Here is a 230083-nt window from a genome sequence, read left to right on the forward strand (position 1 = left end):
GCGGGTCGCGGCGTCAGTTGTCCATCCGGTCGATCTGATGGTCCGCTCCGGACGATTCCCGGCCCCGTTGCCGACCGGCCTGCCGTACACGCCCGGCTGGGACGTTGCCGGCAGCGTCGACGCGGTCGGCCCGTCGGTCGAGGAGTTCACCATCGGCGACGAGGTCATCGGCTTCTCGCCGTGGCTGCAAACCACGGCCGGCGCCCACGCCGAGTACGTGGTCCTCGACGCCGCCTGGCTGACCTCCGCACCCGCCGGTGTCCCGGCCACCGAGGCGGCGACCCTGCCGACCAACGGCCTCGCCGCCGCCCAGGCCCTCGACCTGCTCGCGCTCCCGGCGGGCTCGACAGTGCTCGTCACCGGCGCCGCCGGGCAGGTCGGCGGGTTCGTCCTGGCACTGGCCCGGGCGACCGGCCTGCACGCCACGGGACTCGCCGGGGCCGACGACCGCGAGTTCGTCGAGTCGCTGGGCGCGGCGTTCCTGTCGCGCGCCGACGATCCCACGGGGACGTTCGACGCGGTCATCGACCTGGCGGTGATCGGCGCGTCGCTGCTGGACCTCATCCGGGACGGCAGCGGCTACGTGGCCGCGTCACCTCCGCTTCGCCCGGAGCCGGTGCGGGGGATCCGGACCTTCGCGCTGGAGGTGGAACCGAACGGATCCCGACTGGGTGAGTTGGTCAAACTCGTCACCACCGGCGACATCCCGCTCCGGGTGGCCGGCGTGTACCCCTTCGCCGACGCGGCGGCCGCCCACGAGCGGCTGGCCCAGGGCGGCGTACGCGGCGGCGTGGTGCTCGTCCCCTGATCCACGGCGAGCCTGCCGCGCGACCAGGACCTCTCGCTTCAGCGTGCGCTGTGGCTAGCCCGGCCTGCCGATGTGCCGATGAGCGGTATACCGCAGAGGTGTAAATATGCCTCTGCGGTATACCGCTCGACATAGCACACGTCCCGCCGGAGGTGACCGACGGCGGTCAGTCCTTGGGGCTGGCGCCGAAACGGTTCGCTCCGGGCGTGCCGTCCATCACGAAGAACACGATCAGGACGATGGCGCCCACGATCGGCACCAGGGCGATGAGCAGCCACCACCCCGACCGGTCGGTGTCGTGCAGGCGTCGCACCGCGACGGCCAGCCCGGGCAGCAGCAGCGCCAGCGAGACGATGGTTCCGATGGGACCGCTCGACGAACCGTCCATGTAGTTCAGTCCCAGCGCGCTGTCCAGGACGGCGGTGACGATACTGACCAGGATGGTGAACAGAAAGAACCACCAGTACTCGGACCGGCGGGCCCGGCCCGTGAAGCCGACGTACTTGCTGAGGACCGACTTGACGGCGGCACCGAAGGACATCACTATCTCCCGTTTTTTTGAGGGGTTCTCAAGGTAATCGCGGAGGCATCCAAACAGACTGATTCGGCGGGGTCAACAGCCGAGCGGCCGACGCGTGCTGACCTCAGCGCCCACGAGTGATCAGCCGCGTTTGCCGGGCGCTGCGGAATTGCATGCGGTCATCGCGTTCGGCGCTCCCAGGCCGGCTGCTGGGGCTGGTCGTTGTGCACGACGATGTCGGCGAGCCGGGTCGGGTGGGCGGTAGCGAAATAGAGCTGCTGGGAGGGGAGGTAACGCTCGCGCCAGCGCCGTTCGATCTCGGCCCGAGATGACACCCGGCGCTCTCGGATCACGGCACGGTCCACGGTCTTCTCCAGTGCCGTCGACACGAAGATGCGCAGGTCCCACCGGTCAACCAGGTCCGGGCGCAGAAGGAAGACGCCGTCGAAGAGCAGCACGGCGTCGATGGGGGCGGTCGTGACCGGCGGGGACAGCACCGTGTCCGTGGCGCGGTCGTACACCGCGGGTTGGAAGCGTCGATCTCCGCCCGGGCCGAGCGGATCGAGCAGAATCCGATTCAGTGTTTGGTAGTCGTGGGTGTCGTGGTAGCAGCCTTCAGCCGAGTACTCGCCGCGCGGATAGCGTCGCGCCCGAGGGAAGAGGAAGTCATCGATCGTCGCACGGATGACGTCGCGGCCCTGGTCGCGTAGGACGGCGGCCAACTCGTCCGCGAGAGTGGTCTTGCCAGCGGCCGGCGGTCCGTCGATGGCTACCCGCGTCGGGTGGGCGACGGTGACCGATCCGACCGCCTCAGACAGTCGACCCAGCATCTCGTCGCGAGTCCCGTGGATCATGTCCCGCCCCCTCCGGATCCCATCCCGGACATCATGCGCGGAAACGGCAAGGGCCCCTGGCCGACGACGCTGTCGACCAGGGGCCTGTCCGAGAGGTCTTACGGCTTGACGTGCGCGTTCACGAAGGACGCGTAGCCGAAGACGCTGGAGATGAAGATCCCGCCCGCCTTGGACCCGTGCACGTTGTAGGCCACGTCGACGTAGAGCGGCACCACCGGCGCGTACTCCTTCATGATCCGCTCGTCGAGCTTGGCCCACTCCGGGCCCTGGTCGGCCGGGGCGAGCGCCAGGATGCGGTCCATCTCGGCGTTGATCGCCGGGTCGTTGAAGTAGGACTGGTTGCTGTTGCCCTCGGCCTTGATGGTGCGGCCGTCGTAGAGCACCGGCAGGATCGACGCCCCGCTGGGCCAGTCGGCCGCCCAGTTACCGATGTACAGGTCCCAGGGGTTGTCCTTCTTCTTGATCTCGTCGAGCTTGGCGTCGTCGGAGATGTTCCGGAGCGTGATCTTGAAGCCGGCCCGCTCCAGGTTCGCCTTGAGTTGGGCGCCCTGCTGCTGCTCGGTGGAGTTGTCGGCGACGCCGAGGACCAGCTCAGGAGTCTTCCCGCCGAGCAGTTCCTTGGCCTTGTCGACGTTGCCGTTGGCACCCGCCGGGTACGCCTCGTACGCCTTGTAGCCGATCGTGGCCGGCGGCATCAGGGTGGTCAGCGGCGCGGCGACGTTCTGGCCGCCGAGCGCCTTGATCATGCCCTCGCGGTCGATGGCGTAGTTGAGCGCCTGCCGGACCTTGAGGTCGGTGACCCGCTGGTTGTTGATGACCAGCTGGTTGGCGCTCGGGGTCGGGGAGAGGATGCTGCGCGACTTGAGCGTGGCGTCCCCGGCCACCTTGGCGACCAGCGAGGCGGGCACGGTGTTGAAGGCGAGGGCGCTCTGGTCGGTGCCGTTGTCGGCGATCACCCGGTTGTTGGCGGCGTCGGCGGTCGGCCCGAAGGTCCAGACGAACTGGTCGGGGTACTGGTGCCGCACCGGATCGGTGGTCGGGTCCCAGTTGGGGTTGCGGTCCAGGGTGAGTTGTACGCCGACCTGGTTCTTGGCGACCTTGTACGGGCCGGACGAGAACGGCTGCTTGTCCAGGTCGATGCCGGTGTCCTTGTCGGCGGGCAGCGGCGCGGTGGTCGGCAGCGAGACCGCGAACGGCAGGTCACAGCGCGGCTTGGCGAACTCGAAGCGCAGCGTCTTCTCATCCGGCGTGCTCAGGCCGGGCGGCAGCGACGTCTTGTTCTTCTTGAAGTCCCACTTGGTGTCGAACTGCGCGGTGTCGGCCAGCCACTCCTGGATGTAGGTCGGGCCGCCGGAGAGGTCCGGGTCGAAGGACCGGGCGATGCCGTACGCGATCTCCTTGGAGGTGATCGGCCGACCGTCCTCGAACTTCACCCCATCCTTGATCTTGAATTCCCAGACCTTGCAGTCGTTGTTGACGTTGGTGCCCGGCGTTTCGGCCAGGTCACCCACCAGGACCAGACCGCCCTTGCCGTCGTCCTTCCAGGTGGTCAGGTACCGGGCGAAGAGCGGGCTGGCCATGAGGCCGGCGAACGAGTACGTCCGCTGCGGGTCGAGGTGGGAGATCGGCGACTCCCGGATGACGGTGAAGGTGCCGCCCTTCGTAGCGCCACTCACCTCGGCCGCCGGGCCCTGCGAGTCCTTGGGGTCGGTCGCGATGACCCCGGTCTGCTTCCGCTCAGTGTCCACAGTGGTGCCCTCGCCCGTGTTCTTCGAGCACGCACCCAGTGCCACAACCAGAGCGATCGCGCCGCCTGCGGCAACCGCCACGCGTGGTCGCATGAAGTACCTCCTTCAGCCATCTGCCGTGCGGTTCGTCGGGGCGAGAACCGCCGACGTCCCGAGGATCGTAAGGAAGAAAACCTACGAGTTGTGTAACAGTTGTCGATAAATTCCGCCAGCAGCCGGCCGGAGGCCACCCGCAGGCCAGCGGGCACCCGCAGGGATCGGCTCAGCGCAGCCGCACCCGGGGGTCGATGGCCGCGTAGAGCAGGTCCACCAGCACATTCGCCAGCACCACGAAGACGGCCGCGATCAGCACGGTGGCCATGATGGTGGGCAGGTCGCCGGCCTTCACCGCGTCCACCGCCGTACGCCCCAACCCCTGGATGCCGAAGGTCGTCTCGGTGATCACCGTGCCGCCCAGCGCCCCGCCCACGTCCAGCCCCGCGATCGTCACCACCGGGGTGATCGCCGCGCGCAGCGCGTGTCGCCCGTACACAGTGGGTTTGGCCAGGCCCTTGGCCCGCGCAGTTCGGACGAAGTCCTCCGACAGCGTCTCCAACATCTGCGCGCGGGACAACCTGGCGTAGATGGCCGAGAAGAGGAAGGCCAACGCCACCCAGGCCAGCACCAGGCCACTGGCCCACTTCGCTGGGTTGTCGAACAGTGAGGTGTAGCTGGGCACCGGCAGCCACCGCAGGTGGTAGACGAACACCAGCAGCAGCACCGCACCCACGAAGTAGAGCTGCAACGAGGCGCCGGTCAGCGAGAAGCCGATGGCGGCCCGGTCCAGCCAGGTCCCCCGCCGCAACGCGGAGACCATGCCCAACCCCACCCCCAGCAGCAGCCACAGGATCGCCGCCGGGATCACGATGCTCAAGGTCACCGGCAGCACCCGGGCGATGGTGTCCGAGACGGCCTCGTTGGTGACGTACGACCAGCCCAGGCAGGGCGCGTCGCACCGGCCACCCTGGGCGCTACCCAGGTCCCGACCGGTCACGATGCCCTTCATGTAACCGGCGTACTGGCTGATCAGCGGGTCGTTCAGGCCCAGGTCGTCGCGGACCCGCTCCAGCCGCTCCGGGTTGCAGTTCTTCGAGCAGATACTGCTCACCGGGTCGCGCGGCAGGGCGAAGAACATCAGGAAGGTCAGCACGCTCACCGCGAACAGGGTCAGCGTGGCGGAGAACAGCCGCTTGATCAGAAATCTCGCCATGATCTCCCCCTACCGGGACGACTTCGGGTCGAGCGCGTCGCGCAACGCGTCGCCGAAGAGGTTGAAGGCGAACACCAGCGCGAAGATCGTGATGCCCGGGAAGAACACGTACGCCGGGTCGGTCTGGAGGTAGTCCAGACTGCGGTAGATCATCCGGCCGAAGCTCGGCGTCTCGTCGCTGAGGCCGACGCCGATGAACGACAGCGCGGCCTCGCTGGTGATGAACTGCGGCACCGCGAGGGAGAACGAGACCAGGATCGGCGCCCAGATGTTCGGCAGCAGTTGCCGGAAGATGATGTGCCCCAGCCCGGCGCCGCTGGCCTTGGCCGCCTCCACGAACTCCCGCTCGCGCAGCGCGATCACCTGCCCGCGCACCAGCCGGGCCGTGCTGGTCCAGCCGAAGATGGCGAAGACGGCGATCAGCACGCCCACCCCGAACGCCGCCGACACCTGCCCCCGCTCACCGTAGAAGCGCAGCGTGATGGTGGGGGTGAGCGCCAGCGCGATGATCAGGAAGGGCATGGCCAGGGTCAGGTCGGTGATCCAGTTGATCACCGCGTCGAGCCAGCCGCCGAGGTAGCCGGCGAGCGCGCCCAGCACGACGCCGATCGCCGCGGTGATCAGGGCCGCCGCGATCGCGATGAAGAGCGACGTCCGCAGCCCGTAGATCAACCGGATGAAGATGTCCCGGCCCAGCCCCGGCTCCAGACCGAACCAGTGCTCCCCGGTCACACCGCCCACGTAGCCAAGCGGCATGCCGTTGCCGTCCAGCAGGTTCTGGAACTGCTCGCGCGGGCCGATCCCGTAGACCATCTCGATCAGCGGAGCGGTCAACCCCAACAGCAGGAAGAAGACCAGGAGTACGCCGCTGACCACCGCCGTCCGGTCGCGGCGCAGCCGCAGCCAGGCGAGCTGACCGGGCGAGCGGCCGACGACACCCTTCGCGGCGGGCCCGCCCGCCTCCGCGTCAGCCTCGATCTCGGCCAGCGCCACACCCTCCACCGGGGACAGGCTCACGACGACACCTCCTCGTCGACCTGGGCAGCCGACTCGGCTGACTCCGGGCTCGTGCTGGCCGCTTCCCTCTCCGGGCTCGTGCTGGCCGCTTCCCTCTCCGGGCTCGTGCTGGCCGCTTCCCTCTCCGGGAAGTGACACGCGGTGGCCTGCCGGCCGCCGTCGCGCGGGACCAGCGCCGGCTCCTCCGTGGCACAGACGTCCTGCGCCTTCCAGCAACGGGTACGGAACCGGCAGCCCGATGGCGGGTCGAGCGGGGTGGGCACGTCACCGGTCAGCCGGATCCGACCCGCCGGGCCGAGCTGGGTGACGTCCGGGATCGCCGAGAGCAACGCCCGGGTGTACGGGTGCTGCGGGCGCTCGTAGATGTCCTCCCGGTCGCCGATCTCCACGATCCGCCCCAGGTACATGACCGCGACCCGCTGGCAGAAGTGCCGGACCACGGCCAGGTCGTGCGCGATGAACACGAACGCCAGGCCGAGCTCCCGTTGCAGGTCACGCAGCAGGTTGACGACCTGCGCCTGGATCGAGACGTCCAGCGCGGACACCGGCTCGTCCGCGACGATCAGCTTGGGCCGCAGGGCCAGTGCCCGGGCGATGCCGATGCGTTGGCGCTGACCGCCGGAGAACTCGTGCGGGTACCGGTTGTAGTGCTCCGGGTTCAACCCGACCAGCTCCAGCAGCTCCTGCACCCGGGCCTTGATCCCACCCGGCGGCTTGATCCCGTTGACCTGCAACGGCATCGCCACGATCCGCCCGACGGTGTGCCGGGGGTTCAGGGACGCGTACGGGTCCTGGAAGATGATCTGAAGTTCCTGACGCAGCGGACGCAACTCCCGGCGGCCGGCGTGCGTGATGTCCCGCCCGGCGAACTCGATGCTGCCGCTCGTCGGCTCCAGCAGCCGCACCAGCATCCGGCCGGTGGTGGTCTTGCCGCAGCCCGACTCCCCCACCAGGCCGAGCGTCTCGCCGGGGCGCACGTCGAAGTCCAGCCCGTCCACCGCCCGCACCAGGCCGGTGGAGCGCAACCCCTCGCGTACCGGGAAGTGCTTGGTCAGGCCGCGTACCCGCAACAACGGTTCGTCGGTCACCTCCACGGTCTGCGCCGCGTCCCTCGCCCTCACACAGCCACCCCCACTCGTGCGACGTCCTCGGCGTAGAACGCGGCGCGCTCCTCGGCGCTCAGATGACAGGCGACGAGGTGACCGTCGACCCCGGCCGCGCGCAGCTCGGGCACCTCGCTGCGGGACCGACTGCCGGCACGGTCCGCGTACCGGCAGCGCGGGTGGAACGCGCAGCCGGACGGCAGGTTGATCAGGCTCGGCGGGTTGCCGGGGATCGGCACCAGGTCCGCGTCCGCGTCGCCGTGCAGCGACGGCACGCTGGAGAGCAACCCCCAGGTGTACGGATGCTGCGGCGAGCGGAGCACCTGCTCGGCGCTGCCCCGCTCGACGGCGCGCCCCCCGTACATCACCAGCACGTCGTCGGCGACCTGGCCGACCACGCCGAGATCGTGGGTGATCAGGATGATCGCGGAGTGGAACTCGGCCTGGAGGTCGGCGAGCAGGTCCAGGATCTGTGCCTGCACGGTGACGTCGAGCGCGGTGGTCGGCTCGTCGGCGATCAGCAGTGCCGGGTCGTTGACCAGCGACATCGCGATCATCGCCCGTTGCCGCATGCCGCCGGAGAACTCGTGCGGGTACTGGTCGAAGCGGCGTGCCGGCTGCGGGATGCCGACCCGGTCCAGCATGTCGACCGCCCGCTGGCGGACCTCGCGACGGTTGGCCTTCGGGTGGTGCACCCGGTACGCCTCGGCGATCTGTCGACCCACCGTGTAGTACGGGTGCAGCGCCGACAGCGGATCCTGGAAGATCATCGCCATGTCCCGGCCGCGCAGCCGGCGTACCTCCTCGTCGGGCAGGCCGACCACCTGCCGGCCGCCGACGGAGATCTCGCCGGTGATGGTGGCCCGTTTGGGGTCGTGCAGGCCGAGGATCGCCAGCGAGGTGACGCTCTTGCCGGAGCCGGACTCGCCGACGATACCGAGGGTGCGGCCCCGCTCGACGGCGAACGACACCCCGTCGACCGCACGCACCACGCCGTCGGAGGTGTCGAACCGAACGCGCAGGTCACGTACCCGCAGGTAGGCGTCCTCGTCGCCGCGCTGCGTCGGCACGGCGGGATGGTCGTCCGGCTTCCCGGACGGCGCCGGATCCGAGCTGTGCACGGCAACCTCCCTCAGTGACGAAGAGAACTTACAACAAAGTCCCGAGGGTGAAAATAAGCTACAAAGTCGGCACGTGTCAGCGGGCCCGAGCGTAACGAGTCGGCATCGGCCCCGCACCCCCGTCACCTCGCCATCGACGCTCGTTCCTGCAGAAACCGCACCTCAGGTGCGACCATGACAAGAGCAGCCAGCAGAGGATGTTCGTGGCACGAGGCGGAGGTGACCCATGACCGCGGCGGTGTTCGATCACGAAGGTCCGTGGACCGAAGAGGAGTTCCTCGCCCTCGGCGAGACGCAGGATCGCGTCGAACTCTTCGACTGGAGCCTCCACGTGACCCCAGGACCCACCCCACGGCATCAACGCATCTCTCGCAAGCTCGGCAACATCCTGGAAGCAGCCGCGGAGGCAGCCAACCTTGAGCTGCTGGAGGCGGTGAACGTCCGGCTCCGGCCCGGTCGAATACCGATTCCTGATCTTGTCGTCACCAACGCAATCGATCTCGACGAACCCAACATCGAGTCGGCTGACGTGCGGCTGGTCTGCGAAATCATCTCGCCGAGCAACGCGTCCACCGACAAGGTCCTCAAGATGCACTACTACGCCGCAGCCGGCATTGAGTGGTACCTGCTGGTGGAGCAGGGGACGGGCGCAATGCGTCTTTACCAACGGCAGGGTGGGCACTACGTGGAGAGGGCAACGACGAAGCGCGGCGAGGTTCTGGAACTGACCGAGCCGGTGCGGGCCACGATTCGGCCGGAGGATCTCGTCCTCTGACGGGTGTCGGTCGTCTGGCCTAGGGTCGGTCCATGACCGAGTTCGACGCGGCCACCGCCGCCGTCCAGGCCGCCCTCGACGCGGGAGCGCGGTACGCCGACGCACGGGTGATGCACCGCCGCTACGAGTCGATGACCGCGCGCAACGGCGACGTGGAGGAGCTGACCCAGGACGAGAGCATCGGGCTCGGCGTCCGAGCGTTGGTCGGCGCGAGTTGGGGCTTCTACGCCGTACCCGATCTGTCGGACGCCGCCGTTCGCGACGCCGGCCGACGCGCGACGCGTACCGCCATGGCGAGCGCGCGGGTGCCCGGCCCGCCGGTCGACCTGGTGCCGACCGAGGCGGTCACCGCGAGTTGGGCCTCCGGCTGCCGAATCGACCCGCTCGGGGTGCCCCTGTCGGACAAGGGCGACCTGCTGGTCGACGCGACCCGCACGATGGCCGAGCACGGTGCGGACCTGGCCGAGGGCCTGTACCAGATCTGGGACACCACGAAGTGGTTCGTCTCCAGTGAGGGCCACCGGATCGACCAGCGGATCCGCGAATGCGGCGGCGGCATCTCCGCCACCGCCATCGGTGACGGCGAGACGCAGCGCCGCTCCTGGCCGAGCTACCGGGGGCAGTACGGCACCACCGGGTGGGAGCTGGTCGAGTCGCTCGACCTGGCCGCGCACGCCGCGCAGATCGCCGACGAGTCCCGAGCTTTGCTCACCGCGCCGCTCTGCCCGGCCGGCGAGACGGATCTGATCCTCGGCGGCGAACAGTTGGCCCTGCAGATCCACGAGTCGGTCGGGCACGCCATCGAGCTGGACCGGATCCTCGGCTGGGAGGCGGCGTTCGCCGGCACGTCCTGGCTGGACCTGGCCCAGCTCGGCTCGCTGCGCTACGGCTCCGAGCTGATGAACATCACCATCGACCCGACGATCCCCGGCGCGCTGGGCAGCTTCGGCTTCGACGACGAGGGCTCCCCGGCGGTCAAGCGGGACGCGGTCCGCGACGGTCGCTGGGTCGGCGTGCTCGCCGGTCGGGATTCCGCCGCGATGGCCAGCCTCGACTACGGCGGCAGCGTACGGGCCGACGGGTGGGCACGATTGCCGATGGTGCGGATGACGAACGTCGGCCTGGAACCCGGCCCGCACACCCTGGAGGAGATCATCGCGGCCACCGACGACGGCGTTCTGATGGACCTCAACCGATCCTGGTCGATCGACGACAAGCGGCTCAACTTCCAGTTCGGCTGCGAGGTCGGCTGGGAGATCAAGAAGGGGCGGCGGGGGCGGATGCTGCGCAACCCCACGTACACGGGGATCGGCCCGCTCTTCTGGCGCTCGATGGACATGCTCTCCGGCGAGACGATCTCCTGGGGCACGCCCAACTGCGGCAAGGGCCAACCTGGCCAGATCGGGCACACCGGCCACCCGGCGGCACCGGCCCGGTTCCGCAACGTCCGGGTGGGGGTGTCCGCGTGAGCGCGAGGAGTGAGCCGATCTTGCGAGCCCCGCAGTCGCGAACGAAAGGCGGCCCCGCGTGAGCGCGAGGAGTGAGCCGATCTTGCGAGCCCCGCAGTCCCGAACGAAAGGCGGCCCAGCGTGAGCGCGAGGAGTGAGCTGGAGCTGGCGGGGCAGGTCGTCGAGTTGGTCCGGCAGCTCGGCGGACCGGCGGCGCAGGCCGATGCGGTGGTGACGCGGGCGGATCTGGCGCTGACCCGGTTCGCCAACTCGGCCATCCACCAGAACGTCGCGGAGTCGACGGTCGGTGTCCGGCTGCGGCTGCACGTGGACGGCCGGACCGCCGCCGGCAGCGGCAGCGTGGTCACCACCGACGGGCTGCGCGCGCTGGTGGAGCGCACCCTGGCCGCGGCGCGTCTCTGCCCACCCGACCCGGGTTGGCCGGGGCTGACCGCGCCGACGTCCACGCCGGACGCGCCGCCCGTGGACGAGGCGACCGCGCACGCCGAGCCGGATCAGCGGGCCGACCGGGTGGGCGCGTTCGTGGCCGCCGCCGGGGGCCTGAGCACAGCGGGTTACTGCCGCACCGCGCACCGCTCGTCGGGGTTCGCCAACTCGGCCGGGCACTCCGCGTACGGCCGCTCGGTGGAGGCGGCGATGGACGGCATCGCCCGCCGCGATGGCGCGGACGGGGTGGCCCGGCGCAGCGCGGATCGGCTCTCCGACGTCGACGGTGCCGAGTTGGGGGCGCACGCTGCGGCGAAGGCGCAGGCGGCGGCCGACCCGGTCGAGTTGCCGCCGGGGCACTACGAGGTGGTGTTCGAGCCGGCCGCCGTGGCGGACCTCCTGCAGAACCTGTCGTTCTACGGCTTCAACGGCAAGCGGTACGCCGAACGGCAGTCGTTCGCCGAGCCGGGGGTTGCCCAGTTCGACCGGGCGGTGACCCTGGTTGACGACCCGCTGGGAGCGTCGGGCCTGCCGTTCGACGCGGAGGGCACGGGCCGACGGGCGCTGACCCTGGTCGAGGCGGGCACCACCCGGGCGGTGGCACACGATCGGCGGACCGCGGCCGAGGCGGGTACGCAGTCCACCGGGCACGCGGTCGCGGGTGCCGCCACCTGGGGTCCGATGGCGCGCACCATGCGGCTGTCCGGCGCGGTCGCGGGGCCGGCCAGCGCGAGCGGCCGGAGCACCACCGGCGCGGCGGCCGGGGCGGTCGTCGACGCGGACACCGCCGCACTGGTCAGCGGCGTACGGCGAGGGCTGCTGGTCAGCGATCTGTGGTACACGAGGGTGCTCGATCCGAAGAGCCTCGTCGTCACCGGGTTGACCCGTAACGGCGTCTGGCTCATCGAGGACGGCACTGTCGTGCGGGCCGTACGCGACCTGCGGTTCACCGAGTCGTACCCGCGGGCGCTCGGGCCGGGGGCGGTGCTCGGGCTGGGCGCGCGGCCGGTGCGGCAACCAGACCGGGTGGACGGTGCGTGGTGGGCGGCGCCGTCGCTGCGGCTGGCGTCCTGGCACTTCACCGGGGGCGCCTCCGGCTGACGATCGACGATGTGGCGCCGACCGGCGCATCGAGGGTCTTTTCCGCAGGCCAGACACACGGGACGGTCCCTTGCGCGGACGGCTCGCAGAGATCGGCGTAACGTGTGTCACTTAGCTGCGTCGGTCGATCCGGCGTGGTCGTTGTGTGCGCAGGACGTGGCAGCGGGTGCGGTTCTCCGGTCCGCGTGCCGACCGGTGAACGATCAGCCCGCCCGTACGGGCCCGTCGAGGAGACGACTCGAATGACTTCAACGGCAACGAAGCCGCAGGGAGCGCGGGCGCGCGCCGCCATCGCGGCGAAGACGTTGCGTACCGACCGGTGGTGGTTCGCCCCGCTGATCACCGTGATCGGGCTCAGCGCCTGGGTCGCGTACGCGACGGTCCGGGTCTTCATGCACGACTTCTACTGGGTCGCGGATTACCACTACCTGACCCCGTTCTACTCGCCCTGCGTCACGGAGCGGTGCATCGAGGGCGCCTCGCACTTCGGGCGGTTCCTGCCCGGGTGGTGGATCATCCCGGACGCCGCGCTGACCCTGCCGTTCCTGCTGCTGTTCCGGCTCACCTGCTACTACTACCGCAAGGCGTACTACCGGTCGTTCTGGCTGTCGCCGCCGGCCTGCGCGGTGCCGGACGGTCACAGGGAGTACGGCGGTGAGACCCGTTTCCCGCTGCTCGGTCAGAACCTGCACCGCTACTTCTTCTACGCCGCCATGATCATCTCGCTGATCAACACCTGGGACGCGATCCTCGCCTTCCACTCCCCCGAGGGCTTCGGCTTCGGGCTGGGCAACATCATCCTGGTGCTCAACGTGGTGATGCTCTGGGCGTACACCATCTCCTGCCACTCCTGCCGGCACATCATCGGCGGCCGGTTGAAGCACTTCTCCAAGCACCCGGTGCGGTACAAGGCCTGGACGTTCGTCTCGGCGTTGAACGTCCGGCACATGCAGCTCGCCTGGATCACCCTCGGCACCCTGGCACTGGCGGACTTCTACATCATGGCGCTCGCTGCCGGCTGGTTCTCCGACCTGCGGTTCATCAACTAAAGGGCCCCTGACATGACCACTACCACTCGCATCGAACGACACCACTACGACGTCGTCGTCATCGGGGCCGGCGGCGCCGGTCTGCGTGCCGCCATCGAGGCCCGGCTCGCCGGCAAGAAGACCGCGATCATCTCCAAGTCGCTGTTCGGCAAGGCGCACACGGTGATGGCCGAGGGCGGCGCCGCCGCGGCGATGGGCAACGTGAACAGCCGGGACAACTGGCAGGTGCACTTCCGCGACACCATGCGCGGCGGCAAGTTCCTCAACAACTTCCGGATGGCCGAGCTGCACGCGAAGGAGTCGCCGCAGCGGATCTGGGAGCTGGAGACGTACGGGGCGCTCTTCGACCGCACCAAGGACGGCAAGATCTCGCAGCGCAACTTCGGTGGCCACGAGTATCCGCGCCTGGCGCACGTGGGCGACCGGACCGGCCTGGAGCTGATCCGCACCCTCCAGCAGAAGATCGTCTCGCTTCAGCAGGACGACCACCGGGAGTTCGGCTCGTACGACGCCCGGATCAAGGTGTTCTCCGAGACCACCATCACCGAGCTGCTGCTCGACGGTGACCGGGTCGCCGGCGCGTTCGGTTACTACCGTGAGTCGGGCGAGTTCATCCTCTTCGAGGCGCCGGCCGTGGTGCTGGCGACCGGCGGTGTCGGGCGCTCCTACAAGGTCACCTCGAACTCCTGGGAGTACACCGGGGACGGGCACGCGTTGGCGCTGCGCGCCGGGGCGACGCTGATCAACATGGAGTTCCTCCAGTTCCACCCGACCGGCATGGTCTGGCCGCCCTCGGTGAAGGGCATCCTGGTCACCGAGTCGGTCCGTGGTGACGGCGGAGTCCTGAAGAACTCCGAGGGCAAGCGGTTCATGTTCGACTACGTCCCCGACGTCTTCCGCAAGCAGTACGCGGAGACCGAGGAGGAGGCGGACCGCTGGTACACCGACCCGGACAACAACCGGCGTCCGCCGGAGCTGCTGCCCCGCGACGAGGTGGCCCGCGCGATCAACAGCGAGGTCAAGGCCGGCCGGGGCTCCCCCGCCGGTGGGGTCTTCCTGGACATCGCCAGCCGGCGTTCGGCCGACGAGATCCGTCGGCGGCTGCCGTCGATGTACCACCAGTTCAAGGAGCTGGCCGACGTCGACATCACCTCCGAGGCGATGGAGGTCGGGCCGACCTGCCACTACGTGATGGGCGGCGTCGAGGTCGACCCGGACTCGGGTGCGGCGTTCGGCCACGTACGCGGGTTGTTCGCCGCCGGTGAGGTGTCCGGTGGCATGCACGGTTCCAACCGGCTGGGCGGCAACTCCCTGTCCGACCTGTTGGTCTTCGGTAAGCGGGCGGGCGGGCACGCGGCGAGCTACGCCGACGGGCTGGCCGCTCGACCGAAGGTGGCCGTGGACGCGGTCGAGGCCGCCGTGGAGACCGCCCTGGCTCCGCTGCAGCGGGACACCGGCGAGAGCCCGTACACCCTCCAGCAGGACCTTCAGGCGGTGATGGGCGACCTGGTGGGCATCATCCGCCGGGAGGGTGAGCTGGCCGACGCGCTGGTGCGTTTGGCCGAGCTGCGCGAGCGGGTGGCGAAGGTGAGCGCGGCCGGTGGGCGGCGCTACAACCCGGGCTGGCACCTGGCCCTGGACCTGCGCAACATGCTGGTGGTCTCGGAGTGCACCGCGAAGGCGGCGCTGGAGCGGCAGGAGTCGCGCGGCGGGCACACCCGGGAGGACTACCCGGCGATGGAGCCGAAGTGGCGGCAGGTCAACCTGGTCTGCTCGCTGGACGGCGACAGCGTACGGCTGACCCGTAAGCCGCTGCCGAAGATGCGGCCGGAGCTGATCGGCCTCTTCGACCGCGCGGAGCTTTCCAAGTACCTCACCGACGAGGAGTTGGCCGACTTCGACGCCCTCGTCGCCGACGCTGGAGAGGCGGACAACCGATGAGCGCGAAGCGTCAGTTCCGGATCTGGCGGGGCGACGAGACCGGCGGGGACCTGCAGGACTACATGGTGGAGGTGAACGAGGGCGAGGTCGTCCTCGACGTCATCCACCGTCTGCAGGCCACCGACGCGCCCGACCTGGCCTGCCGGTGGAACTGCAAGGCCGGCAAGTGCGGCTCCTGCTCCATGGAGATCAACGGCAAGCCGCGCCTGGGCTGCATGACCCGGATGTCGACCTTCGGCGACGACGAGACGGTCACGGTCACCCCGCTGCGGACCTTCCCGGTCATCCGGGACCTGGTCACCGACGTCTCGTTCAACTACGAGAAGGCACGGGAGACGCCGGCGTTCGCCCCACCGGCCGACGTCGCACCCGGTGACTACCGGATGCAGCAGGTCGACGTGGAGCGCTCGCAGGAGTTCCGCAAGTGCATCGAGTGCTTCCTGTGCCAGACGGTCTGCCACGTGATCCGCGACCACGACGAGAACAAGCAGGCGTTCTCCGGGCCCCGGTACTTCATCCGGGCGGCCGAGCTGGACATGCACCCGCTGGACACCCGGACCGACCGCAAGGAGTACGCGCAGGCCGAACAGGGCCTCGGTTTCTGCAACATCACCAAGTGCTGCACCGAGGTCTGCCCCGAGCACATCAAGATCACTGACAACGGGATCATCCCCATGAAGGAACGGGTCGTCGACCGCAGGTACGATCCCCTTGTGTGGCTTGGTAGCAAGATCTTCCGCCGGGGCGAGACGCCCCAGACCAGCGTGACCACCGCCCGTCAGGGCTCGGCGACGCCGGGTTCAGCCCACGGTGGGCTGCACTCGCACGCCGGTGGTTCCCACGACTCCCGGGCCGAGGCGCAGGCTCAGAGCGGCGTCAACTGGGATCGGGAGGTGCCCCACCCGACCGCTCCGGCGGTGGACGACCGGGGCAAGCTGCCGCTGACCGAGCTCACCTTCGACCGGCCGGCCGCACCGTCGCCGTTCGGTGACGACGTGACCTTCCCGCTGCCTCCGGAGCACCTCAACTTCGCGCACCCGGACCAGGACAAGCACTGACCACCCGAACCAGACGGGGGCCGCGGCTGTTGCCGCGGCCCCCGTCCCGTTCCCACCTCCACCCCACCCCGGTGATCAAAGACCCGCCGCCGCTGGGTCCGGCTGGTCCTGGGCGCCGACCGTCGCAACTCTCCGGCTGACCCGGTGCCACCCCGGCATGTCCGTGATGAGCGTGATTCCGCTGTGGCATCTAGATGCCACAGCGGAATCAACGTCGTTCCAATCCTGGCCCGCGTTTACCGGGCGTTCGGTCACCGGAGGCCAGATCCTGACCGAAATCTCCTGATCAACCGGAAGCAGGGCGGGGCCGGGGGTCAGGAACAGGGCAGGGGCGGGGTCAGAGGTTTTTCAGGACGGGGCGGAGGGCTGCGACGATGGGGGCGTCGGCGGGGAGCCAGGTGACCGAGTCCAGCTCGTCGGCGGTCAGCCACCGCAACCCCTCGTGCTCCAACGCCTGCGGCTCGTCGCCGTCGAGCAGGCGGGCGGCGTACACCTTGAGCACCGAACGGCCGTGTGCCATCCGGACGTCCCGGCCGACCCGATCGCCGATCTCGACGCGTACGGCCAGTTCCTCGACGCACTCCCGGATCAGCGCGTCGACCTCGGCCTCTCCCGGCTCGACCTTGCCGCCGGGGAACTCCCACATCCCCGCCACCTCGGGAGGGGCGGAACGCGCGCAGGCGAGCACCCGCCCGTCCCGGATTATCGCCGCGCCGACGATCACCTTCAGGTCCCGTCGTTCGGCCTGCCCGCCATCATTCGCCCGTTCGGTCCGCACGGGCGTCCAGGGTGCCAGATCAATCGGCGGTTTGGGTACCGTAACCGTCCGCTAGGCCAATAGAACACGGAAGTGTGGGCGTGGACACCCCTCCTGCGTGGGGAGAGACTAGGGGACACCGACAAGACACGGGATGGCGACGATTTGGCCACAAGCCGGCAACGGCGCTTGGGGGGTGCGGTGATGCGCGTGCTGTTCAACAGCAGGTCAAAGCACGACTACCTTGCCGACGCGTTGACCTTGCTATCTGGTTGGACACGCGAAGGGGAGCAGATCCGACGGACGCTCGTGATCGACGATACCCAACACGCGGCGCTAACTGAACGAGTCAAGGTCGTCGCGGACGCGCTGCACCTGCGCCCGGAGATCAGCCGACGGTCCGACAGCACCCAGATCCGGGTCGGGCACGGCAACGGCGACCCCCTGACCGAGGGCGAGGTCCTGCTGGCCGCCCGCATCGAGGACGCCTACCGGGCCGTCACCGAGTCCTGACGTCCGAGATGGAACACGGCGAGTTCCAGCATCCCCGCCTGGTCGAGGTCTACGACGCGGAGTGCCGGTGGGGGGCCGGACGACGACTTCTTCCAGGCTGTCGTGGGCGAGACTCCGGCGGCCCGGGTGCTCGACCTCGGCTGCGGCACCGGCCGGTTGACAGTCGCCCTCGCTGCCTCGGGTCACACCGTCACCGGCGTCGACCCCGCCGGCGCGTCCCTGACCGCCGCCCGCGCCCGGCCAGGTGGCGAGCGGGTGACCTGGATCGAGGGCACCTCGGCCCTGCTCCCGAGCGGGTTGTTCGACGTGGCGGTGCTGACCAGCCACGTGGCGCAGCTCTTCGTGGACGACGCGGAGTGGGCGCGTACCCTCGCCGACCTGCGCCGTGCGCTCGTGCCCGGCGGTCGGCTGGTGTTCGACGCCCGCGACCCGGCGGACCGCCGCTGGGAGCTGTGGAACCCGGTGGATTCGCAGCGGCGGATCACACTGCCGGGCGGCGGCGAGGTCCGCGCGTGGACAGCTGTCACCGGGGTAGGCGACGGAGTGGTCGACTTCACCCACCACTACCAGTTCGCCGACGGCGAGCGGTTGGTCAGCTCGGCGACCCTGCGCTTCCGCACCGAGGCGGAGCTGCGCGCCTCTCTGACCAGTGCGGGTTTCGTGGTGGACCGCGTCTACGGGGGTTGGCGTCACGAGCCCGTCGGCCACGGCGACGGCGAGTTCGTGGTCCTCGCCCGGGCGGGCACTGTGGCACCGGTTTCCTAGCCTGGGACGCATGGCGAACATCGCGTACGACCGCAAGGAGCAGGTCCAGCAGATCGAGAGCGGCCTCCTCGAGGGTGAGCAGATCATCGCCGTCTACGACGCCGTCGGCACGGGCACCGGGTTCATCGGGCTGACCGACCGCCGCGTGATCATCCAGGACCGCTCGTTCGTCGGGAAGCGGTTCGCGATCACCAGCATCCCGTACTCGAAGATCACCAGCGTGAGCGTGGTCAGCAACAAGTCCTGGGGAGGTTCGTTCTTCTCCACCGGGTCGATCGCGATCCACGTCGGCACGCACACCTACGAGGTGGAGTTCCGTGGTGCGCAGAAGAGCCACCACGTGCACAACGTGATCCTGCACCACATCTCCTGACCTGAAGTCCCGCTGCGGGCCCGGTCGGCGTAAATGCCTTGCCGGGCCCGCGGCGTCTCTGGTGTCCTCGGTCGACTGCCACGCGAAGGGAGCAGCGCCATGCCCAACACGACGAAGTACCTCCGACCCGACGTCAACCGCACCGAGGAATCGAGACTTCGTGAGCAGATCTGTTCCCCCGACCACGGCGCCGCTGCGCGCCGCTGACCCCAACCCCGGAGGCCGCTGATGTCGGTCTTCGACGATCCCGGCCTCTTCGGCCGGTTGTGGGCCGCCGACTACGACGGCCCGGGCAACCCCGACCCGATGCCGGCGGTGGACTTCCTGGCCGATCTGGCCGATGGCGGTCCGGTCCTGGAACTGGCGATCGGCACCGGCCGGGTCGCGCTTCCACTGGCCGAGCGCGGTCTCACCGTGCACGGCGTCGAGGCGTCCGAGGAGATGGTGGCGCAGTTGCGGGCCAAGCCCGGCGGCGACCAGATCCCGGTGGTCGTCGCCGACATGGCCGACGTGCCGGTGCCGGGTGAGTTCCGGCTCGCGTACCTGGTCTTCAACACGCTGTTCAACCTGGTCGACGCCGAGCGGCAGGCGGACTGCTTCCGCAACGTCGCCCGGGTGCTGTCGCCGGGCGGCGCGTTCGTCATCGAGACGTTCGTGCCCGACCCGCGCGACTTCGACTCCGACGAGCAGGTCCAGGTGTGGGCCGTGGCCGAGGATTCCGCGACGATCCGGCTGCACAGGTACGACCGGCCGGGGCAGCGCTTCATCCGGCAGACCATCACGTTCGACGGCGACGGTGTGCACCTGAAGCCGTTCGCCATGCGGTACGCCTGGCCGCACCAGATCGACGAGATGGCGCAGCAGGCGGGGCTCCGGCTCACCGAGCGGTACGCCGACTGGCAACGGCGACCGTTCCAGGCCGACAGCCCGTCGCACATCTCCGTCTACCGGGCGGAGTAGCGGTTTGATCGGCTCGGGTTCCGGAGAAGTCGGGGTGACATCGCCACGACGTCAAGGAACCCGAGCCGATCTCCCGCCGCCGAAAGTGAGCTGCCGCCATGAGTAGACGAGCCATCCAGGCAGTCCTGGCCGTGTCGGTCGTCCTGATGGTCACCGGCATCATCCTCAGGGTGGCCGGGGACGGCGGTGCCGACACCGCCGGCACGGTGGCGGTGGCGCTTGCCTCGGTGGGTTCGATCGTGGCGACCATCGGCTCGTCCTTCCGCGCTTCCCGCGAAAACGACCGCCGGGACCGGTGAGCCGGCCAGCGCGCTGTCCGATCCGACGGGCACGGAAACTCTCGGCGGGCGCGTGAGCGTCGAGGTGCCACTGTGGGAACGACGACCTGTCACCGAGGGGCCGGGGTCGATCTCCGTCGGTGGAAGTGGGTGCCCGAAATGTTCAAACGGTCGCGCGAACCCCCGGCGAACCAGCCGTCATGGAGATCAGTGCCGGTCGCTGATCTGGACGTCGTCCGGTGCCGAACGGCCGCGTTCGATCGCCTCGGCGATCCGCTTGATCCGGCGCAGACGGGCGTCCCAGGTCGCGCCCACCGCCGACAGTTGGGCGACCGCGCGGGCGAGCTGCGCCTCGTCGACCTGGTAGTGACGCTCACGGCCGGCCGGCTCGCCGTGGATCAGCCCCACCCGGTCCAGGACGGCCAGGTGCTTCGCGACGGCCTGGCGGGTGACGGGCAGCCGCCTGCTCAGCGACGTGGCAGTGCCCGGTCCGTCGGCGAGAAGGAGATCGATCATGGTACGACGGGTGGGGTCGCCGATCGCGGACCACAGCTCGTCGTCGACGGCCGTACTCACGGGGTGGCGACCAGCCGCGCGACGTACGTGCCGAGCCTGGGCATGTAGTGGTCCCAGCCGTTCTCGTGGTCGCGGTACTGCTCCTCCAGGACGGCGACCTCCCAGCCCATCTCGCGGAACCCGGTCTCGGTCATGCGGACCCGGGTGCCCGCACCGCTGGGCGCCAGGTCGAAGGTGACGAGCAGCGCCTGCCCGCTGCGGTCCTCGTCGGTGAAGCACCACCGGAAGGAGAATCGTTTCGGCGGGTCGACCTCGACCACGGCGAGGGCGACGGTCGTCGTCTCGCCGGTGTCACCGTTGCGCCAGACCAGCTCGCCCGGTGCGCCCGCGACCGACTCGAACCGTGCGTCGTCCGGCCACCACTCCCGCATGTGCTCCGGTCGGCTGACCACCTCGAAGACCACCTCGGGTGACGCGTCGACGTGGATGTCGCGCTCGATCGTTCCCTGTTCCATACCCTCACCGTCTCGCAACCTTTGGTTGCACCTAACCTACGTCAGCGACCCTCCGTCACGCAACCCTTTGTTGCATGTCTCGGGATCGTCGTACCGAGGTCGGACAATGCCGGGCATGTCTGAGACGACTCCGCACCAGCACCACGCCATCGACTACGTCGAGTTCACGGTGACCGACCTCGTCGAGGCCAAGCGCTTCTACACCGAGGCGTTCGGTTGGCAGTTCAACGACTACGGCCCGGGGTACGCGGGCATCCGCAGCCCACAGGGCGACTCGGAGGTGGGCGGTCTGCGCCTGGACGAGACTGTGCGGGCCGGCGGTCCACTGGTGCTGCTCTTCTCGGCCGACCTCGACACGTCGGTGCAGGCGGTCAAGGACGCCGGCGGTCAGGTGGTCGACGGGCCGTACGAGTTCCCCGGCGGCCGGCGGTTCCACTTCACCGACCCCAGCGGCAACGAGCTGGGCGTCTGGGCCGAGCAGTAGGCCTCTGCCGTACGGTGGCCGGCCAGCTTGACCGGCCACCATACGATCCGCACATGCGGCGCGCGGAGCTAGACGGAGTTCCGGTCTTCCAACGCGATCTGCCGGGCGTACTGGGCGCATCGTTGACGTTCGGCTGCGGCACCCGCGACGAGGAGCTCGACTCCATCGGCCTGAACCATCTGGTGCATCATCTGCTGGAACGGTCCGACCCGTACGTCGCGGAGAAGTACGCGAACGACACCTGGGTGAACGAGACCTCGTTCTTCGCCGCCGGCACACCCGAGCAGGTCGCGGAGCACTTCACCACTCTCTGCTCGACTATCAGCCATATTCCGCCGACGGACCTGCCAGACGCGGTCGCCGACGTCGACGCGGACGACCGGGACGTGTCCGACATCGACGAGGGCGTGCTCGACCCGTGGGGATCACTGCTCGCCCGGCGGTTCGGGCCGCGCGGACACGGCCTGGCGCGTTGGCCCGCCGTGGATTACCGGCTCTTCACGGCCGACGAGATCAGACAGCATGTGGGCAGGTTCTTCACCAGCGGCAACGCCGTCCTCGCCACGACCGCCGAAGCGCCTCCGTCGATGCGACTGCTACTGCCCGCCGGGTCCCGTGCAGACCACGAGACACGCCTCGTGAACCACCAGTCGGGCCCGGTCTGGTACGCCGATGAGGTGCACGGTGTCGCGCTGGTCGTCGGCTCCGCGCCCAGCGTGGAAGCCCTCCTGCTGATGTCCGCGCTGAGGTCGCGTGTCGACCAGGCGGTGCAGCGAGCCGGGATCGGCCGGTTCGCCGAGCTCATGACCGAGGTCGTCGACGGCGCGCGGCACGAACTCGGCATCAGGATCAGCCCGACGAGCGCCAGGCGGTTCGACGCCGCGTCGGCGGCGGAACTGCTCTGGGCGGAGCTACGGAGACTCGTGCACGACGGGCTCGACCCAGCCGACATGGCGAACCTGGAAGCGAGTCGGACCGCGGCCATACCCGCGGACCTCGTACCGACGTACGACGCGTTGGCCTGGATGCGGCCGATCCAAAAGCTCGAATCCGCTGTCCACCTGGAGTTGTTCGGCACCACCGAGCACTACCTCACGGATCCGCTCACCGAACCGGACGGGCTCTCTCCGGCCGCGGCGCGGGACCTCATGTCGGGCTGGCTCTCCTCCGCCATGATCGTCGTGCCGTACGGATCTCGACCGGACCTCCCCGGGGCCGCCGACGCCTCCTGCCCCGGCGCTCGCTTCGTGCCGGCCGGTGACGTGGTCCGGCCGGCCTTCAGGAAGCGGTTCGGCAACAAGGGCTCGCTGGTGATCGGCACCGATGCTGTTTCCACAGTGGACGGCGAGGGCAACGTGCACACCGTCCCGCTGTCTCAGGCGCTCGTGGTCGAGCGGGACGACGCACTCTGGCTCGCGCACGTCGGCCACGGCTGCGTCACCACCATCTCGGACTTCGCCCACGCGGCCGGCAAGCTCCGGTCCGCGCTACCCCCGCGACGGTTCCGCAGAGCGTCAGAGACCTGACCCCGCAGGCGGGTTGCCAACGGCCGTCACTGCCGCCGAGCGCGCAGCACCCCGGTCAGCATCGGCAGTGTGAACTCGCCCTCGGCGGTCTCCAGCCTGCTCGCGAGAAACGAACGGATCCGGCCGAGCAAGGCCTCCCGGTCCGCTTCCGGCATGACCAGCATTCCCGCCCGGGTCGCGAGCGTCGCGACGAGCGAGTCGGCGGTACGGCGCTGCCCGTGCGGAAACTCGGCCTGCTCCGACGCCCGGAATCGGGTGACCGGACCGAGCATGTCCGCTGTCGCCGTCCGCCAGGCGCTCAACGTGTCACGCGGGCCGATGGCCGCGCTACCGCTGATCCCTTCGAGGTCGGCAACCCAGTCGATCCGGTCGTCCATGACGTTCCACAAACCAGCCAGGACGCCTCCCGGTGCGAGGATCCGGGTGATTTCCGGCCCCGCGACGGCCATGTCGAACCAGTGCAGGGCGTTGCCGGCCAACACCGCGTCGACGGACGCGTCCGGCAACGGGATGGCCTCGGCGCTACCCGGCAGGGCACGAACGGCCGGCAACGCGCGGCGCAGCTCGGTGAGCATCGCGGTGTCGGGCTCGACCGCGACGACGTCCACGCCCACCGCGAGCAGCGTGGCGGAGAGCTTGCCGGTGCCGGCACCGAGGTCGAGCACGCGCTGGCCGGGCGCGCCGTCAAGCGCCCATCGAACGGCGTCCTGCGCGTAGTCCGGGCGGTGCTCGGCGTATGCGGCAGCCGCCGCGCCGAACGACGATCGGAGCAGCTGTTCCGTCATGCGGTCAACCTACCCCGGTCAATGGACGTCGGCTGCGACCATGACCACCGTGAAGATCGCGCGGACCTGGTGGCGGATGCGTTACCCCGCCTACGTACTCGGCATCGTGGCCGGGCTGGTCATGATGTGGCTGCCCAGCAAGACGTTCGACGACAACGAGGCGTGGGGAACCCGGCTGCGGGCTGACGGCGTGCCCGTCCAGGCGGTCATCCACGAGACCGTCTACAAGGCCCGCAACAGCCGCACGATGCATCTGCGCTACCAGGTCGCCGGCGTCCCGCATCGGGCCGAGGTCGGCTGCTGGGAGGTCTGCCTCCCGGCCGGCACGGAGGTGCGGATCTGGGTCAACCCCGACGACCCCGAGGACTTCGTGACCGAGTTCGGGATGTTGAGTGGGCATCGCGGCCGGCTGCAGGGCGTGGTCGGGGCTGCGGGTCTGATCCTGTCCGGCACGATGCTGGCCGCCGTGGTCGGGCGCCTCCTCGGACGACGACGAGACCGCCGTCAACGCGACTGGCAGCGGCAACAGCGAGAACATCGCCGCCGGCAGTTCCTGAACACCAAGGGCGGAACGAAGCGCAAACCGAGCCACCGCTGATCGCGCCGTCGCCCACCCCGGGCCAAGGCTCGACGTAGCTGTCCTCGGACTACACGCAGACCCAGCAGTACAGCCGATGACCCCGATCAGTCGCATGACGTGCGAGCAGGGACAGTTCACCCAGGAATCCGGCTATCAGGTCCGGGTCACCCTGGCCCCAGAACTCCTCCGTCTGCGACCACGAGACGGCCACCGCGGACAATCGCTCGGGTGTGCACTCGACCAGTGCCTGCTGCAACTCGTCAGTGAGCGACAGCACCAGCCGCTCGCCGTGGTCTCGGACGGCTACGTCCATCGCCCACCGGGGGCGAGCGAAGATGGCGTCCATACCGACGCCGGTGAGCAGATCCTCCAGCGTCCCCATCTGCACCATCGGGTCGACGCCCTTGACGGCCAGCACCGGCAGACCATGCTCGGAGAATCGGACGCGCGGTCGCCTGGCGCGGTCCAACGCCGCACGGTCGCCGGCACGGATCGCCGCCTGCAACTCGGGTGACACGGGCTCGACCCCACCCGGGCCACCCTCGACGTCGATCGTCGCGGCAGCATCCTCGTCCGACCCGGCAGCGAAGTATTCGTAGAGGTTTCCCACCCGGGAATCATCCCCCACCCGCCGCGATCGGCTCACCAGCAGAAGCCGCTCAGGCGGCTACCGGGGGTCGCGCTGGGTCGAGCGCAGGCGCTGGCGCAGCAACACCGCCGTCACCAGGTAGCCAACGCCGAGCAGTGCTGCCAACGCAGCGACGATGACGGACCAACTGATCGGCTCGCCGACGGCGAACACCCCGTACGCCACGGCCAGGACGAGCCAGAACCCTCCCAGGACAAAGCCCTGCTTCGGAGTTCTCGCTGTCTGCCACCACCGGCTGGCGGTCGGTCCCACGTACGCGATCCTGTCATCTCCGTTGCCCCGCCTGTTCCCCAGACTCTTCGTCGAGAGCCGCCAGAAGGGCGGGACCTGCGCAGTGTCCGCGTCGAAGGCACCATGGATCTGGTGCTGGTCACCCGGATAGAAACGCTGCTGGACCTGCTGTAGCGACTCGCAGCGCAACAAGCCGTGCGGGTCCGGATCTGCCGTGATCGGCGTAGCCAAGGTACGGCGACATCGTCGCACGAGGACGAGGACGAGGACGAGGACGAGCACGGGCCGAGCTGGCCGTGCCGGCGGCCGCGGCCCGCAGGTTGACCACGAGGAAGACGGTCGGCCTCTGCCGGTGCGCTCAGCGGAGGCGATCCGCGTGCCGGGATAGTTTCGCCAGCACCGCGTCCAGTGGCAGGCTTGCGGCGCTGGTAAGCAGCAGGTCTGCAGTGGTGAAGCGGGCGTGGTCCGCATGCGGGTTCGGCACTGCCACGCAACGCAGCCCAGCCGCTTGCGCCGCTGCGACACCGTGCGCGGTGTCCTCGAACGCGACCGCCTCCTCCGCCGGCAGCCCGAGCCTCTCCAGTGCCAGCAGATATACGGCCGGGTCCGGCTTGTGCGCGGCCACCTCCTCGCCGGTTGCCAGCACCTCAAACCGCGCCCGCAACCCGGCCCGATCCAGCATGGCGCTCACATGGACTAGCGGAGAACTGCTCGCCACCGCCAGCCGCAGCCCCAGAGCCGCGGCCCGGTCCAGCCAGCCGATGATGCCCGGCGCCGGCCCGAGCGTCGCATTCAGTTCCGCCCGGTACGCCATCCGCAGCTCGTGACTGGATATGCGGTCGTAGGCCGCTCCGACCGCTGCGGCGAGCGCGGCGTAGCGCGGCTCGTTCGCGTCGCCGCCGTGGTCAGCGAAGAAGCCGCGCGGGTCGAGCTCGAGGCCGTGCCGCCGCCACTCCCAGCGCCAGCTCTCCAGCAGAGTGGTCTCCGTGTCCATCAGCAGGCCGTCGAAGTCGAAGATGAGCGCTTTGACCGTCACGGCGGCAGTATTCCAATCCCCGGTTCCAGTCGAGACGCAGGACCGGCCCGGGCCCGTGCCAGACTCCACCCCGCCGACGACGACAGCGGGATCAACGAGCACCTCCTCGACGACTGGCGCGCCGCCCAGCGGCGACCCAAGCCAGTCGACCCGGACACGCTGCTCGCAGCGCAACCCGACTCGGGCACGCACTCCATCATCGACATGGCCAACGGCGTGTCGGCCGAGCCGGCGTTGTTCACCGTCTCTCCACTAACCGACGAGCAGGCGATCGAGTTCTTCGGCACCCGAACGCCGACGCCGGATCAGGTCGTGGATTGGATGGAGAGCTTCGACCCGTCCTCGATCCGCGAACGATGGCAGGGCATATACATCCTCAGCTACCTCGACGGCCGTCCCGAGCAGATCCACTTCACCGGGTTCTCCGGTGACTGAACGACGCCCAGATCCCATGGAGCCTCGCCATCCCGTCGCCGTCGACCCGCCCCTGCGCGAGCGGGCCGCCTCCGGGACCGCTCACGTCAGGACGGCCTTGACGCATGGACGGACGCTGGCGGTCCCGGCGATGGTCTGCTCGGCTCGCCCCGGGCCGTCGGCGACGGGATGGGATGAGGCGTGGGGTTGCGCCCCAGGTGTGTCCCAGACCGAAGCATCAACGCTCTGAGCTGCCATAACAGCCCGGATTCAGACGTTGAAGCGGAACTCCACGACGTCGCCGTCCTGCATGACGTACTCCTTGCCCTCGATGCGGACCTTGCCCGCCGCCTTGGCCGCCGCCATCGAACCGTGCTCGACCAGGTCGTCGTAGGAGACCACCTCGGCCTTGATGAAGCCGCGCTGGAAGTCGCTGTGGATGACACCCGCGGCCTCCGGCGCGGTGGCGCCGACCGGGACGGTCCAGGCACGCGCTTCCTTGGGGCCGGCCGTGAGGTACGTCTGGAGGCCGAGGGTGCGGAAGCCGACCCGGACGAGCTGGTTGAGGCCGGGCTCGTTCTGGCCGATCGACTCCAGCAGCTCGCGGGCCTCCTCTTCGGGCAGGTCCACCAGCTCTGACTCGATCTTGGCGTCCATGAAGACGGCCTCTGCGGGGGCCACCAGGGCGCGCAGTTCGTCGAGGAACGCCTCGTTGGCCAGCTCGGCCTCGTCGACGTTGAAGACGTACAGGAAGGGCTTGGTGGTGAGCAGGTGCAGCTCCCGCAGGTGCTCCAGCTCGATCTTGGCGGCGGCGGCCCCGGAGTAGAGGGTGGTGCCGCCGTCGAGCACCTCGATGGCGGCCTTCGCGGCGGCGACCGCGGCGGCCCGATCCTTGCGGAGCTTGGCCTCCTTCTCCAGCCGGGGCAGCGCCTTGTCCAGGGTCTGCAGGTCGGCGAGGATCAGCTCGGTGTTGATCGTCTCGATGTCGTCGGCCGGGGAGATCTTGCCGTCGACGTGCACCACGTTCGGGTCGGAGAAGGCCCGGACCACCTGGCAGATCGCCGACGCGTCCCGGATGTTCGCCAGGAACGCGTTGCCCCGGCCCTGCCCCTTCGACGCGCCGCGGACCAGGCCGGCGATGTCGACGAACGAGACCGGCGCCGGCAGCACCTTCTGCGAGGAGAAGATCTCGGCCAGCTTGCCCAGCCGTTCGTCAGGAAGCCCGACCACGCCGACGTTGGGCTCGATGGTGGCGAACGGGTAGTTCGCCGCCAGCACGTCGTTCTTGGTCAACGCGTTGAAAAGCGTGCTCTTGCCGACGTTGGGCAGGCCGACGATGCCGATGGAGAGACTCACGACCAGCCAGCTTACGCGGGTGCCGGCCGGGCCGACCGAGGCGGCTCCGATCCAACCCGAAACGACGGCCGGCAGAGCCGTCGACGCTCAGCCGAGCAGGCGCGGCGCGATGACCGACTCCCGGACGCTGCCGTCCACGCCTCGGCTGACCTCGTACGCCGAGACGCCCTCACGGTCCGCGACTGCCTCGACCAGCCGCGTGCCCCGGTAGACCAGGCCGACTCCGTCGTCGGTGCAGTGGCTTGTCGGCAGCGTCTCGTCACCCACGAGCTGGTGCATGAGCGGGCGGCGTTGGCCCTCGCTGTCGTAGTGCACCCCGTTGCCGTAGGGCAGCCAGCCCAGGCCATCCGTGAAGCCGCGCAGCCGGGGGCCGAAGCTGTCGGTGGCACCGCCGACGTGCCAGCAGATCGAGCCGGCGGAGACGCCGGCCAGCACCACGCCGGCCTGCCAGCACTCGTGCAGGATCTCGTCGAGCCCGTGCACCCGCCAGACGGCGACCAGATTGGCCACGCTGCCGCCGCCGACCCAGACCACGTCCTGGGCGAGCAGGTGGGCGCGGACGTCCTCGACGTTCGGCATGGGGAACAGGGCGAGGTGCGACAGCCGGAACCGGGTGGCGGCGAACGCGCCGTAGACAGCGGTCAGCGAGGTGGGCTGGTCGCCGACGGCCTGCCCGAGATAACAGACCCGCGGTTGCGGACCCGCCTCGGCCAGCTCGGCCGCCAGGTCGAAGACCGGGCTGGGGCGCATGTCGTAGGGCCCTCGGTCACCCCGGGAGAAGCCCATGCTGGTGGCGATGATGGTCGGCTCGCTGGCAGGCATCGGGGCGTCCTTCCGTCGGGGCGTTGCGGTGCCCATCCTGCCTCAGCCGACACACCGCGCAGGCTCGACGGTCACCGGGACCCCTCCGGTCGCCGTTGGCGAGGCACCTCGACCTCGGGCCAGCAGGCGAGGGCCGGCCGGTCGGCCAGGGGCAGTTGCCCTGCGGCGGCCCGGGGCAGGGTGAACCGGTCGGCTGCTGCCGGGCCGGCCGAGATCGACTCGCGCAACATCCACCGCACCTCGTCGGCCAGCCAACCCAACCCCGGCCGGGCGGCGATCTCGCGAACGAGCCGCCGGCCGACGCGGGTGTCGTCGTCGTAGAAGCGCATGCACCAGTGGTGTGTCCACATCCCGAGCGCCCGCAGGCCCGCGTCGTCGAGTGAACCGGCCAACCGGCCACACGCGGTGTCGGAGAAGACCCGGTCGGGGTCGCCCGCCCGGTCCCGGTCGATCGCGCCCACGGCGGCCGGTGCGACAGCCCGCATCCGTCGGTAGAAGGACTGCACCACAGCGCGGGGCAACGGCGGGAACGCGCCCGTTGTCGACGCCGCCGCCCAACCCGCCACGCTCGTCATGTCCCGCACCCCTTCTTCAGTTGGTGGCCGGACGGTACCCGTCACGACCGACACTTCCGGGCGGGAGACACCTGTCACCTTCTCGCGGGCACTCCCGCACGCGGAGCCACGAACAGGACGAACCGGTCCGCCGAATTTGTCGGCGCCGGTGTGCCCGCTCATTCTTGGGTCATGACCGATCCCGGCCACCCGAGGTGCGCGCTGCGGAGGCACCGATGACCGCCGCCATGGCCCGGGTGCCCGACTCCCTGCGGGGACAGATCGTCACACCCGGCGACCGCCGGTACGCGCAGCTGCGCTCGACGTACACCACGTCGGCGTCGCCGGCCGCCGTCCTGCTGCCGAAGACCACCGCGCAGGTGGTCGACGCGCTCCGCTACGCGCGGGAGCAGCGGCTGCCCATCGCCGTCCGCAGTGGCGGGCACGGCTTCTCCGGCGCCTCCTCCAACAACGGCGGCGTGGTCATCGACCTGTCCATGCTCGACCGGGTGCAGGTGCTCGACGAACGGGCCGGGCTGGTCCGGGTCGAGGCCGGGGCCCGCTGGGCGAACGTGGCGAAGACACTGGCCCCGTACGGCCTGGTGATCAGCTCTGGTGACCACGGCGGTGTCGGCGTCGGCGGCCTGGCCACCGGCGGAGGCATCGGTTGGTTGGTCCGCGCCCACGGTCTCACCATCGACCGCGTCCGCGCGGTCGAGGTGGTCCTCGCGGACGGAACGCTGGTACGCACGGACGCCGACCACGAGCCGGAGCTGTTCTGGCTGGTCCGCGGCGCGGGAGCGGGAGCGGGGATCGTGGTGGCCTTCGAGATCGAGGCCGCCGAGCAGCGCAACGTCGGCGTGGCGCAGGTCGTCGTCGAGGCGCGTCCGGACGGACGCACCATCCGGGAGTGGACCAGCTACCTCGCGCAGGCACCACGGGAGTTGTCCGCGGCCGCCGTGGTGTACGCCGAGGGCCGCTCGGCACTCATGTCCATCACCGCTGTGGTGGCCGCCGAGAGCCTGCGGCGGGCCCGACCCGCGGTGGAGCCGCTGCTCGCCATCGGCAGGGTGCTCGAACACCGGACCGACCTGCTGCCATATCCGAGCCTGGTACCGACCGCGCACCTGCACCCCAACGTCGGGCAGCAGCGCGGCACCACCACCAACGGTCTGTTCCGCGACCTGGACGACGCCGGCGCGCGGGCTGTGATGCGAGCGGTGACCGGGCCGGGGCGGGCGGTGGTCCAGCTCCGCTCGTTGGGCGGAGCGATCAACGACGTCGCTTCCGACGCGACCGCGTACCCGCATCGCCACCAGGACACGATGGTGGTCGCCTCGGTGTTCCCACCGCAGGGCGCGGGAGCGTTGGACACGGCCTGGCGGGCGATCGGCGCGCGGGCCGACGGGGCGTACGTCAACTTCGAGAGCCGGCCCGGCCCGGGCGCGTTCGCCCGGATCTACCCGGGCGAGACCGGAGCCCGGGTGCGGCGGCTGTGGAAGCGGTACGACCCGGACGGCGTGTTCCGCCCGGCCCTGCTGACCGGCCAACCGCAACGCGCCACGCGACCGACCCGGTCCGCCCAGCCTGCCGGATCTGGCCAGCCTGCCGGATCTGGCCAGCCGCATCGGCGCCGTCGACGCCCCCGTTGACGGCGGCCCTGGACACCAGCACTCCCAGGTCCGATTCCCGCCAGCCGACGACGCGCCGGGCGGGGCATCATCGGGGACATGGAGATGGACTTCGAGCGGTGTTACCGGGCCGTGGACAGCCGCGACCAGCGGTTCGACGGCTGGTTCTACACCGGCGTGACGTCCACCGGCATCTACTGCCGACCGTCCTGCCCCGCGATCACACCCAAGCGGCAGAACGTCCGGTTCTTCCCGTCGGCCGCCGCCGCGCAGGGCGCCGGGCTGCGCGCCTGCCGACGCTGCCGTCCGGACGCCGCGCCCGGCTCACCGCAGTGGGACATCCGCGCGGACGTGGTCGGCCGGGCGATGCGGCTGATCGCCGACGGGGTGGTCGACCGCGCCGGCGTACCGGGCCTGGCCTCCCGCCTCGGCTACACCGAGCGGCACCTGCACCGGATGCTGAGCGCCGAGATGGGCGCGGGCCCGCTAGCGCTGGCCCGGGCGCAGCGGGCGCAGACCGCCCGGATCCTGATCGAGACGACGGATCTGGGAATGGCCGAGATCGCGTTCGCCGCGGGCTTCGGCAGTGTGCGGCAGTTCAACGACACGCTCCGCGAGGTGTACGCGAGCGCACCGTCGGACCTGCGGGCGACCCGTGGTCGCCAGCAGGCAGCGACCGGGGCGGGGACCATCGCGCTGCGGTTGGCGTACCGCCCGCCGTTGCACGCCCGGGCGCTGCTGGACTTCCTCGCGGTGCGGGCGTTACCCGGGGTGGACGAGGTCCGCGATGGGACGTACCACCGGGGTCTGCGGTTGCCGCACGGCACCGGTGAGGTGGCGCTGACCCCGGCGCACGGGCACGTGGCGGTGACGCTGCGGCTGGCCGACCTGCGCGACCTGGCGCCCGCGGTGGCCCGGTGTCGTCGGCTGCTCGACCTGGACGCGGACCCGACGGCGATCGACGCCACGCTCGCGGCCGACCCGGCGCTGGCGCGGGCAGTCGCCACCGAACCCGGGGTCCGGCTCCCCCGCGCGGTGGACGGCTTCGAGATGGCCGTGCGCGCCGTCATCGGCCAACAGGTCTCGGTAACCGCGGCCCAGAAAACCCTCACCCGCCTCCTCCGCACCACCCAGGTCGATCATGAGGTTGACGAGGCCGACGGAGATCGAACTCCGGGCCAACCTCATGATCGACCAGGTGGACCGGCGGGGTCGGGACGACTGCGGGGGTTCTTGACCGCCGAGGAGCTGTTGTCCTTGCCGGACAGCACGTTCGGGATGCCTTCGGCGCGGCGGGAGACCCTGCGGGGGTTGGCTCGGGCCGTGGTGGACGGCGATCTGGACCTCGCGCCGGGCGTGGACCGGGAGGAGGCCGTGCGGCGGCTGCTCGCGCTGCCGGGGATCGGCCCGTGGACCGCCAACTATCTGGCCATGCGTGCTCTCGGCGACCCGGACATCCTGCTCAGCACCGACCTCGCGGTCCGGCGCGGCGCCGCCGCTCTCGGCCTGCCCGACACCCAAAAGACCCTCGACCGGTACGCCGAGCGATGGCGTCCCTGGCGGTCCTACGCCACGACCAGACTCTGGAGAGCCGCATGAGCATCGACAGCGCCGTCCTGAACACACCTACCGGCCCGCTGAGCATCCTCGCCGGCCCCGACGGTGACGTCCTGGCCGCTGGTTTCACCCCCGACCCGGCGGCGCTGCTGCCCCTGGTCCACCCGACCCTGCGGGCACCGCTGCGGCAGCGGGCCGACCTCGGCCCGGTCAGCGCGGCGGTCCGCTCCTACCTGGACGGTGACCTCGCCGCCATCGACGCGGTGCCGGTCCGGCAACGCACCGGTGGCGAGTTCATGGCACACGCCTGGCAGGTGCTGCGCGAGGTGCCGCCGGGCACCCCGGTCACCTACACCGGGTACGCGGCACTGGCCGGCCGGCCACCGGCGGTGCGAGCCGCCGCAGCGGCCTGCGCCCGCAACGCGGCGGCGCTGTTCGTGCCGTGCCACCGGGTGCTGCGTACCGACGGGTCGCTCGGTGGCTACCGCTGGGGGCTGGAGGTGAAGCAGTGGCTTCTCGGTCATGAGCGACGCTTGACGGCAAGCTGACAGAGGCATCGACACCTGTTAGACGCTACCGTCTGGTAGTGCCTGTGGAGAGCGACGGCGACCCGGCCGCGCGGGCCGCTGCGGGCACCCACCCCGTGCACAACCTCTGGCGGCTGCGCCGCTACCTGCGCCCGTACGCGGCCGAGTTCGCCTGGTTGCTCCTCGCCGGGCTCGCCGGCACGGCCGCCGGGATCGCCGTACCACTGGTGGTGCAGCGGGTGGTGGACGGCCCGGTGGCCCGACACGAAGCCGGCGGGCTGCTCCAGCTCGGCGGTCTGGCACTGCTGCTCGGCGTGACCGAGGCGGTGCTCATCTTCATCCGCCGCTGGGTGCAGTCCTCCTCGTCCGTCGGCATGGAGGCGGCGCTGCGCGCCGACGTCTACGCCCACCTGCAACGACTGCCGACGAGCTTCCACGACCGTTGGCAGTCCGGCCAGCTGCTCTCCCGGATCACCAGCGACCTGTCGGTGATCCGGCGGTTCCTCTCCTTCGGCGTGTTCTTCCTGGTGCTCAACCTGACCACCTACGTGGTCGTGGTGGTGTTGCTGATCAACCTGCACCCCGTGCTCGGGGTGCTGGTGGCGGCCAGTGCGGTGCCGCTGCTGTTGATCAGCCGCCGGTTCGGGCGGCATTACCACACCGCGTCCCGGCGGATGCAGGACCAGCAGGGCGACGTGGCGACCCTGGTCGAGGAGACCGCGCAGGGCCTGCGCACCATGAAGGCGTACGGCCGGGGGCCGGAACTCGCTGCCCGCTTCGCCGGTGCCGCCCGCCGGTTGCACGACACCGGGGTCGGCAAGGGGCGGCTACTGGCCAACACCTCGGCGCTGCTCGACCTGGTGCCCAACGTGACCCTGGGCGTGGTGCTGGTGGCCGGAGCGGCCGCCGCCGCGGAGGGCGCACTCACCATCGGCGAGCTGGTCGCGTTCGTCAGCCTCCAACTGATGCTCATCTGGCCGGTGCAGTCGCTGGGTTGGATCATCGCCAACGGCCAGGAGGCCGCCACCGCCGCCGACCGGATCCAGGAGGTGCTGGACACGCCACCGGAGATCGTGGACTCCCCCGGCGCGCTCACGCTGCCCCGCGACGCGGTGCACGGTCGGCTCCGCTTCGAGCGGGTCGCCTTCAGCTATCCGGGTGCCACCGCACCGGTGCTGTGCGAGATCGACCTGACCATCGAACCGGGCGAGACGCTGGCCCTGGTCGGCGCCACCGGCTGCGGCAAGAGCACACTGCTGTCCCTGGTGCCCCGGCTGCACGACGTCACCGCCGGCCGGATCACCCTGGACGGGCACGACCTGCGCGAGCTTCGGCTGGCGTCGCTACGCCGGCTGGTCGGGGTGGCGTTCGAGGAGCCCACGCTGTTCTCCATGTCGGTCCGGGAAAACCTCACCCTGGGTCACCCGGACGCCGATGACCAGGACGTCCGGGCGGCCCTGGCGCTGGCCCAGGCCGACTTCGCGCACGACCTACCGTGGGGGTTGGCCACCCGCGTGGGTGAGCAGGGGCTGTCCCTCTCCGGCGGGCAACGGCAACGGCTCGCGTTGGCGCGGGCGGTGCTGGGCCGGCCGGCGGTGCTGGTGTTGGACGACCCGTTGTCCGCGCTCGACGTGCACACCGAGGCGCTGGTCGAGGCGGCGCTGCGCCGGGTCCTGCGGGACAGCACCGCGCTGCTGGTGGTGCACCGGCCGTCGACGATCGCATTGGCCGACCGGGTCGCCCTGCTCGAAGACGGGCGGATCACGGCGATCGGGCGGCACTCGGAGCTGCTTGCCGGTGTGCCGGCCTACCGGGCGCTGCTCGCCGCCGAGCCACCCGCCGGGCAGCCACCGCCGTCCGGCGCCGCCGGGTCGAGCCCGTCCGCTTCGGACGGCTGGGGCCTGGTGCACTCGTGACCGTGCCGACGCAGGCCGACCCGCCGCCGGAGGAGGAGCCGGAGCTGGCCCGCTGGCGCGGAACCGCCACCGACCCGGAGGCCGACCGGAGCCGAGCCGAGGACGCCGCACCCGAGGCGGTGGCCCGACTGCGCGGGCTGAGCCGGGCACTGTTGGCCGACCTGCTCCGCCCGCACCGGGGACGACTCGCCGCCGCGGTCGGCCTGCTGCTGGCCCAGAACGCCGCCGCGATGGCCGGCCCGTACCTGGTCATGATCGGCATCGACCGGGCCATCGCGCCGCTGCGCGCCGGCGACCCGGGCCCACTGATCACCGTCGCCGGGGCGTTCGCGGTGGCCTCGGTGACCGAGTACGCGGCCCGCCGCGGCTTCCTCACCCTCTCCGCCCGGATCGGCCAGGCCGTCCTGCTGGACCTGCGGCAGCGGGTGTTCGGACACTTCCTGCGGCTGTCGGTCGGCTTCCACGAGCGGTACACCTCCGGCCGGATGGTCTCCCGGCTCACCAGTGACCTGGACTCGATCGCCGAGCTGGTCGACGGCGGCATCGACAGCCTGGTACTGGCCGGGCTGTCGATCCTGTCGGTGGCCGCCATCCTGCTCTGGCTGGACCTGCCGCTGGCCGCCGTGACGCTGTTCGCCTTCCCGTTCCTGTTCTGGCTCTCCCGCTGGTTCGCCCGGGCGTCGGCCAGCGCGTACCGCCGGACCCGGGACGCGGTCGCGCTGGTCATCGTGCACTTCGTCGAGTCGATGCGGGGCATCCGGGCGGTGCAGGCGTTCCGCCGGGAACCGCGCAACCAACGGATCTTCGTGGCGCTCGGCGACGACTACCGACGGACCAGCCTGCACGCGTTCCGGCTGATCGCCACGTACTCGCCCGCGATCAAGCTGATCGGCAACGTCACCGTGGCGGTGGTGCTCTGCTACGGCGGTTGGCGGGTGCTCGACGGGCAGACCGAGATCGGCGTGCTCGCCGCGTTCCTGCTCTACCTGCGCCGCTTCTTCGAGCCGATGCAGGAGCTGAGCCAGTTCTACAACTCGCTGCAGTCGGCCACCGCCGCGCTGGAAAAGCTGGCCGGGGTGCTCGACGAACGGCCGGGCGTCGCCGAGCCGGCCCGGCCCACACCGTTGCCGGCCGGGCGCGGACGCGGTGAGTTGACCTTCCAGGCGGTCTCCTTCGGGTACCGGGCGGGCACCCCGATCCTCGGCGGGCTGGAGCTGACCGTGCCGGCCGGGCAGACCGTGGCGCTGATCGGGCCGACCGGCGCGGGCAAGTCGACAATCGCCAAGCTGGTCGCCCGGTTCCATGACCCGGACGCCGGCACGGTCCGGCTCGACGGGGTGGACCTGCGCGACGTGAGCGACGCCGACCTGCGCCGGGCGGTGGTGTTGGTGACACAGGAGAACCACCTCTTCAGCGGGACCGTCGCGGAGAACATCCGGTTCGGCCGCCCGAGCGCCGACGACGCCGCGGTCCAGGCCGCCGCGCGGGCGATCGGCGCGCACGACTTCATCGCCGCCCTACCCGAGGGGTACGCCACCCAGGTGCACCGACGCGGCGGCCGGCTCTCCGCCGGGCAACGGCAGCTGGTCGCGTTCGCCCGGGCGTTCCTGGCCGACCCGACCGTGCTGATCCTGGACGAGGCGACGTCGTCGCTGGACGTGCCGACCGAGCGGTTGGTCCAGCGGGCACTCGGCACCATCCTGCGTGACCGCACCGCCCTGGTGATCGCACACCGACTCTCCACCGTGGAGACCGCCGACCGGGTGCTCGTCCTCGACGCCGGCACTGTCGTCGAGGACGGCCCACCCGGCGTGCTGGCCGAGGCCGACGGTCGGTACGCGGCCCTGCACCGCCAGTGGCGCGACTCGCTGATCTGAACCGGCGATCCGTAACTACGTGGCCCGACCCCCTGGTGGTGCCTACGATCGCTAGATGACCGACACGGCGAGGACGGCCCGCGCCGGCGTTCCCGAGCGTCCGACCCTGGACGGGCTCGAGGAGAGCTGGGCGCGCCGCTGGCAGGAGGAGGGCACGTACGCGTTCGACCGCTCACGGGAGCGGAAGGACGTGTACGCGATCGACACCCCTCCGCCGACCGTATCGGGCGAGCTGCACATGGGGCACGTCTTCTCGTACACGCACACCGACACCGTGGCGCGCTACCAGCGGATGCGCGGCAAGGCCGTCTTCTACCCGATGGGCTGGGACGACAACGGCCTGCCCACCGAGCGTCGCGTGCAGAACGTGTACGGGGTGCGCTGCGATCCGGCGCTGTCGTACGACCCGGTGTGGCGGCCACCGGCGGCCCCGGTCGACGACGCGGCCCGCCGTGACCCCACCCCGATCTCCCGGCGCAACTTCATCGAGCTGTGCGAACGGCTGACGGTCACCGACGAGCAGGCCTTCGAGGCCCTGTGGCGGCGGCTCGGGCTCTCGGTGGACTGGTCGTTGACGTACACGACGATCGGCCGGATCGCCCGGGCCACCAGCCAACGGGCGTTCGTGCGCAACGTGCTGCGCGGTGAGGCGTACCAGGCGGAGGCGCCGACGTTGTGGGACGTGGGCTTCGCCACCGCGGTCGCCCAGGCGGAGTTGGAGGACCGGGAGCGCCCCGGCGCCTACCACCGGCTGCGGTTCACCGCGCCCGGCGGGCGTGAGGTGCTCATCGACACCACCCGACCCGAGCTGTTGCCGGCCTGCGTGGCGCTGGTCTGCCACCCCGACGACGAGCGGTACGCCGACCTGGTGGGCGGCACGGCGCGCAGCCCGTTGTTCGACGTCGAGGTGCCGGTGTATTCCCACCCGCTCGCCGACCCCGCCAAGGGCACCGGCGTGGCGATGGTCTGCACGTTCGGTGACCTGACCGACGTGACCTGGTGGCGTGAGCTGGGGCTGGCGACGCGGGTGGTGATCGGGCGGGACGGGCGGCTGCTCCCCGAGCCGCCGGCCGGGGTGCCGGCCCAGCCGTACGCGGCGCTGGCCGGGCAGACCGTCAACGGCGCCCGCCGGGAGATCGTCGGCCTGCTGGGCGATACGGGTGACCTGATCGGTGAGCCGCGCCCGATCACCCACCCGGTGAAGTTCTACGAACGCGGCGACCGGCCACTGGAGATCGTCTCGACTCGACAGTGGTATCTGCGCAACGGCGGCCGGGATGCCGCGCTGCGGGCGACGCTGCTGGCCCGGGGCGGGGAGCTGCACTGGGTGCCGGCGCACATGAAGCACCGCTACGACAACTGGGTGGGCGGTCTGACCGGTGACTGGCTGGTCAGCCGGCAACGCTTCTTCGGCGTGCCGGTGCCGGTGTGGTACCGGCTCGACGACACTGGCGAGCCGGACTGGTCCCACCCTCTCACGCCGGACGAGTCCGCGCTGCCGGTTGACCCGTCCAGTGATCCGGCACCCGGCTACGAGGAGTCGCAACGCGGTTATCCGGGCGGCTTCATCGGTGACCCGGACGTGTTGGACACCTGGGCCACCTCGTCGTTGACCCCGCAGATCGTCGGTGGTTGGGAGACCGACCCGGACCTGTTCGCCCGGGTCTTCCCGATGGATCTCCGGCCGCAGGGGCAGGAGATCATCCGGACCTGGCTCTTCGACAGCGTGGTCCGCGCACACTTCGAACACGGGGTGCTGCCCTGGCGGGACGCCGTGCTCTCCGGCTGGATCCTCGACCCGGACCGGAAGAAGATGGCCAAGTCCAAGGGCAACGTGGTCACCCCGCTGGCGCTGCTGGAGCAGCACGGCTCGGACGCCGTGCGCTACTGGGCGGCCAGTGGCAAGCCCGGCATGGACCTGGCCTTCGACCCGGCGCAGATCAAGATCGGCCGGCGGCTGGCCACCAAGCTGCTCAACGCGTCCAAGTTCGCGCTCGGGCTGGGTGCGGCGGACGCACTACGCGCCCCGCACGACAGCTCCAACTCGGCGCGTCTGACGCCACGCCGTGACCTGGAGCTGCCGGCCACCGCCCCACTGGACCGGGCCATGCTCGCCGAGCTGGCCACCGTGGTCACCGCCGCGAGCACCGCCTTCGACTCGTACGACCACACGGCGGCGTTGCAGGTCACCGAGGCGTTCTTCTGGCGGTTCTGCGACGACTACATCGAGCTGGTCAAGGAGCGCGCGTACGGCACCGGCGCGGGGGCCGACTCGGCGCGGGCGGGGCTGGCCTCGGCGCTGTCGGTGCAGCTACGACTGTTCGCCCCGTTCCTGCCCTACGTGACCGAGGAGGTCTGGTCGTGGTGGCGGTACGGCTCCGTGCACCGTGCGCCGTGGCCGACCACCTACGAGGTGGCCCGGACGATCGAGGGGTCGGGTGAGCCGGCTCTGTTGCGCCTCGCCGGCGACGCGTTGAGTCAGGTGCGGCGGGCCAAGTCGGAGCGGAAGCTGTCGATGAAGGCGGAGGTGCCGCTGGCCGAGGCGCTCGGCCCCGCGGCGCTCCTGGAGCAGCTCACCCTGGTCGCCGACGACCTGCGCGCGGCGGGTCGGATCGCCAAACTCGACCTGCTCCCCGACCGAACCCCGGAGCTGGTCATCGCCTGCGCCTTCTGACCCGCGTCCGCCGCCGCCCACCCCGCCGGGGCGGCGGCGGACCGGGTCACCAACCGCGCAGGAAGCGCAGCCCGAGCAGGAGCGCGACCACCGCAGGCCCGACCAGCAGGGTGATCGCCTGGAGGCGGTACGGCATCCGGTGCCGGGTCAGCTCACCCGCGTTGCCCAGGACGATGGCCCCGGCCAACATCAGGAACGCACCCCACCAGCCGGTCTTCGGGTCGATCAGATCCACCCGGATCAGTTGCAGGGTCAGGCCGAGCAACGCGCCGGTCAGCGCCAGCAGGGCCACCGCCCGGTGCAGCCCCCGGGCCAGCGGGTGGGCCGCCCGCCAGCCGTAGGTGCCGGCGACCGCCAGGCAGGGCAGCACCACCAGCAGCGGCCAACCTCGCCCCATCACACTGAACATCAGCAGCGCGCCCACCGCGAAGACAATCGTGCCGACGCAGGCGAGCATGTACCCGGCGAAGGCCCGGCCACCTCCCCGGGCCAGCAACGGACCGCCGCTGGCCGCGATCAAGGCGGCCGGGATCAGGATGAACACGGCCCACCAGTGGAACTGGCCGCTGCCCTGGGCGGCCGTGGCGACCGTGGCGCAGGCCAGCCCGGCGACCGCCAGGCTGGTCAGCCACGGCCGGCTGCTTCGGGAGTACGGCTCAGCCAACGACGTCCGATCCGCTTCGACGCTCACACCCGACAGCCTGGCCCGAAGGGCCTCGACCGGTCCATCCGGCCAGCCCTACCGCCGGGCGGGGGCTGGCCGGATCAGCGGCTCGCACCGGAGTCAGCTCGTCTCGCCGGCCACGCTGAACGACCGCAGACGGTCGATGGCCAGCACCGTGAAACCGACGCTGACCAGCGCGGTCATCACCGACGCCACCGGCACCGACACGCTGGTCTCCAGCAGCCCGGTGGGGGCGAGCCGGTCGGCGAGCGCGATCACGTACTGCTGGATGGAGAGCACCTTGGTGCCGCTGACGAAGTTGCCCAGCAGGCCCTCCCAGATGAGCACGTAGACCAGGCCGAGCAGCACCGGCCGCCTGGTGACCAGGCTGAGCGCGAGGAACAGCGCCGAGTACGCCAGCGCGCCGAGCGCCGCCGCGACGGCCAACGCCAGTCCGAGGCGTACCGAATCAGCGAGCACGCCCGCGACGTAGAGCGGCAGCGCGACGGTGGCCGCGCTGACCCCGGCGGCCACCGCGAGCTTCGGCAGCACGATCTGCCAGCGCGGCAGCGGCTTGGTCAGGATGTGCACGACAGTGCCGTCGTCGATCTCGGCGCCCAGCACGCCCGTGCCGACGATCAGCGCGACCACCGGCAGCACCACGGCCAGCCCGAGGCCGACCAGCACCGGCGGCCCCCACTCGCCCGGGTCCACCCCCAGCGACCGGCAGAGCGCGGCCAGCCCGAGCAGCACCAACGGCAACGGGAGCAGCAGCAGGAACCGACGCCGGCCGAACAGCCCGCGTGCGGTGATCCAGGTAACGGTCGACATGTCAGGCCTCCACCAGGTAGGAGAAGACGCTCTCCAGAGACTCGTCGGACGGCACCAGTTGGCGCACCCGGATGCCTTGCTTGAGCGCGATCCGGGGTAGCGCCCGGGTGAAGGCGCCGTAGTCACCGGCCCGCACGGTCAGGCCGGTGGGGTCCAACTCGACCCCGCTGACCGACGGCTCGGCGATCAGCGCGACGGCAAGCGCCCGGTCGTTCGTCGACCGCACCGCGAACACGTGCGGGCGATTGGTCATCAACCGGCGGATGGTCCGGAAGTCGCCGGAGGCCGCCAACCGCCCGGCCACCATCACCTGCACCGTCCCGGAGACCTGCTCGACCTCCTCCAGGATGTGCGAGCTGAACAGGATGGTCCGGCCGGCGTCGCCCAGGCTGTGCAGCAGCTGCATCATGTGCAGCCGCTGGCGCGGGTCCATCCCGTTGAACGGCTCGTCGAGCAGCAGCACCTGCGGGTCGTGCACCATCGCGGCGGCCACCCGGGCCCGCTGCCGCATGCCCTTGGAGTAGGTGCCGATCCGGCGGTCCTGCGCCGACTCCAGCTCCACCAGGTCGATCGCCCGCCGGGCCGCCGCCGCCGGGTCGGGCAGCCGGTGCAGCTTCGCGCTGGCCAGCACGAACTCGTACGCGGTGAGGAAACCCTGCACCGCCTCCCGTTCACTGACCAGCCCCAGCCGCCGGTAGACGTCGGGGTTGCGCCAGGTCGGCTGGTCGCCGAGCGTGACCGTGCCGCGCGACGGGGCGAGGAAACCGGCCATCATGTGCAGCAGGGTGGTCTTGCCGGCGCCGTTCGGGCCGAGCAGCCCGGTCACGCCCGCCCCCAGGGCCATGCTGATGTCGTTGACCGCGACCACGTTGCCGTACCACCGGGACACCCCGGTCAGGCTCAGCGTGCTCATCAGGAGGCAACCTTCCGGTAGCGGGCCAGCAGGAGGGCGGTCGCGCCGGCGACCAGCAGCACCGCGGCCAGGGCGTAGACCGGGCCGAACCCGCCGATCATCATCTCGCCCGGATCGCCCTCGACCAACAGGTCGCCCAACGACCAGATGCCGACTCCCTGCACCAGTGTGGACGGCGAGGCGAGCCCGGCCAGCTCGTTGGCGGTACGCGACGGCAGGATGCTCAGCACCCCGACGATCGGGGTCGTCATCAGGAAGACCGCGACGACCCCGCCAGCGGCGAAGGCGCGCTTGCCGGTCAGCGACGCGACCAGCAGCCCGATCGAGGCGAAGACCACCGCCCACAGCCCGGCGTAGAGCAGCCCGGGCAACAGGTCGAGCAGCTCGTTCCAGACCCCGCGCATGCCGTCCTTGGTGGTGAACGCGCCGCCCAGGAACATCACCAACTGCGGCCCACCGAGCAGCAGCCAGAGCGCCGTCACCAGGGCCAGCAGCTTGGCCAGCGCGTAGTCGGCGCGCGGTAGCGGCCGGGAGAAGTACAGCGGCAGCACCCCGCTGCGCAGGTCCCGAGAGACCAGCTCCGGAGCGACGACCGCGACGAAGAAGATGACCAGCCAGCTCATCGCGTCGGCGAACTGGGCGTACGTGGCGACCACTTCGCCGGTCTGGCTGCGGATCGCGGCCAGGGCCACCGCGACCAGGGTCACGATGCCGACCACCAACCAGGGGAAGATCTTGGCCTTGGCGCTGCGCCCGAAGCCGAACGCGGTGCGCAGCCCGTGCAGGTAGAGGGCGCCGAAGACCTGGCGGCGGCCCAGCCTCGGGCCCTGGTAGCGCTGGTAGCCGATGTCGTGGATGACGCCTGTCGGCGCGGTGCGCACGGCGGCTGCGGACGGCTCAGGCATGGGTGAGCTCCCTCGTGGCGAAGAGTTCGGCCACCCGGTGCCGGCGCTGGTCCAGTCGGTGCAGGGGCAGGTCCAGTTCGGCGACCGCGCCGAGGATCAGGTCGTAGGTGCCGTCGTCGGCGAGTGGTACGAGGAGCAGTCGGCCGTCCCGCGCCACCGGCAGCTGCAGCTCGGCCAGCCGGGCGGCGAGCTCCTCGGTGCCCTCGCTGACCTCGACGGCGAGCACGTCGGTGGCCGAGGTCATCGCGGAGATGTGGTCGGCGCGCAGCAGTTTGCCGCCGTCGATGGCGATCAGGGTGTCGCAGATCCGCTCCACCTCGCCGAGCAGGTGCGAGCAGACCAGCACGGAGATGCCGAACTCGGTGCCGATCCGGTGCACCAGGGCCAGCATGGCGTCGCGGCCGGCCGGGTCCAGGCCGTTGGTCGGCTCGTCGAGCAGCAGCAGGTCGGGGTCGTGCACCAGCGCCTGGGCCAGCTTGACGCGTTGCTTCATGCCGGTCGAGTAGCCACCGACCGGGCGGTAGCGCTCCTCGTAGAGGCCGACGTGCCGCAGCGCCTCCGACGCCCGCTCGCGGGCGGCGGTGCGGGGTAGACCGCTCATCCGGCCGAGGTGGGTGACCAGCTCGGCGGCGGACAGGTCCGGCGGAAGGCAGTCGTGCTCGGGCATGTAGCCGACCCGGGCGCGGACCTGCGCCGGGTCGGCGGTCGGGTCGATGCCGAGCACCGAGACCTGACCACTTGTCGGTGGGATCAGGCCGAGCAGGATCTTGATCAACGTGGATTTGCCGGCGCCGTTCGCGCCCACCAAGCCGATGATCCCGGGCTCGACGGCGACGGTGAGGTCGGCGAGCGCGGTGACCCGACCTCCGTACGTCTTGGTGAGCGACTGGGTCGCGATCAGTGTCACGCTGCCCAGCGTAGGGAGTGGATGCCCGGCGCAGACACCGGCGCGCCCCCGGCGCTTCCCTGATCCTTTGCGCGGCGGACCCCTAAGGTCCCGCTACCCGGCTGGTCGGAAGGTTCTCCCCTGCGTCCGGCCCGACCCCGTTTCGGAAAAGCCCGTCGGGGGTGGGACGATTCATCTTCCGTTCAGTGGGCAGCAATCCGTCGGGCGCTCGCCGACGGCGCGAGGTCTTGGGCGGGCTGAGGTGGGCGTGCCCACGGTGGCCGACTCCGGTTCCGCGACGAGCGGTGGGCGGGGAGCCGGATGCGGTCGGTGACGGGCTGGCGGATCCGGCGTCGGACCTACCCGCCGGGGTCGTGGAGTGGCGCTCTCGACCGATCGGCGGTCGGCTGCGAAACTGTGTGCCGGTCAGCGAGTGGGGGGTGTGGATGAGCAACGGTTGGGTGCTGCCCGACGAGGTGCTGCGGGACGCACCGGCGTACACGCCGCGTCCGGGTGAGCTCGCGGATCTTGAGCTGCTGCTGACCGGCGCGTACGCCCCTCTGACCGGTTTCATGACCCGCGCCGATCTGGTCTCGGTGAGTCGACGCGGCCGGCTGGCCGATGGTGCGCCGTGGCAGGTCGCGGTGACGCTCCAGGTGCCGACCTCCCTGGCCGAGAGCTTCGATCCGCGGGACCCGGCGCGCCGGGCGTTGGTGCTGACCGACGGCGAGGGCGCCCCGGCGGCTGCCCTGGACGTGACCGACGTCTGGCAGGTGCGCGACGGCATCGCCGGCGTCGGTGGCCCGGTCCGGCGGCTGGGCGACGGTGGCCATGGCCCGTTCCAGCGGCTGCGCCGCAACCCGGAGGAGGTCCGGGCGCTGCTGCCCCCGGGCCGGGTGCTCGGGGTCATCGCCGATCGGCCGCTGCACCGTCCGCAGCTCGCCCAGATCGCCCATGCCGCCCGCACGTTGGCCGCGCACCTGCTGGTGATGATCCCGGTCGGTGAGGGCGGCGTCGGTGGGCTCCCGCCGGAGGCACTGGTACGCGCCATCTTCGCCGCCCGGGACCGGATGCCGCCGGCGACCGTGGTCGCGGTGCCCCTGTCGCACCGACGTGAGGAGATCAGCGATGCGCTGCTGCGCGCCCGGGTCTCCGCGTCGTACGGGGTGACCCACCTGCTCTCCACCGGGGAGATGCTCTCCGGCGCCGGGCTGCGGGTGCTGGTGCCGCGTGAACTCGCCTACGACAACCGGGACGGGCAGTGGCGCTGGCGGGAGGACATCCCACCGCGTAACCGCCGGCTCGCCCTGACCCAGCAGGAGATCGACGACCTGCTCGACCGAGGTTTCCCGCTGCCGGAGTGGCACACTCCGCCGGCCGTGGCGAGGGAGCTGGCCCGGGCCCGACCGCCGCGCCGGCACCGAGGGCTGGTGGTCTTCATGACCGGCCTCTCCGGGTCGGGCAAGTCGACGATCGCCCGAGGGCTGGCGGACGCCCTGCGGGAGAGCGGCGACCGCACGGTGACCCTGCTCGACGGGGACGTGGTGCGCCGGGAGCTCTCCGCCGGGCTGGGTTTCAGCAAGGCCGACCGGGATCTCAACGTCCGGCGGATCGGTTGGGTGGCAGCCGAGGTCGCCCGGCACCGTGGGGTGGGCATCTGCTGCCCGATCGCCCCGTACGCGGCCGCCCGCGCCACGGCCCGGGAGATGGCCCTGGCCGCCGGGGCGGGGTTCGTGCTGGTGCACGTGGCCACCCCGCTGGAGGTGTGCGAGCGCCGGGACCGCAAGGGCCTGTACGCGCGAGCACGCGCGGGCCTGCTCACCGGGATGACCGGCATCGACGACCCGTACGAGGAGCCGACCGACGCCGACCTGGTGCTCGACACCACCGACATGAGCGTGGCGGACGCGGTGCAGGCGGTGCTTCATCACCTGACCGAGACCGGCTGGGTGGAGTTGAAGATCGCGTCGGCCTGAGGCGTCGCCGTACCCCGTTCCTTCCACCGCTTCACGCTACGCGCTAGTGTTCATTCTTGTTGGAACACGTTTGACCGCGTGAGAGTCGGGGACCTCGGGAGGCACGGCAATGCTCGCTCAGCAGCGGCAGGCGGCCATCCTGGAGCGGGTCCGGTCGACCGGCGGCGTCCGGGTCAGCGAGCTGGCCACCGAGTTCGGCGTCTCCGACATGACCATCCGGCGCGACCTGGAGGCACTGCACGAGCGCGGCCTACTGGCCAAGGTGCACGGCGGCGCCACGACAGCCGGACCGAGCTCGACCGACGAGCCGGGCTTCCACGCCAAGTCGGTCCGTCAGTTGCCGGAGAAGGCCGCCATCGCGGACCACGCCGCCCACCTGGTGCACCCCGGCGCCGCGGTCGCCCTCTCCGCCGGCACCACCACCGCCGAGCTGGCCCGCAGGCTGGTGGACGTGCCCGGCCTGACCGTGGTGACCAACTCCCTGCCGGTGGCCGAGATCCTGCACGCCGGCGGTCGACCGGACCAGACAGTGGTGCTCACCGGAGGCGTACGCACGCCGTCGGACGCGTTGGTCGGCCCCCTCGCGGTCGGGGCGGTCCGGTCGCTGCACCTGGACCTGCTCTTCCTGGGCGTGCACGGCATCACCGAACGTGCCGGCTTCACCACCCCGAACCTGATGGAGGCGGAGACCGACCGGGCGCTCGTGGCCGCCGCGGACCGGCTGGTGGTGCTCGCCGACCACACCAAGTGGGGCACCGTGGGCATCTCCTCGATCGTCGAGCTGGCTGCGGCACACGTACTGGTCAGCGACGACCGGTTGCCCCCACCCGCCCGACGGGTACTCGGCGAACAGGTGGGCGAATTGATCATGGTGAAGGCAACAGGGGCGGGCCGCGCGACGCGCACGCCGACGAGTGAGGGGACGGCGCAGTGAAGCGCACCGCGATCGACCTGGCCGACGGCCGGGAGCTGATCTACTTCGACGAGCGCGACGACGCCGTCCGCGACCAGCCGGACCGCCGCGACCTGCCACCGCCGCCTCCCGCGTCCCAGCTGCGCTACGACCCACTGACCGACGAGTGGGTTGCCGTCGCCGTGCACCGGCAGACCCGCATCTTCCTGCCGCCGGCGAACGAGTGCCCGCTCGACCCGTCGGTGGGCGACCGGCTGACCGAGATTCCCGCCCCCGACTACGACGTGGTGGTCTTCGAGAACCGGTTCCCGTCGCTCAGCGGCCGGGTGGCCGACGAACCCGGGGCCATCACCCCGTTCACGTCCGTCCGGCCGGGCCTCGGGCGGTGCGAGGTGGTGTGCTTCACCTCCGACCACAACGCGTCCTTCGCCAGCCTGCCCCCGCGTCGGGTCCGCACCGTGCTGGACGCGCTCGCCGACCGCACCGAGGTGCTCGGCGAGCTGCCCGGCGTCGAGCAGGTCTTCTGCTTCGAGAACCGGGGCGTCGAAATCGGCGTCACCCTGCACCACCCGCACGGGCAGATCTACGCGTACCCCTTCGTGACGCCGCGCACCCGCGCGCTGCTGGCCGCCGCCCGCCGGCACGCCGAGCGGACCGCCGGGGGCAACCTGTACGCGGACGTGCTGGCCGCCGAACGCGCCGCCGGTGAGCGGGTGGTCGCCGAGAACGAACACTGGACGGCGTTCGTCCCGGCGGCTGCCCGCTGGCCGTTCGAGGTGCACGTCGCGCCGCGCCGGGTGGTGCCGGACATCCCGGCGCTCAGCGACAGCGAGCGGGACGCCTTCGGGCCGCTCTACCTGGATCTGCTGCGCCGCTTCGACGGCCTGTTCGACATGCCGATGCCGTACATCTCGGCGTGGCACCAGGCGCCGGTGCGGATCGACCGGGAGTTCGGCCACCTGCACCTGCAGCTGTTCAGCATCCGGCGCGCCAAGGACAAGCTGAAGTACCTGGCGGGCTCCGAGTCCGGGATGGGCGTCTTCATCAACGACATCTCCCCGGAGCGCGCCGCCGAGTTGCTCCGCGCCACCTGAGCGCCCCTGTCTCCCCACCTTGCGGTGAGCGGCGGGAAACAGGGCGCGGGGGGCCCGGGACAGGGCCCCCCGCAGGGAAGGGACGGCTGGCTGTGCACGGCACAGCCGGGAAGGCTGGCTGATCGGCGCACGGGTGCCGCGGGTCGACCGTGGTCAACCTTCCTGGACGCGACTGGCATCTCGTCCATCCTGGTCAACGAGGCGCGCCGACGGCGGTGACGCCGGTCGGCGCGGCACCGCCAGACACGCCGAAGCCCGCCGGCGAGTGGCCGGCGGGCTCCGATGACGCGGTACGCCTGGATCAGGCAGCGAGCTTACGGGCGAGGTTCTCGTCGAGCGCGTTCATGAACTCGTCGGTGGTCAGCCACGGGGCGTCGCGCGAGATGAGCAGCGCGAGGTCCTTGGTCATCTGGCCGCCCTCGACGGTGTCGACGATGACCTGCTCGAGGGTGTTGGCGAACTCGGTGACCGCCGGGGTGCCGTCCAGCTTGCCCCGGTGGGCCAGGCCACGGGTCCAGGCGTAGATCGACGCGATCGGGTTGGTCGAGGTCTTCTCGCCCTTCTGGTACTGCCGGTAGTGCCGGGTGACAGTGCCGTGCGCGGCCTCGGCCTCGACGGTCCGACCGTCCGGGGAGAGCAGAACCGAGGTCATCAGACCCAGCGAGCCGAAGCCCTGCGCGACGGTGTCGGACTGCACGTCACCGTCGTAGTTCTTGCAGGCCCAGACGTAGCCGCCCTCCCACTTGAGCGCGGCGGCGACCATGTCGTCGATGAGCCGGTGCTCGTAGGTGAGGCCGGCGGCGTCGAACTCGGCCTTGAACTCGGCCTCGAACACCTCGGCGAAGATGTCCTTGAACCGGCCGTCGTACGCCTTCAGGATCGTGTTCTTGGTCGACATGTAGACCGGGTAGTTGCGGTCCAGGCCGTACCGGAACGAGGCGCGGGCGAAGTCCCGGATCGACTCGTCGTAGTTGTACATGCCCATGGCGATGCCGCCGCCGGGGAAGTTGGCGACCTCCATCTCCATCGGCGTGCCGCCGTCGGCCGGGGTGTAGGTGATGGTCACCGTGCCCGGGCCGGGGACGACGAAGTCGGTGGCCTTGTACTGGTCACCGTGGGCGTGCCGGCCGATGATGATCGGCTTGGTCCAGCCGGGCACCAGCCGCGGCACGTTGGACATGATGATCGGCTCGCGGAAGACGACGCCGCCGAGGATGTTGCGGATGGTGCCGTTCGGCGACCGCCACATCTTCTTCAGGCCGAACTCCTCGACCCGGGCCTCGTCCGGGGTGATGGTCGCGCACTTGACGCCGACGCCGTGCTCCTTGATGGCGTTGGCGGCGTCGATCGTGACCTGGTCGTCGGTCTCGTCGCGGTACTGGATCGACAGGTCGTAGTAGTGCAGGTCGACGTCGAGGTAGGGCAGGATCAGCTGCTCCCGGATCTGCTTCCAGATGATCCGGGTCATCTCGTCGCCGTCGAGCTCCACGACCGGGTTGTTTACCTTGATCTTCGCCATCGGCCGGCGCTCCTCTCGGGGGACACGTGCTCAAGCAGTACGAGCGTACTGCAATTGGGCCGGCGGCCCCCAGCCGGCCTCGACCGGCCGGCGGAAACCGGGCTGCGCGGAACAGGAATGCCCCGGAATCATCGCCCGATGCCGCTGAACCGCACCCTCGGGTCTATCACGGTCACCGCGCTCACCGACGCAGAGGGTGCCTTCTTCCAGCCGCGCGGGGAGGCGTTCCCGCAGGCCGCGGCAGCGCACTGGGAGGAGGCCGACAGGCGTGACCCCGCCTCGGTCACGGCCGACGGACGGTGGTGGCTGCCGTTCCGCAGCTTCGCGATCCGCGCCGGCGACGGACCGGTCACCCTGGTCGACGCGGGAATCGGCCCGGCCGACGCGCCGGCCGCGAGCTGGGCGCCGGTGCCCGGCCGGATGCCCGCCGAGCTGGCCGCCACCGGCATCGACCCGGCCGGAGTCGAGACGGTGGTGCTGACCCGCCTGCACAGCGACCACATCGGCTGGGCCGTCATCGGCACGCCCGGCCTGCCGTACTTCCCGAACGCGAGCTACCTGGTCCAGCGCGCCGAGGTGGACGCGGCGCAGACACTCGACCCGGGGCTGCCGGCCGGCCTGATCGCGCCGTTGCGCGCCGCCGGCCAACTCCGGGTGGTCGACGGCGAGACGACCCTCACCCCGGCGGCACGCCTGCTCCCCACTCCCGGCCACCAGTCGGTGCTCGTGACCTCAGCCGACGAACGGATGCTGCTCACCGGCGACCTGCTGGTGCACGCCGTGCAACTCGTCGACCCCGACCTGGCGTACGCCCACGAGGAAGACCCGGACGAGGCCCGCGCCTCCCGCCTGACCACCCTCCGAGCCCACTCCCCCACCATCCTGGCCACCCCCCACCTAGGCACCCCCTTCACCCCCCACCCCTGACCCCCACCCCCTGACCCCCGTTGATCATGAAGTTATTGCCCCGACACGCCGAGCTGGAGGGCAATAACTTCATGATCAACGGGGCCTACGCGAGGGGCGCGCCGGCTTGCCGGCGCGCCCCTCGCGTACTGCTGGTTCGATCACATGCTGGAGATGTCGCCCTGCTTCGCGCGGACGGCCTCGGCCGCCTCCAGGAGGCTGGCGCGCTCGTCGGCGTCCAGGTCGGTCTCGACGACCCGCTTGACGCCCTCGGCGCCGATCTCGGCCTCGACACCCAGGTAGACGCCGGAGATGCCGTACTCGCCGTCGACCCAGGCGCAGACCGGCATGACCTCGCCGGAGTCCTCCGCGACGGCCTTCGCCATCCGGGCGGCGGCGGCCGACGGGGCGTAGTAGGCCGAACCGGTCTTGAGCAGCGCGACCACCTCGGCGCCACCGTTGCGGGTCTTGACGACCAGCTCCTCGATCTGTTCGGCCGGCATCGCGTCGCGCAGCGGCTTGCCGTTGACGGTGCTCTTCGACGGCACCGGGACCATGGTGTCGCCGTGCGAGCCCAGGGTCAGCGTGCGTACCGACGCCACCGGCACGTTCAGCGCCTCGGCGACGAAGTTGCTGAACCGGGCGGTGTCGAGCATGCCGGCCTGGCCGAGTACCCGGTTCTTCGGGAACTGGGTGGCGAGCTGCGCCAGCGCGGTCATCTCGTCCAGCGGGTTGGAGACGACGATGACGACGGCGTTCGGGGCGTACTTGGCGACGTTCTCGGCGACCTGACGAACGATCTTGGCGTTGGTCTCCAGCAGGTCCATCCGGCTCATGCCGGGCTTGCGCGGCAAGCCAGCGGTGATCACGACGACGTCGGAGCCCTCGATGCTCTCGTAGCCCTCACCGTTGGGGCCGGTGGTAACGCCGACCACCTTGGTCTCGAAGCCCTCGATGGCCCGGGACTGGTTGAGGTCGAGCGCGAGGCCCGCGGGCTTGCCCTCCACGATGTCGGTGATCACTACGGTGTCGAAGACGTCGTACTCGGCCAGGCGCTGTGCGGTGGTAGAGCCGTAGAAGCCAGCCCCGACGACAGTGACCTTCTTACCCATGGTCGTCCCACTCCCTGATACCAGTCGGTTTTCCGGACCGTATCAGTCATCCTGGCACCGATCAGGCCAGGGGCGGCGGGCATCCCCGGGATGGGGCGAACGTCACCGGTGTCTCCGGCGCACGGTTCAGCCGCGCTCCGCGCGCTCCACCACGTTGGTGAGCAGCATGGCCCGGGTCATCGGCCCGACTCCGCCGGGCATGGGGACCAGCGCGCCGGCCGTCTCGGCCACCTCCGGGTCCACGTCGCCGGTGTAACGGCCCTTGCCGTCCGCCCCGATCACCCGCGTGATGCCGACGTCCACCACGACCGCGCCCGGGTTGATCATGTCGGCGGTGAGCAGGCCCGGTACGCCGGCCGCGACGATGACGATGTCGGCGGCACGGGTGTGCGAGGCGAGGTCGAGGGTGCCGGTGTGGCACAGGGTGACCGTGGCGTTTTCGGAACGCCGGGTGAGCAGCAGGCCGAGCGGTCGGCCGACGGTGTTACCCCGGCCGACGACAGCGACGGTGGCACCGCGCAGCGCCACGTCGTGACGGCGGAGCAGTTCGACGATGCCGCGCGGGGTGCAGGGCAGCGGGCCGTCGTAGCCGAGGACGAGCCGGCCCAGGTTGACCGGGTGCAGGCCGTCGGCGTCCTTGTCCGGGTCGATCAGCTCCAGCACGCGCTGGGTGTCGAGGTGGGCGGGCAGCGGCAGCTGGACGATGTAGCCGTGGCACGCCGGGTCGGCGTTCAGTTCGGCCACCACGTCGTCGACCTGCTGCTGGGTGGCGTCGGCCGGCAACTCCCGGCGGATCGAGGCGATGCCCACCTCGGCGCAGTCGCGGTGCTTGCCGTTGACGTACGCCTGACTGCCCGGGTCCGTCCCGACCAGGACCGTGCCCAGCCCGGGGGTGATGCCGCGTTCCGCGAGTGCCTTCACCCGGATTCGCAGCTCGTCCTTGATCTCAGCTGCGGTTGCCTTGCCGTCCAGAAGCGTCGCCGTCACGACCAGATCGTCTCACGACCGCCGCCCGCGGTTCCGACGACCTCGATCGGGCGACCCGTCGTCGACTCGATCAACACCGCCACCCGTGACCATCAGTGACGTGTTGCTAGTCACTCTGAGTGAACAATTGTTCATTCGGTCACCATCGAAACAGGCAGACCGATGGCCGCCGACAGGGACCGGACGGACGACACGACGAGTGCCAGTTTGATCCAGACCGTCGCATCAGACCCCGAAGACAACAGCATATTCGCAGGCAGACGACGTTTCGCATGATTTGGGCTAGCAGGCCGACACCAGGTCGACAAGGGGCTCGACCCCAGCCGTTACCCACCCGCAACCGCGGCGTTGTCGAAGCCTCGCCGCCGACCTACCGTTACCGCTTGTTGCGCAGCGTAAACCCAGCGTCGGGCCTGACTGCGCAGCGTGAGGAGATGAGGAGGCTCAATGCGAGTTCGTAGACTCGCCGCCTGGACCGCCCTCCCGCTCGCGGTGACGCTGGGCCTCGCGGCCTGCGGCAGCGGCGGAGACGGTGGATCCGGTGGCAGCGACGGTTCGGCGGTCAGCATCCAGATCGGCGAGCCGAAGCACCTGGTTCCCACCAACACCACCGAGACGTCCGGCGCACAGGTGCTCACCGGCCTGTTCAGCCCGCTCGTCGACTACGACGCCCAGAACAAGCCGTACGAGGTCGCCGCGCAGTCGATCACCTCGTCCGACAACAAGGTCTGGACGATCAAGCTCAAGGACGGCTACACCTTCCACAACGGCGAGAAGGTCACGTCCGAGGACTACATCAACGCCTGGAACTACGGCGCGTACGCCCCCAACGGTCAGGACAGCAACTACTTCTTCGAGAAGATCGCTGGCTACACGGACCTGCAGGGCAAGGAGCCGAAGGCCAAGGAGATGTCCGGCCTGAAGAAGGTCGACGACCTCACCTTCAGCGTGACGCTGGCCGACCCGTACATCGACTTCCGGACGATGCTCGGCTACACCGCCTTCTACCCGATGCCGGACGCCGCGTTCTCGGCTCCGGGCGTGCTCAAGGACTCCTACGAGCAGGCGCCGATCGGGCAGGGCCCCTTCAAGATGAAGGGCACCTGGCAGCACGACAGCAAGATCGATGTCGAGCGCTACGACGCGTACCCGGGTGAGAAGCCCAAGGTGAAGAACGTCGAGTTCCGGATCTACCAGCAGCTCACCGCGGCCTACGCGGACGTCCTGGCGGACAACCTGGACGTGCTGCCCACGATCCCGACCGAGAGCCTGAGCACCGCGCCGAGCGACCTGGGCGACCGGTACCAGACCAGCCCGATGTCGTCGTTCCAGTTCCTGGCGTTCCCGACGTTCGACAAGGACTACAGCAACCCGGACGTCCGTAAGGCCATCTCGATGGCGATCGACCGTGACGAGATCACCAAGTCGGTCTTCAAGGGCTCGCAGACGCCGGCGCGCTCCTTCGTCTCGCCGGTCCTGCCGGGCTACCGGGAGAACACCGCGGGCACGGCCGCCGAGTTCAACCCGACCGAGGCCAAGAAGCTCTACCAGGCCGCCGGTGGCCCGTCGAAGATCGTCATCTCCTACAACGGCGACGGCGGTCACAAGGACTGGGTCGACGCCACGGTCAACCAGCTCAAGGCCAACCTGGGTGTCGACGCCGTCGGTTCGGCCGAGCCGAAGTTCGCCGACCTGCTCACCAAGGTCGAGAAGAAGCAGCCGGTGGGTGCCTTCCGGATGGGTTGGGTCATGGACTACCCGACCATGGAGGACTACCTCGGCCCGCTGTACAGCACGAACGGCTCGTCGAACTACTACGGCTACAGCAGCCCGGAGTTCGACAGGCTGGTCAAGGAGGGTTCCGCCGCCAAGACGCAGGACGAGGCGATCGCCAAGTACCAGCAGGCGGAGGACATCCTGGCCAAGGACATGCCGGTGATCCCGCTCCGCTTCGGCGAGAACGTGTTCGGCCACTCGTCCAAGGTCAAGAACGTGGAGATGGACCTGTTCCAGCGGGTCAACCTCGTCAAGATCGAAGCGGCCAGCTGAGCTGACCATGGTGCGGGCCACCCGGGCGACGATGCCCGGGTGGCCCGGACCGCACCACCGGGGGCCGGGCCGCAACAGCGGGCCCGGCCCGACCCGGTGGCGCCGGCATCCCCGGGCCGGACGGCACGTCTCCGATATTTCGGGTACGACCAGAGATGCCGTCCTGCGACCCTTTCGCACATTTCCGGAGAGACTGCTAAGCATGTTCCGCTACATCTTGCGGCGCCTACTGCAGATGGTCCTGGCGTTCTTCGGGACCACCCTGATCGTCTACGCGCTGACATTCGCCGGGCAGGGTGACCCGATCCAGGCGCTCGCCGGTGAGCGGCCGGTGACGCCAGCCCAACGGGCCTACCTGACCGAGAAGTACCACCTGGACGCCACCGGCGTCGGTGGCTTCTTCTACCGCTACTTCGACTACGTGAAGAACCTGCTCCAGGGCAACCTGGGCGAGTCACTCACCGGTCGGAACATCGGCGACATTCTCCAGCAGGCCTGGCCGGTCACCGTACGGCTCGCGCTCATCGCGCTCGCCGTGGCGATCATCTTCGGGGTCAGTGCCGGAGTGATCGCCGGCATTCGCCGGGCCGGCATCTTCGACAACTCGACGCTGGTGCTGACCCTGTTGGTGCTGGGCATCCCGACCATCGTGCTGGCGCCGCTGGCGCAGTTCTTCCTAGGCGTCAAGTGGCAGCTCTTCCCGCCCACGGCCGGCTCCGACCCGTCGTTCTACGCGCTCCTGCTGCCAGGCATCGTGCTCGGCTCGCTGTCGCTGGCCACCGCGCTGCGGCTCACCCGCGCCTCGGTGGCGGAGAACCTGCGTGCGGACTACGTCCGGACCGCCCGGTCGAAGGGCCTGGTCAAGCGCCGCATCGTCATCGTCCACGTACTGCGCAACTCCCTCATCCCGGTCATCACCTTCCTCGGTGTGGAGCTGGGCAACCTGATGAGCGGCGCGATCATCACCGAGGGCGTCTTCAACATCCCCGGCGTGGGCTTCAACCTGTTCCGCGGCATCCGCACCGAGGACGGCCCCCTGGTGGTGGGCATCGTCAGTGTGCTCGTCGTGGTCTACCTGGTCTCGAACCTGGTGGTGGACGTCCTGTACGCCGTACTCGACCCGAGGATCCGCTATGAGTGAGCGCAGCGAACGAATCATCAGCGCAGCGTGCCTGGCCCCTCATGCCGGCGCCGAGCGCAGCGAGGTGCGGGCATGAGCGACTTCGAAACCGTGGCCTCCAGCGAGAACCAGGCCGCGCGGCGTGGCCCCTCGGGCGAGCCGGGAACACCAAACCAGGTCGGTACGCCGAACAAGCCCCGCAGCCTGGCCGGAGACGCCTGGCGCGACCTGCGCCGCAACCCGATCTTCTGGATCTCGCTGACGCTGGTGGTCATCTTCACCCTGATGGCGCTGCTCCCCGGGGTGTTCACCGCCAACAACCCGAACGACTGCCTGCTGTCCCGGCAGCACGCCGGGCCGTCCGGCGGGGCCATCTTCGGGTACGACTTCCAGGGGTGCGACACCTACTCCCGGGCGGTCTACGGCACCCGGGCCTCGCTGCTGGTCGGCGCGCTCGCGGCGCTCGGCACCGGGATCATCGCCCTGGTGATCGGCATGCTGGCCGGTTACTTCGGCCGGTGGGTCGACGCGGTGCTCTCCCGGGTGATCGACGTGGTGCTCGGCATTCCGCTGCTGCTGGCCGCGATCGTGCTGCTCAAGCGGGTGTCCAGCGACAGCCAGTGGGCGCGGATCGGTGCGGTCGTCTTCGTGCTGGCCCTCCTCGGCTGGACCACCGCCGCCCGGGTGGTCCGCTCCTCGGTGATCACCGCCAAGGAGCAGGACTACGTCGCCGCGGCGCGGATGCTCGGCGCCGGCAACAGCCGGATCATGTGGCGGCACATCCTGCCGAACTCGCTGGCCCCGGTCATCGTCGTGCTGACCATCGCGCTCGGCTCGTTCATCGCGGCCGAGGCGACGCTCTCCTTCCTGGGCATCGGCCTGAAGGCGCCGACCATCTCGTGGGGGCAGGACATCGACACCGGCCGGATCCACATGCGGGAGGCGGCCACGCCGTTGATCGTCCCGTCGGCGTTCCTCGCGCTGACCGTGCTGGCGTTCATCATGCTCGGCGACGCGATCCGTGACGCCTTCGACCCGAAGCTGCGGTGAGCATGCGAGCGCGAGGAGTGAGCGCGGCAGGCCCCGCAGTCGCGAGCGAAAGGCAGGCACCGTCATGACCGTTCAACCCACACCCGCCTCCGCCACGCCCGAGGGCGGCCACCTGCTCGAGTTGCGGGACCTGCACGTCGAGTTCCGCACCAACGAGGGTGTGGCCCGCGTGATCAACGGCGTGTCGTACCACCTGGACGCCGGCGAGACACTTGCCGTGCTCGGCGAGTCGGGCTCGGGCAAGTCGGTCACCGCCCAGGCGATCATGGGCATCCTGGACACCCCGCCCGCGTTCGTCCGCTCCGGCCAGATCCTCTACCGGGGTCAGGACCTGCTCACCAGCTCCGAGGAGCAGCGTCGACAGGTACGCGGCAAGGAGATCGCGATGATCTTCCAGGACGCACTCTCCGCCCTGAACCCGGTGTTCCCGGTCGGCTGGCAGATCGGTGAGACGTTGCGTCAACGCGGGGGCATGTCCCGGGCCGACGCCCGGCGGCGCGCCATCGAGTTGATGGACCTGGTCAAGATCCCGGGCGCCGCCAAGCGCATCGGCGACTACCCGCACCAGTTCTCCGGCGGCATGCGGCAGCGCGTCATGATCGCCATGGCGCTGGCGCTGGACCCGAAGGTGTTGATCGCCGACGAGCCCACCACGGCCCTCGACGTGACCGTCCAGGCCCAGATCATGGACCTGCTCGCCGACCTGCGCCGCGAACTCAACATGGCGATGATCCTGATCACCCACGACCTGGGAGTGGTCGCCGGTGTCGCGGACCGGATCGCCGTCATGTACGCCGGTCGGATCGTCGAGCACGCGGACGTCCGCTCGCTCTACAAGGCGCCCGCCCACCCGTACACCAAGGGGTTGTTGGAGTCGATCCCGCGCCTGGACGTCCGTGGCGAGGAGCTGTCGACGATCAAGGGGTTGCCGCCGAACCTGATGCGCATCCCGTCCGGCTGCCCGTTCCACCCCCGGTGCCCGTACGTCCAGCAGGTCTGCGTGGACGTCGTACCGCACGACCTGGTCCTCGGCGACGGCCGGACCAGCGCTTGCCACTTCGCGCAGGAGGTCCGTGATGACAGCGTCGCCCGCTAACCCCACCAAGGTCCGCGGCGAGGCCATCCTCTCCGTCGACAACCTGGTGAAGCACTTCCCGATCACCCAGGGCGTGCTGTTCCAGCGGCAGGTCGGCGCGGTCAAGGCCGTCGACGGGGTGAGCTTCGAGCTGCGTCGGGGAGAGACGCTCGGTGTCGTCGGCGAGTCCGGCTGCGGCAAGTCCACCCTCGCCCGGCTGCTGATGCGGCTGGAGACGCCCACCTCGGGAAGCGCGACCCTGGAGGGCCGGGACCTGTTCAAGGCCTCCGGTGGTGAACTGCGCCGGGTGCGCCGCAACATGCAGATGGTGATGCAGGACCCGTACACCTCGCTCAACCCGCGGATGACCGTCGGCGACATCATCGGCGAGCCGTTCGAGATCCACCCGGATGCCGCGCCCAAGGGCAGCAAGCAGCGGCGTGTCCAGGAACTGTTGGACCTGGTCGGGCTCAACCCGGAGCACATCAACAGGTACCCGCACCAGTTCTCCGGCGGCCAGCGTCAGCGCATTGGCATCGCCCGGGCGCTCGCGCTCCGGCCCGACGTGATCGTCTGCGACGAGCCGGTGTCGGCGCTCGACGTCTCCATCCAGGCCCAGGTGATCAACCTGCTCAAGCAGTTGCAGGACGAGCTGGGACTGTCGTACATCTTCATCGCCCACGACTTGTCCGTGGTGCGGCACATCGCCGACCGGGTCGCGGTGATGTACCTCGGTCGGATCGTGGAGATCGGCACCGAGGACGAGATCTACGAGCGGGCCACCCACCCGTACACCCAGGCTCTGCTCTCCGCCGTGCCGGTGCCCGACCCGGAGGCCCGCGACCAGCGCACCATGATCCGGCTGGTCGGCGACGTGCCCAGCCCGGCCGACCCGCCGAGCGGGTGCCACTTCCGCACCCGCTGCTGGAAGGCCCAGGACATCTGCGCCAAGGAAGATCCGCAAGCGGTCCCGAGGGCGGCCGACCCGCACCCGTCCGCCTGCCACTTCGCCGAACTCCACCCCACACCCTGACCCGTCCGCCTCACACGTCGATCATGGAGTTGTGGTGGCCGATTTATCGACCGATACCCCTTTTGCGGGGCACCACAACTCCATGATCGACCGGGGCGGGGGGCGGGGGCGGGGGGTTAGTGGAAGAAGTGGCGGGTTCCGGTTAGGTACATCGTCACGTTGGCCTTCTTGGCCGCTTCGATGACTTCTTCGTCGCGGATCGAGCCGCCCGGCTGGACGATGGCGCGGACGCCGGCGTCGATGAGGATCTGCGGGCCGTCGGCGAACGGGAAGAACGCGTCCGAGGCCGCCACCGAACCGCGGGCCCGGTCGGGGCCGGCGCGGTTCACCGCGAGCTGCGCGGAGTCCACCCGGTTGACCTGACCCATGCCGACGCCGACGGTGGCGCCGTCCTTGGCCAGCAGGATCGCGTTGCTCTTCACCGCGCGGACCGCCCGCCAGGCGAACGCGAGATCGCGCAGCAACTCCTCGTCGGCGGCCTCGCCGGTGGCCAACCGCCAGTTGGCCGGGTCGTCGCCGGAGGCGTTCACCCGGTCGGCGACCTGGGACAGCACGCCACCGGTCACCTGCCGCCACTCGACAGTCGCCGGGGTCCAAACCGGCGCGCGCAGCAGCCGGATGTTCTTCTTGGCCTGCAACACCTCGACCGCGCCCTCGTCGAACCCGGGGGCGACCACCACCTCGGTGAAGATGTCGGCGACCTGCCGGGCCAGTTCGACCGAGACCGGCCGGTTGACCGCGATGACGCCGCCGAACGCCGACACCGGGTCGCAGGCGTGCGCCCTGCGGTGCGCCTCGGCCACGTCCACGCCCACCGCGATGCCGCACGGGTTGGCGTGCTTGATGATCGCCACGGCCGGCTGGTCGGCGAAGTCGTTCGCGGCCCGCCAGGCGGCGTCGGCGTCGACGTAGTTGTTGTACGACATCTCCTTGCCGTGCAACTGCTCGGCCTGGGCCAGCCCCGCCGGGGCGTCCGGGTCGGTGTAGAGCCCCGCCGGCTGGTGCGGGTTCTCGCCGTAACGCAGCGCTGTCGACTTGCGCAGCGCCAGCCCCGCGAACTGCGGCCACCCGTCGTCGGCGGGCGCCAGCTCCTGGGCGCACCACTGGGCCACCGCGACGTCGTACTCGGCGATGTCGGCGAACGCCCGGGCGGCCAGCGCGCGGCGCTGGGCCAGGGTGAAGCCTCCCTCGGCGAGCGCGCCGAGCAGCGCCGGGTAAGCGGCCGGGTCGGTGAGCACGGCGACCGAGGCGTGGTTCTTGGCGGCGGCGCGCACCATGGCCGGGCCACCGATGTCGATCTGCTCCACGCACTCCTCGACTCCGGCGCCGGAGGCGACGGTCGCCTGGAACGGGTAGAGGTTGGAGACCAGCAGGTCGAACGCCGCCACCCCCAACTCGTCGAGCTGCGCGACGTGCGTGTCCTTACGCAGGTCGGCCAGGAGGCCGGCGTGCACCTTCGGGTGCAGGGTCTTCACCCGGCCGTCGAGCACCTCGGGGAACCCGGTCACCGTCTCCACCGCCGTCACCGGCACGCCGGCGGCGGCGATGGTGCCCGCCGTGCTGCCGGTGGACACGATCTCCACACCGGCGGCGTGCAGGGCCTGGGCCAGGTCGGCCAGCCCGGTCTTGTCGTAGACGCTGACCAGCGCCCGCCTGATCGGGCGGCGCCCGTCCTGAGTGGGACTCACGGAACCGTGACCTTCCTTCCGGTGATGGTCCAACCTTCGCGGACCAGACGGCCGACCTGCTCGACGAGCTGGCGCCGCTCGGCTTCCTTGATGCGCTCGGTGAGCGTGTCCACGTCGTCGTCGTCGAGCACCGGCACCGCGACCTGCGCGACGATCGGCCCGGTGTCCATGCCGGCGTCGACGAAGAAGAGGGTGGCACCGGTGAGCTTCACGCCGTAGGCGAGCGCGTCACGCGGGCCGTGGATGCCGGGAAACGCCGGCAGCAGGGTGTTGTGGGTGTTCAGGTAGCGGTCGCCGAAGGCGGCGAGGAAGTGCGGCCCGACCAGCTTGAGGAAACCGGCGGAGATGACCAGGTCGGGTTGGTGCTTCGCGACGTGCGCGGTGAGCGCCCGGTCCCAGTCCTCCCGGGTGTCGTGGTCCCGGACCCGCTCGACGAAGGTCGGCACCCCGGCCGCCTCGGCCCGGTCCAGGCCCGCGATGCCGTCGCGGTCCGCGCCGACCGCCACGACCTGCGCGCCGTACGCGGGGTCGGCGGCGGCATCCAGCAGCGACTGGAGGTTGCTCCCGGAGCCGGAGATGAGGACGACGATGCGGGCGACAGGCGCGGGCTCGGTCACCGGGCCACCCTATCGGGCAGGTCAGCACGCCCTTCGGCTGGGCGGCGCGCCGATCTCTGACAGCGTCGACGTGCATCGACCCGGTACGCTGCCGCTCGCTCGGGCCGAACGCCGCGCCGGTCCGCGACCCGTACCGATCCGGTCAACGGCAACCGTCGATCACCGGCACCATGACGATGTCGTCGTGATCCTGCGCTGTGCATTCCGAGGACTGACAGCGATCATGGGTGGAAACAACAGCAGTAACTGACGGAACCAGTTCAAGGAGCTTGTGAATGCAACCCGGTAACCCCGGCCAGGACCCGTACGGCCAGCAGCCCAACGACCCCACCGCGCCCCAGCCGCCGCAGAACCCGTACGGCCAGCCGCCGGCCGCCCCGTACGGTCAGCAGCCGACCTCCGGTCAGCCGTACGGTCAGCCGCAGCCGTACCAGGACCCGTACGGCCAGCAGCAGCCGCAGTACGGCGGCGGTCCGGCGTACCCGAACGCCGGCTACCCGCAGGGTCAGGGGCAGAACAACACCCTCGGCCTGGTGGCGATGATCCTCGGTATCGCGTCGATCCCGCTGGCCTGCTGTCCCCTCCTGGGCATCCCGGTCGGCATCGGAGGCGCGGTGACCGGCTACCTGGGCCGGCAGAAGGCGGCACAGGGGCAGGCGAGCAACGCCGGTCAGGCCAAGGCCGGGCTGATCTGTGGTGCGGTCGGCGTCGCGCTCGGCATCATCTCGGTCATCCTGAGCGTCGCGCTGAACGTCGGCCTGCCGACCAACCCCTGACGGATCCCGCAGCTACGGGGCGTTCCGGACTCCGTCCGGGGCGCCCCAGGCTCGTCTACTGGGCGGGTGAGCGGGTGAGCGCTCGGGTGCCGGCGGCGCCGAGCAGTGCGCCGACCGCGATGACGACAGCCGCCACCGCACCGACCTGCCAGCCCACCGGCCCGACCTGCGCCAGCCGACCGGCGCCCAACGGCCCACCGGAAACCGCGGCGACCAGACCGAGCAGCACACCGGCCACCGGGCCGGCCAGCGCCGCCGGCGCCAACACCTCCGCCCAGCGTTGCGGGGCGCGCTCCGGCCCGGCCAGTCGGGCCACCCGGCGGGCGAGCAGCCAACCCGCGACCATCCCGGCCAGCACCGGCACCGCGAGCAACAAGGCGCCGAAGCCGTCCACCGGGCCGCGCGGCAGGCCGGCGAGCAGAGGCACCGCCGGCAACGCGCCGACCGACACCTCGCTGGTACGAACCGCGGTGTCGGTGCCGACCGCGAAGCCTGGCCCGAGCAGATAGCTGGCGGACCAGATCGCCGCGTTCGGCGCGTACGCGACACTGACCAGGGTGATCCCGGCCTGACCGGCGACCCCCGTCCGGTACGCCCCGATCATGTCCGCCGCGTCGCCGCCTCCGGTGGCCACCGCCAGGCCCGCCGCACCGGCACCCGCGCCGAGCAACAGCAGCCCCGCCACCAGGCCGGTGCGAACGCCGTCCCGGACCGGGCCGGGCATCCGGGCGGCGAGCACCCGGGTCACCGCGGTGATCCGGGTGGCGCCGACCAGCGCGGCGAGTGTGCCGACCACCGCGAACGTGGCACCCGCCCGGATCGGGGACACCTCCGCCCCACCGGCGCCGACCAGCACCGCCGCGAGCGCACCGAACAGCGCGTACGCGATGCCGACCGCGCCCGCGGCGAGCAGCGCGCGGCGCGGTGAGCGGGTGTCCCGCGCGCCGATCGCGCGGCTGACGTGCACACCGGCCCGGCTGAGCCGCCAGAGGACGAGCACTGTCAACGCCAGCGGGGCGAGCCCGAGCGGACCGGCGTCGGTGTGCAGCGGCACCCCGTGGCCGAGCAGCCAACCGGCCAGCGCCGTACGCAGGGTGCTGGCCAGGGTGGTCGAGTCGGTGCCGAGCTGGACCAGACCGAGCACGACGGCGACCGGGAGGTAGGAGGTGAGGGCGGCCCCTCCCGCCGCCACCCCGGCGGCGACGGGCAGCGGTGCGCGTCCGCGTGGCGACCCGCCGGGGCGGGGCGCGGGCACCCGGCGGGCCGGCGTGGCACGGTCGAGCGGCCGGTCGCCGGCGCGCACACCGCCGGGACGGCTGGGACGGTCAGGGGTGACGGGGGACATCCGCTCTACTCTGGCACGTCGCGCGGGCGGTGGCAGTCCGTTAACCCCTCCCGGGGCGCGTTTCATAAGGGCGGTCAGGTCGAGGCGGCGTCCGGGCGGTGATCCGGGAAGGCCCCGCGGGCGGCGACGGGCGTGTGTGCGTCGGGCACGCGGGTGGGTGTTCCGCGCGCTTACTGTCGTTGCAGCACCTGGGGCGGCGAGTTCACCGAAGCGGCGCCCAGGTCACCCGGCGCGGTCTAGCCTCGGCCCAGAGGGGGCGCGAGTCGCCGCCACCCGGGTCGGGCGCCGGTCGCGGCCCGGGTCGGTACGCCGCCCACGACCGCCCGGAGGAAGCCGTGACGACCGCATACCCGCCGCCCCCACCCCCGCCGCCACCGGCCCGGGGACGGGACCGGACGACCCTCTGGGGCGTGCTCGGCATCGTGTTGGGTCTGATCTGCTGCGGCATCCTCGGGATCGTCTTCGGCTATCTGTCCATCCGCGACGCCCGGCGCTACGGGCAGTCGTCGGTGCTCGGCTACCTCGCCATCGTGTTCGGCGTGATCAACATCATCGGTGGCTCGATCCTGCGACTCACCGGCAACTACCCGTTCTGGAACAACGACTGAGCAGCGCAGAGCGCACGCGCGCCGAAGGGGGCCGACCGGTTCCGGTCGACCCCCCTTCGATGTTGCCCTTCCGGCTCAGCTGCCGGACATGATCTCCCGCATCAGCTTCGCGGTCTCGGTCGGCGTCTTGCCGACCTTGACGCCGACCGCCTCCAGCGCCGCCTGCTTCGCCTCGGCGGTGCCGGCCGAACCGGAGATGATCGCCCCGGCGTGACCCATGGTCTTGCCGGGCGGCGCGGTGAAGCCGGCGATGTAGCCGACCACCGGCTTGGTGACGTTCGCCTTGATGAACTCGGCGGCCCGCTCCTCGGCGTCGCCACCGATCTCACCGATCATCACGATGGCGTCGGTCTCCGGGTCGGCCTCGAACGCCGCGAGGGCGTCGATGTGGGTGGTCCCGATGATCGGGTCACCGCCGATGCCGACGCAGGTGGAGAAGCCGATGTCGCGCAGCTCGTACATCATCTGGTAGGTCAGCGTGCCGCTCTTGCTGACCAGGCCGATCCGGCCGGAGCCGGTGATGTCGGCCGGGATGATGCCGGCGTTGGACGCGCCCGGCGAGGCGATGCCCGGGCAGTTCGGCCCGATGATCCGGGTCCGCTCGCCCTGCGACACGTTGTACGCCCAGAACGCCGCGGTGTCGTGCACCGGCACGCCCTCGGTGATCACCACAGCCAGCGGGATCGCGGCGTCGATCGCCTCGACCACCGCGGCCTTGGTGAACTGCGGCGGCACGAAGATGACGGTGACGTCAGCCCCGGTCTCGGCCATCGCGTCCGCGACGGAAGCGAAGACCGGCAGCTCGGTGCCGTCGAAGTCGACCTTCTGACCCGCCTTGCGCGGGTTGACGCCGCCCACCACGTTGGTGCCGGCGGCGAGCATCCGCCGGGTGTGCTTGGAACCCTCGGAACCGGTCATCCCCTGGACGATGACCTTCGAGTCCTTGGTCAGCCAGATAGCCATGATCAGACCCCCGCAGCTGCCAGCTCGGCGGCCCGCTCGGCCGCGCCGTCCATGGTGTCCACCCGCTGCACGAGCGGGTTGTTCGCGCTGTCCAGGATCGCCCGGCCAGCCTCCGCGTTGTTGCCGTCCAGACGGACGACGAGCGGCTTGCTGACCTGCTCGCCGCGCTGCTCCAGCAGGGCCAGCGCCTGGATGATGCCGTTCGCCACCTCGTCGCAGGCGGTGATGCCGCCGAAGACGTTGACGAAGACACTCTTCACGGCCGGGTCGGAGAGCACGATCTCCAAACCGTTCGCCATCACCGCGGCGCTCGCGCCGCCGCCGATGTCGAGGAAGTTGGCCGGCTTGACGTTGCCGTGCCGCTCGCCGGCGTACGCGACCACGTCGAGGGTCGACATGACCAGACCCGCGCCGTTGCCGATGATGCCGACCTCGCCGTCGAGCTTGACGTAGTTGAGGTCCTTCGCTTTGGCGGCCTGCTCCAGCGGGTCCACCGCGGCCTGGTCGACAAGCGCCTCGTGGTCCGGGTGCCGGAACGCCGCGTTCTCGTCCAGACTGATCTTGGCGTCGAGCAGCAGCATCCGGCCGTCGCCGTTCTTGGCCAGCGGGTTGACCTCGACCAGGGTGGCGTCCTCGGCGACGAACGCCTGCCACAGGCCGACGGCGATCTCGACCACCTGGTCGGCGACCTCGGCCAGGAAGCCGGCGGCGGTCACGATCTCGCGGGCCTTGGCCTCGTCCACGCCCTTCACGGCGTCGATCGGGGCCTTGACGACCTTGTCGGGGGTATCGGCGGCGACCTGCTCGATGTCCATGCCGCCGGCGACGCTGGCGATGCAGAGGAAGGTGCGGTTCGCCCGGTCGAGCAGGTACGAGAAGTAGTACTCCTCGGCCACGTCCGCGGTCACCGTGATCATGACCTTGTGGACGGTGTGACCCTTGATGTCCATGCCGAGGATGTCGGTGGCGCGGGCCACCGTCTCCTCGGCGCCCTCGGCCAGCTTGACGCCGCCGGCCTTACCTCGGCCGCCGACCTTCACCTGCGCCTTGACGACCACGCGACCGCCGAGGCGTTCGGCGATCGCACGGGCCTCTTCCGGGGTAGTGGCGACGCCGCCGGCCAGCACGGGCAAGCCGTGCCGCTCGAACAGGTCCCGCCCCTGGTACTCGTACAGGTCCACGTTTGCGCGTCCCGTCCCGTCTCCGCGGCGCGCCGTCGCGCCGCCACCAGCGTTCAGAAAACAGTTTGACGCCTGTCATCACTCGAAACAGGCCATTGGCCGCAGCCTAGCGAGGTCGGCACCGCCGGCAACCGAGCGGGTGTGCGGTGTGCGGTAATGCACAACCGGACATCCGGCGGGGCTGCTTTCGGCTCACGACGCCGGCGTCATCCACCGTCCGGGCGATGTTGTCCGGCTTGCGTAACCCCGCCGTGGGGGCGTCGTTGAGTCAGGTGTCGGAGCGCTGAACAGCGCGATGACGGGAGACGGCCGATGCCCTGTCGGTCGAGGGGTGGCGGCGGGGCATCGTGCATAGAGGGGCCGGACGTGTGAGGGGTGCGTCCGGCCCCTCCCCCGTGCCCAGATCCGGTCGTCGCAGCGGATCGGTACGCCTCAGGAAACCGGCTGTGCGACGTTCTCTCGGACCCACTCGACAATCGCCTGAGTGGTGGCGCCCGGAGTGAAGATCTTTGCGACGCCCAGCTTCTCCAACTCGGGAATGTCGCCGTTCGGAATGATGCCGCCGCCGAACACGACGATGTCGCGGGCGTCCCGCTCACCGAGCAGTTCCAGCACCCGCCGGAAGAGCGTCATGTGCGCGCCGGAGAGGACGGACAGGCCGACCGCGTCGGCGTCCTCCTGGATCGCGGTCTCCACGATCTGCTCGGGGGTCTGGTGCAGGCCGGTGTAGACGACCTCCATCCCGGCATCCCGTAGGGCACGCGCGACGACCTTCGCGCCCCGGTCATGGCCGTCCAGACCGGGCTTGGCGACGACGACCCGGATACGAGAGCTCATCAGCGCACACCTTTCACCGGCTTGACCGCCTTCACCTGAACGAACGGTAACCCGACGGACCCGGCCCGGGAAATCCGGGCCGGAAAGCCGGCTCGGTTGCCGGTCACCGCCCGCGCAGCCACTCCCCGCGCAGGCCCACAGCCCGGAGAGGATCGCCGTGGCGGTCCGGCACTGCGGCAGCGGCGGTCCGGCACTGCGGCAGCGGCGGCCCGGCACTGCGGCAGTCAAGTCGGACGAGTCCGCCGGATCGGTCACGCTCGGCGACGAACGGGCAGCATCGAGGGCACCGTTTGGCGTCGCGATGCGTGACAATAATGGACGCAAACGGACAGAACGACACGCCAATTTGGCGCTCTAGCTTGTGACTCGCCTGGTGGTTGGCTAACGTGTCCACGGTTGTCATCAGGTCCATGGACGGGTGACGACGCGGTCAGCGGACGTTCACTGGAGCTCCACGAACGCCCACCGGCCGCCTCGGAACCCCGACAACGGAGGGTGTGCGTGCGCCAGCGCCTGTCGTCTGAACCCGATCGATATCGCGGTCGTCGCCGTGTGCCCACCCCGCCGCGCAGCCGTTACGCCGCTGTCGTCACCACCGCGTTCGTGGGGGCCGGCATCGTCGCCCTCGGCGCGAGCGCCCTGCCGGACGCCAAGGACGTCAGCCCGACGGTGCTCGACGAGCTCAAGCAGGCGTCGGTCACCAGCCAGGACGCCGCGGCCCGCGCGGACAACGCCGACCGCGCCTCCCGCGACAGCCGCAGCGAGGACAGCGCCGAGCCCGAGGTCTGGCTGCTGCCACTGCAGGGCTACGACTTCAACTCCCCCTACGGGATGCGCTGGGGCAAGCTGCACACCGGTGTGGACCTGGTCGCGCCCGAGGGCACTCCCTACGTGGCGATCCACGACGGGCTGGTCACCAAGGCCGGCTGGTTCGGCGGGTATGGCAACGCCGTCATCGTGCAGCACGCCGACGGCAGTGAGGCCATCTACGGCCACTCCTCAGCGGTGAGCGTGAAGGAAGGCCAGCAGATCAAGGCCGGCGACCAGCTCGGCCTGGTGGGCCAGACGGGTCACGCCTACGGCACCCACCTGCACCTGGAGATCCATGTCAAGGGCGAGCCGGTCGACCCGGTCCCCTACCTCCAGGAGCGCGGAGTGGACATCAAGCTGCAAGTCGAGGCAATTTACAGCGAGGTAGCCGCGTCCTGACGCTGCGTACCGACCGATGACCGCCCGGATCTTTCGATCTGGGCGGTTTTTCGTTGCCCACGTCCGGTGGATGTGTGCCGAGTCACCACCGCGACTGTGACCGGCGACACTCCAGCTCATGATCACTTTTCCGGATATAGCACCCCAGAGCGGGTCATACGTGGGCAGTCATCATGTTGTCCGTCGCCGCTGATCCGGTCCCCGCGCCTGCCCCACCTCGGCCCGACACCAGTATTTCGAGGTCAAGTGCCCCCTCGACTGTGAAGGTCCGCCGTGCAGGAAGACAGCCCCGTCCAGAACGAGACCACCCCGGACACCGCCTCGACCGAGCGACCGCAACGCGCCCGCCGGCGGAACCGTCTCATCGTGCTCGGCGCCGCCGCACTGGTGGCCCTCGGCCTCGGTGGCGTCGCCGTCGCCACCACCGGCAGCGACCGCCCGGCACCTGCCGCCGTCTCCCTCGACTCGCAGTCCCGAGCCGACGCCGCCAGCCGGGCGGACCGCTCCGCCCGCGAGTCGAGCACACCGGTCGCCCCCTCGGCCAGCCCGACGGCGAGTCCGTCGGCGGCCAGCGCCAGCCCGACACCGACGAAGACGGCCACCGCGAAGGCCAAGCCGAAGCCGAAGAACACCACCAAGCCCACCCCCGCCTGGGTCGACCCGATGCCGGGCGCTGCCGTCACGTCCTGCTACGGGCCGCGCTGGGGCACCCTGCACGCCGGTATCGACCTGGCGCTGCCCTCCGGTGCGCCGATCCACGCCGCAGCCGCCGGCACCGTGACGCAGGCCGGTGACGTCTCCGACGGGTACGGGAACTCCGTCTTCATCGACCACGGCAACGGCTACCTGACCCACTACGCCCACCAGAGCCGGATCGCGGTCACCGTCGGTCAGAAGGTGAAGGCCGGCCAGGTCATCGGCTACGAGGGCGCGACCGGCGACGCCACCGGCCCGCACCTGCACTTCGAGGTGCACCAGGGCATGTGGAACCAGATCGACCCGGCCCCGTTCATGCGGGCCCGTGGCGTCGACCTGGGCTGCTGACCCGACATCCCTGCGCGATCCGGAGCAACATCAAGGAAAGAGTGGCCTCAGGCACCGCTGAGACCACTCTTTCCCTGATTTAGTGCGATCTTGGAGCGCGACCGGGTCAGAGCTTGTCGACCGGGGCGTGCCGGAGCACCAGCCACATGGTCTGGTCGCCGAAGTCGATCTGCGCGCGGGCGCCCGGGCCATGCCCCTCGACGGCGAGCACCCGTCCCAGCCCGTACCGCTGGTGGTTGACCCGGTCGCCGGCCGCCACCTTCGGCCCCTGCGGCAACTCACTGGCCGTGGTCAGCCTGCTGGCGTCCACGCCGAGCCGCTGGGCCAACTGGGCCGCCTTCGGCGTGCCGCCGGTGAACGTGCCCCGGCCGCCGGGCGCGCGGTCGGCACGACCGCCGACGCCGCCGCCCCCGCCAGCCCACGAGGTGTACGACCCCTCGGTGCGTTCCCAGTGCACCAACTCGGTCGGCAGCTCCTCCAGGAAGCGTGACGGCGGGTTGTAGGACGGCTGCCCCCAGGCCGAGCGGGTCACCGCCCGGGAGAGGTAGAGCCGCTGCCGGGCGCGGGTGATGCCGACGTACGCCAGCCGGCGCTCCTCCTCCAACTCGCGGGTGTCACCCAGCGAGCGCAGGTGCGGGAAGACGCCGTCCTCCAGCCCGGTCAGGAAGACCACCGGGAACTCCAGCCCCTTGGCGGTGTGCAATGTCATCAGGGTGACCACGCCCTGGTGGTCGGGGTCGTCGGAGGGGATCTGGTCGGCGTCGGCGACCAGCGCCACCTGCTCCAGGAACCCGGCGAGGGTGGCGCGTTCCCCCTCCTCGCCCAGCGCCTCGATCCGCTCGGTGTACTCCCGGGCGACGCTGACCAACTCCTGGAGGTTGTCCACCCGACCGGCGTCCTGCGGGTCCAGGCTCTCCTCCAACTCGGTGAGGTAGCCCGAGCGGGTCAACAGGGCCTCCAGCACCTCCTCCGGGGTGCCGGTCTCGGCCAACTCCCGGGCGCCGTCGAGCAACGCGACGAAGTCGCCGATGCCGTTGGCCGCCCGGGTGGAGATGCCCGGTGCCTCCCGGGCTCGCCGCAGCGCCGCGCCGAACGAGATCCGGTCACGGCTGGAGAGCGCCTCGACGCACGCCTCGGCGCGGTCGCCGATCCCCCGGCGGGGGGTGTTGAGCACCCGCCGCAGGCTCACCGTGTCGTCGTCGTTGACCACCGAGCGCAGGTACGCCAGCGCGTCGCGGACCTCCTTGCGCTCGTAGAAGCGCACCCCACCGACGACCTTGTAGGGAAGGCCGACGCGGATGAACACCTCTTCGAAGACGCGGGACTGGGCGTTGGTGCGGTAGAAGACCGCGACGTCGCCGGGGCGGGTCTCGTCCGCGTCGACCAGCCGGTCGATCTCCCGGGCCACCCAGTCGGCCTCGGCGTGCTCGGTGTCGGCCACGTAACCGACGATCTGCTCGCCGGCGCCGGACTCGCTCCACAGCCGCTTGGGTTTGCGGGAGGTGTTGCGGTCGATCACCGCGTTGGCCGCGTTGAGGATGGTCTGGGTGGAGCGGTAGTTCTGCTCCAACAGGATCGTCCGCGCGTCGGTGAAGTCCCGTTCGAACTCCAGGATGTTGCGGATCGTCGCACCCCGGAACGCGTAGATCGACTGGTCGGCGTCGCCGACCACGCACAGCTCGGCCGGCGCCAGCCCGTCGGTGCCGGAGACCAACTCCTTGATCAGGACGTACTGGGCGTGGTTGGTGTCCTGGTATTCGTCCACCAGCACGTGCCGGAACCGCCGGCGGTAACTCTCCGCGACGTGCGGGTGGGACTGGAGCAGGTGCACCGTGGTCATGATCAGGTCGTCGAAGTCCAGCGCGTGCGCCTCGCGTAGCCGGCGCTGGTAGAGCGTGTACGCCTCCGCGAGGGCCCGCTCGTTGGGCCCGGTGGCCCGTGCGGCGAACTGCTCCGGGTCGACCAGCTCGTTCTTGAGGTTGGAGACCTGGGCGGCCAACCCGCGCGCCGGGTAGCGCTTCGGGTCGAGATCCAGCTCGCGGGTCACCAGCTGCATCAACCGGCGGGAGTCGTCCGCGTCGTAGATCGAGAACGTCGACTTGAGGCCGGCGTGCTCGTGCTCGGCGCGCAGGATCCGCACGCAGGCGGAGTGGAACGTCGACACCCACATCAGCCGGGCCCGGGGGCCGACCAGCGCGGCGACGCGCTCCTTCATCTCGCCGGCCGCCTTGTTGGTGAAGGTGATCGCGATGATCTCACCGGGGTGCACGTCCCGTGCGGCGAGCAGGTAGGCGATCCGGTGCGTGAGCACCCGGGTCTTGCCGGACCCGGCGCCGGCCACGATCAGCAGCGGCGAGCCGGCGTGACTGACCGCGTCGCGCTGTGGCCCGTTCAGGCCGTCGAGCAGCTGCTGCGGATCGAGGCGGACGGCGGCGGGCCGGGGCCGGTCCGGGCGGGCCGGCGCGGACTCCGGCGCAGGCGGGGACGCGGGGATGTCGAAGAGAGGATGCATCGCCCGACAAGTCTATGCCGCCACTCGGACACTGCGTCGCTGGCGCTCGGCAGCTCGTGCCCGACCGCGTGCTGCCACCGCGGCACGCCCAGGTCGAAGAAAGATCCCCGGTGCACCGCCGAATGCTTGCGCACCCACCGCCGACGTGGGCATACTCGACGGCGTGATCGCTGCGCGCTACTACTTTTACTACGGCACCGGGAGTCCGGCTGCCGTAGGTCGCGCCTGATCGATTCAGACCTACGAAAGCCCCGGGCTCCTGGAGTCCGGGGCTTCTTCCGTCCCGGGTTCCGGGCACCGGGCACCACCGCGCGAGAGGTACCCGATGATGACAGACGTGATGGAGCAGAGCGGCGGCCCGATTCGACCGGAGGCTGGGCAGCCTGTGGTCAGCGGGCGCGAGACGGCGGCACCCGTGCCGCCGACGGCGGGGGACGCCGAGCAGGCCGAGGCACAGACCGGCACCGAAGAGCCCTCCGCCGCCGCGCGAATCGTGCAGATCAGGGAACGGATCGACGAGATCGACCACGCGCTGATCGCACTCTGGCAGGAGCGTGCCGCGTTGTCCCAGGAGGTCGGGGCCACCCGGATGGCGTCCGGCGGGACTCGCCTGGTGCTGTCCCGGGAGCGGGAGATCCTGGAGCGGTTCCGGGTCGCCCTCGGCGCGGACGGCACCCAGTTGGCTCTGCTGCTGCTCCGCGCGGGCCGCGGGCCGCTGTAGGCCGCTCCGACCCGCGGCGGGTCACCCGGCCCGCTGACACCTCGTGCTGCGCCATCCAGTGCCCGCCCGAGGCGCAGGCCCGGCCCGCCCGGCCGCCGGCACCTCAGGGTCGCCGGACAGACGAAACCGCCTGCCGTCGTCGTGGAGACGTCGGCAGGCGGTTTCGGTGACTCAGACCTCGTGGGTGGCGACGACCTCGCGACGATCCGCGAAGTGGCAGGCGCTCGGGTGGTCCGAGTTCCGCCGGATCTCCAGCAGCGGGACCTGCTCGGCGCACACGTCCTGCGCCTTCCAGCAGCGGGTCCGGAACCGGCAGCCCGAGGGCGGGCTGATCGGCGACGGCACGTCACCCGTCAACCGGATGATCGTCTTGTTGTTCCGCTGGGTCGGGTCCGGCACCGGCACCGCGGAGAGCAGAGCCTGGGTGTACGGGTGGGTCGGCCGCTCGTAGATCTCGTCCTCGGTGCCGATCTCCACGATCTTGCCGAGGTACATCACCGCGACCCGGTCCGAGAGGTGGCGGACCACCGACAGGTCGTGCGCGATGAAGACGTACGACAGCCCGAACTCGCCCTGGAGCTGCTCCAGCAGGTTCATCACCTGCGCCTGGATGGAGACGTCGAGCGCCGACACCGGCTCGTCGCAGACGATGATCTCGGGCCGGAGCGCGAGCGCCCGGGCGATGCCGATGCGCTGGCGCTGACCGCCGGAGAACTGGTGCGGGTACCTGTTGATGTGCTCCGGGTTGAGCCCGACCAGGTCGAGCAGTTCGCGGACCTTGGCCCGGCGGCTGCCCTTCGGCGCCACCTCCGGGTGGATGTCGAACGGCTCACCCAGCAGGTCACCGACGGTCATCCGCGGGTTCAGCGAGGTGTACGGGTCCTGCATGACCAGCTGGATCTGCCGGCGAAGGCGTCGCAGCGCCCCACCGGACAGCTTGGAGATGTCCTGGCCCTTGTAGACCACGCTGCCGGCGGTCGGCTTCTCCAGGTTCATCAGAACCCGGGCGAGGGTCGACTTGCCGCAGCCGGACTCGCCGACCACACCGAGCGTCTCACCGGCGCGCAGACCGAACGAGACCCCGTCGACCGCCTTGACCTGACCGACGGTCTTCTTGAACACCACGCCCTGGGTGACGGGGTAGTGCTTGACCAGGTCGTTGACCTCGAGGATGTTCTCAGACACGGTTCACCAGCTCCTCGGCGAAGTGGCAGGCGCTGGCCCGGCCGGTGCCCACCTGCAGCAGCGGCGGGACCTTCTCCCGGCACACCGGCTGAGCCATCGGGCAGCGCGGGTTGAAGGGGCAGCCCGGCGGAATGTTCATCAGGTTCGGCGGGAGGCCCTTGATCGTCCGGAGCTGCTGCCCCTTCTCGTCCAGGCGCGGGATCGAGTCGATCAGACCCATCGTGTACGGGTGCGCCGGCTTGGCGTACAGGTCGTACACGTCCGCTTCCTCGACGATCCGTCCCGCGTACATGACCGCGATCCGGTCCGCGACGTCGGCGACCACGCCGAGGTCGTGGGTGATCAGGATCATGCCCATCTGCCGCTCACGCTGGAGCTCCGCGAGCAGGTCCATGATCTGGGCCTGCACCGTCACGTCGAGCGCCGTGGTGGGCTCGTCCGCGATCAGCACCTCCGGGTCGAGCGCCAGCGACATCGCGATCATCGCGCGCTGCCGCATACCGCCGGAGAACTGGTGTGGGTAGTTGTTGAACCGACCCTTGGCGTTCGGGATCTTGACCTGGTCGAGCATGTCGATAGCGCGCTTCTTGGCCTCCGCGCGACCCATGCCCCGCCGGACCCGGAACTGCTCGGCGATCTGGAACCCGACGGTGAAGACGGGGTTCAGGGCGGAGAGCGCGTCCTGGAAGATCATCGCGATGCCCTCGCCGCGGATGCGGCGGCGCTCCTCGGCGGACATGCCGAGCATGTCCTTGCCGTGGAACCGGACCTGCCCACCGGTCACGAAGCCCGGCGGCGTGTCGAGGATGCCCATGATGGTCTGCGCCGTGACGCTCTTACCGGAACCGGACTCGCCGAGCACGGCGAGGGTCTCCCCCGCGTCGACGTGGTAGGTGACCCCGTTGATGACCTTTGCGACGCCGTCCCGGGTACGGAACTCCACCCGCAGGTCATCGACCTCGAGCAGCCGGCCGGAGGGACGCCCGGACCCGCCGGATCCCGGCGCGGACTGCTCGGACACGAGAATGTCGGACACTGGATCTCCCCTAGCGGAGTTTCGGATCGAGGGCCTCGCGGACCGATTCACCGAGCATCACGAAGCTCAGCACTGCGGTGACGAGGAACGCGGCGGGGAAGAACACCAGCCCTGGCGCGACCCGGACGAAATTCTGCCCATCGCTGATCATGATGCCCCAGGACACCACCGGCGACTTGAGACCGACGCCCAGGAACGACAGGGTGGCCTCGGCGCCGATGAACGAGCCGACCATGATCGTGCCGTAGACCAGCAGTGGGGCCAGGCAGTTCGGCAGCAGGTGCTTGAGGATGATCCGGCCGGTGCCGGCACCCAGTGCGCGGGCCGCGACGATGTAGTCGGCCTCCTTGGTGGCAAGCACCGAGGAGCGCATCAGTCGCATCACGACCGGCCAGCTCAGCACGATCAGGGACGCGGTCACCAGACCCATGATCTTGTTCTTGCTGTTGCCGGCGCCCGAGCCGTTGAAGGTGGTCAGGATGACGATCGCCCCGAGCACGAAGGGCAGACCGAAGAAGACGTCGGCGATCCGGCTGAGCAGCGCGTCCACCCAGCCACCGCGGTAACCGGAGATGATGCCCATGGCCCCGCCGATGAGCAGGGTGCCCAGCACGGAGAGCACGGCGACCTGGATGGACGCCCGGGCCCCGTAGATGACCCGGGCGTAGACGTCACGGCCCTGCACGTCGTAGCCGAACCAGCCATTGGCGGACGGCTTGTCGAGGCTGCGGGACAGCGAGCCGTTGACGGCGTCGCCCGGGGCGAACAGCGCAGGGAAGGCCGCCATCAGCAGGAAGATCAGGATCAGCGTGGCCGAGATCCAGAACAGCGGCTTGCGTCGCAGGTCCCGCCAGGCGTCGCCGAGCAGGCCACGCGGCTTCTCGTTGCCCTGCGGCTGGCCCGCGGTGGCGGGGGCGGCAGAGTCGGTGGAGTGTGCGCCAGGGGTGCTGGCGATCGATGTGGTACTTGGGTCACTCATAACGGATCCTCGGGTCCAGTGCGGCGTAGAGCAGGTCAACCAGCAGGTTCATCACGAGATAGACCAGCACCAGGACGACCACGATTCCTACCACCGTGGCGCTTTCCTTGGTGATGATCGCCCGGAAGACCTGGCGGCCGATTCCGTTGATGCCGAAGATTCCCTCGGTGACGATCGCGCCACCCATCAGGGCACCGAGGTCGGTGCCGAGCAGGGTCACCACCGGGATGAGCGAGTTGCGCAGCAGGTGCACCCCCACCACCCGGCGCATCGGCAGGCCCTTGGCGATGGCGGTGCGCACGTAGTCCGCACGACGGTTCTCGGCAATGCTCGTTCGTGCCACCCGGGCGATGTACGCCACTGACGCGCTGCCGAGCACGAAGCCGGGCACGATCAGCTCGGACCACCGCATCTCGGAGGAGACGGTCGGCTTGATGATGCCCCACTGCACACCCAGCAGCCACTGCAGCACGAAGCCGACGACGAAGACCGGCAGCGCGATCAGGAAGAGGGTGGAGACCAGGACCAGGTTGTCCAGGAAGCCGTTACGCCGCAGACCGCTCAGCACGCCGGCGCCGAGGCCGATGATCGCTTCGATGGCGAGCGCGACGACGGCCAGCTTCAGGGTGTTCGGGTAGGCGGTCGCGATGATGTCGCTGATCTCGCGTTGCTGGAACGTCTGACCGAAGTCGCCCTGGAACAGGTTCTTCATGTAGTTCGCGTACTGCACGAAGACGTTCTGGTCGAGGTGGTACTTCTCGGTCATGAAGGCGATGTACTGGTCCGGGCAGCGGCGCTCACCGCACTTGCCGGCGAACGGATCGCCCGGAACGGCCCAGACGAGCCAGTAGATCAGGAACGTCGTACCGATGAAGACCGGCACGAGTTGGAGCAGCCGTCTCAACAGATAACGGCCCATGGGGTGGTCCTCCAGACAGGGGGCGCGTCGGACGGCCGACACGGTGGTGACAACGTGCGAGTGGAGTGTTGTAACACCCACTCGCGGAACGGCCCCGGGCCGGGCTCACCGGATGTGGCGAGCCCGACCCGGGGTCAGACCGTTCGGATCAGAGCTCGACCGAGGTGATGTCGATCTCGCCGACGTTGTTCAGCTCGAGCTTCTTGATCTTCTCCGAGTGGCCGGACTGCTGACCGTAGAAGTAGACCGGGATGCTCGGGACGTCCTGGTCGACCTTCTCGACCGCCTTGGCGAACGCCTCGTGGGAGGCCTCCAGGCTCGGAGCGGCGCTGGCCTGCTTGGCAAGGGCGTCGACCTCAGGGTTGCTGTAGAGGCCGTCGTTCGAGGAGCCGCCCGTGACGTACAGCGGGTTGACCCAGTTCTCGACGTCCGGGTAGTCCTGCTGCCAGGCAGCACGGTACGGGCCGGTCATCTTGTGGGCGTTGATGTTCTGGCGGAACACCGCGAAGGTCGGCACACCTTCGGCCCGGGCGTTGATGTTGAGGTTGGTCTTGATCTGCTGCGCGACGGCGTCCATCCAGTCCTTGTGGGCGGAGTCCGCGTTGTAGTAGAAGACCATCTCACCGGTGAAGCCACCGGCCTCGGCGAGCAGCGTCTTGGCCGTCTCCGGGTCGAACTTGCAAGCGGTGCAGTTACCCGGCTTGGCGCCCGGGGTCAGCGGGTTCGCCCAGCTGTCGGCCGGCTTGCGGGTGCCGAAGAAGATCTTGTCCGAGATCTCCTGCCGGTTGATCGCCAGCGACACGGCACGACGGAGCTTCGGGTTCTGGAAGCGCTTGTCGTAGATCGGGAACGCGATCAGCGCGGTCGACGGCGTGACGGTCGAGCGGCCCCGGTCACCGAGGTCGGTCTTCCACTTGTCACCGGCGAGCGCCGAGGTGGGGACAACCTCCATGAAGTCGAGGTTGTTCGCCAGCAGGTCGGCGTAGGCGGCGTTGTCGTCCTGGTACAGCTTGACGTCGACGTCCTTGATCTTCATCTTGTCGCGAAGATTGTAGTCGTCGAAGCGCGTCAGCTTGATGAGGGCGTTGTCCTCCCACGACACGAACTTCACCGGGCCGTTGCCGATCGGCTTGCGGCCGAAGTCCTCGGGCTTCTGGGTGAAGAACACGTCCGGCAGCGGCATGAAGGCGCTGTAGCCGAGCTTGGTCGGGAAGACCGCGGTCGGCGCCGCCAGGGTGACCTCGAAGGTCTGCTCGTCGATGACCTTCAGGCCGGACAGCTTGTCCGTCGTCGGCGTCGGGGCCTTCTTCGGGCCGTCCGCGCCGTCCGGGTCGGAGGTGTAGGTCTGGTCGAAGCCCGCGATGTCCGCGAAGAAGGTGCCGTTCTGCGCACCGTTCGGCGAGTAGGCGGCCCAGTTCCAGGCGTCGACGAAGTTCTTCGCCTTGACCTCGGTACCGTCGTGGAACTTGGTACCGGCCTTGATCTTGATCGTGAAGACCTTGGAGTCCGTGGTGTTGATGGACTCCGCCAGCGCGTTGCGCGGGGCCCCACCGTCGTTCGGGTACTCGACCAGGCCGGTAAACAGCCAGTCGACGATCTTGCCGCCGCCGGTCTCCGTGGTGTTCGACGGGACCAGCGGGTTCTCCGGCTGGACGCCGTGGACAACGATCGAGCCGTCCTTGCTGGCGGCAGCGTCGCCGTCGCCGTCACCGCTCGAGCAACCGCTCGCGACAAGCGCGGCAGCCGCGCTGAGCGCGATCGCGCTCGTCGCCCGCTTCGAGACTCTCATTCCGAGGGGCCTCCTCTTTCTAACCAGGTTCCGTCGTGGGTTTCACGCACGTTTGGGGGGTGACACCGCCCGACCACCCCGGGGCGCGGGTCGCCGGGACCACAGGGAAGTTGGAGACACCCCTGATGTACCGATCCGCCGGGCTCCCCCGCCAACGAGGCGCGACACGACGCAGGAGACACAGCCACGAACCGCCGCGAGCGGCGAGGACATGGTCGTGGGCCGTACGGAGTGCCACACACCGATGGTGAGGTGCTGCCACTGTGACACCCACTGGCCGCTTCCGTGAAGGTGCCGTTATCAAGCCGTTAGTTGCCCGCCACGTTGCCGATACTTGAAAAATGATCATAAAACGGTCGGCTCGGGCAGCACTGAGCAGGAAATACGTTGCGCCACCCGCGTACGAGGGCTCGGCCCGCGCGCACGCCTCGGACCCACCCCTGTCCGATCGGACGTCGGTCGCCACTCACATTTCGACCCATCCGGACTAGGTCGACTTCGGCTGCACAGGCACGATCACCGACTGGGTGGATGAGGGTGTCGAGATCGTTTGTCTGATCCTCGGCCCCGGGCGAGGCCGGTCAGACGAGGCGGCGATCGGCCGCCCAGCGGGACAGCTCGTAGCGGTTGGACATCTGCAGCTTGCGGAGCACGTTCGACACGTGCGTCTCCACCGTCTTGATGGAGATGAACAGCTCCTTGGCGATCTCCTTGTACGCGTACCCGCGGGCCAGCAGCCGGAGCACCTCGCGCTCACGGTTGGTCAGCTGGTCCAGCTCGGGGTCGGCCACCGGGGCATCCGGTCGGGCCGCGAAGGCATCCAGCACGAAGCCGGCCAACCGTGGGCTGAACACCGCGTCCCCGTCGGCCACCCGGCGGATCGCCGCGGCCAGCTCGTCCGGTGAGATGGTCTTGGTGACGTAACCCCGGGCGCCGGCCCGGATCAACCCGATCACGTCCTCCGCCGCGTCGGAGACGCTCAACGCGAGAAACTTGACCTGCGGGTGGGTACGCCTCATCGCCTCCAGCACCGCGCGCCCGCCACCGTCGGGCATGTGCACGTCGAGCAGCACCACGTCCGGCCCGACGGCGGCGATCCGGGTGACCGCCTCGGCCACCGTGCTCGCCTCGCCCACCACCTCGACGTGGGCGCCCAGCTCGGCGCGCACCCCGGCTCGGAACATGGCGTGATCGTCCACCAGGAACACCCGCAGCCGCTCGGGGCGGGCATCCGCCTGGTCGAGGTGCTCGGTCGACTGCTCGGCCATGGTCATCTGTTCCTCTCCGCTGCGGACGAGTCCCGGGAGATCGGCAGGATCAACCGAACCTCGGTCCCCTCCCCCGGACCGGACCGGATTTCGGCCCGTCCGCCGTGCCGCTTCATCCGCCCGATGATCGAGCCGCGTACGCCGTGCCGGTGGTCCTCCACGGTATCCGGATCGAAGCCCTTCCCCCGGTCCCGGACGAAGACGCTGACCTGATCGGGCTCCACCTCCGCGTAGAGGGACACCGTCTGCACGCCAGCGTGGCGGGCCGCGTTCACCAGTGCCTCCCGTGCGGCCGCGACCAGCGCGCCGACCTTCTCGTCGGTCTCCCGATCGCCGACCACCACCGCCTCCACCGTGATCGCGAAGGTGTCCTCGACCTCGGCGGCGGCCTGCTCCAACGCGGCGGCGAAGCGCTCGCTCGGCGACGCGGTGGGTTTGTACAGCCAGTTACGCAGGGAACGCTCCTGCCCCCGGGCCAGCCGCTGCACCATCTTGACGTCGCCGGCGTTGCGCTGGATCAGCGCCAACGTGTGCAACACCTGGTCGTGCACCATCGCGGCCAACTCGGCCCGCTCCTGCTCGCGAATGCGGCCCTCGCGCTCCGAGCGGAGCTGACTGTACGTCCGCCAGAGCACCGGCGCGGCGACCACGCCGACCCCGGCCAACCCGACCAGCGCGAAGATCACGCCATTGATCACCGCGTCGAAGTTCTGCGCCGGCGAGTAGACCGCCGCGACGCCGATGATGCCGACCGCGACCAGCACTCCCCCGCCGATGAACCGGAGCACGAAGGCCCGCCGGTCGCTCTCCTCGACGACCGCGCCGAGCCAGGGCACCGGCATCGTCTCGCCCCACTGCCGCCGCCGCTCGGGCGCGGACTGGTGCCAGATGACCCCGGCGCCGACCGCGATGATGGCCACCAGCCAGCCCGCGGTGCCCGCCGCGCCGACCGAGTCGAAGACCATCACCTGGATCAGCAGGACACCGAGCCCGATCCCCACGAACGGCAGGAGCTGCGCCACGTCGCGCCGGGGCGGCACCGCGGTGTCCCCTGGCCGCAGCGGCACCACGGCCCAGAAGGCCGCGTAGAGCAGCAGGCCGAGCCCACTCAGCCCGAGCAGCACCATGAACGCGACGCGCACCCGCAGCACCGAGATGCCGAGATGGTCGGCGATACCGGCGGCGACGCCGGCGGCCATCCGGTGCTCCGGGGCGCGGTAGAGGCGCGGGGGCGAGGTCACGGCGCTGATCGGAGGCTCCCTGGTCACGGTGGCGGACAGGTCGAGGTCGGGTGACTCGATCGTCACACGCTGCGGCGTCCACGACCACGGGGACGCCCCCGACATTCCGGCCGCCGGATCTCAGGGTGGGGTCAGGGTCGGGTCCTGAGGTCGTTCGGGTGCACCGGGCAGCAGGATCGAGGCATGACCGAGGAAGCCACCCCGCCACCCCGCCCGGGGTCGGCACCGCCGGAGGGCTCGTCACCGCCCGCGCCGGCCGCGACGCCCGGCGCCTGGACCGAACCCAGCACGCCCGGTGCGCACCCGGGCGCCGCGCCGACCGATCCGTACGGTGGCTTCGGGCCGCCCGCCGACGCGAGCTACGGCCCGGGGTTCGCGGCCGGCACCGGTTACGGGGCCGCCGGCGCACCACCCGGACCCGGCGGTGGTCCCGGTCCGTCCGCCCCGCCACCGCCACTGGGTGGCACCGGTTTCACCTCGCGGTACGGGTTGGTCCGGCCGCGCGAGGGGCGGTATCTCGCCGGTGTCTGCGCGGCGATCGGACGCGCCACCAACACCGACCCGGTGCTGTGGCGGGTGCTGCTCGCGGTGCTCGGGTTCTTCGGGGGTATCGGCATCCTGGTGTACGTCGCGGCCTGGCTGATCATCCCGAACGAGGGTGACACCGCGTCCCCGATCGAGTCGATGCTCGGGCGCGGCCGTTCCAGCATGTCGCCGGTGACCGTGATCATCCTGGGCATCCTGGTCGCGGCCAGCTTCGGCTACATCGTCACCGACGCCTTCCGCGCGGTGCTGCTCGGCGCGGCCATCCTGGTCGCCGGCGCGCTGCTGCTCAACCGGGACAGCCGCAACCCACCGGCCGGCACCCCGGGCGCTCCGGTGCCGCCCGCGCCGACCGGCACCCCACCCGGTCCGGTCCCACCGGTGGCCTGGCCGGCGCCGCCGTCCGACGCCGGGCCAACCACCGCGACAGCAGCACCCGGGGCAGCCGGCTATCCCGCCTACGCCACCGCGACGACGGGAGGGGCACCCACCTTGGCGTACGACGTACCGCCGACCGGTGGACCGCAGCCGGCCGCCACCGGGCAGCCGGTGTCCGGCCCGGGCCCGGTGTCCGGGCAGCCGGCCGGCACGACGGCTGTCCAGCCCGGCTGGCCGGCACCGACCACGGGTTGGCCCAGCGCCGCCGCACCCAGCGTCGGCTGGCCGTCGGCCCCGGTGACCGGGGCACCCGCGGCGACGTCCGGCTATCCGACCGCCACGCCAGCGTCCGCGTACCGTCAGCCGTTCGCGCCGCACGGCCCGTACGCCTCACCGAGCCCGGCACCGTCCCCACCGGCGAAGCCACCGAAGCCGCCGAAGCGCCCGAAGGAGCGGTCGCCACTCGGCGCGGTGACCTTCTCCCTGATCTTCCTGGTCCTCGGTGTGGTCGCCCTGCTCGACCTGCTCGACGTCTTCGCCATCAGCGCCTCGGCGTACTTCGCGGCGGCGTTGGCCACCATCGCGCTGGGGCTGCTGGTCGGCACCTGGTTCGGCCGGGCCCGCTGGCTCATCGCGCTCGGCCTGGTGACCGCTGCGGCACTGGGCACGGCGACGGTCGCCGAGTCCTACGACCGGATCCGCGGGGTCGACGGTGCGGTGACCTGGGCACCAACCGACTATCGCGACCTCGCCGACCGGTACGAGAACAGCTTCGGTGACGCCATACTCGACCTGCGCGGCATCGACTTCGCGAAGCGGGACAGCCAGATCACCGTCGCCATCAACTTCGGTCAGGCGACAGTCGTCGTACCGCCGAACGTCGACGTCACCACGGTGGCCGACGTCAACGCGGGCGATGCCAACATCTTCGGCAACCGGTCCGGCGGGTTGGACGGTCGCCTGCGGGAGTTCACCGATGTCGGCGCGGACGGCCCCGGCGGCGGGACCCTGCGCCTGTACATCCACGTCAATGCCGGCAACCTGGAGGTGACCCGGTGAAGGCTCACCGTACTGATCTGGTGTCGTTCGCCTTCGGGCTCGTGTTCCTGGCGCTGTCCGGCTGGTGGCTGCTCGCCCAGTTGCTCGGGCTCGCCCTGCCGGCGGTGGGCTGGTTCCTGGCCAGCGCGCTCATTCTGATCGGCGTCTTCGGACTGGTCGGCGCGCTGCGCTCGGGTCGGTCGCCGCAGCCGGCGGCCACCGCCGACGCCGCCGAGGCGGCCGCGCCGGTCTCCGGCGCCAGGGCGCCGGTCTCCGGCGCCAGGGCGCCGGTCTCCGGCGCCAGGGCGCCGGTCTCCGGTGCCGCGGTGCCGGTCTCCGGTGCCGCGGTGCCGACGTCCGGCGCGGCTCTGCCGGTCTGGGAAGCCGAACGGTCCACCTGGGACGCTCCCCCGTCGGTAGCGACACCGCAGGCACCGACCGCCGAGGTGATCCATCCGGCCTGGCTGGCTCATCCGCCGGCAGAGCCGCAGACGTCCTCGATCCCCGGTCAGCCCGACGACCGACACGAGGAGCCGACCATCGGCCTCGGCACCGGGCCGGCCCGGGTCGAGGGGGACGAACCGACCCGGTCGGATCACCCGATCGAGGCCGTCCGCGATCAGGCGGAGGACGAACGGGAGGGCCGGCGCGGGCAGCTCTGACCTCGGGCGTCCCCCGGCGGCGGACTACTCGACCGCTACGGCGGTGCGGCTGGCGCGAACGGGCGCATATGCTGGCCGGTGGAGATCTCGCCCTCCGCCGGCCGGCCCGTCCCGCCATGGCGGTCCCGCCGCGATTCCCGTCTCTACCCCCGTCAGGAGCCCGCCCGACATGACCCAGTCCCCCGCCGTGCGTATCACCGGTCGGTCCGGTCCGGTCCGCATCGGCGAGCGAGCCGCCCGTACGCTCGTCACCGAGCTGGCCCGGATCAACGATCCCAAGGCCGCCCTCCTGGTCGGGGCGGGCCCGGAGTCCGCAGTGCTGGCCGCGGCGATCGAGGCTCTGCTCCCCGGTGACCGGCTCACCGTGGTGCCCGCCGAACCGCTCGGCGCTACCGCGCTCCGCGAGCACGTCACCGCCCAGGGCCGTTGGGTCGCCGACCGGGTGAGCGTCGTCGACTCGCTTGCCGAGGCTGAGCCCGCCGGGGTCGTCATCGCCGGAGAGGCGTTCGTCGGCACCGCCGAGGAAACCCGCAGCGGTATCGAGGGCCTGGCGAAGTACCTCTCCGACGGTGCGGTACTCAGCGTGGCGACCGTCGCCACGCCCGGCCGGACCACCGGGGCGGCGGCCGAGTTGGCTCGACAGGACGCCCTCTACGGCGTCGGCGCTGATCTGGTGCTGCGTAACTCGCCGCCGGTGCGGGTCTACCGGCTGCGGTTCACCCCGGCCAGCCCGGCCGCGGCCGACCGGTTGGCCCCCGCGCACCGCCCGTCGAGCGTGCCGCTGACCCGGGGCATGCACATCGACTCCAACGGCGTGGCCGCGGCGGGCATCGCGCTGGGCCTCGCGGCGCTGGCCCGGGTGGCGCGTCCGTCGTCCAAGCTCTGGCTGCTGCCAGCGCTGGCCGCCGGGCCGGTCGCCGCGTTCTTCCGCGACCCCGAGCGGGACGTGCCGGAGGACCCGACCGCGGTGGTCGCCAGCGCGGACGGCAAGGTCCTGTCGGTGCAGCGACTGCACGACGAGCGTTTCGGCGACGGCGAGTGGCTCCGGGTGGCGGTCTTCCTGTCGGTGCTGGACGTGCACGTCAACCGTGCCCCGGTTGCCGGCAAGGTGGTGGACTACTTCGTCGCCGACGGCGGGTTCGTCAACGCGATGAAGCCGGACGCCGAGCACAACGTGGCGGCGTACACAGTGCTGGACACCGCTCGCGGCACGGTGGTGGTCGCGCAGCGGACCGGGCTGATCGCTCGCCGGATCGTGCAGCGCGCGCCGATCGGCGCACTGCTGGCCAGGGGCGAGCGCTTCGGTCTGATCCGGTTCGGCTCGCGGACCGACGTCTACCTCCCGGCCGAGGCTGCCGACCCGTTGGTCGGGCCGGGCGACAAGGTGGTCGGCGGGTCCACCGTCATCGCCCGCTGGCGTTGACCCACGAAACCGTCATCGCCCGCTGGCGTTGACCCACGAAACCGTCATCGCCCGCTGGCGTTGACCCACGAAACCGTCATCGCCCGCTGGCGTTGACCCACGAACGTGAAACGGGGCGCCGCTGTCCGCGGCGCCCCGTTTCAGTCTGCTGTGCTGCGGTCAGGCGGTGCGGCGCTGCCGCAGCCAGAGCACCGGCCCGCTGACCAGGTAGCCCACCACGATCAGGGCGAACGTGATCCGGATGTCGACCAACGCGCCGATCACCGGGGCCAGCCAGAGCCACGGGGGCAGCTTCACCAGGCGGGCGAGCTTGGCGTACGGGAAGCTCGACACCATCGCGAAGGCCAGCAGCGCCACCCCGGCGACCAGCACGGCACCGGGCACCGGCAGGCCGATCGCCACGGTCACGGCGAGCACCGCCGCCGCCATGGTGGTGGGCACCCCGCAGAAGAACCGGCCGTCCTTCGGCGAGACGTTGAAGCGGGCCAGTCGAATCGCGGCACACGCCGCGACCAGTGCGCACGCCACCGCCGCCGCGGCGGTCGAGACGGAGCCGGCGAGTGAGGCGTAGACCACGACGGGCGCGGCGAGACCGAACGAGCACATGTCGGCCAGGGAGTCCATCTGCGCGCCGAACGGGCTGGCCACGCCGAGTCGACGGGCCAGTGCGCCGTCCAGACCGTCGAAGGCGACGCAGGCGATCAGGCAGAGCGCGGCGATGCGCACCTCACCCTGCATGGCCAGGAAGATGGCCAGCATGCCGAGCATCAGGCTGGCCAGGGTGCAGGCGTTGACCAGGCCGAACTTCATCCGGCGGGCGATGGTGCGCTCGCCCGGGAGCAGCGGGATCGACCGGGCCGAGGCCTCGTCGGTGTGCACCATCGGCGGCATCGCCGGGCTGACCGGCATAACCGTTTCGATCTCCGCCCGACCGACGCTCCCCGCCGGCCGGCTGAGCCGGTCCAGGCCGTAGCGACGGCGCTGCCGGTCGGCGTACCGGTGCTCGGGCGACGCCACGTCGGTCGGGAGCAGCTCGCCGTCGCGGCGACCAACTCGGACCAACAGCACCTGGCGGGCGAACGTGCTGCTGCGGCGCAACGGGCCCGCCCAGCGACGCCCTGCGGGGCGCGGACTGTCAGTAGTACGACGCCGGCGCCATGGGGCTCTCGGCACGTTTCCTCCATCACCGGATCGGCTGACCGCCGTGTGGCGGGTGTCCGGCTGTCTCGTGCCGGACCTTGCGTGGCCCGGCAGCCGTTTTGCGGAGTACACCATCGCATAGGGGAACGTGGCTTGGCGATAGCTGCCGGCGGTACTTATATCTGGCTTAAACCGCTCGAACCGCTCGATTGTTCCCATCCCGGGCTTCAGCGCCCGTTTCCTCCACCATTCCCGCCTTTGACTGTACCGGAGGGTCACCATCTCGGCTCACCGAGCGGCGTGCTATCGGCCACTCTGTCCGATTACCGAGGCAGCGATGTCACTCAACGGCAGGTCATCAGCTTGGGCGCGGGTGAACCAGCCGGCCCGCGCCGTCGAACCTCCGGCGGATTCGGTGACCACCGCATCGGTGGGTACGTCCACCAGCACCCGATAGATCACCCGTACGCCGTGCCAGTCCAGCGGGCGACCCTCCGGGCCCAGTGCGGCGGGGTTGTGCAGGTTGTCCACTCCGAGGAGTTCCACCACCCGGCCGACCTGGCCACCCTCCTCGACCAGCTCCCGGAGCAGGCCGGTCGTCGGCTGCTCACCGTGATCGGTGCCCCCACCGGGCAGGTGCCACAAGCCGGCCCCCGGATAGCCGTCCGCGATCTGGGTGAGCAGGATCCGTCCGGCCGGGTCGGTGACCAGCCCGTACGCCCCGAAGCGCAGCCGACGGTCAGGGTGCGCCGACGGAGGGGGCTCCGGCGGACGGTACGTTCCGGAGGGCAGTGGCGTGACCGGCTGGCCGAGCACCTCGGCGGTGAACGGGGCCAGCGTCAACCGCGACAGTTCCTCCAGGGTGAGCCAGCGGACCTGGTCGGCCGAGCCGCCCGGCGCCCCGCCGCCTGTCGCGTCATCGCCCACGGTGAGGTCGAACATCAGCCGGTCGGTGTGCAGTGCGACACCCTCGGGACGCTCGGTCGCATCGGCGATCACCGTACGCAGTCGACCCGCCGTGACGGTCAGTCCCGTCTGCTCGGCGACCGTGCGGACGACAGCTCGCTCGGGATGCTCGGCGTGCTCGACGGCACCACCCGGCAGCCGCCACACCCCGGGGAACTCACCATCCGTCCCGTCCCGGACCACCAGAACCTTGTCCGCATCCCGCAGAACCCCGTAAACCCCGACCCGCCGCACAAACCCGCCCCCGCCCGCTCCGCCGTCCCACCGAACCCGTCGATCATGAAGTTATCGCCGTCCATCTCGGCGTGTCCTGACAATAACTTCATGATCAACGGGGCGAGGCGGGGTGGGGGTGGCCGGGTGAGGCGGGGTGGGGGTGGCCGGGTGGGGGTGGGGGTGGGGGTGGGTCAGGTTAGTTGGGCTGCCTGGACTGCTTCGGCGGTGACCTCGGTGAGGTGGTGGGTGGGGAGAGCCCCCAACTCCTCGCGGCCGAACCAGCGGGCCTCGCAGGTGGAACCGCCGACGTCGGCCACGGTCAGCGGGTTGGGCTTGTCGACCACGACGCGGTAGAAGGCCCGCACCCCGTGCCAGTCGATCGGGTAGCCCTCCGGGCCGAGCGAGGCGGCGTCGCGGTGACTGGCCACTCCGAGCAGCTCGACCAGGCGGCCGGTCTGCCCGGTCTCCTCGACCAACTCCCGGATGAGAGCCGCGCCGGGCTGCTCGCCGTAGTCCGTGCCGCCGCCGGGCAGGTGCCAGCAGCCAGCGCCGGGGTAGCCGGCGGAGACCCGGGTGAGCAGCACCCGCCCGGCCGGGTCGGTGCAGACCGCGTACGCGGCGAAGCGTTGCGCCCGGTGCAGCCCGTCCGGGCCGGGCACGGCGTAGAACGAGGGGAACTCGGGCGCCTCGTCGGGCACCACGTCGGCCGAGGAGGCCGGCAACCCGAGGGCACGTGCGGTGAACGAACGCAGCGGCAGCTTGCGCGCCTCGTCGAGGGTGTACCAGCGGGCCAGGTCGGTGGGGCGGTCGCCGACCCGGTCGGCCAGGGTGCCGCCGCGGACCCCCACCCGGTAGATCAGCCGGTCGGTGTGGATCGTGATGCCCCGCTCCGGCAGTGCCCGCATGTCGGCGAGCACGTCGGCCAGGCCGGAGACGGCGACCGACAGGCCGGTCTCGGCGGCGGTTTCGCGGACGACTGTGTGGTTCGGGTCCTCGCCGTGGTCGACAGCCCCGCCGGGCAGCGACCACGTGCCGGGGGTGCCGGAGCGCTCCGATGCGCGGACCAGCAGGACTCGGCCTCTTGAATCAGCACAAACTGCGTATGCCGCGATCCTGCGGAGCGGCTGGAGCAAGGTGGTCACGGGAGCAAATTCTCCCCGGGCCGGGTTACCGGAACGGAAAAGAGTCAGATTCCTGACTGTCGGGCCCCGCTCAGGGATCGGTCAGGGTAAGGATCCGGGCAGTCACCGAGGGCGGGCCGGGCGGCAGCGCGGACCGTGGGGGTATGACATCCACCGCCGCTCCCCACGCCCCGTACAAGCAGCTCCGGCGCCCCACCACCGACCGCATGGTCGCCGGGGTCGCCAGTGGCGTCGGCCGTTACTTCGCCGTCGACCCCACACTCGTCCGGGTGGCCTTCGCGGTCACCGGACTGCTCACCGGCGGGCTCGCGCTGTTCGCGTACCCGATCATGTGGTTCCTGATGCCGGAGGAGCCCACCGGCGCACCGGCCTGGCCGCACGCGGCGGGCGTCGCGCCGCAGGCCGGCCCGCCGTCCACCGCCGGGCCCGCGCCCGGTGGACCACAGCCGGGATACGCCCCGACCCCGCCCTACCCGCCGACGACCCCGTCGGACCCGCCGCCGGCCGCGTGAGCAGCGCTCACTCCCACTCGATGGTGCCCGGCGGCTTGCTGGTCACGTCCAGGACCACCCGGTTCACCTCGGCCACCTCGTTGGTGATCCGGGTGGAGATCCGGGCGACCACCTCGTAGGGCAGTCGTGACCAGTCGGCGGTCATCGCGTCCTCGCTGGAGACCGGGCGCAGCACCACGGGATGCCCGTAGCTGCGCCCGTCTCCCTGCACACCGACGCTGCGCACGTCGGCGAGCAGCACCACCGGGAACTGCCACACGCCCCGGTCCAGACCGGCGGCGGTCAGCTCCTCGCGAGCGATCAGGTCGGCCTCGCGGAGCAGGTCGAGGCGCTGCTGGTCGACCGCGCCGATGATCCGGATGGCCAGGCCGGGGCCCGGGAACGGGTGCCGCCAGACCATGGCCTCGGGCAGGCCCAGTTGCAGACCGAGCGCCCGGACCTCGTCCTTGAAGAGTGTGCGCAGCGGCTCGACCAGGGCGAACTTCAGGTCCTCCGGCAGACCGCCGACGTTGTGGTGGCTCTTGATGTTGGCGGTACCGGTGCCGCCGCCGGACTCCACGACGTCGGGGTAGAGCGTGCCCTGGACGAGGAACTCCACGTCGCCGTGCGAGGCGATCTCGCGGGCGGCGGCCTCGAAGACCCGGATGAACTCCCGACCGATGATCTTGCGCTTCTGCTCCGGATCGGTCACCCCGGCCAGCGCGCCGAGGAACCGGTCGGCGGCGTCGACCACCTTCAGCTTGATGCCGGTGGCGGCCACGTAGTCCTTCTCCACCTGCTCGGCCTCGCCGGCGCGCAGCAGACCGTGGTCGACGAAGACGCAGGTGAGCTGGTCACCGACCGCCCTGTGCACCAGCGCCGCGGCGACCGCCGAGTCCACCCCGCCGGACAGGCCGCAGATGACCTCCTTGTCGCCGACCTGGGCGCGGATCCGGGCAACCTGCTCGTCGATGATGTTCTCGGGCGTCCAGGTCGGCTCGATGCCGGCGATGTCGTAGAGGAAACGGGTCAACATCTCCTGGCCGTGCGCGGTGTGCCCGACCTCCGGGTGGAACTGCACGCCGGCACGCCGCCCGGCCAGATCCTCGAACGCGGCCACCGGCGCGCCCGCCGACTCGGCGGTGACCGTGAAGCCCTCCGGGGCCTCGGTGACGCAGTCGCCGTGGCTCATCCACACCGGCAGGTCGGCAGGCAGGTCACGCAGCAGCACACCGGGGTCGAGGAGGCGGGGGCGCAGCGGCGTACCGCCGTACTCGCGGTTACCGGTCTTCGCCACGGTGCCGCCGAGCGCCTGGGCCATCGCCTGGAAGCCGTAGCAGATGCCGAACACCGGCACGTCGGCGGTGAACACGCCCGCGTCGATCTGCGGCGCGTCAGGTGCGTAGACGCTGGCCGGGCCGCCGGAGAGGATGATCGCGGCGGGGTTCTTCGCCAGCATCTCGGCGATCGGCATCGAGTGCGGCACGATCTCGGAGTAGACCTTCGCCTCACGGACCCGGCGGGCGATGAGCTGGGCGTACTGGGCTCCGAAGTCCACCACGAGGACAGGGCGAGGCAGGCTCATGTGCACAAAGCCTACCGACAGTCACGGCCGCGCCCGGCACCGGCTCGCCCTGCGGAGTCGGCCGGGCTCAGTGACGGAGCGCGCCCGGGGCGTCCGCCGGCACCGCCGGCTGGTGCGGGGGTACGGCTGCCAGCCGGCGGTACGGGGACCCCAGCGGCGGGCGGGGGTCCTCCTCGCCCTTGTTGGGCCAGAAGGACATCGCCCGTTCCGCCTGGGCGGTGATCGTCAGCGACGGGTTCACGCCGAGGTTGGCCGAGACCGCCGCGCCGTCGACGACGTGCAGCCCCGGATGCCCGTACACCCGGTGCCAGGGGTCGATCACCCCGTCGGCCGGTGTGGCGCCGATGACCGCCCCGCCCAGGATGTGCGCGGTGATCGGGATGTCGAACGGCTCGGTGAGCGAGCCGCCCGGAGTGCCGCCGATCTCCTCGGCGAGCATGCGGGCGGCGGCGTTACCGGCCGGGATCCAGGTGGGGCTGGAGGTGCCGTGGCCCGGGCCGGTGACCAGCCGACGGCCGAGCAGGCCGCGCCGCCACCGGGTGGTCAGCGAGTTGTCCACCGACTGCATGACCAGGGCGATCACCGTCCGTTCCGACCAGCCGCGCACCGACAACATCCGGGCGGCCAGTCGCGGTTGCCGCACGACGCTGCCCAGCCACCGCCGCACCCGGTGGGGGCCACCGTCGACGAGTAGCGACTGGAGCAGGCCCATGGCGTTGGAACCACGCCCGTAACGGACCGGCTCGACGTGGGTCTGCGGGTCGGGGTGGAACGAGCTGGTGATGGCCACCCCCTCGGTGTAGTCCAGCCGCTCGGACCGCGCCCGTCGGCGGGGCACCGAGGCACCGAGGATCGCTTCCGAGTTGGTCCGGGTCAGGTCGCCGAGGCGGGGTGAGAGCCGGGGCAGCACGCCGTCGGCCCGCATGGCGTGCAGCAGTCGTTGGGTACCGAGCGCGCCGGCCGCGAACACCACCTGGTCGGCGTGGATGACCTGCCGTCGCTTGCGCAGCCACGCGCCGGTGCGTTCGGCGTGTACGTCGTACCCACCGTCGGCGGTCGGACGGACGGCGGTCACCGTGGTCATCGGCAGCACCGTGGCCCCGAGCCGTTCGGCGAGCCACAGGTAGTTCTTGACCAGCGTGTTCTTCGCGCCGTGCCGGCACCCGGTCATGCACGCGCCGCAGTGCAGGCAGCCGGTGCGTTCCGGGCCGGCACCACCGAAGTACGGGTCGGCGACCCGCCGGCCGGGGCGGCCGATGTGCACGCCGACCGGGGTGGCGTGGAAGGTGTGCCCCACCCCCATCCGCTCGGCCACCGCCCGCATGGCGCGGTCCGCGCCGGTGTCCACCGGGTACGTGGTGACGCCGAGCATGCGTTTGGCCTGGTCGTAGTGGCGGGCCAACTCGTCGCGCCAGTCGGTGATGTCGCGCCACTGCCGGTCGACGTAGAAGGCGGGCAACGGTTCGTAGAGGGTGTTCGCGTAGACCAGCGAGCCGCCACCCACCCCGGTGCCGGAGAGCACCAGCACCCCGCTGCCGGAACCTCGGCGGGCCGGGCGGAGCAGGGTCAGCCGCTGGATGCCGTAGCAGCCCAGCCTCGGCGCCCAGAGGAACCGGCGGACCCGCCAGGACGTCTGCGGGAACTCGTCGTCGGCGAAGCGCCGGCCGGCCTCCAGCACGGCGACCGAATACCCCTTCTCGGCCAGCCGGAGCGCGGTGACGGCACCGCCGAAGCCGGACCCGATGACGAGCACGTCGTACCGCATGGGCGCATCATTACTCGCGAGTAGCGCTCGCGCCAGCGGCAGTTTACGCGCGATCATGCTCCGGCCGACCGACCCGGCGCCTCCCGGCCGCAACCCGGAGCACCCGTCGGAGCGTTGTTCACCAGACGGGTGGAAGGAATCCAAGATGATCCTCGGGTCGATGGCGCCGCGCCGACGATGGCTGCTGCTGGGGTTGGCGGCCCTCGCCGCGGTCGCGCTTGTCGCGGCCGGCGCAGTGGTGATCACCCGGCTGACCGGTGACAGCAAGCCGGGCGGCGGCCCGGTGGCCGGCTCGCCGACCCCGTCGCCGGTCGGCACGCCCACCCCGAGCCCCAGCGGCCCACCGCCGGGTGCGGACATCACCGGCCCGCTCAACCTGCTGCTGGTCGGCGTGGACACCCGGGTCAGCGTGCCCGGGTGGGAACCGCACTCGGACGCCGTGCTGGTGCTGCACGTGCCGAAGGGTTTGGGCCAGGCGTACCTCTTCTCGCTCCCCCGCGACCTGCTGGTCGACATCCCGGCGTTCCCGAAGGCCGGTTACAAGGGCGGAAAGACGAAGCTCACCCACGCGATGAGCTTCGGCAGCCGGGTGCCGGGCAAACCGAAGGAGCCGAACACGGCCCAGGGGTACGAGCTGCTGCGCAGCACGGTCAGCGGGTACACCGGGCTGCGCATCGACGCCGGCGCGGTGCTCACCTTCAACGGGTTCGACCGGCTGGTCAACGCTCTCGGCGGGGTGGACATCTACGTCGACCAGCGGGTCGAATCGCTGCACCGCCGACCGGACGGCAAGTACCGGGAGAGCGCGCCGGGCGGCTACACCGGGCCGCAGCAGGTCTACGAGAAGGGCGAGCAGCACCTCAACGGCTGGCAGGCACTCGACTACGCGCGGCAGCGCTACATCACCGGCGGCGACTACGCCCGGCAGCGTCACCAGCAGCAACTGATCAAGGCGCTCACCCGCAAGATCCTGGACGAGAACCTGGCCCGGCAACCCGAGCGGGTCGACCAGGTGGTCGCCGCACTCGGAGACACCCTGATCTACGTGGGTGGTCGGCGGATCGTCGACATCGCGTACGCCCTCAGCGGGGTGCCGGAGAACAAGTTCGTGCTGGTGGGGCTGCCCGGTTCCGGCGTCGGCAAGGGCAGCGCCTACCGCGGCGAACAGCTCACCAAGGTCGGGCGTGACTTCATCACGGAACTCCGTGCCGGTCGCGCCGACGCCTACCTGGCAGCCCACCCCACCCTGGTCGTCAAGAACTGACCCGCGCTCGCCGGCTCAGAGGCGCTTGGGCGGGACCGGCTTCTTCGTGCCGTAGAGCCAGGCGTCGAAGACCGCGTCCAGTTGCTTGCCGGAGATGCGTTCGGCCAGGGCGACGAACTCGGCGGTGGTGGCGTTGCCGTTGCGCTTCTCCGCGGCCCAGGTCTTGACGATCTCGAAGAACGCCTTGTCGCCCACGGCCACCCGCAGGGCGTGCACGGTCATTGCACCGCGTTGGTAGACCGACTCGCTGAACAGCTGCTTCACACCCGGCTTGCCCGGCGGCGTCTTCCACACCTGCGCGGGCACCTGGGCGTACCGGAAGTCGAACGCCTGCTTGGCCGTGTACGTCTTGGTGTGCTCGGCCCAGAGCCACTCCGCGTACGTCGCGAAGCCCTCGTTGAGCCAGATGTCCTCCCAGGTGGCCAGCGCGACACTGTCACCGAACCACTGGTGCGCCAGCTCGTGGGCGACCACCTCGGTGTTCTCGCCCTGCCGGAAGAACCCGGCGGAGTAGACCGGCCGGCTCTGCGTCTCCAGGGCGTACGAGATCCGGCTGTCCGAGACCACCACCCCGCCGTACGCGTCGAACGGGTACGGCCCGAAGACGCTCTCCAGGTAGTCGGCCACCTTGACGGTCTGCGCGATCGAGGTGTCCGCGGCGCCCTTGGCCACATTGGTGGCGACCGCGTTGTACACCGGACGGCCCTTGTGCTCGCCGGTGGTGATCCGGAACTTGCCGATCACCAGCGTGCTGAGGTAGCTCGCCATCGGTGACGTCTCCGACCACTTCCAGGTGGTCCATCCGTCCGCGCTGGTCTTCCCGCCGGGAACACCGTTGCTGACGGCGGTCAGACCATCAGGGACGGTGACCTCGAAGTCGTACGCCGCCTTGTCGGACGGGTGGTCGTTGACCGGGAACCAGGTGCTGGCCGACTCGGGCTGGCCCAGCGCGATGGCGCCCTCGGCGGTGTGCAGGAAGCCACCGTCACCGAGGATCTCGTTCTTCAGCGGCTTCGGCACACCCTCGTAGGTGACCTCGGCGACGAACCCGTTGCCGTTGATCAGACCGGACGCTGGCGTGATGACCAGCTCGTTCCGTTTCCGCTTGTGGGTCGCCGGTGCACCGTCCACGGTGACCGCGGTGACGGTCAGGCCGGCCAGGTCGAGGTTGAACGTCGAAAGGTCGGCCGTGGCGGTGGCCTGCACGGTGGTCGTGCCGGTCAACTGGTCCTTCGCGGGGTCGTAGCGCACCTTGACCGTGTACCGCCCGACGTCGTACCCGCCGTTGCCGTAGCTCGGGAAGTAGGCGTCGCCGACCCCCTCCGCGCCCGGGGTGAACGTCCGCGACGGGGTGGGGGACGCGATCGGCGACGGCGCCGCCGTCGGTGCCGTCGAGCCGCACCCGGACAGCGCGAGCGCCCCGGCCACCAGCAGACCGGCGGCCATCCGCATTCTGTGCCGCGTCACCCGCATCTCGTCCTCCCCGTGTGGCGGTGGCGGCCTACGCCGCTCCGCGCGGAACAGCGGTTTGCGCTGATCGCAGGCGGGAGCATATCGACCGGTGATCACGGCTCCGTCACGGCAGCGTGGGGGCCGACCCGCCCACCAACCAGGCGTCGAAGAGCGGCCGCAACTGCCGGCCCGCCACCCGCTCGGCCAGCGCGACGAGATCCGCTGTGGTCGCGTTGCCCGCAGCCCGCTCGGCGGTCCAGGTCCGCAGGATGCGGAAGAACGTGTCGTCACCGACGGTCCGGCGCAACGCGTGCACGGCGAGTGCCCCGCGCTTGTAGACGGCCGTGCCGAACATCAGGTCCCGGCCGGGCTCGACCGACGGCTGTGACCAGTCGGTCTTCGCGTACTGGAGTTCGAAGTTGCGCTGGGCGGTCCGGCCGCCGTCGTGCTCCTCCCACAGCCACTCGGCGTAGCTGGCGAAGCCCTCGTTCAGCCAGATGTCGCCCCACCTGGCCAGCGACACGCTGTCGCCGAACCACTGGTGGGCCAACTCGTGCACGACGACGCCCACGTTCGGCCGGTCGTCGGCGAAGAAGGCCGGCCCGTAGACCGGGCGCGACTGGGTCTCCAGCGCGTACCCGACCCGGTCGTCGGCGATCACGATCCCGCCGTACGAGTCGAACGGGTACGGGCCGAAGCGGCTGGCCAGGAAGTCGACGATCTCCCCGGTGCGGGCCAGGGAGTTGGCCGCGCCACCGTTCGCCGGCAGGCTCGCCGCCACGGCCGTGACCATCGGCCGGCCGGCGTGGGTGTCGGTCACCACCCGGTAGTCGCCGATCACCAGGGTGCTCAGGTAGCTGGCCATCGGGGCGCGCTCCGACCAGCGCCAGGTGGTCCAGCCGTCGGCGCTGCTCTTCGGGCCGGGCACCCCGTTGCTCAGTGCGGCCAGGCCGTCCGGGACGGTCACCGCCAGGTCGTAGCTGGCCTTGTCCGACGGGTGGTCGTTGACCGGGAACCAGGTGGCGGCCGAGTCGGGTTGCCCGAGCGCGACCGCACCGTCGGCGGTGTGCAGGAAGCCGCCGCTGCCCAACGAACCGTCCTCGACGGCGGTGGGCACTCCCGCGTAGTCGATGGTCACGGTGAACTGGCGACCGCGAGGGAGCCCGTCGCGCGGGGTCACCACGAGTTCGGCCTTGCTCCGGCGGTGGTCGGCCGGTGCGTCGCCCACCCGCACCCCGCCGACATCCAGGGCGACCAGGTCCAGATTGAACCGGGACAGGTCCTGGGTGGCCGTGGCCGTGATGACCGCCTGCCCGGTCAGCCGGTCGGTCGACGGGTCGTAGCGGACGTCCAGGCCGTAGTGCGTGACGTCGTAGCCGCCGTTGCCGTGCCCCGGCACGTACGGATCGCCGGCGTCGGCGGCGCCGGGCCGGAAGCCGTCGCGGTCGTCACCCGTACAGCCGGCGGTGACCAGCACGACGACGCAGGTCAGCGCGGCGGCGGTGACAACCAGCCGACCGCCGGCCGGCGTCCGTTGGGTCCGGACCATGCACTCCTCCTGCGGCATCGCGGTCAGGACGAGCGTAGTCAGCGCCACCCGCCGCGCGGCCAATATCGACGATCATCAGTCACTTTCGTTGGAACAAACAAAAGTGACGATCGATCGAATCTATCTTTCGACTTGGACCGACGTTAGTGTCTGGTCCCGACCACCGTCGCGAAAGGTGGAACCATGCCCGACCACACCGCACCCGACGCCACCACCACCGGCCGGCTCAGCCGTCGGTCCCTGCTCGCCGCCTCCGCCGGCGCCGCCGCCGCGATCGGCGCGGCCGGCCTGCCGGTCCTCGCCACCGGCACCCCCGCACTCGCCAACCCCGGCAACGCGAGCAAGCTGCGGGTCGAGCCGCTGATCCCGGCTCGCAACCGCGGCATCATCCTCTACAGCGTCCGTGACCGGATCACCGCCGCACCCGACGACAGCGGGGTGCCCTACGGCTTCGAGCGCGTCCTCGCCCGGCTCGCCGAGATCGGCTACAAGGAGATCGAGTTCGCCGGCTACACGCAGAGCACCGAGATCCTCGGCCGGCAGATCACCCCGACCGAGATCCGCAAGATCCTCGACGACAACGGCCTGGTCGCCAACGGCACCCACGCCACGATCCAGCCGACCACCTTCCAACAGCAGCTGGACATCGCCGAGGAACTCGGCATGAAGAACATCGGCACCGGCAGCGACCCGACCAACAGCGCCTACAAGGCCGAGTGGGACGCCGCCGCGGACATCTGGAACGAGCTGGGCCGGCAGGCCAAGGCCCGGGGCATGCGCCTCTACACGCACAACCACGACGCCGCGTACAGCTTCCTGATCGACCGTGGCCCGCGCGACGCGCAGGGCCGGCAGACCAGGTCGTCCGGCATCCGCCGGCTCGAATACTTCTTCGAGATCACCGACCCGCGGTACGTCTTCTTCGAGCTCGACATCTACTGGGCCTACGTGGCCCGCTACAAGCACCAGAAGTACGTCAACGCGGCCGGCCAGGAGGTCACCGACCTGTTCGACCCGATCCTCACCGTGGCCGACCGGACCACCCGGTTCCCGCTCTTCCACGCCAAGGACGGCGACCGGGACACCAGCGTCCCCAACGGCCACCAGATGGTTCCGCTCGGCGACGGCGACATCAACTTCCAGCAGTTCTTCCAGACCATCGGCGAGCGCAACTTCCACCACGCCAACTGGGAGATGGACACCGCACCCGGCGGCGTCGACAACAGGGGGCAGTCGCTCGACTTCGCGGCGACCAGCTACCGCAACATGTCCGACCTGACCATCTACGTCGAGAAGTAACACCCGGCTGAACGCGACGAAGGCCGGCCCGTGCGGGCCGGCCTTCGTGGTGTGACGGAAGGGTCAGCGGTCGAGGACCAGGCCGACCTTCTGGAACTCCTTCAGGTCGCGGTAGCCGCACTTGGCCATCGCCCGACGCAAACCACCGAACAGGTTGAGCTGACCGTCGGCCTCGTCCGCCGGCCCGAAGAGCAACTCCTCCATCGACCCGAGCGGCTCACCGGCGACCTCGAACGCGCCACGCGGCAGCGACGGGTGACTCGCCGCAGAGTGCCACCAGGCGCCGCCGGCGGGCGCCTCGTCGCAGAGCGACAGCGGCTCACCGAGCATCACCGCGTCCGCGCCGCAACCGAGCGCCTTGGCGATGTCGCCCGAGGTCTGCATGTCACCGTCGGCGATCAGGTGCACGTACCGGCCGCCGGTCTCGTCGAGGTAGTCGCGACGGGCCGCCGCCGCGTCGGCGATCGCGGTGGCCATCGGCACCCGGATGCCCAGCACCGACTCGGTGGTCGACCACTCGTCGCCACCGATGCCCACGATCACGCCGGCCGCGCCGGTGCGCATCAGGTGCAGAGCCGTCTTGTAGTCAGTGCAACCGCCGACGATGACCGGCAGGTCCAGGTCGGCGATGAACTCCTTGAGGTTCAACGGCTCGTCCGTGGTCGACACGTGCTCGGCCGAGACGATGGTGCCCTGGATGACCAGGATGTCCACCCCGGCGTCCAGGATCACCGGGGCCAGCGCGAGGGTGTGCTGCGGGGAGACCCGCACCGCCACCGTGCCGCCGCCGGCGCGCAGTTCACGCACGCGCTCGGCGATCAGGTCCGGGCGGATCGGCTCGGCGTACACCTCCTGGAGCCGCTTGGTGGCGCGGGCGTCCTCGTCGAGGCCGGCCAGCTCCTCCAGCACCTTGGTCGGGTTCTCGTAGCGGGTCCAGAGCCCTTCGACGTTGAGCACGCCGAGGCCGCCGAGCTGACCGAGCCGCACCGCCGAGGCCGGGCTCATGGTGGCGTCGGAGGGGTGGCCGACGCACGGAATGCCGAACGGGTACGCGTCGAGCTGCCAGGAGGTGGAGACGTCGTCGACGTCCCGGGTGCGGCGGCTCGGCACGATGGCGATGTCGTCCAGGTGGTAACCGCGCTGCGCGGTCTTGCCCAGCCCGATCTCGACCACGTCACGCATGGGGGACTCCTGGTGGTTGGGGGTGGTGGGTCAGCGGGTGTGGTAGTTGGGCGCCTCGACGGTCATCTGGATGTCGTGCGGGTGGCTCTCCTTCAGGCCAGCCGCGGTGATCCGGATGAGCTGGCCCCGGCGGTGCAGGTCGGGGATGTTCTCCGCGCCGGCGTACCCCATGGCCAGCCGCAGCCCGCCGACCAGCTGGTGGGCCACCCGGGACAGCGGCCCCCGGTAGGGAACCTGGCCCTCGACGCCCTCCGGGACGAGCTTGTCGTCGCTGAGCACGTCCTGCTGGAAGTAGCGGTCCTTGCTGTACGACTTGGCCTGGCCCCGGGACTGCATCGCGCCGAGCGACCCCATCCCGCGGTACGTCTTGTACTGCTTGCCGTTCACGAAGATCAGCTCGCCGGGGCTCTCCTCGCAGCCGGCCAGCAGGCTGCCGAGCATCACCGTGTCGGCGCCGGCCACCAGGGCCTTGGCGATGTCGCCGGAGTATTGGATGCCGCCGTCGCCGATCACCGGCACACCGGCCGGACGGGCGGCACGGGCCGCCTCCATGATCGCGGTCACCTGCGGCACGCCGACCCCGGCGACGATCCGGGTGGTGCAGATCGCGCCCGGCCCCACGCCCACCTTGACGCCGTCGGCGCCGGCGTCGACCAGCGCCTTCGCGCCGGCGTACGTGGCCACGTTGCCGCCCATGATGTCGACGGTGACGTCGGCCTTGAGCCGACGGACCATGTCCAGCACGGCCCGCTGGTGGCCGTGCGCGGTGTCCACGATCAGCACGTCGACGCCCGCGTCGACCAGGGCACGGGCCCGCTTGTACGCGTCCTCGCCGACGCCGATGGCGGCGGCGACCCGAAGGCGACCGGCGTCGTCCTTGCTGGCGTCCGGGTACTGCTCGCTCTTGGTGAAATCCTTGACGGTGATCAGGCCACGCAACCGACCCGAGTCGTCGACGATCGGCAGCTTCTCGACCTTGTGCTGACGCAGCAGCGCCAACGCGTCGTCCTTGCTCACACCCACCCGGGCGGTGATCAGCGGGGTGCGGGTCATGATCTCGCGGACCGGAGTGTCCGGCTCCGAGACGAAACGCATGTCCCGGTTGGTGACGATGCCGACCAACTGGCCGTCGCCGTCCACCACCGGAACCCCGGAGATGCGGTAACGCCCGCACAGCTCGTCGACCTCGCGCAGCGTGTCGTCCGGGCTGGCGGTCACCGGGTTGGTGATCATGCCGGACTCGGAGCGCTTGACCAGGTCGACCTGGAGCGCCTGGTCCTCCAGGGACAGGTTGCGGTGCAACACGCCGATGCCGCCCTGGCGGGCCATGGCGATCGCCATCCGGGCCTCGGTCACCGTGTCCATCGCGCTGGAGAGCAACGGAATCGACAACTCGACGTTGCGGGTGAGCTTCGTACGGGTGTTGACCCGGCTGGGCACCACGTCCGACTCGCCCGGCTGCAACAGCACGTCGTCGAAGGTGAGCCCGAGCGGAACCACCCGAGCGGAGCCGGCCGGCAGCTCGGGCAGGTGGCCGCCCAGGTCGGCGTGCTCGACGCCGGCCGGAAGATCGGTGCTGGGCGAATTTTCCACGATTGCTCCCCTGAGCTGCTCGGATGGGCTTCAGCGAGGTGGCGCGGGCGGGCACCGGAGCGCGCCACGGTGCCGGCACGTCGCCTCATCGTACCCAGTGAGCTGGGCGACCCGTCCGTGGCGGCCCGGCCCGGCGCGCGGCCGGGGGGCGGACGTCCGCGCCGCGTTGGGTCTACGGTGAAGGGGTGCACGACGAGCCCATCGACCCGTTCAACGGCGACCCGGCCGATCCGACCGCCGGTCTGGATGACCCGGGCGATGACGCGACGCCGGATCCGCTGACCGACGTCGAACGGCAGGACGTGCTGGAAGACCTCGCCGACCTGGAGATCTACCAGGCCCTGCTGGCTCCGATCGGGGTCCGCGGGTTGGTGATCGAATGCGAGGACTGCCGAGAACCGCACTACTTCGACTGGGACCTGCTCCGGGGCAACCTGCGGCACCTGCTCAACTCGGGTCGCCCCCGCGTGCACGAGCCGGCCTACGACCCCGACCCGGACCACTACGTGACCTGGGACTACGCCCGGGGTTACGCCGACGGCGTGCACGACACGCTGTCCGAAGGCACCGAGGACGAGCCGGGCACCCCGACCGCCACCCAGTGACGCCGCCGTTCGGTCAGGCGACCAGGCCGGCGCGGAAGCCCGCTGCGACCGCGTGCGCCCGGTCCCGGGCACCAAGCTTGCGGAACAACCGCCGGGCGTGCGTCTTGACGGTGTCCTCCGAGACGAAGAGCTCCCGGCCGATCTCCGCGTTGCTCTTGCCCTCGGCCATGCCCAGCAGCACCTGAAGCTCACGCTCGGTCAGCCCGATCGACGCACGGGTGGGTCGGGCGTTCGGGGTGGGCCGTGCCGGATCGGTCTGCTCCGCCGGCGACTCGCCGGTCGCCGACTCGGCCTCGTCGTCCCCCCGCTGCACGGGCACCGAGGGCACACCCGCCGTTCCCTCGCCAGGCGCGGCCGTCCAGTCGGGTTCGCCGGAGCCACGTGGGGACGGCCCCGAGCGACCGGAACCGCCCACCGCCGCAGCGTTCCGGGCCGGGTCGGTGATCCGCTGACGGGAGGCCCGGCCGGGCGCGGCGAGCAGCAGCAGCGCCTTGGCCACCGCGCTGGTCAGATCGTGGTCGACGTTCTGGATGAGGCCCCGGGCACCGGCGCTGATGGTGGCCGCCGCAGCCTCGGGTTCCTCGGTGCCGAGCAACAGCACCGCGGCCTGCGGGGCGCGGGCCAACACCCGACGGACGAAGCCGGCGCTGTCCGGCCGGGTGAGGGCCGTGTCGGCCAGCACCACGTCGGCCGGTCGCTCGGCCAGCCGCAGCATCACCTCAGGATCGGAGACGGCGGTACGAACGATTGCTGACAACCCCAGCCGCGCGGCAGCAGAAGTAAGGTGCTGGGCCGCGAGTGGTGTCCGAACGCACACAAGGACGCTACGCACTGTGGTCTCCTCTCCGCCAACGAGCAGACCATGACGGGGTCGGCTCGGGAGGGGGTTCCCGGCAATCCTTCGAACTTTTCCGACAGATGGGGCAAAAGCCGCAATTTGCGGGACGTTTTCGATCACACACGTGTGAGGTGACGACAGCCCGGGTACCGGGGGGTCCAGGCCGGGAACGGTGCGCCTGCGCGGCCCGCCGCCCGGACACCGGCCACAAGGATTCTCGCGGAGCCGCGCGGGAGGAGGGGTGCTGATGTCGAACGTACGTAGACTGCCCGGACCCATCGTCGATCTCTGGGACTGGCAGCGGCTCGGTGCCTGCCGAGGGCGGGACAGCGCCCAGTTCTTCCACCCCGACGGCGAGCGCGGCTCCTCCCGACTTCGTCGCGAGTCCGCCGCCAAGTCGGTCTGTCGCACCTGCCCGGTCCGCGCCGAATGCGCCGCGCACGCCCTGTCGGTTCGCGAACCGTACGGCGTGTGGGGCGGCTTCAGCGAGTCGGAGCGGCTGCGGCTACTCGCCGTCGGCTGGGAGGACCTGGCAGACCGCCGGCACGCCCGGGTCGACATCACGCGCCTGGAGGCCCGACTGGGCCACCCGCACAAGTCGACCATTCCGATCCAACGCAACGTGGCCTGACTCGACACGTACCTACATCGCGGAACGCGCCCCCGGTTCGGGGGCGCGTTCCGGCGTTCCAGGGTTCGGGGCGCGTTCCCGCGCCCCTCCGGTACCGGGCGTTCCGGTCCGTCCGCTCCGTTGATCCGTTCCGGCGCGTTCCGGTCCGTCCGCTTCGATGGGCCGTTCCGGGGCGTTCCGGTCCGTCCGCTTCGATGGGCCGTTCCGGCGCGTTCCGACCAGGATGCTTTGGGCCCTAGCCGTGACGGGCACAACGCTCGCGAGCATTCGGGCGTTATGTCGGGTCTGACCTGTTCCAGGTGTAGCCCATTGCGGCTGAATGCACGGTTCAGGGCGTACCGTCCGGTGACCGGCCCCACTCGTTGGCCGGAATCATGGCCGGCCCGGAGTCGTTACATCCCCTGACGATCGCAGTACCAAGGCCCGCCAGCCGAGAGCCCGGGCTGGAATGCCGGCCACCGGGCGGTCGTTGCAGTCCCCACGAGCGACCGACCTAGCGTCGCAGGCCCCCGCGAGTGCCAACGGATGGCCCCCGGGAATGAGCCCCGGCCCCCGGTCGTTACACCCGGACCCGGCGTCACGAGCCGTCCGGCTGGTAGGTCGCCGACCCCGGCTTCACGGGCCCCCGCTCGTACGGGCCGGACCCGCGCCGCGAGCAGCCCCCGGCCCGCAGGCGCCGACCCCTGACTTTTCCCCCGTTTGCAGCGCCGGACGAGGTGCTCACATCCGCAACCGTTCAGGCGGGTGTCCTTACCCCCGAAGGAGCTTCCCCATGAACACGATCATGCGTAAGAGCGTGCTGTCCGTTGCTGGTCTCGCGTTCGCCGGTGGTGTGTTCGCCGGCCCGATCGCCGCACACAACAACTCCGTGGACGCCAAGCCGGTCGCGGTAGCGGTGCAGGCCGACAAGCCGGACACCGCCCAGCTGATCCCGCACGGCACCCAGGGCGACCAGTCGCACATCACCCTCAACGACGAGCAGACCGCCAACGTCAAGGCGATCATCGCCGCCACGAAGAAGGCCGGCCTGCCCGAGCGGGCCGCGGTCATCTCGATCGCCACCAGCCTGCAGGAGTCGAAGCTGGAGAACCTCGGCCACCTGGGCGATATGAACGACCACGACTCGCTGGGTCTGTTCCAGCAGCGCCCCTCCAGTGGTTGGGGCACCCCGGAGCAGATCACCGACCCCGAGTACTCCACCACGGCGTTCCTGAAGGGCCTGAAGCAGGTCGACGGGTGGCAGGACATGCCCCTGACCGAGGCCGCGCAGACCGTGCAGGTCTCCGCCTACCCCGACGCGTACGCCCAGTGGGAGCAGCAGGCCGCCGACCTGGTCGGCCAGTACTGGAACAGCTGACCCACCGCACAGCCCGACCGCTGGCCGGCACCCCACCCGGGTGCCGGCCAGCGGCACGTCCACACCGAGATCTTGGACAGTTTCCGTTACGCGAGAACGCGAGAACGGAAACTGTCCAAGATCTCCATGTGCGGGCTCGCACCGGCCAGGCGGGCGGGCTGCGCCGGCCCACCGGGACGCGCCGCGCGGCTGACGGAGGCGGACCACGCGGCGCTGGCCGCCCGGCCCCTGGCCGAAGGCGGACCAACCGGCGCTGACCCAGGTGGGCGGGTGACCACCAGTGCCGTGGTCAGCGGACGGTGACCGTGACCGTGTGCCAGCCGGTGGCACCGTCCGGGGCGACGCCCTGCGTACGCTCGGTCTGGGTCTCGCCGGTCGCGTCCGTTGCCCGAACCTGGAGGCGGTGCTCGCCCGGCGTGGCGTCCCAGCGCCACGACCACTGCACCCAGGTGTCCACCGACACCGTCGGGGCCAGTGTCGCCTCCTGCCAGGGCCCGTCGTCGACGCGTACCTCGACGCGGCGGATGCCCCGGTGCTGCGCCCACGCCACCCCGGCCACGGTGATCGGGCCGGTGGTCAGCCGGTTGCGTCGCCGGGGCGCGTCGATCCGGGACTGGGTCTTGATCGGCCCCTGGGCTGACCAGCCGCGCGGCACCCAGTACGCGTCGAAGTCGGCGAACCGGGTCAGCTCCAGCTCGGTGACCCACTTGCACGCCGACACGTAGCCGTAGAGGCCGGGCACCACCATCCGGGCCGGGAAGCCGTGCTCGACCGGCAGCGGCTCGCCGTTCATGCCGACCGCCAGCAGAGCGTCCCGCCCGTCGCGCAGCGCGGCGGTGGGGGTGCCGCAGGTCCAGCCGTCGACCGAGCGGCCGACGACCTGGTCGGCGTCCCCGTCCGGATCCACCTCGTCCAGCAGTTCCCGAAGGGGTACGCCGAGCCAGCGGGCGTTGCCGATCAGGTCCCCGCCCACCTCGTTGGAGACGCACGCCAGCGTGACGTACCGCTCCACCAGCGGCCGGGCCAGCAGTTCGGCGTACGTGTAGGTGCGTTCGGTGCCGACCCGCCCATGGATCCGCAGCCGCCAGGTGTCCGGGTCGACCTGTGGCACCACCAGCGCGGTGTCGATCCGGTAGAAGCCGAGGTTCGACGTGACGTACGGCGCGAGCTGCGTCAGTGAGAGGTCCGCACCGGCCGGCACGGCCGGTGCGGGGGCGACCGGTGCGGGCAGTCGGATCGCGTCCCGCGCGGCGGAGACTCCGCGTCGTCCGGCCAGCCAGCGCCCACCGAGACCAGCCACCACGGCGCTGCCGAGCAGCACCCCACTGCCGGTGAGGAACCGCCGCCGAGACTCGGGGTCCACCTCCGCAGGACCGGCCGGGACCGCCGGCGCGGGCGCGGCGGGTGTCGCCGGCAACCCCTCCGGGCCCGGCGAAGCCGGCTCGCTTTCCGGGCGCGCCGAAGCCGGCTCGGCCCGCGACTCTCGCACCGGACCGGCAGGTGGCACCGGATCGGCGGGCGGCTCGGTCGGGGTGGGTGGCGACCAGGGCCAGGGATCCAGCTCGAACGGCCCGTCGATGAACAGCCAGAGCACCAGCGCGCCGATGCCGGCGCCGACCAGTGACGGCAGCGCGTCGAAGGCGTCCGCACCGGGGCGGGTCAGCGCGGCGGCCACGCCGATGACGCCGAACGCGGTGATGCCGGCCAGGCCGAACGCCAGACGACGGACCGCCAGGACACCGAACAGCGCGGCGAACCCTCCCAGCAGCAGGCCCGTGCCGACCAGCAGCGCGATCTTGTCGGCGGTGCCGAAGATGTCGATGGCGAACTGCTTCAGCGACTCCGGGACGGCGTCCACGACCACCCCGCCGACCGCTACCAGGGGTGCCGACCGGGGACCGGTCAGCACCGCCACCGGTTCGGCGATCCCGATCGCGACGGCGGCGGCGGTCACTCCGGCCAGCGCGGCGTAGCGCCGCGATGTGGTGCTCATCGGCCCAGTGTGCGCGATCATCTCGCCCGGTCGCCAACAACGTCAGCGTTCGGTAATGACCGGCCGGGAGGCAGGGCTCGCAAGACGGACCGGGGCACACCGCCGTACGACGGTGTGCCCCGGAACGGGTGTCGCTACCGGGTCAGAAGCCCGGGCCGTGCTGGTGGCCGTGACCGTGGCCGTGCCCACCGGCGGCGGCCGGCTCGGCCTGCTCCGGCTTGTCCACCACGAGGCTCTCCGTGGTGAGCAGCAGACCGGCGATCGAGGCGGCGTTGGTGACCGCGTTGCGGGTCACCTTCACCGGGTCGATGATGCCGGCCTTGACCAGGTCGACGTACTCGCCCTTGGCGGCGTCGAGGCCGTTGCCCCAGTCGAGGTCGGCGACCTTCTGGGTCACGACGTAGCCGTCGTGACCGGCGTTCTGGGCGATCCAGCGCAGCGGCTCGACGAGCGCCTTGCGCACGACCGAGACGCCGACCTTCTCGTCACCGGTGAAGCCCAGGTCGTCGTCGAGCGCCGAGAGGATCTGCACCAGGGCGGCGCCGCCGCCGGGCACGGTGCCCTCCTCGACCGCGGCCTTGGTCGCGGCGATGGCGTCCTCGATGCGGTGCTTGCGCTCCTTCATCTCGACCTCGGTGGCCGCGCCAGCCTTGATCACGGCGATGCCACCGGAGAGCTTCGCCAGCCGCTCGGCCAGCTTCTCCCGGTCCCAGTCGGAGTCGGAGGCCTCGATCTCCTTGCGGATCTGGGCCACCCGGTCGGCGACGTCGGCCTTCTGGCCGCCGCCGTCGACGATCGTGGTGTTCTCCTTGTCGACCACGACGCGCCGAGCGGTGCCGAGCACCTCAAGGCCGACCTGGTCGAGCTTGTAGCCCAGCTCCGGGGCGACCAGCTCGGCACCCGTGGAGATCGCGATGTCCTGGAGCATCGCCTTGCGCCGGTCACCGAAGCCCGGGGCCTTGACCGCGCAGACCTTGAGGGTCTTGCGCAGCGAGTTGACCACCAGGGTGGAGAGCGCCTGGCCGTCCACGTCCTCGGCGATGATCAGCAGGGGCTTGCTGTTCTGCAGGACCTTCTCCAGCAGCGGCAGCAGCTCCTCGATCGCCGAGATCTTCTGGGTGGTGACCAGGATGTACGCGTCCTCGAGGACGGACTCCTGGCTCTCCAGGTCGGTGACGAAGTTCGGCGAGATGAAGCCCTTGTCGAACTGGAGACCCTCGGTCACGTCCAGTTCGGTGGTGAGCATCGAGCCTTCCTCGACGGTGATGACACCGTCGCGGCCGACCCGCTCCATCGCCTCGGCGATCAGGTCGCCGATCGTGGCGTCCTGCGCGGAGATCGTCGCCACGTTCGCGATCGACTCCTTGCTGGTGACCTCGGCGGCACGGCCGAGCAGCGCCTCGGAGACCTTGGTGGCCGCCGCGTCGATGCCCCGCTTGAGGCCGGCCGGGTTGGTCCCGGCGGTCACGTTGCGCAGACCCTCGCGAACCATCGCCTGGGCCAGCACGGTCGCGGTGGTGGTCCCGTCGCCGGCGACGTCGTTGGTCTTGGTCGCCACCTCCTTGACCAGCTGCGCGCCAAGGTTCTCGTACGGGTTGGTGAGCTCGATCTCCTTGGCGATGGTCACACCATCGTTGGTGATCGTCGGCGCACCGAATTTCTTGTCCAGGACGACGTTGCGCCCGCGCGGGCCGAGGGTGACCTTGACCGCGTCCGCGAGGGCGTTGACACCGTGCTCCAGCAGGTGCCGGGCGTCGTCCGAGAAGCTCAGGATCTTCGCCATTAATGTCCCTTCGAAGCGCCACTGCCCCGGCCCGGCGAGCCGGACCGGGGCAATGGAACTGATCGGTTGCTTACTTCTCGATGACCGCGAGGACGTCGCGGGCGGAGAGCACCAGGTACTCCTCGCCGGCGTACTTGACCTCGGTGCCGCCGTACTTCGAGTAGAGGACGGTGTCGCCGACCTGCACGTCAACCGGAACCCGGTTGCCGTTGTCGTCGACGCGCCCCGGGCCCACAGCGAGGACGGTGCCCTCCTGCGGCTTCTCCTTGGCGGTGTCGGGGATCACGATGCCCGACGCCGTGGTGGTCTCAGCCTCGTTCGCCTGGACCACGATGCGGTCCTCGAGCGGCTTGATCGCAACCTTGGTCGCGGTAGTCACGGGCATACCCTCCTGGGGTACTGGTTTCGTTGCTGGCCGGCGGGGCCGACCAGCGTCAATCTGCCTCATGCCACCGGGCGGGGCCGTCGTCGCGGGTGCCGGTCCGCCTGGCGTGCGCACCCAGGTCGTGAGACCCGGAAGCTGGCACCCTCAGGGTGAGAGTGCTAATCGCAGGTTATTCCGTGGCTAGCACTCCGTCAAGGAGAGTGCCAGCGCGTCGCGCCCCGCCAGCCTGGATTCCTGGTTCGACCGGGAGAATGACCGGGTGGATCTCGATCAGCTGGCGGCGCTGCGTACCCCCGAGGGGTCGGCCGCGCTCACGGCGGCGGCCGGTCTGGCCGGCGGTGACCCACTGGTCGCGGCCTCGGCGCTGCGCGCCACCGGGGTGCCGCCGGCGTTGGCCGCGGCGGCCCTCACCCAGGCCGAGCTACGCCACCGGGCGGTGGGCAAGTTCGGTCCGGCCGCCGCCGGGATGTTCCTCACCCGCCCCGGCCTGGAGCAGGCCACCCGCCGGGTGGTCGCCGACCGGCGGGCCGCCCGGCTGTACGCGGCCGGCGTGCGCACCCTGGCCGACCTCGGGTGCGGCCTCGGCGCCGACGCGCTGGCCGCCGCCCGCGCCGGCATCCGGGTGTACGGGGTGGAGGCCGATCCGGTGACCGCCGCGATGGCCGCCGCCAACGCCGCGGCGGCCGGGCTGGCCGACCTGTTCACCGTCGAGTGCGGGGATGCCACCGCGTTCGACGTGTCAGGGGTCGACGGGGTCTTCTGCGACCCGGCCCGCCGCACCACCGGCACCGGGCGGCGGATCTTCGACCCGCGCGCCTACTCGCCGCCGTGGGACTTCGTCACGGGGTTGGCCGAGCGGGTGCCGCGCACCGTGGTGAAGGTGGCACCGGGCCTGGACCACGGGCTTGTTCCGGCTGGTGCGGAGGCGGAGTGGGTCGGCGTGGACGGCGACCTGGTCGAGGCCGCGCTCTGGTGCGGCGAGCTGGCCGAGGTGCCCCGCCGCGCCACCCTCTACCGCCAGCGGGGCGCCGAGACTCACCACCATCAGCTGACCGGCTCGGGCGCCGCCGAGGCGCCGGTCGGGCCGCCACGCCGCTACCTGTACGACCCGGACCCGGCGGTGGTACGCGCACACCTCGTCGCCGAACTCGCCACCGAACTGGACGCCACCCTCGGCGACCCGAGCATCGCCTACCTCTACGCCGACCAGCCGATCCGCACCCCGTACGCGCGCGGCCTGGAGATCACCGACGTGCTGCCGTTCTCGCTCAAGCGCCTGCGGGCGCTGCTGCGCGATCGGGGGGTGGGCCGGGTGGAGATCCTCAAGCGGGGTTCCGCACTCACTCCGGAGCAGCTCCGGCGGGACCTGCGACTGGCCGGCGACGGAGCGGCGAGCCTGGTGCTCACCCGGGTCGCCGGCGCACCGACCGTGCTGATCGGGCAGCCGGTCGACTAGCGTCGTCGGTGTGGCGGGACAGGGCACTCCGGCGACGGCACTGTTGGTCAAGCGTGGGATCGAGCACCGCACCCATCCGTACCGGGTGGCACCGGATGCGCCGAACTACGGCGCGTTGGTGGCGGTGGCGCTCGGTGTGGCACCGGAGCGGGTGTTCAAGTCGCTGGTGACCGCTGTCGACGGCGCGCTCACCGTGGCGGTCGTTCCGGTCACCGGCGAGCTGGATCTCAAGGCGCTCGCGGCGGCGGTCGGCGGCAAGCGGGCGGTGTTGGCCGACCGGGAGGTCGCCGAGCGGGCCACCGGTTACGTACGCGGTGGGATCAGCCCGCTCGGGCAACGCCGGCGGTTGCCGACCGTGCTGGACGAATCCGCGCTGGATCTCCCGACGATCTACGTGTCGGCTGGTCGGCGTGGCCTGCAGGTCGAACTGACCGCGGCGGATCTGATGGCGCTGACCGGCGCCCGCACCGCGTCGTTGCAGACCCGCTGACGACATTCGTGACGGCCGAGCCCTCGGCGGGTAGCCGGGGAGTAACAGCCACGTTGCTGAATTGTTATCGCTCCCAACAAACTTGGCACCTGCGCGGTCTTGTGGAGCCGGTGTGACGCGAAATACGTTGCCGGACACAACAAAACGACACCTCCCCCACCCGAAAGGACCCTGCACATGCGTAAGGGGATCCTCACCATCGCCGCCGTGGGCCTACTCGCAACCGGTGGCTTGACCGCCTGCGGCGACGACTCCGGCCCTGGTTCGACCGACTCCGCCAAGACCCCCAAGATCGGCGTGATCCTCCCGGACAGCAAGTCCTCCGTCCGCTGGGAGACCGCGGACCGTCGATTCCTGGAAGAGGCGTTCAAGGCCGCCGGCGTCCAGTCCGACATCCAGAACGCCCAGAACGACAAGACCGCCTTCCAGACCATCGCCGACCAGATGATCACCGGCGGCGTCACCGTCCTGATGATCGTCAACCTGGACTCCGGCACCGGCAAGGCCGTGCTCGACAAGGCCAAGTCGCAGGGCGTCGCCACCATCGACTACGACCGGCTCACCCTGGGCGGCTCCGCCCAGTACTACGTCAGCTTCGACAACGAGGTCGTCGGCAAGCTGCAGGGCGAAGGTCTGGTCAAGTGCCTGACCGAGAAGGGCGCCAAGAACCCGGTCGTGTCGTACCTGAACGGCTCCCCCACCGACAACAACGCCACCCTGTTCAAGAACGGCTACGACTCGGTGCTCAAGCCGAAGTTCGACTCCAACGAGTACGTCAAGGGCCCCGAGGACGCGGTGCCGGCGTGGGACAACGCGCAGGCCGCGACGATCTTCGAGCAGCAGCTCACCAAGGCCAACGGCAAGATCGACGGCGTGCTGGCCGCCAACGACGGTCTCGGCAACGCGGCCATCTCGATCCTGAAGAAGAACAAGCTCAACGGCAAGGTGCCGGTGACCGGGCAGGACGCCAGCACCGAGGGCCTGCAGAACATCCTCGCCGGTGACCAGTGCATGACCGTCTACAAGGCGGTCCGGGAAGAGGCCAAGGCGGCCTCCGACCTGGCCATCGCGCTCGCCAAGGGCGAGAAGAAGGACACCGGCCAGACGGTGAAGGACCCGGAGGGCAACCGCGACGTCCCGTCGGTGCTGCTCACCCCGAAGGCCATCTACAAGGACAACGTCAAGGACGTCATCGCCGACGGCTACGTGACCAAGGAAGAGGTCTGCGCCGGGGCGTACGCCACGCTCTGCGCCGACGCCGGTATCAGCTGACCGACGCCGCAGTACCCGCCGGGACGACCACCGCCGCCCGGCACGGGAGCCACTCTCCCGTGCCGGGCGGCGCCCGCCGGACGGGCCCCGACCCTCCCTTAAGAAGGAGACCTCCGTGTCCGCGACCCCCCTGCTGGAACTCCGCGGGATCGACAAGAGCTTCGGTCCCGTCCAGGTGCTCCGCGACGTCGCCCTGACCGTCCACCCGGGCGAAGTCACCGCACTGGTCGGAGACAACGGCGCCGGCAAGTCGACCCTGGTGAAGTGCATCAGTGGCATCCACCCCACCGATGCCGGCGAGTTCCTGTTCAACGGTGAACCAGTCCATATCGGCAGCCCCCGCGACGCCGCCGCGCTCGGCATCGAGGTCGTCTACCAGGACCTCGCGCTCTGCGACAACCTGGACATCGTGCAGAACATGTTCCTCGGCCGGGAGAAGCTCAGCGGCATCGTCCTCGACGAGCCGACCATGGAACAGCTCGCCGCCGAGACACTGGCCGGGCTCTCCATCCGCACCGTCACCTCCCTGCGACAGCACGTGTCCAGCCTCTCCGGTGGTCAGCGCCAGACCGTGGCCATCGCCAAGGCGGTGCTGTGGAACAGCAAGCTGGTCATCCTGGACGAGCCGACCGCGGCACTGGGTGTGGCACAGACCGCCCAGGTGCTCGAACTGGTCCGCCGTCTCGCCGACAACGGCCTGGCCGTGGTGCTCATCTCGCACAACATGAACGACGTCTTCGCCGTCTCCGACCGGATCGCCGCGCTGTACCTCGGCCAGATGGTCGCCCAGGTGAAGACCACCGACATCACCCACGCGCAGGTGGTCGAGCTGATCACCGCCGGGCGCTCGGGCGGGCTCGGCATCGCCGCCGACCCGGGCAGCAACGGCGACGGCCCGCAGCCGGCCGACTCGATCTCAGGAGGCGCCCGATGACCACCACCGCCGTACGGAAGGACGACCCCGCGGCCGTCACACCGACGCCGACCGTCGGGGGCCACGCCCGCAACTACTGGAGCCGGGTACGCGGTGGCGACGTCGGCGCGCTACCGGCCGTGCTCGGCCTGATCGTGCTCTGCACCGTCTTCGCGGTCATGCGGCCGTCGTCGTTCCTGTCGGCCGGCAACTTCGCCAACCTCTTCACCCAGGGCGCGGCGGTCACGCTGATCGCGATGGGTCTGGTCTTCGTGCTGCTGCTCGGCGAGATCGACCTCTCCGCCGGCTTCGCCAGCGGCGTCTGCGCGGCGGTGCTGGCCAATGTGGTCACCGTCCTCGGCTACCCCTGGTGGGTCGCCGTGCTCGCCGCGATCGCCACCGGCCTGGTCATCGGCACCAGCCTCGGCCTGCTCGTCGCGAAGATCGGCATTCCGTCCTTCGTGGTCACCCTCGCCGGCTTCCTCGCCTTCCAGGGCATCGTGCTGCTGCTCGTGCAGGAGGGCACCAACATCTCCGTCCGGGACGAGGTGCTGGTCGCCATCGCCAACCGCAACCTCACACCCGTCCTGGGCTGGGCGCTGACGGCGCTCGCGGTCGTCGGCTACGCGGCGGTGCAACTGCTGCGGCACCGCAACCGGTCGGCTCGCGGCCTGATCACCGACCCGATCGCGGTGGTGGTTCTGCGGATCGGTGGGCTCGCCGTCATCCTCGGCACGGCGGTGTACGTGCTCAACCTCGAACGCAGCCGCAACGTCCTGATCAGCTCACTCAAGGGCGTGCCGATCGTGGTGCCGATCATCGCCGTGCTGCTGATCGTGTGGACCTTCGTGCTCCAACGCACCAGCTACGGTCGGCACATCTACGCCGTCGGCGGCAACCGGGAGGCCGCCCGCCGGGCCGGCATCGACGTCGACCGGATCCGGATCTCGGTCTTCATGATCTGCTCGTCCATGGCGGCCGTCGGCGGCATCGTGGCGGCCAGCCGGGCCAACTCGGTCGACCCGAACACGGGGGGCAGTAACGTACTGCTCTACGCGGTCGGCGCGGCGGTGATCGGCGGTACCAGCCTCTTCGGCGGCAAGGGCCGCGTCCTCGATGCCGTGCTCGGCGGGGCGGTTGTCGCGGTCATCGAAAACGGAATGGGCCTGATGGGGTACAGCGCGGGAGTCAAGTACGTGGTCACCGGCGTAGTCCTGCTGCTCGCTGCCAGCGTCGACGCTCTCTCCCGCCGCCGCGCGGCAGCCACCGGCACCCGCTGACGCGCGCGGGAGGTAGCACCACGATGCGCCCAGGACCGAGCCAGGACGACGTCAGACGGCAGAACCTCGGGGCCCTGCTGAGGCACGTACACGTCCACGGGGCGACCACGCGTGCCGAACTGACCACCACCCTGGGCCTCAACCGCAGCACCATCGGCGCGCTCACCGCCGACCTGAGCGCGGTGGGGCTGGTCAGCGAGGGGGCGCCGAAGGAGACCGGCCGGGCCGGACGACCGTCACTTGTCGTCCGGCCCGAGTCGGCCCGGGTCTACGCGTACGCGTACTCGGTGGAGGTGGACCGGTTGCGCGCCGCGAGGATCGGGCTGGGTGGCGCGGTCCTGGACCGCCGCGAACTGGACCGACCTCGCGGACTCCTGGCCGCCGAGGCCGCACCGCTGTTGGCCGGCGCGGTCAAGGAGATGCAGCAGGTGGTTCCGCGCGACGCGATCTGCGTCGGCGCTGGTGTCGCGGTCTGCGGCATGGTCCGCCGAGACGACGGCCTGGTCCGGCTCGGTCCGACCACCGGCTGGGTGGACGAACCGATCGGCGCGGCCGTCGCCGACGAGTTGGGCATCGACGTACCGGTCACTGTGGGCAACGTGGCCGACGTCGCCGCGTTCGCCGAGCACACCCGGGGTGTGGCGGCCGGCTGCGACAACGTCCTCTACCTGTACGGGGACGTCGGCGTGGGTGCCGGCATCATCGCTGGTGGCCGTCGACTGACCGGGCACGGCGGGTACGGCGGCGAGGTCGGACACATGAAGGTGGTCCGCGACGGAAGGCCCTGTGAGTGCGGTGCCCGGGGCTGTTGGGAGACCGAGATCGGCGAGCACGGTCTCCTCCGCGCCGCCGGACGTTCCGACGCCCGGGGTCGAGACGCGTTGCTGGAGGTCTTCGACGCCGCCGACCGGGGTGACGCCCGGGCACAGACGGCGGTCCGCCAGGCGGGCGACTGGCTCGGCTTCGGAGTCGCCAACCTGGTGAACGTCTTCAACCCCGAGATGGTCATCTTCGGCGGCACCATGCGTGACCTCTACCTCGCCGCCGCCGCCCAGATCCGCAGCCGGCTGAATTCCAACGCGCTCGGCGCCTGCCTGGAGCACGTCCGGCTGCGCACGCCCAAACTGGGCGTGGACGCCCCGCTGATCGGGGCCGCCGAACTGGCCTTCGAACGGCTCCTCGCCGACCCCCTCGACGTGGGCTGATCCGCGTACGCTGTCCGGCGTGGATGTCGAGTTGCGCGCCTCCGACGACGACCGCAACCGGGTGGTCGCCGAGCTGCACCGGCACACCGCGGCGGGTCGGCTGACCCTCGACGAGTTCTCCGAACGGGCCGGTGCGGTCTGGTCGGCACGCACCCTCGGCGACCTGGCTGCGCTGACCCGCGACCTGCCGGCCCTGTCCGGCCCGGCCGTCGGAGACGACACTGTCGGGCACGGGCGTCGGGAGCTGCTGATGCTCTTCGCCGCCGCCGCGATCACCCTGCTGCTGCTCGGCGGCTTTCTCGCCGTCACACGCTGATCCACGTCGCCAACCGGTGAACTGATCACGCGATCAGTCCGTACCAGTGAGCGGACGGGCGGCCGGGAGGACATGGCCGCCCGGTCCAGACGCGATCCGGTCCGGACCGAGGAGGCACCACAGACATGGCACCGCTCAGATCCGCCCATCGCCGACTGGGCAACCGGACCCACCGAGCGGCGATGCTGCTCATCGCGATCATCGCGGGGGTCGGCGTCCTGCCCGGCGTGGCCGTCGCCGCGCCCGCCGGCGGCCAGCAGCTCAATGCCGCCGACATGACACTGCTCAACGGGGTACGGCTGGCCGGGCTGTGGGAGATGCCAGCCGGCCAGATGGCCGCCGAGAAGGGGCAGTCCGCCAAGGTCCGGGAAATCGGCGCGGGCATCGCCAGCGAGCACCAGAGGCTCGACGAACTCGTCGTCGAGGCGGCCAACAAGTTGGGCGCGACGATCCCCAGCGAGCCGACCGCCGAGCAGAAGGGCTGGCTGGCGGAGATGCAGAAGGCCTCCGGCGCCCGGTTCGACCAGATCTTCGTCACCCGGCTCCGGGTCGCCCACGGCAAGATCTTCCCGGTGATCGGCGCGGTACGGGCCAGCACCCGGGACGCCACCGTCCGCAAGCTCTGCGAGGACGCCAACGGCTTCGTCCAGCACCACATGCAGATGCTGGAGAGCACCGGCCTGGTCCGCTGGCCGGAACTGCCGCCGGCCGCGCTGCCCGCCCCCGGTGAGGACGGGCTGCTGGCCGCCGCCTCAGCCAACTCCGGTCCGCAGGTCGGCGTCAGCAGCACAGTCGTCTGGCTGGTCTTCCTCGCCGCGTTGGGCACCGGCGGCATCGCCACCTACCGGATGCTGCGCCGCAGCTGACCTTGCCTTCGTTGGTGGCCCGGGTCAGCGGTCGACCTGGGTGAAGTCCCAGGAGTGCGGGGCGCGGGCCACCAACAGGGCGGGCGGATCCGGCAACGGACGTGGGTTGCTGCGCCACTTCGAGATGACCACCACCCGATGGTCGGTGGACGAGAAGACCTCGCTGGAAACGTGGAGCGGGTCGTGTTCCAACTCGGGTAGCGCGGTGTCGCACACCCAGGTGATCAGATCCGCGACGCCGTACGCCTCGGCGCGCGCCTCCCACATCCGCACGATCATGTCCGTCGCCCCCGTCACACGCTGACCGTGGTCAACGGCAGCGCCGAGTCGGCCGGCAGGTCGAGTCGGCTCGGTGCGACCCCCGCAGCGACCAGGTGCGAACCGAGTGCGGCCACCATCGCGCCGTTGTCGGTGCACAGCTTGGGCCGGGGCACCCGGACCTGGATGCCGTACTTCTCGGCCCGCTGCTCGGCCAACGCCCGCAGCCGCGAATTGGCCGCCACGCCCCCGCCGATCACCAGGGTCTCGATGCCCTGCGCCCGGCAGGCGGCGAGCGCCTTGCTGGTCAGCACGTCACAGACCGCCTCCTGGAAGGACGCGGCGACGTCGGCCACCGGCACCGGCTCACCGGCACGCTGACGGGCCTCGACCCACCGGGCCACCGCCGTCTTCAGCCCGGAGAAGGAGAAGTCGTACCGGTGGGCGGCGAGATCCTTGGCGGCGGTCAGACCACGCGGGAAGGCGATCGAGGCGGCGTCACCGGCACGGGCTTCCCGGTCGATGGGCGGGCCGCCCGGGAACGGCAACCCGAGCAGCCGGGCGACCTTGTCGAACGCCTCGCCGGCCGCGTCGTCGATGGTGGCGCCCAGTGGGGTGACGCCTCGGGCCAGGTCGTCGACGAGCAGCAGGGACGAGTGGCCACCGGACACCAGCAGCGCGATGGCGGGCTCGGGCAGCGGGCCGTGTTCGAGGGTGTCCACCGCGACGTGGGCGGCAAGGTGGTTCACGCCGTACACGGGCTTCTCGGCGGCGAGCGCGTACCCCTTCGCGGCGGCGACACCTACCAGCAGCGCGCCGGCCAGACCGGGTCCGGAGGTGACCGCGATCGCGTCGATGTCGGCCAGGGTGACACCGGCCTCGGTCAGGGCCCGGTCCATGGTCGGCACGATGGCCTCCAGGTGTGCCCGGCTGGCCACCTCGGGCACCACGCCCCCGAACCGGGCGTGCTCCTCGACGCTGGAGGCGAGCGCGTCGGCCAGCAGGGTGTGCCCACGGACGATGCCGACGCCGGTCTCGTCGCAGGAGGTCTCGATGCCCAGGATCAGCGGTTCGTCAGCCATGGTCGTGTGGTCCGTCCCCGGTCGGCTCGGCGTCGCGCCGCATGACCAGCGCGTCGGTGTTGCTCGGTTGGTAGTAGCCGCGCCGCACCCCGATCGGCTCGAACCCGTACGTCGCGTAGAGCCGCTGGGCGGCGACGTTGTCCACGGCGACCTCCAACAGGGTGCTGCGGGTCTCGCGGCGGGCCGCCTCGGCGAGCAGGTCCTCCAGCAGGGCGCGGCCCACACCACGCCGCTGGGCGTCCCGGCGGACGGCGATGTTCTGCACCCACACCTCGTCCGGAGGAACCCCGGCGAGCCCGGCGTAACCGAGCACCGCGCCGTCCTCGTCGACGGCGACCCGGTAGTGGTGCCCGTTCGCCAACTCGCTCCAGAACATGCCGGGGGACCACTGCTCGGCGCCGAAGAGGTCCGCCTCGATCGGCAGCACGTCGTCGATGTGCCACCAGCGGAACGGGACGAGCCGTGCCGTCGTCACGGCAGGACCGGTTTGCGGCCGGTCGCCGCCACCGCGTCGGGGCGGCGCAGGTAGAGCGGGGTGAGCCGCTCGCTGGGCGCACCCGACCGGATCCGCTCGGCGGCGAGCAGCGCCAGCACGGTGGCGTCCGGGTACCGGGGCTCGACCCGCACGGGCAGGTCCAGGGTCTCGGCGTACCGGTGCGCTCCGTCGCCGACCGCGATCGTCGCACCCAACTCCCGGGCACGCACCGCGGCCACCGCCGGCGTCGAAACCTCAGGCCCGACGATCCGCTGGCCGGCGCCGTCGTAGACGGCCCAGTAGAGCTCCTTGCGCCGGGCGTCGCTGGCGGCCAACACCGGCTCACCGGACGCCGCCGGGTAGCCGACGGCGTCCAACGAGCAGACACCGTACGTGGGGATGCCGAGCACCTGCCCCATCGTCGCGGCGGTGACCAGGCCGACCCGCAGCCCGGTGAACGGCCCGGGGCCGAGCCCGGCGACGATGGCGGTCAGGTCACGTGGGCGCGCGTCGGCGTCGGCGAGGACCGCGTCCACCTGGGGGGCGAGCAGTTCGCCGTGCGCGCGGGCATCGACCGTGCACCGGTGCGCCCGGGACACCACACCGTCCGCCGAGACCTCCAGCAGCGCTGCGGTCACCGCAGGGGTCGAGCTGTCCACCACGAGTACGAGCACGGTAAGCCAGCCTAGCCGCCCCGCCGCGGCCCTCCGTCACGCCCCGCCCTCACCCGTCACCCGGGGCGGCAGGCGGGCGGGCGGCGCACGCCGCACCTCGGGGGCAGGACTCGCTGTTGAGCGTGATTCCGCTGTGGCATCTAGATGCCACAGCGGAATCACGTTCAACAGAACAAGGCACTCCCACCCGAGACACCGACACAGTCAGCAATCCGGCTCAGCGGTGTCGGTGCCGGTTCGCCTGGTCCACCATGCCAGGATGCCGTCCGCTCGCCTCGTCACCCTGCTCGGCGCCGTAGTGCGAGGCGAGCGGCAGCTGCGCGAACTGACCCAACGTCAACTCGCCGAACTCGCCCAGGTCAGCCAGACAGCGATCGCCCGGATCGAGCGCGGCGACCGTGCACCCAACATCCCGGTGCTGGAACGACTGCTCGCCGCGATGGATGTGCAGTTGGTCGTCGGGGTCGAACCGCTGGACGCGCACCTCGATGCCCGCATCGACGACCTGGCGGCGCGGCCCATCGCCGAGCGGATCGAGGCGCTCGGCCTGGATGACCTGCTGGACCGGCTTCCCGATCTTCCGCCGGTGATCACCGGAAGCACCGCCGCGTTGTTGCAGGGTGCGCCGGTGCCGGTCGAGGCGCTGGAGATCGTCCTGCGCTGGCAGGACTCCAAGCTGTTCACCCGCTGGCTGGAGGCGAACTACGGCCAGCGGTGGAACGCCCGCTGGAGTGAGTTCGGCGGGATCTGGTTGGAGCCGGAGGAGCCGGGCGAGCACCGGTGGTCGACCACGTACGGCGAGATCAGGGCCACCATGTGCGACGAGCTGCCCGAGACGATCGAGGTGTGCCACGGCCGGCGGAGTTACCAGGTGGTGCCGTTGGTCGAGCTGGAGCTGACCGACGCCCGCACCGCCGAGTTGCTGCGCCGCTACCGGGACCGGCAGCTGACCAGCGGGAGCTGAGCTCAGCCGGCGGTGCGCTCCCAGTCGATGGTGGGCAGGCCGGCATCGGCGAGAGCCTTGTTGGCCGCGCTGAACGGACGGCTGCCGAGGAAGCCACGCGGGTTCATCGGGCTGGGATGGCCGGCCTCCAGCACCACGTGCTGCGGGTTGGTGACCAGGGCGGCCTTCTTGCGGGCGTAGCCACCCCAGAGCAGGAAGACAACCCGGTCCGGTGCCGCGTCCAGCGCCCGGATGGTCGCGTCGGTGAACTCCTCCCAGCCGGCGTTGGCGTGCGAGCCCGGGGTTGCCTGGCGGACGGTCAGCACCGCGTTGAGCAGCAACACACCCTGGGCGGCCCAGCCATCGAGGTTGCCGCTGCGCGGCTTGGGAACGCCGACGTCCTCACCCAACTCCTTGAAGACGTTGCGCAACGACGGCGGCACGGTCACACCGTCGCGGACGCTGAAGCTCAACCCGTGCGCCTGCCCGGCCCGGTGGTAGGGGTCCTGCCCGAGGATCAGCACCCGGGTGGCCTGCGGCGGGCACAGCCGGTACGCCGAGAACAGGTCCTCCACCGGCGGGAAGACGGTCTGCGTCGCGTATTCGCGGGCGACGAACTCGCCGAGCGCGGCGGTGCGCGGCGCGTCCAGGTGCGGGGTGAGCACGGCACGCCACTGCTCCGGCAGCAGGGCCAACAGATCCAGGGCGGGGGCGTCGTCGGGCATCAGGAACCTCTCACAGCGCGGGTCGGTCCCCCGCACTCTAGGCATCGGGTACGACACCGGAAGGCCCAGCCCGGATCGGCGAGGCGCCGACTAGCCCGGATCGGCGAGGCGCCGACTAGCCCAGGTCGGCGAGGCGCCTAGCCCAGTCGCCACCGACCGGGTCCAGCTCGACGACGCGGGTGTCGTCGTCGCGGCGGTCGATCCGGACCCGCAGGTGCGCGTCGACCAACTGCTCCACCAGGCCCTCGCCCCACTCCACCACCGTCACCGAGTCGTCCACGGACGCGTCGAGGTCCAGGTCGTCGATCTCGGCGCGCGGGTCGGTGGCATCCCCCAGCCGGTACGCGTCGGCGTGCACCAGAGCCACCTGGCCAGCCCGGGCCGGGTCGGGGCGGTGCACCCGAGCGATCACGAACGTCGGCGAGGTGACGTCCCCGAGGACGCCGAGCCCGGCGCCGATGCCCTGCGTGAGCGCGGTCTTGCCGGCGCCCAGCGGGCCGGTCAACAGCACCAGGTCGCCGGCGCGCAGCAGCCCGGCGAGGCGTCGGCCGAACTCCCGGGTGTCCTCGACGGTCGGCAGCTTGACGACGTGACTCACCGTTCCTCCGGCTCTGCGATTGACTCGAGGAACCGCGCGAGCGCGGCGTTGACCTCGTCGGCGTGCTCCAGCATCACCACGTGACCACTGTCTTCGATCTTGACGAACTCGGCGTGTGGCAGCCGCCGGACGATCTCCTCGGAGTGGGTCACCGGGGTGATCATGTCCTTGTCGCCGACCACCACCAGGACCGGGGTCGCCGCCAGCGCCGCCAGCGCCGGAAAGCGCGAGTGGGTGGCCAGGGTCCGCAGATAGCGGGTCACCGTGTCGGCCGACGTCCGGGAGTTCATCGTCTCCACGTAGGACACCAGCGCCGGGCTGGGCTTGCGGGTGCCGAAGCCGTACTTGCGGGTCAGCAGCCAGGCGACGTTCGACGTCGACTTGCGGGCCTTGTCGATCACCGGCCCGCCGTACCGGGTGGCGTTGCTGACCATGTAGAGGACCGGGCCGCCGACCCGGCCGAGCAGCGCGGGTGCGACCAGCTTGGTCTCCGCGATGAGCCCGCCCGAGGTGGCCATCAGGACGGTGCCCACCACCCGGTCACCGAACAACTCCGGGAACAACTCGGCGAACGCCATGATGGTCATGCCTCCCATCGAGTGCCCGACCAGCACCAGCGGCCCGTCCGGCGCGGTCCGGTCGATCACCTGGCGCAGCGTCCGGCCGAGCACCGCGAGGTCGTACTCCCCGGTCTCCAAGCGGCCGGACCGACCGTGACCGGGCTGGTCGTACGCCACGATCCGGTAGTCGCCGCGCTCGGCGAGCATCTGGCGCTGGAAGTGGAACGTCCCCATGTCCAGGCAGAAGCCGTGCACCAACACCACCGTCGGGCGCCCCGGCACCGGCCGGGTCGGCTCGACCACCTCGACGTGGATGTCAGTGCCGTCCGGCAACTCCAGACGGAACGCCTCGTCGTACCGCTGCTCGTCGAACTGTTCGTGCGCGTAGCGGTCGGTCGGGTCGGCCTTCAGCCGGCGGACCAGGGTGCGTTCGGTCGCGACGCCGGCCGCCAGGCCCGCCGCGGCGACCCCCACCGCGGCACCGACGATGCCGGCGACCCGACCCGCCGCGGTACGCGGACGCGGGATGCGGTAACTCATGGCCGTTCGCCGTCGTAGACCCGGGGTACCCGGGTGCTGCCGAAGCGGGTGACGATCTCGTAGTTGATCGTGCCGACCGCCTCGGCCCAGTCGTCGGCTGTCGGCTCGCCGTCGACGCCGCTGCCGAACAGGGTCGCCACGTCGCCGTCGGCCACCGGGTCGTCGCCACAGTCGATCACGAACTGGTCCATGCAGACCCGTCCCGAGATGGTCCGTCGCGCCCCGGCGAGTTGCACCGGCCCGGTGTTGGACGCGTGCCGGGGAACCCCGTCGGCGTACCCGAGCGGGACCACTGCCAGGTTCGCGTCGGCCTCCGTCGTGTAGGTGTGCCCGTAGGAGACACCGGTGCCGGCCGGCACCCGTTTGGTGAGCATCACCCGGGCACGCGCGGTCATCGCCGGCCGAAGCCCGTACGTCTCGCCGGCGACCGGGGAGAGACCGTAGATGGCGATGCCGGGGCGGACCAGGTCGAAGTGGGTGTCCGGGCGGGTCAGGGTGGCCGCCGAGTTGGCGAGGTGCCGCCAGCGCGGTCGCAGGCCGGCCCGCTCGACCATGGCCAGCCCCTCGTGGAAGACGGCCAGCTGACGGTCGGTGGTGGGGTGGCCGGGCGAGTCCGCGTACACGAAGTGGCTCCACACACCGACCACCTCGACCAGGCCGTCGGCCTGCGCCTTCGCGGCGGCGTCCAGCAGCGCCGGCCAGTCGGCGACGGTCGCGCCGCCCCGGGACAGCCCGGTGTCGATCTTCAGGTGCAGGCGGGCGGGACGCCCGGCGACGCGGCTCGCCTCGATCATCTCGTCCAGTTGCGGCAGGCTGGCCGCGCCCAGGTCCACGCTGGCGCTGACCCCCTCGTGCAGCGGCAACCCCGGCGCGAGCAGCCAGGCCAGGACCGGCACCGTCACTCCGGCCCGCCGCAGGGTGAGCGCCTCGTCGAGGGTGCAGACGCCGAGCCAGTCGGCACCGGCGTCGAGGGCCGCGCGGGCGGCCGGGAGCATGCCGTGGCCGTACCCGTCGCCCTTCACCACAGCCATCAGCTCGGCGGTGGTGCCGGAGCGGAGCCTGCTCACGTTCTCGCGGATGGCGTCAAGATCGACGCGTACCTCGGCCTGCCACATGCGCCCAGCCTACTTTCCGCCCTGATCACCGGGGGCGGCGACGCACGTCCCCCGGCGCCGATCCGGCCGCAACGGCACGATCAGCCCAGTCGGGCCACGACCGGGCGGAGGGCGGTGACCACGTCGGGCGCGGTCACCGGCCCTCCCCGGGCCGCCTCCCGGCCGGCGAGCCCGTGCAGGTACGCGGCCGAGGCCGCAGCCCGGTCGGCGGGCACCCCGGCTGCCAGCAGCGAGCCGAGCAGCCCCGCCAACACGTCACCGGTGCCCCCGGTGGCCAGCGCCGGGGTGCCGGTCGGGTTGACGTATGCCCGACCGTCCGGCGTGCCGATCACCGTGCGGTCCCCCTTGAGCAGCACCACCGCGTTCATCCAGGCGGCCAGCCGCAGCGCGGAGCCGACCCGGTCGGCACCGGGCTCCTCGCCGCACAGGCGGGTGAACTCCCGGTCGTGCGGGGTGACCACGATCGGCGCGTCCCGCCCGCGTAGCCGGTCGGCGAGTGAGCCGTCCACCAACAGGGTCAGCGCGTCGGCGTCGAGCACCACCGGCACCGGCGAGGCCAGCACGGCGCGCAGCTCGGCCGCCGCGTCCTCGCCGGTGCCCAGGCCGGAGCCGCACACCCAGGCCTGCACCCGGCCCGCGTCGGCGACCCGCCCGCTGGCGATCACCGAGGGGTGCTGGTGCAGCACCTCGACCCGGGCACCGCCGGCGTAGCGGACCAGGCCGGTCGGCCCGGCCAGAGCGCCGCCGACGGAGAGCACCGCGGCGCCCGGGTAGGTTTCCGAGCCGGTTGCCACCCCCACCACGCCCCGGCTGTACTTTTCCGACGCCGGTCCCAGCTCCGGCCACCAGTCGGCCAGGTCGGACCACTCGGTGACCTGTAGCGCAGGGGTGCCGCGCAGCCACGGCCGCAGGCCGATGTCGACCAACTCCACCTGCCCGGCCAGTGCGGCGGCGGGCCCGACCACCAGTGCGGGCTTCAGCGCGCCGAACGCCACAGTCACGTCGGCGCGGACCGCCGTCGGTCGGCCGGACGCGGACAGCGGCACGTGGCCGGTATCCACCGCGACCCCGCTCGGCACGTCCACCGCCACGACCGTGGCGCGCGCGCCGTCGCGCCCCCGCAGCTCGCCGAGACGTCGGACCACCTCGTCCGCGTTCGCCCGCAGGCCACCCGTACCACCGATGCCGACGATCCCGTCGAGGACCAGGTCGACCGGGCCGGCCGGCTGCGACACCACCCGACCGCCGGCCGCCCGCAGCGCGGCCAGACCGGCGGCGTGCGCGCGCCCGGGAGTGAGCAGCAGGGCGGACACCTGGACGCCCCGGCGGGCCAGCCGTTCCCCCGCGTACAGGGCGTCGCCGCCGTTGTCACCGGAACCGACCAGCAGCAGGACCCGGCCGCCGTAGACCCCGCCGCGCTCGTCGAGCAGGAGCGCGGCCCGACGGGCCAGCCCGGCGGCCGCGCGCTGCATCAGCGTCCCGTCCGGCAGTGTGCCCATCAGCCCCGCCTCGGCCGCCCGTACGTCGGCCACCCGCCACACCGATCTCATGCCACCGTGTCCCATCCCGTTCGCGGGTGGACCTGACCGGCCCGCCCAGCCGACGTCACCGTTCCGCGACCACCATGGCCGACGCGATCCCGCCGTCGTGCGACAACGAGAGATGCCAGTGGTTGACTCCACGCGCCTGGGCCGCCGCCGCGACAGTGCCGGAGACGGCGAGCCGGGGGCGGCCGTCCGGGTCGGACACGATCTCGCAGTCGTGCCAACTCAGCCCGGCTGGAGCACCGAGCGCCTTGGCCACCGCCTCCTTGGCGGCGAAGCGGGCGGCGAGCGACTCCGACGAGCGTGGGGAGCCGCCGCGGGTGTGCCGCTCGGCCGTGGTGAAGAGCCGGTCGGCGAGCGGCGGCGTCCGTGCCAGCGCTCGGGCGAACCGGTCGACCAGGACCACGTCGATGCCGACAGCGACGATCACCACATCACCCTACCGGCGGTCGGAGGCCGCAGATTAGCCGTCGGGCCCGCGCTGGGCAATGCCTGTGGACACGCCGGGGTACGGCCCGGTGCCGGCTGTCCACAGGGCATCCGACCGCCACCGGTACGCGCCTAGCGTCGACGCGTTGATGTCGATCGTCCACGGGGGGTGGGTCCATGACCGACGAGTCGTTCGTCGTCCGGCCGGAGGAGCTGCGGGCGGTCGCCGGCACGCTCGACGGCGAGGCGCACCGGCTGGCGCTGGGCCTCTCGGGGGCACCGGGGTTGCTGGTGCCGGCACCCGAGTGGCGGGCCGGTGCCGCGCTGGCCGGGCTGGAGGCGGCCGCGCACGCCTGGCTCTGCCGGCTGGGTGCCCGGGTCGCGGTTACCGCTCACGGGGTCCGAGCGGCAGCCGAGGCGTACGAGACGGTGGACGACCGGGCCGCCGACCGGTTCGCCGCCCTACCCCGGTGACCAGCGTCGGCTACCGGCAACTGTGGTCAGCCGATCCGAGCAGATGGCGGGCCGCCGGGGTGGCCTGGGTCGGGTTGACCGAGCCGGTCGCGCGTCGCGCCGATGAGCTGCGGGCGGCGGGCGGGCGGTTGCGGGGCGGCTGGTCCGGTGGCGCAGCCACGGCGGCGGACGGCCGGCTCGTCAACCTGCGGGGCGAGCTGACGTCGGTCACACCCGCACTGATCGAGGTCGATCAGGTGCTGGCCGAGCTGGCCGGGAAGCTGACGGTGGCGAAGGCGCGGCTCGCCGCTGCGGTCACCCAGGCGGAGGCGGCCGGCCTGGTCGTGGACCGCTCGGGCAGGGTGCACGTCGATCCCGCGCGAGCACGGTCCACCGAGCGGGATGGTCTGGCTGCGGCCCGGGTGGCGGCTGCCCTGCGGGACGCGCTCGACGGGGCGGGGGCCGCCGACCGGGTCGCCGCCGACCGGTTGGACGAGCTGGCTCGGGCCGCCGGCACCGGCTGGGTGTCCCCGCCACCGCCGGGCCGACCGGCCGTCGACGCCACGCCGACACTGGTCCACGCCTGGTGGTCAGGCTTGACACCGGCGCAACGGCGGTGGCTGGTCGGGCACGAGCCGGCACTGGTCGGCCGATGGGACGGCGTGCCGGTGGCCGCCCGCGACCAGGCCAACCGGCTGCAACTCGGCGTGTGGCGGGAGGAACTGCTGGCCGAGCGGCGAGCACTGCTGTCCCGGGTGCCGCCCGCGCCGCTCGCGTCGGTCCGGCTGCGCGGGGTGGCCGGGCGGTTGGCCGGCCTGGACGCGCTGACCGGACGACTGGCGGCCGGCGGGGAGCCCCGGGCGTACCTGCTCGGGCTGGATCCGGCCGGTGAGGGCCGGGTGGTGCTGGCACTCGGCGACCCGGACCGGGCTGATCGGGTGCTGACCTACGTGCCGGGGATGACCGCCGGCCTGGACGACGCCCCCGGCGAGTTGGGCAGAGCGGCGCGGGTGCTGGACCGGTGCGCCGCGCTCGCTCCGGGTGAACGCAGCGCGGCGGTGCTCTGGTTGGACTATGACGCTCCGGATCTCCTGACCGAGGCCGCCTCGCCGGGCCAGGCACGCGACGCCGGCCCGGCGCTGCACCGCTTCCAGGAGGGGCTGCGCGCCACCCACGAGGGGCCACCGGCCCGGCAGACCGTGCTCGGGCACAGTTACGGGTCGCTGGTGGTGGGTGTGGCCGCGCGGGAGCACGGGCTGGCCGCCGACGCGCTGGTCTTCGTCGGCTCGCCCGGGGTCGGCGCGTCGCACGCCGCCGAGTTGGGGGTGCCACCCGGAGAGGTCTGGGCGAGCAGCGCTCCCGATGACGTGATCCGCGCGGCCCGGTCGGCGGACGAGCTGGGCCGCCGTGCCCTGCTGGGTGCGGCGCCGCTGGCCGCCGCGCTCGGCTGGCCCGACCGGACCGGGCATGAGCTGTGGTTCGGTCACGACCCGTCGGATCCGGGGTTCGGCGGCCGGGTCTTCGACAGCGGGCGGGGCGGCCACGCCGGTTACTGGGACCCGGGCAATCCCGCGCTGGACGGGATGGCCCGGGTCGTGTTGGGTCGTTGAGCGGCTACTCGACGGTGACCGACTTGGCCAGGTTGCGGGGCTGGTCCACGTCGTGCCCCCGGGCGGCGGCGATCTCGGCGGCGAACACCTGCAACGGCACGGTGGTGACGAGCGGAGCCAGCAGGGTCGGCGTACGCGGCACGTAGATCAGGTGGTCGGCGTACCGGACGACGGCCTCGTCACCCTCCTCGGCGATCACGATGGTCCGCGCGCCGCGGGCCCGGACCTCCTGGATGTTGGAGACGACCTTGTCGTGCAGCATGCCCCGGCCGACCGGGGAGGGCACCACGCAGATCACCGGGGTGCCCTTGTCGATCAGGGCGATCGGGCCGTGCTTCAGCTCACCGGCCGCGAAGCCCTCGGCGTGCATGTACGCCAACTCCTTGAGCTTCAGCGCGCCCTCCAGGGCCACCGGGTAGCCGACGTGCCGGCCGATGAACAGCACGGTCGGCTCGGACTTCAGCTCCCGGGCCAGCTCGCGAACGGGTTCGATCCGGTCGAGCAGCTCGCGCAGCTTGCCTGGGATCTCCTGCAGCTGGGCGACGACCGCGCCCACCTCGTCGGCGAACTTGATGCCGCGCACCTGGGCCAGGTGCAGGCCGATCAGGTAGCAGGCGACGACCTGGGTGAGGAACGCCTTGGTGGAGGCGACGGCGATCTCCGGCCCGCCGTGGGTGTAGAGCACGGCGTCGGACTCGCGCGGGATGGTCGAGCCGTTGGTGTTGCAGATCGCCAGCACCCGGGCCTTCTGCTCCTTGGCGTGGCGCAGCGCCATCAGGGTGTCCATCGTCTCGCCGGACTGCGAGATCACCACGATCAGCGTGGACCGGTCGAGCACCGGGTCGCGGTAGCGGAACTCGCTGGCCAGCTCCACCTCGCACGGGATGCGGGTCCAGTGCTCGATGGCGTACTTGGCGACCATCCCGGCGTGGTACGCCGTGCCGCAGGCCACGATGAAAATCTTGTCGACGTCGCGCAGATCCTGGTCGCTGAGGCGGACCTCGTCGAGGGCGATCTCGCCGCTCTCGGTCAACCGGCCGAGCAGGGTGTCGGCGATGGCCTGCGGCTGCTCCTCGATCTCCTTGAGCATGAACCAGTCGTAGCCGCCCTTCTCGGCGGCCGAGGAGTCCCAGTCGATGTGGAAGTCCTTGCCGGCGGCGGGCTGGCCCTCGAAGTCGGTGATCTCGATGCTGTCCCCGGTGATCAGGACGATCTGGTCCTGGCCCAGCTCGACCGCTTCCCGGGTGTGCTCGATGAACGCGGCCACATCGCTGGCCAGGTAGTTCTCCCCGTCGCCCCGGCCGACGACCAGCGGGGAGTTACGCCGGGCGCCGACGACCGCGCCGGGCACGGAGGCATCCACCGCGAGCAGGGTGAACGCGCCCTCCAGTCGCTGGCAGACCACCCGCATGCCGGCGGCGAGCAGCTGCGGGCTGTCCGGCTGGCCGGCGGCGCGCAGGTCGGCCAGCGCGGCGGAGAGCAGGTGGGCGGCGCACTCGGTGTCGGTGTCGCTGGCGAACTGGACCCCGTCGGCCTCCAGCTCGGCACGCAGCTTGGCGAAGTTCTCGATGATGCCGTTGTGGATGACGGCGACCCGGCCGTCCGGGGCGACGTGCGGGTGGGCGTTGCGGTCGGTCGGGCCGCCGTGGGTGGCCCACCGGGTGTGCCCGATGCCGGTGGTGCCGTCACCGATGCCGATCGGGCTGGCCGCGCAGGAGGTAGGGTCGTCGGCGGCCCGCTCGGACAGCACCTTCTCCAGGTTGGCCAGCTTGCCGGCCTTCTTCTCGGTCAACAGTTGGTCGTCGCAGACGATCGCGACGCCCGCCGAGTCGTAACCGCGATATTCCAGCCGCCGCAGCCCGTCGAGCACGATGCCGAGTGCGGGGCGCGCGCCCGCGTATCCCACGATTCCACACATGGCCCGCAGCCTAACCCAGTTTCACTCATGATGGGTGCTCGAAAGTCGGGTTATCAATCACGGAATCTGAGCGATCGGTGGTTGGTGGGTCGCAACGGGACGAGCGTCACAGCCCGGCCGCAGCCGGCCCAGGACGGACGGGGTTGCGGCACGCCTTCGGGTACGACAGTCTCTCGGCGGGTTCGGCGCGCCTGCCCTCGGCCCGTTCGTCCCATACCCGATCCCGTCCGGAGCAGCCATGTCCGAGGCGCCCCCGCCGCCCGATCCGTCCCCCGCTCCCCCACCGGACCCGTCAGCCGGCAACGCGTCGGGGCCACCGGACGCGGGCTCTCCGGCCACAGATCCGACGGCACCGCCGGCGGCTCAGTTCCCGACACCCGACCCACTGGCCCCGGGCCAACCCTGGGCACCACAGGCACCGTGGGCACCAGCACCGTGGACACCGGCGCCACCGTCCGCGCCGTGGGCACCGCACCCGCCGGCGACCCAGTGGACGCCCCAACCGCCCGCCGCGCCCTGGACGCCCGGACCACCGGCGTCCCCCTGGACGCCGCCCACGCCCGACGCCTCGGACTCGGCCCAGACCTCGGACCCGACGCACGCCGGTTCGGCTCCGCACGCTGGCTCGCCGCCGCAGGCCGGCTGGCCAGCCCATGCCGGCTGGCCTCCGCCTCCCGCGGAGACGCCGCAAGCTGGATGGCCGCCGCAAGCTGGATGGCCGCCGCAGGCCGGGTGGCCGCCCCACGGCTATCCGCCGCCGTACGCCTACCCCGGCCACCCGCAGTCCGGCGGCGGAAACACGAGCGCCGGCCGGATCGTGGGGATCGTCGTCGCGGCCTTCGTGGTGCTGGTCGTGCTCGTCTGCGGCTGCCTCTGCGCGGCTGGTTTCCTGCTCGACGAGCCCGGCTCGGACCCGGTCGCCGGGGAACCGTGGGGCGTTCCCGACGACGGTTGGGCCGCACCCACCACGGGCGCGCCCATCCCGGGACAACCCGTCCCGGGGCGGCCCGGCCCCGCGACCCCGACCCCGAGCAAGCAGCCGATCACCCGGCCGACGTCGGGGCCGGCCCCGGTCACAGTGGTCTACGAGGTCACCGGCTCGGGTACGGCGGACATCGCGTACTACGACGCCGAGAGTGACCTCATGCATGTCGACGGCGCGACACTGCCGTGGCGCACCACCATTCGCACCAACGGCCAGAGTCGGGTGATGGTCGAGGCCACCGGGCCCGACATCAACAACGCCACACCGATCGACTGCACCGTCACGGTCAGCGGCGTCGGCAAGCCGGTGGTCATCAAGGAACAGGGGTACTACCGCATCTCCTGCACGCCGCGGTGAGGCTGGGCGTGGCCGATCAAGCGGGCCCGAGGGCGGGCGAACGCGAATGAGCGCGACGGGTCTGGGGTTCGGGCCGCGGGTGGCCTTAGGCTGGCGCAGGTGACGAGCACCGATGTCGACCCGCTGGTGGCCCGGATGCGGCCGTTCGGCACGACGATCTTCGCCGAGATGTCCGCCCTCGCCGTACGCACCGGCGCGGTCAACCTGGGCCAGGGCTTCCCCGACACCGACGGTCCGCCGGAGATGCTGGCCGCCGCCGCCGAGGCGCTGCGCGGCGGGCAGAACCAGTACCCGCCCGGCCCCGGGGTCCCCGCCCTGCGCGCGGCGGTCGCCGCCCACCAGGAACGATTCCAGGACCTGGCGTACGACCCGGACGGCGAGATCGTCATCACCGCGGGTGCGACCGAGGCCGTCGCGGCGAGCATTCTCGCGCTCTGCGAACCGGGCGACGAGGTGGTCTGCTTCGAGCCGTACTACGACTCGTACGCCGCCTCGATCGCACTGGCCGGTGCGGTCCGCCGGCCGGTGACGCTGCGCCCCACGGCCGACGGTCGGTACGCCTTCGACCCGGAGGCGCTGCGCGCGGCGTTCGGCCCGCGCACCCGGCTGGTGCTGCTCAACTCACCGCACAACCCGACCGGCAAGGTCTTCACCCCGGCCGAGTTGGCAGTGGTCGCCGAGTTGTGCCAGGAGTTCGGCACGTACGCGGTCACCGACGAGGTGTACGAGCATCTGGTCTTCACCGACGCGGCGAGCCCGCACGTGTCGCTGGCCACCCTGCCCGGGATGCGGGAGCGGACGCTGCGCATCTCGTCGGCCGGCAAGACGTTCTCCTGCACGGGGTGGAAGGTGGGTTGGGCGAGCGGCCCGGCGACGCTGGTCTCGGCGGTGCTGCGGGTGAAGCAGTTCCTCACCTACGTCAACGCCGCGCCGCTGCAACCGGCGGTCGCGGTGGCGCTGGCCCTGCCGGACGACTACTACATCGGCTTCCGGGACGGGCTCCAGCGGCGGCGTGACCAACTCGTCGGCGGTCTCACCGACGCCGGGTTCGAGGTGCTCGACTCGGAGGGGACGTACTTCGTCACCGCCGACATCACCGCTCTCGGCGGCCGGGACGGGGTGGAGTTCTGCCGGTCGCTGCCGGAGCGCTGTGGCGTGGTGGCGGTGCCGACGCAGGTCTTCTACGACGACACCGACGCGGGCCGGCGGCTGGTCCGGTTCGCCTTCTGCAAGCGCCCCGAGGTGCTGGCAGACGCGGTCACCCGACTGCGCGGTATGGCCGAGCGTCGCTGACCGGCGGGGTCAGCCGGCGGCGTGGGCCGGGCCGGTGCCATCCCCCGATGGGGGCGAGGAAGCGTCGACAGAGGACGACGTGACTTCCGACAGTGTGACCGCCATGGTGGCGAGCAACGCGCCGCCGTCGGCCAGCAGCACCGCCTCGGCATCGTTGACGAAGGCGAGGTCCGCCTCGACGTGCCGGCTCGCTGCGGCGAGCAGCAGCCCGACCACCGGGTCGCCGGCCTTGCGGCGCAGCCCGTCGAGGTTGCGCAACTCTCGAAGCAGATAGCCACGTTGGTTGCTGAGCACGGTGCGGACGGTCTGCGCGGAACCCGATCGGGCGGCGGCGGTGACCTTGAGGAAGAAGTCGTCCCGGAAGCCGCCACTGCGCGGGCTCGGCTCGTCGAGCCAGCGGCCGAGTTCGGCCCGACCGGCGGGAGTGATCTGGTAGACCACCCGGTCGGGTTTGACCTGTTGGGCCTGCCGCTCGGCGATGACCAGGCTGTCCCGCGAGAGCCGATCGAGGATCTGGTATAGGTGGCCGATGTTGAGTGGCCCCCACTGTGGGCCGGCGGCGGCCTCGAAGGCGCTCTTCAACTCGTAGCCGTAGCTCGGGCCGCGCGCGAGTAACGCGAGGACCGCGTGCTGGATCGCCACTGTCTCCTCCGATCCCACCGGCCGAATGGGCCAGGTCTTGCATTGTGACAATGTAACGCGCAGAGTGTGGGGAGCACACGGGGAGGCGCGACATGCTCGGTTTCGTCTGGGCGCAGCTACGCGGCCGTGCTGGTCGGTCGGTGGCGCTGCTGGCGGGAGTGCTGGTGGCGACCACCGGTTTCGTTGTCCTGACCGGCGCCACCACCACCTCTCGCCTCGAGGTCACCGGCGCGGTCGAACGCGACACCCGGGCCGCCTACGACATCCTCGTCCGTCCCCAGGGGGCACGCGCGCCGCTGGAGGTCGAACGTGGACTGGTCCGTCCGAACTACCTCTCCGGCCTCTTCGGCGGCATCACCCCGGCGCAGTACGAGCAGGTGAAACAGGTCGCTGGCGTCGACGTGGCCGCGCCGATCGCCATGCTGGGTTACTCGACCTCGTCCGTCTCGGTCCGGTTCGACCTGACCGACGCGGTCGATCGTTCCCTGGATCAGCAGGTCATCCGGCTCGACCCCACCTTCACCGCCGAGCGCGGGCTCTCCACGGCCCCGAGCCGTCCACGCTACGTGTACGTGACCAAACGCCCGCTGCTCTACCCCGAGGGGGGTGACCCGAACGCCTCCTCGATCCCGTACTCGGACGGCCGGATGTATCCGTACGACCAGTATTGCGGCGATGTCCCACGGGAGGTGCTCCCCGACGGCCGGAGCCAGCCGATCTGCGACCCGCACCTGATCGTGAGGTCGGCGAACGATGGATGGACCTCCGAGCGGGAGAACTGGAGCGTCGACACCGTTCGACTGCTGCCCGACGGACGCTTCGAAGAGAACCGCTGGCTGTCCGGCCGCGCCGAGCGCGTCGCCACCGACCAACTGGTGGCCCGCTACCGGGTGACGGTGCCGTTCCTGCTGGCCGCCGTCGACCCCGACGCGGAGCAACGGCTCGTCGGCCTCGACGACGCGGTGATCGAGGGCCGCGCTCTTCGGCCCGACGACACGGCCACCGACACCCACCTCCCCATGCATGTGCCCGAGCGGCTGATCCCGGTGTTGAGCACCAGCCGCCCCTACCTCGACGTCACCGTGCGGTCCGCCCTCACCCGGCTGCCGCAGGCGCGCCCCGCCGGGCTGAGCATCCCCGACCTGGAGCAGTCGCTGTCCGGCGCCACCGGGGTCAAGGTCGGGATCGAGGAGTACGCGATCGCCGACGGGTACCGCGACCTGCTGGCCGCGGGGATCTCCCAGACCGGCTGTTGCCGGGGTGAGTTGCAGACGATCATTCAAGCGGGTGCCCCGGAGTACGACCGACTCCCCGACGGCACTCTGCGTGCTGTCACGCGACCGCCGTTCGATGCCACGGCCTTCGGCACCGAGAACATCTACAACTTCGACGGACGTCCGTGGTCGGCCGACGACAACGGCTTCCGCCCGCTGACCGCGGTCCCCATGCAACCGCCAGGCTCGATCCTCCAGGTGCGGGACTGGCGGACCGTCGGCATCTTCGATCCGGAGAAGCTGAGCGGGTTCAGCGACCTGTCCCGGCTCCCGCTGGAGACGTACGAGCCGCCAAGCCTCGACGGCGCGGACGAGCGCAGCCGCCAGGCGCTGGGCGGCCGGCCGCTGGAACCGAGCGGCAACCCGGCCGGCTACGTCTCCGCACCGCCCCTGCTGCTCACCAGCCTGGCGGCGGTGCCGAAGCTGATGGAGGACAGCCCCAGCCCCAGCCGGACGGCGCCGATCAGCGCGATCCGGATCCGGGTCGCCGACGTCTCCGGCTACACCGAACGGTCCGCCGAGCGGGTCCGGCTCATCGCCGAGCGAATCGCCGACACGACCGGGTTGGACGTCGACCTCACCATCGGCTCGTCTCCCGCCCCGCAGACCGTCGAGCTGCCGGCGGGCCCGTTAGGCCGGCCCGACCTGCGGCTGACCGAGCCGTGGTCCGCACTCGGGATCGCTTCGGTCATCATCAAGGCGGTCGACCGTAAGAGCCTCGTTCTGTTCGGGCTGGTGTTGGTGGTCTGCGCGCTGTTCCTCGGCAACGCGGTCTCCGCCGCGGTCCGGGACCGCCGCCCCGAACTGGCGGTACTCGCCTGCCTGGGCTGGTCAGCCCGGCGGATCGCGGCGCTGGTTCTCAGCGAGGTGGCCGCGCTGGGGCTCGCCGCCGGTCTGCTGGCCCTCGGGCTGGCGTTCCCCCTGGCCGCCGCGCTGAACATCGAGATCGGCTGGCGTCAGGCAGCGCTCGCCGTACCGGTGGCTCTGCTGCTGGCGCTGGTGGCGGGCGTGGTCCCAGCGCTGCGGGCCGCCGGCGCGCACCCGGCCGCCGCGCTGCGGCCCGTGGTCGCCCCGGCCCGGTGGGTGCGGCGGCCCCGCAACCTGTTCGGGATGGCCCTGGTCAACCTGGTCCGCACCCCCGGGCGCACCCTGCTCGGGGCCGGAGCGCTGGCCATCGGGCTGACCGCGTTGACCCTGGTCACCGCCGCCGCCTACGCCTTCCGTGGCGCGATCGTCGGCAATCTGCTCGGCGACACCGTCGCACTGAACGTACGCGGTGCGGACACCCTGGCCGCAGTCGTCACCGTCGTGCTGGGCGCGGGTGCCGTCGCCGACGTGCTGTACCTGAACGTCCGGGACCGCGCCGCCGAGTTGTCCACGCTGCGTGCTGTCGGCTGGACGGACGCCGCGCTGAGCCGCCTGGTGGGTTACGAAGGGCTCCTCATCGGCACGCTCGGGGCGGTGGCCGGCGCGGGGCTCGGGCTCGCCGGGGCCGCCTGGCTGGTGGGTGGTCTGCCGACCGCCCTGATCATGGTCGCTGCCGCCGTGGCGCTCGGCGGGGTGCTGCTCACCTGTCTGGCGGCGCTCGTGCCGGCCGCGTTGCTGCGCCGGCTCCCGACCGCACGGCTACTCGCGGAGGAGTGACGATGGAGGCAACCACCGGCAGCACGGTCCGGACTGTCGGGCTGAACCGGCAGTTCCGTACCGGCACTGAACAGTTGACCGCGGTCGACGACGTCTCGTTGGAGATCACGGCCGGGTCGGTGGTGGCGCTGACCGGTCCCAGCGGCTCGGGCAAGTCGACCCTGCTGCACCTGATCGGCGCCATCGAGCAGGCCGACAGCGGCACCGTCACGGTCGACGACGTGGAGATCACCTCGCTGCGCCGTGCCGCGCTGGCCCGCTACCGGCAACGGGTCGGGTTCGTGTTCCAGCGCTACCACCTGCTGCCCGCGCTCACCGTGCTGGACAACGTGATCGCGCCGGTCCTCCCCCGCCGGGGCAGCACCGACCACGCGGCACGAGCCCGCGAACTACTCGACGCGGTCGGCCTGGCCGGGCGGGAGCGCGCCCTACCCGCGCAGCTCTCCGGTGGCCAGCAGCAACGGGTCGCCATCGCCCGCGCACTGATGGGCGCGCCGGGCCTACTGCTGGCCGACGAGCCCACCGGCAACCTCGACTCCACCACCGGCAGCCAAATCCTCGACCTGCTGCTCGACCTCCGCGACCGGCACGGCATGACCATCCTGCTGGCCACCCACGAACAGGCCATCGCCGCCCGCTGTGACCGACTGGTCCGGCTGACCGACGGACGCGTCACCGAGGACCTCGACCTCACCGACGGCGAAGACCCGGCCGACACGTACGGACGGGCGACCCAACTGCGGTTGTGACGCCGCCCGGAGGTGACCTCAGGCGACCGGGCTCGCGGTGCGGACCTGCTCGGCGATCCGTTCGGCGACCTCGCGGGCGGTCGCCTCGGTGGCCGCCTCGACCATCACCCGGACCAGCGGCTCGGTGCCCGACGGACGCAGCAGCACCCGGCCGGTCTCACCCAACTCCGCCTCGGCCCGCTCGGCCTCGGCGCGGACGGCCGGCGCGTTGGCGCCCACGGTCCGGTCGCCCACCGGCACGTTGATCAGCACCTGGGGAAGCTTGGTGACCACCGAGGCCAGCTCGGCGAGGGACTTGCCGGTGGCCGCCATCCGAGCCATCAGGTGCAGGCCGGTGAGCACACCGTCGCCGGTGGTGGCGTGTGCGGGCATCACGATGTGGCCGCTCTGCTCACCGCCGAGCGCCAGGCCGGAGGCGCGCAGCTCCTCCAGCACGTACCGGTCGCCGACCTTGGTCTCGATCAACCGGATGCCCTGCGCGGACATGGCCAGCCGCAGGCCGAGGTTGCTCATCACGGTGGCGACCAGGGTGTCCTGGGTCAACGTGCCGGCGTCCCGCATGGCCAGCGCGAGGATCGCCATCACCTGGTCGCCGTCGACCTCGTCACCGTCGGCGCTGACCGCCACGATGCGGTCGGCGTCACCGTCGTGGGCGATGCCCAGGTGGGCGCCGTGCTCGACGACGGCCTCGCGCAGCGCCTCGATGTGGTTGGAGCCGCACTCGTCGTTGATGTTCAGCCCGTTCGGCTCGGCGTGGATCGCGATGACCTCGGCGCCGGCTTCCCGGTAGGCGACCGGCGCGACCTCGGCGGCGGCGCCGTTGGCGCAGTCGACCACGACCTTGATCCCGTCCAGTCGGTGCGGCACCGCGCCGACCAGGTGTTGGACGTAGTGGTCCGCGCCGTCGAGCAGGTCGTGCACCCGGCCGATGCCGGCACCGGTCGGCCGGTCCCAGGCGGTGGTGGCGTTGGCCTCCACGGCGGCCTCGATCCGCATCTCGATCTCGTCGGGCAGCTTGTGACCGCCGGCGGCGAACAGCTTGATGCCGTTGTCCGGCATCGGGTTGTGCGACGCGGAGAGCACCACGCCGAGGTCGGCCTTGGCTTCCGCGGTGAGGAACGCCACCGCGGGGGTCGGCAGCACGCCGACCCGTACCACGTTGGCACCGGCGCTGGTCAGACCCGCCACCACGGCGGCCTCCAGCATCTCGCCGCTGGCCCGGGTGTCCCGACCGACGACGGCGAGCGGCGGGTGGCTGCGGTCTGTCTCGGCGAGTGTGTGCGCGGCGGCCACGGCGAGCGCCAGCGCCAACTCGGGGGTGAGATCCGCGTTCGCCCGCCCGCGTACGCCGTCCGTGCCGAACAACCGACCCATACCCGCCAACCTCCGAATGAACACGACCAGTGAGGAGAAAGCGGAACGGCCGACCCACCTCCCCGAGCGGGGAGGCGGACCGGCCGTCCGTCAGAAGTACAACGCGCTGGGAAAGATCAGCGCTTCGAGTACTGGGGAGCCTTACGGGCCTTCTTGAGGCCGTACTTCTTGCTCTCCTTGACCCGGGCGTCCCGGGTGAGGAAGCCGGCCTTCTTCAGGGCCGGGCGGTCGTCCGGCTCGTTGACGATCAGCGCACGCGCGATGGCCAGCCGCAGCGCACCGGCCTGGCCGGTGGTGCCGCCGCCACGCAGGTTGGCGATGACGTCGAACGCCTCGGGCTTCTCGGCGGTGACCAGCGGGTCCTTGATGAGCTGCTGGTGCACCTTGCTCGGGAAGTAGGCCTCGAGGTCGCGACCGTTGCAGGTGATCTTGCCGGTGCCCGGGACGATACGGACCCGGACGATGGCCTCCTTGCGCCGACCCACGGTCTGGATCGGGCGGTCACCACGCGGCGCGCGGGCGACGGGCGCCGGTGCCTCGGTGACCTCGGGGGCGACCTCGGTCTCGGTGGTGATGTCGGTCATGCTGCTTCCTTCGCCCGCGCTCACTGCGCGATCTGCTTGATCTCGAACGGCACCGGCTGCTGCGCGAGGTGCGGGTGCTCGGCACCGGCGTAGACCTTCAGCTTCTTGATCAGCTGACGGCCGAGCTTGTTGTGCGGGAGCATCCCCTTCACCGCGAGCTCGATGGCCCGCTCGGGGCGCTTGGTCAGCAGCTCGTCGTAGCCGACCTGCTTCAGACCACCCGGGTAACCGGAGTGGCGGTAAGCGACCTTGGTGTGGCGCTTGTTGCCGGTCAGCGCAACCTTGCCCGCGTTCACGATGACGACGAAGTCGCCCGTGTCGACGTGCGGCGCGAAAGTCGGCTTGTGCTTACCACGCAGCAACGTGGCGGCGTGGGTGGCCAGGCGGCCCAGCACGACATCAGAGGCGTCGATGACGTGCCACTGACGCTCGATCTCACCCGGCTTCGGGCTGTACGTACGCACAGGTCTACCTTGTCTCGTCGTCGGTCTGGGGTCGCGCGCCGAGGTGACCAGATCTTGCAGGCCGGACCAGCGCGCACGAACGACCAAGCGTACCTGATGGGGCACGCCTCTGGATGTCGTACAACAGCAGGCAACGATACCCGGCGCCCCGTCCGCAGGTCAAAACGGGGGTACGGTGCCCGGTGCCGACACACCATACGTGGCTCAGCTCACACGTCGGCCAGCCGATCGGCCCGAGGCCGCAGGTAGACCACCCAGGTGACCGCGAAGCACAACGCGTACCAGCCGATGAAGGCCAGATAGGCGGCGTCGGCGTTGCCGGAGCCGAGGAACGACTGGCGGAACGAGATGTTGACCAGCACCCCACCGAACGCGCCGACGGCACCCGCGATACCGATCAACGCGCCGGTCATCCGCCGCGCCCATCGTGCGGCCCCCTCCGGATCGCGGCGACCGGTGGCTACCGCGTCCGCCGCCCGGGCCCGGAAGATCGCCGGGATCATCTTGTACGTGGAGCCGTTGCCGATGCCGGAGAACACGAAGAGGGCGATGAACCCGGCCAGGTAGAGCCCGAACGAGCGCTCCCGGGCCGCGTACAGCACCGTGCCCGCGCCGGCCGCCATCGCCACGAAGTTCCAGAAGGTCACCCGGGCACCGCCCAGCCGGTCGGCCAGGTGCCCGCCCAGCGGACGGATCAGCGAGCCGACCAGTGGGCCGAGGAAGGTCAGCCAGGCGGCGTCGACCGGGGTGGGGAACCGCTCGGCGAACTGGAGCTGGAGCACCTGCCCGAAGGCGAAACCGAAGCCGATGAACGAGCCGAAGGTGCCGATGTAGAGCAGTGACATGACCCAGGTGTGCGGGTCGCGGGCCGCCTCGCGCAGCGCGCCGGGCTCGTTGCGCGCCCCGGGCACGGTGTCCAACCAGCGGGTCGCCGCCAGCGCCGCCAGCACGATCAGCGGCAGGTAGACCGCCGGAACCAACCGGGGGTACGCGGCACCGGCGGTGGCGAGGACCGCCAGCCCGACCAGTTGCACAGCGGGTACGCCCAGGTTGCCGCCGCCCGCGTTGAGCCCGAGGGCCCGGCCCTTGAGCCGCTCCGGGTAGAACAGGTTGATGTTCGCCATCGAGGAGGCGAAGTTGCCCCCGCCGACGCCGGTCAGGCAGGCGAGCACCATCAGGGTGGAGTAGGACACCCCGGGTTCCAGCAGCACCGTCATCGGCACCGTGGGCACCAGCAGCAGGAGTGCGCTGATGATCGTCCAGCGCCGCCCGCCGAAGCGGGCCACCGCCAGCGTGTACGGCAGCCGCAGCACCGCGCCCAGTGCGGCGGGCACGGCGGTGAGCAGGAACTTCCCGGCCGGGTCGATGCCGTACGCCGGGCCGAGGAAGAGCACGGTGACCGACCAGAGGCTCCAGATCGAGAAGCCGATGTGCTCGGCGAAGATCGAGACCCAGAGGTTGCGTCGGGCGATCGGCGCGCCCGTCGCCCGCCAGAAGTCGGGATCCTCGGGGCGCCAGTCGTCGAGCCGGCGCGCACGGCCGGTGGTGGCCGGCGGCCCGGCGGTGACTGCGGTGCTGGTGAGCGTGCTCACGGCGGCTCCTCCTCGTCGGTCTGACGAGGAGGAACGCTAGGAACGCCCGGTTTCCTGGCAGTGCCCGTCGCGGGTCGGCCCGGAAACGGGGATCGCACCACGGGCCGGCCGCGATGGTGAGGTGCCGATCAGAGTTGCTGGAGGATGCGCAGCGCGCGGCCGACCCGGAGCATGGTGTCGGTGTCGGCGACGTCCACGCAGTCGGTGAACCACTTCTTCATCGGCGAGGAGATGCGATCGGGCATCACCACGTAGCGGCCCATCGACACGGCGAGCGGCGAGTCGCGCAGCAGCGACTCCTCGACCACCTCGACCACGATCACGATGGGTACGTCGGTGGAGTTGTAGACGTCCGAGCTGACCACGAGCCCGAGGCGTTCCCGGGCACCCTCGATGCGCCAGACCTCTCCCCTACGCAGCACGCGGCCGTCCGCCGGAGAGCAGGTCGTTGACCATGCCCACCTCGCGGGCGTCGGCGAGAGCGGCGGACTCCAGGTCCAGACCGGCTCGGCCCACGGCGGCGGCGTGCGCGGTGAAGACCTCGCGCAGTGCTTTCTCGCGGGCGGCCTGGTCCATCCATGCGGAGAGCGACAGACCCTCGCGCTTGGCGAACCGCCGGGCCTCCTCGATCGTCTCGTCGGTGAACGACAGAGTCACCTTGGCAGTCATGCCGCTGAGACTACCCATCGGTATGACCGGTAGTCATCCGCGCGGCCACCGGCTCGCCCCCCGACGTCGAAACGCACAAACCGGTGGTCTTCACGCGGCTCGGCGGTCTTCACGCGGCGCGACCGCCGAACACCGCGAAGCGCCACTCCTTGAAGTAACAGTCGACGTCGACCAGGCCGGCCTCGGTGAGCCACCGGCACTGGTCGGCCACTGTCGCCGGGCGATCGTGGCGCATCCGCTCCCGGGAAGCAGCGATCTCGTCAGGGGACGCGCCCAGCTCGGTGATCCGCTCCAGCCACACCTCGTCGTAGCGCCGGTCCAGCCCCGGGGTCGGGCCGGCGACCTGCTCGGCGTTGACGAACACCCCACCCGGTGCCAACGCGGCGGCGGCCCGCCGGTAGAGCACGCGCTTGCCGGCGTCGTCCAGGTGGTGGATCGCCAGCGCGCTGACCACGGCGTCGTACCGGCCCGGCGGCAGTTCGTCGGCCAGGTCCGCGTGGACCGTTCGGTGCGGCACGGACCGCGCGTCCAACTGGTCGGTGGCGCGGGCGAGCATCGCCGGCGCCCCGTCCACCAGAGTCATCCGGACGCCGGGCACCGCCGCGGCGAGCAGCAGCGAGAGCAGGCCGGTGCCGGCGCCCAGATCCAACACCTCCGGGGTACGCCCCGCGGCGAGCGCGGCCCGCAACGGCGGCGCGGCGACCTGGACGGCGGTGCCGTAGAAGCTGTCGAAGCAGGGCACCAACCGCCGGCGCGCCTCGTCGTAGGTGCCGGCCACCGCGTCGAAGACGTCCGCCACGCTCATCGCTATCTCCCAAACTTTGAGACACTTTTCCCACATTATAAGCGTTTCACGGTAAGCGGACCTCACCCTGGACACACGAAAAGGCCGCGGTTCCGTGGGACCTCCAGGACACCGGGGTCGGTTGGTGCTGCGCCGATCAGCCGACGGGGCCGATCACCTTCGCCAGGTTGACGAAGCCGGCCCATGCCGCCGGTTCGAAGGTCAGCGTCCCGCCGTCGCGGTCCTTGGTGTCGCGGACGAGGACGACGCCGGCCCCGGCGGACGTGTTCGTGTCGGGGCCACCCTTGGCCTGCTACAGATCTTGGAAAGTTTCCGTTCTCGCGTAACGGAAAGTGTCCAAGATCTCCGTGGGTGAACACCGCGGGGCGGCCCCTTCCCACAGTGGCGACCAGGGGAGAGAGCGCCGTGCCGGATGAGCCGCACGATCGGAGACCCGAGCCGAAGCCCACGCCACGGAGGCCGCACACGGGCGACGTCCTGCACCTGACCCGCGCGGCGAGTGTGCAGTTCATGCGCCGGACCCTGTTCGTGATGTCGGCGGGCTTGATCTGGCCGGACTCGCCCGCCCCGGCGGCCCGTCGCCCGACCACCCGCACGCCAGTGAAACGAGGTCCGGTGAGTGTTCGATGAAGCGCCGACCTCGCCCGCACCAGCCGATGCGCCCGGTTTGGCTCTGCCGTAACTGCGCGGCGCCCTGGCCGTGTGCGCCGGCTCAGCTCCACCTCGCGACCGAGTTCGACGGCCATTCGATCGCCCTGGCGTTCCACCTGGCAGCGAACATGCAGGACGCGGTTCACGACCTGTACTCCCTGGGCGTTCACCCTGACCCGCGGGCACTCCACGCCCGATTCCTCGGCTGGATGTCACTGACCCGCCGACCACACCGCCACGACGTGCGCCGACCGACCGCGGGGTGACGTGCGCTGCCGCTGTGGAGCTGATGTCGTAGACGAATCAGCAGACGAATCACCAGTCGATGTCGCAAACGATTCAGCTCTACAGGCTCCGACTCGCACCCTCCGACGCGTTCCCTGCCCCGATGCGGTGTGAGCCCCACTTGACAGGACCGAAACAGAAGGGACCCGGACCGGAAACCGCTCGGCGGCACGCTTTGCCGACATGACAGACGGTGCACGGTCGGCAACTCGGCCGGGGTTCACGCCCCGGGAGGTGGCGACGCACTGCCCGTACTGCGCCCTGCAGTGCGGCATGACGCTGCGCGAGGACGACACCGGTGTCACGGTCCACCCCCGCCAGTTCCCCACCAACCGGGGCGGGCTCTGCCAGAAGGGTTGGACCGCCGCCGAGCTGCTCGACCACCCGGAGCGGCTGACCACCCCGCTACTGCGCGATGCGGCCAGCGGCGAGCTGCGCCCGGCGAGCTGGGACGCCGCGCTGGACCGGATCGTCACCGGCATCCGCGCGATCCAGGACGACGCCGGCTCGGACGCGGTCGCCGTCTTCGGTGGCGGTGGCCTGACCAACGAGAAGGCGTACGCGCTGGGCAAGTTCGCCCGGATCGGGCTGCGCACCCGGCACATCGACTACAACGGACGGTTCTGCATGTCCTCGGCGGCGGCCGCCGGGATGCGGGCGTTCGGCATCGACCGGGGGCTGCCGTTCCCGCTCGCCGACCTCGGCCGGGCCGACACCCTGCTGCTGGTCGGGGCCAACCCGGCGGAGACCATGCCACCGCTGATGCGCTGGCTCACCGAGCAGCGCCGCAACGGCGGACAGTTGATCGTCGTCGACCCCCGCGTCACCGCGACCGCCCGTCAGGCCGACCTGCACCTGCAACCGCTGCCCGGCACCGACCTCGCGGTGGCCAACGCGCTGCTGCACATCGCGCTCACCGAGGGTTGGGTCGACCGCACCTACGTTGCCGAGCGCACCAGTGGTTTCGAGGCGGTCCGCCGGACCGTCGCCGCCTGGTGGCCGGCCCGCGCGGAACAGCTCTCCGGGGTGCCGGTGGCCGACCTGGAGGCGACCGCCCGCGCGTTGGGCACCGGTGGACGCGTGATCATCCTGACCGCGCGCGGCGCCGAGCAGCACGCGAAGGGCGTCGACACGGTCACCGCGTACGTCAACCTGGCTCTTGCCCTCGGCCTGCCCGGCCGGGACGGTTCGGGGTACGGCTGCCTGACCGGGCAGGGCAACGGCCAGGGCGGGCGGGAGCACGGGCAGAAGGCCGACCAGCTCCCCGGCTACCGGAAGATCGACGATCCGGCGGCCCGGGAACACGTCGCCGAGGTCTGGGGAGTGACAGCCGACGAGCTGCCCGGCCCGGGTGTGCCGGCCTACCAACTGCTCGACTCACTCGGCACTCCGGACGGCCCCCGGGGATTGCTGGTGTTCGGCTCCAACCCGGTGGTCTCCGCGCCCCGCGCGACCCGGATCGAGCGACGGTTACGCGACCTCGATCTGCTGGTCGTCGCGGACCTGCTGCTCTCCGAGACGGCGGCGCTGGCCGACGTGGTGCTGCCCACCGCGCAGTGGGCCGAGGAGGACGGCACCATGACCAATCTGGAGGGTCGGGTGCTGCGTCGTCGCGCCCTGCGCCCGCCCCCGCCGGGCGTGCGAACCGACCTGGCCATCATCGCCGACCTCGCGACGAGGCTCGCCGCCGCCGAAGCACCAGCCGCCACACCGGGCGGCGCGCGGCCGGAAGCCCTCGCGGCGGCGCGGTTCCCGGCCGATCCGGCCACCGTCTTCGCCGAGCTGCGTCGCGCCTCGGCGGGCGGGGCCGCCGACTACGCCGGCATCAGCTGGGCCCGGATCGACGACCACGACGGGGTCTACTGGCCGTGCCGCACCGAGGACGGGCCGGACACGCCACGGCTCTTCGCCGAAAGGTTCGCGACCCCGGACGGCCGGGCCCGGTTCCACTCCGTCGACCACCGACCGGCCGCCGAGGAGGTCTGCGCGACCTACCCACTGCACTTCACCACCGGCCGGGTTCTGACGCAGTACCAGTCGGGCACCCAGACCCGCCGGGTGCCCGCGCTGCGGCGCGCCTCCCCGGAGGCGTTCGTCGAGCTGCACCCCGATCTGGCCGCCCGGCTGGGCATCGACGACGGCGACCCGGTGCGGGTCACCTCGCGCCGGGGCGAGTTGCGCGCACCGGCTCGGCTCAGCACCGGGATCCGACCGGACACGGTGTTCGCCCCGTTCCACTACCCGGGGGCAGGACGGGCCAACGCGGTGACCAACGACGCGGTCGACCCGATCTCCGGGATGCCCGAGTTCAAGATCTGCGCGGTCCGGGTGGAGAGGGCATGACCGCCCGGGTGGTGATCGTCGGCAACGGGATGGCCGGTGCCCGCCTCGCGGGCGAGCTGCACGCCCGGGCGGGAGACCGGAAGGTCACAGTGCTCGGCGCGGAACCGCACCGCGCGTACAACCGGATCCTGCTCTCCACGCTGCTGGCCGGGCGCATCGACGAACCGGACGTGGAGTTGACCGAGGCCGCCGGGCACGGCATCGACCTGCGCACCGGCGTGCCGGTGACCGCCATCGACCGGTCCGCGCGGGAGGTCCACACCGACGACGGCGAACGCATCGGATACGACCACCTGGTGCTGGCCACGGGGGCACGGGCGGTGGTGCCACCACTGCCCGGTCTCGACCCGACGGACCTGCCGGAGCGCGTGGTCCCCTTCCGGACGCTGGACGACTGCCGGCGCATCCTCGCCGCGGCGGACGGCGCGCGCAGTGCCCTGGTGCTGGGCGGCGGTCTGCTCGGCCTGGAGGCCGCCCGGGGCCTGGCCAGCCGGGGGTTGGCCACCACTGTGGTGCACCCGAGAGAGCACCTGATGGAACGGCAACTCGACCCGGCGGCCGGCGCGGTGCTCGCCGGCACGCTCGCCGGATTCGGCGTCACCGTGCAGCTCGCGGTGCCGGCGACCGGCGTGACCGCCGATGCCGACGGCGTTCGCCTCGACCTGGCCGACAGCCGGACGCTGCGCGCCGACCTGCTGGTGCTCTCCTGCGGGGTACGCCCGGACACCGCCCTGGCGCAGGCCGCCAGGCTGACCGTCCGGCGCGGGGTGGTGGTGGACGACCGGCTCCGCACCGACGACCGGTCCATCTCGGCGATCGGCGACTGCGCCGAGCACGACGGGGTGCTCAGCGGCCTGGTCGCGCCCGCCTGGGCCCAGGCGCGGGTGCTCGCCGACGTGCTGACCGGAACGGACCCGTTGGCCCGGTACCGGCCCCAGCCGGTGGTGACCCGGCTCAAGGCCGCCGGGATCGACCTGGCCTCGATGGGTGACCCGGTCAGCGGAGGGCCGGGCGAGGAGCTGACCTTCACCGACCCGACCCGGGGCACGTACGCCCGGCTGCGGATCCGCGACGAGCGGTTGATCGGCGCGATCCTGCTCGGCGACAACCCGGCCGTCGGGACGGTGATCCAGCTCTTCGACCGTGGTCACCCGGTGCCGGCCGACCGGCGGGCCCTCCTGCTGGGCCGGGCGCTCGGCACGACCGGCGCGACCCCGGCGGCGTCACCGGCGCTGATGCCGGACGCGGCCACGGTCTGCCAGTGCAACACGGTCAGCAAGGGCGCACTCGTCCGCAGTTGGCGCTCCGGAGCCCGAACGGTCGACGCGGTGACGGCGGCGACCCGTGCCGGCACCGGCTGCGGCGGGTGCCGGGACGCGGTGGGCGGCATCGTCGACTGGCTCAGCCAGGCGGAATCGGTGGAGGTGACGCGATGAACGGCGGCGACCTGGTCGTCATCGGCAACGGCATGGTCGGGCAGCGCTTCGTCGACGCGCTGCGCGCCCGTGACCCGGAGGGCCGCTGGCAGGTGACCGTACTGGCCGAGGAGCGACGCCCCGCGTACGACCGGGTGCGGCTCTCGGCGTACTTCGACGGAGTGGGTGAGAGCGAACTCAACCTGCACACACCGCACGACGGGGTGCGGCTGCGGCTGGGCGAACCGGCCACCGCCATCGACCGGGCCCGGCAGGTGGTGAGCACCGACGTCGGCGAGTACCCCTACGACGCCCTGGTGTTGGCCACCGGGTCGTACGCGTTCGTGCCGCCGGTGCCCGGCGCGGAGCTGCCCGGCGTCTTCGTCTACCGCACGTTGGACGACCTGGCGGCGATCCGGTCGTACGCGCAGGGCCGGCGGGTCGGCGCGGTGATCGGCGGCGGGCTGCTCGGGCTGGAGGCGGCGAACGCGTTGCGGCTGCTCGGCCTGAGCACCGACGTGGTCGAGTTCGCGCCCCGGCTGATGCCGGTGCAGGTGGACCAGGCCGGTGGCGCGATGCTGCGGCGCTATGTCGACGAGTTGGGCGTACGGACCCATCTCGGGGTCGCGACCAGCGCGATCCGACCCGGCCCGGACGGCGCGGTGGCCGCGCTGGAGCTGTCCGACGGCGGCACGCTCGACGCCGAGCTGGTGGTGGTGGCCGCCGGCATCCGCCCCCGGGACCAGCTGGCCCGGGACGCCGACCTGCCACTGGGTCCGCGCGGCGGAGTGCTGGTCGACGAGACCTGCCGCAGCGCCGACGAACGGATCTGGGCGATCGGTGAGTGCGCGGCGGTCGACGGCACCTGTCACGGCCTGGTCGCCCCGGGGTACGCGACGGCCGAGGTGGTGGCCGACCGGCTGGTCGGCGGCGCGGCGACGTTCCCGGGTGCGGACACCGCCACCAAACTCAAGCTCCTCGGGGTCGACGTGGCCTCGTTCGGCGACGCGCACGGCGTGACCCCCGGCTGCCTGGACGTCACCTTCACCGACCCGGCCACCCGGGTCTACGCGAAGCTGGTGCTCTCCGACGACGCGCACACCCTGCTCGGCGGAGTGCTGGTCGGTGACGCCAGCGCGTACCCGACGCTGCGGGCCAGTGTGGGCGGCCCGCTTCCGGCGGCACCGCTGGCGCTGCTCGCCCCGGACGGCGGCGGGGCGGACGCCGGTGCGCTGCCGGCCACCGCACAGGTCTGCTCCTGCAACGCGGTGACCCGCGGCGACGTGGACGCCGCCATCGCCGACGGCTGCGCGGACGTGCCGGCGTTGAAGGCGTGCACCCGGGCCGGCACGAGCTGCGGTTCCTGCGTACCGATGCTGAAGCAACTCCTGGACGCGGCCGGGGTGGCCCAGTCCAGCGCGCTCTGCGAGCACTTCGACGTCAGCCGCCGGGACCTGTTCGAGATCGTCCGTGTACGCGGCATCCGCACCTTCTCCCGGCTGGTCGCCGAGCACGGTCGGGGGCGCGGCTGCGACATCTGCAAGCCGGTGGTCGCGTCCATCCTCGCCTCGCTGGGCAACGGGCACGTGCTCGACGGTGAGCAGGCCTCGCTGCAGGACACCAACGACCACTTCCTCGCCAACCTGCAACGCGACGGCAGCTACTCGGTGGTGCCCCGCATCCCGGGCGGCGAGATCACCCCGGAGAAGCTCATCGTGATCGGTGAGGTCGCCCGTGACTTCCAGCTCTACACGAAGATCACCGGCGGGCAGCGCATCGACCTGTTCGGGGCGCGGGTGGAGCAGTTGCCGCAGATCTGGCGGCGGCTGGTGGACGCCGGCTTCGAATCCGGCCACGCGTACGGCAAGGCACTGCGGACGGTGAAGTCCTGCGTGGGCGAGACCTGGTGCCGCTACGGCGTACAGGACTCGGTGGGGTTGGCCGTCGCCCTGGAACTGCGGTACCGCGGGCTGCGCGCTCCCCACAAGCTCAAGTCGGCGGTCTCCGGCTGCGCCCGCGAGTGCGCGGAGGCGCGCAGCAAGGACTTCGGCATCATCGCCACCGAGACCGGCTGGAATCTCTACGTCGGTGGCAACGGCGGCTTCCGGCCCCGGCACGCCGACCTCTTCGCCACCGACCTGTCCACCGACACGCTGATCACCCTGATCGACAGATTCCTCATCTACTACATCCGCACCGCCGACCGGCTGCAACGCACCGCCGGCTGGATCGAGGCGATGGACGGCGGCCTGGACCACCTGCGCTCGGTGATCGTGGACGACTCACTCGGGCTCTGCGCCGAACTGGACGCGGCGATGGCCCGGCACGTGTCGTCGTACTCCGACGAGTGGCGCGACGTGCTCGACGACCCGGACCGGCTGCGCCGCTACACCTCCTTCGTCAACGCCCCCGACGTGCCCGACCCGTCGATCACCTTCACCCGGGAACGCGGCCAACCGGTGCCCGTACGCCACCATCCCCCGACCGGATCCGAGCCGATCAGCCGTCGGCAGCCGGTCACCCTCGGCCTACCGGAGGTACGGCGATGACCCAGACCCTCACGCTGACCTGGACCACCATCTGCCCCCTCGACCGGTTGGAACCGGACCGGGGCGTCGCCGCCCTGGTCGACGGGGTGCAGGTCGCCCTGTTCCGAACCGCCGACGGGCTGTTCGCGATCGACAACCGCGATCCGGTCTCCGGCGCGTACGTGCTGTCCCGGGGCATCGTCGGCAGCCGTGGCGGAGTGCCGACGGTCGCCTCGCCGCTGCACAAGCAGGTGTACGACCTACGCAGCGGGCGCTGCCTCGACCTGCCCGGCGTGATGGTGGCCCGGCACGACGCGCGGTGCCGCGACGGGCTGGTCGAGGTGCGGCTGCGACAGGAGGGTTGATGCGCGAGGAACTGGCGGGCTTCACCATCGGGGTGACCGCCGACCGGCGGCGTGACGAGTTGGCCGCGTTGCTCGAACGGCGGGGCGCCCGGGTGGTGCTCGCACCGGCGTTGCGGATCGTGCCGCTCTCCGACGACACCGAGCTGCGCGAGGCGACCCGCGCCTGCCTCGACCAACCGCCGGACATCCTGATGGCCAACACCGGCATCGGCATGCGGGGGTGGCTGGAGGCAGCCGAGGGCTGGGGCTTGGGCGAACCGCTGCGCTCGGTGCTGGCCAGCTCGTACGTGGTGGCGCGCGGCCCGAAGGCGCGCGGCGCGATCCGTGCGGCCGGGCTGCACGACCAGTGGTCGCCGGCCTCGGAGAGCTGCGATGAGGTGGTCGACCACCTGCGCCGGCGAGGCGTGGCCGGGCAGGTGATCGCCATGCAGCTCCACGGTGAGCGGCAGCCCGACTGCACGCTCGCGCTGGAGGCGGCCGGCGCGACGGTGATCGAGGTGCCGGTCTACCGCTGGGCCCCGCCGACCGACCCGGCACCGCTGCACCGGTTGATCGACCTGATCGCCGGCCGGCTGGTGGACGCGGTGACCTTCACCTCGGCGCCGGCGGCCGAGGCACTGCTGCGGGCAGCCGGGGACCGCACCGACGCGCTGCTCTCCGCGTTCCGCAGCGACGTGCTCGCCAGCTGCGTCGGCGCGGTGACCGCCGAGCCGTTGCTCCGGCGCGGGGTGCCGGTGAGCGCGCCGGGGCGGGCCCGGCTGGGCGCGCTGGTGCGGACCATCGTCGACGAGCTGCCCCGCAGGACCGTGACGTTCAAGGCCGGCGGGCACCTGCTCACGCTGCGCGGGCACGCCGCCGTGATCGACGGCGAGCTGCGGCCACTCGCCCCCGCGCCGATGGCGGTGTTACGGGCCCTGGCCCAGTCCCCCGGTCGGGTGCTGTCCCGCACGGCGCTGCTGCGGACGCTGCCCCGAGGCGCCGACGAGCACGCGGTGGAGATGGCCGTCGCCCGCCTGCGGGCCGGTCTGCGCGCGCCCCGGGTGGTGCAGACCGTCGTGAAACGCGGCTACCGCCTCCGGGTCGACTGACGCGTCGCGGCCAGCCGGTGGACACCGGCCGGCCGGGACACGACAGATCAGCCGACCGGCGTGGCGAAGCCCCGCCCGTGCTCGGCCTCGAGGCGGAGCATGGCGTGCTCGACGACCGTCACCAGCACCTGCTTGACCGATTCCCGGTGCCGGGCGTCGGTCATCACCAACGGCACCTGCGGCGAGATGGCCAGCGCCTCGCGGACCTCCTCCACCTCGTACTGGGGAGCGCCGTCGAACCGGTTCAGGGCCACCACGTACGGCAGGTTGCGGTTCTCGAAGTAGTCCAGCGGGGCGAACGCGTCGGTGATCCGGCGCGTGTCGACCAGCACGGCGGCACCCACCGCACCTCGGATGATCTCGTCCCACATGAACCAGAACCGGGTCTGACCGGGTGTACCGAAGAGGTACAGGATCAGGTCCTGGGCCATGGTGATACGGCCGAAGTCCATGGCGACCGTGGTGGTCTCCTTGCCCGGCACCTTGGACGGGTCGTCGATGCCGACGCCCGCCGCGGTCATCAACGCCTCGGTGGTCAGCGGTGTGATCTCGGAGATCGCCCCGACCAGTGTCGTCTTGCCAACGCCGAAGCCGCCCGCGACGACGATCTTCGCGGAGACGATTCCCCGGCCCGGCCGCCCCCCAGCGGGGTCATAGCCTGCGAAGTCCACTTAGCACCCTTCCAAGCAGTTCCATCCGCTCCTCGAACCCCTCGGCGGGAGCAGCAGTGTGTAACGTCAGCAGGCTCTCGGCCACCATGTCGGCGACCAACACCCGGGCGACGCCCAGCGGCATCCGGGTGTACGCGGCGATCTCCGCCAGCGACTGTGCTCGGCCCTCACAGACCGTGGCGATGCGGTGCTTGTCATGCCCGGCGAAGCGGGACTCGGCGACCTGGGTGAGAGATGCGGTGAGGACGGCCTCGAGGGCGATGTCCTGCCGGGGCTCGGTACGACCGCGGGTGACCGCGTACGGACGTACCAGCGCCCCACGTGGGTCAACGCGCCGTTGGTCCATTCCCGATCACCTCCTCGTCCCCCGTGGAGTCGGCGAAAGCCGGCTCCGGTCGTTGCTCCGGCGCACGGATCGCGCGCCGGCTTCCGGTGCTAGGAACGCACCGCGTCCCGCGGCAGCGGCACCAGCGCGGCACCCACCCGCTCGACCAGCAGTGCCATCTCGTAGCCCACCTGGCCCACGTCGCAGCTCCGCGCGGCCAGCACGGCCATCGACGAGCCGTCGCTGATCGACATCAGGAAGAGGTACCCGCTGTCCATCTCGATGACTGTCTGCAACACCCCGCCCGCGCTGAACATCCGGGCCGCGCCCTCGGTCAGGCTCACCACGCCAGAGGTGATCGCGGCGAGCTGGTCAGCCCGGTCCGCCGGAAGATCCCGGGAGGACGCGAGCAGCAGCCCGTCGGCGGACACCGCCACCACGTGGGCGATACCCGCCACGCTGTCGGCGAAGTTGGTGAGCAGCCAACCCATGTCCTGCATGGCAGCTGGCCTGTTCATCGGCTCTCCTTGGTCGAGGTGCTGTTCAGGTCCGTTCCGGCCGTCCGACCGCGTTGCACGCCGCGGTGGTAGGCCGACAGCAGACCGCGTACTTCATCAGGGGTCCGCCGGCTGCGGTCCCGGCCGCTCTTCGGTTCGATGCCGCCCGGCACGAGCTGTGCCTGTGGCACCCGCTTGGGCAACCCGGAGCGGGTGGTTCCGGCGGGAGCCGGCTCGGCTGCCCGACTGGCCCGGGACCAGCCCTCGTCGGCAGCCGTCCGCCAGGCCTCCGGGTCCGCCGACGGCGCGCTGGGCGCGGCCGGCCGGGCAGCCGGAGGCGGATTGTACGACGGTGGCGCCGAGGGCGGCGCGCCGAGCCCGCTCCCGGCCATGTTGCCGCCGAGCCCTCCGGTGCCCGGCGTGCTGGCACCGTCGGTGTTGGAGTTGCCCGGGGTACGGGTCGGCAGTTTCGGCCGGGCCGGCGCGGCGGCCGGCACGGCAGCGGCACTCGGCTGGGCGCCACCGCGCGTACGCGGGCCGGCGTCGACCGGAGGTGCCGTGGTCGCCGGCGGCTCGTCGAAGTTGGGCCGGGTGAAGATCGCGGTGGCGTCGTCGCCGTGCGACCGGAACCAGACCGCCTCCATCTCCCGGAAGATCGGCGCTTCGGCGGGGAAGTCCGGACGGGTGCTCACCGGTGCGGCGGGCACCGAAGGAGCGGCCGGCGGTGCCACCGCGCCGGGGCCGGCGACCGGCCCGACCGGCAGGCCGGGGGTGGTGCCGGGCCCGTCCTCGGCGTCCGGGTTCGAGCCGCGCCGGGGCAGCGGGTCGATGGTCGGGTAGGCCACGGTGGGGCTGCCCGTCGAGGCGCCCAACCCGTTGCTGTACGCCGGCCGCGCCGGCGGGAGCGGTGCGACGGGTGCCGGGGCTGCTGGGGCCGGCGGCACCGTCGAGCGCGTCCCGGCGTAGCCGCCCGCCTGCACCGCGGGAGTGGTGTCCCGCGAGTCCAGCGGGGACTGCCACTGCGCGGGTGCCGGCGCGTTGGTCCGCCACTGGTCCGGCAGCGTCGCCGCCGAGGTCGTGGCGCCGGCGAACTGCTCGGCGTGACCGGCCGGCGTGAGCGGCGCCTGCTCCACGGCCATCGGCTGACGCGGCCGGGTGAGCGCCTGGTCGCGGCCCCGGTTGCTGGGCAGCACCACCGTGGCGGCGGGCAGCGTCACCTGGGCGACGGTGCCGCCCTCCACGTTGCGGCGCAATTCCACCCGGACGCCGTAGCGGGAGGCGAGCCGACTGACCACGGCCAGACCCATCAGCCGGAACGCGGCGACGTCGACGCTCGGCGGGGCGGCCAGGCGGCGGTTGAGCGAGTCGAGCTGCTCGTCGGTGAGGCCGAGCCCACGGTCCTCGATCTGGATCAGGACGTAGTCGCGGATCCGGCGACCGTCGGCGACCACTGTCGTGTTCGGCGGCGAGAACCGGGTGGCGTTGTCGAGAAGCTCGGCGACGAGGCGTACCACGTCGTTGACCGCGTGCGCGGCCACCGAGATGTCGGTGTCGACCGTCCCGAACTCGATGCGGTTGTACAGCTCCACCTCGGACTGGGCGGCGCGCAGCACGTCAACCACCAGCGCGTCGTCGCGACGCGGTACGGCGGAGTCGGCACCGGCCAGGACCAGCAGGTTCTCGTCGTTGCGGCGCATTCGAGTGGCCAGGTGGTCCAGCTCGAAGAGCTGTGCGAGCCGCTTCGGGTCCTCCTCGCCACGCTCGATCGCGTCCAGCTCGCCGATCATCCGGTCGACCAGGGTCTGACTACGACGGGCCAGGTTGAGGAACATCGCCGAGACGCTGGTACGCAGCGCGGCCTGCTCGGCCGCGACCCGTACCGCCTCGCGGTGGACGACGTTGAACGCCACCGCCACCTGACCGACCTCGTCGCGGCTGTTGAGCTGGATGGGATCCCGGACCTGGCGGACGATCTCGTCCACCCCGCCGTCGCCCACACTGCCCATGGTCTGTAGCCGCTGCACGGCGTCCGGCAGGTCGTGGTTCGCCACCGAGAGGGCGCCCTCACGCAGCCGGCGCAGCGAGTGGTTGAGCGAGCGGGCCAGCACCACGGCCAGCGACACGGCGATGATCAGGGTCAGCAGCACCAGGACCGACTCGACCACGGCCTGTCGGATGACGTCCGAGCGGGCCTCGTCGGCCTGTTGGAGCAGCCGGTCCTGGAGTTGGACCTCGGCCCAGCGCATCAGATCGTTCACGGCGCCGATGGCGGCCGTGGCGTCCTGCGCGGTGACCAGCGGGCGCTGCCCGACCGAGCGGGTGATGTCGGTGGCCACCCGGTCGGCCAAGCCGACCGCGTCACCGGCGACGGTGCTGTCGACGAGTGCGCGCTGCACCGGGTCGGCGGCCAGGGAGAAGGCGACCAGGGCCTCCTGCTGACTGGTCAGCGTCGCCACGAAGGAGGAGAACTGCTCGGAGTCGAGCTGGCCCGCCGTCAGCGCGGTGAAGGCGACCGCCTCCTCCTCGGCGACGGACGCCTTGGCCCGGGCGAAGGCGGCGACCGCGCGGCGGCTGTCCGCCAGGCTCTCGGAGCCGGGCAGCTGGGCCAGGCCGTCGCCGTAGGCGATCAGGTCGGTGAGGATGACGCCGTACCGGAGCACCGCCTCGGCGACCGCCATCTGCCGGCGGTCCAGCACCTCCTGGCGGGTGCCGTCCAGAGTGGCCAGGTGCTCGTCGATGACGGCCAGTCGCTCGCGTAGGGCCGCCGGCACCTCGCCGATCCGGCCCCGCTCGGCGCGGTACTCGTCCACCTGCTGCTGCGTCTGACGAACCCGCAGGTTGTACGCGTCGGCCGGCTGCTGCGGCGTGGCCAGGTAGGCCGCCGCAGCCATCCGTTCGCTCTGCAGGTCCTGCGTGAGGGCGCTGACGTCGATCGCGAGTGCCGTCAACGAGCGGGCCCGGGTGGCGTCGAAGGCGCCCTCTCCAACGGAGATCAGCCGGACCGTGGCCAGCGCGATCACCGCCGCCACCGGGACGACCAGGATCAGCGCCAACTTGGACCGGATCCGGGCGTCCCGCAGTCTGGGCAACCGTCGGCTCGGACGCCGAGCGCTGTCGCCGAGCGTGGGCAGGGTCGTCGGTCCGGTGCTCACGACATCGCCTCCGTCGTTTCTTCCCCGCCTGACCCGCCGAGCCATGCCGGGAGCGGAGGGGACCACGCGCGGCACGGCCGCGATTTCATCAGAGAAGATCGGGTTTGGGAAGCCGCAGTGAGGTAGGAAACGGTCGGACGGAGCGCATCCCGTGATCCGGGCAACTGATACCTTCATTTCCGCAAGCCCCTGAACAGGGCATGTAACTCCAGAGTGGTCACGCGTGTGTGCAAAGTGAGGTTTTGCAAACATTGCGTTACCCCAGCATGTGGGATGACCGTCCCGAAACCGCTGCCGCAGTCCGCGCTTGACCGCAGCGCCGGCCATTGGCAAGGTTTTGCAGGCTTCGCGCACACCGTACGGCAGAGGAGATCCCGCCCTCCACTGAGGACGGATTAACGGCGGTGACCGGGCAGCGCCCGCGCCCGCACCTGGAGGACTGAGTTGAGCCCCATCCGCTCCGCGACCATCGCGGCGCTCGCATCGGCCGTAGTGGCCACCACGCTCACCGGCTGCCAGTTTGGTGAAGCGGAGAAAGACACGAGTCCGATCGTGATTGCCGCCGACCTCGAACTGTCCGGCGCCGCGGCCCCGGTTGGCCGGACATACCAGCGAGCCCTCGAACTCAAGCGCGATCAGTTGAACGCCTCCGGGGCGCTCAACGACCGGAAGATCGAGCTTAAGGTGAAGGACAACCGTTCCGACTCCGCCGAGTCTCTTCGCAACATCGCGGACTTCAGCAGTGATTCCCGGGTCAGCGCCATCATCATGGGTGGTTGCAACGAATGCGCGGTCGGCGCGGTCGGGACCATCAACGAGAAGCGGATTCCCACCATTGCGCTCGCCGCTTCGGGCGCGATCACCAGCCCGGTCGCCGACCGGCGGTACGTGTTCAAGCTGGGCCCCAACGCCGCCGACAGCGCCGCCGCGCTGACCACCGAACTACGTCGCAACAACGTCCGCAAGGTGGGTGCGCTGGTCAGCGACGACGACTACGGCCGGGAGGGCATGGCCGCGCTCAAGAGCGAGTTGGACAAGGCCAACATCACGCTTCGCGAACAGAAGGTCAAAGTCACCGACACCGACGTGAACCAGCCGGTCCGGTTGCTCACGGCGAACAAGCCGGACGCGCTGGTCTTCTGGACCCCACCGGAGCAGGCGATGCTGGCCGCCACCAGCGCTCAGCAGACCACCTTCCGTGGGTCCCTCTTCTTGGACGCGGGCGCGGCCGGTGACCTCTTCCTCGGCGCAGCGGCCAAGGCCACCGAACGTGCGACGCTGATCTTCACCCAGACGATGGTGATCGACGACGTGATCGCGACCACTCCGGCCAAGGCCGCGCGGCGGCAGTGGTTCCAGGACTACACGGCACGCTTCGGCGGCTACAACGGGTCGTCGTCCTTCGCCGCGGACGCCATCCAGCTGATCGCCGACGCGGAACTGCGGGCCGGCGGCGAAGTCGGCAAGGTGAACCGCGACGGCCTTCGGGACGTGCTCGAGACGTCACAGATGGACGGCCTGACCGGGCCGATCCGAATGACGCCGGACAACCACAGCGGCCTGATGCCGCAGGCGCTCACCACGCTGGTGGCGCGCAACGGCCGGTGGCGGTTGGCGGGGTAAACGCTGGGCCTTGTGGTTCCGGCGCTTCATCGGGTGCCGGGTGGGGGGGGTGTGGCCGACCGCGCCCGGCTCCGGGCGGTCAGGCTTGATCCCTCCGCCGGGCACGGTCGGCCACACCCTTCTCGCCTGCGGCCTCGACGGAACGGGCCGGCCTCCACGTGGGGGCCGGCCCTTCGTGTTACCTGGTGTGGATCTTGTCTTCGGCCGTCAGCGGCTGCTGGTGGTTTCGCGGACCCAGGGCAGGGCCATCCGCTCGATGAGCAGCAGCGCCGAATAGAGCAGGATGCTCACCAGAGCCACCAGCATGATCGCCGCCCAGGCGGTGGCGGTGTCGCCGACACCGGCGTACTGCGTGATGACATAGCCGAGGCCGGTCTCGCCGGCCTGGAACTCACCGATCACCGCGCCGATCGCGGCCAACGGCATGGCCACCTTGAGCCCGACGAAGATCTGCGGCAGCGCGGCCGGGAAGCGCACCTTGCGGAACGCCTGCCAACGGGACGCGTTCCAGGAACGCACCAGTTCGGCCAGGTCCGCCGGCGTGGTGGTGAGGCCGGTCGCGGTCGAGAGCACGATCGGGAAGAAGCAGAGCAGGAACACCATGGTCAGGATCGGCTTCTGGCCCCAGCCGAGCGCCACCACCAGCAGCGGGCCCAGCGTGATCTTCGGCACCGCGTTCACCGCGACCAGCAGCGGGGTGAACATCCGCTCGACCGTGCGGGAGCTGGCCAGCGAGAGTCCGATCAGGACACCGGCGGCCGCCGACAGGGCGAAGCCGTACACGATCTCCAGCAGGGTGTCCCACGTGTGTTCCAGCATCTGCGCGGGCTTGTCGACGAACGCGGTGAGCACGTCACCGGGCGGCGGCAGCGCCGCGGGGTGGACCAGCTCCAGCCGGGCGACCAGCCACCACGCCGCCAGAGCGACCAGGAGGCCGACCGCGGGCAGCGCCGCCCCGGCCCCGGCCCGGAGACCGGCACCTCGACCCGCGTGCCCCGTCTCGGGGCCGGCACCCGGGGACGGGGTTGCCGCCACCGCCGGGTCCGCTGACCGGACGTCGGTCATCTTGTCCTCCTCGAAATCCCACGGCCCCCGTGGGGCCGACGAGCGACGGGGGTACGCCCCACCGGGATCGGTGGAACGTACCCCCTGGTGACGACCGGACGATCAGGCCTTCGGCGCGAGGCTGAAGTCGATGATCTGCTCGGGGGTGATGTTCTGCTTCAGCGCGCCGGCGCCCTGCAGGATGGCGATGCTCTTGGCGACCCGGCCGCTGTCCAGGGTGCCGATCGCGGTGCCCGTGTTGCCGGAGCGGACGTACGCGGCCATCAGCTCCAGCTCGGCGGCGGCGGCGACCGGGTTGGCGGCGTCGACGTTCTTCTTCAGGATGTCGCCAGCCTCCTTGGAGTTGGCCAGGCTGTACTCCAGGCCCTTGAGCAGCGCCGCGGTGAACCGCTTCACCATCTCGGGCTTCTCCTTGGCGATCTTCGAGGAGGTGATCAGCACGTTGCCGTAGAGGTCCTGCATCACGTTGCTGTACGGCAGCATGACGGCCTTCTTCTTGGCCACCGCCTCGATGGTCGGCTGACCGACGACGAACTGGCCGATGCCGTCCACCGAGCCGGAGGCCAGCGTGCCGATCAGATCCTGCGCCTGACCGTTGACCCAGGTGACCTTGTTGACGTCCACGCCGGCGAGCCGGGCGTACGTCGGGAAGAGGTTGCGGACCACGGACCCGGGGGTGTCGGCGAGCTTCTTGCCCTCCAGGTCCTTCGGGGAAGCGATGTTCTTGCCCTCGACCGTGGCGATGCCGGCCATGGTGCGCTGCTGGATCGCGGCCACCACGGTGAAGTCCTTCGCCTGGCCGTTGCCGACCTGGAGCAGACCACCGGTCAGGTCGATCGGGCCGAAGTCGGCCTGGCCGCCGACTACGGTCTGGATCACGCCGCCGGTGCCCTGACCGGGCTTGATCTCAACGTCGAAGCCGGCCTCCTTGAAGAAGCCCTTCTCCTTCGCCACCCAGGCGTAGGAGTCACGGCCGAAGTTGCCGAAGGAGGTGAGGTAGGTCACCTTCTCCAGGCTCTTGCTGTCGCCGCCCTTGGCGTCGTCGGCCGAATCCGACCCGCTGCTGCAGGCGGAGACAAAGGCGAGGGCGGTGGCCAGCGCGGCCGTAGCGACCGTACGGGTCAGCCTTCTCATCAGTGCACCATGTCCTTTCCGACCGGGGCCTGACCGGCACCGGAGGGGTTGTCATGACGGGCCGGCGGGAGGGGCGGAAGCCGGCGCCGCCGTCGTGGGGGGACTCTTCGCGGGCACAGCGTACGAGAACCCCACAGTTGTGACGCCAGGTGCATCGGGTTGCGGAACGGAAACAACCTGACGGGCACCCCGGACGGTGCGATACGACAACGGGCCGGATAGCCTTTGTCGGATTCCTGACCGTCCACTCAGCGGAGGCCGCCGGAGATGATTCGACTGTCCGGAGTGTCCCGTACCTTCGAAGGCCGGTCCGGCCGGGTGGAGGCGCTGCGCGGCATCGACCTCGACGTCGCCGAGGGTGAGTTCGTCGCGGTGCTCGGCCGCTCCGGTTGCGGAAAGTCCACCCTGCTGCGGCTGATCGCCGGGCTACTCCCGCTGACCGCTGGCGAGATCACCGTGGCCGGCACGCCGATCGCCCGCCCGCGCCAGGACATCGCCATGCTGTTCCAGAAACCGGCGCTGCTGCCCTGGCGCACCGTGCTGGACAACGTCCTGCTGCCCGTGGAGATCTTCGGCTGGAGCCGCGCCAAGCACCGCGAGCGAGCCCGGCAACTGCTCGACGTGGCCGGTCTTGCCGGTTTCGAGAAGCGCCTGCCGCACGAACTCTCCGGCGGCATGCAGCAGCGGGTCTCGCTGTGCCGGTCGTTGATCGGCGAACCCCGGGTGATGCTGATGGACGAGCCGTTCTCCGCGCTCGACGCGCTCACCCGCGAGGAACTGTCCGGTGAACTCCAGCGGGTGCACATGGAGAACAAGCCGACCATCGTCTTCGTCACCCACTCGATCGACGAGGCGGTGCTGCTCGCCGACCGGGTGGTCGTGCTGAGCCCTCGCCCCGGCCGGATCCGCAAGGTGCTCGACGTCGACATCCCCCGGCCCCGCACCCTGGGCCGCAACGCCCACCTGGCCGACGTCGCGCGCGTCAGCGCCGACCTCCACGAGCTGTTGATGGAACGCGACGAGCCGGCGGCGGCCGGCGCGGAAGGACGATGAACATGCGGGTGTCGGTCTTCACCGAACCCAACCGGGGCGCCACCTACGACACCCAACTCCGGTTCGCCCGGCTGGTCGAGGCCTGCGGTTACGAGGGTTTCCTCCGCGCCGACCACTACCAGTCGATGGGCGCCGACCCGGGCCTGCCCGGCCCGACGGACGCCTGGCTGACCCTCGCCGCGCTGGCCCGGGAGACCGAACGGATCCGGCTCGGCACCCTGGTGACGTCGGCCACCTTCCGCCTGCCCGGCCCGCTCGCGGTGATGGTCGCGCAGGTCGACCAGATGAGCGGCGGGCGCGTCGACCTGGGCATCGGCGCCGGCTGGTACGAGCGGGAGCACACCTCGTACGGCATCCCGTTCCCGCCGGTCGGCGAGCGCTTCGACCGGCTGGCCGAACAGCTTGAGGTGATCACCGGGCTGTGGGGGACCCCGTCCGGCGAGACCTACAACTTCACCGGCGACCACTACCGGTTGGTGGACGCGCCCGCCCTGCCCAAGCCGGTACAGGTGCCCGGGCCTCCGATCATCGTGGGCGGTCGCGGTCCGAAGCGCACCCCGGAGCTGGCCGCCCGGTACGCCGACGAGTTCAACATGCCGTTCAAGTCCGTAGCGGACACCGCCGAGGCGTACGACCGGGTGCGGGAGGCGTGCGAGCGCACCGGGCGGACGGAGTCCGGGCGCGCACCGCTGGTGCTCTCCGCCGGCATCGTCGTGGCCATCGGTCGGACCGACGAGGAGGCCCGGCGGCGGGCAGCACCTCTGCACGTGAAGAGCGCACTGCCGCCGGAGGACCCGGTGATCGGCTCGCCCGCGCAGCTCGCGCAGCGGATCGGTGAGTTCGCCGCGATCGGCGCCACCCGGGTACACCTCCGTCTGATCGACTTCGACGACCTCGACCACCTCGAACTGATCGCCGCCGAGGTGCTTCCCCAACTTGACGGAGAACGATGACCGACGTGATCGACGGAACCGAACTCGGACCGGTGGGCCAGGAGATCGTGTTCGAGAACGACCGGGTACGGATCTGGCACATCCGCCTCGAGCCCGGCGAGCGGCAACCGCTGCACCGGCACGACCACCCGTACCTGGTGGTGGCGATCGAGGGCGCGAAGAACGTCGTACAGACCGTCGACGGCACCCGGATCGACGCCGACGAGCCCACCGGCGGCGTGGTCTACCGGGACCCGGGCGCGGTCCATATGCTCACCAATGTCGGAGACACGACATACCTGGCCCGGCTGGTCGAACTCAAGTAGACCCGCCGAGCGCGGGCCGGCGCGCCGCGCGGCGCGCCGGTGGCGATCGGGTGTACCGGGTGCGTAACGTGCCCGACATGGCCTTTCGGACCTGGGGCAGACTGCTGCTCACGGCGCTCGGGGTGAGCGTGCTGGCCGGAGCCGGCCAGCTCGGCGTCGCGTACGGTTTCGGCATCGTCCGGCTGACCGGCGCCTTCACCGGTACGACCGTCAACCAGTGGCCGACCCAGCTCGTCTGGGTCGGTTGGTTCGCCGCGAACGCCGCCGTCGCCGGCGCCGTCCTGACCGGACGCCTCGCTCGCCGCGACGCACCGGCGCCCAGCACCGGCCGCCAGTTGGCGATCGGTGGCGCGGCGGCACTCGGTGCCACCGTCATCGCTCCGCTCTGCATGCAGCCCGCCCGCGCCGCCGAGTTGATCTCGGTCGACCCGGTGTGGGCGGTGGGCATCTGCGCCGTACTCGGAGCGGTGATCGGAGCGGGCGCGGCGATCGCCGTCCTGTTCCGGCCCGAGCTGGGCTGGAACATGGCGGCCGTGGCCGGCGCGGTCTGGCTGCTGGCGATGATCTCGGTCCTGCCGTCGCTCGGCACGGCCGGCCCACTGCCGACGGTACGGCTCGGTGTCCTGGAGCCGAGCTGGCTGGACGACGCCGCCGCGCAACGACTGGCGCTGCTCCTGCTGCCCATCGTGGCGTTGCTGGCCGGCGCGGCGACCGCCGGACTGGCCCGCTGGCGAGGTCAGGCACCACTGGTCAGCGGAGCCACCGGGGTGGCCGGGCCGGTGCTTGTGGCATTCGCGTACCTGACCGCCGGTCCGGGTGACGCGGTGGACCGCTACCAGGCCACCCCGTACTACGGCTCGTTGATCGCGATCCTCGCCGGCACGCTCGGCGCGGCGGCCGCCGCGCTGCTGCGTTGGCCCGCCGGCGCCCGTACCGGGGACACGCACGCCATCGAGCCCTCCGACATCCTGCGCCCACTGCCCCCGGCCCCGGAGCTGCCGGGCGCGGCGTCGACGGATTCGTCGAACGAGTCGGCCGCCGCCGAGCGCACCGACGCGAAGACGCCCGTCGACACCACGCCGGCCGCCCTCGTCCCAGGTCCGTGGGCCGGCGACGGCTCCGACGGTGTACGCACCGTCCCGGCACACTGGGACTGGCCGGCGACCACCACGAGCGGCCAACACGGCTCTCCCCCGGCCGCTGCGGCAACCCCTGACGCGCCGGCCAGCCCCGCATCCTGGCTGACCGATCCGACCGGCGAGTTCACCGCCGACACGCGGACCCGCAGGCTGAGCCCGGAGGAGGGCCCCTCGTCGGCCGACAGCGAGCGCTCGGCCACCACCGACGTCAGCAGCCCGACCAGCGCTGCCCCGACCAGCAGCACGGCCGGCCGTGCGGGTGCCGCCGCCCCGTCGTTCGGCCCTGCCGGCGACGAGCAGACCGACGGCGCGCCAGCGCGCACGACCGATCCAGCGACCCACGACCGCGGCATCGGTGCGAACACGACCAGCACGGGCACGACCGGCGCAGGCACGACCAGCGCAGGCACGACCAGCGCAGGCACGACCAGCGCAGGCACGACCAGCGCAGGCACGACCGGTAGGGCCGACACGGGTGCGGTCGGCAGCGGCGCGGCCAGCACGGGTGCGGGCGATGCGGCGGCGCTCAAGCCGCGTCGGACCCGTAAGCCGAAGGTCGGTTCGGATGCCACCTCTGACGCTCCGGGCGAGACGTCGCCAACCGAGTCTAAGAGCAGCGGCGAGACGGCCTCCGGGCGCACGAAGAGGGGCACCCGCCCCGGCAGGTTCGCCGACAGCACCGGCTCCGGCACGCCAGCCGACACTCCGGCGCTCAGCGACGAGAGCCAGGGCAGCGGGTCCGACCAGGCGGCCAAGGCCTCCCCGGCCAGCGCGACGGCAGCGGTCCCGACCGCCGGGACCGGTACGACAGGGGCACCGACCGCCGGGACCGGCGCAGCGGCCGAGGCGGTCAACCCCCCGCGCACTCCGGTCACCGGCACGAAGAGCGGAGCAGCCAACGCCAGGGCGGCGGCAGCCGACCCGAAGGCGGCGGTACCGAAGCCGCCGCGCGCCGCCGCGACCAGCCCGACCTCAGCGGTGGCCGACCCCAAGGCGGGCGCGCCGCGTACCCCGGCCGACGCAACCACCGACTCCACCGCGCCACCGGCCGACGCGACCACCGGTGCCACCGTCCCGGCCACCAGCAGCACCGCGCCACCGGCCACCGCGACCGTCAGCTCGGCCACACCACCGGCTACCGCGACCGCCGGCTCAGCCACGCCACCAGCCGACCCGGCAGGTGCGTCCGCGGCCGACCGGGCTGGCGAAGCCGCCGAGGCGCGGACGGCCAACGAGGACGGTTCCGCCGCCGAGGACGGTTCCGCCGCCGGGTTGTTCGGGATCACGACCACCGGCGACTCCGACACGGACCGGTGGACGCCCGAGCGATCGCCCTGGCCGGTCGCCTCGGCATGGACGGTGCCGCCGCAGGCTCCCGGACGGGAGTCGACAGTTTCGGATGCGCCGGCCGAGCCGGACAAGCCATCGGGGCCGACGCTGCGGCCCCGACACCGGGCGCCGCTGCCGGATCTGAGCCGGGCCAGCACCTGGAACGCCTTCGACACGACCCGGCGCACCGGACCTACCGACGCACCGGACCGCTCGACGGTCCGGACGACACCGGCCGGTCCGACCACGAGCAGCGAGACGTCAACTCCGCCAGAGAACCCGAGCGCCTCGGATTCGCCGGTCGTGCCGGCCACGGCCGGTACGACCTCCGGCACCGACGACCCGGCGAGCGTCGACGCCACCCCGACGGGCAAGGCGACGGAGCAGCCCTCCCGGCGCGGACGGCTCGGTGGCCTCTTCCGCCGTAACCGGTCCCGGGCCGAGGAAGGTCAGGAACCGGCGGGCGAGACGGAACCGCTGAAGGCTCAGGACGAGGAGTTCGTCGACTGGGTCGCAGGCCTGAGTAAGCCGGTATCGGACAACGAGCCGGAGCGGGGGAACGCCCGCCGTTCGTTGCGCTCCACCGGCCGGCACCACCGCGAGTGAGTCCCGCTTGATCCACTCGGGTTCACTGGAGTCGGGCTATCCCACCCGCTTGGACACCGCGACACCAGTGAACCCGAGTCGATCATCCTGCAACCCCGCTCACCAGGCCGCCAGGCCGACCGGACGAGGTGAGCGCCGCACCCGTCAGGCCAGCGGCAGGTAGACCTTTCCGCCTCCGGACACGAACTCTTCCGACTTGTCCTTCATGCCGCGGGCCGCGTACTCCTTCAGCTCCTGGGTGATCTTCATCGAGCAGAACTTCGGGCCGCACATCGAGCAGAAGTGGGCGGTCTTCGCGGGCTCGGCGGGCAGGGTCGCGTCGTGGTACGACCGCGCGGTCTCCGGGTCCAGCGAGAGGTTGAACTGATCCTCCCAGCGGAACTCGAACCGGGCCTTCGACAGGGCGTCGTCCCAGGCCTGCGCGCCCGGATGCCCCTTGGCCAGGTCCGCCGCGTGCGCGGCGATCTTGTACGCGATCACGCCCGCCTTCACGTCGTCCCGGTCCGGCAGGCCAAGGTGCTCCTTCGGCGTGACGTAGCACAGCATGGCGGTGCCGAACATGCCGATCATCGCGGCGCCGATCGCCGAGGTGATGTGGTCGTACGCCGGGGCGATGTCGGTGGTCAGCGGCCCGAGCGTGTAGAAGGGCGCCTCGTGGCACCACTCCTGCTGCAGGTCCACGTTCTGCTTGATCTTGTGCATCGGCACGTGGCCGGGTCCCTCGATCATCACCTGGACGTCGTGCTCCCAGGCGATCTTCGTCAGCTCGCCGAGGGTGCGCAGCTCGGCGAACTGCGCCTCGTCGTTGGCGTCCGCGATCGAGCCGGGACGCAGCCCGTCACCGAGGGAGAACGTCACGTCGTACTTGGCGAGCAGCGCACACAGTTCCGCGAAGTTGGTGTAGAGGAAGTTCTCCTCGTGGTGCGCCAGACACCAGGCCGCCATGATCGAGCCGCCCCGGGAGACGATCCCGGTGACCCGGTCCACGGCCAGCGGCACGTACGGCAGCAGCACCCCGGCGTGCACCGTCATGTAGTCGACGCCCTGCTCGGCCTGCTCGATCACGGTGTCCCGGAACACCTCCCAGCTCAGCTTCACCGGGTCGCCGCCGACCTTCTCCAACGCCTGGTAGATCGGCACCGTCCCGATCGGCACCGGCGAGTTCCGCACGATCGCCTCACGGGTCTCGTGGATCCGTTTTCCGGTGGACAGGTCCATCACGGTGTCCGCACCCCAACGGGTGGCCCAGGTGAGCTTCTCCACCTCCTCCGCCACCGACGAGCTGACCGCCGAGGTGCCGATGTTGGCGTTCACCTTGACCAGGAACGCCTTGCCGATGATCGCCGGCTCACACTCCGGGTGGTTCACGTTGAGTGGCAGCACCGCCCGACCGGCGGCGATCTCGGCCCGCACGAGTTCCGGGTCGACGTTCTCCCGGATCGCCACGAACTCCATCTCCGGCGTCACCACACCCGCCCGCGCGTACGCGAGCTGCGTCGGCCGGCGACCGTCCATTCCGGCCAGTGGGGTGCCCGCGCCCCGCACCGGCGCCACGTCACCGCGCTCGGCGATCCACGGGCCTCGCAATGCGGGCAACCCCACCGACGGGTCCGACCCCGGGCCGGACGTGTCGTAGAGCCGCACCGGCGGGTGGTCCCCGGTCAGCTCCACCTCCGCGAACGGAACCCGGACGTCCGGTCGGGAACCCTCGACGTACACCTTGCCTCGTGCCTGCATGACAGCCTCCCTGGTGATCAAGCGGACCAGCCGAAGTGGTTCAGCGGCCCGCGTCCCGCGCCCAGCTCCCAACTCCGCGCGCCGGCCAGCGCTCGGAGCACGTACTCCTTGGCGGTTCCCACCGCCGCCGGCACCGGATCGCCGAGGGCGAGCCGCACCGCGATCGCCGCCGAGAACGAGCACCCGGTGCCGTGGGTGTGCCGTGTGTCCACCCGCAGGGCGCGCAGCAGAGTGGTGACGCCGTCCCCGTGCAGCACGTCCACCGCCTCGTCACCGCCGAGGTCGCCGCCGGTGACCACCACGTACTCCGGTCCGCCGGCCGCGAGCGCCTCGGCGGCCACGACCATCCCGGCCACGTCGTCGACCGGACGCCCGGTGATGGCCGCGGCCTCCGCGCAGTTCGGCGTCGCCACAGTGGCGTACGGCAGCAGCCGCTGCACCGCGTCCACCACGCCGAGCCGGTGACCACTGGTGGCGACCAGCACCGGGTCGACAACGAGGTGCGGCAGCCGACCGGCCCGTGCGGCCTCGGCCACCACGTCGGCGACCGCCGGGGTACCGAGCATCCCTGTCTTGACCGCAGCGACGGCGAAGTCGGCGAGCACGCTGTCCAACTGCTCGGTGACCGTGCGCGGAGGCATCGGCAGGACGGCGTCGACACCCCGGGTGTTCTGCGCGGTGACCGCCGTGAGGACGCTGGTGCCGTACGCGCCCAGCGCCGCGAAGACCTTGAGGTCGGCCTGGATGCCTGCGCCGCCGCCGGAGTCGGAGCCGGCGATGGTGAGGATTGTGCTTGGTGTCACTTCTCCTCCGTGGTTGCGGTTGAGGGCTGCGGCCGACCGTGCCCACTCCGGGCGGTCAGGCCTGATCCCTGCGTGGGCACGGTCGGACGCAGCCCTGCCGTGGAGACCTGGGTGACCCCGCGCCGGGTTTGGGTCAGCACCGGGGTGACCGCCTCTTCATAGGCGCTGATCAGGGTTGCGGCTGTCTCGGCGGGGTCTCCGGCTCGCATGATCGCGCCCAGGACTGCTACTCCTGCTGCTCCTGCTCCTACGCAGGCGGTTACCTGTGCTGGGGTTTCGACTCCGCCGAGGGCCAGCAGCGGCACGGGACTGACCTCGACCAGCTTGCGCAGGCCGTCCGGTCCCAGGGGTGGGCCGTAACCCGGTTTTGTCTTCGTGGGCCAGACCGGGGAGATGGTGGCGTAGTGCTCGGTGGTCAGGCGGTCCAGCTCGTTCTGGTGGTGGCAGGAACGGCCGACCAGGGTGTGGGTCGGCGGTGGGTACGGGCCGGCGGCCGGCAGGTGGACCGCGTCGCCGCCGAGCGGGTCGGGGCCGGCCACGACGAGGGTCCCGCCCACGTCGGCGAGGATCGCACGCAGGTCGGCGGCGAGGGCGGCGCGTTCGGCACGGGGCAGGTCCTTCTCCCGTAGCACCACCCAGCGCACTCCCCCGGCCACCGCTCCCGCCACGACCCGGTCGAGCCCATCCCGCCCGACGAGCCGGTCGGTCAACACGACAACGCCCGACGGCACGCTCTCCGACGAGATCTTGGAAGGAAAATGCCCCTGGCGGGGCCTGTTCCTTCCAAGATCTACGGACGGCGCCTGGCCCTTCGGCTGCTGCGGCCCGGTCACAGGTCGGGTCTTCCCGCGTCGGAGGTGGAGGGGAGCGCGTGGAAGCGTCGGGCGATCCGGCCGGCGCCAGCAGCCAACCGGCCCGCCTCGACCGCGTACCGCATCGCGGTCGCCATCGCCACCGGGTCCTCGGCCCGGGTCACCGCACTCGCCAGCAGCACCGCGTCGCAGCCCAACTCCATCGCGAGGGCGGCGTCGGAGGCGGTGCCGATGCCCGCGTCGAGGATCACCGGGACGCCCACGCCCTGCCTGATGAGCCGGATGTGGTGCGGGTTGCCGATGCCGAGCCCCGACCCGATCGGGGAGCCGGCCGGCATCACCGCGGCACAGCCCACGTCGGCGAGGCGGCGGGCCAGCACCGGGTCGTCGCTGGTGTACGGCAGCACGGTGAAGCCGTCGGCGACCAACTCCTCGGCGGCGCGGAGCAACTCCACCCCGTCGGGCAGCAGCGTCCGCTCGTCGCCGATCACCTCCAGCTTGACCCAGTCGGTGTCGAACGCGTCCCGGGCCAGCCGGGCCACCTTCACCGCCTCGGTCGCGGTGTGGCAGCCGGCGGTGTTCGGCAGCAGGCGTACCCCGCACCGGTCCAGCAACTCCAGCAGCCCGCCGGTGGAACCGGGCGCGGTGCCCACGCGACGCAGCGCCAGCGTGACCAGCTCGGTGCCGGACGCCCGGATCGCCTGTTCCAGGACGTGCAGGTTCGCGGCACCGCCGGTGCCGAGGATCAACCGCGAGGTGAACGTCTCCCCACCCAGCTCGAACGGCATGCCGCTCACCCGCCCTGCGCCGCGGTGAGCACCTCGACCCGGTCGCCGTCGCGCAGCGCCGTGGCCGGCCACCCGACCCGGGGTACGACCTCCCCGTTGACAGCGACCGCCACCCCACGCTGTTCGGGCACGATGTCGCGTACCAGGTCGGCCACCGACGTGCCACCGGGCACGACGCGCCCGGCCCCGTTCACCGTCAACTCCACCGGTCCCCCTCCATTGTCGGTTCAGCTCCGTCCGAGCCCGCGCTGTCGAACCGGTCGGCCCGCAACGGCGCGAGCAGCGGATCGGGAACCCCGCCGAGCACCAGGTCGGCGATCAGGTCGGCGGTGATCGGGGTGAGCACGATGCCGTGCCGGTGGTGCCCGGTGGCGACCAGGACGTCCGGCCGGCCGGGCAGCGGCCCGAGGATCGGCGCGTTGTCCGGTGTGCCCGGGCGCAGCCCGGCGACCGCCTCGACCAGGTCGTACTCGGCCAGCTCGGGCAGCAGGTCGATTCCGGCGCGGAGCAGGCGCTGCACGGCACCGGCGGTGACAGTGGTGTCCGCCCGTTCCTCGACCGTCGCGCCGAGCACGACCTCGCCGTCGGCACGGGGCACCAGGTAGACGGGCTCGCCGTCGGCGTACCCCCGGATCACGTGTCGGAAGCCCGGCGCGACGCCGTCGGGCGCGCGGAGCCGGAGGATCTGGCCCTTCACCGGCCGCACCGGCAGGCCGGTGAGCGCTGCAGCGCCACAGCCGGCGGCGACCACGGTGACCTCGGCATCCACATCGGACAGGCGCCGGACCGGTTGCGGCACGAGCACCGCGCCGGCCCGCTGCGCGGCCGCGCGCAGCGCCGGCACCAGCAGTCGGGGGTCTACCTGGTGGTCGGTGGGCGCGAGCGCGCCGCCGCGCACCCGGGGGGCGAGCGCCGGTTCGCGGTCGCGCAGCTCGCTGGGGCGCAGCGGCGTCACGGGCAGACCCAACCCCTGTTGGTACGCCCACAACCGGCGCGCCTCGGCCAGGTCGTCGCCGGTCAGGCCGACCATCAGGGTGCCCTCGGTCCGGTAGCCGATCTCGACTCCGGTCACCTCGGTCAGCTCGGTCGCGAACGCCGGCCAACGGGCGGCGGACGCGAGGAGCAACTCGGTCAGCTGCCGCTCACCGAAGTACGCCTCGGCGACCGGTGAGAGCATGCCGGCGGCAACCGCCGCGGCCCCCGATCCGGGTGCCGGATCGTGCACCACCACCCGCAGCCCCCGGGCGGCGCAGCGCCAGGCGATGGACAACCCGATCGGCCCTGCCCCCACCACCGCCACATCCGCAAGGAAGGGCCCCTTGTTAACGGCTTTCGTAGAGGAAGGGCCCCCTGCTAACACGTCAGTGCCCGGAGCAACTCGGCCGTCGCCCGCGCTGGATCGGCGGCGGCGGAGAGGGCACCGACCACCGCCACCCCGTACGCCCCGGCGTCCCGCAGCGCCGGCACCCGCGCGGCGGTCACTCCGCCGATCGCGATGACCGGCACGTCGACGGCGTCGACGACGGCGCGTACCCCGGCCGGCCCGATGGGGTCGGGTAGGCCGGACTTGGTGCTGGTGGTGTGGCACGGCCCGACGCCCAGGTAGCTGGCTCCGGCCGCGACCGCCGACGTCGCCGCCTCCGGTGCGCGGGCGGTGGCTCCCAGCACCGCGGCGGGGCCGAGCACCCGGCGGGCGGCGGCGACCGGCAGGTCCTCGGCACCGACGTGCCCGCCGTCGGCACCGACCGCCAGCGCCACGTGCAGCCGGTCGTTGACCAGGCAGGTCGCCTCGTACGACGCGCAGAGCGCCAGGACCCGTCGGGCCAGGTCGTACGCCTCGCGGTCGGTGGCGGAATCCTCGACGCGGACCTGCACCACCAGGTCGGCGCGGGCCGCCGTGAGGGCGGCCCGGACCACGGTGAGCGGGTCGCACCCGGGTCGGGTGTCGGTGATCAGATGCAGTCGCCCTATGGACGGCACGGCAACGCTCCTCCCTGCGCCGGCATTACCCGGATCAGGTTCGACGGTCGGGGGCTGTCAGCCCCCCTCTCAGCCCGGTACACCGGGCTCCCGTGGGTTACTTGCGTGTCACCGTACGACAGATCCGCCGGCCTGCCAAGGCGGGCTCGGCGGTGGCCGGGCGGGCCGGGATGAGGAAGATCGATGGGGCACTTCATACGGTCCTGTTCGGAATGTCGCCCGCCGTTGCAGAACCGTTACCCGCCGGCATCTTGCCCGACATCGAGCCAGCCGAATTAATTTGTTCAGCGATTCGACAAAATGTCGGTGGGGCACCCTGGCACGGCGTCACCACCGGCTCCATGAGGGAGGGCGTTCGGCGAGCCGACTCCCGCGAGCTCTCTGTCACTACGACACAGGAGGCGGCGTGTCCCGTTCTCGTCGTGCCCGCGTACCCATCACCGCAACCCTGATCTCCCTGGCCATGGCCTCGACCACCCTGTTCGGCGCGCCCGCCCAGGCTGCCGCCCAGGTCCCCCCACGGGATGCGCAAGCCGCAGCCCCGGTCAGCCAGGTGGTGCCCAAGGCGCCAAAGGCCGCAGCCGATCCCTTCTCCGTCCTGATCTTCTCCAAGACCGCCGGCTTCCGGCACGACTCCATCCCGACCGGCATCGCCGCCATCCAGCAACTCGGCGCCGAAAACGGATTCACCGTGGACAACTCCGAGGACGGCGCCGCATTCAACGACGCCAACCTGGCGAAGTACAAGGCGGTGATCTGGCTCTCCACCACCGGTGACGTGCTCAACGCCGAGCAGCAGGCGGCGTTCGAGCGCTACGTCCAGGCCGGCGGCGGCTACGTCGGCATCCACGCCGCGTCGGACACCGAGTACAGCTGGGCCTGGTACGGCGACCTGGTCGGCGCGTACTTCGCCAACCACCCGCAGAACCAGCAGGCCACCGTGAAGGTGGAGGACCACGCGCACCCGTCCACCGCCGGGCTGCCGGACCGCTGGTCCCGGTTCGACGAGTGGTACAACTTCCAGACCAACCCGCGGCCGGACGTGCACGTGCTGGCCAGCCTGGACGAGAAGAGCTACACCGCCGGTGCCGGCGCGATGGGTGCGGACCACCCGATCGCCTGGTGTCAGGACTTCGACGGTGGCCGCTCCTGGTACACCGGCGGCGGGCATACCCGGGAGTCGTACGCCGAGCCCGAGTTCCTCTCCCACCTGCTCGGCGGCATCCGCACCGCGGCCGGCGTCGAGAACGCCGACTGCGGCGCCTCGAAGACCGCCAACTTCGAGAAGGTCACGCTGGACAGCAACACCAGCAACCCGATGGAGTTGGACGTCGCCCCCGACGGGCGGGTCTTCTACATCGAGCGCGACGGCCGCGTGCAGATCGTGAAGCCGGACACCGGCAACACCGTCACCGCCGTCGACCTGGACGTCTTCACCGGCAACGAGGACGGTCTGATCGGCATCCGGCTCGACCCGGACTTCGCCACCAACAACTGGGTGTACCTGTACTACGCCCCGAACGACGGGGTCACCCGCAACCTGCTGTCCCGCTTCACGGTGACGGGCGACACCATCGACCTGGCCAGCGAGAAGCAGGTGCTACGGGTCGACACCCAGCGCAACACCTGCTGCCACGCCGGCGGCAGCATGGCCTTCGACAGCGACGGCAACCTCTACCTGGCCACCGGTGACAACACCAACCCGTTCGAGTCGAACTCGTACTCGCCGCTCGATGAGCGGGCGGGCCGCCAGGACTACGACGCGCAGCGCACCTCCGCCAACACCAACGACCTGCGCGGCAAGGTGATCCGGATCCACCCGGAGGACGACGGGACGTACACGGTCCCGTCGGGCAACCTCTTCCCGGCCGGCACCGAGAAGACCCGTCCCGAGATCTACGCGATGGGCTTCCGCAACCCGTTCCGCATCGGCACCGACCCGAAGACCAACACGCTGTACGTGGCGGACTACGGGCCGGACGCCAACTCGGACAACCCGAACCGGGGCCCCCGTGGTCTGGTCGAGTGGAACATCGTCACCCCGGGCAACTACGGCTGGCCGTACTGCACGGGCACGAACGAGGCGTACAACGACTACACGTTCCCGTCCGGCCCGAGCGGCCCGAAGTTCGACTGCGCCGCACCGGTGAACGACTCGCCCAACAACACCGGCCTGACCAACCTCCCGCCGGTGGTTCCGGCGACCGTCGACTACGGGTACGCCGGTGACGCGCGCTACCCGGAGATCGGCGGCGGTGGTGCCCCGATGGGCGGCCCGGTCTACCGCTACGATGCCGACCTCAACTCCACCCGCAAGTGGCCGGCGTACTACGACGGCAAGGCGCTGCTCGGCGAGTGGAACCAGAACAAGATGTACACCATGCAGGTGACCGCCGACGGCAAGTCGTTGGTGGACATCAACCAGTTGCTCACCGGCATGAGCATGATCCGGCCGATGGACTTCGAGTTCGGTCCGGACGGCGCGCTGTACCTGATCGAGTGGGGCAGCGGCTTCGGTGGCAACAACGACAACTCCGGCGTCTACCGGATCGACTACACCGCCGGTGACCGTGCACCGATCGCGGCGGCGTCCGCCAACCCGACCTCGGGTCCGGCGCCGTTGACCGTCACGTTCTCCAGCGCCGGCTCCCGGGACCCGGACGGTGGGGCGCTCACCTACGCCTGGACGTTCGGCGACGGGCAGACCTCGACCGAGGCCAACCCGACGCACACCTACGCCACGGCCGGCAACTACACCGCCCAGCTCACCGTCACCAACCCCAAGGGCCGGACCGCGGTGGCCAACGTGCCGGTGACCGTGGGCAACACCGCGCCGACGGTCACCATCGAGTTCCCACCGGACGGCGGCTTCTTCGACTGGGGCGACCAGGTCCGCTACTCGATCAAGGTGACCGACCCGGAGGACGGGCAGATCGACTGTGACAAGGTGCAGCTGCAGGTGCTGCTCGGTCACGACGAGCACGCCCACCCGCTGGAGCAGCACACCGGCTGCACCGGCACCGTCCAGACGTCGCTCGCCTCCGGGCACGGCGCCGAGGCGAACGTCTTCGCGGTCTTCGAGGCCACCTACACCGACGAGGGTGGTGCCGGCGGCTCCGGTGCCCTGACCGGCCGGCAGATCGAGGTCCTCCAGCCCAAGCAGAAGCAGGCCGAGTACTTCACCGCCACCGGGCGCGCCCCGGTGAGCACCGGCGGCGGCGACGCCGGCGTGCAGCGGGAAGCCGCCACCGACACCGCGGGCGGCGGTCAGAGCATCGCGTTCATCGAGGACGGCGACTGGTGGTCGGTCGCTCCGGCGGACCTGACCAACATCACCGAGATCCGCTTCCGGGCAGCTTCGGCCGCCGCAGGTGGTCGGATCGAGGTCCGCGCGGGTGCGGTCGACGGACCGGTGGTCGCCACGGCCACCGTGCCGGCAACCGGCGGGTGGCAGACGTACACGGACGTGAGCGCGCCGGTCACCGGTGCCGCGAGCGGCTCGCTGTTCTTCCTGGCCCGGGACCCGAACGGCGGCTCCGGTTCGCTGTTCAACGTCAACTGGATGGACTTCGTCGGTCGCGGTGTCACCGAGAACGCGCCGCCGGTGGTCAGCGCCACGGCCACCCCGGCCACCGGCACCGCACCGGTCACCGTCGCCTTCGACGGCACGGCCACCGACGCCGAGGGCGACACCCCGTTGACGTACGCCTGGGACTTCGGTGACGGAGGCACGGCGACCACACTGGACGCCAGTCACACCTACACCACGGCGGGCACCTTCACGGCCACCCTCACGGTGACCGACAGCAAGGGCGCCAAGGCGTACGCCACGGTGCCGGTGCGGGTGGACGCTCCGGACACGTCCTGCTTCGGGGCGCGTTCGGATGACTTCAACGGCAACAGCCTCGACAAGGAGCGCTGGACCAGCGTCATCCGGGAGAACCAGCTCTACTCGGTCAGTGGCGGCTCGCTGCGGCTGCCCACGGCGGTGGGTGACCTGTACGGCGCCCGCAACGATGCCACCAACCTGGTGCTCCAGGCGGCTCCGACCGGCGCCTGGGAGATGACCACCAAGGTCACTCTGCCGGTGACGGCCAACTACCAGCAGGCTGGCCTACTGGTGTACGGCGACGACGACAACTACGCCAAGCTGGACCTGCTGTACAACGGCAGCCGGTCGGTGGAGTTCATCCGGGAGACCGCCGCCACGCCGCGCAACGAGGCGGCCGACAGGATCGCCGCTCCGGCGGGTGACACCGTGCACCTGCGGATCACCAGCGACGGGACGAACCTGACCGCGGCCGTGTCGGCCGACGGACAGACCTTCACCCCGGTCGGCCGTTCGGCAGCGCTCGACGGCATCGCCAACCCCCGCATCGGTGTCTTCGCGCTCAACGGCGGCACCGAGGCACCGGTCGTCGACGCGGCCTTCGACTCGTTCCTGGTTACGCCGGACGCCCCGGCTGGGCCGGTCGACCCGTCGGACGAGTTCAACGGTGACACCTTGGACAAGTGCCGGTGGGACGCGATCCTGCGGGAGGACCCGACCGGTTACCGGGTCACCGGTGGCGCGCTGCGCATCGACGTGCCCAACGGTGACATCTACGGCACCGACAACACCGGGCCGAAGAACTTCATCCTCCAGACCGCGCCGTCGGGCGACTGGACCCTGGAGACGAAGGTCGACGGCAGCCTGCTGAACGAGCAGTACCAGCAGGCCGGTCTGCTCGTGCAGGCGGACGACGACAACTACCTGAAGTTCGACTTCATCGCGGACAACCAGGCCGGCCAGGCGGTGACGCGGCGGATCGAGTTCCGCAGCGAGATCGCCGGGGCGGTCCAGAACCCGCAGCCGGAGGCAGCCAGCCTCACCTCGGCGGTGTGGCATCTGCGGTTGGCACGCGTAGGCGACACGTTCACCGCGTCGTACTCGGCTGACGGGACGACCTGGACCGCGTTGGAGGCGCTGACCAACACCGCGGTGGGTGCCACCCCGAAGGTCGGGCTGTTCACCCTCGGCGCCAACCAGACGGCCTCGAAGACCGCCGCGTTCGACTACTTCCGGTTGAGCACGGAGGTGGCCGACGAGACCGCGCCGGTGACCACGGCGGCGGTGTCCGGAACCCCGACCGACGGGTGGCACACCGGGCCGGTGACGATCACGCTCACCGGTGCCGACGAGGCCGGCGGTAGCGGGCTCGCCGGCACGGCGTACCAGCTGGACGGGGCCACCACCTGGACGGACTACACCGCCCCGGTGGAGGTCAGCGGCGATGGCGAGCACGAGCTGCGGTTCCGCTCGACCGACAAGGCCGGCAACGTGGAGGAGACCAAGACCGTCTCGGTCAAGATCGACGCCACCGCGCCGGTGACCACGGCGACGTTCGCTCCGGCGAACGACGCCGGCTGGCACAACGGGACGATCCCGGTCGTGCTGGCCTCCACCGACGCCGGTTCCGGCGTCAAGACGGTGGAGTGGTCGCTCGACGGTGGCGCGTGGACGCCGTACACGACGCCGGTCGAGGTGACCGGTGACGGGCAGCACGAGCTGCTGTACCGCTCGACCGACAAGGCCGGCAACGCCGAGACGCTCAAGTCGGCGGTCTTGAAGATCGACGGCGCCAAGCCGACGCTGCTGGTCTCCGGTATCGCCGACGGCCAGCTCTACGGCGACAGCCAGGACGTCCGAGTGTCCTGGCAGGCTGTCGACCCGACCTCGGGCATCGCGACCGTGGTCGGCAAGTTGGACGGCCAGGCGTACGCCAGCGGCACCCTGCAGGCCATGTACGAGCTGTCGCTCGGCCTGCACGAGCTGACCGTGACCGCGACCGACAAGGCGGGCAACGAGACCACCTCGACGGTCCGGTTCTTCGTCACCACCTCGTTCCGGGACATGCAGGGTCTGCTGGACCGGTTCAAGGCGACGGGTCGGCTCTCGACCAAGGCGCACAAGCAGCTGAGCAACAAGCTCGACGCCGTCCGCAAGTCCGAGGCGGCCGGTGACGACAAGGCGGCGGTGCGGCAGCTGACCGCGTTCCGGACGCTCGCTTCCGACACCGCACTGGTGGGCGAGGCGGAGATTCGGGACGTCCTGATCCGGGACGCCGACGCCATGATCGTTCGGCTCGGCGGCGCGGCCAGTAAGGCCGGGGTCAAGGCGAACGACGGCGAGACGGTCAAGGGCACGGGACGACTCGGTGGCGATGCCACCAGGCTCGCGCCCGGTCGCCAGCTCTGATCCGACGAGGCCCCTCTCCGACGCTGCGGCGTCGGGGAGGGGCCTCCCTCATCCGTAGTGAGGAGATGTCCATGACGGGTGTCCGCAAGGTGTTGGCCGCCGTGGTCGTCGGGCTGGCTCTGACCCTGTTCGCCGCCGCCCCGGTGGCCGCCCAGGCCGCCCAGGCCGACAAACTCAAACTCGTGGTGGCCGGCGACGGTGCCGAGGGGGTCACCATCCAGGCCACCTACACCGATGGGCGTCGACTGGACCAGGTGGTACGTCTGGTCCTCACGGCCACCGGCCCGGACGGGCAGAAGGTCGGGCCGGTGCAGTTGGAACCGCAGCCCGAGGGACAGGGCTTCTACAGCAGCGGTCCGGTGCTCACCGCCGGCACGTGGAAGGTAACCGTCAACTCCCCCGCCCCCCTGTCCGGCAAGGCCACCGCAACGGTGCAGGCCCGGGCCGCGCAGACTCCGCCCGCGCCCGAGCCGGTCGCGGTGAACAAGCCGGCGGACGACGCGGGTGGTGCGGGCTGGTGGCCGTTCGCGGCGGCCGGCCTGGTCCTCGTCGCCCTGGCGATGGTGGTGGCCATGCTGTTCGGCCGCCGCCGCACCACCACCTGACCGACAGGCGATTCACCGACGGGCCGGGCCGCGACGAGCGGCCCGGCCCGTCGTCCGTACGGCTCAGAGGATGGCGCGCAGCGCCGCCAGGTCCTCGTCAGTGGGTTCCCAGGTGCCGGCGGCGGCGTTGGCGAGGACCTGCTCGGGGGTGGTGGCACCGGCGATCACCGAGGTCACCGCCGGCTGGGCGGCCAGCCCGCCGATCGCCACCTGGAGCATGCTCAGACCCCGCTCGCCCGCGTACGCCTCGATCGCCTCGATGGTGTCCCAGTCGGCTGCGGCGAGCCGCTCGGCGTAGCGGCCACCGCCGGAGAGCCGGCTGCCGGCGGGCGGCTGAGCCTCGCGCCGGTACTTGCCGGTGAGCAGACCGTTGGCGAGCGGGAAGAACGGCAGCATCCCCAGGCCGAACCGCTCACACGCCGGGATCACCTCGGTCTCCACCGACCGCTCCAGCAGGCTGTAGTGGTTCTGGGCGCTGATGAAGCGGGCCCGCCCGTTCGACGAGGCGACCCAGTCCGCGTCGGCGATCTGCCACCCGGTGAAGTTGGAATTGCCCAGGTAGCGCACCTTGCCGTCGCGGACCAGGTCGTCCAGGGCGGCGAGGGTCTCGTCGATCGGGGTGCCCGGGTCCGGCTCGTGCATCTGGTACAGGTCGATGTGGTCGGTGCCGAGCCGACGCAGCGACGCCTCGACGGCGCGGGCGATGTAGCGGCGCGAACCCCGTGCCCCGAAGTCGGGCCCGTTGAGGCCGTTCATGTCCATGCCGAACTTGGTGGCCACCACCACGTCGTCCCGGCGGCCCTTGAGCGCCTGCCCGAGCAGCTCCTCGGAGGCGCCCTGCGGCTCACCGTAGATGTCGGCGGTGTCGAAAAGGTTGATCCCGGCGTCCAGGGCGGCGTCCACCACCGCACGGGTGCCGTCGAGGTCGAGCTTGCGGCCGAAGTTGTTGCAGCCGATGCCGACCACGGAAACCACGAGCCCGGAGTCGCCCAGCCGGCGATAGGTCATCAGGTCGTTCACGAGACATCTCCTGCGTCAATCGTGCTTATAGTGATTGTTGTGATGGAGGTAGTGCGCTACACCTACCGGCTGCGCCCCGGCGCGACCACGACGGCCGCACTGCTCGCTGAATGGGGCCGCTGCCGATTCCTATGGAACGAAGCCGTGCACCAGCAGAAGGTCGGCGCGAAGCCCACCTTCGGCAGCCTTTCTAAGATGCTTACTGAAGCCCGCGCCCGAAACGCTTGGCTGCGCGCCGGCTCGCAGGTCGCTCAGCAACAAACGCTGCGCACCTACGCGGCGGCGCTGCGCCATTCGTTCACCGTCAAAGGCCGGGGACGACCGAAGGCGAAAGCCCGCAAACGCTCGTTGCCCAGCATGGAGTACACCCTGCGTGGCTTCACCATGGCCGACGAGCGGCTGCGCCTTGCCGGTGGCATCACCATGCCCGTCGTCTGGTCTCGGGATTTGCCGTCCCCGCCAACCAGCGTGCGTGTCTACCAAGACAGCCTCGGGCACTGGTACGCGTCGTTCGTCGTCCGCCGCGAGGTCGCCGCCGCACCCGAGGCGGCCGGGGCGATCGGCGTTGACTGGGGTGTCAGTACCACCGCCACCACCACCGATGCCCGATTCGACCTGCCACACCTCGGACATCGCAAGCGGTGCGCCGCCGAGTTGGCCAGGGCGCAGCGGAAGATGGCTCGCCGGCGCCGCCCGAAGGGCCACTCCCAGTCCAACGGCTACCACAGGGCCAAGCACGCGGCGGCGAAGCTGCACAAGAAAGCAGCCCGACAAAACAGCCACGACTCCCGGCAGTGGGCGAAACGAGTCGTCGACAACCACCAAGTGATCGCCGTGGAAGACTTTAAACCGACGTTCCTGGCCAAATCCACGATGGCACGTAAGGCAGCTGATGCCGCGATCGGCGCGGCCAAGCGGGAGCTGATCCAGCAGGGTACGCGGGCGGGCCGGAAGGTGGTGTTGGTTCCGCCCGCCTACACGACCATGACGTGTTCCTCGTGCGCGGCGAGAGCCAAGCAGCGCATCGGGTTGAACGTCAGAGTCTTCGAGTGCGCGGTCTGTGGCTTCACCGCCTGCCGTGACCTCAATGCCGCGAGAGCGATCCTCGCCACGGTAGAGCGCGACCGTGCCGGTGCTGACGACGTAAGACATGTGACCCCCTCCCTTCGGGGTGCGGGGTCGAATGCGGTCCGAGCCGGAAATCCGCTGGATTCATCCGTGTGGAAGCGTTAACTCAGTCACGAGATCCACCCTATCCACCCTATGCCGGCCTGGTGCGAGACACCTCGGCGGTGGCTCAACCGACCACCTCCGAGACCAACTGGCGGGCGGCTCCGAGGGTGGCGATCAGCTCGGCGGGGCTGCGGCCGACAGCGCCAAGCAGTGCCTGCGCCCGCTCCTCGAGCACGCCGACGGCCCGGAACAGGCAGCCGGCGACGTAGCCGCTGTCTCCACCGGCGCTGGCCTTCGCCGCTCCGGCGAGCAGGAATCCGGCCTCCCAGCCACCAGCCACCAGCGCTTCGGCGAGCGAGGGCGGATACCAGCGAGCGCGACAGCAACCACCCCCCTCGACGGCGCAGAGCCGGTCGGGCAGGGCGGCGGGGATCAGCCGACGTCCCAGACCGGTTCCGGGGTCTCCACCACCTCGTTGTCGCCCCGGAACAGCACGAACCGGTCGAAGGACCGGGTGAACCATCGGTCGTGGGTGACCGCGATCACCGTCCCCTCGAAGGCGTTCAGGCCCGCTTCGAGGGCTTCCGCGCTGGCCAGGTCCAGGTTGTCGGTGGGTTCGTCGAGCAGCAGCAGGGTCGCCCCGGACAGCTCCAACAGCAGCACCAGGAAGCGGGCCTGCTGACCGCCGGAGAGCGTGCCGAAGCGCTGGTCGCCCTGCGCGGCCAATTCGTACCGACTCAGCACCCCCATGGCGGCGTGCCGGTCCATCCCGGTGCGGTGCTCGTCGCCCCGCCAGAGGATCTCGACAAGGGTCTTCGACATCAGCTCCGGGCGGTCGTGGGTCTGCGAGAAGTGCCCGGGGCGGACCCGGGCACCGAGCCGGGCCACACCGGCGTGCGCCACCGGGGCAAGCGCTCCCGCGCCGTCCACCGGCCCGTTCGCCGGGTCCGGGTCGGTGCCGCCCCGGGCCAGCAACCGCAGGAAGTGCGACTTGCCGGTGCCGTTGGCGCCGAGCACCGCCACCCGGTCGCCGTACCAGATCTCCAGGTCGAAGGGGAACGTCAGGCCGTCGAGCTCAAGCTGCTCGCAGACGACCGCGCGCTTGCCGGTCCGCCCGCCGGCCAGCCGCATCCGGATGTCCTGGTCCTTCGGCGGTACGGGCGGCGGCCCGGCCTCCTCGAACTTGCGCAATCGGGTCTGCGCGGCCTGGTAGCGCGAGGCCAACCCGTCGTTGTACGCGGCCTTCTGCTTGTACATCAGCATCAGCTCGCGCAGCTTCTGGTGTTCCTCGTCCCAGCGCCGACGCAGCTCGTCGAGGCGGGCGTGCCGGGCGACTCGGGCATCGTGCCAGCTCGCGAAGCCACCCGGGTGCACCCAGGCGCTGCCACCCTCGACGGCGACCACCCGGTCGGCGCTCTGGGCCAGCAACTCGCGGTCGTGCGAGACGTAGAGCACCGACTTGCTCGACTCGCGCAGTCGCGCCTCCAGCCACCGTTTGCCGGGCACGTCGAGGAAGTTGTCCGGCTCGTCGAGCAACAGCACCTCGTCCGGGCCGCGCAACAGCAGCTCGAGGGCGAAACGCTTCTGTTGACCGCCGGAGAGGGTGCGCACCGGCCGGTCCCGGACAGCATCCCAGGGTTGGCCGAGCACGATCGTCGCGACGGTGTCGAAGAGCACCTCGGCGTCGTAGCCGCCGGCCTCCCCCCAGGCACCGAGCGCGTCCGCGTACGCCAACTGGGCCTTGCCGGCGGCGTTGCTGAACTTTCCGCGGGCCTCGGCCGCCCGCATGGCCGTCTCGGTCTCGCCGAGCCGGCGGCCGGCGTCGCGCAGTGCGGGCGGGGCCAACGACAACGCCAGGTCGGCGAGCGTCGACTCGTCTCCGATCATGCCGATGAACTGGCGCATGACGCCCAGCCCACCGGCACGTGCGACGACGCCGCTGCGCACCGGCAGGTCGCCGGCGACCATCCTCAGCAGAGTCGTCTTCCCCGCGCCGTTCGGGCCGACCAGGGCGATCTTGGCGCCCTCTCCCACCCGGAACGACACGTCGGCGAAGAGTTCCCGACCGTCGGGCAGGATGTGCCCGACCCCTGCCACATCCACGTATCCCACGCGGGGATCCTGCCCCAGGGAGGGCCGGGGGGTACATCCAATTACCGGGTGACTCGTAGCACCCGGAAGCCCTTCTGGCTGGCGTGCCGCTCCACCTGCCAGTTCTGCTCGGTGAGCCAGCGCTGCAACGAGTCACCGCCGAGGTGCCGGGCGACGACCAGCCAGCCGACGCCGTCCGGTGCGAGCCGGGGCAGCCAGCGCAGCAGCAGCTCGTGCAGCCCGTCCTTGCCGATCCGGATGGGTGGGTTGGACCAGATCTGGGTGAACCGGACGTCCGCCGGCACCTCGTCGGGCGCGCTGACGTGGACTCGGTCGCCGGCACCGACCCGGACCGCGTTGGCGGCGGTCAGCTCGCGGGCACGGGCGTTGACGTCGACGGCCCAGACGGTGCTCGTCGGTGCGAGGTCGGCCAGCACGCAGCTGATCGGTCCGAATCCGCAGCCCAGGTCGAGTAGGTCGCCGCTGGTGTCGGCGGCGGGCAGCTCGGCCTTGCGCAGGAGCACCGCGGTGCCCGGGTCGAGCCGGCTGGCGGAGAAGACCCCGCCGGCCGAGGCGAGCCGGTAGTCGCGGTCGGCGACGGTGAACTCGACCTCGCGCGCCGGGGCGTCGCTGGCGGGCTGAGCGGAGAAGTAGTGGTCGCCGGTCACGTCGGCAATTCTCGCACCGGCCCGGACTGGCCCTGACTCGGCCTGCACGTACATTTCCCCGAAATTATCCCCAAAAGGGACAATGACTCTTACTCTGGGCCACATGGTGTATCGGTACGAGTCCGATGAGGACGCTTTCGAGGAGTACCCGGAGCCCGGGTCCGACCTGTCGGTGCTCGGCACCGGGCCGCCCCCGCCGGCCGGGCCCTCTCCGTCACGCTTCCCCACGCCGTCGCTGCCCCGGCCGAACCAGCTCTCGCTGCCGTCGTCCTCGGTGTCGGCGTCCTCGCTGCCGTCGTCCTCGGTGTCGGCGTCCTCGCTGCCGTCCTCGGCGTCGGCGTCGCCACCGCCACCGGCCCGTGCCGAGATCCCGCCCGCCACGCCCCTCGGCCAGGTCTATACCTCGGCGACGCCGATGGAGCCACCAGCCCGGCGCGGCGGTGGCCGGCTGTGGCAGGTGTTGATCGGCGGCGCAGCCGTCCTGGTGCTGCTCGCCCTCTGCGGCCTGGGTGCCGCCGCGCTGCTCGCCGAACGAGGTCCGCAACCGCAGTCCACCCCGACGTTCCAACCGAACGCCGCACCGACGTCCGCCCCGGCGGAACGGCTGGCCCTGGACTCCCGGGACACCGACCAGGCCCCGCTCACCGCCAAGGAACTCTTCCCCGGCAAGGAGTTGAAGCTCGGCGACGCCCAGTCGAGCTACCAGGTCCTCAAGACGCAGTCCAGTGGAAGTTGCGCCGTCGCCGCCACCGGCGAGGTCGCCGACCTACTGGTCCGGCTTGGCTGCAACCAGATCGTCCGGGCCACGCTGCGAACACCCGACGGAAAGCACCTGGTCACCGCCGGCCTGTTCAACCTCACCGACAAGGTCAGCGCGGAACGAGCCCGGGACCGGATCCGACAGCTGCTCGACGAGCGGCAGGGCAGGTTCCGTGGCCTCGCCGGCGGCGAAGACGACGGCACCGCCGTGCTGGCCAGCGCCCCGGCACGGGTCGGCTGGCAGGTACGAGGGCACTACCTGGCGTACGCCCTGGTGGTCCGCGAGGACGGAACAGCGATCAAGGCGGGTGACGCCAAGGTCGGTGAGATCCTGTTCGACATGATCGAGCTGCACCTCAGCCGTGGAGTGCTGCAACAACGCGCCGACGGTGGCACCGCCGCACAGCCGACGGCAGCGCCGAGCGACAACAACGGCACGCAGAGCGGCGATGACGACCTGCCGGGCGACTGACCCGACGGTCAGCCCTCGATCGGGACCCGCAGCCGGCGGGTGAGGTCGGCGCGGCGGGCGTAGTCCGCCGGATCGGCCGGATAGCCGACCGCGACCAGCGTCAACCCGCGCGCCGGCGCCACTGTCACCTCGCTGGAGCGGGCCGCACGGGTGAGCAGGCTGCCCGGCCACTCGACCGGGCGGCGGCCGTCGCCCGCCACCAACATCGCCCCCACCAGGCTGCGCACCATCGCCTGGCAGAACGCGTCGGCCTGGACGGTGGCGACCAGGATGCCGTGCGGGTCGCGCCGCCAGTCCAGCCGGGTCACCTCGCGTAGCGTGGTCGCGTTCTCCTTGCGCCGGCAGTACGCGGCGAAGTCGTGCTCCCCGACCAGGCCGCCCGCAGCAGCGTTCAGCGCGGCCAGGTCCAGCGGCTTCGGCCAGGCCAACACCTCGTGCCGGCGCAGCGGCTCCGCACCGAAGGGCGCGTCGGTGACCCGGTACTCGTAGCGTCGGAAGGTCGCCGAGAACCGGGCGTCGAAGTCGGCCGGCACCTCGGTCATCGCCCGTACCCGCACGTCGGTGGGGAGCAGCCGGGCCAGGCGCCGCAGCAGCCGCCCCTCGTGCTCCCGCCACACCTCGGCCGGCAGGTCCAGGTGACACACCTGCCCGGTGGCGTGCACGCCCGCGTCGGTCCGCCCGGCCACCGTCAGCCCGGTGGCCGTGCCGGCGCCGAGGACAAGGTCCAGGGTCTCGACCAGCACCCCCGCGACGGTGCGCCGGGTCGGCTGGGGCGCCCAGCCGGAGAAGTCCGTGCCGTCGTACGAGACGTCCAGCCGCAGCCGGATCAGCTCGTCCACCTCGTACCTCCTGTAACGGGTCGGGCCCGGCACCCCGATAGGGTGCCGGGCCCGACAATGCCCTTGATCAGGCCTTGTTCTCGGTGGCCTCGTCGCTGTCCTCGCGGGCGGCGTCGGTGTCACCGGACGCCGACACCGGCGCGTCGGAGTCCTGGTCGGTCTGGGCCGACTGCGGGGCCTCCTCGGTCGGGGCGAGTGCCTCGACCTTGTCCTGCTGCGCGGCCTTGCGGGCGGCGGTCTTCTTGTTCACCTTCGGCTCGGCGACCTGAAGCTCCTCCACCAGCTCGATGATCGCCATCGGCGCGTTGTCACCCTTGCGCGGACCGGTCTTCACGATCCGGGTGTAACCGCCGGGGCGGTTGGAGTACCGGGGCGCGATCTGGTCGAACAGGGCGTACACGACGTCCTTGTCCTTGACGACACCCAGCACCCGCCGACGCGAGGCGAGGTCACCGCGCTTGGCCTTGGTGATGAGCTGCTCGGCCAGCGGACGCAGCCGCCGAGCCTTCGTCTCGGTGGTCTGGATCTTGCCGTGCTGGAACAGCGCAGTGGCCAGGTTGGCCAGCATCAGCCGCTCGTGCGAGGGGCTGCCGCCGAGGCGGGGGCCCTTGGTGGGCGTGGGCATTTTTGGTGCTCCTCAGTTGTGGCGGCAGCGCGGACTAGAGCTGCTCGGTCTCGCGGTAGTCGTCGGTGTCGTAGTCGGCCTCGCCGAAGGTGTCCACGACGTGCGCCGGGTCGAAGTTCGGAGCCGAGTCCTTCAGCCCGAGACCCATCCCGGCGAGCTTCATCTTGACCTCGTCGATCGACTTCTGACCGAAGTTGCGAATGTCGAGGAGGTCGGCCTCGGTACGCCCGATGAGCTCACCAACGGAGTTGATGCCCTCGCGCTTGAGGCAGTTGTAGGAACGGACGGTGAGGTCCAGCTCCTCGATCGGCAGAGCGAGGTCCGCCGCCAGCTGGGCGTCCTGCGGGGACGGCCCGATGTCGATGCCCTCGGCGGTCTCGTCCAGCTCCCGGGCCAGCCCGAAGAGCTCCACGAGCGTCGAACCGGCGGAGGCCAGCGCGGTACGCGGGCCCATCGACGGCTTGGTCTCGACGTCGATGATCAGCCGGTCGAAGTCGGTGCGCTGCTCCACACGGGTCGCCTCGACGCGGTAGGTCACCTTCAGCACCGGCGAGTAGATCGAGTCGACCGGGATCCGGCCGATCTCGGCACCGGACTGCTTGTTCTGCGCGGCCGTCACGTAACCCCGGCCCCGCTCGACGGTCAGCTCCATGTCGAGCCGGCCCTTGCCGTTGAGGGTGGCGAGCTTGAGATCCGGGTTGTGCACCGAGACGCCGGCCGGGGGCTGGATGTCACCCGCGGTCACGTCGCCCGGGCCCTGCTTGCGCAGGTACATGCTGACCGGCTCGTCGTGCTCGGAGCTGACGCACAGCTCCTTGATGTTCATGACGAGCTCGACCACGTCCTCCTTGACACCGGGGATCGTGGTGAACTCGTGCAGAACGCCGTCGATCTTGATCGAGGTGACGGCCGCGCCCGGGATCGACGACAGCAGCGTACGCCGCAGCGAGTTACCCAGGGTGTAGCCGAAGCCCGGCTCCAGCGGCTCGATGGCGAACCGCGACCGGGTCTCGTTGATCGACTCCTCGGACAGGGAGGGTCGCTGGCTGATGAGCATCTTTTCTCTTCTCTTCCGGGGCGCCCGCTATTTGACGCCCACGACACAAACTGTTCCGGTGGCCCGCCCGGAGAGGGCGGGCCACCGAACGAGCTCGGACTACTTGGAGTAGAGCTCGACGATCAGCTGCTCCTGGACCTGCGTGTCGATGACCTGCCGGGCCGGGAGGGAGTGCACGAGCACCTTCATCTGGCTCGGGATGGCCTCAAGCCACGCCGGGACCGTCTTCGAGCCGGCCTGGGCCTGCGCGACGACGAACGGGGTGAGCTCCTTGCTCTTGCCCCGAACCTCGATGATGTCGTGCTCCTTGACGCGGTACGACGGGATGTCGACCTTCTTGCCGTTCACCGTGAAGTGACCGTGCTTGACCAACTGGCGGGCCATGTCCCGCGAGTGGGCGTAGCCGGCCCGGTAGACGACGTTGTCCAGCCGCGACTCGAGGATCTGCAGGAGGACCTCACCGGTCTTGGCCTGCTTGCCGACGGCTTCCTCGTAGTAACCGCGGAACTGCTTCTCCAGCACGCCGTACACGCGGCGGGCCTTCTGCTTCTCGCGGAGCTGGAGCAGGTACTCCGTCTCCTTGGTGCGGCCGCGGCCGTGCTGCCCGGGCGGGAACGGCCGGGACTCGAACGGGCACTTCGGACCATCGCACTTGCTGCCCTTGAGGAACAGCTTCATCTTCTCCCGCCGGCAACGGCGGCAGTCAGCACCGGTGTAACGAGCCATCTCTCTCTACCTCTCAGACCCGGCGACGCTTCGGCGGACGGCATCCGTTGTGCGGCTGCGGGGTGACGTCGGAGATCTGCCCGACCTCGAGGCCCACGGCCTGCAGCGAACGGATGGCGGTCTCCCGGCCGGAGCCGGGGCCCTTGACGAACACGTCGACCTTGCGCATGCCGTGCTCCATGGCGCGACGCGCGGCAGCCTCGGCGGCCAGCTGCGCGGCGAACGGAGTCGACTTGCGGGAGCCCTTGAAGCCCACCTGGCCAGCGGAGGCCCAGGAGATGACCGCACCGGTCGGGTCCGTGATGGACACGATGGTGTTGTTGAACGTGCTCTTGATGTGCGCCTGCCCGTGGGCGACGTTCTTGCGTTCCTTGCGCCGGACCTTCTTGACAGCGGCTCCGGCACGAGCCTTCGGTGGCATAAGTCTTCTGCGCTCCTAGTTGACTTCCCGATACAGGTTGCGGCCTGGCCTAGCTCGGCGGACCCAGACCCGTATTCCGGTCTACGTCTTACTTCTTGCCGGGCTTCTTCTTGCCGGCGACGGTCCGCTTCGGGCCCTTGCGGGTCCGGGCGTTGGTCTTGGTCCGCTGGCCACGCACGGGCAGGCCCCGGCGGTGCCGGATGCCGGCGTAGCAGCCGATCTCAACCTTGCGGCGGATGTCAGCGGCGACCTCGCGGCGCAGGTCGCCTTCAACCTTGTAGTTGCCCTCGATGTGGTCGCGGAGCTGCACGAGCTCCTCGTCCGTGAGGTCCCGAGCGCGCTTGTCCGGCGAGATGCCGGTGGCGGCGAGCGTCTCCAGGGCGCGGGTGCGACCGACCCCGAAGATGTAGGTGAGCGCGATCTCCAACCGCTTTTCGCGGGGGAGATCCACGCCGACTAGACGTGCCATGTGCGGGCGTACTCCTTGTGATGTGTGGCGGAGGTGTGGACCCGTCCCACCCCGCTACCGGCCGTCCCGTCTTTCCGACGCGACAAGCGCCGGCGACCGGGATCGGTCGCTGCCCAAGCGGGCCCCGGCCTCCGACCGGGGGTCAGCCACGAAAGAAGTACGTCTCGCGTACCGCTCGCGGCTGGGACGAGCATGTGTGATGTGTGGGCTTACTCAGCCCTGGCGCTGCTTGTGGCGCGGGTCGCTGCAGATGACCATGACCCGGCCGTGCCGGCGGATAACCCGGCACTTGTTGCAGATCCTCTTGACGCTCGGCTTGACCTTCACGGTTGCCTTACTTCCCATCTGGCCCGGGGACGCGCCATGCGCGACGCCGGACGTCGAAGACGGACACGGGACTTCCCGGCCGTCGTCAGGACTACTTGTAGCGGTAGACGATGCGCCCGCGGGTCAGGTCGTACGGCGAGAGTTCGACGACGACCCGGTCCTCCGGAAGAATGCGGATGTAGTGCTGCCGCATCTTGCCGCTGATGTGAGCCAACACCTTGTGACCGTTCGCGAGCTCCACCCGGAACATGGCGTTCGGCAGGGGCTCGATGACCCGACCCTCGATCTCAATGGCTCCGTCTTTTTTCGGCATGTCCTCCGCTGTCCTGACGTCGATTGCTCCGGGCGGCCCACAACGTCTTACACGGAAATCTGATCAGAATCAGAAGCCCGCGCCAGCCGCGGCTCCAGGTCCCACCGAAGCGCAGGGTGGGCATGCCGGAGTGGACGCTGTGCGCCGATCTGAAAGTGTACGCCCGCCGGCAGGCACCCGCCAAACCGGCCACCCACCGCGCCGCGCGCCAACCCAACCACCCCCACCCTCGGCACGGTTGATCATGAAGTTATTGCCATGACACGCCGGTGCTGATGGCAATAACTTCATGATCAACGGGGGGGCCGGGGGTCGGGGAGCGGCGGGGCGGGGGTTATTGGGGGTTGTCTGGGTTGATGGCGCGCTTTGCCTGTTTGCGTTCTCGGCGGCGCTGACGCTTGATGGCTTGGCGCTGGGGCTCTCCCCCGGTCAGCCCGGCCACTGTCTGGATCACCAGCACCGCACCCCACGGCCCCGCCACCCAGGCTGGCCAGAAGTACAGCAGGTCCTGGCTGAGCAGCGACGTCACCGCCCAGATGGTCACCACGATGGCGATCACCCGCAGGTACGGGATCCACACCTCAGCCAACCAGCGGGCGGTGACGCCCCGGGTGGGGGCCTGGCCGCGCTGCCCACCCAGCGGGCTCACCGTCGGCACGGCGGCCGGGGCCAGGCCGGATCGCTGCGCTGGCGTCACCGGCGGCAGGTCGGTGAGCAGGGCCTCAAGGTCGGCGTACGTGCGTGCTGCGTAGGCCCGCTGCAACCGCTCGTCGTACTCGTGCAGATCCAGCCGGCCCTCGTCGAGGGCGACCCGCAACCGGTCGGCCACCGCCGCACGGTCCGCGTCCGCGGCTCGCATCCCGTCGCGCCCGTCCATACCGGCAAGCATGCCACCGCCGCGCCAGCCCGCCCGCCCCTCCCACCTCTATTGATCATGAAGTTATTGCCACCCTCACCGGCGTGTCAGGGCAATAACTTCATGATCAACGGAGCTGGGCTGGGGGTGGGGTTAGGGGGTTGTGGAGGCGGCTGGCTGGCGGGCGGTGACCAGGTCACCCAGCCGCGCACGGCCCCCGTCGAAAGCGGTCAGCACCCAGACACCGTCCGGCAGCAGGGCCATCGAGTGCTCGACGTGGGCCGCCACCGAGCCGTCCCGGGTGACCACCGTCCACCCGTCGGACAACTCGACGGTACGCGGGGACGCCATCGTGATCATCGGTTCGATGGCCAACGCCATGCCGGGGACCAGACGGGGGCCCTTGCCCGGACGGCCGTGGTTGAGCACGTGCGGGTCCTGGTGCATCTCCGTGCCGATGCCGTGCCCGCCGTAACCGTCGACGATGCCGTACCGGCCGCCCTTGCGGACGGCGGTCTCCACCGCGTGCGAGATGTCCGTGAGCCGACCCTTGCCGCTCGCCGCGCCACGGGCGGCGGCGGCGATACCGGCCCACATGGCGTCCTCGGCGACCTCGGCCATTCGCAGCAGTGCCGGGTCGACGTCGCCCACCCCGACCGTGATCGCGGAGTCGCCGTGCCACCCGTCCAGCACCGCGCCGCAGTCGATGGAGATGAGGTCGCCGTCGGCAAGCACCTGCTTCGGCGAGGGGATCGCGTGCACGATCTGCTCGTTGACCGAGGAGCAGATCGACGCCGGGAAGCCGTGGTAGCCCTTGAACGACGGCACCCCACCCGCCTCGCGGATGGTCGACTCGGCGATGGCGTCCAGATCGGCGGTGCTCACGCCGGGGGCGACAGCCTCCCGCATCCGGCGAAGCGCCTCAGCCACCACCAACCCGGCGGCCCGCATCTTCTCGATCTGGTCAGGGGTCTTCAGCTGGATGTCCAGCTGGGGACGACGCATGGAGCGATTACCTTTCGTTGCCGAACAGCGGGGCACGTCTCGCGTACCCCGCTGTTCGCACTCTATCCGCCGTGGCCCGGCCGGACCTCAGCCGCCGTACGACCGCAGGGCGTCGATGGCCCGGGTGGTGACGTCCTCCACCGGGCCGGTGGCGTCGATCCCGACCAGCTTGCCCTGGGCGCCGTAGTAGTCGACCAGGGGCGCGGTCTTCTCGGCGTACTCCCGGAGCCGGGTCGCAATCGTCTCCGGCTTGTCGTCGTCACGCTGGAACAGCTCGGCGCCGCACCGGTCGCAGATGCCCGGCCGGGTGGTGGCGTCGAACTCGACGTGCCAGATCTTGCCGCATCCCCGGCAGGTACGCCGGCCGGAGAGCCGCCGGATCACCTCGTCGTCGTCGACCACCAGCTCCAGGACCAGATCGAGGGCCGTGCCCAGGTCGGCGAGGAGCTTGTCCAGAGCGGCCGCCTGCGGAGTGGTCCGCGGAAAACCGTCGAGCAGGAACCCCTCGCTGGCGTCGGGCTCGGCCAGCCGGTCCCGGACCATGTTGATGGTGACCTCGTCCGGAACCAGCTCGCCCGCGTCCATGTACCGCTTTGCCTCGACACCGAGCGGGGTGCCCTGGGTGACGTTCGACCGGAAGATGTCCCCGGTCGAAATCTTCGGCACCGAGAGGTGCGCGGCGATGAACTCGGCCTGAGTGCCCTTGCCCGCCCCCGGCGGGCCAACCAGAACGAGTCTCATCTACCGCAGGAACCCTTCGTAGTTCCGCTGCATGAGTTGGCTCTCGATCTGCTTCACGGTCTCCAGACCGACGCCGACCATGATGAGCACAGCGGTGCCGCCGAACGGGAAGTTCTGGTACTGCTGGTTGTCCAGCCAGATGAAGAAGAAGTTCGGCAGGATCGAGACGATGCCGAGGTAGAGCGCGCCCGGCAGGGTGATCCGGCTGAGGATGAAGTCCAGGTAGTCGGCGGTCGGCTTGCCCGGGCGGATGCCCGGCACGAACCCGCCGTACTTCTTCATGTTGTCCGCGACCTCGGTCGGGTTGAACGTGATCGAGACGTAGAAGTACGTGAAGAAGATGATCAGCAGGAAGTAGACCGCGATGTAGATCGGGCTGCTCGGGTTGACCAGGTTGTTCTGGATCCACGCCTGGGTCTTGCCCGGGTCGTTCTGGTCGAAGAACTGCAGGGCCAACTGCGGCAGGTAGAGCAGCGACGAGCCGAAGATGACCGGGATGACACCCGCCTGGTTGACCTTGAGCGGGATGTAGGTCGACGTGCCGCCGTACATCCGGCGGCCGATCATCCGCTTGGCGTACTGCACCGGGATCCGGCGCTGCGCCTGCTCGATGAAGGTGACCGCGGTGATGACCACCAGGACCAGCGCGATGACCAGGGCGAACTTGCCCCAGCCCTGGCTGGTCTTGATGTTCCAACCCTCGCTGGGCAGCCGGGCCGCGATCGAGGTGAAGATCAGCACGGACATGCCGTTGCCGACACCGCGGTCGGTGATCAGCTCACCGAGCCACATGACCATGCCGGTACCGGCGGTCATCGTCATCACCAGGATGGACAGCGTCAGCCAGTCCGGGATGCCGGTGCCGGTGGGGATGATCGGGAACTGGTCGCAGCGGTTCTGGAAGAGCTGGCCCGAGCGGGCCAGGGCCACGAACGCCGAGGCCTGCAGCACACCGAGCCCGAGGGTCAGGTAGCGGGTGTACTGGGTGATCTTCGCCTGACCGGCCTGGCCCTCCTTGCGGAGCTGCTCCAGCCGGGGGATCACGACGGTCAGCAGCTGCAGGATGATCGACGCGGTGATGTAGGGCATGATGCCCAGCGCGAAGACCGAGAGCTGCAGCAGCGCCCCGCCGGAGAAGAGGTTGAGCAGGTTCACCACCCCGGTGGTGTCACCCTGGATGGTGTCGAGGCACTTCTGCACGTTGCCGTACGAGACGCCTGGGCTGGGGAGCGTCGCACCCAGCCGGTAGACCGCGATGATGCCTACTGTGAACAGCAGCTTCTTGCGCAGGTCAGGCGTACGGAACGCACTGAGAAAGGCGGACAGCAACTTCTTCCTCCTGCGCGAGGCGGGCCGCCGGTGATCCCTGGCGGGTCGGGGTGGATCACGGGCGAGCGCCCGCAATCCATGACTGGGATGGGACTCTAACAGCCCTACCCCGCTCCGGGCAGATGCGCCCGACTACATAAATCGATTCCGATATTACCGGGTGCTAGGACCCCAGGCAGACCATGGCGCCCGCCAGTTGCTCACACAACCGGACGGGCGCCATGGGTCTTACGCCTTACAGCTCGGTGACGGAGCCACCGGCGGCAGCGATCTTCTCCTTGGCCGACGCACTGAACGCGTGCGCGGACACCTGGAGCGCCACACCGCCGAGGTCCCCGGTGCCGAGGACCTTGACCGGGTGACCCTTGCGGACCGCGCCGGCCTCGACCAACTCCAGCGGGCCGACCTGACCACCGTTCGGGAACAGCTCAGCGAGCCGGTCCAGGTTGACCACCTGGAAGACGACCTTGAACTTGTTCTTGAAGCCCTTCATCTTCGGAAGGCGCATGTGGATGGGCATCTGCCCACCCTCGAACGCCGCCGAGATGTTCTTGCGGGCCTTGGAGCCCTTGGTACCGCGACCGGCGGTCTTGCCCTTGGAACCCTCACCGCGACCCACACGGGTCTTCGCGGTTTTGGAACCGGGAGCCGGGCGCAGGTGATGCACCTTGATCGTCATTACTCGACCTCCTCGACCTTCACGAGGTGGTTGACCGTGAAGATCATGCCGCGGATCTCGGGCCGGTCCTCCTTGACCACCACGTCGTTGATCCGCTTGAGACCGAGCGAACGCAGCGAGTCACGCTGGTTCTGCTTGGTCCCGATGCCGGACCGGAGCTGGGTGACCTTCAGGCGTGCCATCAGGACGCCACCCCCGCCCGCGACGCCAGCATGGCGGCCGGCGCGACGTCCTCCACCGGCAGACCACGACGCGCCGCGACCTGCTCGGGGGACTCGAGCCCCTTCAGGGCCGCCACGGTGGCGTGCACGATGTTGATCGGGTTCGACGAGCCGAGGCTCTTGGAGAGCACGTCGTGGATACCGGCGCACTCCAGCACGGCACGCACCGGACCACCGGCGATGACACCCGTACCGGCGGAAGCCGGCTTGAGCAGCACCACACCAGCGGCGTCCTCACCCGTCACCGGGTGCGGGATCGACTGGCCGATACGCGGAACCTTGAAGAAGTGCTTCTTGGCCTCCTCGACACCCTTGGCGATCGCCGCGGGCACCTCCTTGGCCTTTCCGTAGCCCACGCCGACCGTGCCGTCGCCGTCGCCCACGATCACCAGGGCGGTGAAGCTGAAGCGACGACCACCCTTCACGACCTTGGCGACGCGGTTGATCGCGACGACCCGCTCGAGGTGCGGGGTCTTCTCGACGGGCGCGTTTCCGCGGCCGCCCTCACGGCGGTTGTCGCGGCGACCACCCTCGTTGCCACCGGACCCGCCGCCACGGCGCTGTTGACCTGGCATCAGCAGCCTTCCTTATCTCTCGTGACGGGGTTGTTAGAACTCGAGCCCGGCTTCGCGGGCGGCGTCGGCAAGCGCGGCGACACGCCCCGCGTACCGGTTGCCACCGCGGTCGAAGACGACCTTGGAGACGCCAGCGGCCTTGGCCCGCTCGGCGAGCAGAGCGCCCACCTTGCCGGCGAGGGCGCTCTTGTCGCCCTCCGCACCGCGCAGCGAGGCGTCCAGGGTCGACGCCGACGCCAGGGTGTGACCCTTGGTGTCGTCGACGACCTGGGCGACCATGTGCCGCAGCGAACGGGTGACGACCAGGCGCGGACGCTCGGCCGTACCGGTGACGTTCTTGCGGACGCGGAAGTGTCGACGCGCACGCCCGACGGCGCGCTTGGCGGCGACACCGCGGCGGCGCTTGAGCAGCGTGGCGCTCACTTCTTACCTGCCTTTCCGGCCTTACGGCGGATGACCTCGCCCTGGTACTTCACGCCCTTGCCCTTGTAGGGCTCCGGCGGGCGGATCTTCCGGATGTTGGCGGCGACCTCACCGACCTGCTGCTTGTCGATGCCAGCCACGTGGAACAGGGTCGGCCGCTCCACCGTGAAGGTGATGCCCGCCGGGGCGGAGACGACCACCGGGTGCGAGAACCCGAGCGCGAACTCGAGGTCCGAACCCTTGGCGGTGACCCGGTAACCGGTGCCGGCGATCTCCAGGCTCTTGCGGTAGCCGTCGGTGACCCCGACGATCATGTTGGCAACCAGCGTACGGCTCAGGCCGTGGAGCTCCTTGGCCTTGCGCTCGTCGTTCGGCCGGTTGACGCTCAGCTCGCCATCCTCGCCCCGCTCGATCGTGATCGGCTCGGCGAGGGTGTGCTCAAGCTGGCCCTTGGGGCCCTTGACCTTGACGGTCTGCCCGTCGATCGTGATGTCGACGCCGGCTGGCACCGGGATCGACTTACGTCCAATTCGCGACATTTCTACCTGTCTCCCGTTACCAGACGAAGGCGAGGACTTCCCCGCCAACACTCCGCTTGCGGGCCTGCCGGTCGGTCAGCAGCCCCTGGGACGTCGAAATGATCGCCACGCCCAGCCCACCGAGCACCCGCGGGAGCCCGTCCGACTTGGCGTACACCCGGAGACCGGGCTTGGACACGCGCTTGATGCCGGCCAGGCTCCGCTCGCGGTTCTGGCCGTACTTCAGCTCGACGACCAGTCGCTTGCCGACGGCGCCCTCCTCGGGCTCCTCGACCGACCAGGTGGCGATGTAACCCTCGGCCTTCAGGACCTCGGCGATGTTCGCCTTGATCTTGGAGTAGGGCATCTTCACCTGATCGTGGTACGCCTGGTTGGCGTTACGCAGACGCGTGAGCATGTCTGCGATCGGGTCGGTCATCGTCATGGATTTCGTCAGCCTTTCTCGCCGGGGTTCCCGGGGCATCAGCCCCGGGCCTACGGCGAAGAGCAATACCTAATCGGTGCAGGAGTTCCCGGCCGACGGCCGGGACGCGGTCGCCCTTACCAGGAAGCCTTGGACACGCCCGGCAGCTCACCGCGGTGAGCCATCTCCCGGATGCAGACCCGGCAGAGCCCGAACTTGCGGTAGACCGCCTTCGGACGCCCGCACCGCTGGCAGCGGGTGTACGCGCGAACCGAGAACTTCGGCTTCGCGGCCGCCTTGATGATCAGCGCCTTCTTGGCCATCTCAGTTCTCCTTGAACGGGAAGCCCAGGAGCTTGAGCAGCGCCCGGCCCTCGTCGTCGGTCGTGGCGGTCGTGACCACCGTGATGTCCATGCCCCGCTGGCGATCGATCTTGTCCTGGTCGATCTCGTGGAACACCGACTGCTCGGTCAGACCGAACGTGTAGTTGCCGTGCCCGTCCAGCTTGCGCCCGTCCAGGCCGCGGAAGTCGCGGATACGCGGCAGCGCGATGGAGAGCAGCCGGTCCAGGAACTCCCACATCCGGTCACCGCGAAGGGTGACCTTCGCGCCGATCGGCATGCCCTCACGCAGCTTGAACTGCGCGATGGACTTGGTCGCCCGCCGCACCTGCGGCTTCTGGCCGGTGATCGTGGCGAGGTCACGGACCGCGCCGTCGATCAGCTTGGCGTCGCGAGCAGCCTCGCCGACACCCATGTTGACGACGATCTTGACCAGCCGCGGCACCTGCATGGGGTTGCCGTAGCTGTGCTGCTCGCGCAGCTGGGCCACGATCTCGTTGCGGTACCGCTCCTTGAGGCGCGGCATGGTCTTTTCGGTAGCCGTGGTCATCACAGGTCCTTACCGGTGCTACGCGCGATGCGGACCTTCTGGCCGTTGTCGTCGATCCGGTAACCGACGCGGGTCGGCTTGCCGTCGGAGTCCAGGACCTGCACGTTCGAGACGTGGATCGGGGCCTCCTGGGTGACGATGCCGCCGGTCTTGGCGCCACGCTGGGTGGTGCTGATGCGGGTGTGCTTCTTGACCCGGTTCACGCCCTCGACCAGGACCTTGTCCTGCCGCGGGTAGGCCGCGATGACCTTGCCCTTGGCACCCTTGTCCTTGCCGGCGATGACGACGACCGTGTCGCCCTTCTTGACCTTCACGGTCACAACACCTCCGGCGCGAGGGAAATAATCTTCATGAACCGCTTGTCCCGCAGCTCCCGACCCACCGGGCCGAAGATGCGGGTACCACGCGGGTCCCCACCGTCCTTGATGATGACGGCGGCGTTCTCGTCGAAGCGGATGTACGAGCCGTCCGGCCGACGCTTCTCCTTGGCCGTGCGAACGACGACCGCCTTGACGACGTCGCCCTTCTTCACACCGGCACCCGGGATCGCGTCCTTGACCGTGGCCACGATGACGTCGCCGATGCTCGCGTAGCGCCGACCGGAGCCACCGAGAACCCGGATGCACAGGATCTCCCGAGCACCCGTGTTGTCGGCGACGCGCAGTCGCGACTCCTGCTGAATCACGTCTATCTCCTATGTCTGCCGGTTCTCCGGCCGCCGTAGCGGCCGGAGCCTGGCGGAACCTACGCCCGACGCAACGCCGGGCGAGCTCGAGCCTTCGCTACTTGGCCTTTTCCAGGATCTCCACGATCCGCCAACGCTTGGTGGCGCTCAGCGGCCGGGTCTCCATGATGAGAACCCGGTCACCGGTGCCAGCGGCGTTCTGCTCGTCGTGCACCTTCAGCTTGCTCGTACGGCGCATGATCTTGCCGTAGAGCGCGTGCCGAACCCGGTCCTCGACCTCGACCACGACGGTCTTGTCCATCTTGTCGCTGACCACCAGGCCCTCACGGACCTTGCGGCGCGAGCGCGCGGTGGTGGCGGTCTCTTCGGTCATGATGCAGTCACCTCAGTCGGCGCGGCCGAGAGCCCCAGCTCGCGCTCGCGCATGATCGTGTAGATCCGGGCGATCTCCCGACGGATGACCTGCAACCGCCGGTTGTTGTCCAGCTGCCCGGTTGCGGCCTGCACGCGGAGGTTGAACAGCTCCGCCTTGGCCTCCCGCAGCTTCGTGACCAGCTCCTCCTCGGAGAGCTCACGCAGCTCGGTCGCCTTAACGCCCGCTGCCATCAGGATTCACCCACTTCGCGCGTAACAATGCGGCACTTCATCGGGAGCTTGTGGATCGCGCGACGCATGGCCTCTCGCGCGGTCTGCTCGTTGGGGAAGGACATCTCGAAGAGAACCCGCCCCGGCTTGACGTTGGCGACCCACCACTCGGGCGAACCCTTACCGGAACCCATCCGGGTCTCGGCAGGCTTCTTGGTGAGGGCCTGGTCCGGGAAGATCGTGATCCAGACCTTGCCACCACGCTTGATGTGGCGAGTCATCGCGATACGTGCCGACTCGATCTGCCGGTTCGTCACGTACGCCGGCTCGAGAGCCTGGATCCCGAACTCGCCGAACACCACCCGGTTACCACCCTTGGACGCGCCACTGCGGTCCGGGTGGTGCGGCTTGCGGAAGCCCTTCGGGGGCTTGCGCGGCATCAGCATCTGTCAGCCCTCCTGCTGCGTTTCTGCCGGAGCAGCCGCGGCGGCGACAGCGGAGCTGTCGACCGGCTCGCCGCTCGGCGTCTCGGCCTGCTGCGCGATGGTGGTCGCAGCAGCCCGGCCGGCCTCGGTGCCACCAGCCGTGGTGCCGGACGAACCCGACCGGCCACGGCGCGGACGCTCGGGACGGTCGCCGCGCTCACCACGACGCGGGCGGGACGGACCGGCCTCGGCCGGAGCCTCCCGGCCCGGGACGGCGTCGCCCTTGTAGATCCAGACCTTCACACCGATCCGACCGAACGTGGTACGGGCCTCGAAGAAGCCGTACTCGATGTTGGCCCGCAGCGTGTGCAGCGGAACCCGGCCTTCACGGTAGAACTCGGTCCGGCTCATCTCGGCGCCGCCGAGGCGACCCGAAACCTGAACCCGGATGCCCTTGCAGACCGGGTTCTTCATCGCCGACTGCATGGCCTTGCGCATCGCCCGACGGAAGCTGACCCGGCTGGACAGCTGCTCGGCCACGCCCTGCGCGACCAGCTGAGCGTCCGACTCGGGGTTCTTCACCTCGATGATGTTCAGCTGAACCTGCTTGCCGGTGAGCTTCTCCAGCTCGCCGCGGATCCGGTCGGCCTCCGCACCCTTACGGCCGATGACGATGCCCGGCCGGGCGGTGTGGATGTCGACCCGGACCCGGTCGCGGGTGCGCTCGATGTCGACCTTGGAAATCCCGGCACGCTCGAGGCCCTTGGACATCATGCGGCGGATCTTGACATCCTCGCCGATGTAGTCCTTGTAGAGCTTGTCCGCGAACCAGCGGGACTTCCAGTCGGTCGAGATGCCGAGCCGGAACCCAGTGGGGTGAACCTTCTGACCCATTACTCGGCGTCCTCCGTCTTGCTCTGCGCTTCGGCCGGTGCGGCCTCCATGGCCGGGGCGGCCTTCTTCGCCGCGGCCTTCCTCGGCGCTGCCGGCGCGACCGCTTCGACCGCCACGGTGATGTGGCACGTGCGCTTGCGGATGCGGTAGGCCCGACCCTGGGCCCGCGGCTGGAACCGCTTCATCGTCGGACCCTCGTCCACGAAGGCCTCGCTGACGAGCAGCGCGTCGGGGTCCAGCCGCTCGTTGTTCTCCGCGTTGGCGATCGCGCTAGCGAGCACCTTGTACACCTGCTCGCTCGCAGCCTGCGGCGCGAACTGCAGCACCGTGAGCGCCTCCTTCGCGGGCAGGCCGCGGACGAGGTTGACCACCCGGCGCGCCTTCATCGGCGAGATGCGCACGTGCCGCGCAACCGCCCGCGCGCCCGGAAGCACCGGAGCGTCGCCCTTTCCTGGCATCGCTGTAACCCCTTGTTCCCTCTATCCGTATGCCCGCGGCGTCAGCGCCGACGGCTCTTCCGGTCGTCCTTCTCGTGACCCTTGAACGTGCGGGTCAGCGCGAACTCGCCGAGCTTGTGCCCGACCATCGCCTCGGTCACGAACACCGGGACGTGCTTGCGTCCGTCGTGCACGGCGATCGTGTGCCCGAGCATCTCGGGGATGATCGTCGAGCGCCGCGACCAGGTCTTGATCACGTTCTTGGAGCCCTTGTCGTTCTGCACTTCCACCTTCTTGAGCAGGTGGTCGTCTACGAACGGGCCCTTCTTCAGGCTGCGAGGCATGTCTTATCTCCCTCAGCCGCGCTTACGCGTGGCGTAGCGACGGCGGACGATCAGCCGGTCACTCGGCTGGCCCTTACGGCGGGTACGGCCCTCGGGCTTACCCTGCGGGTTGACCGGGTGGCGACCACCGGAGGTCTTACCCTCACCACCACCGTGCGGGTGGTCGACCGGGTTCATGGCGACACCACGGACGGTCGGGCGCTTGCCCTTCCACCGCATACGGCCGGCCTTGCCCCAGTTGATGTTCGACTGATCGGCGTTGCCGATCTCGCCGACGCTGGCGCGGCAGCGCACGTCCACCCGCCGGATCTCGCCGGACGGCATACGCAGGGTCGCGTACGCGCCCTCGCGGCCGAGCAACTGGATGCCGACGCCGGCGGAACGGGCCAGCTTGGCCCCGCCACCCGGACGCAGCTCCACGTTGTGGATCGTGGTACCGACCGGGATGTTGCGCAGCGGCAGGTTGTTGCCGGGCTTGATGTCGGCGCCCGGACCGGACTCGACGCGGTCGCCCTGCTTCATGTCCTTCGGCGCGATGATGTACCGCTTCTCGCCGTCGGCGTAGTGCAGCAGCGCGATGCGCGCCGTGCGGTTCGGGTCGTACTCGATGTGAGCGACCTTCGCCGGCACGCCGTCCTTGTCGACCCGCTTGAAGTCGATCAGACGGTACTGGCGCTTGTGACCGCCGCCGTGGTGCCGCGTGGTGATCCGGCCGTGGGCGTTACGCCCGCCCTTCTTCGGCAGCGGAGCCAGCAGCGACTTCTCCGGCGTGGACCGGGTGATCTCGGCGAAGTCAGCGACACTGGAGCCACGTCGGCCCGGCGTCGTCGGCTTGTACTTACGGATAGCCATTGTCTACACCCCTCAGCTGACCGGGCCGCCGAAGGCCTCGATGCGGTCACCGTCAGCCAGCTTCACGATCGCCCGCTTGGTCGCCTTGCGCTGACCGAAGCCGGTCTTGGTGCGCTTGCGCTTACCCTGGCGGTTGAGCGTGTTGACCGTCAGGACGCGGACGTTGAAGATCTGCTGGATAGCGATCTTGATCTCGGTCTTGTTCGCGTCCGGGTGCACCAGGAAGGTGTACCAGTTCCGGTTCAGCTCGCTGTAGCTCTTCTCCGAGACGACCGGCGCCACAATGATGTCGCGCGGGTCGGCGATCGTGCTCACTTGCCACCCTCCTCGGTGGTCTCGGCGGGCACGCCCAGGAACTCGTCCAGGGCGTCCTTGGTGAAGACCACGTCGTCGGCCACGAGCACGTCGTACGTGTTCAGCTGGCCGGACTCGATCAGGTGCACCCGCGGCTCGTTGCGCAGCGACACCCAGTTCAGCTCGTCGGTGCTGCTCAGCACGACCAGGACCCGACGGGCCTCGGTGAGCTTGGCCAGCGTGGCCAGGGCCGCCTTGGTCGACGGCTTCTCGCCCGAGACGAACGCCTCGACGACGTGCACCTGCCCGGCGCGGGCCCGGTCGGAGAGGGCGCCCCGCAGAGCGGCGGCCTTCATCTTCTTCGGGGTCCGCTGGCTGTAGTCACGCGGCACGGGACCGTGCACGACGCCACCGCCGGCGAACTGCGGCGCGCGGATCGAGCCCTGCCGGGCGCGACCGGTGCCCTTCTGCTTGTACGGCTTCTTGCCGCCACCGGCGACCTCGCCGCGGGTCTTGGCCTTGTGCGTGCCCTGTCGGGCCGCCGCGAGCTGGGCCACCACGACCTGGTGCATCAGCGCGACGTTGGCCTGCACGTCGAAGATGTCCGCCGGCAGCTCGACCGAGCTGCTGGTGGTGCCTTCGACGGTGCGCACGTCAACGGTGGTCACTTGGCCGCACCGCCCTTCTTCACCTTGCTCTTCGCCGCGGTACGGACCAGAACCAGCGCGCCCTTCGGACCAGGGATGGCACCCCGGACGAGCAGCAGGTTGTTCTCGGTGTCGACCGCCTGGACGGTGAGGTTCTGCACGGTGTACCGCACGCCACCCATCCGGCCGGCCATCCGGGTGCCCTTGAAGACACGACCCGGAGTGGCGCAGGCGCCGATGGAGCCGGGCGAGCGGTGCTTGCGCTCGACACCGTGACCGGCGCCCAGACCGTGGAAGCCGTGCCGCTTCATCGGGCCGGCGTAGCCCTTGCCCTTGGTCTTGCCGGTGACGTCGATGGTGACGCCGGCCGGGAACTCCTCGACAGTGACTTCCTGGCCGAGCGAGTATTCCCCGGCGTCCGTGGTGCGCAGCTCGACGATGTGCCGGCGCGGCGCCACGTCCGCCTTGGCGTAGTGCCCGCTGATCGGCTTCTTGACCTTGCGCGGGTCGATGGTGCCGTAGGCCAGCTGGACCGCGGAGTAACCGTCCTTCTCGGCGCTACGAACCTGGCTGATGACGCACGGGCCGGCCTCGACCACGGTCACGGGAACAACGCGGTTGTTGTCCCAGACCTGGGTCATGCCGAGCTTGGCGCCCAGGATCCCCTTGACTTGCCTGTCCATTTGTCCGGTCCCTACAGCTTGATCTCGATGTCGACGCCAGCCGGCAGGTCGAGGCGCATGAGCGAGTCGACCGTCTTCGGGGTCGGGTCGATGATGTCGATCAGCCGCTTGTGCGTGCGCATCTCGAAGTGCTCGCGCGAGTCCTTGTACTTGTGCGGCGAGCGGATAACGCAGAAACGGTTGATCTCCGTGGGCAGCGGCACCGGGCCCGCGACCTGCGCCCCGGTGCGCGTCACCGTCTCGACGATCTTCCGAGCCGAGGAGTCGACGACCTCGTGGTCATAGGCCTTGAGCCGGATGCGGATCTTCTGTCCCGCCATGGTGGCTTCTGTTCCTTCTCTCGATGCCGCTGTGTTGCGGGCGCCTGTACCGGCTGGCACAGGCCCACTTCGCCGACCCCCGCGGTCGGGCGTGTCGCGCCCTCGGGCCGAGCTCCGCCCCGTCGTTCCGGAGCGGTGCCGACCGCGCGGTGGGTCAAGGCGCCGATCGCATTACCGCGACCTGAACGCCGTGCGAGGGTGGTTGGCGACTGGGCCGCCAACCACCCTACGCTCGACTGTCTCGCCACCCGGAGGTTCAGCGGAAGCCGAACACAGGCGACGAACTGTCGTTACGCAACCTGACTAGTATGCCGCACGACCGGCGGCGGGTCTAATCGGGGTTACCTAGTTCACTTGACGATCTTGGTGACGAACCCGGCGCCGACGGTGCGGCCACCCTCGCGGATCGCGAACTTGAGGTTCTCCTCCATGGCGATGGGCTGGATCAGCTTCACCGACATGGTCGTGTTGTCACCCGGCATGACCATCTCGGTGCCCTCGGGGAGGGTGACGACACCGGTGACGTCCGTGGTCCGGAAGTAGAACTGCGGACGGTAGTTCTGGAAGAACGGGGTGTGGCGGCCACCCTCCTCCTTGGAGAGGATGTAGACCGTCGCCTCGAACTCCGTGTGCGGGGTGGTGGTGCCCGGCTTCACGACGACCATGCCGCGCTCGACGTCCTCGCGCTTGGTACCACGCAGCAGCAGGCCGACGTTCTCACCTGCGCGGGCGTCGTCCAGGGTCTTCCGGAACATCTCGATCGCGGTGACCTTGGTCTTGAAGCCCTTCTCGCGGATGCCGACAACCTCGACGTCCTCGTTCGGCAGCAGCACGCCGCGCTCCACACGACCGGTGACGACGGTGCCACGACCGGTGATCGTGAACACGTCCTCGACGGGCATGAGGAACGGCTTCTCGGTCTCGCGCTCCGGCTGCGGGATCGCGGTGTCGACCGCGCTCATCAGCTCGAGCAGCTTCGCGGTCCAGACCGGGTCACCCTCGAGCGCCTTCAGCGCGGAGACCTGGACGACCGGCAGGTCGTCACCCGGGTACTCCTGCGAGGAGAGCAGCTCGCGCACCTCGAGCTCGACGAGCTCGAGGAGCTCCTCGTCGTCAACCATGTCGCTCTTGTTGAGCGCCACGACGATGTACGGCACACCCACCTGACGGGCCAGCAGCACGTGCTCGCGGGTCTGCGGCATCGGGCCGTCGGTCGCCGCGACCACCAGGATCGCGCCGTCCATCTGCGCGGCACCGGTGATCATGTTCTTGATGTAGTCCGCGTGACCGGGGCAGTCGACGTGCGCGTAGTGCCGCGCCTCGGTCTGGTACTCGACGTGCGCGATCGAGATCGTGATGCCGCGGGCCTTCTCCTCCGGCGCCTTGTCGATCTCGTCGAACGGCGTGTAGGGGTTCAGGTCCGGGTACTGGTCGTGCAGGACCTTGGTGATGGCCGCCGTCAGCGTCGTCTTACCGTGGTCGATGTGACCAATGGTGCCGATGTTGACGTGCGGCTTAGTCCGCTCGAACTTAGCCTTCGCCACTGGTGTCCTCCTGTGGACTTCTTGGTTCGTACGCCCGGCGCGCCGGTCGGCGCTTAGGACTCTGTCGACAGCCTTTCCGGCCAGATGGCCGGAGAGCCTTTGTGGGTTCTGCGGCGATGAAGCCTACAGGCCCGGTCTCACGCGATCCGATCGTGGTGGCCGCGGGCGGGTGAAACCTCCCGCGACCAACCACGAATCACCTGCTCAGGGCGTTACTCGCCCGTTGCCTTGGCGATGATCTCCTTCGCGACGCTCTGCGGAACCTCGGCGTAGGAGTCGAACTGCATGCTGTAGCTAGCCCGGCCCTGGGTCTTCGACCGCAGGTCGCCGACGTAGCCGAACATCTCCGACAACGGCACCAGAGCCCGGACGATGCGGGCGCCGCTGCGCTCCTCCATCGCCTGGATGATGCCGCGGCGGGAGTTGAGGTCACCGATGACGTCACCCATGTTCTCCTCAGGAGTGGTGACTTCAACGGCCATCATCGGCTCGAGCAGTGCCGGATCGGCCTTGCGGGCCGCGTCCTTCATCACCATCGAGCCGGCGATCTTGAATGCCATTTCCGACGAGTCGACCTCGTGGTACTGGCCGTCCAGCAGCGTCAGCTTCACACCGACCAGCGGGAAGCCCGCCAGGATGCCGTACTGCATGGCGTCCTGGGCACCGGCGTCCACCGAGGGGATGAACTCCCGGGGGATGCGGCCGCCGCTGACGGCGTTGGCGAACTCGTAGGTCGGCGAGTCGTTGTCCAGTGGCAGCGGCTCGACGCTCACGATCACGCGGGCGTACTGGCCGGAACCACCGGTCTGCTTCTTGTGGGTGTACTCGACCTTCTCCACCTTGCGGCGGATGGTCTCGCGGTACGCCACCTGCGGCTTGCCGACGTTGGCCTCGACGTTGAACTCGCGGCGCATCCGGTCGACCAGGATGTCCAGGTGCAGCTCGCCCATGCCGGAGATGACCGTCTGACCGGTCTCCTCGTCCAGCTGGACGCGGAAGGTCGGGTCCTCCTCGGCCAGGCGCTGGATCGCGGTGCCCAGCTTCTCCTGGTCGGACTTGGTCTTCGGCTCGATCGCCACCGAGATGACCGGCTCCGGGAAGGTCATCGACTCCAGGATCACCGGGTTCGCCGGGTCGGAGAGCGTGTCGCCGGTGGTGGTCTGCTTGAGACCCTGCACGGCGATGATGTCGCCGGCCTGCGCCGACGGACGCTCTTCCCGCTTGTTGGCGTGCATCTGGTAGATCTTGCCGATCCGCTCCTTGCGGTCCTTGGTGGAGTTGACCACCTGCGAACCGGAATCGAGCGTGCCGGAGTAGACCCGCACGTAGGTGAGCTTACCCAGGTGCTTGTCCGTCTGGATCTTGAAGGCCAGACCGGAGAACGGCTCCGAGTTCGACGGCTTCCGCAGCAGCGGGGTCTCGCCGTCGGTGGCCGTACCCTCGATCGCGGGGACGTCCAGCGGCGACGGCAGGAAGTCGACCACGGCGTCGAGCATGGGCTGGACGCCCTTGTTCTTGAACGCCGAGCCGCAGAGCACCGGGTTGGCCTTGCCGGCGATGGTGGCACGCCGGATGGCGGCCTTGATCTCCTCGACGGAGACCTCTTCGCCTTCCAGGTACTTCTCCATCACCGAGTCGTCGACGTCGGCGAGGGTCTCCATCAGCTTCTCGCGCCACTCGGCCGCGGAGTCGGCCAGCTCGGCCGGGATCTCCTCGACCGCGTAGTCCTCACCCTTCTGGGTCTCCCCGCGCCAGGTGAGGGCGCGCATGCCGACCAGGTCGACGACACCGATGTGGTCGCCCTCGAGCCCGATCGGGATCTGGAGCACCAGCGGGGTGGCGTTCAGCCGGTCGATCATCATCTGCACGCAGCGGAAGAAGTCGGCACCGGTGCGGTCGAGCTTGTTGACGAAGCACATGCGCGGGACGTTGTACTTGTCGGCCTGCCGCCAGACGTTCTCCGTCTGGGGCTCCACGCCGGCGACACCGTCGTAGACCGCGACCGCACCATCCAGGACCCGCAGCGACCGCTCGACCTCGACCGTGAAGTCGACGTGGCCAGGCGTGTCGATGATCTGGATCGTGTGGCCCTTCCACTCACACTTGGTAGCAGCGGAGGTGATGGTGATACCACGCTCCTGCTCCTGCTCCATCCAGTCCATGACGGCAGCGCCCTCGTGGACCTCACCGATCTTGTACGTGATACCGGTGTAGAACAGGATTCGCTCGGTGGTCGTGGTCTTACCGGCATCGATGTGCGCCATGATGCCGATGTTGCGTACGTTGGCGAGCGCGTCTGCGGCGGCCACTTCAATCCCTACTTATCGTCGTCTCGACTCAACTGGTGGCGGTTCCGGCGCCCGTGGGCGCCGGAACCAGGGTGTTACCAGCGGTAGTGCGCGAAGGCCTTGTTCGACTCGGCCATCTTGTGCGTGTCCTCGCGCCGCTTGACGGCGGCACCGAGGCCGTTGCTCGCGTCCAACAGCTCGTTCATCAGCCGCTCGACCATGGTCTTCTCGCGCCGGGCGCGGGAGTAGGTGACCAGCCAGCGCAGGCCCAGGGTGGTCGCCCGGGTCGGGCGGACCTCGACCGGAACCTGGTAGGTGGCGCCACCGACACGACGGCTGCGCACCTCGAGGGTCGGCTTGACGTTGTCCATCGCCCGCTTCAGGGTGACGACCGGGTCGGTGCCGGACTTCTCGCGGCAGCCCTCGAGGGCCGCGTACACGATGGACTCGGCGAGCTGACGCTTGCCGCGGAGCAGGATCTTGTTCACCAGCTGGGTGACCAGCGGCGAGTTGTACACCGGGTCAGCGACCAGTGGCCGCCGCGGAGCGGGTCCCTTACGCGGCATGTCAGCTCTTCTCCTTCTTCGCGCCGTAACGGCTGCGCGCCTGCTTGCGGTTGCGGACACCCTGGGTGTCCAGCGAGCCGCGAACGATCTTGTAACGCACGCCGGGGAGGTCCTTCACCCGGCCACCGCGGACGAGCACGATCGAGTGCTCCTGCAGGTTGTGACCGACGCCCGGGATGTAGGCGGTCACCTCGATCTGGCTGCTGAGCTTCACGCGAGCGACCTTGCGCAGCGCCGAGTTCGGCTTCTTCGGGGTGGTGGTGTACACGCGGGTGCACACGCCGCGCCGCTGAGGGGAACCCTTCAACGCCGGGGTCTTGGTCTTGGTCGTCTTCGCCTGGCGGCCCTTTCGGACCAGCTGCTGGATCGTGGGCACCGGGTTTCTCCGCTCCCTTCGGCCGCATCCGCGGCCGCGCCGTCTGCTCGTTAGCCGGCCTGATGACCGGCTCTCCTACATTCCGACCAGGATCGCCTTACGGAGACCCCGGCACCCGCGGTCGGGCGTGTCGCCCTCGTCACGGCTCCGTCGCGACGCTTTCGCGTGCGGATCGGAGTTTGTCACCGGTGTGCGGGTCGCCCCGCCCCGGATCCTTGGCTTGTCGTACCGCCGCCCGAATCCGGAAACAGCGCACGCACGAGTTGCCCGGGCAGGCCCGGGCACAAGGGGAAAGAGTACCTACCACAACCGCCCAGGTCAAAACGGAATGGCCCGGCGACTGTCTCACATCCGCCGGCCGGATCTCGTCCTGCCCCGTCGCCCGCGATGGGCACCTACAAACACAAGTGTACCGGCTTCCCCGCGCGCCCACCCGTCGGCCCCGGCCAGCACCGGGAAGCCACCGCCGGGACCGCGACGGCGTACGAAGCGACGTGACCTGCCTCAGGCCAGGGCGAGGAGCAACGCCAGGCCCAGGCCCAGGAGGCTGAGCACCCCACCCGCCACGCCACAGCTGATTCCCGCCACCGCCAACCCGCGGCCGGTGAAACGGACCGCGGACGGCGCGACCGGCCGGCGGATCTGCCGCTGACCGAGCAGGCCGATGACGACCGCCGCCACGCCCGTCAGCACTCCGAGCACCGCGAACGCCCCGGAGGCCCACGCCCCGCCGTCGTCCACGAAGCTCACCCCGAAGCAGATCACCAGCAGGGACACCACTGCCGACGCGATTCCGGCCACCAGCGCCCCGATGGCCAGCCCGGATGTGACCGGCGCCACGTCCAGGTGCACGACACCGAACGGCGTACCCGGCACCGTCTCGACCCGCTTCGGCGGTCGGCGCTGGTCATCGGTGGGAGGCGGCACCGGATGCCCGACCATGCCACCCCAACCGGGCACGCGCCCCGACGGCGGACCCCACCCGGCCGGCACACCAGCCCCCGACGACGGCGGACCCCACCCGGCCGGCACACCAGGCCCGGACGACGGCGGACCCCACCCCGGGGGCGCCGGGGTCGGTGTGCCGGAGACCGGGTACGGCTGGTGGAAGCCAGTCGGAGTGGTCGGACCCCAACCGAGGTGCGGCGTGGGAGAGGGCGACGCACCCCAACCCGGCGTGGACACCGGAGGGTGCGGCGCGCCGCTCGGGCCAGGTCGCTCCCAGCCACTCGGCTCCGACGGAACCCGCTCGGCAGGGGCCGGCTCGGCAGGGGCCGGCTCGTCCGGAGGGCCGGCCGGTTCGTCCGCAGGGGGCCGCGCCGGATCCGTCACGAGGTCCTCCTGTCGAAAGGGCACCACCGCCGCACGGTGGACACCGGCCAGGCTACCGCCGAGGGCGCCGCCGCCGGGGCGCGGCCACCGGCGGGCTCAGTCCATGTTCGTCGGGTAGTCGTGACCGAACGGCGCGCCGGCCAACCGGACCACGCCGATCACCACCGCGATCACCACGGTGACCGCGACCAGCACCAGACCGGTCCAGGCCATCCGCTCCCCCCGCCGCAGCCAGACACCGCCGGTCAGGAAACCCCCCGAGGTGTACGCCTCACGGCGCGCCTGCCGGGCCAGTTGCAGCGCCACCGTCGCCGGCACCACCCCGCCGATGAAGAGGCCGGTCAGCATGCCGAGCAGCCCCAGCGCGAAGACCGCCCGCGCCTTCGTGGCACGGGCCGGATCCGGGTCCAGCGGGTGACGCGGGTCCGGCTGCGCGACGGGCACCTGCCCGGGTGCGGTCGTCATCCCCCCATCATGCCGAACTCGCCGCGGAGGTGGGTGGGTCCGGACACGACGAGGCCCCCGGCGGAAACCGGGGGCCTCGTCGTGTGATTGGTGCTTAGCGGTACGACCCGAAGTCGAAGTCGTCCAGCGGCACAGCCTGCCCGCCGGCCGGCCCGAACCCGTAGTCGGTCTCCGGGTACCCGGTCATCGAGTAGACCTTGGCCTTGGCCTCCTCGGTCGGCTCCACCCGGACGTTGCGGTACTTGCTGATGCCCGTACCGGCCGGGATGAGCTTTCCGATGATCACGTTCTCCTTGAGGCCGACCAGCGAGTCGCTGCGCGAGTTGATCGCAGCGTCGGTCAGCACCCGGGTGGTCTCCTGGAAGGAGGCCGCCGAGAGCCAGGAGTCGGTGGCCAGCGAGGCCTTGGTGATACCCATCAGCACCGGACGACCGGCGGCGGGCTCGCCGCCCTCCGAGACGAGCCGACGGTTCTCCGACTCGAACAGCGCCCGGTCGACCAGCACACCCGGCAGGAACTCGGTCGAGCCGGAGTCGATGACCGTCACCCGCTTGAGCATCTGGCGGATGATGATCTCGATGTGCTTGTCGTGGATGAGCACACCCTGCGAGCGGTAGACCTCCTGGACCTCACTGGTCAGGTGGACCTGGACCGCCCGCGGACCCATGATCCGCAGAAGCTCGTGCGGGTCGATGGTGCCCTCGGTCAGCTTCTCGCCGACCGCGACGTGGCCGCCGTCGTGGGTCCGGAGCTTGACCCGCTTCGAGATCTTGTCGTAGACGATCTCGTCGCTGCCGTCGTCCGGCACCACGATGATCTTCCGCGAGCGCTCGCCGTCCTCGATCCGGATCCGGCCGGGGGTGTCGGCGATGGGCGCCTTACCCTTCGGGACCCGAGCCTCGAAGATTTCCTGAACACGCGGCAGACCCTGGGTGATGTCCTCACCCGCGACACCACCGGTGTGGAAGGTACGCATCGTCAGCTGCGTACCGGGCTCACCGATGGACTGGGCGGCGATGATGCCGACCGCCTCGCCGATGTCGACCGACTTACCGGTCGGCAGCGACCGGCCGTAGCAGGCCGCGCAGACACCCAGCTTCGACTCGCAGGTGAGCACGCTGCGCACCCGGACCGTCTCCACGCCGGCGGCGACGATCTTGTCGACCCCGATGGAGTTGATGTCCTGGCCGCGCTCGGCCACCACGGTGCCGTCCGGGCCCTTGATGTCGTCGGCCAGCGTCCGGGCGTGCACGCTGGTCTCGGCGTGGGTGTGGACGACGAGCTTGCCGTCCAGCTTCTCGCCGATCTGCATCGGGATCGCCCGGTCGGTGCCGCAGTCCTCTTCGCGGATGATGACGTCCTGCGAGACGTCCACCAGACGACGGGTCAGGTAACCCGAGTCGGCGGTCCGCAGCGCGGTGTCGGCGAGACCCTTACGGGCACCGTGCGTGGAGATGAAGTACTCCAGCACGGACAGACCCTCCCGGTAGCTGGCCTTGATCGGCCGCGGGATGATCTCGCCCTTCGGGTTGGCCACCAGACCACGGATCGCCGCGATCTGCCGGAGCTGGAGCAGGTTACCGCGGGCACCCGAGTTGATCATCTTCCACAGTGGGTTCTCCTGCGGCAGCGCGGTGTCCATCTCCTTGGCGACCTCGTTGGTCGCCTTGGTCCAGATCTCGATGAGTTCGCCGCGACGCTCCTCGGCGGTCATCAGACCACGCTGGTACTGCTTGTCGATCCGGTCGGCTTCCTTCTCGTACCGCGCCAGGATCTCCGCCTTGCGCGGCGGAGCGATGACGTCCTCCATGCCGATCGTCACGCCGGACCAGGTGGCCCAGTGGAAGCCGGCCTCCTTGAGCCCGTCCAGGGTGGCGGCCAGGGCCACCTTGGGGAAGCGCTCGGCGAGGTCGTTGACGATCGCGGAGAGCTGACCCTTGCGGATCTCGTAGTTCACGAAGCGGTAGCCCTGCGGCAGCGTCTCGTTGAACAGCACCCGACCCAGGGTCGTCTCGATGGTCAGCGGGTCACCCTCGACCCAGCCCTCCGGAGCGGTCCACGCCTCGGAGCCAGCGCCGTTGTCGACACCGATCACGCCACGCAGGCGGATCCGCACCGGCGCCTGCAGGTGCAGCTCACCGTTGTCGAAGGCCATCCGCGCCTCGGCGTCCGAGCTGAACGCCCGACCCTCGCCCTTCTCACCGGCGGTGCGGTGGGTGAGGTGGTACAGACCGATGACCATGTCCTGGGTGGGCATGGTGACCGGCTTACCGTCGGCCGGCTTGAGGATGTTGTTCGACGACAGCATCAGGATCCGTGCCTCGGCCTGAGCCTCGGCGGACAGCGGCACGTGCACCGCCATCTGGTCACCGTCGAAGTCGGCGTTGAACGCGGTGCAGACCAGCGGGTGGATCTGGATCGCCTTGCCCTCGACCAGCTGCGGCTCGAAGGCCTGGATGCCCAGGCGGTGCAGGGTCGGTGCACGGTTGAGCAGCACCGGGTGCTCGCCGATGACCTCTTCCAGCACGTCCCACACGACCGGGCGCTGACGCTCGACCATCCGCTTGGCGGACTTGATGTTCTGGGCGTGGTTGAGGTCGACCAGCCGCTTCATCACGAACGGCTTGAACAGCTCCAGCGCCATCTGCTTCGGCAGACCGCACTGGTGCAGCTTGAGCTTCGGGCCGACCACGATGACCGAACGGCCGGAGTAGTCGACGCGCTTGCCCAGCAGGTTCTGGCGGAACCGGCCCTGCTTGCCCTTGAGCATGTCGGACAGCGACTTGAGCGGGCGGTTACCCGGGCCGGTGACCGGCCGGCCGCGACGGCCGTTGTCGAACAGCGCGTCGACGGCCTCCTGGAGCATCCGCTTCTCGTTGTTGACGATGATCTCGGGAGCACCGAGGTCGATCAGCCGCTTGAGGCGGTTGTTCCGGTTGATCACACGGCGGTACAGGTCGTTCAGGTCCGAGGTCGCGAAGCGGCCACCGTCGAGCTGCACCATCGGGCGCAGGTCCGGCGGGATGACCGGGACGCAGTCCAGCACCATGCCGAGAGGCGAGTTGCGGGTGTTCAGGAACGCCGCGACGACCTTGAGTCGCTTGAGCGCCCGGATCTTCCGCTGGCCCTTGCCGGACCGGATGGTCTCCCGCAGGCTCTCGGCCTCGGCGTCGAGGTCCATGTTCTGGACCAACGCCTTGATCGCCTCGGCGCCCATGGAACCGGTGAAGTACTCACCGAACCGGTCGCGCAGCTCGCGGTAGAGCAGCTCGTCGGTGACCAGCTGCTTCGGCTCCAGCTTGCGGAAGGTGTCCAGCACCTCGTCCAGGCGGTCGATCTCGCGCTGGGCCCGGTCGCGGATCTGGCGCATCTCGCGCTCTCCGCCCTCCTTGACCTTGCGCCGGACGTCCGCCTTGGCACCCTCGGCCTCCAGCTCGGCCAGGTCGGCCTCGAGCTTGGCGGCCCGCTTCTCGATCTCCGAGTCGCGGCTGTTCTCGGACTGCCGCTTCTCGGCCAGGATCTCGTTCTCGATCGTCGAGAGGTCACGGTGACGCGACTCCGCGTCCACGCTCGTCACGACGTACGAGGCGAAGTAGATGATCTTCTCGAGGTCCTTGGGGGCGAGGTCCAGCAGGTAGCCCAGCCGGCTCGGAACGCCCTTGAAGTACCAGATGTGGGTCACCGGAGCAGCGAGCTCGATGTGGCCCATCCGCTCACGGCGGACCTTGGAGCGAGTCACCTCGACGCCGCAGCGCTCGCAGATGATGCCCTTGAACCGGACCCGCTTGTACTTACCGCAGTAGCACTCCCAGTCCCGCTGCGGACCGAAGATCTTCTCGCAGAAGAGCCCGTCCTTTTCCGGCTTCAGGGTGCGGTAGTTGATCGTCTCAGGCTTCTTGACCTCGCCGTGCGACCACTGACGGATGTCGTCGGCGGTGGCGAGACCAATGCGCAGCTCGTCGAAGAAGTTGACGTCGAGCACTATGTCCCCTATGTCGTCGTCTGTACTGCTAATTCTCGGGTGGGGTCGGGGGCCGGCGAACCGGCCCCCGACCGCTCACCTCAGACCTCTTCGACCGAGCTCGGCTCGCGCCGGGACAGGTCGATGCCCAGCTCCTCAGCGGCCCGGAACACCTCGTCGTCGGTCTCGCGCATCTCCAGGGCCACACCGTCGCTGGACAGCACCTCAACGTTGAGGCACAGCGACTGCAGCTCCTTGAGCAGCACCTTGAACGACTCCGGGATGCCCGGCTCCGGGATGTTCTCGCCCTTGACGATGGCCTCGTAGACCTTCACCCGGCCGAGCACGTCGTCGGACTTGATCGTGAGTAGCTCCTGCAGGGCGTAGGCAGCGCCGTACGCCTGCATCGCCCAGCACTCCATCTCACCGAAACGCTGACCACCGAACTGCGCCTTACCACCCAGCGGCTGCTGCGTGATCATCGAGTACGGGCCGGTCGACCGAGCGTGGATCTTGTCGTCGACCAGGTGGTTGAGCTTCAGGATGTAGACGTAGCCGACCGCGATCGGGTCCGGCAGAGGCTCGCCGGAACGACCGTCGAAGAGCTGCGCCTTGCCGGTACGACCGATCAGCTGCTTGCCGTCCCGGTTGGGCAGGGTCGACTCGAGCAGACCGGAGATCTCCTCCTCGCGGGCACCGTCGAAGACCGGGGTGGCCACGTTGGTGTCGCCCTCGGACTCGTGCGCGTCGATCGAGCGGAGCTGGCGCTTCCACTCGGCGTCGTCACCCTCGACCTTCCAACCGGTCTTGGCGACCCAACCGAGGTGGGTCTCCAGCACCTGGCCGATGTTCATCCGGCTCGGCACACCGAGCGGGTTGAGCACGATGTCGACCGGGGTGCCGTCCTCGAGGAACGGCATGTCCTCGACCGGGAGGATCTTCGAGATGACGCCCTTGTTGCCGTGCCGGCCGGCGAGCTTGTCGCCGTCCTGGATCTTGCGCTTCTGGGCGACGTAGACCCGGACCAGCTCGTTGACACCCGGCGGCAACTCGTCGCCGTCCTCGCGGGAGAACGTGCGCACACCGATGACCGTGCCGGTCTCGCCGTGCGGCACCTTCAGCGAGGTGTCCCGAACCTCACGCGCCTTCTCACCGAAGATCGCGCGGAGCAGCCGCTCCTCCGGGGTCAGCTCGGTCTCGCCCTTGGGCGTGACCTTGCCGACCAGGATGTCGCCGGGGACGACCTCGGCACCGATCCGGATGATGCCGCGCTCGTCGAGGTCGGCGAGCATTTCCTCGCTGACGTTCGGGATGTCGCGGGTGATCTCCTCCGGACCGAGCTTGGTGTCCCGAGCGTCGACCTCGTGCTCCTCGATGTGGATCGAGGTGAGCACGTCCTGCTGCACGAGGCGCTGCGACAGGATGATCGCGTCCTCGTAGTTGTGGCCCTCCCAGCACATGAACGCCACCAGCAGGTTGCGTCCGAGTGCCATCTCGCCCTCGTCGGTGCACGGACCGTCGGCGATGACCTGACCGGCCTCGACGCGGTCGCCCTCGAAGACCACCGGCTTCTGGTTGACGCAGGAGCCGGCGTTGGAACGGCGGAACTTGTGCAGCAGGTACGTCCGGCGGTGGCCGTCATCCTGGTGGATGGTGACGTAGTCGGCGCAGAGATCCTCGATCACACCGCCGACCTCGGCGACCACCACGTCGCCGGCGTCGACCGCGGCCCGGTATTCCATGCCCGTACCCACGAGCGGCGCCTCGGCCTTGACCAGCGGCACCGCCTGGCGCTGCATGTTCGCGCCCATCAGTGCCCGGTTGGCGTCGTCGTGCTCGAGGAACGGGATCATGGCGGTCGCGACCGAGGTCATCTGCCGGGGCGAGACGTCCATGTAGTCGACGGCACCGGGGACGACGTCCTCGGTCTCGCCGCCCTTACGACGGCAGAGCACCCGGTCCTCGGCGAACGTGCCGTCAGCCTTCAGGCGCGCGTTGGCCTGGGCCTTGACGAACCGGTCCTCCTCGTCCGCGGTCAGGTAGTCGATCTGGTCGGTGACCCGACCCTCGACGACCTTCCGGTACGGCGTCTCGATGAAGCCGAACGGGTTGACCCGGGCGAAGGTGGACAGCGCGCCGATCAGGCCGATGTTCGGGCCTTCCGGCGTCTCGATCGGGCACATCCGGCCGTAGTGGGACGGGTGCACGTCGCGGACCTCGAAGCCGGCCCGCTCCCGGGACAGACCACCCGGGCCGAGCGCGCTCAGCCGACGCCGGTGGGTCAGGCCCGCCAGCGGGTTGGTCTGGTCCATGAACTGGGACAGCTGCGACGTCCCGAAGAACTCCTTGATCGCCGCCACCACCGGGCGGATGTTGATCAGGGTCTGCGGGGTGATCGCCTCGACGTCCTGCGTGGTCATCCGCTCGCGGACGACCCGCTCCATGCGGGACAGGCCGACCCGAACCTGGTTCTGGATCAGCTCACCCACGGTGCGCAGGCGACGGTTGCCGAAGTGGTCGATGTCGTCGGCCTCGTAGCCCTCCTCACCGGCGTGCAGCCGGCAGAGGTATTCCACGGTGGCGACGATGTCGTCCTCGGTCAGCGTGCCAGTGGTGATCGGCACGTCGACTTCGAGCTTCTTGTTGAACTTGTAGCGCCCGACCTTGGCGACGTCGTACCTCTTCGGGTTGAAGAAGAGGTTGTCGAGCAGGGTCTGGGCGTTCTCGCGCGTCGGCGGCTCGCCAGGGCGCAGCTTGCGGTAGATGTCGAGCAGCGCCTCGTCGGCGCCGGCGATGTGGTCCTTCTCGAGCGTGGTCATCATCAGCTCGGACCAGCCGAACCGCTCACGGATCCGCTCGGCCGACCATCCGATGGCCTTGAGCAGGACCGTGACGGCCTGCCGACGCTTGCGGTCGATGCGTACGCCGACCGTGTCGCGCTTGTCGATGTCGAACTCCAGCCAGGCACCCCGACTCGGGATGACCTTGACGCTGGAGAGGTCGCGGTCGGAGGTCTTGTCCGGCTGCTTGTCGAAGTACACGCCCGGAGACCGGACGAGCTGGCTGACCACCACGCGCTCGGTGCCGTTGATGACGAAGGTGCCCTTGGGCGTCATCATCGGGAAGTCACCCATGAACACCGTCTGGCTCTTGATCTCGCCAGTGGTGTTGTTGGTGAACTCCGCGGTCACGAAGAGCGGAGCGCAGTAGGTCAGGTCCTTCTCCTTGCACTCCTCGATCGAGGCCTTGACCTCGTCGAAGCGCGGTGCCGAGAAGGAAAGTGACATGGTGCCGGAGAAGTCCTCAATGGGACTGATCTCTTCAAGGATCTCCGCGAGACCCGAGCGTGCGTGCGGGTCGTCCGCCGACCGGCCCTGCCAAGCCTCGTTGCCGACGAGCCAGTCGAAGGACTCGTTCTGGATGGCAAGGAGGTTGGGGACCTCGAGGTGTTCGGTGATCCTGCCGAATGAAACTCGGCGGGGAGCGAATGCGCTCGACGTACGACTGGTCTTCGCAGGGCGGGAAGCTGCCAAGATGCGTCCTTCCGAGGACCGGTGCTGCAGAACGGCTGGTACGCGTGCACTCCAATGACCCCACCAGAAATATCCGTAACCGGACATTTCCGAGCAGGGGTCAAGTCGGAAGGCAGCGCAAACTAGCAGTGTAGCCGAGAGGCTAACCGCTGTCCAGCCCACCCCGCAGGTTGTTTGCGGAACGCGCCTCGGCCCCCTCAACCGGGTGTGCCGGGCCGCTCAGAACGCAACGTCCCCACTGGGCCGCTCGGGTCGACACGGCCGTTGGTGCCGCCGTTGTCATACCCACGTCGTGGCCGTCGCAAGCGCGGTGTCTTGCTGGTGTCAGCGTGCCTGGCTGGCCGGGGCCGCGTCAAGGGCCGGTATCCGGGTCGCCCGTTCTTTCCCACTGCAGGGCGACCCGCCACGCTCGTTCGGGTCAGCCTCGCCGGTCGTCCGAGCCCAGCTCAGAGCCGGTCGACACCAGATCCACCAACACGGCGGGCGGCGATCCGTGTCGGATCACCGCCCGCCGCAACGCGATTCGTGTCCCGGCTCACGAGCCGGGTACGCGCCGATGGAGCTCAGGTCACTTGAGGGTGACCTTGGCGCCCTCACCCTCGAGCTTGGCCTTCGCCTTCTCGGCGGTCTCCTTGTTGACCTTCTCCAGGATGGCCTTCGGCGCGGACTCGACCGCGTCCTTGGCCTCCTTGAGGCCCAGGCCGGTCAGCTCACGCACGACCTTGATGACCTGGATCTTCTTGCCACCGTCAGCCTCGAGGATGACGTCGAACTCGTCCTGCTCCTCCTCGGCCGGGGCAGCGGCGCCACCGGTGCCACCGCCGGCAGCGGCAACCGCGACCGGAGCGGCAGCGGTGACCTCGAAGGTGGTCTCGAACTGCTTCACGAACTCAGAGAGCTCGATCAGCGTCATCTCCTTGAACGCGTCGAGCAGCTCGTCGGTGCTGAGCTTCGCCATGTCTGGCGTCCTTTCCTAATGCTGATAAGTAAGAACTGGTGCGCCGTGGGAGCCGTCAGGCCGCCTCGGCGCCCTCCTTCTCGCGCTTGTCCTGCAGTGCAGCCGCCAGACGGGCGGTCTTCGACAGCGGGGCCTGGAACAGGGCCGCGGCCTTGCTCAGGTTGCCCTTCATCGCGCCGGCCAGCTTGGCCAGCAGCACCTCGCGGGACTCCAGGTCGGCAAGCTTCGTGACCTCGGCCGCAGTGATGGCCCGGCCCTCGAAGACACCGCCCTTGATGACGAGCTTCGGGTTGGCCTTCGCGAAGTCGCGAAGCCCCTTCGCCGCCTCGACGACGTCGCCCGAAACGAAAGTCAGCGCGGTAGGACCGGTGAACAGCTCGTCGAGGCCGGTGATGCCCGCGTCCGTCGCAGCACGCTTCGCCAGCGTGTTCTTCGCGACCATGTAGCTGGTATCGGCGCCGAGCGAGCGCCGAAGCTGGGTGAGCTGGGAAACCGTCAGACCGCGGTACTCGGTCAGCACGGTGGCGCCCGAGCTGCGGAAGCTCTCGGTCAGCTCAGCGACGGCCGTGGCCTTGTCGGCCCGGATCGGCTTGTCCGCCATGTCCCTCCTCTCTCGTTACTCGAGGCTGGTCCCCGTCACAGCCGAAGCCGGGACGGGGGCGGAGGCAGCGCGACAACGAAAAAGCCCCGGCGCAGGGCGCACGGGGCGAGGGCCGGCAGATCATCACGGTCGGCGGACCATGTTCACTGCCGAGTTACGCTTGCCGCCCTGCGCGGGTCGCCCGGTGTCGCGGGACCTTCGACCGTGCCGAAGCACGGTGACCAGCGGTCTCTGGGTGGTTCCTCATCCATGAGAACACGGATGACGGGTGAAGAATACGCGCCCAGGCCACCAGCACCAAATCACGCCTGGTGAGCCACGTCACGACCCCGCCGCCGGTCAGCCCTGCGCCCGCCGCCGCCACAGGTAGCCGCCGACCACCGCGGCGCTCCAGGCCAACGCCCACCCGCTCAGCCCCAGCAGGGTGAGCGCGGCGGCGTTGCCTCCGGTGGTGCGGGCGGCGGCCATGATCGGCGGTGCCAGCCAGGGGACCACCGAGCCGCTCAGGCCGAGCACCACCGCGCCGACGCCGCCGAGGGCCAGCACCGCGACGCCGTACCCGGCCCCGCCCGCCGAGGCCCGACTGGCCAACGCACCGAGAGCAACCGCAGCGGGTACGGCGAGCAGGTGCGCCCACAACCCCAGTGCCAGCCCCACCGGGATCGACCGGTCCCCCGGGTCGACCGGGCCGGAGACCCCGCCGACCAACCACGGGAACAGCAGCGCGACGGCCACCGTCACCAGCGCTGCCACGCCGGCCGCGAGGAGCCCGGCCGCCCGCTCGCGGGCCACCCCCACCGCCACCTGTGCCAGCCTGCGCTGGACGTCCGGCTCCACATCCAGAAGGATCTTGGTTTGCCAGGCGACAACCGGGAAGAGGACCACGGCCGAGACGCCGTACGCCTCCGCCGGCTGGGCGCGGCCGCCGCCGTAGAGGGTGCCGAGAATGACGAGGCCGGCGAGCAGCGGTGCCACCGCGCGTCCGGTCCGCAGGAAACCCGCCAGCCGCATCCGGATCAGGGCGGTCACCTGGCCTCCCCCACTGCCGGCTCGATCCCCGCGCCGGCAGCCTCCGGTTGCTCCGCTGTCGGTTCCCCAACGCCCTGCGGCGGCGGCTCAGCGGGTCGGGCGGCACCGGCCTCCCGGAGCGGATCGGCGGGTCGCGCCGATGGTGCTGCGGCGGAGGGGTCGACGCGTACCCGCAGAATCTGATGTCCCTCGGCGCGCAACCGGGCGACGGTGCCGGCGACCCGCGTGGCCGGCACCGCGACCTCGACCACCGCGAGCGTCTCGTCCGCGGTGGTCGTCTCCTCGGTCAGCGAACCGTCGGCCACCGACCAGCGGCGCGCGGCCGGCAGCCGGACCGTCTCCCCCCGGTGGTCGCTGACCAGGACAGCCCCCTCGCCGGCGAGCACCTCGTCGATCAGCTCGGGCACCAGTTCACGGGTCGCGGCGTCCAACCCCTCCCACGGCTCGTCGAGCACCAGCAGGCCCGGAGGGCGCAGCATCGCCTGGGCCAGGCCCACCTTCTGTGCGGTGCCCTTGGACAGCTCCGGCAGCCGGACCGAGCGGAAGGCGGACAGCCCGAGCCGATCGGTCCAGGAGGCCACCGCCTCGTCGGCCGCCGCCCTCTCCAGCCCGGCCACCCGGGCCATCCCGGTCAGGTACCGGGTCACGGTGAACGGCTGGTCAGCGGGAAAGCGCTCCGGCACCCAGCCCACCCGGGCGGGCCGGTCGGTGACCCGGCCCCGGTCGGGCCGGAGCACCCCGGCCGCCACCTGGAGCAGAGTCGACTTGCCCACCCCGTTGCGGCCCAGCACGACCGCCACCTCGCCCGGACCGATCCGCACGTCGACGCCCCGCAGCACCCACGGCCCCCGCCGGTGGTACCGCAGCCAGACGTTCTCCAGTCGCATGGCGTCGAGCCTGCCACAGCAGGAACGCGCCGGGGCGCCGCCACAGTCGTGGCGGCGCCCCGGCGGAGCGAACTGTCGGCTCAGGCCTCGGCCGAGTCCTCACGGAGGTTCTTCACCAGGTTCGGGTCGACCGGAACGCCCGGGCCCATCGTGGTGGTGAGGATGACCTTGCGGAGGTACTTGCCCTTGGCCGCGGACGGCTTGGCACGCAGCACCTCGTCGAGCACCGCGGCGTAGTTGTCCACCAGCTGGCTCTCCGTGAAGGAGGCCTTGCCGATGATCAGGTGCAGGTTGGAGTGCTTGTCCACCCGGAAGGTGATCTTGCCGCCCTTGATGTCCTGCACCGCCTTGGTGACGTCCATGGTCACCGTGCCGGTCTTCGGGTTCGGCATGAGACCGCGCGGGCCCAGGATCCGCGCGATCCGGCCGATCTTGGCCATCTGGTCCGGCGTGGCGATCGCCGCGTCGAAGTCGAGCCATCCACCCTGGATGCGGGCGACCAGCTCGTCGGTGCCCACCTCGTCGGCACCCGCCGCGGCGGCCTCTTCGGCCTTCGCGCCGCCGGCGAACACGATCACGCGGGCGGTCTTACCGGTGCCGTGCGGCAGGTTGACCGTGCCGCGGACCATCTGGTCCGCCTTGCGGGGGTCGACGCCGAGGCGCATGGCGACCTCGACCGTGGCGTCGAACTTGACGTTGGTGGTCTCCTTGGCCAGCTTCACGGCCTCGGAGGGGGTGTAGAGCTTCGACCGGTCGATGACGTCGGCGGCCTTGCGGTAGCTCTTGCTACGCTGCATTGCTGATTACTCCTGTGGTCTCTGGCGGGCCGCTCGGCGCGGGCCCTCCCACGGTCGGGTCGACGGCCTGGGCCGACGTCAGTCGTTGACGGTGATGCCCATCGACCGGGCGGTGCCGGCGATGATCTTCTCGGCCTGGTCGAGGTCGTTGGCGTTGAGGTCGGCCATCTTCTTCTCGGCGATCTCACGCAGCTGGGCGCGGCTGACCGAGCCGACCTTCTCGGACTGCGGAACACCCGAGCCCTTCTGCACACCGGCGGCCTTGATCAGCAGCCGGGCAGCGGGCGGGGTCTTCAGCACGAAGGTGAAGGACCGGTCCTCGTAGACGCTGATCTCGGCGGGGACGATGTCGCCCCGCTGGGACTCGGTCTGCGAGTTGTAGGACTTGCAGAACTCCATGATGTTCACGCCGTGCTGGCCGAGCGCGGGGCCGACCGGCGGGGCCGGCGTGGCCTGGCCCGCCGGCAGCTGAAGCGTGAACGTCTTGACGAGCTTCTTCTTCGGAGGCATGTCACTTCCTGGGGCTTGGAGCTGGGAAAATGCGGCTGTCGCCGCCCTCGGAGCGCGCACGGTCAGCGCGGTGCGACAGCGGCGACATTCAAGAGTAGCGCAGGCCGCAGCCCGCTCGTCCGCCGAGGTCGAGCGGGAGGGCTACGCCGACGTCGGCGGCGGGCCGGACCCGCCGCCGACGACCAGTCAGATCTTGGCGACCTGGTTGAAGTTGAGCTCCACCGGGGTCTCGCGACCGAAGATCGACACCAGCACCTTGAGCTTCTGCTGGTCGGCGTTGATCTCGCTGATCGTGGCCGGCAGCGACGCGAAGGCACCGTCGGTGACGGTGACGGAGTCGCCCACCTCGAAGTCGAGAACCTTGATCTCCGGCTTCGCCTTCTTCTGCTCGGTCTCGACGGCCGGCGCCAGCCACTTCAGCACCTCGTCGAGGGAGAGCGGGGCGGGCCGGTCGGCCCGGTCGGTCGCGCCGACGAAGCCGGTCACGCCCGGGGTGTTCCGGACACACGAGTAGGACTCGGCGGTCAGCTCCATCCGGACCAGGATGTAGCCCGGGAAGACCTTGGCCTGGATCTGGGAACGCTTACCGTTCTTGACCTCGACCTCCTCCCGGGTCGGCACCTCGACCTGGTAGATGAAATCCTCCATGTCGAGGCTCGTGATCCGGGTTTCGAGGTTGGTCTTGACCTTGTTCTCGTAGCCGGCGTACGAATGCACCACATACCAGTCACCCGGCGCGTAACGCAGCTTCTGCCTCAGCTCGGCGACCGCGTCGTAATCCTCGTCCGGTGCGGGCTCGGTCGTTGGGAACTCCGGCTCGCTGGCGGCCTCAACCGACTCGTCACCAGCCGCCGTCGCGACCGTGGACTGCTCGTCCACCGGTCCGGCGGTCTCGTCGTACTCAGGCACGCTCGCTCACTTCCGTCACTATCGGCTGGAGGCAGCCGGTCAGTCCGAGTTGCCGAAGACAAACAGCACGACCTTGGCGAAGCCGTAGTCCAGCACGCCGACGATCGTCAGCATCACCGCGACGAACGTCACCACCACGGCGGTGTAGGTCAGCAACTCCTTGCGGGTCGGCCAGATGACCTTACGCAGTTCGGCTACGACCTCGCGGAAGAACCGGGCGATGCGGCCGAACACGCCCACCCGTCCCGTTTCCGACCGGGTGGTCGGCCGGCTGTCCGCCGACTCTGCCCGGGCGCGCGACCGCGTGGCGGTGCCGCCCCGGGAAACCGGCTCGTCCGCGCCGGTGGCGTCGTCGTCGGCTACGTCGTCGACGATCTCGTCATCCAGACGATCGTCGCCGGCGTCCTCGCCGTGCCGCTTGTTGTCGGCCACTTCGCCCTCCGTCGCGGAATCTCGGGTCGCACGCCGAGTGGCGTACGCGGCGCTGGTCACGCCGGCCGGGCCTAACCGTCCCGCGACGGGCCGCGGCCGGTGGATCATCCGGAGGGCCCGATTGCCTCGGAACCACCCCGCCGATGCCACCACCACGGGCCGGACGCCGCCAAGGTGGCGACGCGACCCACGGGAACGGTCAGGCCTGAGGCGCAGGGGTGACAGGACTTGAACCTGCAGCCTGCGGTTTTGGAGACCGCTGCTCTGCCAATTGAGCTACACCCCTATGCGGCAACACTCGCCCCACGCGGCCACAGACGACCGAGCAGGGGTCACTTGCCCCACGGCGGACCAGTGTACGGGTAGCCCCCCGACTTTCCCAACCGGTCTCCTCGCCACGCGTGGCGAGGAGGGTTCAGCGTGCCGTACGGATGGTCGCCCGAGCCTGCGAGAGCACCTTCTCGCCCAGGCAGGTCGCGGTCACGTCAAGTCGGGTCAGGCCGTCCTCGGTCACCTCACGGACCCGTGCGGTGACCTCGATCTCGGTGCCCTGGTCATCGTCGGGCACCACCACCGGTCGGGTGAAACGAACGCCGTACTCGACCACCGCGTCCGGCGCCCCGGCCCACTCGCTGACCGCCCGGCCGACCAGCGCCATGGTGAACATGCCGTGCGCGATCACCCCGGGCAGACCAACCTTGGTGGCGACCCGGTCACTCCAGTGGATCGGGTTGAAGTCACCCGAGGCGCCGGCGTACTGCACCAGGTCGGCGCGGGTCACCCGGAACGTCTTGGCTGGCAACTCCATCTCAGGCCTCCCCACGAATGACGTACCTGGCCCAGACGGCCACCACCGGCTCCCCGCCGACGGTGCTCACGTCCGTGCGCGTGGTGAGGAAGCCGTGCCCGCCCCGGGTGCTGACGTCCTCGATCGTGTTGGTGCAGACCAGCTCGTCACCAGCGACCACCGGCCGGGTGTACGCGAACCGCTGGTCGCCGTGCACCAGGCGGCTGTAGTCGACGCCCAGGTCCGGGTCCTCGATGATCTGACGGCTGGCGGCCATCGTGACGACCACCGGGAAGGTCGGCGGGGCCACCACGTCGCCGTGCCCCAGCGCCCGCGCGGCCTCCGGGTCATGATGAGCCGGGTCCGTGGCACCGATGGCGCTGGCGAACTCACGGATCTTTTCTCGGCCCACCTGGTAGGGGGCGGTCGGCGGATAGGTCCGGCCGACGAAGGAAGGGTCCAGAGGCATGCCGCGAACCTACACGTAAAGCACAATCGCCGACCTGAGCGGCAGGCGGCGGCGGAGCCGCGCCAAACCGGTCAGATCGGCGACGAGAAAGCTTCGACAGTGGCCGGCGAAGCCGGCCACGAGTCAGCGGGTCTCGCGGTGGACCGTGTGCCGACCGTCACGCGGGCAGAACTTCTTCAGCTCGATGCGGTCGGGGTCGTTGCGCCGGTTCTTGCGCGTGATGTAGTTGCGCTCCTTGCACTCCACACACGCCAAAGTGATCTTCGGCCGGACATCGGTAGCCTTCGCCACGGCGGAGTGCCTTCCTCGCTAACGGAAACAACTACGACGCGCCAGCCTAGACGCTGACAGCGCGGACATGCAAAGTGGGCGCCAGAAGCGCCCATTCTTACGACCACCGGCAACGAGCCCGGAAGACGAGAGTAGCGGTGGCCGGACTTGAACCGGCGACACAGCGATTATGAGCCGCTTGCTCTACCATCTGAGCTACACCGCTGCGATGGGTCCAGCTGAACCCTCGAGCCCCCTTACGGAATCGAACCGTAGACCTTCTCCTTACCATGGAGACGCTCTGCCGACTGAGCTAAGGGGGCCTGCGCGATCTCCCCGTGGGGCGCGCAGGAGTAAGAGTACACGGCCCGGCTCGACAGGTGAAATCGGATCCCCGGTGATCGTCCGCGCCCTGGTCAGGGCACGACTCGGAGGCGCGGGAGCTCCCCATCGGCGGTCGTCTCCGGCTCGACCTGAGCACCGAACCAGGCGGCCAACCGCTCGTACGGCAGGGGCCTGCTGAACAGGAAGCCCTGCCCGATCTCACAGCCGATGTCCTGGAGAAGCTCCAGCGTCAGCTCACTCTCCACCCCCTCGGCGACAACGGCCAGGCCGAACTGCTGCGAGAGGGTCACCACGGCGTTGACGATGGCCAGGTCCCCCGGGTCGGTGGCCATGCCCTGCACGAAGGAGCGATCCACCTTCACCTCGTGCACCGGCAGCCGGCGCAGGTGCGCCAGAGACGAGTCACCAGTGCCGAAGTCGTCCACCGACAACCGGACGCCGAGGTCGCGCAGCCGTTGCAGGGTCGGGATGGGCCGGTCCGTGCCGTCCAGCACCCCGGCCTCGGTGATCTCCAGGGTGAGACGCTGCGCCGGCACCCGATATTCGCTCAGCAGCTCCTGCACCCGGTCCGGGAAGTGCTGGTCGGTGAGCGTACGGGCCGCGAGGTTGACCGCGATGGGCAGCGGCTGATCGGCCAGCGCCCAGTCCCGGCTACGGCGCAGCCCCTCGCGGAGCACCACCTCCGTGAGCCGACTCAGCTGGCCGGTGTGCTCGGCAACCGCCACGAAGTCCTCGGGTGCCACAGTGCCGTGCGTCGGGTGTTCCCACCGCGCCAGGCACTCGACACCCACCAGGCGCCGGTCCCGCAGCGTCACCTTGGGCTGGAAGTAGACCTCCAGCTCGTCCTGGTCCAGGGCCTGACGCAGATCACCGGCCAGACCCAGCCGGCGCAGCGACCGGGACTCCAGCGCGGGGTTGAACAACTGCACGCTGCCCGGCACCGACTTGGCCGCCGTGGCCGCGAGGTCCACCCGGAGCAGCAGGGTCGCCGCATCGCTGCCGTGATCAGGATGTACGGCCACCCCGACGGCGGTGTTCACGTCCAGGGTGAGTGCGTCGAAGACCATCTCGTCGCGGATCTGGTCGCGCAGTTGGGCGGCCAACTCGAGCGCGGACTCGGCACTCTCCAACCGCAGCGTCACCAGGAACTCGTCCCCGCCCGCCCGGCCGACCAGCGCCGACGACGGCGCGCTGGCCCGCAACCGGCTGGCGACCTCGGCGAGGACCTTGTCCCCCGCCGCGTGACCGAGGGACTCGTTGACCTGCCGCAACCCGTCGACGTCGAAGAGCAGCAGCGCCACCACCTCACCGGGCAGGCGGATCTTGACCGCCTCGTCCAGCGCGCCGATGATCCGCCGCCGATTGGGCAGCCCGGTCAACGTGTCGTGGTACGCGTCGTGCCGCAACCGGTCGACCAGCCGCGAGTTCTCCAATGCGACGGCGACGTGGGCGGCCACGGTTTCGAAGACCGGGATGTCAGCGGCCGTGAAATGGCCGACGTCACTGAGCCGGTTGACCACCTCGAGGGTGCCGATCACCGCCTGGCCGGACCGCAGTGGAACCACGATGACGTCTTTGACCTGGTGCTTACCGAGCGCCCTACGGACGTCATCGTCATCGTCGAAGGCTCGCCCGGACGCCAGTGGGCGGCCGGACTGCCGAACCCGTTCGCGGACGATCGAGGGAGTGAGCGCGACATCGAGCAGGCCACGGTCGTCGAGCCGGGCGCTCAGCAGGACCTCAGGGTGGCGGCCCTGGGCCGGCAGCCAGAGCGTGGCGTACTCGGCCTGCATCAGCGCGCGGACCCGGTCCAGCAGCGCGTCGACCAGGCCACCCTCCTGACCGCTCTCGCTGATCGCCCGGGTCAGTTCGTACATGTTTCCGAGCGTGCGGTGCTGGCGAAGGAACTGGGCGTACGAGCGGTAGACCAGGACGACGGCGATCGCCAGCACCGCGATCAGGAGCACGGACCACAGGTTGGACTCGATCGCCATCAGGATCACCAGCCCGATGACGGCATTGATTGCGCAGATCACCTGTGGGGCAGGGGCGTTGCGGATCAACTCCCACCCTGCCTGCCACCCGTGCAGCAGGGTGATGACAGCGCTGATCGCCGCCAACGAGATCAAGCTGTTGACACTGACCACGGCGAAGAGGACAGCCCACGTCTTCGGGCCCACCCCCTCGACGGGAGGAAGCGCCAGCAGGACAACCCCCGCGGCCGAGGCCGCTGCGGCCGTCCTGGCGAGATTGAACCAGACCTTCGGAGCGCTGAGACGCCGACGAAGCTGGCCTACCAGCGCAGCCAGGACGGCGATCAGGACGACCGTCAGCGGCGGCAGGTAGAAGAAGGCAAGGACCAGCGGGATCTCGGTGACGATGACTTCGAGCGCCTGCCGACGTACGACGACTTGCAGCACCTGGATGCTGGTCGCCACCATCACCCCGAAGAGCGCCACAGCTCCGAAGAGATTGCCCGGAGGCGGCGGCCCAGCCAACGCGAGGACGAACGAGCAGACGATGGCCAGCACAGCCAGAGGTCCAGTGATCAGCCAGGCCTGCTCATTGGATCTACGGGCTGAGGGCGTGCCAGCCTTCATTCCGCTCCCTCGCTGGGTGTTGCGGAACCGGGCCTATCGGGCGACGGTGGCGCCCTCGTCGACGACCGGTGCGCCCCACGTGTAGTCGAACAGCTGAAGATCGCTGGCTTGACCAGAGAGGGCGCCCGCGAACGCGACCACGGCCGCGAACGCGAGGGCGACGCGAAGGCGGCGCGGCGACCGTCCAAACATCAGCGTGCTCCTGTCGGGGGTCAGAACAAGAATCAGTGCCCCTGATCGTGCCACAGTCGAAACGACCCGCAAAGCCCACGTACGGCCGATCGGCATGACCGACCGGGCGAGCGGCGACGCCAGTTGACCACCGTGTAATAACGTGCAGACAGAGCGTCTAGGCAACGCGCTCTTCGACTTCCCATTGGCAGATAGTGCGGCTTCCAGCCAAGGCGGCGAATCGGAACTTTGCCCCTGCTGGCTCAGAGGCGACAAATCGCTCGACCCCTAGCTCCTCAGGACCAGGGAGAGAGCCCGTCCTGGCGGTGTAGATGCTGAGCATCCGGTCTGGACCGCGCGCCGTGTGGATCGAGGAGGGTGCACACCCCTGACCCCCTACGCGCCCCCGGTGGTGAGAGTAGCCGGTATCTCCCAGCCGGTGGAGACCGGAACGCAGAGAATCTCCTCGATCCGCGGATTCCGATAGCTCACCGAGAGGGCCGAGCGGGATGGGATGGCCGAGACCGCTGGGCACCCGGCCGGCCCTCGATCCGACAGCCTCTCTCCGGTAGCCCAGCCCACCGTCGTCGGTGCCGACCCGATGACGTTCAGCCCCACGTCGCGCCGTCGCCGCTGGCCGACATCGGCCTCGTCAGGGAGGGGGCCGCTCCAGCCACCGGCCAGGTTGCTCCTGTTCTGACGACGGACGGCATCCGGCGGAAAGCAGCCCCGAAAGCCCCCGTCTGGCCACTGGCTGGTGCGACGTTCCGCAAGAATGCCGCTGCTCAAGGGCCCTTCGCTGCACAAGAGTGCTGGGCGAGCGGCCCCGATCGCCACGATTCGCAGAACGGATTCATTGAAATGTTTGACGCTTTACAAACCGCCATCCAAGTCCCTCGACAACCGGGGAGAAGGCCGGGTTTATCGCAGTGGCCGGAATGCCGCCCGCACCTCGGCGGAGAAGAGCTCCGGCTCCTCCCAGGCCGCGAAGTGACCGCCGCTGCTGGCCTCGTTGAAGTACGCGACGCCGGGGTAGACCGCCTCGACCCAACTGCGCGGCGCGGCCCAGATCTCCCCGGGGAACGTCGTGAAACCCACCGGGACCGTAACCGGCGGAGGAGCCTGGCCGGATGCCTGGGCCGCGGCCTGGAACCGGCCGAACTCCCAGTACCAGCGGGCCGACGAAGCACCGGTGCCGGTCAACCAGTACAGCGTGATGTTGTCGACGATGGTGTCCCTGGTGAGTTTGCCGGCGGGCTCGCCGTCGACAAACGCGCGGGAGATCTTGTAGTAGCTGTCCGTGTCGTGGTCGAGCATCCACGCGGCCAGCCCGACCGGTGAGTCGAGCAGGGAGTAGCCGATGGTCTGCGGCCGGGTGGACTGCTCAAGGAAGTAGCCGAAGCCATCCATCGTGAACAGGTTGAGCGCGTCGCGCGCCACACGTTCCTGCTCAGAATCGGCCGGCAACTGATCCTTGATACCGATCGCCCCGGCGAGCAGGTTGACGTGGATGCCGAGCAGCCCCTCGGGCCCCTGCCGGCCCATCGCATCCGTGACCGCAGCACCCACGTCGCCACCCTGGGCGACGTAACGGGTGTAGCCCAGGCGATCCATCAGCACAGCCCACGCCTGCGCCATCCGGGCGGAGTCCCAGCCCGGATCGGTCGGCTCACCCGAGAACCCGTACCCCGGCAGGGACGGCAGCACCAGGTGGAACGCGTCCTCCGGAGTGCCACCGTGCGCGGTCGGGTCGGTGAGCGGACCGACGACCCCCAGCATCTCGACGACCGAGCCCGGCCATCCGTGCGTCATGATCAGCGGCAGGGCGTCATCGTGCCGGGAACGGACATGGATGAAGTGGATCTCCACCCCGTCGATGACGGTCGTGTACTGCGGCAGCGCGTTCAGCCTGGCCTCGCACGCACGCCAGTCGTGCTCGGCCACCCAGTAGCGGGCCAACTCCTGGATCGTCGCCAACTGCACGCCCTGCGAACGGTCGGAGACGAGCTCGCGGCTGGGCCAACGGGTGGCCGCGATCCGGCGACGCAGATCCGCGAGAGCCTCCTCCGGGGTGTCGAGCCGGAAGGGACGGATTTCGTCGTAGTCGGACATTTCCCCCCTCCTACCGGATCGAGTCAGCCGGCACCGCCGGCGGTGTTGGCACCCGCCCAGTTTCGCAGCGGACAAGGGCCGGCCGGGCCGTTTTCCGATCACCGGTGAACCGAAGACGGGCGTAGGGACGCACCGAGCCGCTACCCGCCGACGGCAGGTTCCTTTGCGTCGACGAGTTCGACCGAAGTCCGGATTCGCGACCAGCCCCGAGATCCGCCACCCGGGCTACCCGGTCAAGGCAGCATGACGAGGCACTAGTTGCCGACGCCGAGGCTCGACATGAACGCCGCCGGGTAACGGTCACCGCGCGCGGAACCCTTCGGCACGGCCGCCTCGATCTCTTCGAGATCATCGGCCGACAGCGTCACGTCCAGCGCCGGCAACGCCTCGGCCAGCCGCTGCCGGGTGCGGGCACCGACCAGCGGAACGACGGACGGGTCCTGCGCCGCCACCCAGGCGATCGCCAGCTGCGCCACCGTGCACCCCTTCGCGTCGGCGACCCGGCGCAACGCCTCCACCAGGGCGAGGTTGTGCGACGCGTTCTCCGCGGAGAAGCGGGGACTGTGGTTACGCGGATCGTCCGCCCTCCCCGGCACCCAGTTCCCCGAGAGCAGGCCGCGGCTCAGCACCCCGTACGCGGTCAGCCCGACGCCCAGCTCCCGCAGCGTGGGCAGCACGTCGGCCTCGACCGCCCGCGACAGCAGCGAATACTCAATCTGAAGATCAGCAATCGGATGTACGGCGTGCGCCCGCCGGACGGTCTCCGCGTCAACCTCGGATAGCCCCACATACCGCACGTAACCCGCGTCGACCATCTCCTTGATCGCGCCGATCGTGTCCTCGATCGGCACCGACCGGTCGAGCCGGGCCGGCCGGTAGATGTCCACGTAGTCGACGCCGAGCCGGGTCAGCGAGTAGCTCAGGAAGTTCCGCACCGAAGCCGGGCGGGAGTCCTGACCGGCGAAGCGTCTGCCCGGCCCCACCTGCTGCCCGAACTTCACACTCAGCAGGTAGCTGTCCCGGTCGCGTCCCCGCAACGCCTCCGACAGCAGCAGCTCGTTGTGCCCCATTCCATAGAAGTCACCGGTGTCGACCAGCGTGACCCCCGCGTCCAGCGCGGCCCGTACGGTGGCGATGCTCTCCTCGCGATCGGCCGGGCCGTACGCGCCCGACATGCTCATCGCCCCCAGCCCCACCGCGGAAACCGTGGGACCCTTGTTGCCCAGAGTGCGTGTCTGCATCGAAACTCTCCCTCATCGGTCGATCTCGGCTCCACCCTGCGCCGCTTTCCGGCCCGCCGGCAGCGGAGCGCTTATCGTGGGAGCGCCGCTCCCTGGCTCGGCGCCCAGTCCCCGGGGCAGCATGGAGGCATGCAGCGCGAGCAGCTCGCCGACTTCCTTCGGCACCGGCGCAAGGCCATCCGCCCGGCCGAGGTCGGCATCGCCGACGGCCCCCGCCGGCGCACCGCCGGCCTGCGCCGCGAGGAGGTCGCCATGCTCGCCGGCATGTCCGTCGACTACGTCGTCCGCCTCGAGCAGGGACGCAGCAGCCAGCCGTCGACCCAGCTGCTCGGTGCCCTGGCCCGGGCACTGCGCCTGACCGACGACGAGCGGAGCCACCTGTTCCACCTGGCCGGCCACCAGCCGCCGCCCGCCGACGGCATCGCCCGCCTGGCCCGGGCCGGCCTGGTCCGCCTGCTCGACCTGGTGGGCGACACCCCAGCCATGGTCCTGTCCGACCTCGGCGAGATCCTGGCGCAGAACCGCATGTCGATCCTGCTCACCGGCGACCACAGCGGGCTGACCGGCGATCGCCGCTACGTCGCCTACCGCTACTTCACCGACCCGGTCATCCGCGACCTGCACGGCCCCGAGGAATGGCAGCGGCACGCCCGCCAGCAGGTCGCCGACCTGCGCGCGGTTGCCGGCCGGCGGGCCGGCGAC

Annotated in this window: 218 protein-coding genes, 3 tRNA genes, 2 pseudogenes and 1 riboswitch (2 of these 224 only partly in view); of the genes and pseudogenes, 75 read left to right on the forward strand and 148 right to left on the reverse strand. The window is 70.6% G+C overall.

Annotated features, from left to right (window positions below):
- Positions 1-808, forward strand: partial view of an NADP-dependent oxidoreductase gene (locus O7614_RS29020; protein WP_278141570.1) — the 3' portion only. 95 nt of this gene lie to the left of the window's left edge; only the last 808 of its 903 coding nucleotides appear in the window; the start codon falls outside the window, past its left edge; the stop codon is at positions 806-808.
- A 166-nt stretch (positions 809-974) separates the two neighbouring features.
- Here the strand turns inward: O7614_RS29020 and O7614_RS29025 are convergent, their stop codons facing one another.
- From O7614_RS29025 to O7614_RS29055, 7 genes are all read right to left on the reverse strand, one after another.
- A complete protein-coding gene (locus O7614_RS29025) occupies positions 975-1349 on the reverse strand; it encodes a DUF805 domain-containing protein (protein ID WP_278141571.1) in 375 nt (124 codons plus the stop codon).
- A gap of 158 nt (positions 1350-1507) precedes the next feature.
- The gene (locus O7614_RS29030) at positions 1508-2182 is read right to left on the reverse strand and encodes a uridylate kinase (RefSeq protein WP_278141572.1); all 675 of its coding nucleotides are present in this window, start codon (positions 2180-2182) and stop codon (positions 1508-1510) included.
- Positions 2183-2280: 98 nt separating this feature from the next.
- Positions 2281-4023 carry an ABC transporter substrate-binding protein gene (locus O7614_RS29035; RefSeq protein ID WP_278141573.1) on the reverse strand — a complete coding sequence of 581 codons (1743 nt, stop codon included), beginning with the start codon at positions 4021-4023 and terminating at the stop codon, positions 2281-2283.
- A 169-nt stretch (positions 4024-4192) separates the two neighbouring features.
- Positions 4193-5179 (reverse strand): ABC transporter permease, encoded by a 987-nt coding sequence (locus tag O7614_RS29040; RefSeq protein ID WP_278141574.1) that lies wholly within the window; start codon positions 5177-5179, stop codon positions 4193-4195.
- Positions 5180-5188: 9 nt separating this feature from the next.
- A complete protein-coding gene (locus tag O7614_RS29045; RefSeq protein WP_278141575.1) occupies positions 5189-6196 on the reverse strand; it encodes an ABC transporter permease in 1008 nt (335 codons plus the stop codon).
- Positions 6193-7317 carry a dipeptide ABC transporter ATP-binding protein gene (locus tag O7614_RS29050; RefSeq protein ID WP_278141576.1) on the reverse strand — a complete coding sequence of 375 codons (1125 nt, stop codon included), beginning with the start codon at positions 7315-7317 and terminating at the stop codon, positions 6193-6195. Before O7614_RS29050 ends, O7614_RS29045 begins: the two co-directional genes overlap by 4 nt.
- Positions 7314-8369: an ABC transporter ATP-binding protein gene (locus tag O7614_RS29055; protein WP_278142423.1), complete on the reverse strand. Its 1056-nt coding sequence runs from the start codon at positions 8367-8369 to the stop codon at positions 7314-7316. Before O7614_RS29055 ends, O7614_RS29050 begins: the two co-directional genes overlap by 4 nt.
- A gap of 277 nt (positions 8370-8646) precedes the next feature.
- On the opposite strand from O7614_RS29055, the gene O7614_RS29060 reads away from it, so the two are divergent.
- From O7614_RS29060 to O7614_RS29085, 6 genes are all read left to right on the forward strand, one after another.
- Positions 8647-9195, forward strand: a complete 549-nt coding sequence (locus O7614_RS29060) for a Uma2 family endonuclease (protein WP_278141577.1) — start codon at positions 8647-8649, stop codon at positions 9193-9195.
- A gap of 32 nt (positions 9196-9227) precedes the next feature.
- Positions 9228-10664 (forward strand): TldD/PmbA family protein, encoded by a 1437-nt coding sequence (locus O7614_RS29065; RefSeq protein ID WP_278141578.1) that lies wholly within the window; start codon positions 9228-9230, stop codon positions 10662-10664.
- Positions 10665-10808: 144 nt separating this feature from the next.
- Positions 10809-12191, forward strand: a complete 1383-nt coding sequence (locus O7614_RS29070; protein ID WP_278142424.1) for a metallopeptidase TldD-related protein — start codon at positions 10809-10811, stop codon at positions 12189-12191.
- Positions 12192-12433: 242 nt separating this feature from the next.
- Entirely contained in the window at positions 12434-13240 is an 807-nt protein-coding gene (locus O7614_RS29075) for a hypothetical protein (protein ID WP_278141579.1), read from the forward strand.
- 12 nt (positions 13241-13252) lie between these two features.
- Positions 13253-15181 (forward strand): fumarate reductase/succinate dehydrogenase flavoprotein subunit, encoded by a 1929-nt coding sequence (locus O7614_RS29080; protein ID WP_278141580.1) that lies wholly within the window; start codon positions 13253-13255, stop codon positions 15179-15181.
- Positions 15178-16239 (forward strand): succinate dehydrogenase/fumarate reductase iron-sulfur subunit, encoded by a 1062-nt coding sequence (locus O7614_RS29085; RefSeq protein ID WP_145779036.1) that lies wholly within the window; start codon positions 15178-15180, stop codon positions 16237-16239. Before O7614_RS29080 ends, O7614_RS29085 begins: the two co-directional genes overlap by 4 nt.
- A gap of 337 nt (positions 16240-16576) precedes the next feature.
- Here the strand turns inward: O7614_RS29085 and O7614_RS29090 are convergent, their stop codons facing one another.
- Positions 16577-17017: a (deoxy)nucleoside triphosphate pyrophosphohydrolase gene (locus O7614_RS29090; RefSeq protein ID WP_278141581.1), complete on the reverse strand. Its 441-nt coding sequence runs from the start codon at positions 17015-17017 to the stop codon at positions 16577-16579.
- Positions 17018-17200: 183 nt separating this feature from the next.
- On the opposite strand from O7614_RS29090, the gene O7614_RS29095 reads away from it, so the two are divergent.
- The 5 genes from O7614_RS29095 (at position 17201) to O7614_RS29115 (ending at position 19906) form a co-directional block, all read left to right on the forward strand.
- Complete coding sequence (locus O7614_RS29095) at positions 17201-17509, forward strand: 4a-hydroxytetrahydrobiopterin dehydratase (RefSeq protein ID WP_278141582.1); 309 nt, start codon at positions 17201-17203, stop codon at positions 17507-17509.
- A gap of 102 nt (positions 17510-17611) precedes the next feature.
- Complete coding sequence (locus tag O7614_RS29100; protein WP_278141583.1) at positions 17612-18274, forward strand: class I SAM-dependent methyltransferase; 663 nt, start codon at positions 17612-17614, stop codon at positions 18272-18274.
- Positions 18275-18284: 10 nt separating this feature from the next.
- Positions 18285-18647 (forward strand): PH domain-containing protein, encoded by a 363-nt coding sequence (locus tag O7614_RS29105; protein ID WP_278141584.1) that lies wholly within the window; start codon positions 18285-18287, stop codon positions 18645-18647.
- A gap of 228 nt (positions 18648-18875) precedes the next feature.
- Complete coding sequence (locus O7614_RS29110) at positions 18876-19607, forward strand: class I SAM-dependent methyltransferase (RefSeq protein WP_278141585.1); 732 nt, start codon at positions 18876-18878, stop codon at positions 19605-19607.
- Positions 19608-19705: 98 nt separating this feature from the next.
- A complete protein-coding gene (locus O7614_RS29115) occupies positions 19706-19906 on the forward strand; it encodes a hypothetical protein (protein ID WP_278141586.1) in 201 nt (66 codons plus the stop codon).
- 186 nt (positions 19907-20092) lie between these two features.
- On the opposite strand, the gene O7614_RS29120 is transcribed toward O7614_RS29115, so the two are convergent.
- Entirely contained in the window at positions 20093-20461 is a 369-nt protein-coding gene (locus tag O7614_RS29120) for a metalloregulator ArsR/SmtB family transcription factor (protein ID WP_278141587.1), read from the reverse strand.
- Positions 20458-20916 (reverse strand): SRPBCC domain-containing protein, encoded by a 459-nt coding sequence (locus O7614_RS29125; RefSeq protein WP_278141588.1) that lies wholly within the window; start codon positions 20914-20916, stop codon positions 20458-20460. Before O7614_RS29125 ends, O7614_RS29120 begins: the two co-directional genes overlap by 4 nt.
- A 115-nt stretch (positions 20917-21031) precedes the next feature.
- Between O7614_RS29125 and O7614_RS29130 the strand changes: the two genes are divergently transcribed.
- Complete coding sequence (locus tag O7614_RS29130) at positions 21032-21400, forward strand: VOC family protein (protein ID WP_278141589.1); 369 nt, start codon at positions 21032-21034, stop codon at positions 21398-21400.
- Between the two features lie 53 nt (positions 21401-21453).
- Entirely contained in the window at positions 21454-22926 is a 1473-nt protein-coding gene (locus O7614_RS29135) for a hypothetical protein (RefSeq protein WP_278141590.1), read from the forward strand.
- Between the two features lie 26 nt (positions 22927-22952).
- On the opposite strand, the gene O7614_RS29140 is transcribed toward O7614_RS29135, so the two are convergent.
- Positions 22953-23711 (reverse strand): class I SAM-dependent methyltransferase, encoded by a 759-nt coding sequence (locus tag O7614_RS29140; protein ID WP_278141591.1) that lies wholly within the window; start codon positions 23709-23711, stop codon positions 22953-22955.
- A 40-nt stretch (positions 23712-23751) separates the two neighbouring features.
- Here O7614_RS29140 and O7614_RS29145 point away from each other — a divergent pair, with 40 nt between their 5' ends.
- Entirely contained in the window at positions 23752-24309 is a 558-nt protein-coding gene (locus tag O7614_RS29145; protein ID WP_278141592.1) for a DUF3592 domain-containing protein, read from the forward strand.
- 49 nt (positions 24310-24358) lie between these two features.
- Here O7614_RS29145 and O7614_RS29150 read toward each other — a convergent pair whose 3' ends face one another.
- The 3 genes from O7614_RS29150 to O7614_RS29160 all read right to left on the reverse strand — a co-directional run bounded on the left by O7614_RS29150 (position 24359) and on the right by O7614_RS29160 (position 26207).
- A complete protein-coding gene (locus tag O7614_RS29150; protein WP_278141593.1) occupies positions 24359-24901 on the reverse strand; it encodes a hypothetical protein in 543 nt (180 codons plus the stop codon).
- Positions 24902-24958: 57 nt separating this feature from the next.
- Positions 24959-25192, reverse strand: a complete 234-nt coding sequence (locus O7614_RS29155) for a hypothetical protein (RefSeq protein WP_278141594.1) — start codon at positions 25190-25192, stop codon at positions 24959-24961.
- A 337-nt stretch (positions 25193-25529) separates the two neighbouring features.
- Positions 25530-26207: an HAD-IA family hydrolase gene (locus O7614_RS29160; RefSeq protein WP_278141595.1), complete on the reverse strand. Its 678-nt coding sequence runs from the start codon at positions 26205-26207 to the stop codon at positions 25530-25532.
- A gap of 204 nt (positions 26208-26411) precedes the next feature.
- On the opposite strand from O7614_RS29160, the gene O7614_RS29165 reads away from it, so the two are divergent.
- Positions 26412-26642 carry a hypothetical protein gene (locus tag O7614_RS29165; RefSeq protein ID WP_278141596.1) on the forward strand — a complete coding sequence of 77 codons (231 nt, stop codon included), beginning with the start codon at positions 26412-26414 and terminating at the stop codon, positions 26640-26642.
- 249 nt (positions 26643-26891) lie between these two features.
- Here O7614_RS29165 and ychF read toward each other — a convergent pair whose 3' ends face one another.
- From ychF to O7614_RS29180, 3 genes are all read right to left on the reverse strand, one after another.
- Positions 26892-27977 carry a redox-regulated ATPase YchF gene (gene ychF / locus O7614_RS29170; protein WP_278141597.1) on the reverse strand — a complete coding sequence of 362 codons (1086 nt, stop codon included), beginning with the start codon at positions 27975-27977 and terminating at the stop codon, positions 26892-26894.
- An 87-nt stretch (positions 27978-28064) separates the two neighbouring features.
- Positions 28065-28799, reverse strand: coding sequence for a peptidase E (locus O7614_RS29175; RefSeq protein WP_278141598.1), 735 nt, complete (start codon positions 28797-28799; stop codon positions 28065-28067).
- A 71-nt stretch (positions 28800-28870) separates the two neighbouring features.
- Positions 28871-29374, reverse strand: a complete 504-nt coding sequence (locus O7614_RS29180; protein WP_278141599.1) for a hypothetical protein — start codon at positions 29372-29374, stop codon at positions 28871-28873.
- Positions 29375-29589: 215 nt separating this feature from the next.
- On the opposite strand from O7614_RS29180, the gene O7614_RS29185 reads away from it, so the two are divergent.
- From O7614_RS29185 to valS, 6 genes are all read left to right on the forward strand, one after another.
- Positions 29590-31005 (forward strand): FAD-dependent oxidoreductase, encoded by a 1416-nt coding sequence (locus O7614_RS29185; RefSeq protein WP_278141600.1) that lies wholly within the window; start codon positions 29590-29592, stop codon positions 31003-31005.
- A 78-nt stretch (positions 31006-31083) separates the two neighbouring features.
- Positions 31084-32583: a DNA-3-methyladenine glycosylase 2 gene (locus O7614_RS29190; RefSeq protein ID WP_278141601.1), complete on the forward strand. Its 1500-nt coding sequence runs from the start codon at positions 31084-31086 to the stop codon at positions 32581-32583.
- Positions 32580-33089: a methylated-DNA--[protein]-cysteine S-methyltransferase gene (locus O7614_RS29195; RefSeq protein ID WP_278141602.1), complete on the forward strand. Its 510-nt coding sequence runs from the start codon at positions 32580-32582 to the stop codon at positions 33087-33089. Before O7614_RS29190 ends, O7614_RS29195 begins: the two co-directional genes overlap by 4 nt.
- Before the next feature lie 38 nt (positions 33090-33127).
- Positions 33128-34984, forward strand: coding sequence for an ABC transporter ATP-binding protein (locus O7614_RS29200; protein ID WP_278141603.1), 1857 nt, complete (start codon positions 33128-33130; stop codon positions 34982-34984).
- On the forward strand, positions 34981-36861 hold the full coding sequence (locus O7614_RS29205; RefSeq protein ID WP_278141604.1) for an ABC transporter ATP-binding protein: 1881 nt from the start codon (positions 34981-34983) through the stop codon (positions 36859-36861). The genes O7614_RS29200 and O7614_RS29205 overlap by 4 nt, the downstream gene beginning before the upstream one ends.
- A 55-nt stretch (positions 36862-36916) precedes the next feature.
- Positions 36917-39535, forward strand: coding sequence for a valine--tRNA ligase (valS, locus tag O7614_RS29210; protein WP_278141605.1), 2619 nt, complete (start codon positions 36917-36919; stop codon positions 39533-39535).
- Positions 39536-39581: 46 nt separating this feature from the next.
- On the opposite strand, the gene O7614_RS29215 is transcribed toward valS, so the two are convergent.
- The 5 genes from O7614_RS29215 to O7614_RS29235 all read right to left on the reverse strand — a co-directional run bounded on the left by O7614_RS29215 (position 39582) and on the right by O7614_RS29235 (position 43755).
- Positions 39582-40226: a hypothetical protein gene (locus O7614_RS29215; RefSeq protein WP_278141606.1), complete on the reverse strand. Its 645-nt coding sequence runs from the start codon at positions 40224-40226 to the stop codon at positions 39582-39584.
- 93 nt (positions 40227-40319) lie between these two features.
- Positions 40320-41030, reverse strand: coding sequence for an ABC transporter permease (locus O7614_RS29220; RefSeq protein ID WP_278141607.1), 711 nt, complete (start codon positions 41028-41030; stop codon positions 40320-40322).
- A gap of 1 nt (position 41031) precedes the next feature.
- Positions 41032-41943 (reverse strand): ABC transporter ATP-binding protein, encoded by a 912-nt coding sequence (locus O7614_RS29225; protein ID WP_278141608.1) that lies wholly within the window; start codon positions 41941-41943, stop codon positions 41032-41034.
- A complete protein-coding gene (locus O7614_RS29230) occupies positions 41943-42848 on the reverse strand; it encodes an ABC transporter permease subunit (RefSeq protein WP_278141609.1) in 906 nt (301 codons plus the stop codon). Before O7614_RS29230 ends, O7614_RS29225 begins: the two co-directional genes overlap by 1 nt.
- The gene (locus tag O7614_RS29235) at positions 42841-43755 is read right to left on the reverse strand and encodes an ABC transporter ATP-binding protein (RefSeq protein ID WP_278141610.1); all 915 of its coding nucleotides are present in this window, start codon (positions 43753-43755) and stop codon (positions 42841-42843) included. Before O7614_RS29235 ends, O7614_RS29230 begins: the two co-directional genes overlap by 8 nt.
- 425 nt (positions 43756-44180) lie before the next feature.
- Here O7614_RS29235 and cysC point away from each other — a divergent pair, with 425 nt between their 5' ends.
- From cysC to galT, 3 genes are all read left to right on the forward strand, one after another.
- A complete protein-coding gene (gene cysC, locus O7614_RS29240; RefSeq protein ID WP_278141611.1) occupies positions 44181-45710 on the forward strand; it encodes an adenylyl-sulfate kinase in 1530 nt (509 codons plus the stop codon).
- 109 nt (positions 45711-45819) lie between these two features.
- Positions 45820-46644, forward strand: a complete 825-nt coding sequence (locus tag O7614_RS29245; RefSeq protein WP_278141612.1) for a DeoR/GlpR family DNA-binding transcription regulator — start codon at positions 45820-45822, stop codon at positions 46642-46644.
- Positions 46641-47717, forward strand: coding sequence for a galactose-1-phosphate uridylyltransferase (galT, locus tag O7614_RS29250; RefSeq protein ID WP_278141613.1), 1077 nt, complete (start codon positions 46641-46643; stop codon positions 47715-47717). The genes O7614_RS29245 and galT overlap by 4 nt, the downstream gene beginning before the upstream one ends.
- Before the next feature lie 301 nt (positions 47718-48018).
- On the opposite strand, the gene O7614_RS29255 is transcribed toward galT, so the two are convergent.
- Positions 48019-49236, reverse strand: coding sequence for an NADP-dependent isocitrate dehydrogenase (locus O7614_RS29255; protein WP_088987690.1), 1218 nt, complete (start codon positions 49234-49236; stop codon positions 48019-48021).
- Positions 49237-49374: 138 nt separating this feature from the next.
- Between O7614_RS29255 and O7614_RS29260 the strand changes: the two genes are divergently transcribed.
- Entirely contained in the window at positions 49375-50163 is a 789-nt protein-coding gene (locus O7614_RS29260; protein WP_278141614.1) for an MBL fold metallo-hydrolase, read from the forward strand.
- A 140-nt stretch (positions 50164-50303) separates the two neighbouring features.
- Here O7614_RS29260 and O7614_RS29265 read toward each other — a convergent pair whose 3' ends face one another.
- A complete protein-coding gene (locus O7614_RS29265) occupies positions 50304-51254 on the reverse strand; it encodes a malate dehydrogenase (protein ID WP_112583765.1) in 951 nt (316 codons plus the stop codon).
- A gap of 126 nt (positions 51255-51380) precedes the next feature.
- Positions 51381-52241, reverse strand: coding sequence for a bifunctional methylenetetrahydrofolate dehydrogenase/methenyltetrahydrofolate cyclohydrolase (locus O7614_RS29270; protein WP_278141615.1), 861 nt, complete (start codon positions 52239-52241; stop codon positions 51381-51383).
- Between the two features lie 447 nt (positions 52242-52688).
- Here O7614_RS29270 and O7614_RS29275 point away from each other — a divergent pair, with 447 nt between their 5' ends.
- From O7614_RS29275 to O7614_RS29295, 5 genes are all read left to right on the forward strand, one after another.
- The gene (locus tag O7614_RS29275) at positions 52689-54290 is read left to right on the forward strand and encodes an ABC transporter substrate-binding protein (protein ID WP_278141616.1); all 1602 of its coding nucleotides are present in this window, start codon (positions 52689-52691) and stop codon (positions 54288-54290) included.
- Between the two features lie 202 nt (positions 54291-54492).
- Positions 54493-55431: an ABC transporter permease gene (locus O7614_RS29280; RefSeq protein ID WP_278141617.1), complete on the forward strand. Its 939-nt coding sequence runs from the start codon at positions 54493-54495 to the stop codon at positions 55429-55431.
- Positions 55432-55503: 72 nt separating this feature from the next.
- Positions 55504-56460 carry an ABC transporter permease gene (locus O7614_RS29285; RefSeq protein WP_278141618.1) on the forward strand — a complete coding sequence of 319 codons (957 nt, stop codon included), beginning with the start codon at positions 55504-55506 and terminating at the stop codon, positions 56458-56460.
- Between the two features lie 64 nt (positions 56461-56524).
- Entirely contained in the window at positions 56525-57556 is a 1032-nt protein-coding gene (locus O7614_RS29290) for an ABC transporter ATP-binding protein (RefSeq protein ID WP_278141619.1), read from the forward strand.
- Positions 57537-58568, forward strand: a complete 1032-nt coding sequence (locus tag O7614_RS29295) for a dipeptide ABC transporter ATP-binding protein (RefSeq protein WP_278141620.1) — start codon at positions 57537-57539, stop codon at positions 58566-58568. Before O7614_RS29290 ends, O7614_RS29295 begins: the two co-directional genes overlap by 20 nt.
- A 116-nt stretch (positions 58569-58684) precedes the next feature.
- On the opposite strand, the gene purH is transcribed toward O7614_RS29295, so the two are convergent.
- Positions 58685-60256, reverse strand: coding sequence for a bifunctional phosphoribosylaminoimidazolecarboxamide formyltransferase/IMP cyclohydrolase (gene purH / locus O7614_RS29300; RefSeq protein ID WP_278141621.1), 1572 nt, complete (start codon positions 60254-60256; stop codon positions 58685-58687).
- On the reverse strand, positions 60253-60873 hold the full coding sequence (gene purN, locus O7614_RS29305; RefSeq protein WP_112583771.1) for a phosphoribosylglycinamide formyltransferase: 621 nt from the start codon (positions 60871-60873) through the stop codon (positions 60253-60255). Before purN ends, purH begins: the two co-directional genes overlap by 4 nt.
- A gap of 275 nt (positions 60874-61148) precedes the next feature.
- Between purN and O7614_RS29310 the strand changes: the two genes are divergently transcribed.
- Complete coding sequence (locus tag O7614_RS29310; RefSeq protein ID WP_278141622.1) at positions 61149-61649, forward strand: hypothetical protein; 501 nt, start codon at positions 61149-61151, stop codon at positions 61647-61649.
- Positions 61650-61704: 55 nt separating this feature from the next.
- Here the strand turns inward: O7614_RS29310 and O7614_RS29315 are convergent, their stop codons facing one another.
- Positions 61705-62994: a DUF6350 family protein gene (locus tag O7614_RS29315; protein ID WP_278141623.1), complete on the reverse strand. Its 1290-nt coding sequence runs from the start codon at positions 62992-62994 to the stop codon at positions 61705-61707.
- A gap of 335 nt (positions 62995-63329) precedes the next feature.
- Between O7614_RS29315 and O7614_RS29320 the strand changes: the two genes are divergently transcribed.
- On the forward strand, positions 63330-63602 hold the full coding sequence (locus tag O7614_RS29320; protein WP_278141624.1) for a DUF4190 domain-containing protein: 273 nt from the start codon (positions 63330-63332) through the stop codon (positions 63600-63602).
- Between the two features lie 75 nt (positions 63603-63677).
- Here O7614_RS29320 and sucD read toward each other — a convergent pair whose 3' ends face one another.
- The 3 genes from sucD to O7614_RS29335 form a co-directional block, all read right to left on the reverse strand.
- On the reverse strand, positions 63678-64565 hold the full coding sequence (gene sucD, locus O7614_RS29325) for a succinate--CoA ligase subunit alpha (protein ID WP_278141625.1): 888 nt from the start codon (positions 64563-64565) through the stop codon (positions 63678-63680).
- Positions 64566-64567: 2 nt separating this feature from the next.
- The gene (gene sucC, locus O7614_RS29330) at positions 64568-65746 is read right to left on the reverse strand and encodes an ADP-forming succinate--CoA ligase subunit beta (protein WP_278141626.1); all 1179 of its coding nucleotides are present in this window, start codon (positions 65744-65746) and stop codon (positions 64568-64570) included.
- A gap of 432 nt (positions 65747-66178) precedes the next feature.
- Positions 66179-66583 carry a cobalamin B12-binding domain-containing protein gene (locus O7614_RS29335; protein WP_088987674.1) on the reverse strand — a complete coding sequence of 135 codons (405 nt, stop codon included), beginning with the start codon at positions 66581-66583 and terminating at the stop codon, positions 66179-66181.
- A gap of 501 nt (positions 66584-67084) precedes the next feature.
- Between O7614_RS29335 and O7614_RS29340 the strand changes: the two genes are divergently transcribed.
- Together O7614_RS29340 and O7614_RS29345 are read left to right on the forward strand one after the other, a co-directional pair.
- Entirely contained in the window at positions 67085-67792 is a 708-nt protein-coding gene (locus O7614_RS29340; RefSeq protein ID WP_278141627.1) for a M23 family metallopeptidase, read from the forward strand.
- Between the two features lie 273 nt (positions 67793-68065).
- Entirely contained in the window at positions 68066-68836 is a 771-nt protein-coding gene (locus tag O7614_RS29345) for a M23 family metallopeptidase (RefSeq protein WP_278141628.1), read from the forward strand.
- 106 nt (positions 68837-68942) lie between these two features.
- Here O7614_RS29345 and pcrA read toward each other — a convergent pair whose 3' ends face one another.
- Positions 68943-71348 (reverse strand): DNA helicase PcrA, encoded by a 2406-nt coding sequence (gene pcrA, locus O7614_RS29350; protein WP_278141629.1) that lies wholly within the window; start codon positions 71346-71348, stop codon positions 68943-68945.
- 325 nt (positions 71349-71673) lie between these two features.
- Between pcrA and O7614_RS29355 the strand changes: the two genes are divergently transcribed.
- On the forward strand, positions 71674-72069 hold the full coding sequence (locus O7614_RS29355) for a chorismate mutase (protein WP_347404385.1): 396 nt from the start codon (positions 71674-71676) through the stop codon (positions 72067-72069).
- A 171-nt stretch (positions 72070-72240) separates the two neighbouring features.
- Here the strand turns inward: O7614_RS29355 and O7614_RS29360 are convergent, their stop codons facing one another.
- From O7614_RS29360 to O7614_RS29390, 7 genes are all read right to left on the reverse strand, one after another.
- On the reverse strand, positions 72241-73254 hold the full coding sequence (locus O7614_RS29360) for a dipeptide ABC transporter ATP-binding protein (protein WP_278141630.1): 1014 nt from the start codon (positions 73252-73254) through the stop codon (positions 72241-72243).
- Complete coding sequence (locus O7614_RS29365; protein WP_278142426.1) at positions 73247-74275, reverse strand: ABC transporter ATP-binding protein; 1029 nt, start codon at positions 74273-74275, stop codon at positions 73247-73249. The genes O7614_RS29360 and O7614_RS29365 overlap by 8 nt, the downstream gene beginning before the upstream one ends.
- Positions 74276-74300: 25 nt before the next feature.
- The gene (locus O7614_RS29370; protein WP_278141631.1) at positions 74301-75269 is read right to left on the reverse strand and encodes an ABC transporter permease; all 969 of its coding nucleotides are present in this window, start codon (positions 75267-75269) and stop codon (positions 74301-74303) included.
- Complete coding sequence (locus tag O7614_RS29375) at positions 75262-76188, reverse strand: ABC transporter permease (protein ID WP_278141632.1); 927 nt, start codon at positions 76186-76188, stop codon at positions 75262-75264. Before O7614_RS29375 ends, O7614_RS29370 begins: the two co-directional genes overlap by 8 nt.
- Before the next feature lie 148 nt (positions 76189-76336).
- Complete coding sequence (locus tag O7614_RS29380) at positions 76337-77977, reverse strand: ABC transporter substrate-binding protein (RefSeq protein WP_278141633.1); 1641 nt, start codon at positions 77975-77977, stop codon at positions 76337-76339.
- A gap of 581 nt (positions 77978-78558) precedes the next feature.
- Positions 78559-79245: a response regulator transcription factor gene (locus tag O7614_RS29385; protein ID WP_204946004.1), complete on the reverse strand. Its 687-nt coding sequence runs from the start codon at positions 79243-79245 to the stop codon at positions 78559-78561.
- Between the two features lie 2 nt (positions 79246-79247).
- Entirely contained in the window at positions 79248-80513 is a 1266-nt protein-coding gene (locus O7614_RS29390) for an ATP-binding protein (protein ID WP_278142427.1), read from the reverse strand.
- Between the two features lie 156 nt (positions 80514-80669).
- Between O7614_RS29390 and O7614_RS29395 the strand changes: the two genes are divergently transcribed.
- The 3 genes and pseudogenes from O7614_RS29395 (at position 80670) to O7614_RS29405 (ending at position 84530) form a co-directional block, all read left to right on the forward strand.
- On the forward strand, positions 80670-82466 hold the full coding sequence (locus O7614_RS29395) for a PspC domain-containing protein (RefSeq protein WP_278141634.1): 1797 nt from the start codon (positions 80670-80672) through the stop codon (positions 82464-82466).
- Positions 82463-82702: pseudogene (locus tag O7614_RS29400) on the forward strand (hypothetical protein); the annotation flags it as partial. The gene O7614_RS29395 and the pseudogene O7614_RS29400, both read left to right, overlap by 4 nt.
- Positions 82703-83276: 574 nt before the next feature.
- Positions 83277-84530: a phosphatidylserine decarboxylase gene (locus O7614_RS29405; protein WP_278141635.1), complete on the forward strand. Its 1254-nt coding sequence runs from the start codon at positions 83277-83279 to the stop codon at positions 84528-84530.
- Positions 84531-84689: 159 nt separating this feature from the next.
- On the opposite strand, the gene O7614_RS29410 is transcribed toward O7614_RS29405, so the two are convergent.
- The 3 genes from O7614_RS29410 to O7614_RS29420 form a co-directional block, all read right to left on the reverse strand.
- Positions 84690-85628 (reverse strand): CDP-alcohol phosphatidyltransferase family protein, encoded by a 939-nt coding sequence (locus O7614_RS29410; RefSeq protein WP_278141636.1) that lies wholly within the window; start codon positions 85626-85628, stop codon positions 84690-84692.
- Positions 85629-85973: 345 nt separating this feature from the next.
- Positions 85974-86870 (reverse strand): NUDIX domain-containing protein, encoded by an 897-nt coding sequence (locus O7614_RS29415; protein WP_278141637.1) that lies wholly within the window; start codon positions 86868-86870, stop codon positions 85974-85976.
- 173 nt (positions 86871-87043) lie between these two features.
- Positions 87044-87994 carry an NUDIX domain-containing protein gene (locus tag O7614_RS29420; protein WP_278141638.1) on the reverse strand — a complete coding sequence of 317 codons (951 nt, stop codon included), beginning with the start codon at positions 87992-87994 and terminating at the stop codon, positions 87044-87046.
- Between the two features lie 143 nt (positions 87995-88137).
- Between O7614_RS29420 and O7614_RS29425 the strand changes: the two genes are divergently transcribed.
- Positions 88138-88506, forward strand: coding sequence for a PspC domain-containing protein (locus O7614_RS29425; protein ID WP_278141639.1), 369 nt, complete (start codon positions 88138-88140; stop codon positions 88504-88506).
- Between the two features lie 7 nt (positions 88507-88513).
- On the opposite strand, the gene guaA is transcribed toward O7614_RS29425, so the two are convergent.
- Both guaA and O7614_RS29435 read right to left on the reverse strand, forming a co-directional pair.
- A complete protein-coding gene (gene guaA / locus O7614_RS29430) occupies positions 88514-90070 on the reverse strand; it encodes a glutamine-hydrolyzing GMP synthase (protein WP_278141640.1) in 1557 nt (518 codons plus the stop codon).
- A 67-nt stretch (positions 90071-90137) separates the two neighbouring features.
- Entirely contained in the window at positions 90138-91835 is a 1698-nt protein-coding gene (locus O7614_RS29435; RefSeq protein WP_278141641.1) for a GMC family oxidoreductase, read from the reverse strand.
- 145 nt (positions 91836-91980) lie between these two features.
- Here O7614_RS29435 and O7614_RS29440 point away from each other — a divergent pair, with 145 nt between their 5' ends.
- Positions 91981-93099: an LCP family protein gene (locus tag O7614_RS29440; protein WP_278141642.1), complete on the forward strand. Its 1119-nt coding sequence runs from the start codon at positions 91981-91983 to the stop codon at positions 93097-93099.
- Positions 93100-93114: 15 nt separating this feature from the next.
- Here O7614_RS29440 and O7614_RS29445 read toward each other — a convergent pair whose 3' ends face one another.
- Both O7614_RS29445 and O7614_RS29450 read right to left on the reverse strand, forming a co-directional pair.
- Complete coding sequence (locus O7614_RS29445) at positions 93115-94572, reverse strand: M1 family metallopeptidase (protein ID WP_278141643.1); 1458 nt, start codon at positions 94570-94572, stop codon at positions 93115-93117.
- A gap of 103 nt (positions 94573-94675) precedes the next feature.
- Positions 94676-96100 (reverse strand): M1 family metallopeptidase, encoded by a 1425-nt coding sequence (locus O7614_RS29450; RefSeq protein ID WP_278141644.1) that lies wholly within the window; start codon positions 96098-96100, stop codon positions 94676-94678.
- Between the two features lie 183 nt (positions 96101-96283).
- Here O7614_RS29450 and O7614_RS29455 point away from each other — a divergent pair, with 183 nt between their 5' ends.
- The gene (locus O7614_RS29455) at positions 96284-97399 is read left to right on the forward strand and encodes a sugar phosphate isomerase/epimerase (protein WP_278141645.1); all 1116 of its coding nucleotides are present in this window, start codon (positions 96284-96286) and stop codon (positions 97397-97399) included.
- A gap of 63 nt (positions 97400-97462) precedes the next feature.
- On the opposite strand, the gene O7614_RS29460 is transcribed toward O7614_RS29455, so the two are convergent.
- Together O7614_RS29460 and guaB are read right to left on the reverse strand one after the other, a co-directional pair.
- On the reverse strand, positions 97463-98581 hold the full coding sequence (locus O7614_RS29460; RefSeq protein ID WP_269682365.1) for a GuaB3 family IMP dehydrogenase-related protein: 1119 nt from the start codon (positions 98579-98581) through the stop codon (positions 97463-97465).
- A gap of 30 nt (positions 98582-98611) precedes the next feature.
- Positions 98612-100174 (reverse strand): IMP dehydrogenase, encoded by a 1563-nt coding sequence (gene guaB / locus O7614_RS29465; RefSeq protein WP_278141646.1) that lies wholly within the window; start codon positions 100172-100174, stop codon positions 98612-98614.
- A 185-nt stretch (positions 100175-100359) separates the two neighbouring features.
- Here guaB and O7614_RS29470 point away from each other — a divergent pair, with 185 nt between their 5' ends.
- Positions 100360-100779, forward strand: coding sequence for a DUF5319 domain-containing protein (locus O7614_RS29470; RefSeq protein WP_278141647.1), 420 nt, complete (start codon positions 100360-100362; stop codon positions 100777-100779).
- A gap of 13 nt (positions 100780-100792) precedes the next feature.
- Here the strand turns inward: O7614_RS29470 and O7614_RS29475 are convergent, their stop codons facing one another.
- Entirely contained in the window at positions 100793-101611 is an 819-nt protein-coding gene (locus O7614_RS29475; protein ID WP_278141648.1) for a response regulator transcription factor, read from the reverse strand.
- Between the two features lie 253 nt (positions 101612-101864).
- Here O7614_RS29475 and O7614_RS29480 point away from each other — a divergent pair, with 253 nt between their 5' ends.
- Together O7614_RS29480 and O7614_RS29485 are read left to right on the forward strand one after the other, a co-directional pair.
- Complete coding sequence (locus O7614_RS29480) at positions 101865-102248, forward strand: WhiB family transcriptional regulator (RefSeq protein WP_278141649.1); 384 nt, start codon at positions 101865-101867, stop codon at positions 102246-102248.
- A gap of 772 nt (positions 102249-103020) precedes the next feature.
- The gene (locus O7614_RS29485; protein WP_278141650.1) at positions 103021-103605 is read left to right on the forward strand and encodes a hypothetical protein; all 585 of its coding nucleotides are present in this window, start codon (positions 103021-103023) and stop codon (positions 103603-103605) included.
- Between the two features lie 289 nt (positions 103606-103894).
- On the opposite strand, the gene O7614_RS29490 is transcribed toward O7614_RS29485, so the two are convergent.
- The 3 genes from O7614_RS29490 to groES form a co-directional block, all read right to left on the reverse strand.
- A complete protein-coding gene (locus tag O7614_RS29490; protein WP_278141651.1) occupies positions 103895-105598 on the reverse strand; it encodes a molybdopterin-dependent oxidoreductase in 1704 nt (567 codons plus the stop codon).
- Positions 105599-105740: 142 nt separating this feature from the next.
- Positions 105741-107381 carry a chaperonin GroEL gene (gene groL, locus O7614_RS29495; protein WP_278141652.1) on the reverse strand — a complete coding sequence of 547 codons (1641 nt, stop codon included), beginning with the start codon at positions 107379-107381 and terminating at the stop codon, positions 105741-105743.
- 70 nt (positions 107382-107451) lie between these two features.
- Positions 107452-107766, reverse strand: a complete 315-nt coding sequence (gene groES, locus O7614_RS29500; protein ID WP_030330046.1) for a co-chaperone GroES — start codon at positions 107764-107766, stop codon at positions 107452-107454.
- Positions 107767-108025: 259 nt separating this feature from the next.
- Between groES and O7614_RS29505 the strand changes: the two genes are divergently transcribed.
- The 8 genes from O7614_RS29505 to O7614_RS29540 all read left to right on the forward strand — a co-directional run bounded on the left by O7614_RS29505 (position 108026) and on the right by O7614_RS29540 (position 115564).
- Positions 108026-109222, forward strand: coding sequence for a methyltransferase domain-containing protein (locus O7614_RS29505; RefSeq protein WP_278141653.1), 1197 nt, complete (start codon positions 108026-108028; stop codon positions 109220-109222).
- Between the two features lie 10 nt (positions 109223-109232).
- Positions 109233-109712 (forward strand): Cys-tRNA(Pro) deacylase, encoded by a 480-nt coding sequence (gene ybaK / locus O7614_RS29510; RefSeq protein WP_278141654.1) that lies wholly within the window; start codon positions 109233-109235, stop codon positions 109710-109712.
- Between the two features lie 177 nt (positions 109713-109889).
- Positions 109890-110984, forward strand: a complete 1095-nt coding sequence (locus O7614_RS29515) for a substrate-binding domain-containing protein (protein ID WP_278141655.1) — start codon at positions 109890-109892, stop codon at positions 110982-110984.
- A 115-nt stretch (positions 110985-111099) separates the two neighbouring features.
- Entirely contained in the window at positions 111100-111918 is an 819-nt protein-coding gene (locus O7614_RS29520; RefSeq protein ID WP_278141656.1) for an ATP-binding cassette domain-containing protein, read from the forward strand.
- Positions 111915-113177: an ABC transporter permease gene (locus tag O7614_RS29525; protein ID WP_278141657.1), complete on the forward strand. Its 1263-nt coding sequence runs from the start codon at positions 111915-111917 to the stop codon at positions 113175-113177. Before O7614_RS29520 ends, O7614_RS29525 begins: the two co-directional genes overlap by 4 nt.
- A 23-nt stretch (positions 113178-113200) precedes the next feature.
- Positions 113201-114382 (forward strand): ROK family protein, encoded by a 1182-nt coding sequence (locus tag O7614_RS29530; RefSeq protein ID WP_278141658.1) that lies wholly within the window; start codon positions 113201-113203, stop codon positions 114380-114382.
- Between the two features lie 19 nt (positions 114383-114401).
- Complete coding sequence (locus tag O7614_RS29535; protein ID WP_278141659.1) at positions 114402-114698, forward strand: DUF1707 domain-containing protein; 297 nt, start codon at positions 114402-114404, stop codon at positions 114696-114698.
- A gap of 125 nt (positions 114699-114823) precedes the next feature.
- Positions 114824-115564: a DUF4142 domain-containing protein gene (locus O7614_RS29540; protein ID WP_278141660.1), complete on the forward strand. Its 741-nt coding sequence runs from the start codon at positions 114824-114826 to the stop codon at positions 115562-115564.
- A gap of 24 nt (positions 115565-115588) precedes the next feature.
- Here the strand turns inward: O7614_RS29540 and O7614_RS29545 are convergent, their stop codons facing one another.
- Genes O7614_RS29545 through tsaB form a run of 4 tightly spaced genes read right to left on the reverse strand, consistent with a single transcriptional unit; the run spans position 115589 to position 118053 of the window.
- Positions 115589-115843 (reverse strand): hypothetical protein, encoded by a 255-nt coding sequence (locus tag O7614_RS29545; RefSeq protein ID WP_053660576.1) that lies wholly within the window; start codon positions 115841-115843, stop codon positions 115589-115591.
- Between the two features lie 14 nt (positions 115844-115857).
- The gene (gene tsaD / locus O7614_RS29550; RefSeq protein WP_278141661.1) at positions 115858-116904 is read right to left on the reverse strand and encodes a tRNA (adenosine(37)-N6)-threonylcarbamoyltransferase complex transferase subunit TsaD; all 1047 of its coding nucleotides are present in this window, start codon (positions 116902-116904) and stop codon (positions 115858-115860) included.
- The gene (rimI, locus tag O7614_RS29555; RefSeq protein ID WP_278141662.1) at positions 116897-117379 is read right to left on the reverse strand and encodes a ribosomal protein S18-alanine N-acetyltransferase; all 483 of its coding nucleotides are present in this window, start codon (positions 117377-117379) and stop codon (positions 116897-116899) included. Before rimI ends, tsaD begins: the two co-directional genes overlap by 8 nt.
- The gene (gene tsaB / locus O7614_RS29560; protein WP_278141663.1) at positions 117376-118053 is read right to left on the reverse strand and encodes a tRNA (adenosine(37)-N6)-threonylcarbamoyltransferase complex dimerization subunit type 1 TsaB; all 678 of its coding nucleotides are present in this window, start codon (positions 118051-118053) and stop codon (positions 117376-117378) included. Before tsaB ends, rimI begins: the two co-directional genes overlap by 4 nt.
- 259 nt (positions 118054-118312) lie before the next feature.
- Here tsaB and O7614_RS29565 point away from each other — a divergent pair, with 259 nt between their 5' ends.
- A complete protein-coding gene (locus O7614_RS29565) occupies positions 118313-119017 on the forward strand; it encodes a helix-turn-helix transcriptional regulator (protein WP_278141664.1) in 705 nt (234 codons plus the stop codon).
- Between the two features lie 2 nt (positions 119018-119019).
- Here O7614_RS29565 and ung read toward each other — a convergent pair whose 3' ends face one another.
- The 6 genes from ung to O7614_RS29595 form a co-directional block, all read right to left on the reverse strand.
- Positions 119020-119721 (reverse strand): uracil-DNA glycosylase, encoded by a 702-nt coding sequence (gene ung, locus O7614_RS29570; RefSeq protein ID WP_278141665.1) that lies wholly within the window; start codon positions 119719-119721, stop codon positions 119020-119022.
- A 115-nt stretch (positions 119722-119836) separates the two neighbouring features.
- The gene (gene tsaE, locus O7614_RS29575; RefSeq protein ID WP_278141666.1) at positions 119837-120319 is read right to left on the reverse strand and encodes a tRNA (adenosine(37)-N6)-threonylcarbamoyltransferase complex ATPase subunit type 1 TsaE; all 483 of its coding nucleotides are present in this window, start codon (positions 120317-120319) and stop codon (positions 119837-119839) included.
- Complete coding sequence (locus O7614_RS29580) at positions 120316-121419, reverse strand: alpha/beta hydrolase (RefSeq protein WP_278141667.1); 1104 nt, start codon at positions 121417-121419, stop codon at positions 120316-120318. Before O7614_RS29580 ends, tsaE begins: the two co-directional genes overlap by 4 nt.
- A complete protein-coding gene (alr, locus tag O7614_RS29585; protein ID WP_278141668.1) occupies positions 121416-122534 on the reverse strand; it encodes an alanine racemase in 1119 nt (372 codons plus the stop codon). Before alr ends, O7614_RS29580 begins: the two co-directional genes overlap by 4 nt.
- Positions 122535-122614: 80 nt before the next feature.
- The gene (locus tag O7614_RS29590; protein ID WP_278141669.1) at positions 122615-124084 is read right to left on the reverse strand and encodes an NAD(P)H-hydrate dehydratase; all 1470 of its coding nucleotides are present in this window, start codon (positions 124082-124084) and stop codon (positions 122615-122617) included.
- Between the two features lie 55 nt (positions 124085-124139).
- Positions 124140-124508: a holo-ACP synthase gene (locus O7614_RS29595; RefSeq protein ID WP_278141670.1), complete on the reverse strand. Its 369-nt coding sequence runs from the start codon at positions 124506-124508 to the stop codon at positions 124140-124142.
- Between the two features lie 176 nt (positions 124509-124684).
- On the opposite strand from O7614_RS29595, the gene O7614_RS29600 reads away from it, so the two are divergent.
- Together O7614_RS29600 and O7614_RS29605 are read left to right on the forward strand one after the other, a co-directional pair.
- Complete coding sequence (locus O7614_RS29600; protein WP_278141671.1) at positions 124685-124981, forward strand: hypothetical protein; 297 nt, start codon at positions 124685-124687, stop codon at positions 124979-124981.
- Positions 124978-126570, forward strand: coding sequence for an alpha/beta hydrolase (locus O7614_RS29605; RefSeq protein ID WP_278141672.1), 1593 nt, complete (start codon positions 124978-124980; stop codon positions 126568-126570). Before O7614_RS29600 ends, O7614_RS29605 begins: the two co-directional genes overlap by 4 nt.
- A gap of 4 nt (positions 126571-126574) precedes the next feature.
- Here O7614_RS29605 and glmS read toward each other — a convergent pair whose 3' ends face one another.
- The gene (gene glmS, locus O7614_RS29610) at positions 126575-128488 is read right to left on the reverse strand and encodes a glutamine--fructose-6-phosphate transaminase (isomerizing) (RefSeq protein ID WP_278141673.1); all 1914 of its coding nucleotides are present in this window, start codon (positions 128486-128488) and stop codon (positions 126575-126577) included.
- An 817-nt stretch (positions 128489-129305) separates the two neighbouring features.
- On the opposite strand from glmS, the gene O7614_RS29615 reads away from it, so the two are divergent.
- Positions 129306-129830: an MmpS family transport accessory protein gene (locus tag O7614_RS29615; protein WP_278141674.1), complete on the forward strand. Its 525-nt coding sequence runs from the start codon at positions 129306-129308 to the stop codon at positions 129828-129830.
- A gap of 99 nt (positions 129831-129929) precedes the next feature.
- The gene (locus tag O7614_RS29620; RefSeq protein WP_278141675.1) at positions 129930-131123 is read left to right on the forward strand and encodes a pyridoxal phosphate-dependent aminotransferase; all 1194 of its coding nucleotides are present in this window, start codon (positions 129930-129932) and stop codon (positions 131121-131123) included.
- A gap of 9 nt (positions 131124-131132) precedes the next feature.
- On the opposite strand, the gene O7614_RS29625 is transcribed toward O7614_RS29620, so the two are convergent.
- On the reverse strand, positions 131133-131765 hold the full coding sequence (locus tag O7614_RS29625; RefSeq protein ID WP_278141676.1) for a PadR family transcriptional regulator: 633 nt from the start codon (positions 131763-131765) through the stop codon (positions 131133-131135).
- 92 nt (positions 131766-131857) lie between these two features.
- Between O7614_RS29625 and O7614_RS29630 the strand changes: the two genes are divergently transcribed.
- Positions 131858-134683: an FtsX-like permease family protein gene (locus O7614_RS29630; protein ID WP_278141677.1), complete on the forward strand. Its 2826-nt coding sequence runs from the start codon at positions 131858-131860 to the stop codon at positions 134681-134683.
- Between the two features lie 2 nt (positions 134684-134685).
- The gene (locus O7614_RS29635; protein WP_278141678.1) at positions 134686-135432 is read left to right on the forward strand and encodes an ABC transporter ATP-binding protein; all 747 of its coding nucleotides are present in this window, start codon (positions 134686-134688) and stop codon (positions 135430-135432) included.
- 18 nt (positions 135433-135450) lie between these two features.
- On the opposite strand, the gene glmM is transcribed toward O7614_RS29635, so the two are convergent.
- The 8 genes and pseudogenes from glmM to O7614_RS29675 form a co-directional block, all read right to left on the reverse strand.
- Positions 135451-136806, reverse strand: coding sequence for a phosphoglucosamine mutase (gene glmM / locus O7614_RS29640; protein WP_278141679.1), 1356 nt, complete (start codon positions 136804-136806; stop codon positions 135451-135453).
- A 116-nt stretch (positions 136807-136922) separates the two neighbouring features.
- Complete coding sequence (gene rpsI / locus O7614_RS29645) at positions 136923-137390, reverse strand: 30S ribosomal protein S9 (protein WP_278141680.1); 468 nt, start codon at positions 137388-137390, stop codon at positions 136923-136925.
- A gap of 20 nt (positions 137391-137410) precedes the next feature.
- Positions 137411-137854, reverse strand: coding sequence for a 50S ribosomal protein L13 (gene rplM / locus O7614_RS29650; RefSeq protein WP_088987625.1), 444 nt, complete (start codon positions 137852-137854; stop codon positions 137411-137413).
- Between the two features lie 209 nt (positions 137855-138063).
- Entirely contained in the window at positions 138064-139446 is a 1383-nt protein-coding gene (locus O7614_RS29655) for a nitrate/nitrite transporter (RefSeq protein ID WP_278141681.1), read from the reverse strand.
- Between the two features lie 128 nt (positions 139447-139574).
- A complete protein-coding gene (locus tag O7614_RS29660) occupies positions 139575-139868 on the reverse strand; it encodes a hypothetical protein (protein WP_238644740.1) in 294 nt (97 codons plus the stop codon).
- Positions 139858-140115 carry a DUF6364 family protein gene (locus O7614_RS29665; RefSeq protein WP_088950199.1) on the reverse strand — a complete coding sequence of 86 codons (258 nt, stop codon included), beginning with the start codon at positions 140113-140115 and terminating at the stop codon, positions 139858-139860. Before O7614_RS29665 ends, O7614_RS29660 begins: the two co-directional genes overlap by 11 nt.
- A 109-nt stretch (positions 140116-140224) precedes the next feature.
- The gene (locus O7614_RS29670) at positions 140225-140920 is read right to left on the reverse strand and encodes a methyltransferase domain-containing protein (RefSeq protein ID WP_278141683.1); all 696 of its coding nucleotides are present in this window, start codon (positions 140918-140920) and stop codon (positions 140225-140227) included.
- 136 nt (positions 140921-141056) lie between these two features.
- Positions 141057-141167: pseudogene (locus tag O7614_RS29675) on the reverse strand (DUF397 domain-containing protein); the annotation flags it as partial.
- Between the two features lie 872 nt (positions 141168-142039).
- Between O7614_RS29675 and O7614_RS29680 the strand changes: the two are divergent.
- Genes O7614_RS29680 through O7614_RS29700 form a run of 5 tightly spaced genes read left to right on the forward strand, consistent with a single transcriptional unit; the run spans position 142040 to position 149595 of the window.
- Positions 142040-144199 carry a molybdopterin oxidoreductase family protein gene (locus tag O7614_RS29680; protein ID WP_278141684.1) on the forward strand — a complete coding sequence of 720 codons (2160 nt, stop codon included), beginning with the start codon at positions 142040-142042 and terminating at the stop codon, positions 144197-144199.
- Positions 144196-145635 (forward strand): FAD-dependent oxidoreductase, encoded by a 1440-nt coding sequence (locus tag O7614_RS29685; protein ID WP_278141685.1) that lies wholly within the window; start codon positions 144196-144198, stop codon positions 145633-145635. The genes O7614_RS29680 and O7614_RS29685 overlap by 4 nt, the downstream gene beginning before the upstream one ends.
- Positions 145632-148163: a nitrite reductase large subunit NirB gene (nirB, locus tag O7614_RS29690; protein ID WP_278141686.1), complete on the forward strand. Its 2532-nt coding sequence runs from the start codon at positions 145632-145634 to the stop codon at positions 148161-148163. Before O7614_RS29685 ends, nirB begins: the two co-directional genes overlap by 4 nt.
- Positions 148160-148507: a nitrite reductase small subunit NirD gene (nirD, locus tag O7614_RS29695; RefSeq protein WP_278141687.1), complete on the forward strand. Its 348-nt coding sequence runs from the start codon at positions 148160-148162 to the stop codon at positions 148505-148507. The genes nirB and nirD overlap by 4 nt, the downstream gene beginning before the upstream one ends.
- Positions 148507-149595 carry a uroporphyrinogen-III synthase gene (locus O7614_RS29700; protein ID WP_278141688.1) on the forward strand — a complete coding sequence of 363 codons (1089 nt, stop codon included), beginning with the start codon at positions 148507-148509 and terminating at the stop codon, positions 149593-149595. The genes nirD and O7614_RS29700 overlap by 1 nt, the downstream gene beginning before the upstream one ends.
- Before the next feature lie 47 nt (positions 149596-149642).
- On the opposite strand, the gene O7614_RS29705 is transcribed toward O7614_RS29700, so the two are convergent.
- The 4 genes from O7614_RS29705 to O7614_RS29720 all read right to left on the reverse strand — a co-directional run bounded on the left by O7614_RS29705 (position 149643) and on the right by O7614_RS29720 (position 154240).
- Entirely contained in the window at positions 149643-150266 is a 624-nt protein-coding gene (locus O7614_RS29705) for an ATP/GTP-binding protein (protein WP_278141689.1), read from the reverse strand.
- Positions 150247-150612: a DUF742 domain-containing protein gene (locus tag O7614_RS29710; protein ID WP_088950207.1), complete on the reverse strand. Its 366-nt coding sequence runs from the start codon at positions 150610-150612 to the stop codon at positions 150247-150249. Before O7614_RS29710 ends, O7614_RS29705 begins: the two co-directional genes overlap by 20 nt.
- An 89-nt stretch (positions 150613-150701) precedes the next feature.
- The gene (locus O7614_RS29715; protein WP_030329975.1) at positions 150702-151109 is read right to left on the reverse strand and encodes a roadblock/LC7 domain-containing protein; all 408 of its coding nucleotides are present in this window, start codon (positions 151107-151109) and stop codon (positions 150702-150704) included.
- Positions 151106-154240 (reverse strand): sensor histidine kinase, encoded by a 3135-nt coding sequence (locus tag O7614_RS29720; protein WP_278141690.1) that lies wholly within the window; start codon positions 154238-154240, stop codon positions 151106-151108. Before O7614_RS29720 ends, O7614_RS29715 begins: the two co-directional genes overlap by 4 nt.
- 444 nt (positions 154241-154684) lie before the next feature.
- Here O7614_RS29720 and O7614_RS29725 point away from each other — a divergent pair, with 444 nt between their 5' ends.
- Positions 154685-155863 (forward strand): ABC transporter substrate-binding protein, encoded by a 1179-nt coding sequence (locus O7614_RS29725; protein ID WP_278141691.1) that lies wholly within the window; start codon positions 154685-154687, stop codon positions 155861-155863.
- A 207-nt stretch (positions 155864-156070) separates the two neighbouring features.
- Here the strand turns inward: O7614_RS29725 and O7614_RS29730 are convergent, their stop codons facing one another.
- Together O7614_RS29730 and O7614_RS29735 are read right to left on the reverse strand one after the other, a co-directional pair.
- Positions 156071-156928, reverse strand: a complete 858-nt coding sequence (locus tag O7614_RS29730; protein WP_278141692.1) for an ABC transporter permease — start codon at positions 156926-156928, stop codon at positions 156071-156073.
- Between the two features lie 102 nt (positions 156929-157030).
- Positions 157031-158062 carry an ABC transporter substrate-binding protein gene (locus O7614_RS29735; RefSeq protein WP_278141693.1) on the reverse strand — a complete coding sequence of 344 codons (1032 nt, stop codon included), beginning with the start codon at positions 158060-158062 and terminating at the stop codon, positions 157031-157033.
- 267 nt (positions 158063-158329) lie between these two features.
- On the opposite strand from O7614_RS29735, the gene O7614_RS29740 reads away from it, so the two are divergent.
- From O7614_RS29740 to O7614_RS29755, 4 genes are all read left to right on the forward strand, one after another.
- Positions 158330-159115: an ABC transporter ATP-binding protein gene (locus tag O7614_RS29740; protein WP_278141694.1), complete on the forward strand. Its 786-nt coding sequence runs from the start codon at positions 158330-158332 to the stop codon at positions 159113-159115.
- Between the two features lie 2 nt (positions 159116-159117).
- On the forward strand, positions 159118-160068 hold the full coding sequence (locus tag O7614_RS29745) for an LLM class F420-dependent oxidoreductase (RefSeq protein WP_278141695.1): 951 nt from the start codon (positions 159118-159120) through the stop codon (positions 160066-160068).
- Positions 160065-160373 carry a cupin gene (locus O7614_RS29750; RefSeq protein WP_278141696.1) on the forward strand — a complete coding sequence of 103 codons (309 nt, stop codon included), beginning with the start codon at positions 160065-160067 and terminating at the stop codon, positions 160371-160373. The genes O7614_RS29745 and O7614_RS29750 overlap by 4 nt, the downstream gene beginning before the upstream one ends.
- A 77-nt stretch (positions 160374-160450) precedes the next feature.
- On the forward strand, positions 160451-163447 hold the full coding sequence (locus O7614_RS29755; RefSeq protein WP_278141697.1) for a hypothetical protein: 2997 nt from the start codon (positions 160451-160453) through the stop codon (positions 163445-163447).
- 144 nt (positions 163448-163591) lie between these two features.
- Here the strand turns inward: O7614_RS29755 and thiC are convergent, their stop codons facing one another.
- The 7 genes from thiC to thiE all read right to left on the reverse strand — a co-directional run bounded on the left by thiC (position 163592) and on the right by thiE (position 169567).
- The gene (gene thiC, locus O7614_RS29760) at positions 163592-165184 is read right to left on the reverse strand and encodes a phosphomethylpyrimidine synthase ThiC (RefSeq protein WP_278141698.1); all 1593 of its coding nucleotides are present in this window, start codon (positions 165182-165184) and stop codon (positions 163592-163594) included.
- Positions 165185-165201: 17 nt separating this feature from the next.
- Positions 165202-165987, reverse strand: a complete 786-nt coding sequence (gene thiD, locus O7614_RS29765) for a bifunctional hydroxymethylpyrimidine kinase/phosphomethylpyrimidine kinase (RefSeq protein WP_278141699.1) — start codon at positions 165985-165987, stop codon at positions 165202-165204.
- Positions 165984-166733, reverse strand: a complete 750-nt coding sequence (locus O7614_RS29770; RefSeq protein ID WP_278142428.1) for a thiamine phosphate synthase — start codon at positions 166731-166733, stop codon at positions 165984-165986. The genes thiD and O7614_RS29770 overlap by 4 nt, the downstream gene beginning before the upstream one ends.
- An 83-nt stretch (positions 166734-166816) precedes the next feature.
- The gene (locus O7614_RS29775) at positions 166817-167596 is read right to left on the reverse strand and encodes a thiazole synthase (protein WP_278141700.1); all 780 of its coding nucleotides are present in this window, start codon (positions 167594-167596) and stop codon (positions 166817-166819) included.
- Positions 167593-167793 (reverse strand): sulfur carrier protein ThiS, encoded by a 201-nt coding sequence (gene thiS / locus O7614_RS29780; RefSeq protein ID WP_278141701.1) that lies wholly within the window; start codon positions 167791-167793, stop codon positions 167593-167595. The genes O7614_RS29775 and thiS overlap by 4 nt, the downstream gene beginning before the upstream one ends.
- Entirely contained in the window at positions 167784-168947 is a 1164-nt protein-coding gene (gene thiO, locus O7614_RS29785; protein ID WP_278141702.1) for a glycine oxidase ThiO, read from the reverse strand. Before thiO ends, thiS begins: the two co-directional genes overlap by 10 nt.
- On the reverse strand, positions 168941-169567 hold the full coding sequence (gene thiE / locus O7614_RS29790; protein WP_278141703.1) for a thiamine phosphate synthase: 627 nt from the start codon (positions 169565-169567) through the stop codon (positions 168941-168943). Before thiE ends, thiO begins: the two co-directional genes overlap by 7 nt.
- A riboswitch (TPP riboswitch) is annotated at positions 169562-169671 on the reverse strand. It overlaps the preceding gene by 6 nt.
- Positions 169672-169973: 302 nt before the next feature.
- Here thiE and O7614_RS29795 point away from each other — a divergent pair.
- A complete protein-coding gene (locus O7614_RS29795; protein WP_278141704.1) occupies positions 169974-175805 on the forward strand; it encodes a ThuA domain-containing protein in 5832 nt (1943 codons plus the stop codon).
- A 71-nt stretch (positions 175806-175876) separates the two neighbouring features.
- Positions 175877-176410: a hypothetical protein gene (locus O7614_RS29800; RefSeq protein WP_278141705.1), complete on the forward strand. Its 534-nt coding sequence runs from the start codon at positions 175877-175879 to the stop codon at positions 176408-176410.
- A 63-nt stretch (positions 176411-176473) separates the two neighbouring features.
- On the opposite strand, the gene O7614_RS29805 is transcribed toward O7614_RS29800, so the two are convergent.
- Positions 176474-177418 carry an aldo/keto reductase gene (locus O7614_RS29805; protein WP_278142429.1) on the reverse strand — a complete coding sequence of 315 codons (945 nt, stop codon included), beginning with the start codon at positions 177416-177418 and terminating at the stop codon, positions 176474-176476.
- 42 nt (positions 177419-177460) lie between these two features.
- On the opposite strand from O7614_RS29805, the gene O7614_RS29810 reads away from it, so the two are divergent.
- Positions 177461-178663 carry a transposase gene (locus tag O7614_RS29810; protein ID WP_278141706.1) on the forward strand — a complete coding sequence of 401 codons (1203 nt, stop codon included), beginning with the start codon at positions 177461-177463 and terminating at the stop codon, positions 178661-178663.
- Between the two features lie 64 nt (positions 178664-178727).
- Here O7614_RS29810 and O7614_RS29815 read toward each other — a convergent pair whose 3' ends face one another.
- The 3 genes from O7614_RS29815 to O7614_RS29825 form a co-directional block, all read right to left on the reverse strand.
- Entirely contained in the window at positions 178728-178943 is a 216-nt protein-coding gene (locus tag O7614_RS29815) for a hypothetical protein (RefSeq protein ID WP_278141707.1), read from the reverse strand.
- Between the two features lie 92 nt (positions 178944-179035).
- Positions 179036-180715: an ATP-binding cassette domain-containing protein gene (locus tag O7614_RS29820; protein ID WP_278141708.1), complete on the reverse strand. Its 1680-nt coding sequence runs from the start codon at positions 180713-180715 to the stop codon at positions 179036-179038.
- 41 nt (positions 180716-180756) lie between these two features.
- Positions 180757-181362, reverse strand: a complete 606-nt coding sequence (locus O7614_RS29825; protein WP_278141709.1) for a methyltransferase — start codon at positions 181360-181362, stop codon at positions 180757-180759.
- A gap of 103 nt (positions 181363-181465) precedes the next feature.
- Between O7614_RS29825 and O7614_RS29830 the strand changes: the two genes are divergently transcribed.
- Complete coding sequence (locus tag O7614_RS29830; protein ID WP_278141710.1) at positions 181466-182593, forward strand: hypothetical protein; 1128 nt, start codon at positions 181466-181468, stop codon at positions 182591-182593.
- A gap of 8 nt (positions 182594-182601) precedes the next feature.
- Here O7614_RS29830 and truA read toward each other — a convergent pair whose 3' ends face one another.
- The 59 genes from truA to O7614_RS30125 form a co-directional block, all read right to left on the reverse strand.
- Positions 182602-183432 carry a tRNA pseudouridine(38-40) synthase TruA gene (gene truA / locus O7614_RS29835; protein ID WP_278141711.1) on the reverse strand — a complete coding sequence of 277 codons (831 nt, stop codon included), beginning with the start codon at positions 183430-183432 and terminating at the stop codon, positions 182602-182604.
- Between the two features lie 67 nt (positions 183433-183499).
- Positions 183500-184057: a 50S ribosomal protein L17 gene (gene rplQ / locus O7614_RS29840; RefSeq protein ID WP_278141712.1), complete on the reverse strand. Its 558-nt coding sequence runs from the start codon at positions 184055-184057 to the stop codon at positions 183500-183502.
- Positions 184058-184091: 34 nt separating this feature from the next.
- On the reverse strand, positions 184092-185114 hold the full coding sequence (locus tag O7614_RS29845; protein WP_007465227.1) for a DNA-directed RNA polymerase subunit alpha: 1023 nt from the start codon (positions 185112-185114) through the stop codon (positions 184092-184094).
- A gap of 99 nt (positions 185115-185213) precedes the next feature.
- A complete protein-coding gene (gene rpsD / locus O7614_RS29850; protein WP_007465229.1) occupies positions 185214-185840 on the reverse strand; it encodes a 30S ribosomal protein S4 in 627 nt (208 codons plus the stop codon).
- Between the two features lie 13 nt (positions 185841-185853).
- A complete protein-coding gene (gene rpsK, locus O7614_RS29855; RefSeq protein WP_007073011.1) occupies positions 185854-186261 on the reverse strand; it encodes a 30S ribosomal protein S11 in 408 nt (135 codons plus the stop codon).
- A gap of 88 nt (positions 186262-186349) precedes the next feature.
- On the reverse strand, positions 186350-186730 hold the full coding sequence (rpsM, locus tag O7614_RS29860) for a 30S ribosomal protein S13 (RefSeq protein WP_030329917.1): 381 nt from the start codon (positions 186728-186730) through the stop codon (positions 186350-186352).
- Between the two features lie 213 nt (positions 186731-186943).
- A complete protein-coding gene (gene rpmJ / locus O7614_RS29865; RefSeq protein ID WP_043965539.1) occupies positions 186944-187057 on the reverse strand; it encodes a 50S ribosomal protein L36 in 114 nt (37 codons plus the stop codon).
- A 91-nt stretch (positions 187058-187148) separates the two neighbouring features.
- Complete coding sequence (infA, locus tag O7614_RS29870; protein ID WP_007073013.1) at positions 187149-187370, reverse strand: translation initiation factor IF-1; 222 nt, start codon at positions 187368-187370, stop codon at positions 187149-187151.
- Positions 187371-187704: 334 nt separating this feature from the next.
- Entirely contained in the window at positions 187705-188247 is a 543-nt protein-coding gene (locus tag O7614_RS29875; RefSeq protein WP_278141713.1) for a DUF1707 domain-containing protein, read from the reverse strand.
- A 132-nt stretch (positions 188248-188379) separates the two neighbouring features.
- A complete protein-coding gene (gene map, locus O7614_RS29880; RefSeq protein ID WP_278141714.1) occupies positions 188380-189231 on the reverse strand; it encodes a type I methionyl aminopeptidase in 852 nt (283 codons plus the stop codon).
- A gap of 87 nt (positions 189232-189318) precedes the next feature.
- The gene (locus tag O7614_RS29885) at positions 189319-189972 is read right to left on the reverse strand and encodes an adenylate kinase (RefSeq protein ID WP_278141715.1); all 654 of its coding nucleotides are present in this window, start codon (positions 189970-189972) and stop codon (positions 189319-189321) included.
- Positions 189973-191301, reverse strand: coding sequence for a preprotein translocase subunit SecY (secY, locus tag O7614_RS29890; protein ID WP_278141716.1), 1329 nt, complete (start codon positions 191299-191301; stop codon positions 189973-189975).
- A gap of 235 nt (positions 191302-191536) precedes the next feature.
- A complete protein-coding gene (rplO, locus tag O7614_RS29895; RefSeq protein ID WP_088987584.1) occupies positions 191537-191980 on the reverse strand; it encodes a 50S ribosomal protein L15 in 444 nt (147 codons plus the stop codon).
- Positions 191980-192162 carry a 50S ribosomal protein L30 gene (rpmD, locus tag O7614_RS29900; RefSeq protein WP_030329904.1) on the reverse strand — a complete coding sequence of 61 codons (183 nt, stop codon included), beginning with the start codon at positions 192160-192162 and terminating at the stop codon, positions 191980-191982. Before rpmD ends, rplO begins: the two co-directional genes overlap by 1 nt.
- The gene (gene rpsE / locus O7614_RS29905; protein WP_013288621.1) at positions 192162-192776 is read right to left on the reverse strand and encodes a 30S ribosomal protein S5; all 615 of its coding nucleotides are present in this window, start codon (positions 192774-192776) and stop codon (positions 192162-192164) included. Before rpsE ends, rpmD begins: the two co-directional genes overlap by 1 nt.
- 33 nt (positions 192777-192809) lie before the next feature.
- Entirely contained in the window at positions 192810-193199 is a 390-nt protein-coding gene (gene rplR, locus O7614_RS29910) for a 50S ribosomal protein L18 (protein ID WP_203148342.1), read from the reverse strand.
- Positions 193196-193738, reverse strand: a complete 543-nt coding sequence (gene rplF, locus O7614_RS29915; protein ID WP_278141717.1) for a 50S ribosomal protein L6 — start codon at positions 193736-193738, stop codon at positions 193196-193198. Before rplF ends, rplR begins: the two co-directional genes overlap by 4 nt.
- A gap of 16 nt (positions 193739-193754) precedes the next feature.
- The gene (gene rpsH, locus O7614_RS29920) at positions 193755-194162 is read right to left on the reverse strand and encodes a 30S ribosomal protein S8 (protein WP_007465270.1); all 408 of its coding nucleotides are present in this window, start codon (positions 194160-194162) and stop codon (positions 193755-193757) included.
- A gap of 116 nt (positions 194163-194278) precedes the next feature.
- A complete protein-coding gene (locus O7614_RS29925) occupies positions 194279-194464 on the reverse strand; it encodes a type Z 30S ribosomal protein S14 (RefSeq protein WP_007465272.1) in 186 nt (61 codons plus the stop codon).
- A gap of 1 nt (position 194465) precedes the next feature.
- Positions 194466-195032 carry a 50S ribosomal protein L5 gene (rplE, locus tag O7614_RS29930; RefSeq protein ID WP_088987580.1) on the reverse strand — a complete coding sequence of 189 codons (567 nt, stop codon included), beginning with the start codon at positions 195030-195032 and terminating at the stop codon, positions 194466-194468.
- The gene (gene rplX / locus O7614_RS29935; protein ID WP_007465276.1) at positions 195032-195352 is read right to left on the reverse strand and encodes a 50S ribosomal protein L24; all 321 of its coding nucleotides are present in this window, start codon (positions 195350-195352) and stop codon (positions 195032-195034) included. Before rplX ends, rplE begins: the two co-directional genes overlap by 1 nt.
- Entirely contained in the window at positions 195349-195717 is a 369-nt protein-coding gene (gene rplN, locus O7614_RS29940; protein ID WP_007073026.1) for a 50S ribosomal protein L14, read from the reverse strand. Before rplN ends, rplX begins: the two co-directional genes overlap by 4 nt.
- A 97-nt stretch (positions 195718-195814) precedes the next feature.
- Complete coding sequence (rpsQ, locus tag O7614_RS29945; RefSeq protein ID WP_278141718.1) at positions 195815-196090, reverse strand: 30S ribosomal protein S17; 276 nt, start codon at positions 196088-196090, stop codon at positions 195815-195817.
- Complete coding sequence (rpmC, locus tag O7614_RS29950) at positions 196087-196323, reverse strand: 50S ribosomal protein L29 (RefSeq protein ID WP_007465283.1); 237 nt, start codon at positions 196321-196323, stop codon at positions 196087-196089. The genes rpsQ and rpmC overlap by 4 nt, the downstream gene beginning before the upstream one ends.
- Positions 196323-196748: a 50S ribosomal protein L16 gene (rplP, locus tag O7614_RS29955; protein WP_053653940.1), complete on the reverse strand. Its 426-nt coding sequence runs from the start codon at positions 196746-196748 to the stop codon at positions 196323-196325. The genes rpmC and rplP overlap by 1 nt, the downstream gene beginning before the upstream one ends.
- A 3-nt stretch (positions 196749-196751) precedes the next feature.
- Entirely contained in the window at positions 196752-197621 is an 870-nt protein-coding gene (gene rpsC, locus O7614_RS29960; RefSeq protein ID WP_145778898.1) for a 30S ribosomal protein S3, read from the reverse strand.
- Positions 197621-198079 (reverse strand): 50S ribosomal protein L22, encoded by a 459-nt coding sequence (gene rplV, locus O7614_RS29965; RefSeq protein WP_278141719.1) that lies wholly within the window; start codon positions 198077-198079, stop codon positions 197621-197623. The genes rpsC and rplV overlap by 1 nt, the downstream gene beginning before the upstream one ends.
- A gap of 41 nt (positions 198080-198120) precedes the next feature.
- Complete coding sequence (gene rpsS / locus O7614_RS29970; protein WP_007465299.1) at positions 198121-198402, reverse strand: 30S ribosomal protein S19; 282 nt, start codon at positions 198400-198402, stop codon at positions 198121-198123.
- 12 nt (positions 198403-198414) lie between these two features.
- Complete coding sequence (gene rplB / locus O7614_RS29975) at positions 198415-199254, reverse strand: 50S ribosomal protein L2 (protein WP_088950237.1); 840 nt, start codon at positions 199252-199254, stop codon at positions 198415-198417.
- 12 nt (positions 199255-199266) lie between these two features.
- Complete coding sequence (gene rplW / locus O7614_RS29980) at positions 199267-199569, reverse strand: 50S ribosomal protein L23 (protein ID WP_007465304.1); 303 nt, start codon at positions 199567-199569, stop codon at positions 199267-199269.
- Positions 199566-200216 carry a 50S ribosomal protein L4 gene (rplD, locus tag O7614_RS29985; protein WP_088987575.1) on the reverse strand — a complete coding sequence of 217 codons (651 nt, stop codon included), beginning with the start codon at positions 200214-200216 and terminating at the stop codon, positions 199566-199568. Before rplD ends, rplW begins: the two co-directional genes overlap by 4 nt.
- Complete coding sequence (gene rplC / locus O7614_RS29990) at positions 200213-200878, reverse strand: 50S ribosomal protein L3 (protein WP_088987574.1); 666 nt, start codon at positions 200876-200878, stop codon at positions 200213-200215. Before rplC ends, rplD begins: the two co-directional genes overlap by 4 nt.
- 11 nt (positions 200879-200889) lie before the next feature.
- A complete protein-coding gene (rpsJ, locus tag O7614_RS29995) occupies positions 200890-201198 on the reverse strand; it encodes a 30S ribosomal protein S10 (protein WP_007073037.1) in 309 nt (102 codons plus the stop codon).
- 350 nt (positions 201199-201548) lie between these two features.
- Entirely contained in the window at positions 201549-202742 is a 1194-nt protein-coding gene (gene tuf, locus O7614_RS30000; protein WP_145778897.1) for an elongation factor Tu, read from the reverse strand.
- 212 nt (positions 202743-202954) lie between these two features.
- Complete coding sequence (fusA, locus tag O7614_RS30005; RefSeq protein WP_278141721.1) at positions 202955-205051, reverse strand: elongation factor G; 2097 nt, start codon at positions 205049-205051, stop codon at positions 202955-202957.
- A gap of 74 nt (positions 205052-205125) precedes the next feature.
- Positions 205126-205596: a 30S ribosomal protein S7 gene (gene rpsG / locus O7614_RS30010; protein ID WP_007465317.1), complete on the reverse strand. Its 471-nt coding sequence runs from the start codon at positions 205594-205596 to the stop codon at positions 205126-205128.
- Position 205597: 1 nt separating this feature from the next.
- Entirely contained in the window at positions 205598-205972 is a 375-nt protein-coding gene (gene rpsL / locus O7614_RS30015) for a 30S ribosomal protein S12 (protein WP_007465318.1), read from the reverse strand.
- Between the two features lie 504 nt (positions 205973-206476).
- Positions 206477-206899, reverse strand: coding sequence for a hypothetical protein (locus tag O7614_RS30020; RefSeq protein WP_278141722.1), 423 nt, complete (start codon positions 206897-206899; stop codon positions 206477-206479).
- Between the two features lie 501 nt (positions 206900-207400).
- Positions 207401-207769, reverse strand: a complete 369-nt coding sequence (locus tag O7614_RS30025; RefSeq protein WP_278141723.1) for a hypothetical protein — start codon at positions 207767-207769, stop codon at positions 207401-207403.
- A gap of 94 nt (positions 207770-207863) precedes the next feature.
- Complete coding sequence (locus O7614_RS30030; protein ID WP_278141724.1) at positions 207864-211751, reverse strand: DNA-directed RNA polymerase subunit beta'; 3888 nt, start codon at positions 211749-211751, stop codon at positions 207864-207866.
- A gap of 80 nt (positions 211752-211831) precedes the next feature.
- Positions 211832-215263 carry a DNA-directed RNA polymerase subunit beta gene (locus O7614_RS30035; protein WP_278141725.1) on the reverse strand — a complete coding sequence of 1144 codons (3432 nt, stop codon included), beginning with the start codon at positions 215261-215263 and terminating at the stop codon, positions 211832-211834.
- 568 nt (positions 215264-215831) lie between these two features.
- Complete coding sequence (rplL, locus tag O7614_RS30040; RefSeq protein ID WP_203149819.1) at positions 215832-216221, reverse strand: 50S ribosomal protein L7/L12; 390 nt, start codon at positions 216219-216221, stop codon at positions 215832-215834.
- A 55-nt stretch (positions 216222-216276) separates the two neighbouring features.
- Complete coding sequence (gene rplJ / locus O7614_RS30045; RefSeq protein ID WP_278141726.1) at positions 216277-216822, reverse strand: 50S ribosomal protein L10; 546 nt, start codon at positions 216820-216822, stop codon at positions 216277-216279.
- Between the two features lie 339 nt (positions 216823-217161).
- Positions 217162-217851 (reverse strand): hypothetical protein, encoded by a 690-nt coding sequence (locus O7614_RS30050; RefSeq protein WP_278141727.1) that lies wholly within the window; start codon positions 217849-217851, stop codon positions 217162-217164.
- Complete coding sequence (locus O7614_RS30055) at positions 217848-218738, reverse strand: ABC transporter ATP-binding protein (protein ID WP_278141728.1); 891 nt, start codon at positions 218736-218738, stop codon at positions 217848-217850. Before O7614_RS30055 ends, O7614_RS30050 begins: the two co-directional genes overlap by 4 nt.
- Before the next feature lie 80 nt (positions 218739-218818).
- Positions 218819-219535, reverse strand: coding sequence for a 50S ribosomal protein L1 (rplA, locus tag O7614_RS30060; RefSeq protein ID WP_278141729.1), 717 nt, complete (start codon positions 219533-219535; stop codon positions 218819-218821).
- 78 nt (positions 219536-219613) lie between these two features.
- Positions 219614-220045: a 50S ribosomal protein L11 gene (gene rplK / locus O7614_RS30065; protein ID WP_278141730.1), complete on the reverse strand. Its 432-nt coding sequence runs from the start codon at positions 220043-220045 to the stop codon at positions 219614-219616.
- 186 nt (positions 220046-220231) lie between these two features.
- The gene (gene nusG / locus O7614_RS30070) at positions 220232-220954 is read right to left on the reverse strand and encodes a transcription termination/antitermination protein NusG (protein WP_088987561.1); all 723 of its coding nucleotides are present in this window, start codon (positions 220952-220954) and stop codon (positions 220232-220234) included.
- 39 nt (positions 220955-220993) lie between these two features.
- Complete coding sequence (gene secE / locus O7614_RS30075) at positions 220994-221386, reverse strand: preprotein translocase subunit SecE (protein WP_269682297.1); 393 nt, start codon at positions 221384-221386, stop codon at positions 220994-220996.
- 213 nt (positions 221387-221599) lie between these two features.
- Positions 221600-221672: transfer RNA gene (locus O7614_RS30080), tRNA-Trp, on the reverse strand.
- A gap of 129 nt (positions 221673-221801) precedes the next feature.
- Positions 221802-222194, reverse strand: a complete 393-nt coding sequence (locus tag O7614_RS30085) for a MaoC family dehydratase (protein ID WP_278141731.1) — start codon at positions 222192-222194, stop codon at positions 221802-221804.
- A 1-nt stretch (position 222195) separates the two neighbouring features.
- Positions 222196-222642, reverse strand: coding sequence for a MaoC family dehydratase N-terminal domain-containing protein (locus O7614_RS30090; protein WP_278141732.1), 447 nt, complete (start codon positions 222640-222642; stop codon positions 222196-222198).
- A 123-nt stretch (positions 222643-222765) separates the two neighbouring features.
- Complete coding sequence (gene rpmG, locus O7614_RS30095; RefSeq protein ID WP_007073056.1) at positions 222766-222933, reverse strand: 50S ribosomal protein L33; 168 nt, start codon at positions 222931-222933, stop codon at positions 222766-222768.
- A gap of 132 nt (positions 222934-223065) precedes the next feature.
- Positions 223066-223138, reverse strand: a tRNA-Met gene (locus O7614_RS30100).
- A 24-nt stretch (positions 223139-223162) separates the two neighbouring features.
- Positions 223163-223235: transfer RNA gene (locus O7614_RS30105), tRNA-Thr, on the reverse strand.
- A 93-nt stretch (positions 223236-223328) separates the two neighbouring features.
- Complete coding sequence (locus tag O7614_RS30110; RefSeq protein ID WP_278141733.1) at positions 223329-225857, reverse strand: bifunctional diguanylate cyclase/phosphodiesterase; 2529 nt, start codon at positions 225855-225857, stop codon at positions 223329-223331.
- Positions 225858-225890: 33 nt separating this feature from the next.
- Positions 225891-226049, reverse strand: coding sequence for a hypothetical protein (locus O7614_RS30115; protein WP_278141734.1), 159 nt, complete (start codon positions 226047-226049; stop codon positions 225891-225893).
- 900 nt (positions 226050-226949) lie between these two features.
- On the reverse strand, positions 226950-228140 hold the full coding sequence (locus O7614_RS30120; protein ID WP_278141735.1) for an epoxide hydrolase family protein: 1191 nt from the start codon (positions 228138-228140) through the stop codon (positions 226950-226952).
- Positions 228141-228394: 254 nt separating this feature from the next.
- Entirely contained in the window at positions 228395-229381 is a 987-nt protein-coding gene (locus O7614_RS30125; RefSeq protein WP_278141736.1) for an aldo/keto reductase, read from the reverse strand.
- Positions 229382-229510: 129 nt separating this feature from the next.
- Between O7614_RS30125 and O7614_RS30130 the strand changes: the two genes are divergently transcribed.
- Positions 229511-230083 carry the 5' portion of a helix-turn-helix transcriptional regulator gene (locus tag O7614_RS30130; protein WP_278141737.1) on the forward strand. The gene runs 273 nt beyond the window's last position, so the window shows 573 of its 846 coding nt (coding positions 1-573); the start codon lies at positions 229511-229513; its stop codon lies beyond the right edge, outside the window.

It is taken from the genome of Micromonospora sp. WMMD961, from assembly GCF_029626145.1.
Taxonomy (GTDB): Bacteria; Actinomycetota; Actinomycetes; order Mycobacteriales; family Micromonosporaceae; genus Micromonospora.

Bases quoted from the DNA above. Each gene is read 5' to 3' on its own strand.
- O7614_RS29800 (WP_278141705.1), top strand. From the start codon at position 175,877: ATGACGGGTGTCCGCAAGGTGTTGGCCGCCGTGGTCGTCGGGCTGGCT.
- O7614_RS30085 (WP_278141731.1), bottom strand. From the start codon at position 222,194: ATGGAGTTGCCAGCCAAGACGTTCCGGGTGACCCGCGCCGACCTGGTG.
- O7614_RS29195 (WP_278141602.1), top strand. From the start codon at position 32,580: ATGAGCATCGACAGCGCCGTCCTGAACACACCTACCGGCCCGCTGAGC.
- O7614_RS29425 (WP_278141639.1), top strand. From the start codon at position 88,138: ATGACATCCACCGCCGCTCCCCACGCCCCGTACAAGCAGCTCCGGCGC.
- O7614_RS29685 (WP_278141685.1), top strand. From the start codon at position 144,196: ATGACCGCCCGGGTGGTGATCGTCGGCAACGGGATGGCCGGTGCCCGC.
- O7614_RS29540 (WP_278141660.1), top strand. From the start codon at position 114,824: ATGGCACCGCTCAGATCCGCCCATCGCCGACTGGGCAACCGGACCCAC.
- O7614_RS29545 (WP_053660576.1), bottom strand. From the start codon at position 115,843: ATGATCGTGCGGATGTGGGAGGCGCGCGCCGAGGCGTACGGCGTCGCG.
- O7614_RS29175 (WP_278141598.1), bottom strand. From the start codon at position 28,799: ATGCCTGCCAGCGAGCCGACCATCATCGCCACCAGCATGGGCTTCTCC.
- ung (WP_278141665.1), bottom strand. From the start codon at position 119,721: ATGCCCGACGACGCCCCCGCCCTGGATCTGTTGGCCCTGCTGCCGGAG.
- rpsH (WP_007465270.1), bottom strand. From the start codon at position 194,162: ATGACGATGACCGACCCGATCGCAGACATGCTCACGCGTCTGCGTAAC.
- O7614_RS29285 (WP_278141618.1), top strand. From the start codon at position 55,504: ATGAGCGACTTCGAAACCGTGGCCTCCAGCGAGAACCAGGCCGCGCGG.
- groL (WP_278141652.1), bottom strand. From the start codon at position 107,381: ATGGCGAAGATCCTGAGCTTCTCGGACGACGCCCGGCACCTGCTGGAG.
- O7614_RS29105 (WP_278141584.1), top strand. From the start codon at position 18,285: ATGGCGAACATCGCGTACGACCGCAAGGAGCAGGTCCAGCAGATCGAG.
- O7614_RS29110 (WP_278141585.1), top strand. From the start codon at position 18,876: ATGTCGGTCTTCGACGATCCCGGCCTCTTCGGCCGGTTGTGGGCCGCC.
- O7614_RS29370 (WP_278141631.1), bottom strand. From the start codon at position 75,269: ATGAGTGACCCAAGTACCACATCGATCGCCAGCACCCCTGGCGCACAC.
- O7614_RS29440 (WP_278141642.1), top strand. From the start codon at position 91,981: ATGATCCTCGGGTCGATGGCGCCGCGCCGACGATGGCTGCTGCTGGGG.
- O7614_RS29445 (WP_278141643.1), bottom strand. From the start codon at position 94,572: ATGCGGGTGACGCGGCACAGAATGCGGATGGCCGCCGGTCTGCTGGTG.
- O7614_RS29580 (WP_278141667.1), bottom strand. From the start codon at position 121,419: ATGAGTTACCGCATCCCGCGTCCGCGTACCGCGGCGGGTCGGGTCGCC.
- glmM (WP_278141679.1), bottom strand. From the start codon at position 136,806: ATGGGTCGGTTGTTCGGCACGGACGGCGTACGCGGGCGGGCGAACGCG.
- O7614_RS29875 (WP_278141713.1), bottom strand. From the start codon at position 188,247: ATGGACGGGCGCGACGGGATGCGAGCCGCGGACGCGGACCGTGCGGCG.
- O7614_RS29525 (WP_278141657.1), top strand. From the start codon at position 111,915: ATGACCACCACCGCCGTACGGAAGGACGACCCCGCGGCCGTCACACCG.
- O7614_RS29030 (WP_278141572.1), bottom strand. From the start codon at position 2,182: ATGATCCACGGGACTCGCGACGAGATGCTGGGTCGACTGTCTGAGGCG.
- O7614_RS29635 (WP_278141678.1), top strand. From the start codon at position 134,686: ATGGAGGCAACCACCGGCAGCACGGTCCGGACTGTCGGGCTGAACCGG.
- O7614_RS29730 (WP_278141692.1), bottom strand. From the start codon at position 156,928: ATGACCGACGTCCGGTCAGCGGACCCGGCGGTGGCGGCAACCCCGTCC.
- nirB (WP_278141686.1), top strand. From the start codon at position 145,632: ATGAACGGCGGCGACCTGGTCGTCATCGGCAACGGCATGGTCGGGCAG.
- rplV (WP_278141719.1), bottom strand. From the start codon at position 198,079: ATGCCAGGAAAGGGCGACGCTCCGGTGCTTCCGGGCGCGCGGGCGGTT.
- O7614_RS30055 (WP_278141728.1), bottom strand. From the start codon at position 218,738: ATGCGACTGGAGAACGTCTGGCTGCGGTACCACCGGCGGGGGCCGTGG.
- rplE (WP_088987580.1), bottom strand. From the start codon at position 195,032: ATGACCACGGCTACCGAAAAGACCATGCCGCGCCTCAAGGAGCGGTAC.
- valS (WP_278141605.1), top strand. From the start codon at position 36,917: ATGACCGACACGGCGAGGACGGCCCGCGCCGGCGTTCCCGAGCGTCCG.
- rpsJ (WP_007073037.1), bottom strand. From the start codon at position 201,198: ATGGCGGGACAGAAGATCCGCATCCGGCTCAAGGCCTATGACCACGAG.
- rpsS (WP_007465299.1), bottom strand. From the start codon at position 198,402: ATGCCTCGCAGCCTGAAGAAGGGCCCGTTCGTAGACGACCACCTGCTC.
- O7614_RS29735 (WP_278141693.1), bottom strand. From the start codon at position 158,062: ATGAGAAGGCTGACCCGTACGGTCGCTACGGCCGCGCTGGCCACCGCC.
- rplO (WP_088987584.1), bottom strand. From the start codon at position 191,980: ATGACGATCAAGGTGCATCACCTGCGCCCGGCTCCCGGTTCCAAAACC.
- rpsK (WP_007073011.1), bottom strand. From the start codon at position 186,261: ATGCCACCGAAGGCTCGTGCCGGAGCCGCTGTCAAGAAGGTCCGGCGC.
- guaA (WP_278141640.1), bottom strand. From the start codon at position 90,070: ATGAGCCTGCCTCGCCCTGTCCTCGTGGTGGACTTCGGAGCCCAGTAC.
- O7614_RS29335 (WP_088987674.1), bottom strand. From the start codon at position 66,583: ATGAGCTCTCGTATCCGGGTCGTCGTCGCCAAGCCCGGTCTGGACGGC.
- O7614_RS29265 (WP_112583765.1), bottom strand. From the start codon at position 51,254: ATGGGTAAGAAGGTCACTGTCGTCGGGGCTGGCTTCTACGGCTCTACC.
- O7614_RS29670 (WP_278141683.1), bottom strand. From the start codon at position 140,920: ATGAGCGTGGCGGACGTCTTCGACGCGGTGGCCGGCACCTACGACGAG.
- O7614_RS29710 (WP_088950207.1), bottom strand. From the start codon at position 150,612: ATGGACCAACGGCGCGTTGACCCACGTGGGGCGCTGGTACGTCCGTAC.
- O7614_RS29600 (WP_278141671.1), top strand. From the start codon at position 124,685: ATGACCGACGAGTCGTTCGTCGTCCGGCCGGAGGAGCTGCGGGCGGTC.
- O7614_RS29745 (WP_278141695.1), top strand. From the start codon at position 159,118: ATGCGGGTGTCGGTCTTCACCGAACCCAACCGGGGCGCCACCTACGAC.
- rpsQ (WP_278141718.1), bottom strand. From the start codon at position 196,090: ATGACCGAAGAGACCGCCACCACCGCGCGCTCGCGCCGCAAGGTCCGT.
- O7614_RS29515 (WP_278141655.1), top strand. From the start codon at position 109,890: ATGCGTAAGGGGATCCTCACCATCGCCGCCGTGGGCCTACTCGCAACC.
- rplK (WP_278141730.1), bottom strand. From the start codon at position 220,045: ATGCCTCCGAAGAAGAAGCTCGTCAAGACGTTCACGCTTCAGCTGCCG.
- rplQ (WP_278141712.1), bottom strand. From the start codon at position 184,057: ATGCCCACGCCCACCAAGGGCCCCCGCCTCGGCGGCAGCCCCTCGCAC.
- rplB (WP_088950237.1), bottom strand. From the start codon at position 199,254: ATGGCTATCCGTAAGTACAAGCCGACGACGCCGGGCCGACGTGGCTCC.
- glmS (WP_278141673.1), bottom strand. From the start codon at position 128,488: ATGTGTGGAATCGTGGGATACGCGGGCGCGCGCCCCGCACTCGGCATC.
- O7614_RS30120 (WP_278141735.1), bottom strand. From the start codon at position 228,140: ATGTCCGACTACGACGAAATCCGTCCCTTCCGGCTCGACACCCCGGAG.
- O7614_RS29805 (WP_278142429.1), bottom strand. From the start codon at position 177,418: ATGACCTATCGCCGGCTGGGCGACTCCGGGCTCGTGGTTTCCGTGGTC.
- O7614_RS29060 (WP_278141577.1), top strand. From the start codon at position 8,647: ATGACCGCGGCGGTGTTCGATCACGAAGGTCCGTGGACCGAAGAGGAG.
- O7614_RS29245 (WP_278141612.1), top strand. From the start codon at position 45,820: ATGCTCGCTCAGCAGCGGCAGGCGGCCATCCTGGAGCGGGTCCGGTCG.
- O7614_RS29095 (WP_278141582.1), top strand. From the start codon at position 17,201: ATGCGCGTGCTGTTCAACAGCAGGTCAAAGCACGACTACCTTGCCGAC.
- O7614_RS29115 (WP_278141586.1), top strand. From the start codon at position 19,706: ATGAGTAGACGAGCCATCCAGGCAGTCCTGGCCGTGTCGGTCGTCCTG.
- O7614_RS29845 (WP_007465227.1), bottom strand. From the start codon at position 185,114: ATGCTCATCAGCCAGCGACCCTCCCTGTCCGAGGAGTCGATCAACGAG.
- alr (WP_278141668.1), bottom strand. From the start codon at position 122,534: ATGTGGCAGGCCGAGGTACGCGTCGATCTTGACGCCATCCGCGAGAAC.
- O7614_RS29460 (WP_269682365.1), bottom strand. From the start codon at position 98,581: ATGCGTGACGTGGTCGAGATCGGGCTGGGCAAGACCGCGCAGCGCGGT.
- O7614_RS29630 (WP_278141677.1), top strand. From the start codon at position 131,858: ATGCTCGGTTTCGTCTGGGCGCAGCTACGCGGCCGTGCTGGTCGGTCG.
- infA (WP_007073013.1), bottom strand. From the start codon at position 187,370: ATGCCGAAAAAAGACGGAGCCATTGAGATCGAGGGTCGGGTCATCGAG.
- nirD (WP_278141687.1), top strand. From the start codon at position 148,160: ATGACCCAGACCCTCACGCTGACCTGGACCACCATCTGCCCCCTCGAC.
- rpsI (WP_278141680.1), bottom strand. From the start codon at position 137,390: ATGACCGACATCACCACCGAGACCGAGGTCGCCCCCGAGGTCACCGAG.
- O7614_RS29225 (WP_278141608.1), bottom strand. From the start codon at position 41,943: ATGAGCACGCTGAGCCTGACCGGGGTGTCCCGGTGGTACGGCAACGTG.
- O7614_RS30110 (WP_278141733.1), bottom strand. From the start codon at position 225,857: ATGAAGGCTGGCACGCCCTCAGCCCGTAGATCCAATGAGCAGGCCTGG.
- O7614_RS29455 (WP_278141645.1), top strand. From the start codon at position 96,284: ATGCCCGACCACACCGCACCCGACGCCACCACCACCGGCCGGCTCAGC.
- O7614_RS29375 (WP_278141632.1), bottom strand. From the start codon at position 76,188: ATGGGCCGTTATCTGTTGAGACGGCTGCTCCAACTCGTGCCGGTCTTC.
- rpmD (WP_030329904.1), bottom strand. From the start codon at position 192,162: ATGGCACGCCTGAAGGTCACCCAGCTCCGGTCCGGCATCGGGACCAAG.
- O7614_RS29295 (WP_278141620.1), top strand. From the start codon at position 57,537: ATGACAGCGTCGCCCGCTAACCCCACCAAGGTCCGCGGCGAGGCCATC.
- O7614_RS29065 (WP_278141578.1), top strand. From the start codon at position 9,228: ATGACCGAGTTCGACGCGGCCACCGCCGCCGTCCAGGCCGCCCTCGAC.
- O7614_RS30025 (WP_278141723.1), bottom strand. From the start codon at position 207,769: ATGACGACCGCACCCGGGCAGGTGCCCGTCGCGCAGCCGGACCCGCGT.
- O7614_RS29310 (WP_278141622.1), top strand. From the start codon at position 61,149: ATGCAACCCGGTAACCCCGGCCAGGACCCGTACGGCCAGCAGCCCAAC.
- O7614_RS29435 (WP_278141641.1), bottom strand. From the start codon at position 91,835: ATGCGGTACGACGTGCTCGTCATCGGGTCCGGCTTCGGCGGTGCCGTC.
- O7614_RS29165 (WP_278141596.1), top strand. From the start codon at position 26,412: ATGGCCAACGGCGTGTCGGCCGAGCCGGCGTTGTTCACCGTCTCTCCA.
- O7614_RS29450 (WP_278141644.1), bottom strand. From the start codon at position 96,100: ATGGTCCGGACCCAACGGACGCCGGCCGGCGGTCGGCTGGTTGTCACC.
- rplL (WP_203149819.1), bottom strand. From the start codon at position 216,221: ATGGCGAAGCTCAGCACCGACGAGCTGCTCGACGCGTTCAAGGAGATG.
- O7614_RS29490 (WP_278141651.1), bottom strand. From the start codon at position 105,598: ATGAGCACCACATCGCGGCGCTACGCCGCGCTGGCCGGAGTGACCGCC.
- O7614_RS29715 (WP_030329975.1), bottom strand. From the start codon at position 151,109: ATGAACAGGCCAGCTGCCATGCAGGACATGGGTTGGCTGCTCACCAAC.
- O7614_RS30090 (WP_278141732.1), bottom strand. From the start codon at position 222,642: ATGCCTCTGGACCCTTCCTTCGTCGGCCGGACCTATCCGCCGACCGCC.
- O7614_RS29380 (WP_278141633.1), bottom strand. From the start codon at position 77,977: ATGAGAGTCTCGAAGCGGGCGACGAGCGCGATCGCGCTCAGCGCGGCT.
- tsaD (WP_278141661.1), bottom strand. From the start codon at position 116,904: ATGGCTGACGAACCGCTGATCCTGGGCATCGAGACCTCCTGCGACGAG.
- O7614_RS29220 (WP_278141607.1), bottom strand. From the start codon at position 41,030: ATGTCGACCGTTACCTGGATCACCGCACGCGGGCTGTTCGGCCGGCGT.
- rpsD (WP_007465229.1), bottom strand. From the start codon at position 185,840: ATGGCTCGTTACACCGGTGCTGACTGCCGCCGTTGCCGGCGGGAGAAG.
- O7614_RS29885 (WP_278141715.1), bottom strand. From the start codon at position 189,972: ATGAGACTCGTTCTGGTTGGCCCGCCGGGGGCGGGCAAGGGCACTCAG.
- O7614_RS29830 (WP_278141710.1), top strand. From the start codon at position 181,466: ATGGTGTATCGGTACGAGTCCGATGAGGACGCTTTCGAGGAGTACCCG.
- O7614_RS29700 (WP_278141688.1), top strand. From the start codon at position 148,507: ATGCGCGAGGAACTGGCGGGCTTCACCATCGGGGTGACCGCCGACCGG.
- rplA (WP_278141729.1), bottom strand. From the start codon at position 219,535: ATGCAGCGTAGCAAGAGCTACCGCAAGGCCGCCGACGTCATCGACCGG.
- O7614_RS29750 (WP_278141696.1), top strand. From the start codon at position 160,065: ATGACCGACGTGATCGACGGAACCGAACTCGGACCGGTGGGCCAGGAG.
- O7614_RS30115 (WP_278141734.1), bottom strand. From the start codon at position 226,049: ATGTTTGGACGGTCGCCGCGCCGCCTTCGCGTCGCCCTCGCGTTCGCG.
- O7614_RS29275 (WP_278141616.1), top strand. From the start codon at position 52,689: ATGCGAGTTCGTAGACTCGCCGCCTGGACCGCCCTCCCGCTCGCGGTG.
- O7614_RS29080 (WP_278141580.1), top strand. From the start codon at position 13,253: ATGACCACTACCACTCGCATCGAACGACACCACTACGACGTCGTCGTC.
- O7614_RS29485 (WP_278141650.1), top strand. From the start codon at position 103,021: ATGAACACGATCATGCGTAAGAGCGTGCTGTCCGTTGCTGGTCTCGCG.
- O7614_RS29740 (WP_278141694.1), top strand. From the start codon at position 158,330: ATGATTCGACTGTCCGGAGTGTCCCGTACCTTCGAAGGCCGGTCCGGC.
- O7614_RS29040 (WP_278141574.1), bottom strand. From the start codon at position 5,179: ATGGCGAGATTTCTGATCAAGCGGCTGTTCTCCGCCACGCTGACCCTG.
- O7614_RS29565 (WP_278141664.1), top strand. From the start codon at position 118,313: ATGCCGTCCGCTCGCCTCGTCACCCTGCTCGGCGCCGTAGTGCGAGGC.
- O7614_RS29385 (WP_204946004.1), bottom strand. From the start codon at position 79,245: ATGGCCGAGCAGTCGACCGAGCACCTCGACCAGGCGGATGCCCGCCCC.
- rpsG (WP_007465317.1), bottom strand. From the start codon at position 205,596: ATGCCGCGTAAGGGACCCGCTCCGCGGCGGCCACTGGTCGCTGACCCG.
- O7614_RS29125 (WP_278141588.1), bottom strand. From the start codon at position 20,916: ATGGAACAGGGAACGATCGAGCGCGACATCCACGTCGACGCGTCACCC.
- O7614_RS29130 (WP_278141589.1), top strand. From the start codon at position 21,032: ATGTCTGAGACGACTCCGCACCAGCACCACGCCATCGACTACGTCGAG.
- O7614_RS29315 (WP_278141623.1), bottom strand. From the start codon at position 62,994: ATGTCCCCCGTCACCCCTGACCGTCCCAGCCGTCCCGGCGGTGTGCGC.
- rpsE (WP_013288621.1), bottom strand. From the start codon at position 192,776: ATGCCAGGTCAACAGCGCCGTGGCGGCGGGTCCGGTGGCAACGAGGGT.
- O7614_RS29680 (WP_278141684.1), top strand. From the start codon at position 142,040: ATGACAGACGGTGCACGGTCGGCAACTCGGCCGGGGTTCACGCCCCGG.
- O7614_RS29290 (WP_278141619.1), top strand. From the start codon at position 56,525: ATGACCGTTCAACCCACACCCGCCTCCGCCACGCCCGAGGGCGGCCAC.
- O7614_RS29140 (WP_278141591.1), bottom strand. From the start codon at position 23,711: ATGACGGAACAGCTGCTCCGATCGTCGTTCGGCGCGGCGGCTGCCGCA.
- O7614_RS29395 (WP_278141634.1), top strand. From the start codon at position 80,670: ATGACCGAGGAAGCCACCCCGCCACCCCGCCCGGGGTCGGCACCGCCG.
- groES (WP_030330046.1), bottom strand. From the start codon at position 107,766: ATGCCCGTGACTACCGCGACCAAGGTTGCGATCAAGCCGCTCGAGGAC.
- rplC (WP_088987574.1), bottom strand. From the start codon at position 200,878: ATGGACAGGCAAGTCAAGGGGATCCTGGGCGCCAAGCTCGGCATGACC.
- sucD (WP_278141625.1), bottom strand. From the start codon at position 64,565: ATGGCTATCTGGCTGACCAAGGACTCGAAGGTCATCGTCCAGGGGATG.
- O7614_RS29035 (WP_278141573.1), bottom strand. From the start codon at position 4,023: ATGCGACCACGCGTGGCGGTTGCCGCAGGCGGCGCGATCGCTCTGGTT.
- O7614_RS29925 (WP_007465272.1), bottom strand. From the start codon at position 194,464: ATGGCCAAGAAGGCGCTGATCATCAAGGCGGCCGCGAAGCCGAAGTTC.
- O7614_RS29025 (WP_278141571.1), bottom strand. From the start codon at position 1,349: ATGTCCTTCGGTGCCGCCGTCAAGTCGGTCCTCAGCAAGTACGTCGGC.
- rpmC (WP_007465283.1), bottom strand. From the start codon at position 196,323: ATGGCAGCGGGCGTTAAGGCGACCGAGCTGCGTGAGCTCTCCGAGGAG.
- O7614_RS30125 (WP_278141736.1), bottom strand. From the start codon at position 229,381: ATGCAGACACGCACTCTGGGCAACAAGGGTCCCACGGTTTCCGCGGTG.
- O7614_RS29190 (WP_278141601.1), top strand. From the start codon at position 31,084: ATGGAGATGGACTTCGAGCGGTGTTACCGGGCCGTGGACAGCCGCGAC.
- thiC (WP_278141698.1), bottom strand. From the start codon at position 165,184: ATGCAGGCACGAGGCAAGGTGTACGTCGAGGGTTCCCGACCGGACGTC.
- O7614_RS29530 (WP_278141658.1), top strand. From the start codon at position 113,201: ATGCGCCCAGGACCGAGCCAGGACGACGTCAGACGGCAGAACCTCGGG.
- O7614_RS29230 (WP_278141609.1), bottom strand. From the start codon at position 42,848: ATGCCTGAGCCGTCCGCAGCCGCCGTGCGCACCGCGCCGACAGGCGTC.
- rpsC (WP_145778898.1), bottom strand. From the start codon at position 197,621: ATGGGTCAGAAGGTTCACCCCACTGGGTTCCGGCTCGGCATCTCGACC.
- O7614_RS29255 (WP_088987690.1), bottom strand. From the start codon at position 49,236: ATGGCGAAGATCAAGGTAAACAACCCGGTCGTGGAGCTCGACGGCGAC.
- rplF (WP_278141717.1), bottom strand. From the start codon at position 193,738: ATGTCGCGAATTGGACGTAAGTCGATCCCGGTGCCAGCCGGCGTCGAC.
- O7614_RS29480 (WP_278141649.1), top strand. From the start codon at position 101,865: ATGTCGAACGTACGTAGACTGCCCGGACCCATCGTCGATCTCTGGGAC.
- O7614_RS29280 (WP_278141617.1), top strand. From the start codon at position 54,493: ATGTTCCGCTACATCTTGCGGCGCCTACTGCAGATGGTCCTGGCGTTC.
- O7614_RS29185 (WP_278141600.1), top strand. From the start codon at position 29,590: ATGACCGCCGCCATGGCCCGGGTGCCCGACTCCCTGCGGGGACAGATC.
- O7614_RS29755 (WP_278141697.1), top strand. From the start codon at position 160,451: ATGGCCTTTCGGACCTGGGGCAGACTGCTGCTCACGGCGCTCGGGGTG.
- O7614_RS29355 (WP_347404385.1), top strand. From the start codon at position 71,674: ATGATGACAGACGTGATGGAGCAGAGCGGCGGCCCGATTCGACCGGAG.
- O7614_RS29085 (WP_145779036.1), top strand. From the start codon at position 15,178: ATGAGCGCGAAGCGTCAGTTCCGGATCTGGCGGGGCGACGAGACCGGC.
- pcrA (WP_278141629.1), bottom strand. From the start codon at position 71,348: ATGCATCCTCTCTTCGACATCCCCGCGTCCCCGCCTGCGCCGGAGTCC.
- cysC (WP_278141611.1), top strand. From the start codon at position 44,181: ATGAGCAACGGTTGGGTGCTGCCCGACGAGGTGCTGCGGGACGCACCG.
- O7614_RS29145 (WP_278141592.1), top strand. From the start codon at position 23,752: ATGACCACCGTGAAGATCGCGCGGACCTGGTGGCGGATGCGTTACCCC.
- O7614_RS29590 (WP_278141669.1), bottom strand. From the start codon at position 124,084: ATGAGATCGGTGTGGCGGGTGGCCGACGTACGGGCGGCCGAGGCGGGG.
- map (WP_278141714.1), bottom strand. From the start codon at position 189,231: ATGCGTCGTCCCCAGCTGGACATCCAGCTGAAGACCCCTGACCAGATC.
- O7614_RS29260 (WP_278141614.1), top strand. From the start codon at position 49,375: ATGCCGCTGAACCGCACCCTCGGGTCTATCACGGTCACCGCGCTCACC.
- O7614_RS29135 (WP_278141590.1), top strand. From the start codon at position 21,454: ATGCGGCGCGCGGAGCTAGACGGAGTTCCGGTCTTCCAACGCGATCTG.
- O7614_RS29075 (WP_278141579.1), top strand. From the start codon at position 12,434: ATGACTTCAACGGCAACGAAGCCGCAGGGAGCGCGGGCGCGCGCCGCC.
- rplJ (WP_278141726.1), bottom strand. From the start codon at position 216,822: ATGGCGGACAAGCCGATCCGGGCCGACAAGGCCACGGCCGTCGCTGAG.
- O7614_RS29405 (WP_278141635.1), top strand. From the start codon at position 83,277: ATGACCCAGTCCCCCGCCGTGCGTATCACCGGTCGGTCCGGTCCGGTC.
- O7614_RS29665 (WP_088950199.1), bottom strand. From the start codon at position 140,115: ATGACTGCCAAGGTGACTCTGTCGTTCACCGACGAGACGATCGAGGAG.
- rplP (WP_053653940.1), bottom strand. From the start codon at position 196,748: ATGCTGATGCCGCGCAAGCCCCCGAAGGGCTTCCGCAAGCCGCACCAC.
- O7614_RS29180 (WP_278141599.1), bottom strand. From the start codon at position 29,374: ATGACGAGCGTGGCGGGTTGGGCGGCGGCGTCGACAACGGGCGCGTTC.
- rpsM (WP_030329917.1), bottom strand. From the start codon at position 186,730: ATGGCACGTCTAGTCGGCGTGGATCTCCCCCGCGAAAAGCGGTTGGAG.